The sequence below is a fragment of the Tardiphaga sp. 839_C3_N1_4 genome (genome assembly GCF_051811045.1).
In the GTDB taxonomy this organism is placed as follows: domain Bacteria; phylum Pseudomonadota; class Alphaproteobacteria; order Rhizobiales; family Xanthobacteraceae; genus Tardiphaga.
Map to the genome: position 1 here is coordinate 3457169 of NZ_JBPWQD010000001.1, position 230686 is coordinate 3687854.

At 61.5% G+C, this 230686-nt stretch carries 217 protein-coding genes, 1 tRNA gene and 1 riboswitch (2 of these 219 cut by a window edge); of the genes, 102 read left to right on the top strand and 116 right to left on the bottom strand.

The genetic code is table 11. The features are described from left to right. From AB8A38_RS16590 to AB8A38_RS16615, 6 genes are all read right to left on the bottom strand, one after another. Positions 1-951 carry the 5' end (the start) of an EAL domain-containing protein gene (locus AB8A38_RS16590; protein WP_439086702.1) on the bottom strand. 1683 nt of this gene lie to the left of the window's left edge, so the window shows 951 of its 2634 coding nt (coding positions 1-951); it begins with the start codon at positions 949-951; its stop codon lies off the left edge, out of view. A 269-nt stretch (positions 952-1220) separates the two neighbouring features. Next, positions 1221-2006, bottom strand: a complete 786-nt coding sequence (locus tag AB8A38_RS16595) for an ABC transporter ATP-binding protein (protein ID WP_116661543.1) — start codon at positions 2004-2006, stop codon at positions 1221-1223. Further along, a complete protein-coding gene (locus AB8A38_RS16600) occupies positions 2003-2776 on the bottom strand; it encodes an ABC transporter permease (RefSeq protein ID WP_116661544.1) in 774 nt (257 codons plus the stop codon). Before AB8A38_RS16600 ends, AB8A38_RS16595 begins: the two co-directional genes overlap by 4 nt. 146 nt (positions 2777-2922) lie before the next feature. Beyond that, positions 2923-3867, bottom strand: a complete 945-nt coding sequence (locus tag AB8A38_RS16605) for an ABC transporter substrate-binding protein (RefSeq protein WP_089266870.1) — start codon at positions 3865-3867, stop codon at positions 2923-2925. Between the two features lie 105 nt (positions 3868-3972). Further along, positions 3973-4737, bottom strand: coding sequence for a histidine utilization repressor (gene hutC / locus AB8A38_RS16610; protein WP_439086703.1), 765 nt, complete (start codon positions 4735-4737; stop codon positions 3973-3975). Then, complete coding sequence (locus tag AB8A38_RS16615) at positions 4737-6116, bottom strand: formimidoylglutamate deiminase (RefSeq protein WP_439086704.1); 1380 nt, start codon at positions 6114-6116, stop codon at positions 4737-4739. The genes hutC and AB8A38_RS16615 overlap by 1 nt, the downstream gene beginning before the upstream one ends. A 95-nt stretch (positions 6117-6211) precedes the next feature. Between AB8A38_RS16615 and hutI the strand changes: the two genes are divergently transcribed. The 4 genes from hutI (at position 6212) to AB8A38_RS16635 (ending at position 10743) form a co-directional block, all read left to right on the top strand. After that, entirely contained in the window at positions 6212-7441 is a 1230-nt protein-coding gene (gene hutI, locus AB8A38_RS16620; RefSeq protein ID WP_439086705.1) for an imidazolonepropionase, read from the top strand. Between the two features lie 11 nt (positions 7442-7452). Beyond that, a complete protein-coding gene (hutU, locus tag AB8A38_RS16625; RefSeq protein WP_439086706.1) occupies positions 7453-9126 on the top strand; it encodes a urocanate hydratase in 1674 nt (557 codons plus the stop codon). Positions 9127-9135: 9 nt separating this feature from the next. Continuing rightward, a complete protein-coding gene (locus tag AB8A38_RS16630; RefSeq protein WP_439086707.1) occupies positions 9136-9711 on the top strand; it encodes a HutD/Ves family protein in 576 nt (191 codons plus the stop codon). 150 nt (positions 9712-9861) lie between these two features. Beyond that, positions 9862-10743: a LysR family transcriptional regulator gene (locus AB8A38_RS16635; RefSeq protein ID WP_439086708.1), complete on the top strand. Its 882-nt coding sequence runs from the start codon at positions 9862-9864 to the stop codon at positions 10741-10743. A gap of 186 nt (positions 10744-10929) precedes the next feature. Here the strand turns inward: AB8A38_RS16635 and AB8A38_RS16640 are convergent, their stop codons facing one another. Together AB8A38_RS16640 and AB8A38_RS16645 are read right to left on the bottom strand one after the other, a co-directional pair. Further along, positions 10930-11889, bottom strand: coding sequence for a phospholipase D-like domain-containing protein (locus tag AB8A38_RS16640; protein ID WP_439086709.1), 960 nt, complete (start codon positions 11887-11889; stop codon positions 10930-10932). Between the two features lie 74 nt (positions 11890-11963). Beyond that, entirely contained in the window at positions 11964-13307 is a 1344-nt protein-coding gene (locus tag AB8A38_RS16645; protein ID WP_439086710.1) for a TAXI family TRAP transporter solute-binding subunit, read from the bottom strand. A 190-nt stretch (positions 13308-13497) separates the two neighbouring features. Between AB8A38_RS16645 and AB8A38_RS16650 the strand changes: the two genes are divergently transcribed. The 4 genes from AB8A38_RS16650 (at position 13498) to feoB (ending at position 17551) form a co-directional block, all read left to right on the top strand. Then, positions 13498-14976, top strand: a complete 1479-nt coding sequence (locus AB8A38_RS16650) for an ABC transporter ATP-binding protein (protein WP_439086711.1) — start codon at positions 13498-13500, stop codon at positions 14974-14976. A 42-nt stretch (positions 14977-15018) separates the two neighbouring features. Then, the gene (locus AB8A38_RS16655; RefSeq protein WP_439086712.1) at positions 15019-15291 is read left to right on the top strand and encodes a hypothetical protein; all 273 of its coding nucleotides are present in this window, start codon (positions 15019-15021) and stop codon (positions 15289-15291) included. Positions 15292-15380: 89 nt separating this feature from the next. Then, complete coding sequence (locus tag AB8A38_RS16660; protein ID WP_093761616.1) at positions 15381-15668, top strand: FeoA family protein; 288 nt, start codon at positions 15381-15383, stop codon at positions 15666-15668. Continuing rightward, positions 15665-17551, top strand: coding sequence for a ferrous iron transporter B (gene feoB / locus AB8A38_RS16665; protein ID WP_439086713.1), 1887 nt, complete (start codon positions 15665-15667; stop codon positions 17549-17551). Before AB8A38_RS16660 ends, feoB begins: the two co-directional genes overlap by 4 nt. A gap of 106 nt (positions 17552-17657) precedes the next feature. Here the strand turns inward: feoB and AB8A38_RS16670 are convergent, their stop codons facing one another. Further along, entirely contained in the window at positions 17658-19250 is a 1593-nt protein-coding gene (locus tag AB8A38_RS16670) for a gamma-glutamyltransferase family protein (protein ID WP_439086714.1), read from the bottom strand. A 176-nt stretch (positions 19251-19426) separates the two neighbouring features. Between AB8A38_RS16670 and AB8A38_RS16675 the strand changes: the two genes are divergently transcribed. Beyond that, the gene (locus tag AB8A38_RS16675) at positions 19427-20875 is read left to right on the top strand and encodes an amidohydrolase family protein (RefSeq protein ID WP_439086715.1); all 1449 of its coding nucleotides are present in this window, start codon (positions 19427-19429) and stop codon (positions 20873-20875) included. Positions 20876-20996: 121 nt separating this feature from the next. On the opposite strand, the gene AB8A38_RS16680 is transcribed toward AB8A38_RS16675, so the two are convergent. After that, positions 20997-22250: an acetyl-CoA C-acetyltransferase gene (locus tag AB8A38_RS16680; protein ID WP_439086716.1), complete on the bottom strand. Its 1254-nt coding sequence runs from the start codon at positions 22248-22250 to the stop codon at positions 20997-20999. Between the two features lie 269 nt (positions 22251-22519). On the opposite strand from AB8A38_RS16680, the gene AB8A38_RS16685 reads away from it, so the two are divergent. Together AB8A38_RS16685 and AB8A38_RS16690 are read left to right on the top strand one after the other, a co-directional pair. Then, positions 22520-24082, top strand: a complete 1563-nt coding sequence (locus tag AB8A38_RS16685) for an adenylate/guanylate cyclase domain-containing protein (protein ID WP_439086717.1) — start codon at positions 22520-22522, stop codon at positions 24080-24082. Between the two features lie 127 nt (positions 24083-24209). After that, on the top strand, positions 24210-25124 hold the full coding sequence (locus AB8A38_RS16690) for a 3'-5' exonuclease (protein ID WP_439086718.1): 915 nt from the start codon (positions 24210-24212) through the stop codon (positions 25122-25124). A gap of 153 nt (positions 25125-25277) precedes the next feature. Here AB8A38_RS16690 and AB8A38_RS16695 read toward each other — a convergent pair whose 3' ends face one another. Further along, entirely contained in the window at positions 25278-26267 is a 990-nt protein-coding gene (locus tag AB8A38_RS16695; protein WP_439086719.1) for a Bug family tripartite tricarboxylate transporter substrate binding protein, read from the bottom strand. 224 nt (positions 26268-26491) lie between these two features. Here AB8A38_RS16695 and AB8A38_RS16700 point away from each other — a divergent pair, with 224 nt between their 5' ends. Further along, a complete protein-coding gene (locus tag AB8A38_RS16700; protein ID WP_439086720.1) occupies positions 26492-27550 on the top strand; it encodes a ketopantoate reductase family protein in 1059 nt (352 codons plus the stop codon). Between the two features lie 149 nt (positions 27551-27699). Here the strand turns inward: AB8A38_RS16700 and greA are convergent, their stop codons facing one another. After that, on the bottom strand, positions 27700-28182 hold the full coding sequence (gene greA / locus AB8A38_RS16705; RefSeq protein WP_439086721.1) for a transcription elongation factor GreA: 483 nt from the start codon (positions 28180-28182) through the stop codon (positions 27700-27702). A gap of 340 nt (positions 28183-28522) precedes the next feature. Here greA and AB8A38_RS16710 point away from each other — a divergent pair, with 340 nt between their 5' ends. Then, complete coding sequence (locus AB8A38_RS16710) at positions 28523-30391, top strand: dihydroxy-acid dehydratase domain-containing protein (protein ID WP_439086722.1); 1869 nt, start codon at positions 28523-28525, stop codon at positions 30389-30391. Positions 30392-30566: 175 nt separating this feature from the next. Here the strand turns inward: AB8A38_RS16710 and AB8A38_RS16715 are convergent, their stop codons facing one another. Next, positions 30567-30923, bottom strand: coding sequence for a hypothetical protein (locus tag AB8A38_RS16715; protein WP_439086723.1), 357 nt, complete (start codon positions 30921-30923; stop codon positions 30567-30569). 442 nt (positions 30924-31365) lie between these two features. On the opposite strand from AB8A38_RS16715, the gene AB8A38_RS16720 reads away from it, so the two are divergent. From AB8A38_RS16720 to AB8A38_RS16750, 7 genes are all read left to right on the top strand, one after another. Continuing rightward, positions 31366-32100 (top strand): outer membrane protein, encoded by a 735-nt coding sequence (locus tag AB8A38_RS16720; RefSeq protein ID WP_089266850.1) that lies wholly within the window; start codon positions 31366-31368, stop codon positions 32098-32100. A 190-nt stretch (positions 32101-32290) separates the two neighbouring features. Then, positions 32291-34435 carry a methyl-accepting chemotaxis protein gene (locus AB8A38_RS16725; RefSeq protein WP_439086724.1) on the top strand — a complete coding sequence of 715 codons (2145 nt, stop codon included), beginning with the start codon at positions 32291-32293 and terminating at the stop codon, positions 34433-34435. A gap of 120 nt (positions 34436-34555) precedes the next feature. Then, complete coding sequence (bioB, locus tag AB8A38_RS16730) at positions 34556-35608, top strand: biotin synthase BioB (protein WP_439086725.1); 1053 nt, start codon at positions 34556-34558, stop codon at positions 35606-35608. An 87-nt stretch (positions 35609-35695) separates the two neighbouring features. After that, entirely contained in the window at positions 35696-36760 is a 1065-nt protein-coding gene (locus tag AB8A38_RS16735) for an MBL fold metallo-hydrolase (RefSeq protein ID WP_315840345.1), read from the top strand. Positions 36761-36923: 163 nt separating this feature from the next. Further along, a complete protein-coding gene (hemA, locus tag AB8A38_RS16740) occupies positions 36924-38153 on the top strand; it encodes a 5-aminolevulinate synthase (RefSeq protein WP_089266846.1) in 1230 nt (409 codons plus the stop codon). 162 nt (positions 38154-38315) lie between these two features. Next, positions 38316-38645, top strand: a complete 330-nt coding sequence (locus AB8A38_RS16745; protein ID WP_068732644.1) for a GlpM family protein — start codon at positions 38316-38318, stop codon at positions 38643-38645. A 113-nt stretch (positions 38646-38758) separates the two neighbouring features. Next, a complete protein-coding gene (locus tag AB8A38_RS16750) occupies positions 38759-42277 on the top strand; it encodes a hybrid sensor histidine kinase/response regulator (protein WP_439086726.1) in 3519 nt (1172 codons plus the stop codon). Between the two features lie 120 nt (positions 42278-42397). On the opposite strand, the gene AB8A38_RS16755 is transcribed toward AB8A38_RS16750, so the two are convergent. Next, positions 42398-43078, bottom strand: a complete 681-nt coding sequence (locus AB8A38_RS16755; protein WP_315840343.1) for a response regulator transcription factor — start codon at positions 43076-43078, stop codon at positions 42398-42400. Positions 43079-43490: 412 nt separating this feature from the next. Between AB8A38_RS16755 and AB8A38_RS16760 the strand changes: the two genes are divergently transcribed. Then, positions 43491-45143, top strand: coding sequence for an MFS transporter (locus tag AB8A38_RS16760; RefSeq protein ID WP_439088543.1), 1653 nt, complete (start codon positions 43491-43493; stop codon positions 45141-45143). A 101-nt stretch (positions 45144-45244) separates the two neighbouring features. On the opposite strand, the gene AB8A38_RS16765 is transcribed toward AB8A38_RS16760, so the two are convergent. After that, the gene (locus AB8A38_RS16765) at positions 45245-45715 is read right to left on the bottom strand and encodes a secondary thiamine-phosphate synthase enzyme YjbQ (RefSeq protein ID WP_439086727.1); all 471 of its coding nucleotides are present in this window, start codon (positions 45713-45715) and stop codon (positions 45245-45247) included. Between the two features lie 91 nt (positions 45716-45806). On the opposite strand from AB8A38_RS16765, the gene AB8A38_RS16770 reads away from it, so the two are divergent. Beyond that, positions 45807-45968, top strand: coding sequence for a hypothetical protein (locus tag AB8A38_RS16770; RefSeq protein WP_315840340.1), 162 nt, complete (start codon positions 45807-45809; stop codon positions 45966-45968). 15 nt (positions 45969-45983) lie between these two features. On the opposite strand, the gene AB8A38_RS16775 is transcribed toward AB8A38_RS16770, so the two are convergent. The 3 genes from AB8A38_RS16775 to AB8A38_RS16785 form a co-directional block, all read right to left on the bottom strand. Continuing rightward, positions 45984-46205 carry a DUF6894 family protein gene (locus tag AB8A38_RS16775; RefSeq protein WP_068732634.1) on the bottom strand — a complete coding sequence of 74 codons (222 nt, stop codon included), beginning with the start codon at positions 46203-46205 and terminating at the stop codon, positions 45984-45986. A gap of 144 nt (positions 46206-46349) precedes the next feature. Then, complete coding sequence (locus AB8A38_RS16780; RefSeq protein WP_315840339.1) at positions 46350-46844, bottom strand: hypothetical protein; 495 nt, start codon at positions 46842-46844, stop codon at positions 46350-46352. 98 nt (positions 46845-46942) lie between these two features. After that, positions 46943-47566, bottom strand: coding sequence for a 2-hydroxychromene-2-carboxylate isomerase (locus AB8A38_RS16785; protein ID WP_439086728.1), 624 nt, complete (start codon positions 47564-47566; stop codon positions 46943-46945). 275 nt (positions 47567-47841) lie between these two features. Here AB8A38_RS16785 and AB8A38_RS16790 point away from each other — a divergent pair, with 275 nt between their 5' ends. The 5 genes from AB8A38_RS16790 (at position 47842) to AB8A38_RS16810 (ending at position 50501) form a co-directional block, all read left to right on the top strand. Continuing rightward, entirely contained in the window at positions 47842-48219 is a 378-nt protein-coding gene (locus AB8A38_RS16790) for an AtpZ/AtpI family protein (RefSeq protein WP_439086729.1), read from the top strand. Between the two features lie 104 nt (positions 48220-48323). Further along, positions 48324-49073: a F0F1 ATP synthase subunit A gene (locus AB8A38_RS16795; RefSeq protein WP_439086730.1), complete on the top strand. Its 750-nt coding sequence runs from the start codon at positions 48324-48326 to the stop codon at positions 49071-49073. Between the two features lie 75 nt (positions 49074-49148). Beyond that, positions 49149-49376 carry a F0F1 ATP synthase subunit C gene (locus AB8A38_RS16800; protein WP_068732626.1) on the top strand — a complete coding sequence of 76 codons (228 nt, stop codon included), beginning with the start codon at positions 49149-49151 and terminating at the stop codon, positions 49374-49376. A gap of 62 nt (positions 49377-49438) precedes the next feature. Next, positions 49439-50008, top strand: a complete 570-nt coding sequence (locus AB8A38_RS16805) for a F0F1 ATP synthase subunit B family protein (RefSeq protein ID WP_439086731.1) — start codon at positions 49439-49441, stop codon at positions 50006-50008. Positions 50009-50012: 4 nt separating this feature from the next. Continuing rightward, positions 50013-50501 (top strand): F0F1 ATP synthase subunit B family protein, encoded by a 489-nt coding sequence (locus AB8A38_RS16810; protein WP_068732624.1) that lies wholly within the window; start codon positions 50013-50015, stop codon positions 50499-50501. Positions 50502-50573: 72 nt separating this feature from the next. On the opposite strand, the gene AB8A38_RS16815 is transcribed toward AB8A38_RS16810, so the two are convergent. The 12 genes from AB8A38_RS16815 to coxB all read right to left on the bottom strand — a co-directional run bounded on the left by AB8A38_RS16815 (position 50574) and on the right by coxB (position 61497). Next, a complete protein-coding gene (locus tag AB8A38_RS16815) occupies positions 50574-51260 on the bottom strand; it encodes a hypothetical protein (protein WP_439086732.1) in 687 nt (228 codons plus the stop codon). Between the two features lie 153 nt (positions 51261-51413). Further along, entirely contained in the window at positions 51414-52001 is a 588-nt protein-coding gene (locus AB8A38_RS16820; RefSeq protein ID WP_315840334.1) for a GNAT family N-acetyltransferase, read from the bottom strand. A gap of 34 nt (positions 52002-52035) precedes the next feature. Beyond that, positions 52036-53325: a M16 family metallopeptidase gene (locus AB8A38_RS16825; protein ID WP_439086734.1), complete on the bottom strand. Its 1290-nt coding sequence runs from the start codon at positions 53323-53325 to the stop codon at positions 52036-52038. Further along, the gene (gene thrC / locus AB8A38_RS16830; protein ID WP_439086735.1) at positions 53325-54740 is read right to left on the bottom strand and encodes a threonine synthase; all 1416 of its coding nucleotides are present in this window, start codon (positions 54738-54740) and stop codon (positions 53325-53327) included. Before thrC ends, AB8A38_RS16825 begins: the two co-directional genes overlap by 1 nt. 127 nt (positions 54741-54867) lie before the next feature. After that, positions 54868-55623: an SURF1 family protein gene (locus AB8A38_RS16835; RefSeq protein WP_439086736.1), complete on the bottom strand. Its 756-nt coding sequence runs from the start codon at positions 55621-55623 to the stop codon at positions 54868-54870. Next, complete coding sequence (locus AB8A38_RS16840) at positions 55620-56015, bottom strand: DUF983 domain-containing protein (RefSeq protein ID WP_439086738.1); 396 nt, start codon at positions 56013-56015, stop codon at positions 55620-55622. The genes AB8A38_RS16835 and AB8A38_RS16840 overlap by 4 nt, the downstream gene beginning before the upstream one ends. A gap of 80 nt (positions 56016-56095) precedes the next feature. Further along, complete coding sequence (locus tag AB8A38_RS16845; RefSeq protein WP_089266832.1) at positions 56096-56953, bottom strand: cytochrome c oxidase subunit 3; 858 nt, start codon at positions 56951-56953, stop codon at positions 56096-56098. A 101-nt stretch (positions 56954-57054) separates the two neighbouring features. Then, on the bottom strand, positions 57055-57675 hold the full coding sequence (locus tag AB8A38_RS16850) for a cytochrome c oxidase assembly protein (protein ID WP_439086739.1): 621 nt from the start codon (positions 57673-57675) through the stop codon (positions 57055-57057). Between the two features lie 18 nt (positions 57676-57693). Continuing rightward, positions 57694-57867: a CoxF protein gene (locus AB8A38_RS16855; protein ID WP_092140163.1), complete on the bottom strand. Its 174-nt coding sequence runs from the start codon at positions 57865-57867 to the stop codon at positions 57694-57696. Between the two features lie 16 nt (positions 57868-57883). After that, complete coding sequence (locus AB8A38_RS16860) at positions 57884-58825, bottom strand: heme o synthase (RefSeq protein ID WP_439086740.1); 942 nt, start codon at positions 58823-58825, stop codon at positions 57884-57886. Between the two features lie 97 nt (positions 58826-58922). Beyond that, complete coding sequence (gene ctaD, locus AB8A38_RS16865; protein ID WP_439086741.1) at positions 58923-60548, bottom strand: cytochrome c oxidase subunit I; 1626 nt, start codon at positions 60546-60548, stop codon at positions 58923-58925. 103 nt (positions 60549-60651) lie between these two features. After that, positions 60652-61497, bottom strand: a complete 846-nt coding sequence (gene coxB, locus AB8A38_RS16870; RefSeq protein WP_089266828.1) for a cytochrome c oxidase subunit II — start codon at positions 61495-61497, stop codon at positions 60652-60654. Between the two features lie 483 nt (positions 61498-61980). On the opposite strand from coxB, the gene AB8A38_RS16875 reads away from it, so the two are divergent. Continuing rightward, positions 61981-62541 carry an invasion associated locus B family protein gene (locus tag AB8A38_RS16875; protein WP_315840327.1) on the top strand — a complete coding sequence of 187 codons (561 nt, stop codon included), beginning with the start codon at positions 61981-61983 and terminating at the stop codon, positions 62539-62541. Between the two features lie 18 nt (positions 62542-62559). On the opposite strand, the gene AB8A38_RS16880 is transcribed toward AB8A38_RS16875, so the two are convergent. From AB8A38_RS16880 to AB8A38_RS16890, 3 genes are all read right to left on the bottom strand, one after another. Continuing rightward, positions 62560-63192 (bottom strand): TlpA family protein disulfide reductase, encoded by a 633-nt coding sequence (locus tag AB8A38_RS16880; RefSeq protein WP_315840326.1) that lies wholly within the window; start codon positions 63190-63192, stop codon positions 62560-62562. A gap of 46 nt (positions 63193-63238) precedes the next feature. Beyond that, on the bottom strand, positions 63239-63751 hold the full coding sequence (locus AB8A38_RS16885; RefSeq protein WP_439086742.1) for a DsrE family protein: 513 nt from the start codon (positions 63749-63751) through the stop codon (positions 63239-63241). An 89-nt stretch (positions 63752-63840) separates the two neighbouring features. After that, complete coding sequence (locus AB8A38_RS16890; RefSeq protein ID WP_315840324.1) at positions 63841-64224, bottom strand: DoxX family protein; 384 nt, start codon at positions 64222-64224, stop codon at positions 63841-63843. 233 nt (positions 64225-64457) lie between these two features. On the opposite strand from AB8A38_RS16890, the gene AB8A38_RS16895 reads away from it, so the two are divergent. Beyond that, the gene (locus AB8A38_RS16895) at positions 64458-64790 is read left to right on the top strand and encodes a winged helix-turn-helix transcriptional regulator (RefSeq protein WP_439088544.1); all 333 of its coding nucleotides are present in this window, start codon (positions 64458-64460) and stop codon (positions 64788-64790) included. A 17-nt stretch (positions 64791-64807) separates the two neighbouring features. Here the strand turns inward: AB8A38_RS16895 and AB8A38_RS16900 are convergent, their stop codons facing one another. Next, complete coding sequence (locus AB8A38_RS16900; RefSeq protein WP_439086743.1) at positions 64808-65992, bottom strand: PepSY-associated TM helix domain-containing protein; 1185 nt, start codon at positions 65990-65992, stop codon at positions 64808-64810. A 353-nt stretch (positions 65993-66345) separates the two neighbouring features. Between AB8A38_RS16900 and tldD the strand changes: the two genes are divergently transcribed. Continuing rightward, on the top strand, positions 66346-67773 hold the full coding sequence (gene tldD / locus AB8A38_RS16905) for a metalloprotease TldD (RefSeq protein WP_439086744.1): 1428 nt from the start codon (positions 66346-66348) through the stop codon (positions 67771-67773). Continuing rightward, positions 67770-68546, top strand: coding sequence for a signal peptidase I (gene lepB / locus AB8A38_RS16910; protein ID WP_320446419.1), 777 nt, complete (start codon positions 67770-67772; stop codon positions 68544-68546). Before tldD ends, lepB begins: the two co-directional genes overlap by 4 nt. 16 nt (positions 68547-68562) lie before the next feature. On the opposite strand, the gene AB8A38_RS16915 is transcribed toward lepB, so the two are convergent. The 5 genes from AB8A38_RS16915 to AB8A38_RS16935 all read right to left on the bottom strand — a co-directional run bounded on the left by AB8A38_RS16915 (position 68563) and on the right by AB8A38_RS16935 (position 72084). After that, positions 68563-69054, bottom strand: coding sequence for a DUF6644 family protein (locus AB8A38_RS16915; RefSeq protein WP_439086745.1), 492 nt, complete (start codon positions 69052-69054; stop codon positions 68563-68565). Between the two features lie 10 nt (positions 69055-69064). Then, positions 69065-69424: a DUF6152 family protein gene (locus tag AB8A38_RS16920; protein ID WP_439086746.1), complete on the bottom strand. Its 360-nt coding sequence runs from the start codon at positions 69422-69424 to the stop codon at positions 69065-69067. A 27-nt stretch (positions 69425-69451) separates the two neighbouring features. Then, positions 69452-69967 carry a PAN domain-containing protein gene (locus tag AB8A38_RS16925; protein ID WP_086937046.1) on the bottom strand — a complete coding sequence of 172 codons (516 nt, stop codon included), beginning with the start codon at positions 69965-69967 and terminating at the stop codon, positions 69452-69454. 149 nt (positions 69968-70116) lie between these two features. After that, on the bottom strand, positions 70117-71487 hold the full coding sequence (locus tag AB8A38_RS16930) for a glutamate--cysteine ligase (RefSeq protein ID WP_439086747.1): 1371 nt from the start codon (positions 71485-71487) through the stop codon (positions 70117-70119). A 96-nt stretch (positions 71488-71583) separates the two neighbouring features. After that, a complete protein-coding gene (locus AB8A38_RS16935) occupies positions 71584-72084 on the bottom strand; it encodes a MarR family winged helix-turn-helix transcriptional regulator (RefSeq protein ID WP_149529271.1) in 501 nt (166 codons plus the stop codon). Positions 72085-72209: 125 nt separating this feature from the next. Here AB8A38_RS16935 and gstA point away from each other — a divergent pair, with 125 nt between their 5' ends. Then, complete coding sequence (gene gstA, locus AB8A38_RS16940; RefSeq protein ID WP_068732584.1) at positions 72210-72824, top strand: glutathione transferase GstA; 615 nt, start codon at positions 72210-72212, stop codon at positions 72822-72824. Positions 72825-73051: 227 nt separating this feature from the next. Here gstA and AB8A38_RS16945 read toward each other — a convergent pair whose 3' ends face one another. The 4 genes from AB8A38_RS16945 to AB8A38_RS16960 form a co-directional block, all read right to left on the bottom strand. After that, positions 73052-75268 carry a 3-hydroxyacyl-CoA dehydrogenase NAD-binding domain-containing protein gene (locus tag AB8A38_RS16945; RefSeq protein ID WP_439086748.1) on the bottom strand — a complete coding sequence of 739 codons (2217 nt, stop codon included), beginning with the start codon at positions 75266-75268 and terminating at the stop codon, positions 73052-73054. A 12-nt stretch (positions 75269-75280) separates the two neighbouring features. Next, on the bottom strand, positions 75281-76489 hold the full coding sequence (locus AB8A38_RS16950) for an acetyl-CoA C-acetyltransferase (protein ID WP_439086749.1): 1209 nt from the start codon (positions 76487-76489) through the stop codon (positions 75281-75283). A 194-nt stretch (positions 76490-76683) separates the two neighbouring features. After that, positions 76684-78474, bottom strand: a complete 1791-nt coding sequence (locus AB8A38_RS16955; RefSeq protein ID WP_439086750.1) for an acyl-CoA dehydrogenase C-terminal domain-containing protein — start codon at positions 78472-78474, stop codon at positions 76684-76686. A 98-nt stretch (positions 78475-78572) separates the two neighbouring features. Beyond that, positions 78573-78959, bottom strand: a complete 387-nt coding sequence (locus AB8A38_RS16960) for a nuclear transport factor 2 family protein (RefSeq protein ID WP_120288154.1) — start codon at positions 78957-78959, stop codon at positions 78573-78575. A gap of 113 nt (positions 78960-79072) precedes the next feature. On the opposite strand from AB8A38_RS16960, the gene AB8A38_RS16965 reads away from it, so the two are divergent. From AB8A38_RS16965 to AB8A38_RS16985, 5 genes are all read left to right on the top strand, one after another. Further along, entirely contained in the window at positions 79073-79624 is a 552-nt protein-coding gene (locus AB8A38_RS16965; RefSeq protein WP_315840315.1) for a TetR/AcrR family transcriptional regulator, read from the top strand. 227 nt (positions 79625-79851) lie between these two features. Beyond that, positions 79852-83259 (top strand): hypothetical protein, encoded by a 3408-nt coding sequence (locus AB8A38_RS16970; protein WP_315840314.1) that lies wholly within the window; start codon positions 79852-79854, stop codon positions 83257-83259. A 115-nt stretch (positions 83260-83374) separates the two neighbouring features. Next, positions 83375-84190 (top strand): hypothetical protein, encoded by an 816-nt coding sequence (locus tag AB8A38_RS16975; RefSeq protein ID WP_315840313.1) that lies wholly within the window; start codon positions 83375-83377, stop codon positions 84188-84190. Between the two features lie 215 nt (positions 84191-84405). After that, the gene (locus AB8A38_RS16980; protein ID WP_439086751.1) at positions 84406-85335 is read left to right on the top strand and encodes a sulfite exporter TauE/SafE family protein; all 930 of its coding nucleotides are present in this window, start codon (positions 84406-84408) and stop codon (positions 85333-85335) included. After that, positions 85332-86105: a TIGR02186 family protein gene (locus AB8A38_RS16985; protein ID WP_439086752.1), complete on the top strand. Its 774-nt coding sequence runs from the start codon at positions 85332-85334 to the stop codon at positions 86103-86105. Before AB8A38_RS16980 ends, AB8A38_RS16985 begins: the two co-directional genes overlap by 4 nt. A 127-nt stretch (positions 86106-86232) precedes the next feature. Here AB8A38_RS16985 and AB8A38_RS16990 read toward each other — a convergent pair whose 3' ends face one another. From AB8A38_RS16990 to AB8A38_RS17000, 3 genes are all read right to left on the bottom strand, one after another. Next, a complete protein-coding gene (locus AB8A38_RS16990) occupies positions 86233-87537 on the bottom strand; it encodes an NRAMP family divalent metal transporter (protein WP_439086753.1) in 1305 nt (434 codons plus the stop codon). Between the two features lie 73 nt (positions 87538-87610). Further along, positions 87611-88375, bottom strand: coding sequence for an MBL fold metallo-hydrolase (locus tag AB8A38_RS16995; protein ID WP_439086754.1), 765 nt, complete (start codon positions 88373-88375; stop codon positions 87611-87613). 3 nt (positions 88376-88378) lie between these two features. Beyond that, entirely contained in the window at positions 88379-89305 is a 927-nt protein-coding gene (locus tag AB8A38_RS17000) for a DMT family transporter (protein WP_439086755.1), read from the bottom strand. A gap of 95 nt (positions 89306-89400) precedes the next feature. On the opposite strand from AB8A38_RS17000, the gene AB8A38_RS17005 reads away from it, so the two are divergent. Continuing rightward, complete coding sequence (locus AB8A38_RS17005; protein ID WP_116664696.1) at positions 89401-90264, top strand: LysR substrate-binding domain-containing protein; 864 nt, start codon at positions 89401-89403, stop codon at positions 90262-90264. 80 nt (positions 90265-90344) lie between these two features. After that, complete coding sequence (locus tag AB8A38_RS17010; protein WP_439086756.1) at positions 90345-90878, top strand: ureidoglycolate lyase; 534 nt, start codon at positions 90345-90347, stop codon at positions 90876-90878. A gap of 22 nt (positions 90879-90900) precedes the next feature. Here the strand turns inward: AB8A38_RS17010 and pdeM are convergent, their stop codons facing one another. The 4 genes from pdeM to AB8A38_RS17030 all read right to left on the bottom strand — a co-directional run bounded on the left by pdeM (position 90901) and on the right by AB8A38_RS17030 (position 97003). Next, positions 90901-91593, bottom strand: coding sequence for a ligase-associated DNA damage response endonuclease PdeM (gene pdeM / locus AB8A38_RS17015; RefSeq protein WP_439086757.1), 693 nt, complete (start codon positions 91591-91593; stop codon positions 90901-90903). A 38-nt stretch (positions 91594-91631) separates the two neighbouring features. Beyond that, positions 91632-94367, bottom strand: coding sequence for a ligase-associated DNA damage response DEXH box helicase (locus AB8A38_RS17020; RefSeq protein ID WP_439086759.1), 2736 nt, complete (start codon positions 94365-94367; stop codon positions 91632-91634). A 95-nt stretch (positions 94368-94462) separates the two neighbouring features. Beyond that, positions 94463-95680 carry an ABC transporter substrate-binding protein gene (locus AB8A38_RS17025; protein ID WP_439086760.1) on the bottom strand — a complete coding sequence of 406 codons (1218 nt, stop codon included), beginning with the start codon at positions 95678-95680 and terminating at the stop codon, positions 94463-94465. Between the two features lie 105 nt (positions 95681-95785). Then, positions 95786-97003, bottom strand: a complete 1218-nt coding sequence (locus tag AB8A38_RS17030; protein ID WP_439086761.1) for an ABC transporter substrate-binding protein — start codon at positions 97001-97003, stop codon at positions 95786-95788. A gap of 345 nt (positions 97004-97348) precedes the next feature. On the opposite strand from AB8A38_RS17030, the gene AB8A38_RS17035 reads away from it, so the two are divergent. Beyond that, positions 97349-98701, top strand: coding sequence for an outer membrane protein (locus tag AB8A38_RS17035; RefSeq protein ID WP_439086763.1), 1353 nt, complete (start codon positions 97349-97351; stop codon positions 98699-98701). 197 nt (positions 98702-98898) lie between these two features. After that, positions 98899-100305, top strand: coding sequence for an outer membrane protein (locus AB8A38_RS17040; RefSeq protein ID WP_439086765.1), 1407 nt, complete (start codon positions 98899-98901; stop codon positions 100303-100305). A gap of 188 nt (positions 100306-100493) precedes the next feature. Here the strand turns inward: AB8A38_RS17040 and AB8A38_RS17045 are convergent, their stop codons facing one another. Beyond that, entirely contained in the window at positions 100494-101426 is a 933-nt protein-coding gene (locus AB8A38_RS17045) for a methyltransferase domain-containing protein (RefSeq protein ID WP_439086766.1), read from the bottom strand. Between the two features lie 74 nt (positions 101427-101500). Here AB8A38_RS17045 and AB8A38_RS17050 point away from each other — a divergent pair, with 74 nt between their 5' ends. The 4 genes from AB8A38_RS17050 (at position 101501) to AB8A38_RS17065 (ending at position 105980) form a co-directional block, all read left to right on the top strand. Further along, complete coding sequence (locus tag AB8A38_RS17050) at positions 101501-102541, top strand: ligase-associated DNA damage response exonuclease (protein WP_439086767.1); 1041 nt, start codon at positions 101501-101503, stop codon at positions 102539-102541. Continuing rightward, positions 102538-104214, top strand: coding sequence for a cisplatin damage response ATP-dependent DNA ligase (locus AB8A38_RS17055; protein WP_439086768.1), 1677 nt, complete (start codon positions 102538-102540; stop codon positions 104212-104214). Before AB8A38_RS17050 ends, AB8A38_RS17055 begins: the two co-directional genes overlap by 4 nt. Before the next feature lie 86 nt (positions 104215-104300). Then, the gene (locus tag AB8A38_RS17060) at positions 104301-104606 is read left to right on the top strand and encodes a DUF6460 domain-containing protein (RefSeq protein WP_068737958.1); all 306 of its coding nucleotides are present in this window, start codon (positions 104301-104303) and stop codon (positions 104604-104606) included. Positions 104607-104630: 24 nt separating this feature from the next. Beyond that, positions 104631-105980 carry an MATE family efflux transporter gene (locus tag AB8A38_RS17065; RefSeq protein WP_439086769.1) on the top strand — a complete coding sequence of 450 codons (1350 nt, stop codon included), beginning with the start codon at positions 104631-104633 and terminating at the stop codon, positions 105978-105980. Here the strand turns inward: AB8A38_RS17065 and AB8A38_RS17070 are convergent. Then, a complete protein-coding gene (locus tag AB8A38_RS17070; protein ID WP_439086770.1) occupies positions 105955-107049 on the bottom strand; it encodes a quinone-dependent dihydroorotate dehydrogenase in 1095 nt (364 codons plus the stop codon). The genes AB8A38_RS17065 and AB8A38_RS17070 overlap by 26 nt on opposite strands. Next, positions 107046-107390, bottom strand: a complete 345-nt coding sequence (locus AB8A38_RS17075; RefSeq protein WP_184512987.1) for a DUF952 domain-containing protein — start codon at positions 107388-107390, stop codon at positions 107046-107048. The genes AB8A38_RS17070 and AB8A38_RS17075 overlap by 4 nt, the downstream gene beginning before the upstream one ends. Positions 107391-107613: 223 nt before the next feature. On the opposite strand from AB8A38_RS17075, the gene AB8A38_RS17080 reads away from it, so the two are divergent. Together AB8A38_RS17080 and AB8A38_RS17085 are read left to right on the top strand one after the other, a co-directional pair. Next, positions 107614-108243, top strand: a complete 630-nt coding sequence (locus tag AB8A38_RS17080) for a S24 family peptidase (protein WP_068737960.1) — start codon at positions 107614-107616, stop codon at positions 108241-108243. Positions 108244-108325: 82 nt separating this feature from the next. Continuing rightward, entirely contained in the window at positions 108326-108826 is a 501-nt protein-coding gene (locus tag AB8A38_RS17085; RefSeq protein ID WP_439086771.1) for an SgcJ/EcaC family oxidoreductase, read from the top strand. Between the two features lie 64 nt (positions 108827-108890). On the opposite strand, the gene AB8A38_RS17090 is transcribed toward AB8A38_RS17085, so the two are convergent. Further along, a complete protein-coding gene (locus AB8A38_RS17090) occupies positions 108891-110531 on the bottom strand; it encodes a lysine--tRNA ligase (protein WP_439086772.1) in 1641 nt (546 codons plus the stop codon). 72 nt (positions 110532-110603) lie between these two features. Next, on the bottom strand, positions 110604-111434 hold the full coding sequence (locus tag AB8A38_RS17095; RefSeq protein WP_439088545.1) for a transporter substrate-binding domain-containing protein: 831 nt from the start codon (positions 111432-111434) through the stop codon (positions 110604-110606). A 262-nt stretch (positions 111435-111696) separates the two neighbouring features. On the opposite strand from AB8A38_RS17095, the gene AB8A38_RS17100 reads away from it, so the two are divergent. Continuing rightward, the gene (locus tag AB8A38_RS17100) at positions 111697-113577 is read left to right on the top strand and encodes a glycosyltransferase (RefSeq protein WP_439086773.1); all 1881 of its coding nucleotides are present in this window, start codon (positions 111697-111699) and stop codon (positions 113575-113577) included. Here AB8A38_RS17100 and AB8A38_RS17105 read toward each other — a convergent pair. The 3 genes from AB8A38_RS17105 to AB8A38_RS17115 form a co-directional block, all read right to left on the bottom strand. Continuing rightward, positions 113568-114161: an SCO family protein gene (locus AB8A38_RS17105; RefSeq protein ID WP_439086774.1), complete on the bottom strand. Its 594-nt coding sequence runs from the start codon at positions 114159-114161 to the stop codon at positions 113568-113570. The two genes, AB8A38_RS17100 and AB8A38_RS17105, sit on opposite strands and share 10 nt — an antisense overlap. 32 nt (positions 114162-114193) lie before the next feature. Further along, positions 114194-114355 carry a hypothetical protein gene (locus AB8A38_RS17110; RefSeq protein ID WP_315840291.1) on the bottom strand — a complete coding sequence of 54 codons (162 nt, stop codon included), beginning with the start codon at positions 114353-114355 and terminating at the stop codon, positions 114194-114196. A gap of 177 nt (positions 114356-114532) precedes the next feature. Then, positions 114533-114991, bottom strand: coding sequence for a hypothetical protein (locus tag AB8A38_RS17115; protein WP_089266785.1), 459 nt, complete (start codon positions 114989-114991; stop codon positions 114533-114535). Positions 114992-115247: 256 nt separating this feature from the next. Between AB8A38_RS17115 and AB8A38_RS17120 the strand changes: the two genes are divergently transcribed. Continuing rightward, the gene (locus tag AB8A38_RS17120; protein WP_439086775.1) at positions 115248-116906 is read left to right on the top strand and encodes an FAD-binding dehydrogenase; all 1659 of its coding nucleotides are present in this window, start codon (positions 115248-115250) and stop codon (positions 116904-116906) included. A gap of 12 nt (positions 116907-116918) precedes the next feature. On the opposite strand, the gene corA is transcribed toward AB8A38_RS17120, so the two are convergent. After that, the gene (gene corA, locus AB8A38_RS17125; RefSeq protein WP_439086776.1) at positions 116919-117926 is read right to left on the bottom strand and encodes a magnesium/cobalt transporter CorA; all 1008 of its coding nucleotides are present in this window, start codon (positions 117924-117926) and stop codon (positions 116919-116921) included. Between the two features lie 283 nt (positions 117927-118209). Between corA and AB8A38_RS17130 the strand changes: the two genes are divergently transcribed. From AB8A38_RS17130 to AB8A38_RS17145, 4 genes are all read left to right on the top strand, one after another. Continuing rightward, positions 118210-118533: a hypothetical protein gene (locus AB8A38_RS17130; protein ID WP_315840288.1), complete on the top strand. Its 324-nt coding sequence runs from the start codon at positions 118210-118212 to the stop codon at positions 118531-118533. Further along, positions 118530-118871, top strand: a complete 342-nt coding sequence (locus tag AB8A38_RS17135) for a helix-turn-helix domain-containing protein (protein WP_439086778.1) — start codon at positions 118530-118532, stop codon at positions 118869-118871. Before AB8A38_RS17130 ends, AB8A38_RS17135 begins: the two co-directional genes overlap by 4 nt. Positions 118872-118969: 98 nt before the next feature. Then, positions 118970-119308 (top strand): DnaA N-terminal domain-containing protein, encoded by a 339-nt coding sequence (locus AB8A38_RS17140; protein ID WP_439086779.1) that lies wholly within the window; start codon positions 118970-118972, stop codon positions 119306-119308. 11 nt (positions 119309-119319) lie between these two features. Next, on the top strand, positions 119320-119532 hold the full coding sequence (locus AB8A38_RS17145; RefSeq protein WP_439086780.1) for a hypothetical protein: 213 nt from the start codon (positions 119320-119322) through the stop codon (positions 119530-119532). Positions 119533-119949: 417 nt separating this feature from the next. Here AB8A38_RS17145 and AB8A38_RS17150 read toward each other — a convergent pair whose 3' ends face one another. From AB8A38_RS17150 to AB8A38_RS17160, 3 genes are all read right to left on the bottom strand, one after another. Further along, a complete protein-coding gene (locus tag AB8A38_RS17150) occupies positions 119950-120213 on the bottom strand; it encodes a hypothetical protein (protein WP_439086781.1) in 264 nt (87 codons plus the stop codon). 276 nt (positions 120214-120489) lie between these two features. Then, positions 120490-121134, bottom strand: a complete 645-nt coding sequence (locus AB8A38_RS17155) for a hypothetical protein (RefSeq protein ID WP_315840284.1) — start codon at positions 121132-121134, stop codon at positions 120490-120492. Between the two features lie 46 nt (positions 121135-121180). After that, entirely contained in the window at positions 121181-121354 is a 174-nt protein-coding gene (locus tag AB8A38_RS17160; protein ID WP_315840283.1) for a hypothetical protein, read from the bottom strand. A 408-nt stretch (positions 121355-121762) separates the two neighbouring features. Here AB8A38_RS17160 and AB8A38_RS17165 point away from each other — a divergent pair, with 408 nt between their 5' ends. From AB8A38_RS17165 to AB8A38_RS17190, 6 genes are all read left to right on the top strand, one after another. Beyond that, positions 121763-122185: a hypothetical protein gene (locus AB8A38_RS17165; protein WP_439086783.1), complete on the top strand. Its 423-nt coding sequence runs from the start codon at positions 121763-121765 to the stop codon at positions 122183-122185. A 342-nt stretch (positions 122186-122527) separates the two neighbouring features. Next, on the top strand, positions 122528-124798 hold the full coding sequence (pflB, locus tag AB8A38_RS17170; RefSeq protein ID WP_315840280.1) for a formate C-acetyltransferase: 2271 nt from the start codon (positions 122528-122530) through the stop codon (positions 124796-124798). 12 nt (positions 124799-124810) lie between these two features. Further along, the gene (gene pflA / locus AB8A38_RS17175; RefSeq protein WP_439086784.1) at positions 124811-125638 is read left to right on the top strand and encodes a pyruvate formate-lyase-activating protein; all 828 of its coding nucleotides are present in this window, start codon (positions 124811-124813) and stop codon (positions 125636-125638) included. Between the two features lie 38 nt (positions 125639-125676). Next, positions 125677-127278, top strand: a complete 1602-nt coding sequence (locus AB8A38_RS17180; RefSeq protein ID WP_439086785.1) for an aspartate:alanine exchanger family transporter — start codon at positions 125677-125679, stop codon at positions 127276-127278. A gap of 52 nt (positions 127279-127330) precedes the next feature. Beyond that, positions 127331-128182, top strand: coding sequence for a formate/nitrite transporter family protein (locus tag AB8A38_RS17185; protein ID WP_315840277.1), 852 nt, complete (start codon positions 127331-127333; stop codon positions 128180-128182). A gap of 36 nt (positions 128183-128218) precedes the next feature. Continuing rightward, positions 128219-129106 (top strand): DUF4344 domain-containing metallopeptidase, encoded by an 888-nt coding sequence (locus tag AB8A38_RS17190; RefSeq protein WP_439086786.1) that lies wholly within the window; start codon positions 128219-128221, stop codon positions 129104-129106. A gap of 114 nt (positions 129107-129220) precedes the next feature. On the opposite strand, the gene AB8A38_RS17195 is transcribed toward AB8A38_RS17190, so the two are convergent. The 9 genes from AB8A38_RS17195 to AB8A38_RS17235 all read right to left on the bottom strand — a co-directional run bounded on the left by AB8A38_RS17195 (position 129221) and on the right by AB8A38_RS17235 (position 138068). Further along, positions 129221-129586, bottom strand: coding sequence for a hypothetical protein (locus AB8A38_RS17195; RefSeq protein WP_439086788.1), 366 nt, complete (start codon positions 129584-129586; stop codon positions 129221-129223). An 87-nt stretch (positions 129587-129673) separates the two neighbouring features. Further along, positions 129674-130144 carry a hypothetical protein gene (locus AB8A38_RS17200; RefSeq protein WP_439086789.1) on the bottom strand — a complete coding sequence of 157 codons (471 nt, stop codon included), beginning with the start codon at positions 130142-130144 and terminating at the stop codon, positions 129674-129676. Then, positions 130128-131051 (bottom strand): DUF2950 domain-containing protein, encoded by a 924-nt coding sequence (locus AB8A38_RS17205; protein WP_439086790.1) that lies wholly within the window; start codon positions 131049-131051, stop codon positions 130128-130130. The genes AB8A38_RS17200 and AB8A38_RS17205 overlap by 17 nt, the downstream gene beginning before the upstream one ends. Further along, positions 131048-132676, bottom strand: a complete 1629-nt coding sequence (locus AB8A38_RS17210) for a DUF3300 domain-containing protein (protein ID WP_439086791.1) — start codon at positions 132674-132676, stop codon at positions 131048-131050. The genes AB8A38_RS17205 and AB8A38_RS17210 overlap by 4 nt, the downstream gene beginning before the upstream one ends. Before the next feature lie 115 nt (positions 132677-132791). Then, the gene (locus AB8A38_RS17215; RefSeq protein ID WP_439086792.1) at positions 132792-134693 is read right to left on the bottom strand and encodes a sensor histidine kinase; all 1902 of its coding nucleotides are present in this window, start codon (positions 134691-134693) and stop codon (positions 132792-132794) included. A gap of 374 nt (positions 134694-135067) precedes the next feature. Further along, positions 135068-135871: a DUF2092 domain-containing protein gene (locus AB8A38_RS17220; protein ID WP_439086793.1), complete on the bottom strand. Its 804-nt coding sequence runs from the start codon at positions 135869-135871 to the stop codon at positions 135068-135070. A gap of 94 nt (positions 135872-135965) precedes the next feature. Beyond that, positions 135966-136385, bottom strand: a complete 420-nt coding sequence (locus AB8A38_RS17225; protein WP_439086794.1) for a hypothetical protein — start codon at positions 136383-136385, stop codon at positions 135966-135968. A gap of 11 nt (positions 136386-136396) precedes the next feature. Next, positions 136397-137629, bottom strand: a complete 1233-nt coding sequence (locus AB8A38_RS17230) for an HlyD family secretion protein (RefSeq protein WP_439086796.1) — start codon at positions 137627-137629, stop codon at positions 136397-136399. Then, positions 137622-138068 carry a hypothetical protein gene (locus tag AB8A38_RS17235; RefSeq protein ID WP_439086797.1) on the bottom strand — a complete coding sequence of 149 codons (447 nt, stop codon included), beginning with the start codon at positions 138066-138068 and terminating at the stop codon, positions 137622-137624. The genes AB8A38_RS17230 and AB8A38_RS17235 overlap by 8 nt, the downstream gene beginning before the upstream one ends. Positions 138069-138225: 157 nt before the next feature. Here AB8A38_RS17235 and AB8A38_RS17240 point away from each other — a divergent pair, with 157 nt between their 5' ends. Further along, on the top strand, positions 138226-138681 hold the full coding sequence (locus tag AB8A38_RS17240) for a hypothetical protein (protein WP_439086798.1): 456 nt from the start codon (positions 138226-138228) through the stop codon (positions 138679-138681). A gap of 36 nt (positions 138682-138717) precedes the next feature. After that, positions 138718-139518 (top strand): polyphosphate kinase 2, encoded by an 801-nt coding sequence (gene ppk2, locus AB8A38_RS17245; RefSeq protein ID WP_315840265.1) that lies wholly within the window; start codon positions 138718-138720, stop codon positions 139516-139518. A 42-nt stretch (positions 139519-139560) separates the two neighbouring features. On the opposite strand, the gene AB8A38_RS17250 is transcribed toward ppk2, so the two are convergent. The 3 genes from AB8A38_RS17250 to AB8A38_RS17260 all read right to left on the bottom strand — a co-directional run bounded on the left by AB8A38_RS17250 (position 139561) and on the right by AB8A38_RS17260 (position 142614). Then, the gene (locus tag AB8A38_RS17250) at positions 139561-140004 is read right to left on the bottom strand and encodes a hypothetical protein (protein WP_315840264.1); all 444 of its coding nucleotides are present in this window, start codon (positions 140002-140004) and stop codon (positions 139561-139563) included. A 231-nt stretch (positions 140005-140235) separates the two neighbouring features. Continuing rightward, complete coding sequence (locus tag AB8A38_RS17255; protein ID WP_439086800.1) at positions 140236-141900, bottom strand: SulP family inorganic anion transporter; 1665 nt, start codon at positions 141898-141900, stop codon at positions 140236-140238. A 21-nt stretch (positions 141901-141921) separates the two neighbouring features. Continuing rightward, on the bottom strand, positions 141922-142614 hold the full coding sequence (locus tag AB8A38_RS17260; protein WP_439086801.1) for a YoaK family protein: 693 nt from the start codon (positions 142612-142614) through the stop codon (positions 141922-141924). 107 nt (positions 142615-142721) lie between these two features. On the opposite strand from AB8A38_RS17260, the gene AB8A38_RS17265 reads away from it, so the two are divergent. Beyond that, on the top strand, positions 142722-143606 hold the full coding sequence (locus tag AB8A38_RS17265) for an alpha/beta hydrolase family protein (protein WP_439086802.1): 885 nt from the start codon (positions 142722-142724) through the stop codon (positions 143604-143606). A gap of 24 nt (positions 143607-143630) precedes the next feature. Continuing rightward, positions 143631-144248: an invasion associated locus B family protein gene (locus AB8A38_RS17270; protein ID WP_439086804.1), complete on the top strand. Its 618-nt coding sequence runs from the start codon at positions 143631-143633 to the stop codon at positions 144246-144248. A 41-nt stretch (positions 144249-144289) separates the two neighbouring features. Here the strand turns inward: AB8A38_RS17270 and AB8A38_RS17275 are convergent, their stop codons facing one another. Then, positions 144290-144901: a response regulator transcription factor gene (locus tag AB8A38_RS17275; protein ID WP_315840259.1), complete on the bottom strand. Its 612-nt coding sequence runs from the start codon at positions 144899-144901 to the stop codon at positions 144290-144292. Between the two features lie 355 nt (positions 144902-145256). Here AB8A38_RS17275 and AB8A38_RS17280 point away from each other — a divergent pair, with 355 nt between their 5' ends. Further along, complete coding sequence (locus tag AB8A38_RS17280) at positions 145257-145940, top strand: helix-turn-helix domain-containing protein (protein WP_439086805.1); 684 nt, start codon at positions 145257-145259, stop codon at positions 145938-145940. Here AB8A38_RS17280 and AB8A38_RS17285 read toward each other — a convergent pair. The 3 genes from AB8A38_RS17285 to AB8A38_RS17295 are packed head-to-tail and all read right to left on the bottom strand — an operon-like array spanning position 145918 to position 149783. Next, positions 145918-146376, bottom strand: a complete 459-nt coding sequence (locus AB8A38_RS17285) for a potassium channel family protein (protein WP_439086806.1) — start codon at positions 146374-146376, stop codon at positions 145918-145920. The two genes, AB8A38_RS17280 and AB8A38_RS17285, sit on opposite strands and share 23 nt — an antisense overlap. Positions 146377-146405: 29 nt before the next feature. Beyond that, entirely contained in the window at positions 146406-147266 is an 861-nt protein-coding gene (locus tag AB8A38_RS17290; protein WP_439086807.1) for an alpha/beta fold hydrolase, read from the bottom strand. Between the two features lie 9 nt (positions 147267-147275). Then, positions 147276-149783, bottom strand: a complete 2508-nt coding sequence (locus AB8A38_RS17295; RefSeq protein ID WP_439086809.1) for an alpha/beta hydrolase — start codon at positions 149781-149783, stop codon at positions 147276-147278. Positions 149784-149914: 131 nt separating this feature from the next. Between AB8A38_RS17295 and AB8A38_RS17300 the strand changes: the two genes are divergently transcribed. From AB8A38_RS17300 to AB8A38_RS17320, 5 genes are all read left to right on the top strand, one after another. Further along, positions 149915-150841, top strand: coding sequence for an alpha/beta fold hydrolase (locus AB8A38_RS17300; protein WP_439086810.1), 927 nt, complete (start codon positions 149915-149917; stop codon positions 150839-150841). After that, entirely contained in the window at positions 150838-151452 is a 615-nt protein-coding gene (locus AB8A38_RS17305) for a hypothetical protein (RefSeq protein ID WP_439086811.1), read from the top strand. Before AB8A38_RS17300 ends, AB8A38_RS17305 begins: the two co-directional genes overlap by 4 nt. Positions 151453-151537: 85 nt before the next feature. Then, complete coding sequence (locus tag AB8A38_RS17310) at positions 151538-152185, top strand: CoA transferase subunit A (protein ID WP_439086812.1); 648 nt, start codon at positions 151538-151540, stop codon at positions 152183-152185. Positions 152186-152188: 3 nt separating this feature from the next. After that, a complete protein-coding gene (locus AB8A38_RS17315) occupies positions 152189-152839 on the top strand; it encodes a 3-oxoacid CoA-transferase subunit B (RefSeq protein WP_439086813.1) in 651 nt (216 codons plus the stop codon). A 22-nt stretch (positions 152840-152861) separates the two neighbouring features. Next, on the top strand, positions 152862-153320 hold the full coding sequence (locus tag AB8A38_RS17320) for a MaoC family dehydratase (protein ID WP_315840251.1): 459 nt from the start codon (positions 152862-152864) through the stop codon (positions 153318-153320). 15 nt (positions 153321-153335) lie between these two features. Here the strand turns inward: AB8A38_RS17320 and fabI are convergent, their stop codons facing one another. From fabI to AB8A38_RS17345, 5 genes are all read right to left on the bottom strand, one after another. Beyond that, positions 153336-154127 carry an enoyl-ACP reductase FabI gene (gene fabI / locus AB8A38_RS17325; protein ID WP_115028763.1) on the bottom strand — a complete coding sequence of 264 codons (792 nt, stop codon included), beginning with the start codon at positions 154125-154127 and terminating at the stop codon, positions 153336-153338. Further along, positions 154124-155338 carry an acetate/propionate family kinase gene (locus AB8A38_RS17330; RefSeq protein ID WP_439086814.1) on the bottom strand — a complete coding sequence of 405 codons (1215 nt, stop codon included), beginning with the start codon at positions 155336-155338 and terminating at the stop codon, positions 154124-154126. The genes fabI and AB8A38_RS17330 overlap by 4 nt, the downstream gene beginning before the upstream one ends. Positions 155339-155343: 5 nt before the next feature. After that, the gene (locus tag AB8A38_RS17335; protein ID WP_315840248.1) at positions 155344-156306 is read right to left on the bottom strand and encodes a phosphate acetyltransferase; all 963 of its coding nucleotides are present in this window, start codon (positions 156304-156306) and stop codon (positions 155344-155346) included. Positions 156307-156340: 34 nt separating this feature from the next. Further along, complete coding sequence (locus tag AB8A38_RS17340; protein WP_439086816.1) at positions 156341-158563, bottom strand: DUF3141 domain-containing protein; 2223 nt, start codon at positions 158561-158563, stop codon at positions 156341-156343. A gap of 64 nt (positions 158564-158627) precedes the next feature. Beyond that, positions 158628-159719, bottom strand: coding sequence for an AI-2E family transporter (locus AB8A38_RS17345; protein WP_439086817.1), 1092 nt, complete (start codon positions 159717-159719; stop codon positions 158628-158630). Positions 159720-159864: 145 nt separating this feature from the next. On the opposite strand from AB8A38_RS17345, the gene AB8A38_RS17350 reads away from it, so the two are divergent. From AB8A38_RS17350 to AB8A38_RS17365, 4 genes are all read left to right on the top strand, one after another. Further along, a complete protein-coding gene (locus AB8A38_RS17350; protein WP_439086819.1) occupies positions 159865-160425 on the top strand; it encodes a GNAT family N-acetyltransferase in 561 nt (186 codons plus the stop codon). 211 nt (positions 160426-160636) lie between these two features. Further along, entirely contained in the window at positions 160637-161737 is a 1101-nt protein-coding gene (gene cax / locus AB8A38_RS17355) for a calcium/proton exchanger (RefSeq protein WP_439086820.1), read from the top strand. Positions 161738-162019: 282 nt separating this feature from the next. Beyond that, entirely contained in the window at positions 162020-162874 is an 855-nt protein-coding gene (locus AB8A38_RS17360; RefSeq protein WP_439086821.1) for a metal-dependent phosphohydrolase, read from the top strand. A 745-nt stretch (positions 162875-163619) separates the two neighbouring features. Continuing rightward, positions 163620-163976 carry a hypothetical protein gene (locus AB8A38_RS17365; protein WP_439086822.1) on the top strand — a complete coding sequence of 119 codons (357 nt, stop codon included), beginning with the start codon at positions 163620-163622 and terminating at the stop codon, positions 163974-163976. A 53-nt stretch (positions 163977-164029) separates the two neighbouring features. Here AB8A38_RS17365 and AB8A38_RS17370 read toward each other — a convergent pair. After that, positions 164030-164103: transfer RNA gene (locus tag AB8A38_RS17370), tRNA-Gly, on the bottom strand. 164 nt (positions 164104-164267) lie between these two features. Between AB8A38_RS17370 and AB8A38_RS17375 the strand changes: the two genes are divergently transcribed. Genes AB8A38_RS17375 through AB8A38_RS17390 form a run of 4 tightly spaced genes read left to right on the top strand, consistent with a single transcriptional unit; the run spans position 164268 to position 166659 of the window. Next, positions 164268-164846, top strand: coding sequence for a methylated-DNA--[protein]-cysteine S-methyltransferase (locus tag AB8A38_RS17375; protein WP_439086823.1), 579 nt, complete (start codon positions 164268-164270; stop codon positions 164844-164846). Positions 164847-164855: 9 nt separating this feature from the next. Beyond that, a complete protein-coding gene (locus tag AB8A38_RS17380) occupies positions 164856-165698 on the top strand; it encodes a helix-turn-helix domain-containing protein (protein ID WP_439086824.1) in 843 nt (280 codons plus the stop codon). Between the two features lie 35 nt (positions 165699-165733). Continuing rightward, positions 165734-166135 carry an SRPBCC family protein gene (locus AB8A38_RS17385; RefSeq protein ID WP_439086825.1) on the top strand — a complete coding sequence of 134 codons (402 nt, stop codon included), beginning with the start codon at positions 165734-165736 and terminating at the stop codon, positions 166133-166135. After that, complete coding sequence (locus AB8A38_RS17390) at positions 166132-166659, top strand: hypothetical protein (protein WP_439086826.1); 528 nt, start codon at positions 166132-166134, stop codon at positions 166657-166659. Before AB8A38_RS17385 ends, AB8A38_RS17390 begins: the two co-directional genes overlap by 4 nt. 7 nt (positions 166660-166666) lie before the next feature. Here AB8A38_RS17390 and AB8A38_RS17395 read toward each other — a convergent pair whose 3' ends face one another. Together AB8A38_RS17395 and AB8A38_RS17400 are read right to left on the bottom strand one after the other, a co-directional pair. Next, a complete protein-coding gene (locus AB8A38_RS17395) occupies positions 166667-168112 on the bottom strand; it encodes an MATE family efflux transporter (protein WP_439086827.1) in 1446 nt (481 codons plus the stop codon). A gap of 129 nt (positions 168113-168241) precedes the next feature. Continuing rightward, complete coding sequence (locus AB8A38_RS17400; protein WP_439086829.1) at positions 168242-169294, bottom strand: hypothetical protein; 1053 nt, start codon at positions 169292-169294, stop codon at positions 168242-168244. 128 nt (positions 169295-169422) lie between these two features. Here AB8A38_RS17400 and AB8A38_RS17405 point away from each other — a divergent pair, with 128 nt between their 5' ends. Continuing rightward, positions 169423-170763, top strand: coding sequence for a PQQ-dependent sugar dehydrogenase (locus AB8A38_RS17405; protein ID WP_439086830.1), 1341 nt, complete (start codon positions 169423-169425; stop codon positions 170761-170763). 169 nt (positions 170764-170932) lie between these two features. Here the strand turns inward: AB8A38_RS17405 and garD are convergent, their stop codons facing one another. Beyond that, positions 170933-172477 carry a galactarate dehydratase gene (garD, locus tag AB8A38_RS17410; RefSeq protein WP_439086832.1) on the bottom strand — a complete coding sequence of 515 codons (1545 nt, stop codon included), beginning with the start codon at positions 172475-172477 and terminating at the stop codon, positions 170933-170935. 161 nt (positions 172478-172638) lie between these two features. Here garD and AB8A38_RS17415 point away from each other — a divergent pair, with 161 nt between their 5' ends. Further along, positions 172639-173493 (top strand): NAD-dependent epimerase/dehydratase family protein, encoded by an 855-nt coding sequence (locus AB8A38_RS17415; protein ID WP_439088546.1) that lies wholly within the window; start codon positions 172639-172641, stop codon positions 173491-173493. A gap of 19 nt (positions 173494-173512) precedes the next feature. Here AB8A38_RS17415 and AB8A38_RS17420 read toward each other — a convergent pair whose 3' ends face one another. Then, positions 173513-174505 (bottom strand): aldo/keto reductase, encoded by a 993-nt coding sequence (locus tag AB8A38_RS17420; RefSeq protein ID WP_439086833.1) that lies wholly within the window; start codon positions 174503-174505, stop codon positions 173513-173515. Positions 174506-174644: 139 nt separating this feature from the next. Here AB8A38_RS17420 and AB8A38_RS17425 point away from each other — a divergent pair, with 139 nt between their 5' ends. The 4 genes from AB8A38_RS17425 (at position 174645) to AB8A38_RS17440 (ending at position 178113) form a co-directional block, all read left to right on the top strand. Beyond that, a complete protein-coding gene (locus AB8A38_RS17425; RefSeq protein ID WP_439086835.1) occupies positions 174645-175538 on the top strand; it encodes a LysR family transcriptional regulator in 894 nt (297 codons plus the stop codon). Positions 175539-175769: 231 nt separating this feature from the next. Next, positions 175770-176429 carry an outer membrane protein gene (locus AB8A38_RS17430; protein ID WP_315840231.1) on the top strand — a complete coding sequence of 220 codons (660 nt, stop codon included), beginning with the start codon at positions 175770-175772 and terminating at the stop codon, positions 176427-176429. A 342-nt stretch (positions 176430-176771) separates the two neighbouring features. Next, the gene (locus AB8A38_RS17435) at positions 176772-177467 is read left to right on the top strand and encodes a Crp/Fnr family transcriptional regulator (RefSeq protein WP_439086837.1); all 696 of its coding nucleotides are present in this window, start codon (positions 176772-176774) and stop codon (positions 177465-177467) included. 439 nt (positions 177468-177906) lie between these two features. Continuing rightward, on the top strand, positions 177907-178113 hold the full coding sequence (locus AB8A38_RS17440) for a hypothetical protein (protein WP_439086838.1): 207 nt from the start codon (positions 177907-177909) through the stop codon (positions 178111-178113). Between the two features lie 16 nt (positions 178114-178129). Here AB8A38_RS17440 and AB8A38_RS17445 read toward each other — a convergent pair whose 3' ends face one another. Further along, on the bottom strand, positions 178130-179236 hold the full coding sequence (locus AB8A38_RS17445) for a 2'-deoxycytidine 5'-triphosphate deaminase (protein WP_439086840.1): 1107 nt from the start codon (positions 179234-179236) through the stop codon (positions 178130-178132). Between the two features lie 107 nt (positions 179237-179343). Then, positions 179344-179423, top strand: a riboswitch (SAM riboswitch). Positions 179424-179506: 83 nt separating this feature from the next. Between AB8A38_RS17445 and AB8A38_RS17450 the strand changes: the two genes are divergently transcribed. Further along, positions 179507-180688, top strand: coding sequence for an O-succinylhomoserine sulfhydrylase (locus AB8A38_RS17450; RefSeq protein ID WP_439086841.1), 1182 nt, complete (start codon positions 179507-179509; stop codon positions 180686-180688). Positions 180689-180816: 128 nt separating this feature from the next. Here the strand turns inward: AB8A38_RS17450 and AB8A38_RS17455 are convergent, their stop codons facing one another. From AB8A38_RS17455 to AB8A38_RS17465, 3 genes are read right to left on the bottom strand one after another with little or no spacing between them, the layout of a single operon-like run. Next, positions 180817-181788 carry an SGNH/GDSL hydrolase family protein gene (locus tag AB8A38_RS17455; protein ID WP_439086843.1) on the bottom strand — a complete coding sequence of 324 codons (972 nt, stop codon included), beginning with the start codon at positions 181786-181788 and terminating at the stop codon, positions 180817-180819. Beyond that, a complete protein-coding gene (locus tag AB8A38_RS17460; RefSeq protein ID WP_439086844.1) occupies positions 181788-182546 on the bottom strand; it encodes an SGNH/GDSL hydrolase family protein in 759 nt (252 codons plus the stop codon). Before AB8A38_RS17460 ends, AB8A38_RS17455 begins: the two co-directional genes overlap by 1 nt. Further along, a complete protein-coding gene (locus AB8A38_RS17465) occupies positions 182543-183799 on the bottom strand; it encodes an OpgC domain-containing protein (protein WP_439086846.1) in 1257 nt (418 codons plus the stop codon). The genes AB8A38_RS17460 and AB8A38_RS17465 overlap by 4 nt, the downstream gene beginning before the upstream one ends. Positions 183800-184029: 230 nt before the next feature. On the opposite strand from AB8A38_RS17465, the gene apaG reads away from it, so the two are divergent. Further along, positions 184030-184422, top strand: coding sequence for a Co2+/Mg2+ efflux protein ApaG (apaG, locus tag AB8A38_RS17470; protein WP_315840224.1), 393 nt, complete (start codon positions 184030-184032; stop codon positions 184420-184422). 872 nt (positions 184423-185294) lie between these two features. Here the strand turns inward: apaG and AB8A38_RS17475 are convergent. The 3 genes from AB8A38_RS17475 to AB8A38_RS17485 form a co-directional block, all read right to left on the bottom strand. Continuing rightward, positions 185295-186293, bottom strand: a complete 999-nt coding sequence (locus AB8A38_RS17475) for an Hsp33 family molecular chaperone (protein ID WP_439086848.1) — start codon at positions 186291-186293, stop codon at positions 185295-185297. A gap of 275 nt (positions 186294-186568) precedes the next feature. Next, positions 186569-187507, bottom strand: coding sequence for an ornithine carbamoyltransferase (gene argF / locus AB8A38_RS17480; protein ID WP_439086850.1), 939 nt, complete (start codon positions 187505-187507; stop codon positions 186569-186571). Further along, entirely contained in the window at positions 187507-188745 is a 1239-nt protein-coding gene (locus AB8A38_RS17485) for an aspartate aminotransferase family protein (RefSeq protein ID WP_439086852.1), read from the bottom strand. Before AB8A38_RS17485 ends, argF begins: the two co-directional genes overlap by 1 nt. Positions 188746-189191: 446 nt before the next feature. On the opposite strand from AB8A38_RS17485, the gene AB8A38_RS17490 reads away from it, so the two are divergent. Beyond that, positions 189192-189701 carry a GcrA family cell cycle regulator gene (locus AB8A38_RS17490; RefSeq protein ID WP_068737968.1) on the top strand — a complete coding sequence of 170 codons (510 nt, stop codon included), beginning with the start codon at positions 189192-189194 and terminating at the stop codon, positions 189699-189701. A gap of 195 nt (positions 189702-189896) precedes the next feature. On the opposite strand, the gene phoB is transcribed toward AB8A38_RS17490, so the two are convergent. The 11 genes from phoB to AB8A38_RS17545 all read right to left on the bottom strand — a co-directional run bounded on the left by phoB (position 189897) and on the right by AB8A38_RS17545 (position 200581). After that, positions 189897-190601, bottom strand: coding sequence for a phosphate regulon transcriptional regulator PhoB (gene phoB / locus AB8A38_RS17495; protein ID WP_068737970.1), 705 nt, complete (start codon positions 190599-190601; stop codon positions 189897-189899). A 91-nt stretch (positions 190602-190692) separates the two neighbouring features. After that, positions 190693-191406, bottom strand: coding sequence for a phosphate signaling complex protein PhoU (gene phoU / locus AB8A38_RS17500; protein WP_315840221.1), 714 nt, complete (start codon positions 191404-191406; stop codon positions 190693-190695). A 28-nt stretch (positions 191407-191434) separates the two neighbouring features. Then, positions 191435-192262, bottom strand: a complete 828-nt coding sequence (gene pstB, locus AB8A38_RS17505) for a phosphate ABC transporter ATP-binding protein PstB (RefSeq protein WP_315840220.1) — start codon at positions 192260-192262, stop codon at positions 191435-191437. Next, complete coding sequence (gene pstA / locus AB8A38_RS17510; protein WP_089266762.1) at positions 192259-193104, bottom strand: phosphate ABC transporter permease PstA; 846 nt, start codon at positions 193102-193104, stop codon at positions 192259-192261. Before pstA ends, pstB begins: the two co-directional genes overlap by 4 nt. A gap of 1 nt (position 193105) precedes the next feature. Continuing rightward, positions 193106-194104: a phosphate ABC transporter permease subunit PstC gene (gene pstC, locus AB8A38_RS17515; protein WP_089266761.1), complete on the bottom strand. Its 999-nt coding sequence runs from the start codon at positions 194102-194104 to the stop codon at positions 193106-193108. 147 nt (positions 194105-194251) lie between these two features. Then, entirely contained in the window at positions 194252-195262 is a 1011-nt protein-coding gene (pstS, locus tag AB8A38_RS17520; RefSeq protein WP_439086854.1) for a phosphate ABC transporter substrate-binding protein PstS, read from the bottom strand. A gap of 439 nt (positions 195263-195701) precedes the next feature. Next, entirely contained in the window at positions 195702-197018 is a 1317-nt protein-coding gene (locus AB8A38_RS17525; RefSeq protein WP_439086855.1) for an ATP-binding protein, read from the bottom strand. Between the two features lie 39 nt (positions 197019-197057). Then, the gene (locus AB8A38_RS17530) at positions 197058-198104 is read right to left on the bottom strand and encodes a lysylphosphatidylglycerol synthase domain-containing protein (RefSeq protein ID WP_315840217.1); all 1047 of its coding nucleotides are present in this window, start codon (positions 198102-198104) and stop codon (positions 197058-197060) included. 265 nt (positions 198105-198369) lie between these two features. Further along, positions 198370-198879, bottom strand: a complete 510-nt coding sequence (locus AB8A38_RS17535) for a DinB family protein (RefSeq protein WP_439088547.1) — start codon at positions 198877-198879, stop codon at positions 198370-198372. Positions 198880-198881: 2 nt separating this feature from the next. Beyond that, positions 198882-199181 (bottom strand): hypothetical protein, encoded by a 300-nt coding sequence (locus AB8A38_RS17540; RefSeq protein ID WP_315840216.1) that lies wholly within the window; start codon positions 199179-199181, stop codon positions 198882-198884. Further along, positions 199178-200581 carry an OmpA family protein gene (locus AB8A38_RS17545; RefSeq protein ID WP_439086858.1) on the bottom strand — a complete coding sequence of 468 codons (1404 nt, stop codon included), beginning with the start codon at positions 200579-200581 and terminating at the stop codon, positions 199178-199180. The genes AB8A38_RS17540 and AB8A38_RS17545 overlap by 4 nt, the downstream gene beginning before the upstream one ends. A gap of 162 nt (positions 200582-200743) precedes the next feature. On the opposite strand from AB8A38_RS17545, the gene AB8A38_RS17550 reads away from it, so the two are divergent. Continuing rightward, positions 200744-201802 (top strand): polysaccharide deacetylase family protein, encoded by a 1059-nt coding sequence (locus AB8A38_RS17550; protein ID WP_439086860.1) that lies wholly within the window; start codon positions 200744-200746, stop codon positions 201800-201802. 59 nt (positions 201803-201861) lie between these two features. On the opposite strand, the gene AB8A38_RS17555 is transcribed toward AB8A38_RS17550, so the two are convergent. Further along, complete coding sequence (locus AB8A38_RS17555) at positions 201862-202587, bottom strand: CBS domain-containing protein (RefSeq protein WP_439086862.1); 726 nt, start codon at positions 202585-202587, stop codon at positions 201862-201864. Between the two features lie 169 nt (positions 202588-202756). On the opposite strand from AB8A38_RS17555, the gene AB8A38_RS17560 reads away from it, so the two are divergent. The 4 genes from AB8A38_RS17560 (at position 202757) to atzF (ending at position 208069) form a co-directional block, all read left to right on the top strand. Next, entirely contained in the window at positions 202757-203563 is an 807-nt protein-coding gene (locus AB8A38_RS17560) for an SDR family oxidoreductase (protein ID WP_068737620.1), read from the top strand. Between the two features lie 256 nt (positions 203564-203819). Then, positions 203820-204554 carry a cysteine hydrolase family protein gene (locus tag AB8A38_RS17565; RefSeq protein ID WP_439086864.1) on the top strand — a complete coding sequence of 245 codons (735 nt, stop codon included), beginning with the start codon at positions 203820-203822 and terminating at the stop codon, positions 204552-204554. Next, complete coding sequence (locus tag AB8A38_RS17570; protein ID WP_439086866.1) at positions 204551-206194, top strand: regulator; 1644 nt, start codon at positions 204551-204553, stop codon at positions 206192-206194. Before AB8A38_RS17565 ends, AB8A38_RS17570 begins: the two co-directional genes overlap by 4 nt. Before the next feature lie 54 nt (positions 206195-206248). After that, on the top strand, positions 206249-208069 hold the full coding sequence (gene atzF, locus AB8A38_RS17575; protein ID WP_439086868.1) for an allophanate hydrolase: 1821 nt from the start codon (positions 206249-206251) through the stop codon (positions 208067-208069). Between the two features lie 111 nt (positions 208070-208180). Here atzF and AB8A38_RS17580 read toward each other — a convergent pair whose 3' ends face one another. From AB8A38_RS17580 to AB8A38_RS17590, 3 genes are all read right to left on the bottom strand, one after another. Further along, entirely contained in the window at positions 208181-210226 is a 2046-nt protein-coding gene (locus AB8A38_RS17580) for a methyl-accepting chemotaxis protein (protein ID WP_439086870.1), read from the bottom strand. Positions 210227-210513: 287 nt separating this feature from the next. Then, positions 210514-211218, bottom strand: coding sequence for a 3-oxoacid CoA-transferase subunit B (locus AB8A38_RS17585; RefSeq protein ID WP_439086872.1), 705 nt, complete (start codon positions 211216-211218; stop codon positions 210514-210516). After that, a complete protein-coding gene (locus AB8A38_RS17590) occupies positions 211215-211883 on the bottom strand; it encodes a 3-oxoacid CoA-transferase subunit A (protein WP_439088548.1) in 669 nt (222 codons plus the stop codon). Before AB8A38_RS17590 ends, AB8A38_RS17585 begins: the two co-directional genes overlap by 4 nt. Before the next feature lie 263 nt (positions 211884-212146). Here AB8A38_RS17590 and AB8A38_RS17595 point away from each other — a divergent pair, with 263 nt between their 5' ends. The 4 genes from AB8A38_RS17595 to AB8A38_RS17610 all read left to right on the top strand — a co-directional run bounded on the left by AB8A38_RS17595 (position 212147) and on the right by AB8A38_RS17610 (position 217177). Next, the gene (locus AB8A38_RS17595; RefSeq protein ID WP_068737631.1) at positions 212147-212632 is read left to right on the top strand and encodes a (2Fe-2S)-binding protein; all 486 of its coding nucleotides are present in this window, start codon (positions 212147-212149) and stop codon (positions 212630-212632) included. Between the two features lie 88 nt (positions 212633-212720). Continuing rightward, a complete protein-coding gene (locus AB8A38_RS17600) occupies positions 212721-215075 on the top strand; it encodes a xanthine dehydrogenase family protein molybdopterin-binding subunit (RefSeq protein WP_439086873.1) in 2355 nt (784 codons plus the stop codon). Between the two features lie 12 nt (positions 215076-215087). Continuing rightward, positions 215088-215888, top strand: a complete 801-nt coding sequence (locus AB8A38_RS17605) for an FAD binding domain-containing protein (RefSeq protein ID WP_439086874.1) — start codon at positions 215088-215090, stop codon at positions 215886-215888. Between the two features lie 179 nt (positions 215889-216067). Continuing rightward, complete coding sequence (locus AB8A38_RS17610; protein ID WP_439086875.1) at positions 216068-217177, top strand: CaiB/BaiF CoA transferase family protein; 1110 nt, start codon at positions 216068-216070, stop codon at positions 217175-217177. 124 nt (positions 217178-217301) lie between these two features. On the opposite strand, the gene hppD is transcribed toward AB8A38_RS17610, so the two are convergent. Further along, complete coding sequence (gene hppD / locus AB8A38_RS17615) at positions 217302-218426, bottom strand: 4-hydroxyphenylpyruvate dioxygenase (protein ID WP_439086876.1); 1125 nt, start codon at positions 218424-218426, stop codon at positions 217302-217304. 133 nt (positions 218427-218559) lie between these two features. On the opposite strand from hppD, the gene AB8A38_RS17620 reads away from it, so the two are divergent. Both AB8A38_RS17620 and AB8A38_RS17625 read left to right on the top strand, forming a co-directional pair. Next, entirely contained in the window at positions 218560-219027 is a 468-nt protein-coding gene (locus AB8A38_RS17620; RefSeq protein ID WP_315840204.1) for an Lrp/AsnC family transcriptional regulator, read from the top strand. A gap of 85 nt (positions 219028-219112) precedes the next feature. Next, positions 219113-219424, top strand: coding sequence for a DUF1272 domain-containing protein (locus tag AB8A38_RS17625; RefSeq protein WP_439086877.1), 312 nt, complete (start codon positions 219113-219115; stop codon positions 219422-219424). Here AB8A38_RS17625 and hmgA read toward each other — a convergent pair. The 4 genes from hmgA to AB8A38_RS17645 all read right to left on the bottom strand — a co-directional run bounded on the left by hmgA (position 219421) and on the right by AB8A38_RS17645 (position 223706). Beyond that, positions 219421-220767 carry a homogentisate 1,2-dioxygenase gene (hmgA, locus tag AB8A38_RS17630; RefSeq protein WP_439086878.1) on the bottom strand — a complete coding sequence of 449 codons (1347 nt, stop codon included), beginning with the start codon at positions 220765-220767 and terminating at the stop codon, positions 219421-219423. The two genes, AB8A38_RS17625 and hmgA, sit on opposite strands and share 4 nt — an antisense overlap. A gap of 1 nt (position 220768) precedes the next feature. Then, positions 220769-221722, bottom strand: coding sequence for an MBL fold metallo-hydrolase (locus tag AB8A38_RS17635; RefSeq protein WP_439086879.1), 954 nt, complete (start codon positions 221720-221722; stop codon positions 220769-220771). Between the two features lie 158 nt (positions 221723-221880). Further along, positions 221881-222096, bottom strand: coding sequence for a DUF2783 domain-containing protein (locus AB8A38_RS17640; protein ID WP_315840201.1), 216 nt, complete (start codon positions 222094-222096; stop codon positions 221881-221883). Further along, positions 222093-223706, bottom strand: a complete 1614-nt coding sequence (locus AB8A38_RS17645) for an FAD-dependent oxidoreductase (protein ID WP_439086880.1) — start codon at positions 223704-223706, stop codon at positions 222093-222095. The genes AB8A38_RS17640 and AB8A38_RS17645 overlap by 4 nt, the downstream gene beginning before the upstream one ends. A 144-nt stretch (positions 223707-223850) precedes the next feature. Between AB8A38_RS17645 and AB8A38_RS17650 the strand changes: the two genes are divergently transcribed. Next, the gene (locus AB8A38_RS17650; protein ID WP_439086881.1) at positions 223851-224324 is read left to right on the top strand and encodes a MarR family winged helix-turn-helix transcriptional regulator; all 474 of its coding nucleotides are present in this window, start codon (positions 223851-223853) and stop codon (positions 224322-224324) included. 71 nt (positions 224325-224395) lie between these two features. Here the strand turns inward: AB8A38_RS17650 and AB8A38_RS17655 are convergent, their stop codons facing one another. Further along, on the bottom strand, positions 224396-225208 hold the full coding sequence (locus AB8A38_RS17655) for an N-acyl homoserine lactonase family protein (RefSeq protein WP_439086882.1): 813 nt from the start codon (positions 225206-225208) through the stop codon (positions 224396-224398). Between the two features lie 267 nt (positions 225209-225475). Between AB8A38_RS17655 and AB8A38_RS17660 the strand changes: the two genes are divergently transcribed. From AB8A38_RS17660 to AB8A38_RS17675, 4 genes are all read left to right on the top strand, one after another. Next, positions 225476-226987 carry a caspase family protein gene (locus AB8A38_RS17660; RefSeq protein ID WP_315840197.1) on the top strand — a complete coding sequence of 504 codons (1512 nt, stop codon included), beginning with the start codon at positions 225476-225478 and terminating at the stop codon, positions 226985-226987. Positions 226988-227210: 223 nt separating this feature from the next. Beyond that, positions 227211-227867: an OmpA family protein gene (locus AB8A38_RS17665; RefSeq protein WP_439086883.1), complete on the top strand. Its 657-nt coding sequence runs from the start codon at positions 227211-227213 to the stop codon at positions 227865-227867. Between the two features lie 230 nt (positions 227868-228097). Beyond that, the gene (locus tag AB8A38_RS17670; protein WP_315844309.1) at positions 228098-228961 is read left to right on the top strand and encodes an efflux RND transporter periplasmic adaptor subunit; all 864 of its coding nucleotides are present in this window, start codon (positions 228098-228100) and stop codon (positions 228959-228961) included. Next, positions 228961-230686 carry the 5' portion of an efflux RND transporter permease subunit gene (locus AB8A38_RS17675; RefSeq protein WP_439086884.1) on the top strand. 1385 nt of this gene lie beyond the right edge of the window, so the window shows 1726 of its 3111 coding nt (coding positions 1-1726); it begins with the start codon at positions 228961-228963; the stop codon falls past the right edge of the window. Before AB8A38_RS17670 ends, AB8A38_RS17675 begins: the two co-directional genes overlap by 1 nt.

A 230686-nucleotide genomic window follows, 5' to 3' on the forward strand; every position in this document is an offset into this window, starting at 1 on the left:
CTGCGCATAACCTGCCGGAAGGCTTGGTCCTCCCAAAGGATGCAGCAGTCCCTCGGAATCGACATGTAGCACCGAACAGACGACATCGGGCGCGATCTGCTCCACCTTCCGGCAAAGATTGTCCATCACATCGAGCAGCGGCTGCTCACCGGCCAGCGCTTCGAGAATGTGATGCTGCAGCGACTGAAGCTGCTTGCTCTCGGTGATATCGGTCATCAATGCGACGAGGTGCTGGAGTTTTCCATCCGCGCCGTGAATCGCATTCAAGGCAACCGAGACCCAGACCTCGTTGCCCGCTTTGTCGTAAAGGAGAATTTCGTCTTCAGCAGAACCTTCCGTTCTGATCTGCTGGTCCAGATAGGCGAGCGTCGCCTGGCTGGTATATGCGCCGACGAGGAATTCCTCCGGGATGAGTCCCGTCGCCTCATCCAGCGAGTAGCCGAACATGCCGGTGAAGGCGCCGTTGACATAGCTGATCCGTGCGTCGCGACCCGCAATGTAGATAGCGCGTTTCGTCTTGTCGACCACGAGTGCCAGCGGGATAATTTCTTCCCTGCGCTTCACCTCCTCCGTCGCATCGCGGACGAAGCCCATATAGGTGATCTCGCCATTCACCTCGACCCGCGACATCGACAACGATCCCCAGATCTCGCTGCCGTCCTTGCGTTCGATTTTCACCTCACGGCTGTGCCCGACGATGCGATTGACGCCGGTCGCGCGGTTCGCGGCGATGTATCCGTCGTGCTGCGACCTGATCGCCATCGGCACCAAATAGCTGATATTTCGCCCGAGCACTTCATCGCGCTCATAGCCCCACAACTGTTCGGCGGCGGCGTTGAAATGGGTCACGCTATTCTTGCTGTCGATCATCACGACAGCATCGATGGCCTGCTCCAGCCCGGCGAGGAGCGTCCTCGCGGCATCACTCTGGTCGACATGCACCAACGTCATAAACGCAACTCGCAATTACTTTGCTCAAACCATCGGACCGTCGTTGAAATGACCCGATCACCGGCTTTCAGCCGAGGTGGTGCAATCGTATGTGCGAGATGTCGCCAAACTGTTTTGCGCGGCGCCCGAGTTCCCGGCGGCCGCGAACGTACTTAAGGTCCGGATAAAACCACGCAGCCAGAGCAGGACACGCAAGCAACGACGCAACCTTCGATAGTTGGCGCGTCGCTAAAGCGGTATCCTGACGCCGCTGATGCGACGCGAGAATCCTAGTGGGCTTCAGCCGCGAGCACGGCCTCGACACGGATTTCTTCCGTGAGCCGCGCTTTGAGGTCGGAAAAAGCCGGGCTGGTCTTGATGGTGTAGTGCCGCGGATGTGGCAGATCGACCGGGATATCGGCCTTGATGCGACCGGGACGCGCCGACATCACCACGGTGCGCGACGCCAGGAACACCGCTTCCTCGATATCGTGGGTGACGAAGATCACCGTCTTGCGCTCGCGCTCCCAGATGCCGAGCAGCAATTCCTGCATCAAGGCGCGCGTCTGGTTGTCGAGTGCGCCGAACGGCTCATCGAGCAGCAGGATCTTCGGATCATTGGCGAGGGCGCGGGCGATGGCCGTGCGCTGCTGCATGCCGCCGGAGAGTTGCTTCGGAAAATGATTGGCGAAACTGGTGAGGCCCACCTTCTCCAGCCACTGTTTGGCGATGTCATTGCGCTCACGCTGGGACACACCGCGCTCGCGCAGACCAAAGGAAATATTCTCTGACACCGTGAGCCAGGGAAACAGCGTGTAGGACTGGAACACCATGCCGCGATCGGCGCCGGGACCGGTGATCGCCTTGCCATCGAGCAGGATGCGGCCGGTGGTCGGCGTGTCCAGACCGGCGACCATGCGCAGCAGCGTGGACTTGCCGCAGCCGCTTGGTCCGAGGATTGTGACGAAGTCGTTGTCCGCGACGGACAGATTGGTCGGCTCCAGCGCACGCGTCGGCGTGCCGCCGCGCACGGCAGGGAAAATCCGCGAGACGTTGTCGATGACGAGCTTGCTCAAATGATGCTCCACGGAAACAAGCGCCGGTTCGCAGCTTTGAACGCATAGTCCGAAATCAAACCGATGATGCCGATGACGATAATGCCGAAGATGATCTGGCCGGTGGCGAGCAGCGCCTGGCTGTCGATGATCATGTGGCCGATGCCCGAGGACGAGCCGATCAGTTCGGCGACGATGACATAGGTCCAGGCCCAGCCGAGCACGAGGCGCAGGATTTCCGCGATCTCAGGCGCGGCGGACGGGATGAGAACGCGCTTGAGCACACCGGCGTCGCGCGCGCCGAGCGTCAGCGACGCCTCAACGAGATCGCGGCGCACGCTGCCGACGGAGACAGCGACCATCAAAATGAGCTGGAACACCGAGCCGATGAAGATCACCAGCAGCTTCTGCAATTCGCCGATGCCGGCCCACAGGATGAGCAGCGGGATGAAGGCCGAGGCCGGCAGATAGCGCGCGAAGGACACGAAGGGTTCGAGGAACGCTTCGATGGGCTTGTAGGCGCCCATCAAGATGCCGATCGGCACCGCGAACAGCGCGGCCAGCACGAAGCCGCCGATCACGCGCCAGATGGTCATGCCGATATCATGCAGGAAGCCGTGCTTGGTCAACAGCAGCCAGCCGTCCTGCAGCATGGTCCATGGATTGGCGAGAAAGGTCTTGGAGACGAAGCCGCCAAAGGTCGCATAGGACCACGCGGCCACGAACAGCACGAAGAAGGAGATCCCGAGCACGACGCGCGCGGTGGATGAAATCGGAGCGAGCGGTTTCATAATGAGCCTGAAGAAGCGCTGACCAACTCAGTCGTCGTGCCCGGCGAATGCCGGGCATCCACGTCTTGGCCGCAAGAGCAGACGTGGATGGCCGGGACAAGCCCGGCCATGACGTCGTTGATGGAGTCGTGCACGAGTATCTCGGTTTACTGAATGAAGCGCGGATCGGCGAGCTTCGTCAGATCCGGGATTTCCTTGATCACGCCGATCTCGAGCAGCAGCTCGGCCGCTTCCTTCGAGAACGCCTGATGCTCGCCAGCGAAGAACTTCTTGTTCGCTTCCTGATCCTGCCAGCGCAGATACTGCGCGGAGGCACCGAACTTCTCGCCGGTCTGCTTCACGTCGGCGCCCATGATCTCGTAGGACTTGTCCTTCTCGGCACCGATCATGGCAACGGCCTCGAAATAGCTCTTGGCCAGCGCCTTCACGGCACCTTCGTTATCCGCGATGAACTTCGGCGTGCAGCCGAACGTGTCCATGATCATCGGATAGTCGAGCGTGGTAGCAATGATCTTACCGGCTTCCGGCTTCTCGCGTACGGCCGAGAGATAAGGCTCATAGGTCATGGCCGCATCGTTCTGGCCGGCAATGAACGCCTGCGCTGCTGGACCCGGCTCCATGTTGACGACGGAGACGTCCTTCACGCTGAGGCCGTTCTTCTTCAGGAACCAGGCGAGCGTGAAATAGGGCGCGGTGCCCGGAGCGGAAGCCGCAACGGTCTTGCCCTTCAGATCCTTGATCGATGCGGTGCCGGCGCGCACGGCCATGCCGTCTGCGCCATAGGACTTGTCGAGCTGGAACAGCTGCGTGGTAGCAACGCCATTGGCATTCCATACCACCCAGGTTTCGACCGTGGTGGCGGCGCACTGAACGTCACCCGAGGCGATGGCGAGATGGCGGCTGGCCTGCGGCACCTTCTTGATGGTGACGTCGAGACCGTTCTTGGCGAAGATGCCGGCTTCCTTCGCCAGCGTCAGTGGCGCGAAACCGGTCCAGCCTGAAATGGCGATGGTGACCTTGGTCTGCGCCGCAGCCGGGGTCGCAACGAGAGCCGCGAGCATGGCGGCGACGGAAACTCCAATCAACTTCATAAAGCACTCTCCTCAGCCAGATTTAGAATGATACTGCATGGCAACATGGCGGATTGCCAGAGTCAATTTCCGCAGACGCCCTGCGGCAGATGATTCATGTCGTCCTCACGATCGCAGCCCCGTCGGCGTGAAGCGTGCGGTGAGCTGATACAGATCGTTCGGATAGGTGACGCGCACCGATGTTATGATCTTGTTCTTGCGCCAGGTGCGGCGCTCGACCACGAGGCAGGCGGCCGGCTTCTTCAGCGTCAATGCTTTCAACGCGGTATCGTTTGCTAGAGACGCAGTGATCCGATGCTCTGCCTCATTCCACGGTACGTGACCGAGCAGCCAGGTGCCAGGTGGCACGCGCGTGAAATCGATTTCAGACGCGGGCGGCACCACGTCGAGATTGATCAGGCGCTCTTCCAGCGCGAAAGGCCTGCCTTTGGCGATGTGTCGGCAGCTCAGCACCAATATGTCGCAGCTCTTGTCGATGCCGAGACGTTCGAGATCGTCCTTGGTCGCCTTGCGCCGTTTGCGCGACAGTAGTTCGTAAGCATAAGCCTCGCCGCGCTTGGCGATCTCGGCCTGGATATCCGGAATATGCAGCACCGCGGACTGCACCAGCGGCTTGGCGACAAAACTACCGACGCGGCGCTTGCGCTCGATCACACCGGCCGCTGCGAGACCCGACAGCACCTTGTTCACGGTCATCCGCGAGCAGCTATAGGTCTCGACCAGTTCATGTTCGAACGGAATGCGATAGCCGGGTGGCCAGCGGCCGGACAGAATCTTCTCTTCGAGATCGGCACGGATGCGCTGATACAGCGCCTGCGGCGCGGCCTGCGCTTTTCCATTTGCCGGTTTTGACACGCGTGCTGTCGCCATCAGAGTGTCGCCAGCCGCTGTACGACGCGCCGATAGCGTTCGGTGATGGATGCGCGCTTGATGTGGCGACCACCGTCAACGACCTGCTTGCCGCCAACGAAGACGTCGGAGATCGCCGATTTTCCTGCGACGAAGGTCGCGGCATCGAGCCAGCGATCGTCGGTGACGGCACAGAGATCGGGATGCGCGGTGTCCAGCACGACGATATCCGCACGCTTGCCAACCGCAAGTGCACCGATATTGCGGCCCGAGGCCTGCGCGCCGCCGACGAGCGCATGTTCATAGAGCGCACGGCCGGTGGACTCACCCTCATGGCGTGCCACGGCGTTGCGGACGCGATAGGCGAGACGCTGGCTGTATTCGAGTTGCTTGAGTTCGCCGGGCGCCGTGATCTCGATATTGGAATCGGAGCCGACGCCGAACACACCGCCGGTATCGATGAAGCGCGGGCCTTCGAAGATGCCGTCGCCGAGACTGGCTTCGGTGAGCGGGCACAGGCCGATGACGGCACCTGCTTTCGCGACGCCGGCGGTTTCTTCGGGCGTCATATGGGTCGCGTGGATCAGCACCCAGCGCCTGTCGACCGGCATGTGATCCAGCAGCCATGCCACCGGACGCTGACCGGACCAGGTGATACAGTCCTCGACCTCTTTGGTCTGTTCGGCGACGTGAATGTGAACCGGTCCATCGGGCACTGCCTTAAGGACGTCACTTAAGGTCTCCGGTGTAATCGCGCGCAACGAATGCGGCGCGATGCCGATGGCGGCGTCATTGAGATGCGCGATGGCCGCGCGGGACTTCTCCAGCAGCGCCAGAAAGCGCGCGGGATCATTGACGAAACGGCGCTGACCATGGATCGACGGCGCACCACCAAAGCCGCTGAAATTATAGAAGGACGGCAGCAGCGTCAGACCGATGCTCGTCTCGCCGGCCGCTGCCGCGATGCGCGTAGCCATCTCCGCGAGATCGCCATAGGGCGCGCCGCTCTCGTCGTGATGCAGATAGTGAAACTCGGCGACCGAGGTGAAGCCGCCTTCCAGCATCTCGGCATAGGCGAAACCCGCGATAGCCTCGACGTCATCCGGCGTCAGCGTATCGATGAAGCGATACATCAACTGCCGCCAGGTCCAGAAGCTGTCCTGCGTGGCGCCGCGGATTTCGGTGAGGCCGGCCATGCCGCGCTGGAACGCATGGCTGTGCAGATTGGGCAATCCGGGCAGCGCCACGCCGCTGATGATTTCCGCGTCAGCGCTGCTCGAATTCGCGGCAACGGCCGTGATGGTGCCATTCTCGATTGCGACAACGACGTCGCGCGCCCAGCCTGACGGCAGCAGCGCGTGCGCGAAGAACAGCCTTTTTGCAGCACGTTGCGTGCCCATAGCGATTGCCTGTTGCATTCAAAAGACGCTCGACAATAAGCGAGGCCGCTGATTATGTATAGACATACGACGTCCCGAATTTACGGCAGTCCGTCATGACCTTCGATACCATCTGGACCAATGCACGCCTTGCCACGATGGCGCCCGGCCAGCCCGGCCTCGGGATCGTGGAGAAAGGCTGCATCGCAGCAAAGGACGGCCGGATCGCTTTCGTCGGTCCAGCGTCAGAACTGCCGGCCGGCACCGACGCCAAGACCCGCATCGATTGCGACGGCCGCTGGATCACACCGGGGCTGGTCGATTGCCACACCCATCTGATCTATGGCGGCAACCGCGCCAGTGAATTCGCGATGCGGCTCGAGGGCGCCAGCTATGAGGACATTTCGCGCGCCGGTGGCGGCATCGCCTCGAGCATGAAGGCCACGCGTGCGGCCAGCGAAGCGCAGCTCGTCGCCAGCGGCTTGAAGCGGCTCGACCATCTGCTCGCCGAAGGCGTCACCACCATCGAGATCAAATCGGGTTACGGCCTCGACAGGGATACTGAAATCCGCTGCCTCAAGGCGGCGCGGCAGCTCGCGCGGGAACGCGACGTCTCCGTCGTTACCTCATTCCTTGGCGCACATGCGATGCCGCCGGAAGCGAATGGCGACAAGGACGCCTATATCGACACCGTCATCGCCGAAATGCTGCCGGCGATTGCCGAACTGAAACTCGCCGACGCAGTCGACGCGTTCTGCGAGGGCATTGCATTTTCGCCAGAGCAGACGGCGCGGGTGTTCGACGCCGCCAGGAAACTCGGCCTGCCGGTTAAACTGCATGCGGACCAGCTCTCGAACCTGCATGGCGCGAAGCTCGCCGCCGACCACGGCGCGCTCTCTGCGGATCATCTCGAACATACGGACGAGGACGGCGTCATCGCGCTGACCAAGGCCGGCACCGTCGCCGTAGTATTGCCGGGTGCTTACTACACCCTGCGCGAAACCCAGGCTCCGCCGATCGCGCTGTTCCGCAAGCATGGCACCCATCTGGCGCTGGCCACCGACAGCAATCCCGGCACCTCGCCGCTGACCTCGCTGCTGCTCACCATGAATATGGGCGCGACCTTGTTTCGCATGACTGTGGACGAATGCCTGCTCGGCGTCACGCGCGAAGGCGCGCGGGCGCTGGGCAAGCTGAGCGAAGTCGGCACACTGGAGGCCGGCAAGGCCTGCGATCTCGCCATCTGGGACATCGAACACCCCGCCGAGCTGGTCTACCGCGTCGGCTTCAATCCGCTCCACGCGCGCGTCTGGCACGGCCGAACGCACGCGACCGTTTCCAAGTAAGGATCGACATCATGGATCGCAGCAAGAACAGCCGCATCGTCCGCAGCCCGCGCGGCACCGAACTCTCCGCCAAGGACTGGCTCACCGAAGCGCCGCTGCGCATGCTGATGAACAATCTCGATCCGGAAGTGGCCGAGAATCCCAACGAGCTCGTGGTCTATGGCGGCATCGGCCGCGCGGCACGCAATTGGGAAGCCTTCGACCAGATCGCCAAGTCGCTCCGTGAGCTCAACACCGACGAGACGCTGCTGGTGCAGTCCGGCAAGCCGGTCGGCGTGTTCAAGACGCACACTGACGCGCCGCGCGTGCTGATCGCCAATTCCAATCTGGTGCCGCGCTGGGCCACCTGGGAGCACTTCAACGAGCTCGATCGCAAGGGGCTGATGATGTACGGCCAGATGACGGCCGGCTCGTGGATCTATATCGGCTCGCAGGGCATCGTGCAGGGCACCTACGAGACCTTCGTGGAGGCCGGACGGCAGCACTATAACGGCGACCTGTCCGGCCGCTGGATCCTCACCGCAGGTCTCGGCGGCATGGGCGGCGCGCAGACGCTGGCGGCAACCATGGCCGGGGCGTCGTGCCTCGCGGTCGAGTGCCAGCCGAGCCGCATCGAGATGCGATTGAAGAGCCGTTACCTCGACGTGCAGGCCAAAGACCTCGACGACGCCCTGGCGATCATCGAGAAGGCCAACAAGGAGAAGAAGCCGATTTCCGTTGGCGTGCTTGGCAACGCGGCTGACATCTTCCCTGAACTGGTCCGCCGCGGCGTCAGGCCGGACATCGTCACCGACCAGACCTCGGCGCATGACCCGGTCAACGGCTATCTCCCGAAGGGCTGGACACTGTCAGAGTGGGAAGCCAAGCGCGCCAGCGATCCCCGATCGGTCGAGAAGGCCTCGCGCAAGTCGATGAGCGAGCACGTGCGCGCGATGCTCGACTTCCACAAGATGGGCGTGCCCACCGTCGACTACGGCAACAACATCCGCCAGATGGCCAAGGAAGAAGGCGTCGACAACGCATTCGACTTCCCGGGCTTCGTGCCAGCCTATATCCGCCCGCTGTTCTGCCGCGGCATTGGCCCGTTCCGCTGGGCGGCGCTGTCCGGCGATCCCGAGGACATCTACAAGACCGACGCCAAGGTGAAGGAGATACTCGGACACAACAAGGCGCTGGTGAACTGGCTCGACATGGCGCGCGAACGCATCCAGTTCCAAGGCCTGCCGGCGCGCATCTGCTGGGTCGGCCTCGGTGATCGCCATCGCCTCGGCCTCGCTTTCAACGAGATGGTGGCCTCGGGCGAATTGAAGGCGCCGATCGTCATTGGCCGCGATCATCTCGACTCCGGCTCCGTGGCAAGCCCGAACCGTGAAACCGAAGCAATGAAGGACGGCTCCGATGCCGTGTCCGACTGGCCGCTGCTCAATGCGCTGCTCAACTGCGCATCTGGCGCAACATGGGTGTCGCTACATCACGGCGGCGGCGTCGGCATGGGCTTCTCGCAGCATTCCGGCATGGTCATCGTCGCCGACGGTACGCCGGAAGCGGCAAAGCGCCTCGAACGCGTGTTGTGGAACGATCCGGCCACCGGCGTGATGCGCCATGCCGATGCCGGCTATGAAGAAGCCATTGCTTGCGCCGAGGAACATCACCTCAATCTGCCGTCGCTGCACGCCAAGGGCTGAGTGCAGCGCATGCAGATCCTGCGCGCCGCGAACTACAAAGTGATGCCCTGGAAGAACGGGCTGGGATCGACCACGGAGATCGCGATCTTCCCGGCGAATGCAAAGCTGGACGATTTCGACTGGCGCGTCAGTATGGCGCAGGTGACGAGCGACGGACCGTTCTCGTCATTTCCCGGGATTGATCGTACACTTCTGGTCATCGATGGCGCCGGCATCGACCTTAATGTCCACGGCCGTGTATCTGTGCGCATTGATCGCAACACGATCCATTCCTTCCCGGGCGATCAGCAAACGTTAGCGACACTGATCGACGGCCCCATTACAGATTTGAATGTGATGAGCCGGCGCGGGATCGTCTCACAGCATGTGAGACGCATCAACGTCATGAAACGTCAGGATTTTATAGTTTCTGCACAAGCGCTTCTGTTCGTTGAGCGTGGCACTGCGACCGTACGCTCGGCATCGACCGTCGACAGCCTGTCGGCCCACGATGCGCTGCTTGTGGAACAAGGATCAGCACCTGTCGCAATTGAGTCCGATGCGACGGCGCGTGTGGTCATCATCGAATTCGCCAGGCAGTCCTGACCGCACCAGCGATTTTGATGACGTCATAAGTTCCCGAAATGTCATCCAAATCAAATATATAACCAAGAGTGATTAGGCCTATATGATTGGGAGAGAATCGCGACACCACTTGGTCCGACTCATGGCGCAATTGCGAGGCTGGATATTCAAATGCACAAGCGGCATCTCAATATTCCGATTGAAATTGTTCGTACCGTCGTTGCCATTTCAGAAACAGGTAGCTTGACCAAGGCCGCGGAGCAATTGGGGTTGAGTCAGCCCGCAGTGAGTTCGCAGATCAAGCGCCTCGAACAACTTGTTGGCGGTTCGCTGTTCAGTAAGACGCCGAACGGAAGTTGTCCGACCGATCTCGGCAAGCTGGTGCTTGCGCAGGCGCGCAAGATCATCGAGGCCAACGATCAGGTGCTTGCGCTCGGCGGAGCCGATAATCATGTCGACCGGCTTCGTTTGGGCCTGAGCGTTGTCCTCGCACAGCGCTTCGTCGCCGAGCAGAGCCTGAGCAACCTCAATGACATCCATATCCATGCCGGAATGTCCACCGAGATTGCGACAGCGTTGATCGACGGCCATGTCGACGTCGGGTGCTTTTTCCAGCGGGGAGAAATCAGTGCCGATCTGGCTCCGCTCATTGTCGATGAATCCGAGGATCGGCTGGCATGGGTTCGCTCGAAATCATTCGTGCTCAGCCCCGGCGCACCGATCCCAATCGTCACCTGGACCAATGATGACTGGATGATTCATACGCTCACGCGGCATGGCCTTTCCTATCGGATTGCCTTCAGCAGTCAGGACTACAGCGCGAAGAAAGCCGCCGTCGAAGCCGGCATCGGACTGACGGCTGTTCCCAGCCGGATCATTCCGCCGGGACTGGTCTGGGCCAGGGACTATTACTTGCCGGAGCTTCCGACCATCAAAGCGCTGCTCTGCATTCGCCCGGGTATGACATCGCCGCGTGTCCTGGAAATCAAGGATCAGCTCTCGGCGATGTTCCTGCACCCCGCACTACCCATGGAAAACGACAAAGTTGCCTAGCGAAGCCGCATATTTCAGAGAGCAGGCCGAGCGCTGCGAAAAGCTGGCGCGGGAGATTGATGATCCCGTGGTTCGCGAACGGTTGCTGAACCTGGCCACGGAATATGCTCGCCGCGCGGAAAGGAAACCCGTGCAGCCCCGAGCCCGGCAATCGCCGCGGCCGGAGCGGCGCTGAGCGACAACGCGCTACTGCCGGATGCCGTGTTTTTCCAGATCCGCCTGAACCGCCTCGTCGGAGAGGTCGAGCTTGCGGGAATGTTTCCAGTCGTGATGCGAGGTCTCGACGAGACGCTTCACAACATGATGCGCATCGGTCTCGATGGCCAGTTCGCGGCGATCGTCAAAACTGCCCGGCGTGAGATTGATCGAACCGACGATAGCGCGCTCCTCGTCGGCTAACAGCATCTTGCCGTGCAGCTTCATATCATTGAGCCGGTGCACCTTGGCGCCGACGTCATGCATGATGCGCAGCCCCCCAATCCCCTCGATCAACTTGTTCTTCTTCAGCTTGTGCGGCTGCCGCGCCATGATGTGGACCTGAACGCCGCGCAGCACCGCGCGAACCAGCCGCTCGATGATGTCCGTATCCTGATAACGCTCGTTCTGAATCCAAAGCGTGTCCCGCGCGGAATCGATGAAAGCGCCGATCCGCTCACGGCCGTTGTTCGGGCACCAGATCAGTTGCGAGTCCGGGTTCGGCACGAAATCCTGCTTCGCCCAGTCGGCCTCGAAGCAATCCACCATCTCGGAAATTTCGAGCTTCTTGGTCGTGGTCACCGCGTAGTCGCGCGTTTCGGTGAGATCGCGGGTCTCCCAGTTCAGCGACTCCACAAAACCCCACTCATTGTCGATCACCATCGACTTCTGATGGGTCAGCGCGAAGGCAGGATTGCTGTCACGAACCTCGACCCCAGCAGCAGCCAGCGCCGCGGCGGTTTCGTCATTCTCACTCTCGCCGTTGCGCCGTGCCGGATTGAGCATGACGCGCACTTTCACGCCGCGCCGCTTCGCCGCGATCACCTCATGCAGCAGTGTCGGATCGGTGAACAGGAACATCCGGATGTTCAGGCTGCGCTGCGCGGCCCTGATCGGATCGATGATGCACTGCGCGGTGTCATCCGGAAACACGAGCAGGTTATGCGTCATGATTGACCTCTTGCGAGAAATGAAGGTGCGCGCAAACGGCTAGTGGTTCTGCAAAACAGCGTCATGGCCTGGAACTACGTCTCCGACTCTATACTTGAATGCGGCGCGGCAGAAAATGGGGCCCGCGCCAGCGCCGAACGGCGATGATGGATGAGATTGTCGAGACGCTGTGCCGAAGAGACCAGCGTCGCCATTTCAAGTGCATCTTCGTCATTGCGCATGGTCTTCGCCAATTGCGCGCTGAGAAGATCGTCGACCTCCTGCTCGATCGCGCACAGTTCCGCATCGTCCGCCGCCGCCCGGATCCGTCGCGGCAATGCATAAAGTGCATTAAGTGTCGCCTCACGGTGGTCGGGCGGCCGGATGCCGAGGAATTTCCAGGCGGCGGCCAGCACGGAAGCAAGGGCGCCCAGGATCATGGGGGCGAGATAGATGTCGTCGCCGTATTTGTCCATGAAGCTCTGCTCGGTACCGTTGTAGTAGGCAGCAGCGCCGGGATGGATGGGGATAAAGGCATCGGGATCGGTGTCGGCAGCGGCGATACCGGCCAGTTGCGGTTGCCCGGCGATCAGATCGCGGCGCGCCGCGATCACCATTTCGGTCAGACGCGCGATCAGGCTGGAATGGAGCTTCTTGTTCGCAACCAGATAGTAACTGACCCGAAGCGTTGTCACGTCATCATCCGGAACGGGCGGCGCGCCGCGGAGCGACCCTTTCGGAATGTCGAAGCTTTCATAGGCGCCATTGGCATCGGCAATGGCGCCGGCGGCATCGATCGGGATCAGCACGGGCGCGCCGGTTTTGAACAGACCGCGCACCTGAGACAGATACTTCTCGGTCAGCGGGATCACCACCAGCAGGGCGCCGACTTCCTTGGCTTCCACCGCGCGCCGGGTATCGCTGACCTCAAGATTCTTGAATGTGACCCTCGCACTCGTCAGGTCGTATTGCTTGGTGAGCGCATCGACCAGCCTACGATTGACCTCGCCGCCCACCACACCGACGGTGCGGCCGCGCAAGCCTTCGACGCTGGTGATTTTCGAGCCAGGAGGCGCGATCAGCATGACCACCGCCTTGGCCATGACGGCAACGGCGCGCGCCTCGGAGAGATCGCCGACATCGGCCCGGACCACAGCGAGATCGACCTTGCCGGAGGAGAATGCCTTGCCCGCATCGACCGCGTTGCCGAAGGTCTCGAAATCCAGCCGAATCGGCGATTTCCTGGTGGCGAAATGGCTGGCGATGATCGAGGCCGTCTTGCCGGCTTCGCCATCGATCGACCCGACCGCCAGCTTGAGCACGGTCGGACGCTCGATATAGCGCCAGGTCAGAAGGCCGCCGCCCAGCACCAGACCGAGGATGCCGGCCAGCAGAAGCACCCTGCCCCAGAACGGGAAAGCAACGGATCGCACGTTCATGTTCGGTCCTGCGCAGCCCTGCCAAATTAACTGACGCTCCTGCCCGCATGCCACAATGCGCGGGCTGTCAGCAAAAATCCATCTGTACCCGACTACAGTTAAGACCCGCTAACCGACGGCGGCTATATACTGCGGCCGCCCGGACCGCTCATGATTCCCGGTCTGGCCGTGTTGCTGGAGACAATGTTCGATGACTCGTCTGGTACTCGAGATGCTCCGGCCCTATCGCGGCTGGCTGATCATCGTCTTCCTCGCCATGCTGGTCGAGATCGCCATGAGCCTGGCCGCGCCCTGGCCGCTGAAACTGGTGCTCGATGACGCGCTGGGCAGCCATCACCTGCCCGCCTGGCTGGACTGGGCCCATGACTACGGCATCGGCCGCCACACGCTCGGCGTCGCAGTGTTCGCCGGCATCGCCACGCTGGTCATCGCTGTGATCGGCGCAATCGCTACCTATATCGACAACTACTATTCGACATCGGTCGGCCAGTGGGTGGCCAACGACCTGCGCATCCGCATCTATGCGCATCTGCATCGGCTGTCGCTGCGCTATTACGACAAGGCCAAGACCGGCGCCCTGATGTCCACGATCACCACAGACGTGACGACACTGCAGAACTTCGCCTCATCGTCGACGCTGGATATCCTGCTCGACTTGATCACCATCGTCTTCATGATCGGGCTGATGTTCTGGCTCGACTGGGATTTTACGCTGATCGCGCTCGGCATCACGCCGTTCCTGATCGCCTTCGTGTTCCATTTCAAGCGCGCCGTGAAGGAAGTGACGCGCACGGTACGGCAACGGCAGAGCGAGATCGTTGCCGTAGTCCAGCAGGGTCTCGGCCAGGTGCGCGCAGTCACGGCCTTCGGCAGACAGGATCTCGAACTGGCACGGCTGGAAGCCGCCAGCCATGCGACGGTCGAGGCCGCCATGAAGGCGCGGCAGGTGAAGTCGCTATTGTCGCCGGTGGTCGGTGTCGTGGTGGCGTTCTGCACGGCCATCGTGCTGTGGAAGGGCACGTCGCTGATCGTTGCCGGCACCATGACCGCAGGCGCGCTGACCGTGTACCTCGCTTATCTCGCGCAGTTCTTCAAACCGGTGAAGGACCTCGCCAGCATGACCAGCGCGATCGCGCAAACCACCGTGGCACTGGAGCGGATCCAGAACATCCTGGCCGCCGATGATGTGATCATGGAGAAACCGGGTGCCGTCGATCCAGGCCGCGCCAAGGGCGCCATCACCTTCGAGAAGGTCGCCTTCGCTTATAGCGAGGAGTCCAGCGTGCTCCGCGATGTTTCGCTCCATATCGAACCCGGACAGATTGTCGGCGTGGTCGGGCCGACCGGCTCCGGCAAATCCACGGTGCTCAGCCTGATCCCGCGCTTCTACGACGCGACATCGGGGCGCGTGCTGATCGATGGCGTCGATGTCGCCGACTACAAACTGTCCGCCCTCCGCGCCCAGGTCGGCTTCGTGCTGCAGGAGACCGTGCTATTCCGCGGCACGATCCGCGAGAACATCGCTTATGGCCGGCCCGGTGCAACTGACGAGGAGATTATCGCCGCCGCGAAGATCGCCAATGCCGACGAGTTCATCAGCCGCATGCCACACGGTTACGACTCAATGGTCGGCGAGCGCGGCGACACGCTGTCCGGCGGCCAGCGCTAGCGCATCGGCATCGCGCGTGCGGTGGTGCGCAACAGCCCGATCATGATCCTGGACGAGCCGACCGCGGCGCTCGATCCGGAATCCGAGGCGCTGGTGATCGAGGCGCTGCGCCGGTTGATGCAAGGCCGCACCGTCATCATGATCGCGCATCGGCTTTCAACCATTCGTGACGCCGACAAGATCATCGTGCTGAAAGACGGCGTCGTGGCCGAGCAGGGCTCCAATGACGAATTGATCACGCAAGGCGGCATCTATGCAGAACTGGTGAAGATTCAGCAGCGGGTGGTGAACGAGCAGTCCGCGGGCGCATCGTAAGCGGTGCCGGAGCGCCTCTTTATAATCATTCTAATAACATACGTGCGTTTGTCTTGACCTTGTCAGGACGCTGCTCGACAAGGTCGGGCATGACCGTCCACCAGACTGCATCCGAAACATCCACACACGAATTGCGCCTCGGCAATGCGCCGCGCGGATTCATCGGAACCATCGTGGCGTTGCAGCCCGATATTGCAGGCGCGGCCGAGAGCGGCCACGAGCTCGAACGGCATCTGCTGGAAATGGGCTTCACCGAAGGCGCGCGCGTCGAGATCCTGCATCAGGGCGCTATCCAGCGCGATCCGATCGCGGTGCGTGTCGACAATATTACGATCGCCGTCCGCCGGCGCGAAGCCATGGCAGTTGTTGTGAAATGACCGATACAGACGTGACCACCGAGCGCTTTCATCTCGCGCTGGTGGGAGCCCCCAACAGCGGCAAGACATCGCTGTTCAACGCACTCACCGGCAGCCGCCAGAAGGTGGCCAACTATGCGGGCGTCACCGTCGAGCGCAAGGCGGGCGCCTTCGTGACGCCGGCCGGCCGTCAGGTGACGCTGCTCGACCTGCCCGGCACCTATTCGCTGCGCGGCCGCAGCCCGGATGAAGAGATCACCCGCGACGTCGTGCTCGGCAAGCGCCCCGGCGAAGCCGCGCCCGATCTGGTCCTGTGCATCGCCGACGCCACCAATCTGCGCCTCACACTGCGGCTGATCCTGGAACTCAAGCGCACCGGTCGCCCGCTGCTGGTGGTGCTCAACATGTTCGACATCGCGCAGCGCCGCGGCGTCAGCATCGACGTCGACGCGATGTCCGCAGCACTCGGCGTGCCTGTGATCACTTCCATCGCGGTAAAGAAGGCCGGCGTCGAGCAACTGCGTCACCGCACCGATGAATTCGCCGCCAACATGCCGGCGGTCGTCGCCGGCGATGGCTGGACGCCGCTCGGCCTGTCCGAGATGAAAGCGCTGCAGCGCGAGGCCGACCGCATCATCCGCGACACCGTCAAGATGCCGACCAAGCCGGACACGCTGACCACGCGCGTCGATGCCGTGGTGCTGCATCCGGTCGCCGGTCTCGCGATCCTCGCGCTCATTCTGTTCGTGATGTTCCAGGCGGTGTTCTCCTGGGCGCAGCCGCTGATGGAGCTGCTGTCGGATTCCTTCGGCGCACTCGGCACGCTGGTGGCACAGGTGCTGCCTGAAGGAATCTTGCAGAGCTTCCTGCAGAACGGGTTGATCGCCGGCGTCGGCAGCGTGCTCGTGTTCCTGCCGCAGATCATCATCATCTTCCTGTTCATCCTGCTGCTGGAAGATTTCGGCTACATGGCACGCGCCGCGTTCCTGATGGACCGCATCATGGGCGGCGCCGGCCTGCATGGCCGCGCCTTCATCCCGCTGCTGTCGAGCTTCGCTTGCGCCATCCCCGGCATCATGGCGACGCGCGTGATCGACAACCGCCGCGACCGCCTCACCACCATCCTGATCGCGCCGTTGATGACCTGCTCGGCGCGCATCCCCGTCTATACGCTGATCATCTCGGCCTTCATTCCCGCCGAAAACGTCTGGGGCTGGATCAACCTGCAGGGCCTGGTGATGTTCGGGCTCTATGTCGCCGGCATCGGCAGCGCACTCGCCGCATCCTTCGTCATCAAGTTCTTCATGTGGCGCGACTACCAGCCGGCACCGTTCATGCTGGAATTGCCGGACTACAAGCTGCCGCGCCTCAAGAGCATCGCCATCGGCGTCTATACCCGCGCCAAAATGTTCCTGCAGCGCGCCGGCACCACCATCCTGTCGATGATGATCCTGATCTGGTTCCTCGCCTCGTTCCCGCAGGCACCGGCCGGCGCCGAAGGGCCGGCGATCAATTACAGCCTCGCCGCGATGATCGGAAAATTCCTGGAGCCGTTCTTCGCACCACTCGGCTTCAACTGGCAGATCGCGGTGGCGCTGATCCCCGGCATGGCGGCGCGCGAAGTCGCGGTCGGTGCGCTCGGCACCGTCTATGCGATCGAAGGCGGCAAGGAAGCGGCGGATGCGATCGGCCAGGCGCTGGCCAGCAAATGGAGCCTCGCCACCGCGCTGTCGTTCCTGGCCTGGTTCATCTTCGCCCCGCAATGCGCCTCGACGCTGGCCGTGATCCGCCGCGAGACCGGCAGCACCAAATGGATGGTGGTGACGTTCCTCTACATGTTCGCGCTGGCCTATGTGGCGAGCCTGATCACTTACACCATCGCGAAGGCGGCGGGACTGGGTTGAGGCAGAAGAAGCTCGTCATTGCGAGCGCAGCGAAGCAATCCAGAAAGCCAAGAACTGGATTGCTTCGTCGCTTCGCTCCTCGCAATGACGGATCAATAGAGAATCCTCAATAGCCCGCCGCGAGCCCGTCCTTGCGCGGATCAGAGCCCGCGACATAGCCGCCATCGATTTTGCGCACGAGCTGCGCGCCGCCGAAACCGAAGGCGGAGTCCGGCGGCTCGCGCTCGATGACATGGCCGCGGCTGGCGAGGTCGGCCGCGACATTGTCCGGCACAGCCGTCTCGATCGCCACTTTCAAGCCGGTGACATAGCGCCAGCGCGGCGCGTCCGCCGCCGTCTGCGGATCCTGTCCCCAGAGCTGCATGCGCAGCATGATCTGCAGATGGCCCTGTGCCTGCATTGGGCCACCCATCAGGCCGAAGGCCATCAGCGGCTCTTTGCCCTTCATGACGAAGCCGGGAATGATGGTCTGGAACGGCCGCTTGCGCGGGCCTACCTGATTGGGATGACCATCGGTCAGGACGAAACCGAAGCCGCGATTCTGCAGGCTGATGCCGGTGCCGGGCACAACGACGCCGGAGCCGAAGCCCGAATAGTTCGACTGGATATAGGACACCATCATGCCACTGGCATCGCCGGTGGACAGGCACACGGTGCCGCCGGTCTTCGGCGCACCGGCGCCAAAATCCTGCGCGCGGCTCATGTCGATGAGCTTGGCGCGCGAGGCGAGATAGGCCGGATTGAGCAGATGCGCGACGGTGATCTCGCGCATGTAATCGAGATCGGCCGCGTAGGCGTAGACATCGGCGAAAGCCAGTTTCGTGGCTTCGATCTGCAGATGGAACGCATCGCCACTGTCGAGCACAAGACCGTCGGTGCCGAGGGCGCGCATGATGCCCAACGCCATCAGCGCGGCGATGCCCTGCCCGTTCGGCGGGATTTCATGCAGCGAAGCGTCGCCGAAATCCTGATGGATGGTGCCGCACCAGTCGTTGCGATGTTCGGCCATATCCGCGGCAGTGAGAACGGCGCCATGTTCGCGCGCGAAGGCTGCGATGCGCTCGGCGAGTTCGCCGCGATAGAATGCCTCGCCTTTGGTCGCTGCGATCAGCTTGAGCGAATAGGCATGGCCCGGAGCCTTGAAGAGTTCACCCGCCGCAGGCGCACGACCATTCGGCATGAAGGCCTCGGCAAAGCCGGGCTGGTTCTTCAACTCCTCCGCGCCGCGGCGCCACAGCTCGGCAATCACTGGCGAGACGTTGAAGCCGTTCTCCGCATAGGAGATCGCGGGTTCGAACAGCTCAGCGAATGGCAGCTTGCCGAAGCGCTCGGACAGATCGACCCAGGCAGACACAGCGCCGGGCACGGTGACGCTTTCCCAGCCGCGATGCGGGAATGTCTTGTGATTTGCAAATCGTTCAGGCGTCCATCCCGCCGGCGAGCGACCGGAGGCGTTGAGGCCGTGCAGCTCCTTGCCATCCCACAGGATGCAATAGGCGTCCGATCCGATGCCGTTGCCGGTCGGCTCGACCACGGTCAGCGTGATGGCTGCCGCGAGCGCCGCATCCAGCGCATTGCCTCCGCGCTCCAGCATGCGCAACCCGGTCTGCGTTGCCAGCGGCTGCGACGCCGCCACCACATTGCGCGCCATTACCGGCGAGCGGCGGGAAGCGTAAAGGCCATCATGTCTGTATTGCATCAGTTCAGGCTCTCTTCAGGACTTTGCAGATCAACGCATCTTCTTATCGTCATTTGCACGAGCCGAATAGACAAGTTGCATGTGCCGAATAGACAGGCGGGTCTGCTCACCTCTCGATCTTGCACCGCCTGGTCGCTTGCGCTTACGGTTCCTCGCCTTCCATCAAGAGGATCAGTATGGCCATCACCGTCATCCGCAACGCGGACTATGTCGTCGCCTGGGACGCCGCAAAGAACAGCCACACCTATGTCACCGGCGGCGATGTCGCTTTCGACGGCGGCCAGCTCGTGTTTGCCGGCTGCGACTATCGGGGTGAAGCGGTCGAGACCATCGACGGCCGCGGCTTCATGGTGATGCCGGGTCTCGTCGATATCCACTCGCATCCGTCCAGCGAACCGCTCAACAAGGGCTTCCTCGACGAGATCGGCTCGCCCGGTCTGTATAATTCGTCGCTCTACGAATACATGCCGATCCTGCGGTCCGATCCGGAAGGCGTGCCGGACTGCGTGCGCGTTGCGTATTCGGAATTGCTGCTGTCCGGCGTCACCACGGTGGTTGATCTTTCGATGCCTCATCCGCAATGGCTCGATCTCGCAACAGAAAGTGGCCTGCGCGTTTATATTGCTCCGGGCTTCCGCTCGGCGCGCTGGTTCACGCCGAATGGCACGCTCGTCGATTACGAATGGAACGAGAAGGCCGGCGAAGACGGCATGCTGCAGGCCTTCGCGCTCATCGATGCCGCCGAGAGCCATCCGTCCGGCCGTCTCTCCGGAATGATGTACCCGGCGCAGATCGACACCTGCACGCCGCAACTGATGAAAGACAGCTACGCTGAAGCGAAGCGCCGCAACATTCCGTGGCAGACCCATGCGGCGCAGTCGGTGTCGGAATTTCACGAAATCGTTCGCCGGCATGGCGTGACGCCAATCCAGTGGCTCGGCGAACTCGGCGTGCTCGGGCCGACCTCGCTGGTTGGCCACTCCATCTTCGTCGACGACCACCCGCTGACGCCGTGGCACACCAGGCGCGACCTTGCACTGCTGGCCGAGACTGGCACCACAGTAGCGCATTGTCCCACTGTGTTCATGCGGCGCGGCATCGCGCTGCGCGATGTCGGCCGCTATCGCGCAGCCGGCATTTCGGTGGCGATCGGCACCGACACCTATCCGCACAACATGATCGAGGAAATGCGCAACGTGACCATGACCTCGCGGCTGATGGCCGGGCATCCGCGGGGCCTGAACTCGACCATGCTGTTCGAGGCTGCCACCACCGTCGGCGCCAAGGCGCTCGGTCGCAACGACATCGGCAGGCTCGAGGCTGGCTGCAAGGCTGATTTTGTGATGGTCGATGTCACCCATCCGATGATGCAGCCGCATCGCGATCCGATCCGCAGCATGATCTATGCGGCAGCGGAACGCGCGGTGCGTCACGTCTATGTCGATGGCCGGCAGGTGGTGAAGGACGGCGTGGTGCAGACGTTCGACTATCCCGCCGCGGCGCTGCGGGTGCATGAAGCGCAGATCCGCGCAGAAGAGCGCACGCCGGGATTGGATTGGGCTGGCCGCAAGCTGACAGAGATCTCGCCGCTGTCGTTCCCGATGGCATGGCCATCGAACGAGTAAGGCCGCGTTACCATCAACCGTCATTGCGAGCGCAGCGAAGCAATCCAGAGCTACAAACGACGTAAGAACTGGATTGCTTCGTCGCTGCGCTCCTCGCAATGACGGTCGATAGTGGGAGCTTTTACACGCGCTCGATGATGATCGCCGGTGCCATGCCGCCGGCAGCGCACATGGTGACCAGACCGCGCTTCAGGTTGCGGCGCTCGAGTTCGTCGAGAACCGTGCCGATCAGGATCGCGCCGGTGGCGCCGATCGGATGGCCGAGCGCAATCGAGCCGCCATTGACGTTGACCTTGCTGCGATCGAGATCGAGATCGCGGATGAACTTCTCGGCGACCACGGCGAAGGCTTCATTGATCTCCCACAGATCGATGTCTTCCTTCTTGAGGCCGGCCTTTGCCAGCACCTTCTTCGCAGCCGGCACCGGCGCATTCAGCATCAGGGTCGGGTCGTCGCCGATATTGGCCATGGCCACGATGCGTGCGCGCGGCTTCAGGCCATGCTTGTCGGCATAGGACTTCGAGGTCAGCAGCAACGCCGCGGCACCATCGACCACGCCCGATGAATTGCCGGCATGATGGAAATGCTCGATCTTGAGATCCGGATATTTCTGGTTGATCTGCTTGCGGAAGGTCATGCCGCTTTCATCCAGCGGATGATCGGCCATCGCAGCGAAAGCCGGCTTCAGACCGGCGAGACCTTCGGCAGTGGTTTCCGGACGCGGATATTCGTCCCTGGCGAGCACGATATTGCCCTCGTCATCCTTGACCGGGACGATGCTCTTGTCGAAACGACCTTCCTTGATGGCGATGGCTGCGCGGCGCTGGCTTTCGAGGCCGAGCGCATCGAGCGCCTCGCGGCTGATACCCTCCATCGAGGCAATGGCATCGCCGCAGATGCCCTGATGCGACTGCGGATGCACCTTGGCGAGCCGCTTGTTGCCCGAGCCCATGCCGAGCGGCGGCTTGCCGGCGGCCATGTCCTCGGCGGCCATCGCACCGGTGAGTGACATCATCTCGGTGCCGCCGGCGATGACGACGTCTTCCATGCCCGACATGATCTGGGCCGCGGCGAAGTTCACCGCGGTGATGCCACCGCCGCAGAAACGATCGAGGGTGGTGCCGGACGCCTTGATGTCATAGCCGGCATCGAGCGCGGCCATGCGGCCGAGATCGCCGCCCTGCTTGCCCCGCTGGGTCGAGGTCGACCAGATCACGTCGTCGACGTCGGCGGTGTTGAGTTTGTTGCGCTCGGCAATCGCCTTGAGCACGGTGGCAGCGAGATGCTGCGGATGTTGCTCGGCGAGCTTGCCCTTGCCCACTTTGCCGATGCCACGGGGCGTGCGGACTGCGTCGATAATATAGGCGTCGGCCATGATCTTCTCCCAGGAGTTTTGAAGTGTTTTTCTAACCGCGAGATTGGCCAAGCGACCCGTGAAGTCAAGGTGCGCAGGCGGCATGCATGCCTGCCAAAAATGGGCGGGCATCCGGCGCAATGTCATCCACTACCGGAAATCATCCACTACCGGAAAATTGGCACAACCCAGGCACGATATTATAACCATACCGGCGCTACGAGACTGAGGCGGCCGCACCGCTGCACGCTTATTGCGCTCAACAGCCAGAAATCCAGGAACCTATCTTCATGGATCAGCCTGATGCCCCCCGTCGACGCTCGCGCGGATTTGCGCCTGGGCTCGCCGTCGCCGCGCTTTTGCTTCTGCTGCCTGTAGCAGTGTGGCTCGACCTGACCAATCTGGTTGACGCCGCCTTGCGCCGGCAGGCCAACGACCTGAACTCCGTGATCACCAGCGTGCGCGGTTATTACGCAACCAATGTGGTCGGGCGCGTACTGGCCCATCAGGGCACCACGCAGGTGGTTCACAATTATGAAAGCGTGCCGGGCGCGATCCCGATCCCGGCGACGCTGTCCCTCGAACTCGGCCGCGTCATCGGCGCTCAGCAAGAGAACATCAACTACCGCTTCGTGTCGGACTACCCGTTCCAGAACCGCGCGCCGCACCAGCTCGACGATTTTGAAAAGACATCGCTGCGCAGCCTGCGCGACAATTCCGAACAGAAGATCATCGACACCAAGGCGTCGCTGTTCAGCGACACGGTCCGCATCGTCGCGCCGGTGCTGATGGGCCCGGCCTGTGTCAGCTGCCACAACAGCCATCCGGAAAGTCCGAAGAAGGACTGGAAGGTCGGCGACGTCCGCGGCATCCAGGAAGTCATTATCACGCAGCCAATCGCGGCCAACCTGTTTTCCTTCAAGTTCCTGCTGGCTTATTTCGCACTCGCCGCGATCAGCGGCGTCTCGTTCCTGACGCTGCAACGCCGCCAGTCGCGGCGCATCGCAGGCATGAATCAGGAGCTGGAAGCCAATAACGATTTCCTCGCCACGCTCTCCATGAAGATCTCCCGCTATATCTCGCCGCAGGTCTACAAGAGCATCTTCAGCGGCCAGAAGGACGTCACCATCCATACTGAGCGCAAGAAGCTGACGATCTTCTTCTCCGACATCCAGAATTTCACGGCAACGACTGAGCGGCTGCAGCCGGAGCTGATCACCCATCTGCTCAACGAATATTTCACGGAAATGTCGGCGATCGCGCACGAATATGGCGGCACCATCGACAAGTTCATCGGCGATGCGATGCTGATCTTCTTCGGCGATCCGGAGACCAAGGGCGACCGTCAGGATGCGCAGGACTGCTTGCGCATGGCGTGGCGGATGCAGCGCAGGCTGATCGAGTTGAATGCGAAGTGGCGCACCGAAGGCATCGAGGAGCCGTTCAAGGCGCGCATCGGCATCAATTCCGGCTATTGCAATGTCGGCAATTTCGGCAGCGCCGATCGCATGGACTATACGATCATCGGGGCCGAGGCGAACCTCGCGGCACGCCTGCAGTCGATCGCAGAACCCGGCGGCATCGCCATCAGCTATGAGACCTTCGCGCTGGTGAGCGACATCATCACCTCGCATCCGCTGCCGCCGATCACCATGAAAGGCATCAGCCGCGAGGTGGTGCCCTATGCGGTGGACAGCATTATCGACGACAGGCCGGTGCAAACCGATATCGTCGTCGAACGCATGCCCGGGCTCGATTTCTATCTGGACCCCTCCGCCGTGCGGCCCGACGACACCGAACGCCTGCGCTCGGTGCTGAACGAGGCGCTGGCCTCGCTGGATCGCAAGGTATAATCGGCGCCGAATCAACGCCCCAGCGCCACACAGCTGTGTCTATCGCCGGCAGGCAGGTTGCCCCGATTCAGCGAACACCATAGTCATGGCTGAACGACGCTGCGCCTGAAGAACTGCCCGGAATCAGATGCTCCAAGACGATCTTAGCCTGCAGGACGATCCCAGCCTTGCCGCCATGGCGGACACGCTCGCCAGATCGACCGACTACCGCGTCCTCCGCCGGCTGGTCCCGCGCACCGAATTCGCGCCGGCCAACGGCCTACCGACGCGATCCGGAATCCTCCTCGACGTCGAGACCACCGGTCTCGATCAGGTGCGCGACGAAGTCATCGAACTTGCCATGATCAAGTTCGACTATCTGCCGGACGGCAGCATCACGCGCGTCGCCGATATCTTCACCGCATTCAACGAGCCGTCGCGGCCGATCCCGCCGGAGATCACCGAGCTGACGGGCATTACGGACGAGATCGTCGCGGGACATCGCATCGATCCCGATGCCGTCGCCGCTTTCGCCGACGACGCCGTCATCGTCATCGCGCACAATGCGGGCTTCGACCGCAAATTTTCCGAGCGCTACTGGCCGGTGTTCCAGCACAAGGCCTGGGGCTGTTCGGCTACTGAAGTCGACTGGCGCAAACACGGCTTCGACGGATCGCGCCTCGGCTATCTGCTCGCCGGCGCCGGCTTCTTCCATCAGGCCCACCGGGCGATCGACGACTGTCATGCGCTGCTGGAGATTCTCGCGTTCGAATTGCCAGATCTCGGTGCGCCGGCACTTGCGGTTCTTCTGGAACGTGCCCGGAAGAAAACGATGCGGGTCTGGGCGGAACAGTCGCCCTTCGATCTCAAGGACGAGCTGAAGCGGCGCGGCTATCGCTGGAGCGACGGCTCCGACGGCCGGCCGAAGTCCTGGTACATCGATGTCGAGGAAAGCAAAGAGGCGAGCGAGATCGAATTTCTGCGCAAGACGATCTACATGCGCGACGTCGAACCGCGCGTGCAAGCACTCAGCGCGATGAGCCGGTTTTCGGTACGAGCGTAGAACATCTAAAGAAAAGGCTAGATATTCGCGCCGTCATTGCGAGGAGCCCTTGCGACGAAGCAATCCAGTCTTTTTCTTCTTGAAGACAAGAACTGGATTGCCGCGTCGCTTCGCTCTTCGCAATGACGAATGTTAATTCAATCCAGCCGGCGGTCAGACCGGCTGCAGGCCGAGCGCCTGTGCTGCCTCGATCCAGACCGGCAACTCTTTCTGATACAGCGCATTGGTCTCCTTGAAGCCCAGCGCCGGTTCGAGCACGAAAGTCTTGAGCACTTCCTTCACTTTGGGATCGCTGTTGGCGGCGACGCAAAGCTGTGCCAGCCGATCGACGATCGGCTGCGGCGTCGCCTTGGGCACGGCCCAGCCGGTGAAGCCGCTGACAGTGAAGAACTTCGACGTCGCACCCTGCTCAGGCAATGTCTTCACATTGGGAATGGCGTCGACCTTCTTCGAGTGCACGGCGAAGACAACACCGCGATCGCCTTGCAGCACAGTCTGCGCAGCGGTGTAGCTGCCCATCGCAAAATCGATCGAGCCTTCGGCCAGTCCCGTCCACATCGGCGCTTCGCCGCGATAATGGATCGGCTCGATCTTCAAACCATACTGCTTGTTGAGTTCGTTGATGGTCATGTGCGGGGCCGAGCCGACGCTATAGGTGCCAAAGTTCACCTTGTCGTTCTTGCGCGCGAAGGCGACGAAGTCCTCCAGCGTCTTGACGCCGGATTTCGGGCTGGCGACCAGCGGCAATCCGGCGCCGGGAATGACGCTGACCAGTGTCAGATCCTTGTCCATGTCATAGCCGGGCGTCTTCAGCATCACCCGGTTCATTACATAGGTGGTCGAGATGGAGCAGAGAATCGTGTGACCGTCTGGCTCGGCGCGCGCGACTTCCGCTGTGCCAATGGCGCCGGATGCACCAGCCTTGTTTTCGATGACGACAGTCTGTCCGACCTGTTTGGAAATATATTCACCGAACGCGCGCGCGAGCAGATCGGTCTGCCCGCCGGCTGGATAGCTACAAATCATGCGTATCTGCCGCGATGGCCAGGCGGCTTGCGTCGAAGCATCGCGCGCGACGAACGGCATGGCGGCGGCAGCCGACCCGGCAGCAATGAAGTGACGACGATTGATGATCGCAGACATGTTTCCCTCCGTTGTTTTTTATGACGGTACCCGATCGCTCCCTCATTCGCCACGACGATAGGCGGGACAGATTGGCGCATTGGAAAAGCAAATCGCTTCCAGCTCTGCACGTATCGGCTCACGCCATCTGGATCGAAACGCAGCGGTGCAGTAGTGTCCGCGCCAACAAAAAATGCCGGACCGTTCGGATCTGGCGCGCACATCACCTTGAGGAACGAAACACCATGGCGCGGAATATTCTGATTCTCGGAGCTTCCTACGGCTCGTTGCTGGCGACGAAGCTCCTGATGGCCGGTCATAACGTGACCCTCGTGTGCCGGAAGAAGACCGCCGAACTCATCAATCGCGATGGTACTGAAGTGCGCATCAAGCTGCGCGACGAACCGAACCACCGCGCCATCTTCTCACGCGACCTGCCAGGCAAACTGGATGCAACCTCGCCGGATCAGGTCGAGCTGTCGCGCTACGATCTGGTCGGCCTTGCGATGCAGGAACCGCAATACACCAACCACACGATCCGCGTGTTGATGATCAAGATCGCCGCGGCGAAACTGCCGTGCCTGTCGATCATGAACATGCCGCCGCTGCCCTATCTCAAGCGCATTCCGGGTCTGGCCGATATGAAGCTCGAAGAGGCCTATACCAATGCGCAGGTGTGGGAACGCTTCGATCCGGGACTGGTCACGCTGTGCTCGCCCGATCCGCAGGCCTTCCGGCCGCCGGAAGAAGCAGCGAATGTGCTTCACGTCGGCCTGCCGACGAATTTCAAGGCATCGGCCTTTGCCGATCCGGCTCACAATAAACTGCTGCGCGAACTCGAAGCGGACATCGACGCCGTGAAGCTCGATGGTCAGGACGTGCCGGTGAAGCTGAAAGTATTCGAATCGCTGTTCGTGCCGCTGGCGAAGTGGTCGATGCTACTCACGGGCAACTATCGCTGCATCACGCCTGAAGAGCCGCAGTCGATCCGCGAGGCCGTTCACGGCGATCTCAAGGTGTCGCAGTCGATCTACGAGCATGTCGATGCCGTTGCACGGCGTCTCGGCGCCGACCCCGAGGATCAGGTCCCGTTCGCCAAATACGCCAAGGCAGCGGAGAGCCTGCTCAAGCCGTCATCGGCGGCCCGTGCAGTCGCCGCCGGCGCGCCGTTTATCGAGCGGGTCGATCTTCTGGTGAAGTTGATCTCGCATCAGCTCGGCATGACCAATGCAAATATCGACCGCACGGTCGAGGTGGTCGATCAGAAGCTCAACGAGCGGCTGGAGTCCAGCGCGGGAATCTGACGCGTTATCTTGAGATCGATCAGAACATTCGCGTCGTCATTGCGAGGTGCCCTTGCGACGAAGCAATCCAGTCTTCGCTTGTCACCTTCTGGATTGCTTCGCTGCGCTCGCAATGACGGAACTTGCCTTGCTGCGAAGGACACGCGAGTCTACGCGATCGATATGATCTCAAGTTCCTGGGCGCCCGTGCCGACGACGTCACCGACGGCCTTGCCCATCAGCGATTTCGCCACCGGCGAGACAAAGGAAATCGAACCGGCCTTGGGGTCGGCTTCGTCCTCGCCCACGATCCGATAGGTCTGCACGCGTCCGTCGTTGCGGGAGAAGGTCACCGTGCTGCCAAAGGCCACGGTGTCGGTCGATGTCGGGGCTGGAACGAGCTGGGCCGTACGGACGCGGGCAGCGAAATAGCGCATGTCGCGCAGCGGGATTGCAGCCTGACGTCGCCGCTCGTTCACGTCGTCGATCGCGCTCGCCGCGTCATGGGCCTCGCGCGCCTGCTGGAGCTGCGTCTCCAGCGCCTGCAAACCCGCCTCCGTCACAAGGTTCGGATGAGGCGAGATCGGGCGGTCGGGCAGCAGGGTTTCCGCAGCCGTTTCGGCACTTTCTTCCTTGGTGAAGGCAACGCTCAATCTCGAACTCCGTATCGACGCGATCCGCTGTGACGGCGCAGGAAGCGATTACCCCATTGGTTTGTCAAAACCATGCAGAAATAGCCTGATCGCGTAAATGGCACCCGGAATTTTGCTGCTTTGCGGCACCGGGCGGCGACAAGGCAGCCCTGTTCCAGCAGAGGGGCAATCCGATTGTGTTTGCGATCTTCGGGGGTTATGCACTGGCTAGACCGATCCTAAATTGGATCGTGGACGGACCCTGCCCTGACCGCAGGGTCTAACATGCGCCAATGCCGAGCGCCGGCGGCGGTGCATTCAAGCCTCGCAGATCAAGAACGCCGTCAGGAAGGAATTCGTCGTGTCCAAGTCGCCCGTCGTCACCATCGACAACCATCCCGGCCGCTCCGCGCAGACCATTGGCATGGCGCGCGTGCTCGGCACCGATGAAACGCTCATTCATGAGCCGTCGGTGGGCGTGGTCGGCACCAAGGGCGACAGCCAGTGTTACATGGGCGTGATGTCCAAGGTGGACGCGATCCATGAGAGCCTGAAGAAGCGCATCGGTCGCGGCAAAGGCCAGCTGCCCTATCGCCTCGTGCAGCCGGAATACACCATTGCGACCTCGGACGGCATCCGCAACGGCACGCGCGAGATGCGCTATTCGCTGATCGGCCGCGAAGTCACCAATGACTCCATGAGCGAGCATCTGAGCGCCACCGGCCTGCTCGGCACCATCGCCGTGGTCGCCTGCGACAAGCCGCCAGTCGGCACGCTGGCCGCGCTGCTCGAACACAACGAGCCGGCGATCATCATGTCGGACGGCTCGATCCATCCCGGCGAGGATCCGAAGACCGGTGAGAAGCTGGACATCGTCAGCGCCTATCAGGTCGCCGGCAGTCCGGACCCGGAATATCGCCACCACATCGCCTGCCACGCATGCCCCGGTATCGGCAGCTGCGGCGGCATCTTCACCTACAACACCATGCAGACCTTCATCGGCGTGGTCGGCATGCAGCCGCTGCACATGGTGGCGCCGCCGTCCGACGATCCGCGCCGCCTGAAGGAATTCCCGGAGCAGCTCGTCAGCTATCTCTCCAACATGATCGCCAAGGGCATCAAGCCACGCGACATCGTGAGCCGTGACTCGATCCGCAACGCGGTGATCGTGTCGATGGCGATCGGCGGCTCGACGAACGTGACGCTGCATGCGCCGGAAATCGCGCGCGCCGCAGGCTTCGCCGACTTCTGGAAGGAAGTCATGACGCCGGCAGAGTTCAACTATCTGTCGCAATATCTCGTGCCGGTGCTCACCGACGCCCGCCCCTATGGCAAGTATTCGATGGTGGACATCGACAATGTCGGTGGCGTGCAGGTAATCGTGCGCGAACTGATGGAAGCCGGCCTCATCAATGGCGACGTGCTGACCTGCACCGGCGAGACGCTGGCCGAGCAGATCAAGCGCCTGGAGACCAAGCCAGCCGACGGCAAGGTCGTCTACACCGTTGCCAAGCCCTACAAGCCGACCGGTGGGTTGCGCGTGCTCGGTGGCAACCTGTCGCCGGAATTCTCCGCCATTCTCAAGCTCGCCGGTGTCGAGGGCGGCCTCGAGGACAATCTGTTCCGCGGCACTGCGCGCGTGTTCGAAGGCGAGCGCGGCCTGATCGCAGCGCTCGACAAGCATCCGGAGAAATTTGCGAACCATGACATGGTGATCGTGCGTTACGACGGCCCGGTCGGCGCGCCCGGCATGCCGGAGATGCTTGACCCGACCTCGCGCATCACCACGCTGTGCCGCGAACGCAATATCGTCGTCGGCCTGATGACCGATGCGCGCTTCTCCGGCGGCTCGGTCGGTCTGGTGATCGGCCATGTCGGACCGGAAGCAGCACTGGGCGGCGCCATCGCGCTGATCGAGGATGGCGACGAGATCATCGCGGATCTCAACGTCAACGAGTTGAACTGCACGCAGCTCAAGGATTCCGCGGTCTTCAAGCAGCGCAAGGCGGCATGGGACAAGGTGGTCGCGGACAATGGCGGCATTCATCCGAGCTGCGGCGAGGCCGATACGCGCCTCTTGCATCGCGCCCGCACCAGCGCCGTGCCCGCGACCCGCGGCGCCGGTCTGCACCCCAATCGCGAGGTTTGGGTGCGCAACCAGCGCGAAGCCACGCGTTCAGGCTTCGTGCCGAAAAATACGCATCGTCCGGAAGCCAACAAGGCTTTCTAGACCTGCGGACGGGCTCAGGGCCGGTTTGCTGCAAAGCTCCGGCCCGAGCCATTTCCCTTGATCTTCCATCAGCTCTTCCCAAAGCGGCTGGAGCATTTTTTTAAAAGAGCATGATCTCTCGACAAACGAATTCGTTTGTCGGCGAAAACCGGCATCCACTTTTCGGGATCACGCTCTAACCCTCTCCCGCTTCAAGCATTTTAAGCGCCTCGCGGTTATCGGCGGCGCGCGCATCGTCGATATAGGCGACGAGCAACCGGTTGATGGCGACCGAATCAAGCAGCCTGAATTCGCGGGGCCTGATCCAGCCGTCGAAATAGCGGTCGATATAACCGATGGGACTGTCGCGCTCCTCCACCCAAATGGGCCCGATCAGGCCTTGGGGGCGCAGTTCCCAGTAGCAGGAAATGAGCTGGCCGCCCTGGGCACCACCTTGGGCAGAGTGGCCAAGGATTCGCTGACCGTCGCGTGGCGCCTCACTCATCGGCCGAAGGAAGTGGCCGTATTCACGTAAAATCCGCTCAACCTGCATGCAACGCGATTCCATTCACGGAGGCGCCGACCGGCACCACGCAAACATCTAACGGGTCGCGCGTTTTTTGTTTCCAATGTCAGATCGGCGGCTCCGTAGCCGACGTTTGCACAGCGGTTTGAGACGTTCCAAACGTGATGCGGGAGGTTGCAGGCGATGCAGATGAAGCGTTGTGGTTTTGCCGATCACAATAAATCGATCTAGAGCAAAACCAAACTGCTGCGGGTTAGCGCTGGGTCCGCCAAACCTCTGTAAATTAAGGCATCTTTCAGCTTTTATTAAGGCGCCGATAAGCATGCCGTTGCGCCGATCCAGATCGTGTCGGGTTGTCGATTGCTGTGGCGAATGGGTGACAGCATTTTACGCAAAAGCTGTCTAAGTCCACGCCATAGACGGAGCGAACGCGCTCTCGCTCTAAAATGGTTTTCTGGAGAAGAAGAAAATGAAGAACTTCCTGATGGGCACCGTTGCCCTGATCGCTCTGGGCGCTTCGGTTCCGGCAATGGCCGCTGACCTCGCCGCTCGTCCCTACACCAAGGCTCCGGCTTACGTTGCCGCCCCGATCTACAACTGGACCGGTTTCTACATCGGCGGTCACGTCGGCGGCGCGTTCAACGGTTCGAACGGCTTCGGCGGCACCTCCGACAATTCGGATGGCCGTTTCCTCGGCGGTCTGCAGATCGGCGCTGATTACCAGTTCGCTCCGAACTGGGTCGTTGGTATCGAAGGTCAGTACAGCTGGGTTGGTTCGAACAACACCAACGTCGCTTTCCTCACCACGCCGGGCGTCACCTACAACCTGAACCAGAAGGGCCTCGGCTCGGTCACCGGTCGCATCGGTTACACCTGGGGTCCGGCACTGCTCTACGTGAAGGGCGGCTACGCTTACTCCGACTACAGCGAATCGCTGGTCACCACCGCTGGTGGCGTTCCGGTTGCCTTCGCTGGCGGCACCAAGCATGACGGTTACACCGTCGGCGCCGGCCTCGAATACCTGTTCACCCAGAACTGGTCGGGCAAGGTTGAGTACCAGTACTACGACTTCGGCAAGACCACTTTCGCTGCTCCGTCGCCCGCTGGCATCGTCGGCCTGTCGTCCAAGAACGACGAGCACACCGTCAAGGCTGGCCTGAACTACCGCTTCAACTGGGGTGGCCCGGTCGTCGCGAAGTACTGAGCTTAGCGCCTGATTTCAGGCTCTTAACTACGGAAAGGCCGGCGGAAACGCCGGCCTTTTTCGTTTTACCCTTTGGTAACCGCGCGAGCCCCGCGACAGCCAAAGGTTGCCGATTTACCCGAATATTAACCCGGTACCGACATACTCTCCGCGCGATCCGCCACCAAGACGGTGGACGCGGGGGGAATCAATGGCACTGACGTCGTTCATCGGAAAATTCGGACGGTTTCGTTTCTCGCGGCCCCGTTGGGGCATCCGCGGCAGCCTGTTCGCCGCCTTTGCGGTTATCGCGGGCATGGCGATCCTGATCAGTGCCGGCGCCGGCATGATTCTCGGTCAGCTCGGCGGCATGATGACGGACCTGAACGGCCGGGACATTCCGAAACTGACCGCTAGCCTTCAACTGGCCACCGCCAGCGAGAGCCTCGCCAGCCAGGGCCCGATGCTGCTGGCATCGAGCAGCGCCGACGTTCTGAAGGAACGCTCGCAGCGCATGCGGGATACGCACAAGATTGCAGTCGAGAAGCTCGAGGCCATCGCCAAGCTCGGCGCCGACAAGGCCGTGGTCGCTGCCCTGGCCGATACCGTCAAGAACATCGAAGACACGATTCGCAGCCTCGGCGCTGCCACCCAGGAACGTCTCGACGCCGTCGCCCAGCATCAGAAGCAATACGACTCCCTGCGCACCGCTGCAGCAAACTTCGTCAAGATGTCGGAGCCGGCCGCCACCGACGCCCAGAACGTGATGAACGACACGCTGCGGGCAACGGTCTTCTCGGCCGAAGATTCGGGCGAAGCCGCGCGTGTCATCGTGCAGGTCGGCGAAGTCGTCGCCAGCACCAACCTGATCTCGTCCGATCTGATGGCTGCACTGTCGGCCGGCTCGTCCGAAGCGCTCTCTCCGATTGAAGAGAGCTTCAAGGCCGCACAGACTCGCGTCAAATCGAATCTCGATGCCCTGGTCGGCATCAAGGGCACGAAGGAACTGAAGGAAGCGGCCTTGCAACTGCTGGCGATCGGCGACGGCAAGAACAGCGTCTTCAAGGTGCGCCAGAAAGAAATGGACACCGTCGAATACGGCGAACTCATCCTCGACGAGACGCGCAAGCTCAATGTCGGCCTCGGCATGAGCGTCAAGCAGCTGGTCGACAAGGTGCGCAGCGAAACCGACGCCGCCACGACGCAGGCACAGACGACAATCACGCTGGCGACGCAGGTGATGCTCGGCCTCGGCGCGCTGACGCTGATCGGATCGGCATTGTTCGTCTGGCTCTATGTCGGCCGCAGCATTCTGCGCCGCCTCGCGCAATTGCAGCGCGCGATGCAGCGGCTGTCCAGCGGAGATCTCGACACCGAGATCGCCCGCAGCCGCCAGCAGGACGAAATCGCGGCGATGGCAGGCACGCTCGAAGTGTTCCGCGACAGCATGATCAACGCCCGCACGCTCAGCGCGGAGCAGGATCAGGACCGCATCGCCAAGGGCGAGCGCACGTCGCGCATCGAAGCCCGCATCGTCGACTTCGAGAGCAAGGTGCGCAACGCCTTGGAGAAGCTGCAGACATCGGCCGATTCCATGCAATCGACCGCACAGAGCATGACGGCCACTGCCGATCGCTCCAGCGCGCTGGTCAGTGCCGTCGCGTCGGCCGCAGAGGAAACCTCGGTAAACGTCCAGACGGTGTCGGCCGGGACCGAGCAGCTGTCGTCATCGATCAACGAGATCAGCCGACAGGTCGTAACCTCAACCGAAATCGCCGCAAAGGCCGTCAACGAGGCCGGCGAAACCGATGCAACGATGCAGGGCCTGGCCGACAACGCCAATCGCATCAGTGTGGTGATCGATCTGATCCAGACCATCGCGTCGCAGACCAACCTCCTGGCGCTCAACGCGACCATCGAAGCGGCACGCGCGGGCGATGCAGGCCGGGGCTTCGCCGTGGTGGCTTCGGAAGTGAAGAGCCTTGCCGATCAGACCGCAAAGGCCACCGACGAGATTCGCACGCAAATCGTGTCGATGCAGCAGGTCACGTCCACCGCCGTCGGAGCGATCCGCAACATCGGGCAGACCATCGCCGAGATCAATCATGTGAGCGCTGCCATCGCCACCGCCGTCGAACAGCAAGGTGCGGCAACGCGTGAGATCGCGCGCAACATCCAGCACGCCGCCGGCGGCACCAGCGAAGTGTCGAGCAACATCATCGGCGTCAGCGATGCATCGACGCAGGCCGGCACGGCGGCCAACGACGTGCTCGGCGCCTCGGGCGAACTTCGCCGCGAGGCGGACGTTCTTCGTGCTGAAATCGACGAATTCCTGTCGAGCATCCGCGCGGCATAGGAGCGGCGATCCAGCGCATGGCTGCACCCGGCCAGCGTCATTGCTCCAGCCCTCAAAATCATGGACTGCTTTGGCAGCAGCCCATGATCGGTGGCTGCGCAGAATGTAAGGATTGCGTGAATGCCCCCAACACCCTCTGCATGGACATCGACCGAACCGCGCCACGACTGGCAGCGTCATGAAGCCCAGGCCCTGTATGACCTGCCGTTCGCAGACCTGATCTTTCAGGCGCAGAGCACCCATCGCAGTAATTTCGATCCGAATCACGTCGAGACTGCGAGCCTGCTCAGCATCAAGACCGGCGGCTGCGCGGAAGACTGCGGTTACTGCTCGCAAAGCGCCCACTACAACACGGACGTCAAGGCGACCAAGCTGATGGATCGCGACGCCGTGGTCGCCACGGCGCAGCGCGCCAAGGAAGCCGGCGCGAGCCGCTTCTGCATGGCCGCGGCCTGGCGCAATCCCAAGGACAAGGATCTCGACCGCGTCTGTGACATGGTCAGCGCGGTGAAGGATCTCGGCCTCGAGACCTGCGCGACCCTGGGCATGCTCACCGAAGATCAGGCCAAACGCCTGCAGGATGCCGGCCTCGACTTCTACAATCACAATGTCGATACCTCGCCGGAATTCTACGGCAAGATCATCACCACGCGTACGATGGAAGATCGCATCGAGACATTGGCGCGGGCGCGCCATGCCGGCCTCAAGGTCTGCTGCGGCGGTATCATCGGCATGGGCGAGCAGGTCGAGGATCGTCTGGGCATGCTGATGCTGCTGGCCAACCTGCCGCATCATCCGGACAGCGTGCCGATCAATATGTGGAACGAAGTGAAGGGCGTGCCGGTCAACGACACCGCGGAGCGCCCCGATCCGATCGCGCTGGTCCGCATGATTGCCGTGGCGCGTACCATGATGCCGAAGAGCGTGGTGCGGCTTTCCGCCGGACGGCAATATATGACCGACGAATTGCAGGCGCTGTGCTTCGTCGCCGGCGCCAATTCGATCTTCATCGGCGACGTGCTGCTGACCACGAAAAACCCCCAGACCGACCGCGACGCCAACCTGCTGGACCGGCTCGGCATGACCTCGCGGCTCGACGACGTGAGCGGAAAGAGCACGCCGGCTCTGCCGGTTACCGCTTCAGCACAGGCCGATATGCGCGCCAGCGCATAAACCCATGCCCTGCGCCAGCCGAATTTGTGCTGGCGCAGGGGTCCTTGGCCCGCTAAGCCGGATGAAAAGGACATTGTGACAGAACCGATGCATTCGAAAACAGACGCCAGCACAAAGCCAGCCGACGACCTCCGCTATCCTTGGGAGAACCATCCCGGGACCGATCAGGTGGTCGAAATTGCTCCGGGCGTTCTCTGGATCCGGCTCGATCTGCCGTTTCGCCTCAACCATGTGAACATCTATCTGCTCGCCGACGGCGATGGCTGGGCCATGGTGGATACCGGCATCGGCAATGACGCCACCATCGCTGCATGGACGAAGCTGTTCGAAGGTCCGCTGAAGGGGAAGCCGATCAGCAAGGTGATCGTCACCCACGCGCATCCCGATCATGTCGGCCAGGCCGGCTGGATGGTGCAGCGGTTCAACTGTCCCTTCTATATGTCGCAAGTCGAATATCTGCAGGGCGTCTATCACCAGCACCGCCGCACCGAAGAGCGCATCGTCAACATGCGGCAGTTCTTCCATCGCCACGGCATGGATGCAGATATCACCGAGCAATTGCTCGGCCGCGGCCAGGAATATCTGAAGAAGACGGTGCCGCTGCCGGCGGCCTATCGCCGCCTGTCCGATGGCGACGATCTCGTGATCGGCACGCGCACCTTCCGCGTGCTCACCGGCGCCGGCCATTCGCCGGATCAGGTGATGCTGTATTGCGAGGCCGACAAACTATTTTTGTCGGCCGATCAGGTGCTCAGCAAGATCTCGCCCAATGTCAGCGTCTGGGCGCATGAGCCTGACGAGAATTCGCTCGGCTCCTATCTGCATTCACTGAAGCGTCTCGCCGAGACGCTACCCGACGACGTGCTCGTGCTCCCCGGTCACGGCGTGCCATTTCACGGCCTCAAGATCCGTATCAAGCAGCTCGCCGATCATCATGAAGAGCGCTGCCAGATGATCGCCACCGCATGCAAGGATGCCGGCAAGACCTCGGCCGAGCTGGTGCCGGTAGTCTTTCATAAGCACAAGCTGGATGCCCACCAGACCGGATTTGCCGCCGGCGAATTGATCGCCCACGTCAATCACATGCTGGCGCAGAAGCGGCTGACCTCGACAATGGGCGCCGATGGCATGCTGCGGTTCAAATCGGCGTAACCTGCAGCGCAGCAAAAATTCGTGAATGACCTCAGGCTCTTGATGCACATCAAAAGCCGCGGCGCTTGGTCAAATTGACCAATTGCGCCTCGACAGCCAAGCTGGAAAAGCTCTAAAACGCACCTGACGCTGGGTTCGGGTTTCGTTTTTTGGGTCTTTTGCGATGGATTACAGCAAGTTCTTCAGTGACGCGCTCAATCGTTTGCATGACGAGCGCCGCTATCGTGTCTTCGCCGATCTCGAGCGCATTGCCGGCCGGTTCCCGCATGCGGTCTGGCACACGCCCCAAGGCCCACGCAATGTCGTGATCTGGTGCTCCAACGACTACCTCGGCATGGGCCAACACCCGAAAGTGGTCGGTGCCATGGTCGAAACCGCGACCCGCGTCGGCACCGGCGCCGGCGGCACCCGCAATATCGCAGGCACCCATCATCCGCTGGTGCAGCTCGAGGAAGAACTCGCCGACCTCCACGGCAAGCAGGCGGCACTGCTCTTCACCTCGGGCTATGTCTCGAACCAGACCGGCATTTCCACGCTCGCCAAGCTGATGCCGAATTGCCTGATCCTGTCCGACGCGCTGAATCATAACTCGATGATCGAAGGCATCCGGCAGGCCGGCTGCGACCGCGTTGTGTTCCGCCATAACGACGTCGCGCATCTCGAGGAACTGCTGAAGGCCGCCGACCCCGCGCGTCCGAAGCTGATCGCTTGTGAGAGCCTGTATTCGATGGACGGCGACGTCGCGCCGCTGGCTGCGATCTGTGATCTCGCCGAGCGCTATGGCGCGATGACCTATGTGGATGAAGTCCATGCGGTCGGCATGTATGGTCCGCGCGGCGGCGGCATCGCCGAGCGCGACGGCGTGATGCATCGCATCGACGTGCTCGAAGGCACGCTCGCCAAAGCCTATGGCTGCCTCGGCGGCTATATCGCAGCAAACAAGGACATTGTAGACGCCGTGCGCTCCTATGCGCCGGGCTTTATCTTCACCACCGCATTGCCGCCGGCGATCTGCTCGGCCGCGACCGCGGCGATCAAGCACCTGAAGAGCTCGAGCTGGGAACGCGAACGCCATCAGGACCGCGCTGCGCGGGTCAAGGCGATCCTCACCGCGGCCGGCATTCCGGTGATGTCCACCGACACCCATATCGTGCCGGTGTTCGTCGGCGATGCCGAACTTTGCAAGAAGGCCTGCGATCTGCTGCTCGAAGATCACGGCATCTACATCCAGCCGATCAACTATCCGACCGTCGCCAAGGGCGCCGAGCGCCTCCGCATCACGCCGTCGCCCTATCACGACGACGTGCTGATCGATCATCTCGCAGAATCGCTGCTGCAGGTGTGGGATGAACTCGGCCTGCCCCTGCGCACCAAGGCGCTGGCAGCGGAGTAGCCGCTCTACTCTACCCCTCATGGTGAGGAGGCGCGAAGCGCCGTCTCGAACCATGAGATCGCATAGCTCCTAGCCTGCGGCCATCCTTCGAGACGCGCGCTTTGCGCGCTCCTCAGGATGAGGGTAGAGCTTGTTGCGGCTCATCAACAGGACATTCCTCCCTTGGACATCATCTGGAAAGGTATTCTCGGCGGACTGCTCACCGCCCTGATTGCCTGGTTGTCCAAACGGGGCAACACGCTGCCCGGCATTCTGCCGTTGTTTCCGACCTTTGCGATCATTGCGCTTCTCATCGTCGGCGCAAAAGGCGACAGCGCGGGCTTCCGGGAAGCCTGCATGGCCGGTGCGAAGACCATTCCGGCCTATCTCGCTTTTCTCGGCATCTGCTATCTCACGGTCGGCACGTTCGATTACCGCCTCGCTCTGCTGGCCGGCGTGACCGCGTGGCTGTTCATTATCCTGATCGCCTTTTTCGGCCCGCGCTGGATTTAACGACGATCCGGCATTCCCCGGCGTCCGGCCAAATCCCTGTCGCCTGCACCGGCGCAACCAGCTAGATTTTCGCCCGACGGACGGGCTTGCGCCCGCCAAAGGGAGCACGCACGATGCTGCACGACTGGGGCGTGATTGTTGCCGCCCTCTGCTACATCGGATTTCTGTTTTGCGTCGCCAGCTATGGCGACCGAATCGCGCTGTTCCAGAGCGGCCGCGCCAAGGCCGTCATCTATCCGCTGTCGCTGGCGATCTATTGCACGTCATGGACGTTCTTCGGCTCGGTCGGCGTAGCGAGCCGGACCAGCGTGGATTTCCTCGCGATCTATGTCGGCCCGATCCTGTTCTTTGCGTTCTTCTCGCCCGTGCTGCGGCGTGTAATCCATCTCGCCAAGACCCAGAACATCACCTCGATCGCCGACTTCATCGCCGCACGTTACGGCAAGAGCCAGGCCGTCGCCGCCACCGTGGCCGTGATCGCCATCATCGGGTCGGTTCCGTACATCGCGCTGCAGCTGAAAGCCGTGGCGTCGTCGCTGGAAACCATCCTCGGCGAAGACAAGGCCATTGCCGGCGTTCCCATCGTCGGCGACATGGCACTGGTCGTAACGCTGGCCATGGCAATGTTCGCCGTGCTGTTCGGCACAAGGCAGACCAATGCGACCGAACATCAGCACGGCCTGATGCTCGCCGTGGCTACCGAATCCATCGTCAAACTGGTGGTGTTCATCATCGCCGGCGCCTTCGTGACATTCTGGATGTTCGGCCCCTCGGAGCTGGTCGAGCGCGCGATGAAGACGCCAGAGGCGATGCGCGCCATCAACTATGTGCCGTCGTTCGGCAATTTCCTCACGATGGTGCTGCTGTCGTTCTGCGCCATCATGCTGCTGCCCCGGCAGTTCCACGTCAGCGTCGTCGAGAATTCCAGCGACTCCGAAGTGAGCCGCGCGCGCTGGCTGTTTCCCACCTATCTGATCGCCATCAACCTGTTCGTCATTCCGATCGCCCTGGCCGGCCTCGTGACCTTTCCGTTCGGCGCCGTCGACAGCGACATGTATGTGCTGGCGCTGCCGATCGAAGCCGGCTCCAGCGCACTCAGCATGGCGGTGTTCATCGGCGGCTTATCGGCTGCCACCGCGATGGTGATCGTCGAATGCGTTGCGCTGGCCATCATGGTGTCCAACGATATCGTGTTGCCACTGGTCTTGCGGCGCGGACCGCAGACGCAGAATGAGCAGACCGACTTCGGCAACTTCCTGCTCAAGGCGCGGCGCTTCTCGATCTTCGCCATCATGGTGATGGCCTATTTCTATTTCCGCGCGCTCGGCAATACGCAACTGGCCGCCATCGGCCTGCTGTCATTTGCCGCCATCGCGCAACTCGCTCCAGCCTTCTTCGGCGGGCTGATCTGGCGGCGCGCGACCGCCCGCGGCGCCATGGGTGGCATGGTGGTCGGCTTCATCGTCTGGGCCTATACGCTGTTCATCCCGAGCTTCCTTGAAGGCAGCACAGCAGGCGTCCTGTTCCTGCAGCACGGCCCCTTCGGCATCGAGGCGTTGCGGCCGCAGGACCTGCTTGGCACCGAACTACCGCCGCTGCTGCACGGCACGCTCTGGAGCCTATCGCTCAATATCCTGACCTATATCGTGCTGTCGCTGATGCGGGCCCCGTCGTCGATCGAACGACTGCAGGCCGATGTCTTCGTACCCAACACGCTGGCGCCGATCACACCGGCGTTCCGGCGCTGGCGGACCACGGTGACGGTGCAGGATATCCTCAGCACCGTGACCCAATATCTCGGCCCGGACCGCGCGCGCGAATCCTTCGATGCTTTCGCCACCCGTCGCCGTGTCGATCTCGATCCGGCTGCGCCTGCGGATTTCGAACTGCTGCAACACGCAGAATATCTGATCGCATCATCGATCGGCGCAGCCTCGTCCCGCGTGGTGATGTCGCTACTGCTGCGCAAGCGCACGGTGTCGGCCAAGGCGGCCCTGAAGCTGCTCGACGATTCGCATGCGGCGCTGCATTTCAATCGCGAGATCCTGCAGACCGCGCTCAATCACGTCCGCCAGGGCATCGCCGTCTTTAACCCCGACCTGCAGCTGATCGTCTCCAACCGGCAGTTCGGCGAACTGCTCGGCCTGCCACCGCAGATCGTACAGATCGGCATTCCGCTGCGCGAGATTCTGGAGTTCATCGGCATCCAGAGCGCATCGCCTTACGGCGACAGCGAAACCCTGACACAGGCGCGGCTGGCTGCCTACACGACTGAGGGTGAGCCTTATCTTGAACGTCTTCAGGACCGCCAGATCGTCATCGAAGTGCGTACCAACAAGATGCCGGATGGCGGGCTCGTGCTGACCTTCTCCGACGTCACGCCCAGCTTCGAGGCAGCAGAGGCGCTGGAGCGCGCCAATGCCACGCTCGAAAAACGCGTCCGCGACCGCACCGAGGAACTGACGCGACTGAATTCCGAATTGGCGCTCGCCAAGAGCACCGCGGAAGACGCCAATATCTCGAAGACCCGCTTTCTGGCCGCTGCCAGCCACGACATTCTGCAGCCGCTTAACGCCGCACGGCTCTACGTCACCAGCCTGGTCGAACGAAAAAGCGGCGGCGAGGATGCGCGGCTGGTCGAGAATATCGACGACTCGCTGGAGGCCATCGAGGAAATCCTCGGCGCCCTGCTCGACATTTCGCGCCTGGATGCGGGCGCCATGAGCCCTGCGATTTCGAGTTTCCGCATCGGCGACCTGATGCGCTCACTCGAGATCGAATATGCACCGATCGCGCACGCCCGCGGCGTGAAGCTCACATTCGTGCCGTGCTCACTGCCCGTCGAATCCGATCGCCTGATGCTGCGGCGTCTGCTGCAGAACCTGATCTCGAACGCGATCAAATACACGCCGCATGGCCGCGTGCTGGTCGGCTGCCGGCGCCGCGGCAAGGCCTTGCAGATTGGCATCTACGATACCGGTGTCGGCATTCCGATCCTCAAGCGTGGCGAGATCTTCAAAGAATTTCACCGGCTCGAACAGGGCGCGCGGATCGCGCGTGGGCTCGGGCTCGGTCTGTCGATTGTCAAACGTCTCGCGCATGTGCTCAATCACGGCATCGCGCTGGATTCCAATCGCAGCGGCGGCTCGTTCTTCTCGGTGACGGTGCCGGTGGCCAAGGCGATCAATCACACCACCGCGGTCACCAGCGCAACACCGCTGTCGAAGTCACCGATGTCGGGCACGCTCGTTGTCTGTATCGAGAACGACATGGCGATTCTCGATGGCATGAAGACGCTGCTGCAGGCCTGGGGAGCCGAGGTCATCGCAGTCGCTGATCCGGAAGCCGCGATGAACGCGATTGCCGAAATCCAGGCCTCAGGCCGACGCCTCACGGGCTTGCTGGTCGATTACCATCTCGACCGCGGCAACGGCGTCGCCGCGATCCGGGAAATCCGCAACCGTTTCGGCAAGGAGATCCCGGCCATCCTGATCACCGCCGACCGCAGCCCGCATGTGCAGTCCGCCGCGCGCCAGGACAAGATCGCTGTGCTGAACAAGCCGGTGAAGCCGGCGTCGCTGCGCGCTCTGCTCGGGCAATGGCGCACGCAGCAGATGATCGCGGCGGAGTAGGGCTCTGCCCTCATCCTGAGGAGCGACATCTTCGTCGCGTCTCGAAGGATGGTGTCTTAGCATTTCATGGTTCGAGACGGCGCAAGTGCGCCTCCTCACCATGAGGCCGGAGCGATATCGCTACTGCTGCGGGGTCTGTTCGCCCTGGCGCCACTGGCCGCCAGCGATCTTCGCGGCAGCGATGACAGCCTGCGTGCGGCTCTCGACACCGAGCTTCTGCAGGATCGCCGAGACATGCGCCTTGATGGTCGCCTCGGACACGCCAAGCTCATAGGCGATCTGCTTGTTGAGGAGCCCTTCCGACAGCATCATCAGCACGCGGACCTGCTGCGGCGTCAGCGTCACCAGCCGATCGCGCAGTTTACTCATTTCCGGATCGGCCGCTGCGGACATGTCGACGTCCGGCGGAACCCAGACGTCGCCGTCCATCACCTTCACGATGGCATCGCGCAGCGTATCGACCCCGAAACGCTTTGGAATGAAACCGGACGCACCAAAGTCCAGCGATTGGCGGATCGTGCCGACATCGTCGCTGGCCGAGACAATGACCACCGGAATTGCGGGATACTGTGCTCGGAGGTAAATCAGCCCCGAGAAGCCTCTGATCCCCGGCATCGACAGATCGAGCAAGATCAGATCGACGTCGGAGTCCTGTTCCAGCAGCTTGGTCAGATCCTCGAACGTACCGGCTTCATCGACCGTGGTCGTCGGCAGCACACTGCTGACCGCCTGCCGCAATGCACCGCGGAACAACGGATGATCGTCGGCAATAATGAGGCGCGAGGGAGCGATAACGGTCATCAAAATCCATGTAAAAATCTTGCGGCAAACCAGCGACCGCGTTGAGACGACGCGCAAAAGCGCATTTCGCCACAAGTGTCCCCCGCGCGACAACGTCTTGCAAGCGTCCAATGCTGCCACGCGGTAAATTGGTGAACAGGGACCATTGTGCGCCGCAATATTTCATATGCACGCGCACGTCGGGAAGGACGGTTTCGCCACTGCGACGTCTGCGCACAGCCCCCTTGCGCACGGCCTAAAGTCGTATTGGGTCGCATTTCCCCGCAATGCTACCTTTTGCATCGAAGTTCTCTGCAATGAGCCGACAGAAGTTCGGCGCAGCGAGCGAGAAGCCACAATAAATTTTGCAACGGATTTGGGGAGCGATTCAAACATGTCCACCATCGCAGCAACATCGGCGAAAGCCCAGGGGATGACGAAGGACGAACGCTTCGTCATCTTCGCGTCATCGCTCGGCACTGTTTTCGAATGGTATGACTTCTACCTGTTCGGCTCGCTGGCCGGCATCATCGGCGCGCAGTTCTTCGGCGTGATCGATCCCGCCACCAAGCTGCCGATGTTCAATCAGGCCACACGCGACATCTTCGCGCTGCTGGCATTCGCCGCGGGCTTCATCGTTCGTCCGTTTGGCGCCATCGTGTTCGGACGCGTCGGCGACATCGTCGGCCGCAAATACACGTTCCTCGTCACCATCCTCATCATGGGCCTGTCGACCTTCATCGTCGGCATCCTGCCTAACGCAGCGACCATCGGCATCGCGGCTCCGATCATCCTGATCGGCCTGCGCCTGCTACAGGGCCTTGCGCTCGGCGGCGAGTATGGCGGCGCGGCGACTTACGTGGCGGAACATTCGCCGCCCGGCAAGCGCGGTTACTACACATCGTTCATTCAGACCACCGCCACACTCGGCCTGTTCCTGTCGCTGCTCGTGATCCTGTTCACGCGGTCGGCGCTGGGCGAGGGCGAATTCGCCGCCTGGGGCTGGCGTATTCCGTTCCTGGTCTCGGTGGTTCTGCTCGGCATCTCGGTCTGGATCCGTCTGCGCCTGAATGAATCGCCCGTGTTCCAGAAGATGAAGGACGAAGGCAAGGGCTCCAAGGCTCCGCTGACCGAAGCCTTCGGCAACTGGAGCAACGCCAAGATCGTGCTGATCGCACTGTTCGGCGGCGTGATGGGCCAGGGCGTGGTCTGGTACACCGGCCAGTTCTACGCGCTGTTCTTCATGCAATCGATCCTCAAGGTCGACGGCTACACCGCGAACCTCCTGATCGCGTGGTCGCTGCTGCTCGGAACCGGCTTCTTCGTGTTCTGGGGCGCCCTGTCCGACAAGATCGGCCGCAAGCCGATCATTCTGGCAGGCTGCCTGATCGCAGCGCTGACCTTCTTCCCGATCTTCCGGATGATCACCACCAACGCCAACCCCACGCTGGAAAAGGCGATCGAGACGGTGAAGGTGGAAGTCGTTTCGGATCCCGCGCTGTGCGGCGATCTGTTCAACCCGGTCGGCACCCGCGTGTTCTCCACGCCTTGCGACACGGCCCGCGCCTATCTGGCCCAGTCGTCGGTCAAGTACTCGACCGCCTACGGTGCGGCAGGCTCCGGCGTGAAGGTCGTCGTCAACGGCAAGGACGTGCCCTACACCGCAGCGGCGGCGTCAAACCCGCAGGTTCTCGCAGCGGTTCAGGCGGCGGGCTATCCCAAGGCGGGCGACGCGCAGATCGTGAAGATGGCGCATCCGTTCGATATCTTCCGTCCGCAGGTCGCGGCGGTGATCGGACTGCTGTTCGTCCTCGTGCTGTTCGTGACCATGGTCTACGGGCCGATCGCGGCAATGCTGGTCGAACTGTTCCCGACCAAGATCCGCTACACCTCGATGTCGCTGCCCTACCACATCGGCAACGGCTGGTTCGGCGGACTTCTCCCGGCGACCGCCTTCGCCATCGTGGCCTCGACCGGCGATATCTATGCCGGCTTGTGGTACCCGATCATCTTCGCGGCGATCACCGTGGTCATCGGCTTCTTCTTCCTGCCGGAGACCAAGGACGTCGATATCGGCGCGAACTAATCTCTCCCCGCCGGCAGCCAAGCTGCCGGCGGACACCACGACGACAAATCGGCCGCGGAGCAATCCGCGGCCTTTTTTTTGTTTCGGCAGATCTGCGAGCGTCAGGTCGCGCCGACGAACTGCAGCACCACCTCGCGGCGATGCGGGCGGGCGCGGTGTTCGATCAGATAAATGCCCTGCCAGGTTCCAAGCGCGAGCTTACCTGACAGAACGGGGATGTGCAGCGAGGTTGCGGTCAGCATGGTACGAACATGCGCCGGCATGTCGTCGGGACCCTCCGTGTCGTGCGTCCAGTTAAAATCCTGCGGCGCGAGGCGCTCGAGCGTTGTCATGAGATCGACCAGCACGGAAGGATCGGCGTTTTCCTGAATGGTGAGCGACGCGGAGGTGTGGCGGATGAACAGCGTCAACGCACCTTCACGGGCACCGATCTCGCTCAGGAATTTGCCGACCTCGCGGGTGATATCAATGAAGCCGGTACCGGATGTCTGCACAGTCAGCAGCGACGACACGACAGTTTCGATGCGAACTGCAGACGGCGCGCTGTGCGTGATGGATCTGGCAGATGTCACGACGCTAACCTTTCGACTGGTGGATCTTCTGATGAACCAAAACGCGCATATGGCGTTCCCACTTCAATCAGGATGAACAAGGGAAAACGCCATGAAGCCTAAAACATCAAGGGACATTCCGGGGCCGGGTCCACGCAAGGACGAACAGCGCGCACAAGAGAAAGCTGTCATCAAGGACGCAGACAAGACCGATCAAGCCGATCGCGACACCATCCATGGCGACGGCGACGATATCGGGCTCGACCGCAAATAAGAGCTGCGCACTGCGTTAATCGTCGGAGCTAACCACGTCTGCGCGGTGAATTTCATCGCCTTCCTCGTTGCGGACGGAAATGGCGAAGTGCTTGCCGCGGAGTTCGGGCCTGATCTTGTAAATATCGCCTGCGAGCTTGTCGGCGACCTCGGCGGCCAGCAATTCATTGCGCAAAATCTGCCCGGAAGCGTCGGGCACGGTCGTCCCGTCAACCAGATCGAAATAAAATCTCGGCATCAAAGTGGCCTCCCTTGAGTCGAAAAAATGTACGATTTGGCTCCTGTCTGCTTGTGCTGAACTATTCTCGATATCGCGGCAAAAGGCCCCGCGCATATCAATCAACGATGTGGGCACCGCCATCCGTAGCGCAACTGGCAGCGCTCAGATCTTCCCGCTGGAATCGCGCTGGATGCGGCTGGCCATGTCGACAAGGCGACGCCACGCGTTTTCGACAAAGGCCATGACCCGATCGACATCGCGTTCGCTCGGCAGCGGAATCTCGATCTTCCTCTCGCCATCCGCACTCCCTGACTTCCCGGGCTTTAGCGAATCCTGTTTCGGGAGCGCTTCATCGGTCTTGCCGGCGACGGCTGGACCGCGCTGGGCAAGCTCCGCCTTCAGCTTGTCGTTGTCCTTCTGTAACCGCCCGATTTCGGTATCGAGCGCGGCCCGTTCGTCCGGCAAGACATAGCAGGCCCAGCCCGATCCCTTATCCGTGCAGGTCGAAACTGTGCCGGTGCGGGTATCCAGGCGGATGACGCCTTCAGCGATCGGCGACAGTGAATAACGGCCATTCTCGATATCCGGGAGCGCCTGCGCAGACGCACTGACAATCCCGGTCATCAGCACCGCGCCAACCCGCGCGGCGTACCGCATGGGCTGTCCGGGGGAGGCAAAACGCATCACAGCATTCTTCATGGAGATGCTCCGCGTTGCGAGTTCGGGGCGATAGCCGCCTTTACTCTCAGATGTGCTCAGATTTGAGATTTGAAAGGCGCTCGCTTTGCCTTCAACGCATCAGCCAGCAATTCGAGCCGGTCCTGCCCCCAAAATACTTCACCGTTGAGCACATAGGCCGGCGAGCCGAACACGTCAGCCGCAATCGCCTCCTGACGGTTCTGTTCGTATTTCGCAGCCACATCGCTGGACGCCGCGCGCTCTAGCAGTTGCGCGCCCGGCAGCCCCGAATCATCCGCCAGCCTGGTCAGCACGGCTACGTCGCCGAGATTGAGCTGACCTTCCCAGACCGCAGGAAATGCGCGGCGCAGGAACGGGTCCGGATCGTGTCCGGCCTCGATCGCCGCGATCACCAGACCATCGGCGAGCCGGCCATCGAATGGCCAGTTCTTCGGCTGCAGATGGAAATCGAGACCGCGCTTGTCGCGCCAGCGCTGCAATTCAAGCATCCGATAGCGCTGCCGCACCGGATGACGCTTGCCGAGCGGCAGGCCGCCGGTTTCCGAAAACAGCTCGCCGAGAAATACCGGTTTATGATTCACCTTGAGATCATAAGTACTTACGAGATCGCGAAAGAGCGTGTGGCCGATATAGGCCCAGGGCGATGGCAGCGAAAAATAGTAGTCGATCTCTTGAGACATTCCGGGCTCCGGCAGGGGCATTTTCAAACTCTGCGGTACTCCAACAGAGCGCCCTGCGCCGTGCAAGATAGATCACCTCGAAAGTCATTCTTGCGCTGCGGCGATCCCGCGCAGCGGGATTCGAATTTCGCCAATAAAATCAAATGAATCAAAGCACTAACAGGCGATCAGCGAATCTTGACTTGGCAAGATGCGCTAAGTATGGTCCGCCCGGCTTTGAAGGGTGACGGGGCGTTATTTCCAGCATTTGCAGCGTTATTTCGAGTGTCGCAAGCATGACGAACGGCACACGGGACGATGACAGTGAACGCGGAAACGATAGCAAATCGTCTCCCGATGAGGCTGCGCTTTCCGCAAGGCTCGGAAGTCTGAATCAGCGTCTGTCCAAACTTCAGGATGAGCGCAAACTCCAGACTGACCAATCCGAAACTGGAAGCGGAAACGCGCAGTCCAGGGCATCGGCCATGGCGGTGGGTCTCCGTCTTTCTTCGGAACTGGTCGCGGGCGTCGTCGTCGGAACGATTCTGGGCTGGGGCTTCGATCGTTTGCTGTCGACATCGCCGTGGGGGCTGATTGTTCTCATGCTGCTCGGCTTCGTCGCCGGCGTGATGAACGTGATGCGCTCGGCTGGTGTCGGGAAAAAAGCGGAATAAGAAATTCGCGCCCAAGACCTTTGCGTCGTTGGCGCAGCATTTGAGTGCCGGCTGTCCGGCAAGGAAACGCCGGACGTTCCGGCCGAATTGAAAGACCGACGTGGATGGCCGATCCGATCCATCAATTTGAGATCCACAAGATCTTCACCCTGGGCCATATCGGCAATCAGGAAATCGCCTTCACCAACTCATCGGCCTATATGTTCGGCGCCGTCGCCGTCGTGTCGCTGCTGATGATCGGCGGCAGCGCCGGACGTGCGCTGATCCCGAGCCGTTTCCAGTCGGTCGCCGAGCTGTCCTACGAATTCGTCTCGAATACGGTGCGCAGTAGCATCGGCGAAGAAGGGATGAAGTTCTTCCCGTTCGTGTTCTCGCTGTTCATGTTCATCCTGACGGCGAATCTGATCGGCATCATCCCCTATACCTTCACCGTCACCAGCCATCTGATCGTCGCCGTCGCGCTGGCATTGATGGTGTTCCTGACCGTGCTGCTCTACGGCCTCTACAAAAACGGTCTCGGCTTTTTCAAGCTGTTCGTGCCGCACGGTATTCCGATTTACATCCTACCGCTGGTCACGGTGATCGAGGTGATCTCGTTCCTGTCCCGCCCGGTGTCGCATTCGGTTCGTCTGTTCGCCAACATGCTGGCCGGCCACATCACGCTGAAGGTTTTTGCCGGCTTCGTGACCTCGCTCAGCGCACTCGGCGCACTCGGCATTTTCGGTTCGGTGCTGCCGCTGGCCATGACCACCGCGCTGACCGCGCTGGAGCTGCTGGTCGCCTTCCTGCAGGCCTATGTGTTCACGATCCTGACCTGCATCTATCTCAACGACGCACTTCATCCGGGCCACTAACCACTATTCTCTAAGTGACCTGGGGAATTCCATCCCTCAACCGTCTTAATCCCTATCCCAAGAAGGAGTTTTACTATGGATCCCATCGCAGCGAAGTACATCGGCGCCGGCATTGCTTGTCTCGGCATGGGTGGCGCTGGCATCGGCGTCGGCATGATCTTCAGCCAGTTCCTCAACGGTGCGCTCCGCAATCCGTCGGCTTCCCAGGGCCAGTTCGCTAACCTGATCTTCGGCTTCGCCGTGACCGAAGCGCTCGGCATCTTCTCGCTGCTGATCGCGCTGCTGCTGCTGTTCGCCGTCTAAGCTGAAAACGGATCCGGTTGCCGCTCCGTCCTGGAGCGCTTCCGATCGATAAGGAGACTGCTGTGGCTGAAGGTCAGGGCAAATCCAAGGGCGCCGATCACGGGACTGCCGCACACACTGCGGCAGACGGTGGTCACAAGGCGTCGTTTCCGCCGTTCGAGAGCAACACCTTCGCTTCACAGCTGGTGTCGTTCGCGATCGCGTTCGGCTTGCTCTATCTGATCGTGTCGCGTCTGGCGCTGCCCCGCGTCGGCGGCGTGCTTGCGGCCCGTCAGCAGGTTCTCGATACGGACCTGAACGAAGCCGCCAAGCTCAAGGGCGATTCCGACGCTGCATTGAAGGCTTACGAAACCGAACTCGCCAATGCCCGCGCCAAGGCGCAGGCGATGGCGACCGAGGTTCGTGAGAAGCTCAATGCAGAACAGGAAGCCGCCAAGGCGAAGCTCGAAGAGAGCCTTGCCAGCAAGCTTGCTGCGGCGGAGCAGACCATTGCCACCACCCGCGCAACGGCGATGGGCAATGTGCGCAGCATTGCTGCGGACACGGCCTCGGCGATCGTCGAACGCCTGACGGGCATCAGCCCGGATGCAGGCGCCGTCAACGCCGCGCTCGACGCGTCGCTGAAAGGATAAACGGATGTTCGGACTTCAAGCTGAATTCTGGGTCGCCGTCGCTTTTGTCCTTCTGATGGCGGTTTTCGGCTGGTTCGGTATTCACCGCACCATCCTGACGGCGCTCGACCACCGCAGCGTCCGCATCAAGCAGGAACTCGACGACGCCCGTCGCCTGCGTGATGAAGCCGCCGCGCTGCTCGCAGACTACAAGAAGCGTCATGCAGCGGCCGAGCGCGAAGCGCAGGACATCATCACTTCTGCCAAGGAAGAGGCCGAGCGCATTGCCGCGGAAGCCAAGACCAAGATGGAAGATTTTGTCGCTCGCCGCACCAAGAGCGCAGAGGGCAAGATCGCAATGGCGGAAGCCCAGGCTATCGCAGACGTTCGCGCAGCCGCAGCCGAAGCCGCAGTGAATGCCGCAGCCTCGGTGCTGTCGCAGTCCGTAAAGGGCTCGGTGGCCGACGACCTGATCGCCAAGGGTATCGGCGAGGTTCGCTCCAAGCTGAACTAAGCGAAAGACTTCAAACTGAAAAAGCCGGCACGAGATGATCGCGCCGGCTTTTTTGTTGGCTCGGATAACCCCTTAGCGCCGCTTGCGTGCGGGCGCCTGCGATTTCAGGGCCTGCGGATCGAAGCCGATATAGAAGATGTAGGAATCGCCTGCAGTGCCCGTCGGCACCGGATAGACGAGATCCTCGCCGACCAGGCTGAACGGCACGCTGGTCTCGCTGCCGAGTTGCACGGTGGTCTGGAACACCTTGGTGGCAATGGTCTTCGGCGTCACGCCTTCCTGCACCACGGCGACACGCAGCGGCACATCAACCGCCGCAGGCGCGCCGGCCGGCCCGACGATGACGCGGCCCTGGATGCCGAGCTTGACCGAGATCTGACCGGCATTGAGATCGCAGGAGCGCGCCGTCCGGGTGATGGTGGCCTGGAAGGCCAGATCGTTACCGACCGCGGGCTTGCCTGCAGCACCGACCGCATAGGTCGAGGCGCCCGGCCGGATGCTGACGCTCGGGCAGGTCAGATCGTTCTCATCGGTCTGCGGCGACTGCGGCGCGCCGACCTCGGTGGACTTGCCTGAGAACAACTGGGTGAAGCGATCGGTCATCGACGGGCTGCCGCCGCCGCTGCTGCTCGGCGACCCGCCGCCGAACATGCTGCCGCCGCCGCACCCGGCCAGTGTCAGGCTTGCTGCCGTGATCACCAGCAGGCCGCGGAGCGCGCCGGTGCGGCCGCTGATCGGCATCGAACGAATGTTGCGCATTTTGAAGATATCCCCGGAAATTCAGTCGTTGCGCAGCCCCGCCCAAGGCGTGCGCAGGGCCTTATAACAGCGCAATGGCGGCGAACCCAAGGCGCTTGAGAGAGGACAGATGCGCGCCATTGCGCCACATCCGGACATCGCGTTGCAGCACGACTACCCGCGGAAGTCCTCATGCAGCATGCCGTAAAGCAGGTGATCCTGCCAGATGCCATTGATGCAGAGATAACGCCGCGCCAATCCCTCGCGCGAAAAGCCGCATTTCTCCAGCACCCGCACCGACGGCAGGTTGGTGGGAATGCAGGCCGCCTCGATGCGGTGCAGGTTCAACTCGCCAAACAAGGTCGGCAATAGCACCCGCAGCGCCGCGGTCATAACGCCCTGCCCGGTATACGGCTGGCCGACCCAGTAGCCGATGGTGCCGGCCTGGACGATGCCCCGGCGCACATTGGCGAGCGTCACGCCGCCCAGCAGCGTGCCATCGGACTCGCGAAACACCAGAAAGGGATAGGCACGATCGGCCGCCGCATCGTCGGCATAGCGGCGCAGCCGGCGGCGAAAGCCGGAGCGCGTCAGGTCGTCTGACGGCCAGATCGGCTCCCACGGCGTGAGATAACCCCGGCTCAGCTCTCGCAGATCGGCCCATTGCGGAAAATCGCTCATCACGGGCGCGCGCAATGCAACGCCGTAGCCGCGCGGCGCCAGCGCCGCCGGCATGCTCGATGGCAAACGAAACAGGGCCATAGGCTCGCTCCCTGATGCCTCGGACCTCACCTGCCTAGTGAAGCAGGCTCTTGTCCTTGGCGCGGGTCAATCCTTCCGCAAAAGCCACCGCCGTGTCCAGCCCCCGGCCGCTGCCGAGCGCCGCCACGGCCGGGCGGCTGCGCGTCAGCAAGCCACGGGCGACATTACGGGTCGATTCCACGCTGACATCATCGATGCGCTGGACGAGCTCTTCCACGGTGAGCGGACGGCCATAGGCCAGCATGTGCCGCGCCAGCTGTTCGGCACGCGAGCTGCAGCTCTCCAGCGCCATCAGCAGACCGGCCTTCATCTGCGCCTTGGCGCGCGCGATTTCGGCTTCGGTCAACGTCTCGACCGACTCGTTGATGACATCGACGATGACTTCCATCATCTCCGGTGCATCGGTCGGATCGGTGCCGGTATAGAGACCGAAGAAGCCGGTGTCGGTATAGGGCGCGTGGAAGGTGTAGATCGAATAGCAGAGGGCGCGCTTCTCGCGCACTTCCTGGAACAGCCGCGAGGACATGCCGCCACCGAGAATGTTGGTGAAGACCTGCAGGCTGAACAGCGACAGGTCCGACTGCGGCAGACCTTCCAGCGCCAGCGTCAGATGCGCCTGTTCGAGATCGCGATTGACCACGCGGGAGCCGCCCTTGCCGAACATCGCCGGCTGCGGCTTCGGGGCTGCGGTGCCTTCGAAGCTGGAAAAGCGATCGGCGGCTTCATGCACGACCTGACGATGATTCACGGCGCCGGCCGCAGCCACCACCATGTCCGGCCCGCGATAATGCGTGGACAGGTAGCTCTGCAGCATGTCGCGGTCGAAGCCCTTCAGCGTCTTGGCGGTGCCCAGAAGCGAGCGGCCCATCGGCTGGTCGGGATAGCAGAGCTCGTTGAGATGTTCGAACACGACATCGTCCGGCGTGTCCTGCGCCGCGCCGATCTCCTGCACGATCACGCTCTTCTCGCGCTCCAGCTCGTCCGGCACGAAAGTGGGATTGGCGAGAATGTCCGAGAGCACATCGAGCGCCAGCGGCACATCGGCCTTCATCACGCGAGCATAATAGGCCGTGGTTTCCGTCGACGTGGCGGCATTGAGATCGCCGCCGACCGCCTCGATCTCCTCGACGATCTCGCGCGACGAACGCTTCTTGGTGCCCTTGAAAGCCATGTGTTCGAGCAGATGCGAGATGCCGTGCTCGTTGGGCTTCTCATCGCGGCCACCGACGCCGGTCCAGACGCCGAGCGCTGCGGTTTCCAGATGCGGCATGGTATCGGTGATGACCGTCAGGCCCGAAGGCAGTTTGGTAACTTCGACGGTCATCAGGACACTCCTTGCTTCGCAGCGCGGCTGACCGACAGCACGAACTGCTCAATATCGCTTTGGTCGTTCTTCATGACCTTAATATGCTCGGGCTTCGTCATCAGCCCTTCCAGATAGACCGGCAATGCCGGCCGCACGCCGCAAGCGGCTTCGACCGCATCAGGGAATTTCGCGGCATGCGCCGTCGACAGCACGACATTGGGCACATGCATCTCGGTGGTGTCGCGATCGGCGACGGCCAATGCCACGGCGGTATGCGGATCGATGAGGTCGCCGGTTTCGCGCCACGCCGCGCGAATGGCGGCAGAGGTCTCGTCCTCGTCGGCGCGGCCGGATTCGAAATCGGCACGGATCGCGGTCAGCACTTTCTCGGGCAGCACGAAACGACCGGACTGTTTCAGCGAGTCCATCAGGCCACGCACCAGCGCAGCATCGCGGCCGGAGGCTTCGAACAGCAGGCGCTCGAAATTCGACGACACCTGAATGTCCATCGACGGCGACGACGAAGCGTGAACCTCACGCACCTCGTAGATGCCGGTCTTGAGCGTGCGATCGAGGATGTCGTTGACGTTGGCGGCGACGCGCAGCTTGCGCACCGGCAGGCCCATGCGCTTGGCCACATAGCCTGCGAAGATGTCGCCGAAATTGCCGGTAGGTACCGTGAAATCAACGCTGCGTGCAGGCGCCCCGACGGCGACTGCCGAGGTGAAGTAGTAAACCACCTGCGCAACGATACGTGCCCAGTTGATCGAGTTCACACCCGACAGCGACACGGCGTCACGAAACTTGTGATGATTGAACAGGCCCTTCACGATCGCCTGGCAATCGTCGAAATGGCCCTCGACGGCGAGCGCATGGACGTTCGACGCGCCGGTCGTGGTCATCATGCGACGCTGCACGTCGGAGATGCGGCCGTTCGGGAACAGTACGACGAGATCGACATTGTCGCGGCCGGCGAATGCATCGACGGCGGCACCGCCGGTGTCGCCTGACGTAGCGACCACGATGGTGGTGCGCTCATTGCGCTTGGCGAGGACGTGATCCATCAACCGCGCGATGAGCTGCATGGCGACGTCCTTGAACGCCAGCGTCGGGCCATGAAACAGCTCGAGCACGAACTGGTTCGGCGCGGTCTGGTCGAGCGGCACCACGGCGGGATGGCGGAAGGTGGCATAGGCCTCATTGGCCATGCGCGCGAGATCCTCGTCGGAAATCTCGCCGGCCACGAACGGCCGGAGCACTTCGACGGCGACTTCCCAATAGGGCCGGCCAAACAGCGACGCGATGGTCTCGGCCGAGAGCTGCGGCCAGACCTCGGGAATGTAGAGGCCGCCGTCGCGGGCAAGCCCGGTCAGCATGACATCGCAAAAGCCGAGTTTCGGGGCCTCTCCCCGCGTCGAGATATAGGTCGTCAAGGCGTCCTCCAAAGGCGCGGAAACCGCCAAGCCTTTGATAATAATGGGGTTAAAACTTCACGCCGCGTGAAATCGAAGGGCACCATAATGGGTTTCGCCGGGCGAGGAAACCAACTTTGGCCGGGGTTCAGGCCCGCCGCTGGCCCCGGGTCCAGACCCCGAAGGCAATCGCCACGGCGGCAGCGAGGCCAAACCATGTGATGGCATATTGCATGTGGTCATCCTTGAGATGGATTTCGAGCGGCCCGGGCTTCGGAATGGCGTTGGCCGGCACGGGCGTTTCCAGATCGACATAGAACGGGGCAACGGGGCCCCAGCCGAGCGCCTGCGCCATGGCGCGCTGATCGCGGTTGAACCAGAGGCGTTTACTGACGTCGTCATGGGGCGTCAGCGTGCCCGCGGTTTCGGGGAAACGCAGATAGCCGGTCAGGGTTACGGGCGCGCCGGTGATGAGCTTCTGCACGGCGCGGTCCTGCTGGGCGCGATCCTGCATCGTGTTCTGCACGAAGCCGGCATTGATCACGACGGTCTCTCTGGATGCCAGTTGCGCCGGCAGGAAGGCCCATGTCACCGGGCCCGGCACATCCGGCCGCACCCCGGAGCCGGAGCTGTAGACCATGCCGTCCGGGACAGGTTTGTAGGTGGCCGAGAAGCTGACGCGGCGGAATTCATCCTTCGCAGGTGTCAGCGCCCCCCATGTGGATGGCAGCGGCAGCGCACCGGGCGCACCCGCAAGTCGCTCCGTGAGTGCGGCGATCAACGCATGTTTCTCGGTACGGCGCTGCAACTGCCAGAAGCCGAGACTGAGGAGCACACCGACGATGATGAGCGTGACGATGCCGAGACCGGTGATACTGCGCCGGCGCGCTGCAACAGTGTTCATTTCGGCGTGCGATCGATGAGTTGGCCTTCGGAGGCCTTGTGGTGGAATTGCAGGGCGATCAGCAGCGACTTCATGGAGCGCAACGGCAGCAGCGTGGTCGCGAGAATCAGCGGCAGCCACAGCGCCGCGTGCAGCCAGAATGGCGGCTGGTACTTGACCTCTACCACCAGCGCGCAGCCAACGACGATGGCACCGGCGAGCATGATGATGAAGATCGCCGGACCATCGCCGGTGTCGATGAAAGCATAGTCCAGTTCGCAACGCTCGCAGCGCGGCGCCAGATTGATGAAGCCGGCATAGAGCCTGCCCTCGCCGCAGCGCGGGCATTTGCAGGTCAGGCCGCGAATGACGGTCTGGCCGAGCGTGACGGGGGCAGCGGCTTGATCGGGCATCGAGTCGAATTCTCTCACGGCGCAAGCGCCAAACAAAAAGGGCGGCCCTGCGGCCGCCCTCTTGTAGCACCCGAATGCGATCAGTGCGCGGCTGCGCCGACGATAGGGCCGCCGTAGCCCCAGACATAGATCGTGACGAACAGGAACAGCCAGACCACGTCCACGAAGTGCCAGTACCAGGCGGCGAATTCGAAGCCGAGGTGCTGCTTCGGCGTGAAGTGGCCGGCATAGACGCGGAACAGGCAGACCAAGAGGAAGATGGTGCCGACCAGCACGTGGAAACCGTGGAAGCCGGTCGCCATGAAGAAGGTCGCACCGTAGATGTTACCCTTGAAGCCGAAAGCGGCGTGGGCGTATTCGAACGCCTGCACGCAGGAGAAGGCAGCGCCGAGCAGTACGGTGAGGATCAGCGCATACTTCACAGCCTTGCGGTCGCCTTCCAGCAGCGCGTGATGCGCCCAGGTGACGGTCGTGCCCGAGGTCAGCAGGATCAGCGTGTTGAGCAGCGGCAGGTGCCAGGGATCGAAGGTCTGGATGCCTTTCGGCGGCCAAACGCCACCGAACAGCGCTTCGCGGGTGGCATGGACGGGATCGCCGGGGAACAGCGACGAATTGAAATAGGCCCAGAACCAGGCGACGAAGAACATCACTTCCGAGGCGATGAACAGGATCATGCCGTAGCGATGGCTGATCTGCACCACGCGGGTGTGGTCGCCCTTGTACTGGGCTTCGCGAACCACGTCGGTCCACCAGCTTGCGAACACGTAGAGCACGCCGATGGTACCGACGCCGAACACGATGGGCGCCGCGGCATACATGTGATGCATCCAGCTGACCGCGCCGACCGCCATGATGAAGGCGAACAGCGAGCCTACCGCCGGCCACGGCGAGGGATCGACGAGGTGATAGTCGTGGTGCTTTGCTTGCGCCGTAGCCATTGCGGTTCTCTCCGTCAGCTGCGCCGGTTGAAGCCGGTGCGAGTTCTCTCAATTTTATAACTCGGAACGCTCCAGGATTTCTCCTGGAGGTTCCCCGTATCTCAGAGGTTTCCCTTGCGCTTGTCAGTCTCCGTCGCCGCCAGCGGCTTCGGCGCCTGATCGCGCAGGGGGTAGAACGTGTAGGACAGTGTGATCGACTTCAGTCCGTCATTCTCGCTATCCGCGGCCAGCGCAGGATCGACATAGAACACAACGGGCATTTCGCGCTTCTCACCGGGCGCCAGCGTCTGGTCGGTGAAGCAGAAGCAATTAATCTTCTGGAAAAATGCTCCCACCGTCAGCGGCGCCACATTATAGGCAGCCTGTGCCGAGGTGGTACGGGCGGACTGGTTGGTCACCGTATAGAACACGGTCACGACCTCGCCGATCTTGACCTCGATCTCACTCTGCTCCGGGACGAACTTCCATGGCAGGCCGCCCGACACATTGGCATCGAAGCGCACGGCGATCTTGCGTGCGATCGGGCCCGTCGCGGGTGCCGAACTCGCCACCATCGTAGTGCCGTTGAAGCCGGTGGCACGGCAGAACCAGTTATACAGCGGCACGGCGGCGTAGGACGCGCCGACCATGAACGCCACCAGCAGACCGCAAGCCGCAGCCACCGTCGCATCGCGACCGAGGCGCGGCTTGGAGGCTTTGATGTTCTGCGGCTGATCGGTCATGTCATTCAGCTTTTGGCATTACATGGGCCGAATGAGAACGGCCGGCCCCTTGACCATGGTGACGGCAAAGAACAGTACGACGAGAATGCCGAGCGCCCAGGCGATAGCCAGCGAGCGTTCGCGACGGCTTTTCTTCTGTGCTTCAGTAAGGACGATGCCTTCTGGCTCTTCAGGCTTGCGTTCGTTGTCCATTGGATCATGCGCCCCTCTACCAGACCAGCGGGAGGATGGCCTTCACGACCACCTCGAGCAGCAGAATGGCAAACAGCGCGAACAGATAGACGATCGAGAAAGCAAACAGCTTGCGCGTCGCGCGATTGGCAGGCGTGCCTTCGCGCAGACGATAGACCTGCACGGCGAGATACATCATGCCGGCGCCGAGGATCAGCGAAGCCACACCGTAGATGGCCGAGAAATAGCCGAGCGGCCAAGGCGCGACGGCAGTTGCGACCAGCACGACGGTGTAGAGCAGGATCTGCAGCCGGGTTGCGTCGGGACCGGCGACCACCGGCAGCATCGGCACGCCGGCGCGAGTGTAGTCGTCGTTGCGGAACAGGGCCAGCGCCCAGAAATGCGGCGGGGTCCAGAAGAAGATGATCAGGAATAGCAGGACCGGCTCCATCGAGAGCGTTCCTGACGCCGCAGCCCAGGCGACGACCGGCGGCAGCGCACCGGCTGCACCACCAATGACGATGTTCTGCGCGGTCCAGCGCTTCAGAGCGATGGTGTAGATCACGACATAGAAGAAGATGGTGAAAGCGAGCAGCGCGCCGGCCAGCCAGTTGACGAGGATGCCGAGCGTCATCACCGAGAAGAAGGCCAGCACCAGACCGAAGGTCAGTGCTTCCGGCCGGGTGACACGGCCGCGCGGAATCGGGCGGTTGGCAGTGCGCGACATCAGCGCGTCGATATCGGCTTCGTACCACATGTTCAGCGCGCCGGAGGCGCCGCCGCCGACAGCGATACAGAGGATCGAGGTGATCGCCAGCACCGGGTGATGATCGCCCGGCGCCAGGAAATAGCCGACCATCGCCGTGAACACGACCAGCGACATCACCCGCGGCTTGAGCAGCGCGATGTAGTCGGCAACACCCGCTTCGGAGATGCGGGGGGCAGACAGGTCGATGGCGTGGTGGTCGAGGACGGACAAGATCAATCTCACTTTGTTACACGCACTCCGCCGAAACCAGACTGGCCGCGGCGGAGGCATTCAGAGGCGCGGCGCCCGAAGGCGCCACGGATAGTCGTTACTTGATGCGCGGCAGCACTTCGAACTGATGGAAGGGCGGTGGCGACGTCAGCGTCCATTCCAGCGTGGTTGCGCCGGCACCCCACGGATTGTTCGCAGCCTTTTCCTTGCGGACGAAAGCTTCGATCACACCGTAGATGAAGATCAGCACGGCAAAGCCGGAGATGTAGGAGCCGATCGACGATACCAGGTTCCAGCCGGCGAAGGCATCCGGATAATCGACATAGCGACGCGGCATGCCCGACAGACCCAGGAAGTGCTGCGGGAAGAACACCAGATTCACGCCAATGAAGGTGACCCAGAAATGCGCCTTGGCGATGGTTTCCGAATACATGTAGCCGAACATCTTCGGGAACCAGTAATACCAGCCGGCGAAGATGGCGAACACGGCGCCCAGCGACAGCACGTAGTGGAAGTGCGCGACCACATAGTAGGTGTCCTGCAGCACGCGATCGACGCCGGCATTGGCCAGCACGACGCCGGTGACGCCGCCGAGGGTGAACAGGAAGATGAAGCCCACGGCCCACAGCATCGGCGCCTTGAACTCGATCGAGCCGCCCCACATCGTGGCGATCCAGGAAAAGATCTTCACGCCGGTCGGCACCGCGATCACCATCGTTGCGGCGACGAAGTAGGCCTGCGTCGCCGACGACATGCCGACGGTGTACATGTGGTGCGCCCAGACGACGAAGCCGATGCCGCCAATGGCGACCATCGCGTAGGCCATGCCGAGATAGCCGAACACCGGCTTCTTCGAGAAGGTCGAGATGATCTGCGAGATCATGCCGAAACCAGGCAGGATCAGGATGTACACTTCAGGGTGACCGAAGAACCAGAACAGATGCTGGAACAGGATCGGATCGCCGCCGCCGTCTGCGGCGAAGAAGGTGGTGCCGAAGTTACGGTCCGTCAGCAGCATGGTGATGGCGCCCGCCAGAACCGGCAGCGACAGCAGCAGCAGGAACACGGTGACCAGGATCGACCACACGAACAGCGGCATCTTGTGCAGGGTCATGCCCGGCGCGCGCATGTTGAAGATAGTGGTGATGAAGTTGATGGCACCGAGGATCGACGATGCACCGGCGATATGCAGCGCCAGAATCGCGAAGTCGACGGCAGGCCCGGGATGGCCCGATGTCGAGAGCGGCGCATACATGGTCCAGCCGGCACCAACGCCGTTGGCACCGGGCTCGCCCTCCACGAAGGTCGAAATGATGAGCAGCGCAAAGGCAGCCGGCAGCAGCCAGAACGACACGTTGTTCATGCGCGGGAAGGCCATGTCCGGCGCGCCGATCATCAGCGGCACCATCCAGTTGCCGAAACCGCCGATCATCGCGGGCATCACCATGAAGAAGATCATGATCAGGCCGTGCGAGGTGACGAAGACGTTGTAGGTGTGGCTTTCGTGGAAGATCTGGACGCCCGGATACATCAACTCGATGCGGATCAGGATCGACATGATGCCGCCGATGACGCCCGCCACGATCGCGAAGATAAGGTACATCGTGCCGATGTCCTTATGGTTCGTCGAATAGACGTAGCGCCGCCACCCCGTCGGATGCGCATGCGCATGATCGTCGTGGGCGTGATCGTCGTGAGCCGGTGTTGCCGCGGTCGTTGCCATTTTCAAATCCTGCTTTGTCTTCTTCTGGCAGTCTTTGGACCTTGCGGTCCCCTCGCCCTAATTTCTTACAGTGCGTGCGGAGCCTCGCGGCTCCGCCACCCGCTTACTGCGCCACAGCAGTTCCGGCCGAAGCGTAGGAATTCGCCGGATTGGACGCGAACTTCTTCTTCGCGGTCTCGACCCATGCGGTGAATTCCTGATCGCTGACGACGCGGATCGCGATCGGCATGAACGCGTGATCCTTGCCGCACAGTTCCGAGCACTGGCCGTAGAACATGCCGGTCTTGGTGGCCTTGAACCAGGTCTCGTTCAGGCGGCCCGGAACGGCGTCGATCTTGATGCCGAAGGACGGGATCGCGAAGGAATGGATGACGTCCGCGGCGGTCGTCTGCACGCGCACGACCTTGTTCACGGGAACGACGACTTCGTTATCGACGGCAAGAAGGCGCGGCTGCTTGTCGGTGGCCATCAGCGAGTCGAATTCGAACGGGCCGTTGTCGGGATAGCTGTAGGTCCAGAACCACTGCTTGCCGGTTGCCTTGATGGTCAGGTCGGCTTTCGGAATATCGAGTTCCAGGAACAGCAAACGGAACGACGGCACCGCCACTGCGACCAGGATCAGAACCGGGATGATGGTCCACGCCACTTCGATCAGCGTATTGTGCGTGGTCTTGGATGCGACCGGGTTGGCCTTGGAGTTGAACTTCATCACCACGATGACGAGAAGTACAAGCACGAACAGTGTGATGGCGGTGATCAGCCAGAGCAGGAAATTATGAAACCAGGTGATGTTCTCCATCACCGGCGTGGCGGCTTCCTGCAGCTTGAATTCCCACGGCGCGGGCTGGCCCATCACCTCTGCGAATGCAGCACCGCCAAAAGCAAGCCCGGCCCCAACAACTGCTAACCCCAGCAACCGGCGGCCAATCTGGCCCCTCGACATCCTCATGCCGCTCGCGCTCCCATATTTACTGTCGCATTTCGGCCTGTCGCCGAATTATGCCGCCCGATCCGCACCCTGCCAATTTGCCAAAACGCCCAAGTGATTGGCCTGGAGGCAATTGTTAGAATGCGTCGAAATCTAGCCTCTCAAACCATAATTCGCGGTCTGTCGCAATGCAGGAGTGGCGCATCCCGTAATGCATTCGGCGGTATTGAACGAAGGTCGCAATTGCTGCATGAAATCAGATATAAAGAGGCGTGCGGCAGCCGAACGGCGCTTGACAGCGGAATTGTCCGATGTAGGCACAGATCAGGCGATCGGCAGGATGCTGATTCGCGCCTGAGAGCGCTTTCGTGGCTCCGTGGATGCCTTCAAGGCGCCGTCATTGCCGTATCATTCCGTGGTCTGGAAAAATCCTCCGGACAGACAGCGTCAAGCGTGCTGCCCTGGACTACGACCACCACGTCACCGCCTAAGGAATCGACCCGGATGGGGCACTCGAAGTTGCAGCATAAACCGACCCTGAACCGCCCGGCCCGCGGGATTGCAGGCTGGCGCTGGCTGGCGCTCGGTTGTCTCGCCCTGGCGGCGATCGCCGCCGTCCCGGCTACCGCCAGCGCCCAGGGTGCGGTGCGCTCGGTTCATGGCGACTGGCAGATCCGCTGCGACACCCCGCCCGGTGCCCAGGCGGAACAATGCGCCCTGATCCAGAGCGTGGTGGCGGAAGACCGCTCCAATGCTGGCCTCACGGTGATCGTGCTGAAGACTGCCGACCAGAAGAGCAAGCTGATGCGCGTGGTGGCGCCGCTCGGCGTGCTGCTGCCGTCGGGCCTCGGCCTCAAGCTCGACAATCAGGATGTCGGCCGCGCCGGCTTCGTGCGCTGCCTGCCCAATGGCTGTGTTGCCGAAGTCGTGATGGACGACAAGCTGCTCGCCCAGCTCCGCACCGCGAAGACCGCGACTTTCATCATCTTCGAAACGCCCGAAGAAGGCATCGGCTTCCCGCTCAGCCTCAACGGCATCGGCGAGGGTTACGACAAGCTGCCATAGGCTTTGAACCCGGCAGCATTAGCCGGAACCACGCCCTCTGTAATAGTCCAGCAATCGCCGGGCATCTTCAGATGCCCAGTCCGCCTCGCCAGCAAGATATCCTTCGACCTGCCCCGTCGTCCCGATGAGATATGAGATAGGCATCGCGTAGAGGCTGAACGGAGTGTCCGGAGCAGCTACCTCGCCGGCACGCGCGACCAGTCCACCAGGGTCGATACCGACATCAAGGTGTCTCAGCTTCAGGCTGCGTACGAACGAAGCAACGTCTGCGCGATCGGTGGCAATCGCAATAACCTGCAGATTCGCGCGCGTCTCGATATCCTGCAGCCGATCAAGGATCGGCAACTCGGTCTTACACGCCGGGCACCATGTCGCCCAGAAATTGACCAGAACGACCTTTCCTGGAAACGCGGTCAGATAGACCGGCTTGCCGACAAGGCGAGGCACCGCAACGGACGGGATCGGACGCGCTCCCCGGATGACAGTGAACTGATGCCGCGCGGTGCCAAAGGGCGGCGGCCCATCAGGCCGCGCATCCGCGGCAGCGCCCCCCGCCGCCAATGCGGCCGTCGTGGCCAGTGCCCCTTTGAGCAGCGTACGTCGCGAGATTGGCGAGCGAGCAATAGCCCGTCCGCGATGCGGTATTGTCACGGTCCAGCCTCCGATGGGCATCAAATAAGGTCGCGAAGGGTGCCGCTCAGGATCGGATATAGGACCAACCCGCTTCCTGTAGCTCGATGATCCGTCCAGGCCCGCTCGGAACCATCTGGACATTGTCGATAAACGAAATCGGATGCCCCTCGCTGCGCTCCATGCCGAGCTTGGTCGCTTCGCAGACCACGAAGCGAACGTCGGGCGTGAGAGCCTGGACGACCTTCAGCAGTTCCTTGACCGGCGACGTATCCACTCGAAACATATGAATGCCGGCGTTGTAAGCGACGATTTCGATCGAGAACTCCTGCTTCGTCTCCCGGTAGTATTTCGGCAGGTTCAGCGACGTCGAAATCAGTGCTCTCATGACGGTCGGATCGTCAGTGTTGATCTGCAGTACGAGACGATGTGCCTTGACCGCCGCAGGCTTCGTCTCCGGCGCCCACTGCTTTGAAATGGCGGACCCTGCATCCGTCAAAGCCAGGGTGACGAATAACGGTGCCGCAAATGCCAGACCGAACGCCACCGTGGCCAAAGCCTTGCCGCTATAACTCCGCATTGAAATCATCACTTGCACTCGAACACACTGAAACGTTCGGCTTTTGCCAACGGCATCCGTGGATGGCGGATGAGAGCGACGAGCGCTCGCTACCTGAGGATCATGCTGCGCTTGGCGTAAGCCACGATAGCGCTCAATGCGAGCAGCACGATCGCCGGAATCGGTGAGCCGCCAATGACAAACACATGGGTAAAAATCGCACCGATCATGATGCAGCACAGGAGGACCGCGCCAAACGCGACCGTTGAGGGAATGATGATCAGGGCTGCTCCGAATATCTCGAGCGTGCCGGTCAGATAGCGGAACCATTGCCCAAGACCGATATGTTCGAACTCTTCGACGAGCATCGGCACGCCGTAAAGCTTGGCAGTCCCCGCAGCAGCGAACGCCAGAGCGAGCAAGCCCCTGACGGCCCAGAGACTGATGGAGGTCCAGCGCCGCGGCGCTGACGAGGTGACGGAAGACGATGACATGGGCGGCTCCGAAGATGGTCAAAACGGTTTCGGCGGCGCGGCTGACGGCAAAGTCTGCTTCAGATCCACGGCGCGCTTTCGAAGCACAAATTTCGGCAGTAAGATGAAAAAGACAAGTAGAATGCTTTTTCTGAGATAGTATGAAAAACATGACTAATGGAAAAACAGGCGATATCGCGCTCCCCGAATGTCAGGAGGGCCGGGAAGTAGAAGATTTTCATCGGGCGCTGGGGATGATTACCGGCAAATGGAAATGTGAGATCCTCTGGCAACTGGTCCAGAGCAAACACCGGTTTGGAGAACTGCAGCGAGCGATTCCGAGTGTCACGCAACACATGCTGACGACGCAACTGCGCGATCTCGAGTCCAACGGGCTCGTCAAGCGCACGGTCTTCGCCGAGATCCCTCCGAGGGTGGAATATGAAATCACGGAATCGGCGAGAGCGCTCAGGCCGGTCTTCGACGAACTGTTCCGATGGTCGCAGGCGCATTTCTCTGCGATGCAGGCCCGATCCGCGACCTCATCCGAATCCGACGAGAGCGCAGCACCCCTGACTCATCCTTGATCCGGGAACGGAGCGCCTTACTCGCCGGGCACCAGCCCGACCGCATGACGGCGCCCGGGCTTCGATGCCGCGCGCAGGCGGCGGCGCGAGAAATACAGGATGAAGCCGGTCACGGTGAACAACGGCATCAAGGCCGCGGCCAGCAAGAACACGATGCGGCCGGGCAATCCCAGGAACGCACCGGTGTGGATGTGCAGCACCGCGGCCAGAATGCGCTCACCGAATGTCTTGTCGTTGTAGAGCTCTGCCGACACCATGCGGCCGGTCACGCCATCGATGCGGAAATCGTCGCGCGCTTCATCGAATGACGCATCCTTTGCCACCGAGCGGATACGCACGACACTGCCCGGTCCGTTCGGCACCTGCATGATCGCCATCGCATAGCGGCTGCCTTGATCAGCCAGAAACGTCGACCAGACCTTGTCGAGTGACGGAGTCGCAGGCGCATCAGCGGCAGGTGCTTTGGCGCCCCCCTTTGCTCCGCGCATGGCCGGCGCACTCGCAGCGGGCTTGCTCGACAGAAGCCAAGTGGCGCTGGCCTTGTACCAGTCGAACGACCACCAGAGGCCGGTGAGAATGGTCACCAGATAGACCGGCAGCAACCACGTGCCGACGACGCTGTGCAGCGACCTGTGAAACGGACGGCCGGGCATCGCCAGATTCGGCCTCAGCCAAGCCTTGATGCTGCGGACACGGCGCGGCCAGCGCAACACCATCCCGGAGATCAGCAATACGAACAGGCCAAGCACGGCGACGCCGGTGATCAGACGGCCATAGCCATTGCCGTTGCCCGGCAACAGCAGAAAGCGATGCAGGTTGCGCAGGGTCGCGAAGAAGCCCTCCCCCTGCATCGCAGAGACGACGCGGCCATCATAGGGATCGACATAGACCGACGAGCGCTCCCCAGTCTCGCTGCGGGCAAAGCGCATCCGCACCGCCGTGCCGGGCTCGCTCGAAAAGACGATGAGACCAACCTTGCCCGCCCCCGGCACTGCCTGAACCCGCGCCACCAGCTCATCAGGTCCGAGCACAGGTGCGGGCCGCGGATCCACCTTCGTCACATCGCGATTCAGCGCAGCGACGATCTCGTCCTCGAAGCTCAGCATGGCGCCGGTCAGACCGATCAGGCCGAGGATCAGCGAGATCGCCAGGCCGATGATGGAATGGACTTGCAAGAATGCGGATTTGGTTCGTGAGGCCATGAAAAGCGACAGTATCTCTCTGGAAAAGACCGCGTCCCGGCCTTTTGGCCCGTCGACGAACGACGATGTCCTCATACCCTGCGAAGGACGCCGCTACCATCAATCCCGGCACCCGGAGATTTGTAATAGTTCCAATCGGAACCGGAGGCAGAAGCGGGCGGGTGCCATGACACCATTTGGCGCCGCAGATCGGCTCTCCCTTTTTCCCGCCGCAGCACCTATCTTTGTTTAAATCGCCTGTTTCGCCACAGGTTACGCCATTGTAAGGCGACCCATCCCCGGGTTGTCGCTACAAATTGAAATCGTGGCCCCGCGCCTGGCGCCGGGGCCGCGCCGCTGACATTGGAGCCTGCATGACCAGCCCAGCCACCACCTCCCTGATCGACCGCGCCCATCTGGACCGCGACGAGGTTCGCCGCGAGCTCATGCGGGGGCTTCAGGGAGCTGACGATGGCGAGCTGTTTCTCGAATACAGCCAGTCCGAGGCGCTCGGTTTCGACAACGGCCGGCTAAAGCAGGCAACCTACGACACCGCGCAGGGTTTTGGCCTTCGCGCCGTCAAGGACGATGCGGTCGGCTATGCGCATTCCTCCGACGTTTCGATCCCGGCGCTGATCCGTGCGGCCGATGCGGTCAATGCGGTCCGTGGCGGCTATGCGGGCACCTTTGCCGCAGCGCCTTCGCATACCAATGTGCGGCTCTATAGTGACGACAATCCGCTGGACGCGCCGGGCTTCGAGGCCAAGGTCAAGCTACTGGCGGAGATCGACGCCTATGTGCGCGACAAGGACCCCCGCGTCCGCCAGGTCTCGGTCTCTCTCGGCGCCACCTGGCAGGTGGTGGAAATCCTGCGCCCGGACGGCGAGAGCTATCGCGACATTCGCCCGCTGGTCCGCGTGAATATCTCCGTCGTGGCCGGTCAGGGCGATCGGCAGGAAAGCGGCTCCAAGGGTTATGGCGGCCGCGAGGGCTATGCGCGCTTCATCGAGAGCGGTTCGTGGCACACGGCAGCCGACGGCGCGCTGCGCGAGGCACTGGTGAACCTCGAATCGATCCCGGCCCCTGCCGGCGAAATGGATGTCGTGCTCGGCCCCGGCTGGCCCGGCGTGATGCTGCATGAAGCCGTCGGCCACGGGCTCGAAGGCGATTTCAATCGCAAGCAGACCTCGGCTTTTGCCGGCCTGATGGGCCAGCAGGTTGCCGCCAAGGGCGTGACTGTCGTCGATGACGGCACCATCTCGTCGCGCCGCGGCTCGCTGTCCATCGACGACGAAGGCACGCCGACCAATCGCACAACGCTGATCGAGGACGGCATCCTCGTCGGTTACATGCAGGACCGCCAGAACGCGCGCCTCATGGGCATGAAGCCGACCGGCAACGGCCGCCGTCAGGGCTATGCCCATGTGCCGATGCCGCGCATGACCAACACCTACATGCTGGCCGGCCAGCGCGATCCCGCCGAAATCCTCGCCTCGGTGAAGAACGGCATCTATGCGGTGAACTTCGGCGGTGGCCAGGTCGACATAACCTCCGGCAAATACGTGTTTCAGTGCACCGAGGCCTACAAGATCGAGAACGGCAAGATCGGCGCCCCACTCAAGGGCGCGATGATGATCGGCAACGGTCCGACCGACCTGCACCGCATCAGCATGATCGGCAACGATCTCGCGCTCGATGACGGCATCGGGACTTGCGGCAAACACGGCCAGGGCGTGCCGGTGGGCGTTGGCCAGCCGACGCTGCGCATGGACAAGGTGACCATCGGAGGAACGGGCTCGTGACCACGGATACGGAAACCACAACCGTCGCATCGACCGCAAAACGCTGGTCCGGTCAGTTGGCACAGATCGTCGCGATCGTCGGCATCGTATTCGTGGCAAAGGGCGCGCTCGCCGAGCCGTTCTATGTGCCGTCGGCCTCGATGGAACCGACGCTGCTGATCGGCGATGCACTGCTCGCAACCAAATTTCCCTACGGCTACTCAACAGCCTCGCTGCCGATCCATGTCTCCCTTCCCGAGACCGGCCGCGTCTTCGCGACCACGCCGAAGCGCGGCGATGTCGTGGTGTTTCGCTGGCCCGGCGACCGCTCCCAGGTCTGGGTCAAGCGCGTGATCGGCCTGCCCGGCGATCGCGTCGAACTGCGCGGCGGTCAGGTCTGGCTCAATGGCGTCGCGACGTCGGTGAAGGCCGACGGCATCGGTGCCGCGGAAGACGATAGCGGCGGCTCCGAACCGGCGCATCGTTATGTCGAAACCCTGCCCGGCGGCGTGTCGCATCCGATCTTCAAGCTGCGTGACAACGGCCGCCTCGACAACACGCCGGAAGTCGTCATTCCCCCCGACCATCTGTTCGTGATGGGCGACAACCGCGACAACTCTGCCGACAGCCGCGTTCCGGTGTCGCAAGGTGGTGTCGGCCTGCTGCCGATGGACAACCTCGTCGGCCGCGTCGATGCCATCGTCGGCTCATGGGATCTCGGCGTGCGCAACCAGCCGGTCACCAACTGGCTATCGGGCTTCCGCATGGCGCGATTCTTCACCGGGGTGCATTGAGCGCCGCGACAGCAGCTCAGAAGTAAGCAATCGCGCGGCCGCATATGGCGACCGCGAACCAGATGGCCATTGATGCCAGCGCGCCTTGCCGCGCACCCGCAGGCATCGGTGACAGCGGCGGCAACGCGGCGATCTTCGGCATGATGATCGCCTCAACCCAGACGACATTGAGCAAGCCCAGCGCGATCAGAGCCGCCTTGATCTGAAACACGCGGTTCAGCACCACATGACTCGCTTCGGCGGTAAACAGAATGCTGCCGGTGAGCACGAGGCCGAGAAATCCGGCAATGGCAAAGCGGCGCGCCCTGCGCAGCAGCGGACCGGGCGCCGTTGCAGCCAACCCGCCCGCGAGCCGGACATCCATCACCGCAATGGCACCGGCGAAGAACATCAGCGCGACGATGTGGCCGATATTGGCGGACATATAGAGCCAGCGCGATTGCCGGATCGCAGCGCCAATTGCGGACGCCTCCATGGCCATGAAGATTGCGGGTGCGCCCTCGGTCATGGGCCGGGCGCTATCGTAGTTCGTAGGTTTTGCCGTCCACGGTGATGCGTTCGGCGCGCATCTCGTCCTTCTCGACGGTGGATGGATAGCCGAAGGCCGAGACCGTCTTGCCGACAGCCACGATATCGGCGGATGCCCCGCGCGCCGTCATGCGAGAGGTCGGCGCAAGAGTGACGGTCCAGGCCTTGTCGGCCCCCTTGATCACGATCGTCGCGTGCGGATTCTCGAATTTGCTGTTTTCGACAGGACCGTTCACGGTGACCGGATTGGCAGCGTCGTAGCTGCCCCAACCGTGATGGGCGACGGCGGCGACCGTCGTAACAGCAATCAGTAATCCAGCGAATGTCACTGCGGGCAGGAGACGCGTCATGGCTCAACTCCCTTTATTACCGGAATGCTACCTCACAACGCCCGAGATGAAACCCGGTTTTCGCCGCGGCGGCTTGATGTCGTTCTTCAGGAAGCAGCGCGCATTCTTGCCGGCATAACCGGGCCGCGCAAAGGTCCAGGCGCGGCATTTATTGTCGCCCTGGCAGGCATCGCGACATGCATCGCCGTGCTCGGCCTTGTCGTCGTTCTTGATCTCGAACGAACGATAGTCGCCGCCAAAACGATCTGTCGAGGTTTCCACCGGACCGGTGCGCGGCTCAATGACACCGGCGCCACGCACGCCGGAGACGCAGCAATAGCTCTCGACCCGCGGCGGGACCTTGTCTTTCAGCCAGCACACCGCGTTTTCGGAATTATCGCTCGGATAGTTGAAGCTCCAGGCGCGGCACTTCTTGTCGCGCTCGCAGATCAGCGCGCATTCCGCGGGATCGCCGGACAGAGAGACCGAGCGCGAATAATCACCGCCGGGACGATCGAAATTGGTTTGCGCCTGAGCAGGTGCAACGGCTGCGACCAACAGCATGGCGAGGGCTGTCAGACACGCTCTGAACAGGTTCCTCGGCATGCAGGATGACTTTCAGCGGTTTGCAAACGGCGTAAGAAGGACGCCATTGGAACGCCGGTCACCTGTACCGCTGATGAACAGATTTTCAGCTTCGCCAAGCCGCTGATCTAGAAGCAGTATTCCTTATAGGCTGGCGCCACCGAGCCACCCCAGGCGCCATGGAACCTGTCGAGCATCTGCTCGGCCGGAGTCTTTCCGGAATCCAGTATCCGATCGAGTGCCTCCAGATGGTGGGACTCATCGCGGCCGTGCGCGTCGAGCTTGCCGCGCCGGCGCAGGCCACCATGGGCCAGCTGCAGACACTCTTTGGCGATTTCGAACAGATACCGATCCTTGATCTTCGCCTTGAAGCCCAACTTCGGCACATCGTCGCGCAACGCCTGTCGCTCCGCCGCAGTCCAGTTCTTGACGATATCCCAGGCCGCATTGAGGGCGCTGTCGTCATAAAGCAATCCGACCCAGAACGCCGACAGTGCCGGCAAACGATCCGACGGCACGCCATCGGCGCCGCGCATTTCCAGGTAACGCTTCAGGCGCACTTCGGGAAAAATCGTCGAGAGATGATTGGCCCAATCCGAGAGAGTGGGTCGCTTGCCGGGTATCTTTTCGTTCTTGCCCGCGAAGAAATCGCGGAACGACGAGCCGGACACATCGATGTAAGTGTCCCCGCGCTTGACGAAATACATGGGAACATCCAGCGCGTAATCGACCCAGCGCTCGAAGCCCATGCCGTCTTCGAACGCCCACGGGATCATGCCCGAGCGCGCATTATCGGTGTCGCGCCAGACTTCGGACCGGAACGACAGGAAGCCGTTCGGCTTGCCCTCGGTGAAAGGGGAGTTGGCGAACAAGGCAGTCGCGATCGGCTGCAGCGCAACGGAAACGCGCAGCTTCTTGACCATGTCCGCTTCCGAGGAGAAGTCGAGATTGGTCTGCACCGTGCAGGTCCGGTACATCATGTCCAGACCGTACTGGCCAACTTTGGGCATGTAGTTGGTCATGATCTTGTAGCGCCCCTTGGGCATCACCGGAATCTGCGCGCGCGACCACGACGGCGTGAGACCGAGACCCAGAAAGCCGATGCCAAGCGGCGTCGCCACTTCACGCACCTGCGCCAGATGCGCCATCAATTCGGACTGCGTCTGATGGATCGTTTCCACCGGCGCGCCGGAGAGTTCGAACTGGCCGCCGGGCTCGAGCGAGATCGCGCCGCCGCCGGTGACGTCATAGAGGCCGATGATATTGCCGGCTTCCATGATCGGCTCCCAGCCGAGCAGATGCTTCATACCGTCGAGCACCGCGCCGATGCCGCGCGGGCCTTCGTAAGGCACGGGATTGTGACCGACGAGCGTAAACGGCGTCTTCTCGTGTTCGGTGCCGATGCGGAATTCCGATGGCGGCTTCACGCCCGCCGCCAGCCACGCCACGAGTTCGTCGCGCGATTGCAGCGGCGTCATATCGATTTGGTCACGCGCCATGGAAATTCCGAATGAAAGGCGCTGCAATCTGTTGCGCGCGGTGTCGGGAACGCCCGCGGCCCGTGCGGGTCGCGAACGCAGGCAAAAATTTAAGGTTCATCGCGCCGGCGCGGCGTCTCTGGCGGCCGGCGATGTCACTGTTGGTGCCGCTTCTTGGCACGCGCAGCCGAGCCGGTCGAGCAGACCGCACAGTTTTGCTGCATCTGCGTCGGACAGTTTCGAGCCGACATGTTTCTCGATCGCCGTTGAATAGGCGCAGCCCATCTTCTTGTGCAACTCGCGCCCGGCCGCCGTGATCTCGACGAACAGGCCGCGCTTGTCCATCTTGCATTCGCGGCGCGCCGCCAGGCCTTCATCGACCAGACGATCGATCAGCCGCGACGTCGAATATTGCGGTATCAGCATCTGCTTTTCGAGCTCGACCGGGCGCATCTCGCCGGTCGGCGAGCGCGACAGCTCGGCCAACGCGTCGTACCATGCGAGCGGCGGAAAGCCGGCGCGCTTGAGGTCCTGCTCGACGCCGTCCAGCACCCGGCTCTGGATTCGCATCAGGCGGATCCAGGCGGCTGTCGCCTCGGTGGAAGGTTTACGTTTCATGGCTCAGTCCAAATGGTGGCGGCACCCTAGCCCACTTGATGCAGCTGCATCAATCTTGACTCTTTCATGCATATGCATTTAGTCACCCGCGTGGTTAAACCAATGTCCTCAGGGAGGAATTTTCGATGAAGCTGTATTATTCGCCAGGCGCCTGTTCGCTCTCGCCTCATATCGCACTTCTCGAAGCTGGCCTGCCTTACGATCTCGTGAAGGTCGACCTCAAAGCCAAGAAGCTGGAAAATGGCGACGACTATCTCGCCATCAACCCCAAGGGCCAGGTGCCGGCCCTCGGCCTCGACAGCGGTGCGCTCGTGACCGAAGGTCCGGTTATCGTGCAGTACATCGCCGACCAGGCCGCTGCCAAAAATCTGGCGCCGGCCAATGGCAGCGATGCACGCCGTCAGCTGCAGGAATATCTTGGTTTCATCAATGGCGAACTGCACAAGAACTTCAGCCCGCTGTTCCAGCCGGTGTTCGACGACGAAGTGAAGGGCTTCTTCAAGACCCGCCTGATGGGCAAGTTCAAATATCTCGATGGCCAGCTCGCAGGTAAGGATTACCTGCTGGGCAAGGATTTCAGCGTCGCCGACGGCTATCTGTTCGTCATGCTGAAATGGGCCGACCGGATGAGCATCGATCTCTCCGAGTTCAAGAACCTGATGGCCTACAAGGATCGCGTCGCTGCCCGCCCGCAGGTGCAGGCCGCGCTAGAAAAGGAAGGCCTGATGAAGGCGGCGTAAGCTGCTGGCATCGAGCTGAAATACGAAAGGGCCGGATCATTGATCCGGCCCTTTTTTGTTTGTGTTGGATGCCGCGTTGATCACGACACGATAGACTTGGCGCTGTCGTCCCCTCTCCCCTTGCGGGAGAGGGGTGGCCGCAAATCGCGTCGCCCGAGTTCTGGGCACCCCTCTCCCCGGCCCTCCCCCGCAAGGGGGGAGGGAGCATTACGGTCCGTGCTAATCGACTAAGCCGCCGCGAGCTTCTTCGGCGGGAAGCGGCCGTAGAAGGTCTCGCCCTTGGCGGCCATCTCTTCGAGCAGCTTCGGCGGCGTGAAGCGGGAGCCGTATTTGGCTTCAAGCTTGTGGCAGAGCTCGACGAACTTCTTGGTACCCATGAAGTCGATATAGCTCAGCGTGCCGCCGGTGAACGGCGCGAAGCCGAAGCCGAGGATCGAGCCGACATCGGCCTCGCGCGGATCGACGATCACGTGATCTTCGACGGTGCGCGCGGCTTCCACCGCCTGCACCACCAGGAAGCGCTGTTTCAGCTCTTCGACATCGAGCGTATCGGGATCGACCGGCTTCGGCAGGAGCGGGGCGATGCCCTTCCAGAGAGCTTTCGAGCCCTTGCCCTTCGGCGGATACTCATAAAAGCCCTTGCCGTTCTTGCGACCGAAGCGCTCCTGCTTCTCGACCATCTCGACGATCAGCTTCTTCTGCGCCTGATCGACCGCCTGCGAGCCGAGATCGGCTTCGGTGGCCTTCATGATCTTCAGCACGAGATCGAGCGCGATCTCGTCCGACAACGACAGCGGGCCGACCGGCATGCCGGCCATCTTGGCGGTGTTCTCGATCATCGCCGGCGGCACGCCCTCGAGCAGCATTTCAAGGCCTTCGGCCGTGAAGCGCAACACGCAGCGATTGGCGAAGAAGCCGCGGGAGTCATTGACGACGATGGGCGTCTTGCCGATAACGCGGACGTAATCCAGCGCGGTGGCGAGCGCGACATCGCCGGTGTTCTTGCCGACAATGATCTCCACCAGCATCATCTTCTCGACCGGCGAGAAGAAGTGGATGCCGATGAACTTGGACTGATCGGCGAATTCCTCGGCGAGCGAGTTGATCGGCAACGTCGAGGTGTTCGACGCGATGATCGCGCCTTCCTTCAGCAGCGGCTGCACCTTCTTGTAGATCTCGGCCTTGACCGCGCGATCCTCGAACACGGCCTCGATAACGAGGTCGCAGTCCTTGATCACATCGAAATCGGCAGTCGCGGTGATCTTCGCCATCAAGGCGGTCTTGTCCGCCTCCTTGGCGCGGCCCTTCGCGATCAGGCCATCGATGGCTGCGATGCAATGACCGAGCCCCTTGTCGGCACTGGCCTGATCGCGATCGATCAGCACCACGTCCATGCCGCCGCGTGCGGAGACGAAGCCGACTGACGCGCCCATGAAGCCGGCGCCGATGACGGCGAGCTTCTTGACCTTGGTCGGCGGCACGTTCTGCGGACGACGCGCACCCTTGTTGAGCTCCTGCATCGACAGGAACAGGCTGCGGATCATCGCCGCCGCTTCCTTGGTCTGCAGGATATGCGCGAACTGACGGGACTCGACGCGGAGCGCCGCATCCATCGGCAGCTGCAGGCCTTCATAGACGCACTGCATGATCGCGCGGGCCGCCGGATAATTGTCGAAGGTCTCGCGGCGATAGATGGCGTTGCCAGCGGGGAACATCATCATGCCCTGCTTGGAATAGACGGGGCCGCCGGGCAGCTTGAAACCCTTCTCGTCCCAGGGCGCCACGGGTTTGCCGCCAGCCTTGATCCACTCCTTCGCGGCCGAGATGAGATCGGCTGATGGCACCACCGCGCCGACGATGCCCATCGCCTTCGCCTTGACGAGATTGATCGCTTCGCCCTTCAGCAGCATCTGCATGGTGTCTTGCGGCTGCAGCATGCGCGCGAGGCGCTGGGTGCCGCCGCCGCCGGGGAACAGGCCGACCTTGATTTCGGGCAGGCCCAGACGCGTCTTCGGATTTTCAGCCGCGACGCGATAGTGACAGGCCAGCGTCAGTTCGAACGCGCCGCCGAGCGCGAGGCCATTGATGGCCGCGACCCATGGCTTGCCGGAGGTCTCGATCTTGCGCAGCGTCAGCGACAGCTTCCGGCTCTCGTCGAACAGCATCTGCTGTGCGGCTTCCTCGCCCTTGGCTACCTTGGTCTCGGCGAACACCTTGCCCATGCCTTCCAGCATCGACAGATCGGCACCGGCCGAGAAAGCTTCCTTGCCGGAGGTGATGACGACACCCTTCACGGCGGCATCCGCAGTCGTCTGATCGACAATGGCGCCGAGTTCCTCGATGGTCGCCACGTCGAGCACGTTCATCGAACGGCCGGCAATATCCCAGGTGACGAGGGCGATGCCGTCGGCGTCGGTCTCAACCTTGAAATTCTTGAAGGTCATGTTGGCCGCTCCTTACACGCGTTCGATGATGGTGGCGGTGCCCATGCCGCCGCCGATGCAGAGGGTGACGAGGGCCGTCGACTTGTTAGTGCGCTCGAGTTCGTCCAGCACAGTGCCAAGGATCATCGCGCCGGTGGCACCGAGCGGATGGCCCATGGCGATGGCGCCGCCGCAGACATTGATCTTCTCATTGTCGATCTCGAAGGCCTGGATGAAGCGCAGCACCACCGAGGCGAAGGCCTCGTTGAGCTCGAACAGATCGATGTCCGACAGCTTCATGCCGGAACGCTCCAGCACCTTCTTGGTGACATCCACCGGACCGGTGAGCATCATCGCCGGCTCGGAGCCGATATTGGCAAAGGCGCGAATCTTCGCGCGCGGCTTCAAGCCCGCCTTCTTGCCGGCCGCCTCGCTGCCGAGGAGCACGGCGCCAGCGCCATCGACGATACCCGACGAGTTGCCGGCGTGATGGACATAGTTGACGCCTTCGATTTCCGGATGCGACTGGATCGCCACGGCATCGAAGCCGCCCATCTGCGCCATCGTCACGAAGGACGGCTGCAGCGCGGCCAGTGACTGCATCGTCGTGGACGGACGCATATGCTCGTCCTTGGCCAGAATGGTGAGGCCGTTGATGTCCTTCACCGGAATGACCGAGTTCTTGAAGCGGCCTTCATCCCAGGCCTTGGCAGCGCGCTGCTGGCTCTGCACCGAATAGGCATCGACGTCGTCGCGGGAGAAACCGTATTTGGTTGCGATCAGATCGGCCGAGACGCCCTGGGGCATGAAATAAGCAGGCACGGCGATCGACGGATCGACGGGCCACGCGCCACCGGCGGCACCAATGCCGACGCGGCTCATGCTCTCGGCACCGCCGCCAATGGTCATGTCGTGCTGGCCCGACATGATCTGCGCCGCGGCGAAGTTCACGGCGTCGAGGCCTGAGGCGCAGAAGCGGTTGATCTGGATGCCCGGCACGTCATTGCCGTAGCCGGCCGACAGCGCAGCCATGCGTGCGATGTCGCCACCGGCTTCGCCGACCGGGTCGACCACGCCGAGGATGACGTCATCGATGGTGCCCGGCTGCAGGTTGTTGCGCTCCTTGAGCGCCTTCAGCGGTGCAGTGGCGAGCGCCAGTGCAGTCACCTCATGCAGCGAGCCATCAGCCTTGCCGCGGCCGCGCGGCGTGCGAACGTGATCGTAGATATATGCCTCGGGCATGGTGTCTCCCTCAGAGTGGTCGTGTTGTTCAAATTTCCAGAACGCTGTCATCGCCCGGCTTGACCGGGCGATCCAGTAAACTCCGACGTCCGCGTTTTATCCGTGGACTCTGTGTTTACTGGATCCCCGCTCCGCGCGCACCTCCGGTGCGCTAGGCGGGGATGACAGTTTGAGTATGTGGCAGCAGCTAGATCTCAGAACGCTTCCGCAGGAAGCTCCATCGTCGTCGCGCTTCCGGTCTGGATGCGGGCGAGATGGAGTGCGGTTTCGGGCAACATCCGCTCCATGAAGAAGCGGCCGGTGACCAGCTTGGTCGTCAGATAGGGTGTCGCGCCATCAGTGGCAATCTTGTCCTGCGCCACCTTGGCCATCTTCGCCCACATATAGGCGAAGGCCGTGAGGCCGAACAGCTGCATGTAATCGGTGGCGCCGGCACCGGCATTGTCCGGCTTCATCATGGCGTTGTTCATCAGCCACATGGTTGCCTGCTGCAGATGACCGAGCGCGTTCGAGAGCGGATCGAGGTAAGGCTTCATGGCCTCATCACCGCCATGCTCCTTGGCGAAGGCTGCGACCTCGCCGAAGAACGCCATCGCGGCACGGCCACCGTCGCGCGGCAGCTTGCGGCCGACGAGATCGAGTGCCTGGATGCCGTTGGCGCCTTCATAGATCATGGCAATGCGCGCATCGCGGACGAACTGCTCCATGCCCCATTCGGCGATATAGCCGTGACCGCCGAACATCTGCTGCGCCGATACCGCATTGGCGAAACCGCCATCGGTGAGCACACCCTTCAGCACCGGGGTCATCAGGCCCATGTGATCGTCGGCCGCCTGACGCTCCTTCGGATCGTCGGAGCGATGCGCGACGTCGCTCTTCAGCGCGGTCCACACCACCATGGCGCGGGCAGCTTCGTTGAAGGCGCGGATCGTCAGCAGCGTGCGGCGCACGTCCGGATGCACCATGATGGAATCCGCCGGCTTGTCCGGCGACTTCGGGCCCGTCAGCGAACGGCCCTGCAACCGGTCCTTCGCATAGGCGACCGCATTCTGATAGGCGACTTCCGACTGCGCGAGGCCCTGCACGGCAACGCCGAGACGGGCTTCATTCATCATCACGAACATGCCCTGCATGCCCTTGTTCTCTTCGCCGATCAGCCAGCCGGTGGCGCCGTCGTAATTCATCACGCAGGTGGAATTGCCGTGGATGCCCATCTTGTGCTCGATCGAGCCGCACATCACGCCGTTGCGTGCGCCGATCGATCCATCGGCATTGACCAGGAACTTCGGCACGACGAACAGCGACACGCCCTTGATGCCGGCTGGTGCGCCCTCGATGCGGGCCAGCACGAGGTGGATGATATTGTCGGCAAGGTCGTGCTCACCGGCCGAGATGAAGATCTTGGTGCCGGAAATCTTGTAGCTGCCGTCCGCCTGCGGCGCGGCCTTGGTGCGCAAAAGACCCAGATCCGTGCCGCAATGCGGCTCGGTGAGGTTCATGGTGCCGGTCCATTCGCCAGCGACCATCTTCGGCAGGAACATCGACTTCTGCTCGGGCTTGCCGTGCACGATGAGTGCTGCGGTCGCACCCATGGTGAGGCCACCATACATCGAGAACGCCATATTGGCGGAGATCTGGAATTCGGCGACGGTCTGCGACAGCGTCACCGGCAGGCCCTGGCCACCGAATTCAGCGGGAGCCGAGAGGCCGAGCCAGCCGCCTTCGGCGACCTGCTTGTACGCTTCCTTGAAGCCTTTCGGCGTGGTCACGCTGCCGTCGTCGTTGCGCTTGCAGCCTTCGAGATCGCCGACGCGATTCAGCGGCTGCAGCACTTCTTCGCTGAGCTTGGCGGCTTCGCCCAGAATCGCCTCGCGCACATCGGCGGACGCGTCAGCAAAGCCGGGCAGATTGTTGTAGCGATCGAACTGAAACACGTCGTTGAGCAGGAAGCCGACGTCTTCGAGCGGGGCTTTGTAGCTGGGCATGGAATTCTCTCGGTTTGAATTCGATTGATCGGATGATACGGCGCCGCCGTGTCAGATTTACGCAATTGTTATCGGAGATGAAGCAAGCAGCTGGCGGCTCATTGCCGCGCCAATTCCTCGCCCATCAACCGGTGCAACAGGTTGATGGCCTTGAGCGGCCTGACCATCACCTTGAAGTGGGTAATGCGTCCATCATCGGCGAAGGTGATCATGTCGACGCCATTGATTTTGATGCCTTCGATCTCGTTCTCGAATTCGAGCACCGCGCCGTTGTCGCTGCGCCATTCGCCTTTGTAAGCGAAGCCGGGGCCACCCAGCACTTTCTCTGCAGTCGTCAGATACTTGAACACGATCTCACGGCCCCGCTGCGGCGCATGCACGACCGGGCTTTCGAACACGGCATCCGGATGCAGCAGGTCCCACAGCATCGCCCGGTCATGAGACCGCATGAAGCTGTACCATCTATCGAGGCCGCTCACGCTCATCGGCTCTCCCTCCCGCATCGGGCACTGTTCGGCCAGCGCCGCTCCATACACTTCTGCATGGACGTTAACGCCAGAGCGTGGATTTCGTCAATACACATGTGTATGGTCGAGGGATGGATGACCAACTGACCAAAGACCGCCTGACCCGTTCGGCCTGGCTCGATCACGGGCTGAGGATCCTCGCGCGGCAGGGCGCCGACGCGCTGAAGGTCGGCGCGCTGGCCACCGGACTGAACGTCTCACGCGGCAGTTTCTATTGGCATTTCAAGGATATATCGGAGTTTCGGCTGCAGCTTCTGCAGCGTTGGCAGGAGCGGACGACCGATCAGGTGATCGAGGGGATCGATACGTCGATCGTGGGCGCCGCACGCCTGACCCATCTGATGAAGCTCGCTTTCAACGAAGACCGCAGCCTGGACCGTGCCATCCGCGCCATGGCCTCGACTGACGCAGACGTCGCCAAAATGGTCGCCTCGGTGGATGCGAGACGGGTCGGCTACATGGCGAAATGGCTGATCGAGGCCGGGGTGGAAAGCCAGCGGGCGCTGCCCCGTGCCGAATTTCTTTACTGGGCCTATATCGGCCAGTCCGCCGTCATGGACCCGCGCCACAGCGCCATCACCGAACTGGATGTCGACGATTTGAGTGCGCTGTTTACGCGCTGACGCCAAAGCCAGAGACATCCGATCCTACCTGCAAATCGGCGCAAGTGTATCAGCGAGTTAACTTTTAAGGCCCGCTCGGCCCGATCCTTAACCCGTTATTTACCCTAACCCTGAAAAGTCCGGATCAGAGGCAGACGACCCGCGCACGTTACGATTGTCTTCACAATGGGACGCGCGGGGGACGCTGCAGGCGCTGGTGGGCGTCAAGCTCGGAACCGGACCAAAGCATGAATTCGCGCGTATCGTGGAGTGTTGACGGGATTGAGCCATCGGTTCGCGAGCGGGCCGAAGCCGCGGCGCGCCGTGCCGGGATGTCGCTGGGCGACTGGCTGAACTCGACCATCGGCGAAGCTCCCCCGCGCTATAACTCGCCCAACGCACGCCCGCGCGACCAGGAACGCCCCCTCACCCCGCGTGCGGCCCTGCCGCAGCGCGACGCTGCCGATGTCGTCGAAATCCACGAACGGCTCGATGCCATTGCCCGGCAGATCGAACTGTTCTCGAAGCCTGCACAGCGCAACAGCGAGCCCGGCGTTGCGCGCCAGCTCAATGATGCGATTTCACGGCTCGACGCGCGCTTGTCGCAAATCAGTGAACCCACATATCGCCCCGCGCCGACACAGCAGCAGCCACGCATCGATATGGTCGAGCGCGCCGCCAATCAGGTCTATAGCGCCTCGCCGCCGATCGATCCGTTCTCGCTGGACTTCGCCATCGCCGAGATTGCCGCCCGCCAGGGCGAACTCGACGGTACGCCGCGGATGGCCCCGCGAAATGCGCCGCCGATTGCACCGTCATTTGTACAGCCGCCTTACGCACAACCTGCCGCGCCGCCGCAGAGCTTCATGCCGGATATGTCCGGCCTGGAGCGGCAGCTGTTCCAGATCACGACCAAGATCGATGCGCTGCAGCGCCCGGACAACAATATCGAGCAGTCGATCGCGGCCTTCCGCAGCGAGCTTGCCGAGATCCGCAACGTCATCACCGAAGCGATGCCGCGCCGCGCCATCGAGTCGATCGAGAACGAGATCCGTGAACTCGGCCGCCGCATCGACGACAACCGCCACAGCGGCATCGACGGCGACGTACTGGCCAATCTCGAACGCGCACTCGCCGACATCCACAAGACGTTGACCACGCTGACGCCAGCCGAACAGCTCGCCGGCTTCGACGAGGCGATCCGCAATCTCGGCGGCAAGATCGACTTGATCGTGCGCTCGAGCAACGATCCCGGCACCATGGAACAGCTGCAGGGCGCGATCGCCGCGCTGCGCGCCATCGTGTCCAACGTCGCCTCCAACGAAGCGCTCGGCCGTCTCAGCGACGACCTGCAGACGCTGTCGTCGAAGGTCGATCAGCTTGCACGCGCCGACAACAGCGATTCCTTTGCCGCGCTTGAGGCGCGCATCATGACGCTGACGGCAGCGCTGGAAAATCGCGAGCGCCCGGCTGTCATGGCGAGCTCCGATCATCTGGAAACCGCATTGCGGACGCTGTCCGAGCGTCTCGACCATATGCCGGTGGGCAATGACTCGTCGTCGGCCTTCGCGCATCTCGAACAGCGCGTCTCCTATCTGCTCGAGCGGATGGAGAGCATCACGGATACGCGCGGCAACAATCTCGGCCGCGTCGAGGACGGGCTGCAGGACATCCTGCGCCATCTCGAACGCCAGCAGTCGATGTTCGCCGCGCTGGACAATCCCCGCAGCAAAGCGCCGTCGGTCGATCCCGGCCTGGTCGACACGATCAAGCGCGAACTCTCCGACATGCGCTTCAGCCAGTCGGAAACCGACCGCCACACGCAGGATTCGCTTGAGGTGGTGCACTCCACGCTCGGCCATGTGGTCGATCGCCTCGCAAGGATCGAGGGCGATCTGCGCGCGGTCAGCGCCGCGCCTGCCAAGCAATCAGCGCCCGTTGCAACACCCGCTCCGCCCCCGCGCCCGGCGACCGCACCAGATGTTTCGGTGCCGGCTCCGCCGCGTCCGCAGATGCCCAATCCGGTGAAGCCACAGGCTGCGCCGTCGCAGGTCGAGGTGCGTCCGCCGCAGGTTCATTTCGATGCGGCGCCGCGCGACTTCGCCGCGACTGCGATCTCGCACGAGCCGGCATCGGCCTTCCCGATGCCGAAGGCGATCAGCGACATTCTCGATCCTCCGCCCGCGCCAAAGCCAGTCGCGCAGTCTTCATCCGCTGCAGAGCGTCCGTCGCCGCGCCCGATGGTTGACCCGGCGCTGCCGCCGGATCATCCGCTCGAACCCGGCACGCGTCCGCAGGGTCGCGGCGCATCGCCATCCGAACGCATCGCCGCGTCGGAAGACGCGATCAGCGAAATCGCCGTCGATGCGCCCCAACAGGCCACCGCGTCGAGTTTCATTGCTGCCGCGCGCCGCGCCGCACAGGCTGCCGCCGCAACCGGCAACGACAAGTCCAGGTCTGACAAATCCAGGACCGACAAATCGAAGGCCACCAGATCCGGGCCGCAGCTCGCCGATAGCGAAAAGTCATCCTCCACGATCGGCTCGAAGATCCGCTCGCTGCTGGTCGGCGCCAGCGTGGTCGTGATCGTGCTCGGCTCGTTCAAGATGGCGATGACGCTGCTGGACAGCGGCTCGCCCGCGCCGGTGGCCGAGAATATTCACTCGTCACCGCCGCTGCAGCTGAACGCGCCCGAGCCGGCCGAAATCCAGAGCAAGCCTGCCGCACCCGCGCAGGCAACGCCGTCGATGACATCGCCGACCCCGATCGGCAAGCAGTCGCTGATCGCACCGCCGCCCGCCGCTGTCGAGCCTGCGCCGCAGCCGGTGCCGCAGGCCGCGCCCGTGCCATATGTGTCACCCGATGTAACCGGCAGCATTGCCGCGCCGCAGGCCAGTGCTACCGGGCCGGTACTGCCGTCGAGCGGTCAGAAGATCACCACGGCCTCGATCCCCGCCGGCGAGCGCCTGCCCGAGACGATCGGCAGCACCGCGTTGCGCAACGCTGCGCTCAAGGGCGACGCCTCTGCCGCGTTCGAAATCGGCGTCCGCTATGCCGAAGGCAAGGGCGTGGCGCAGAACTACGACGAAGCCGCCAAGTGGTATGACCGCGCGGCGCAGGCCAATGTCGTGCCGGCCATGTTCCGCCTGGGCGCGCTGTTCGAGAAGGGCCTCGGCGCGAAGAAGGATCTCGACGTCGCCCGCCGCTACTACGTGCTCGCCGCCGACCGTGGTAACGCCAAGGCGATGCACAATCTCGCCGTGCTCGATGCCGATGGCGGCACCAAGGGCGCCAACTACAAGAGCGCGTCGTACTGGTTCCGCAAGGCTGCCGATCGCGGCGTGGCCGACAGCCAGTTCAATCTCGGCATTCTCTATGCCCGCGGCATCGGCGTCGAACAGAACCTCGCCGAGAGCTTCAAGTGGTTCAGCCTCGCCGCCGCCCAGGGCGACGTCGATGCCGGCCGCAAGCGCGACGACATCGCCAAGCGCCTCGATCCGCAGTCGCTGGCCGCGGCCAGGCTGGCGGTCCAGACTTTCGCGCCGGAAGGCCAGCCCGATGACGCCATTAACGTGGCGACGCCCGCGGGCGGTTGGGATGCCACGCCGGCACAGGCCGGGGCGAAAGCATCGATGGGCAAACGGGCCGCGCGCTAGGCCAGATTTCTGGACCGCCGGATCGAACCGGCGGTCTTATTTCCTCAACAAACCTTCAGCAGACTTGCCGCAGTGACGTGCGCGCCGAGCCGGACTGAACGACGAGGAAACTGGTTTGTCTTTTCGAAATGACGACACATCGGGGGACGCGGAACGCCCATCAGGGATCCCTACGGTCAACCCCTGGGCCGCACGTCCCGCCGAGCCGCCTGCCCCATCGCAGCCCCCGCCGCGCGAGGCACCGCGCAGCAAATGGTTCAACTGGCCCTCGGTCGCATTCGCGGTCGTGATATTCGGCGGTATCGGTGCGCAGGCCTATCAGGAGCTCTCCAAACCCGAAGCCTGGGCCTATTGGAAAGACCTCTATGTCTCGCCGAGCATGTCGTCTTCGGAGGTCGGAAGTCTCGATCCGGACAATTCAGGCCGTGGCCGCCCGGCGCTGGCGATCACGGGCGAGATCGGCCCGGCCACTGCGAGCTGGTTTCGCGAAAAGCTCGATGAAGCCAAACTCACGCCCGGCGATACCGTGCTGCTGTCGTCTCCCGGCGGAAATGTCGGCCAGGCCATCATCATGGGCGAGATCATCCGCGCGCGCGGGCTGACCACCGCCGTGGGCACGGTAGATTCGGCGGGCCGGATCAAACCGTCCTATTGCGCCAGCGCCTGCGTGATGACCTATGCCGGCGGCAAGGCCCGCATCGGCGTCGAGGGCTCAAAGCTGGGTGTTCACCGCTTTGTGTCGCCCAAGCCAGGGGCAGATCCTGTCGCGTCCGCGCAGCGCACCATGGGCTATGTGCTGAGCTACATGACCAAGATGGGCGTGGCCTCGTCGGTCGTGGAAGCCATGTCAGCCACCGAGAAAATCCGCTGGCTCGGCACCAGCGAGGCTGCCGCCATGAACCTCGTCACCGATCCGGCCAGGAAGTCGTGACGCCGCCGGCCTGCGCCTGGCCCAACAAAATTTACCACCTTGAAAGGTGCATCATCGGTAGAGGCGGAAAACCGCGCCTTTACCGAATTCTTTAATCCCATCAACGGACGATATCGTCTAAGACGAGGACGCGGCTCGCAATCCGCGCCGCCTCCAGAACCACGCCGTGAGCGGTTTCGGCCCAACTCAGGGCCAGAATTCCGAAGCGAACGCGCGTGCAACTGTATCTCCCGATCGCCGACATTCCGATCAATGTGTTGCTCATCCTGGCGATGGGCGCTGCAGTCGGCTTCGTCTCCGGCATGTTCGGGATCGGCGGCGGCTTCCTGATGACACCGCTGCTGATTTTCGTCGGCATCGCTCCTGCAGTATCGGTCGCATCGGTCGCGAGCCACATTGCAGCCTCGTCTTTCTCCGGTGCGCTGTCCTACTGGCGACGCCGCGCCATCGATCCCGCGCTTGCGAGTGTCCTTCTGACCGGCGGCGTGGTGGGCACGGCGCTCGGGGTGTGGGCATTCACGCAGCTGCGCAATCTCGGCCAGCTCGACCTCACCATCTCGCTGTCCTATGTGATCCTGCTCACCGCCGTCGGCAGCTTGATGTTCTGGGAGGGCCTGCGCGCGCTGCTGCGCATCCGGCGCGGTGATCCCGTGAACCTGCGCCGCTCCGGCAGCCATAGCTGGGTTCACGGCCTGCCGCTGAAGATGCGGTTCAAGCGCTCCAAGATCTATCTCTCGGTGATCCCGGTAATCGCCGTCGGCCTCCTGATCGGCTTCATCGGCGCCGTGATGGGCATCGGCGGCAGCTTTATCCTGATCCCGATCCTGATCTACTGGCTGCGCATTCCGACTTCGACGGTTATCGGCACATCCATGGTGCTGACGCTGGTCACCATGGTGATCGCGACATTGCTGCACGCCGTCACCAATCATCTGGTCGATGCAGTACTGGCCCTCATCCTGATGGTCGGCGGCGTCACCGGCGCACAATTCGGCGCCCGCGCCGGGCAGAAGATTCGCGGCGAGCATTTGCGCCTGCTGCTGGGCCTTCTGATCCTGGCGGTCGGCGTCCGCTTCGCCGTGGAACTGGTCATTCGCCCCGCGGATCTGTTCACGATCCGCGAGACCGGAGGCGTCGCTCCATGATACGCGCGCTCCCGATCATCGCCGCACTCGGCATCGGAATGCTCGCCCCGGCCCGCGCCGAGCAACTGATCGTCTCGGTGTCGAACCATCGCGTGACCGTAACGCCGAATTATGCCGGCGAGGAACTGGTGCTGTTCGGCGCTGTCGAGAAAGACGACAAGACACCGCCCGGCCGCAACAACTACAATCTCGTCGTCACCGTCAACGGACCGCGCACCGACCTCACGACCCGGCGCAAGGAACGTCGCTTCGGCATCTGGATCAACACGGATTCGCGCCAGTTCCTGCAGGTGCCCTCCTATCTCGCCGTGTTTTCCAACCGTCCTATGGACGCCATCGCGCCTACCGACATACAGCGCCGCCAGCAACTCGGAATCAACAACGTCCTGCTGACCCAGCGCGTCGGCACCGACTATGCCGACGTCGTGGCCACAGACCCGTTCCGGAGCGCCTTTGTGCGACTGCGCAAGGAACATGGACTGTATCGCGAGGAAACCTCAGCGGTGACATTCCTGACACCGACACTGTTCCGAACCAGCATTCCGCTGCCTGCCGAGGTGCCCATCGGAACCTACGATGTCGAGATCAAACTGTTCGCCGACGGTGCACTGATCTCGAAAGCGGAGACGGCGTTCGATATCGTCAAGATCGGCTTCGAGCAGTTCGTTGCCAATGCCGCGCGCAATCACGGTTTCATCTACGGGCTGCTCACCGCCGCGATGGCGCTGATGTCCGGCTGGGCCGCGTCGATCGTGTTCAGGCGGGATTAAACTCTACTCTCACCGCCGTCATTGCGAGGAGCCCTTGCGACGAAGCAATCCAGTCTTCCTTCGCTTGTGGCCTTCTGGATTGCCGCGTCGCTTCGCTCCTCGCAATGACGGTTGAGGATTCTGCGCGCTACAAAAATATCCCCACCACCATCGCCACCACACTGACGGCCATTGCTGCCGTCGACAGCCAACCGAGCCAGTACAGCGGCCCCTTGATCACAAAATCGCCCATCACATCCTTGCGGCGCGACATCACCATCAGCAGCACCATCACCGGTACCGCGAGCACACCGTTGATGACCGCGCTCCAGTACAGCGCCGAGATTGGGTTGATCGAGGTGAAATTCAGCGCGATCCCGATCACGGCGGACAGTGCCAACACCGAGTAGAACGCCACGGCTTCGCGCGGCTTGCGATCGAGGCCGACCAGCCAGCGCTGACCTTCGCCCACAGCATAGGCAGTCGAGCCCGCGAGCACCGGGATCGCCAGCAGACCGGTACCGACGATGCCCAGCGCAAATATCCACTCCGCAAATACTCCGGCGATCGGACGCAAGGCTTCAGCCGCCTGCGCCGAACTCTCGATATCCGTCTTGCCGGAGGCATTGAGCGTGGCCGCAGCCGTGATGATGATCGACAGCGCGATCAGGTTCGAAAATGCCATGCCGACGATCGTGTCGGCCCGAATGCGCGAAAACTCCATCGCGGCACCAATCGGCCTCTCGATCAACGGAGCCTTGTGGGGATCGATACGTTCGTCCTCCGCCTCCTGCGAGGCCTGCCAGAAGAACAGATAGGGCGAAATCGTCGTCCCGAGAATGGCGACTATGGTGGTGAGATACGAGCCACTCCAGGTGATTTGCGGCAGCAGGATGCCTGTGAGAGCCGCGCTCCAGTCGACCTTCACCACCGCAAGCGCGGCGACATAGGAGAACAGGCAGAGCGTCAGCCATTTCAGCACCGAAACATAGCGCTTGTAGTCAAAGAAGATTTGCGCGCCGACCGAGAGCGCGCCGAACAGAACGACATAGATGATGCCGTGACCTCCAACGAGCAGCTTGGTGGCATCGGCCATGGCGCCGAGATCGGCCGCTATATTGATCGTATTGGCGATGAACAGCAGCGACACGATGAGATGCAGCAGCGGCGCCGGATAGTGCCGGCAGACATTGCCGGAAATGCCGCGACCGGTCACGCTGCCGACACGTCCGGAAATTTCCTGGATCGCGACCATCAGCGGAAAGGTCAGCAGCATCGTCCAGCCGATGCCGTAACCAAGTTGTGCCCCGGCCTGACTATAGGTGCCGATACCGGACGGATCGTCGTCGGAAGCGCCGGTGATCAGACCAGGACCAAGCCGTTTCAGAAAGCCTTTCGGACCAGCAGCTTCTCCCTCTTGATCATCAGGCTTCTCGCTCGACTGGTCCGACATCTGATCCCTGCCATCTCACCGCTCGGCAACGTGCCGTCGCAGCTAACGTTCCGAAGCAGGGACTGGCAATGGGCTAGATCAAGGTCCGCACACCCGGTTCGAGGATACGCAAACGAGCACCGAAGCCGAGCGTATCGAAGGATGCGCGCAAATCGCCGGCGGTCTGTTTGAAATGCGCCCATCCGTCGGTGTGGACCGGCACAATCGTCGCATCGGGAAACGCGCGCGCCGTCTCGATCGTGTCATTGGTGTCCATGGTGAGGTGGAATGGCCCGCGGGTTTGCGCCGCGCCGGCGAAGGGTAGCACCACGCCGGCCGGAAAACGCCGCGCGACCTCGGCGACGCCATCGAACCAGACGGTGTCGCCTGTAATGTAGATCGGCCTGCTCCCCGGCGCGTTCGAGCTCAGCACGAATCCGATGACATCGCCCGACAGCGGCTCGATGCCGGCCGGGCCATGACGCGCGGGCGTCGCGGTGATCGTCAGCGCGTGACCATCCTTGCCTGCAAGCTCGGTGCTGTCCCATGGCGCGAGACCTTCGACATCTCCACCGAGGCGCTTGGCGCCCGCAATGGTTGTCAGCGCGCGCGGCGCGTGGCGCAGGAAATCGCGCCCGGAATTATCGAGATTGTCGGAGTGCTGATCGTGACTGAGCAGCACCGCATCGACCGCGCCGACTTGCGCAGCGGAGATTGCGGGGCCGACGAGTTTTTCCAGCGTGACATGCGGCAGCTTGTAGGCGCCCGGATGATCGAAGGTCGGATCAGTGAGCAGCCGGAAGCCGTCGAATTCAATCAGCGCGGTGGGGCCGCCGATCAGGGTGATGGTGAGAGACATGAACTACTCCTGTCGCAGGGGGGCGGGTGAAGCGGCCGGTCTGGTGACGAGATAGATACCGAGGGCGACCGGGACGATCCCCAGGAGATCACGACTTTCGACATGCTCGCCGAGCACCATCCAGGCGAACAGCATGCCGAGGGGTGGCATCAGGAAGTGATAGGCGCTGGCCGCGGTGGCGCCGCAGGTCTTCAGGAGATGAAACCACAGCAGATAACCGAGGATAGAACCGCCCAATGTGAGGAAAGCAAACGAACCGATCAATCGCGCACTCGGCACGATCGCGCCAATATCGGAAAACGTGAGCGCCACCGGGATCAGCACCACGCCGGCCGCAAGATTCTGCACGCCGTTGCCGATCCACAGGCTGCCCTTCGGTGCCAGCAGCTTGAACAGGATCGTCCCGGTCACGATGGACGCGAGCGATGCCAGCGTGAATACGATGCCCTGTGCGCTGTCGGTGCCCACCGATATGCGGTGCCAGACGATCGAGGTGACGCCGGCGATGCCAAGCAAGAGCCCGGCGACCTTGCGTCCGGTGAGCGGCTCCTTCAGCAACAGCGCTGCGAACACAGCCGTAAACACCGGGTTTGCGCTGACGACCAGGCCCCCGAGACCGGCGGAGATGGTTTGCAGGCCGGTATAGCCGAGGCCGAGATACAGCGCGTTATTGGCCAGGCCGATGACGGCGTAGGCCGCGACATCGCGCCAAGAGAGCGACCAGGCACCGTGGCGCAGGGCGGAAATGCCAAGGATCAGAACACCAGCCAGCGAGAACCGCGCGGCGAGCAAAATGAGCGGCGGGCAATCGGTGACGGCGATCTTCCCTGCGACAAAGGAGAAACTCCAGAGCAGACAGAAGATGCCGATATAGATCGGCAGCGGATTGAAGGCGGCACGGGGAACCGCGACTGACGGCGCGAGGGACATCGGAAATCTCCTTTGCCGCTGATCTATGCTCCTGCCTTCCCATTTGGAAATTAAATGATATACTTGTTGCCAGTTGAAAAACGAATGGACAGCCGATGCTGGATCTCGAACTCCTGCGCAGCTTCGTCTCGGTGGTCGATGCCCGCGGCTTTACCCGCGCCGGCGAGCGCGTTCACCGCACCCAATCGACCGTCAGCCAGCAAATCAAACGACTGGAAGAGGATATCGGCCAGCCGCTGCTGAACCGCACCGGCAAGGACGTGACGCCGACCGAAGCCGGCGAGCGGCTCTTGTCCTATGCGCGACGGCTGCTGGCGCTGGCGGAGGAAGCCCGCGACGTGCTGGCCCGGCCGACCAATGAAGGCGCTGTCAGGCTCGGCATCCCCGAGGATTTCGCGGCCTATCGCCTGACCGAATTGCTGGCGAATTTTTCGCGGTCGCGGCCCGGTTTGCGGCTCGACGTACGCGCCGATCAGAGCACATATTTGCGCCGCGATCTCGAACGCGGCGAACTCGACCTGGCACTGTTCAAGCGCGCCGCCGGTGAGAAAGGTGGCATTGCCGTGTGGCCCGAGCGGATCCATTGGGTCACGAGCAAGGCGCATCCGATCGACCCCGCCATCCGGTCGGTCCCGTTGATCGGCTTTCCCGCCGGCTGCCTTTACCGGACCCGCGCGATCCATGCCATCGAGGCGGCAGGCCGCAGTTGGCACATGGCCTATACGAGCTCCGGCCTCGCCGGCATCCAGGCTGCGGTCGCCGCCGGACTTGGCCTCAGTATCCTGTCCGACATGGCTATCCAGGCCGACCATCGCATCCTGACGGCGAAGGAAGGCTTCGCGCCGATCGACCAGACTGAAGTGACGCTGATGGCCGCCCCCGATGCGAGCCCGGCAACGCTGCGGCTTGCCGACCACCTCGCTGAGTTCTGCGATACGGTGCAGGCGAAGGCGGCGTAAGGTCGCTCTTTCTTTTAAATGCTCGTCGGTTTGCAAGGCCATGGAAGCCACGCTTCAGACACGAGCCGCAGGAGCCCTCCATGCCGACATCCAACGCTGTTACTGTCGAGGCTCTGAGTCCCACGTCGTTCGAGCCCTTCGGATGGGTGCTCGGCAAAACCGATCCGCTCAAAAAAGACGCGGTCGGTTTTCGAAGCCCGGCGAGCGATTTCTGGCACGAACACTTCTTTGATCCCGGCACGGGAGGCAACACCGAGGTCTTGTGGGTCGAGTATCGCGACAACAATCCGCTTGTCTCAAAGCTCGAAGTCCATCACCTGACCCAGCAGGCGGTCGTGCCGCTCACGAAAGAGATCGTTCAGATCCTTTGCTTGAGTGACGCACACCAGCGGCCGAATTTGTCGACCCTTCGAGCTTATCGTTTGTCTCCCGGTGTCGGAATCTGCATGCGTCCCGGCGTTTGGCACGCAACGCGCGCCGACAATGCGACCTGCCTGATGCTGACCCGTGGCTCGACGACTGAGGATCTTATCGACCATCTCGTCAACGAGCGCCCTGCGAAGGAGTCTGCCATCTCGGAGATCACACTCGTTCGCCTGATCCAGGCAGAATGACGATCTATTGGATATCGCTGATCTAGCAGCAGCGCGACGCTGCGATGGCGTGCATACGCCGGTCTCCGAGCACATGGGCAACGAAGCCGAGGGTCTGGAAGATTTTCGCGAATGCCGCGTCGCGGATGTTGAGCCCACCGGTATAAGCGCCGAAGGCCGGCATGACCGCGCGGGTGCCGTCGCTCGCAAAGCAACGACGCTCCACAGCGCGACCGCGGGTGCTGACACGCGCCTTTGGATGCAGGTGACCGGCAATCTCGCCTGCAGCACCTGTCGGCTCATGACGGAAGGTGACCGGGCCGATGGCGACTTCTTCCGCGACGGTGCCGCCGAGATCCGGCGGCAAGGCGGGATCGTGATTGCCTGATATCCAGATCCAGTCGCGGCGCATCTGCAAGGCGGACAGCAGGCCGCGATTGGCCGGCGACAACCGCTCGTGGGCGTCACGGTCGTGGAAACTGTCGCCGAGCGCAATCACGATGCGCGGATCGTGACGCGCGATCACCGCACCAAGACGGCCGAGTGTTGCGATCGTATCGTAGGGCGGCAGCAGGACGCCGCGATTGGCATAGCTCGAGCCCTTTTCGAGATGCAGATCAGACACCACGAGAAGTTTCTGCTCTTCCCAATACAAGGCGCCCGACAGATCCGCAGCCAGCGTGACGCCGGCGATGCTGACGGTGCTCATGTCGACGGTGATGGTTTCAGCGTGCATGGTGCTCTTTTAAGACGAATGCGAGATTCGCAAAACCCTTACGATCGCGTCTCTTCGAATCCCGCCGCCTCTTTCACGAGTTCCTCGGCGGCTTCCGCCAGGAGCTCGTCGGACGCCTCGCCGTATACCGCTTCACGGCCGATTTCCAGCATCACCGGCACCGCCAGCGGCGAGACGCGATCGAGTTCCCGGTGAATGATGCGGCCTTGGATGCGCGTCAGCATGTCGCTCAATCGCCGAATGTCCAGCAATCCCGTCGCCGCATCGGCGCGCGCGGCACGCAGCAGCACATGATCGGGCTGATGCTTGCGCAACACGTCGTAGATCAGGTCCGTGGAGAACAGCACCTGACGGCGCGACTTCTCCTCGCCGGTGAAACGCGTGTGGATCAGCCCCGAAATCACCGCGCAGGTGCGGAACGTCCGTTTCATCAGCGCCGATTCCGCGAGCCATGCTTCGAGATCGTCGCCGAGCATGTCGGGATCGAACAAAGCGGCAAGATCGAGCCTGCCCTGCCTGATCATGTGCGACGTGTCGCCGAGGCCCCATATGGCCAGCGCATATTCATTGGCGACAAAGCCCAGCGGCCGCGCCCGCGCACGTTCCAGCCGCCGCGTCAGCAGCATGCCCAGCGTCTGATGCGCGAGGCGGCCCTCGAATGGATAGCAGACGAGATAATGCTTGTCGGCGCGCGGAAAGGTCTCGACCATCAATTCGCGCGCGCCGGGCACATGCGACACATGAGCCTGCAGCGACAGCCACTCGCGCACCTGGTCGGGCAGGCCTTTCCAGGCGCGCTCGTCATCCAGTAATTTGCGCACGCGTTCGGCGAGATAGGTCGAGAGCGGAAACTTTCCGCCCATATAGGATGGCACCTTGGCGTCCTTGTCATGGGCGCGCGAGACATAGACCTGGTCCTCGACAAGGGATTCGTAGCGCACGACTTCCCCGCCGAACACAAAGGTATCGCCGACCACGAGACCTTCGATGAAATACTCCTCGATCTGGCCGAGCATGCGTCCCCCGCGCGCCAGCGCACCAGTGACACCCTTTTTGCCTTTTCCGCTGCCACCGCGCACCAGCCGCACCTTCAGCATCGTATCCTCGACGATGGTGCCGACATTCATGCGATACATCTGGCGCACCTTCGGATTGGTGACCCGCCATCTGCCCGAGGCGTCCTGCTTGATACGGGCGAAACGCTCGTAGATTTTGAGCGCATAGCCGCCGGACGCCACGAACTCCACGGTATCGTCGAAATCGACACGCGACAGTTCTGCATAGGGCGCCGCCGAACGCACTTCGTCATAGAGATCGTCCGCGCGAAACGGCGCACCGCAGGCGCAGCCGAGCACGTGCTGCGCCAGCACGTCGAGCGAGCCAGTCCGCAGCGGCGGCGTGTCCTGCGCATTCTCGGCAACAGCATCGATGGCGACGCGACATTCCAGCACCTCAAAACGATTGGCCGGAACTAGTACAGCGCGCGAAGCTTCATCGATGCGGTGATTGGCGCGGCCGATCCGCTGCATCAGGCGTGACGCGCCCTTGGGCGCGCCGACGTTGATGACGAGATCGACATCGCCCCAGTCGACGCCGAGATCGAGCGACGAGGTACAGACCACGCCGCGTAACTTACCGGCGGACATCGCGTCCTCGACCTTGCGGCGCTGCGCGACGTCGAGGGAGCCGTGATGCAGCGCGATAGCAAGACCGTCGTCATTCATGCGCCAGAGATCCTGGAACAGCATCTCGGCCTGGCTGCGCGTATTGACGAAGACCAGCGTCGTCTTGTTGGCCTTGATGAGATCGTAGATCTCGCCGAGTGCATGGCGCGCGGAATGGCCGGCCCAGGGCAACCGTTCCTTGGTGTCGAGCATTTCGACGACCGGCTCGGCCGCGCCGCCGGCGATGACGATATCGGCGGAAACGCTTTCACCAACGCGCTGCGGCACGAGGAAACGCGCCAGCGATTCCGGCTCGGCGACCGTCGCCGACAGGCCGATGGCCCGCATCTCAGGCGCAAGCTTCCACAGCCGCGCAAGGCCGAGCGACAGCAGATCCCCGCGCTTCGACGTCACCAGCGCATGCAATTCGTCGAGCACAACGCGCTTGAGTGACGAGAACAGAAACGGCGCGTCGTCGGACGACAACAGCAGCGCCAGCTGTTCCGGCGTGGTCAGCAGGATATCAGGCGGATAGCGCCGCTGCCGCGCCCGGCGCGACACCGGCGTGTCGCCGGTGCGCGTCTCGACCTTGATCGGCAGCTGCATCTCCGCGATCGGCGTTTCCAGATTGCGCGCGATGTCGACGGCGAGGGCTTTCAGCGGGGAAATGTAGAGCGTGTGCAGGCCACCGGTGCGCTGAACGGTGCGGCCGGTGGAGACCACCTTACTCGGCGCGCTTCCGGCAAGCGCAGGTGCTGCTTTCTTACCTCCCCCCTTGCGGGGGAGGTCGGCAGCCGCAGGCTGCCGGGAGGGGGGTATCGCTGGTACGACGTCACTTGTGGCCCCCCCTCCCCTGCCCTCCCCCGCAAGGGGGGAGGGAGCAGGCCCCGCGGCGTTTTTGTTGCCGCTCAATTCCACCAGCGTCGGAAGAAACCCAGCCAGCGTCTTGCCCGCGCCTGTCGGTGCGATCAGTAGCGCCGAGCGATCGTCCCGCGCCTTCTGCAGCAGCGCCAATTGATGTTCGCGCGGCGACCAGCCGCGCATGGCGAACCAGCGCAGGAAATGATCGGGCAGCAGGTCGGGTTTGGCGACGGATTTACGGGGCGGCACGCGTTAGAACTAGGCACTCTCAGCCGTCATTGCGAGGTCAAGAAAGCTGGCTTACGGGCTTTCCCGGACTCGCAGTGACGGCGAGGTCGGAGACGCTATTGCGTCACCGACTTGTCGGAGATGATCCAGTCCTTGCCGTCAAACCGCTGGGTGTACAGCGTCGCCATCGGAACATAGGCGTCATTGGTATAGCTGTAACTCACCCCCGGCAGCATTTGCGGAGCGCGGAAGCCGTTCAGGCCGATGGCCTGTTTCAGCACGTTCTCATGGGTGAGCTCGTCGCCGCAGCGGCGCAGGATCTCCGCCATGGACACGGCCTGACCATAGCCGAAGAAGGCGATCGAGTTATCAGCAGACACCGTGGGCAGATATTTCGCGCGCAGCGCTTCGAACGCCACGATGTCGGGATCCTTGGCATAAAGCGGCGAACCGATATCCTTGCCATAGGCAATCGAGACGATGCCCTTGGCGTTTTCCAACCCTGCGGCCTCCAGGATCGATCGGCCGGTGGAGCCCGCCGACAACAACTGCAGCGGCTTCCACCCGAGCTCGACCACCTTGCGGATCGACTGCGACGTCGCCTTGCCGGTGGTGATGTTATAGAAAACATCGGCACCGGATTTGGCGAGATTGATCAGCTGCGAGTCGATCGTGGGATCGGTGAGATCATAGGTCACCTCGGCGATCACCTTCGCGGTGCCGCCGGCTTTCGCGAGTTCGTCCTTGAACGGCCCCAGGAAATCCCGGCCGAAATCATCGTTCTGATAGAGGATACCGACTTTCGCATTCGGATTCATGCTGACGACATACTTGGCGAGAATGCGCGCCTCGGTCGGATAGAGCGGCAGACCGGCCATGGTCCATTTGTTGTTCTTCGGATCGTTCCACTTCGATGCGCCGGTGTTGAGCAGCAGCTGCGGCACGCCCTTGGAATTGAGATATTTGTGCACGGCGGTCTGCGGCGCTGTGCCGAGCGAGCCATAGAGTGCGAGCACTTCATCCTGCTCGACGAGGCGGCGCGTCGCCTCGACAGCCTTCGGTGCGCTGTAGGAATCGTCCATCGTCAGAAACTTGACCTTGCGGCCATTGATGCCGCCCTTCTCGTTCAAGCTCTGAAAATAGGCTTCGCCGACGCGGCCGAGCACGCCATAGAGCGAGCCGGGTCCGCTATGCGGAATGGTTTGCCCGATCTTGATTTCAGTATCGCTGGCGCCCGGATCGTATTTCTTGTCGGCGGCGATAGCGGCCGTCACAGTCAGTGGCAACACGACGACGGCGACCCGCGCCGCAGACGCAAATAGTCCCTTGTTCATGGCGTTTTCTCCCTGATGATTTTTGATCCGGCTCTTTGCGAGTCCGATTGGCCGTCTCCATCCCCGGCATCTCACCGGGGATGGTCGTTACTTTAAAATACGCGCTTACTGGCTCACCGGCTTATCCGACAGATCCCAGTCGGCACCGTTGAAGGTGCCGACATAGAGCGCCTTGATGGTGGTGTAGTCGGTCGGCGTGAAGCCGTAGGTGATCCCCGGCAGGAATACCGGCGCGCGATAGCCTTCCAGATTGGTGGCGTGCTTGAGCACATTCTCGCGGGTGAGATCGTCGCCGCAGCGGCGCAAAATCTCCGCCATGGTTACGCCCTGCGAGTAGCCCTGGAATGCGATGGTGTTGTCGGGGTCGACATTGGGCAGATACTTCTTGCGCAGCTCCTGGAAGGCGATCACGTCCGGATCGTCCTTCCACTTCTCGCTGCCGACTTCCTTGGTGTAGGTCATCGCCACGATGCCCTTGGCATTCTCGGCGCCGGCAGCGTTGATGATCGAGCGACCGCTCGAGGTCGATACCAGGAGATGCAGCGGCTTCCAGCCGAGCTCCGCGACCTTGCGGATCGATTGCGACGTCGCCTTGCCGGTGGAGATGTTGAAGAAGGTGTCTGCGCCCGATTTCGCCAGATTGATCAGCTGTGAATCGATGGTCGGATCGGTGAGGTCATAGGACGCCTCGGCAACTATCTTCGCGGTGCCGGCCTCAGTCAGAATCTCCTTGAACGAATTCATGAAATCCTTTCCGAACTCGTCGTTCTGGTAAAGGATCGCGACCTTGGCGTTCGGCCTGGCCTGCATCAGGTAGCGCGCGATGATGCGGCCCTCGGTCGAATAGATCGGCAGACCCGGCGTGGTCCACTTGAACTCTTTCGGGTTGTTCCAGCGCGAGGCGCCGGTGTTGAGCAGCAGCTGCGGGATCTTCTTGCTGTTGAGAAACTTCTGCACGGCCGATTGGGGCGCGGTGCCCAGCGAGCCGAACAGCGCCAGCACCTCGTCCTGCTCCGCCAGCCGGCGGGTGGCCTCGACCGCCTTCGGCGCGCTGTAGGCATCGTCCAGCGACATGAAATTGATCTTGCGCCCGTTGATGCCGCCCTTCTCGTTCAGCATCTGGAAATAGGCGGCCTGGGTCCGGCCGATCACGCCATACAGGGAACCGGCGCCGCTATAGGGAATGGTCTGGCCGAGCTTGATCTCGGTATCGCTGGCACCCGGATCGTATTTCTTATCCGCCGCAGAGGCCGAATGGGCCAGTACGGAGACAACTGCAGCGAGTGTCGCGGTCCTGAAGACGGACCTGTGGCGCGAAGGCATCTGGTGTTTTCTCCCTGAGACCCGCTTGTGCGGGCGTGTTTTTGTGACCCGTCGCGGCGTTGATCGCGGCTTTACGGGCTTGCCTTATCCTCTGCGGGCGCGAGAGGCTTGGCAATCCCTCACAGGTTGCCTCATGTTTTCCGTGGGTTGGCTATCGATAGGGCCTCAGCGCACCCAAACGTGACGAAATACGCATCGCGCCACGGGTGTCTAAACGCTTATTTAACCGGCTTTTTTTGGCCGGCGCCCCTGCGGTTGCAATGTCGGACAGTGTGGCCGTCCGGATACAGCCAATATGGCCCGACTCCCCTATTCTAACGGTTCAAATCTGAATTGGGGTCGACCATGAAACGTATTCTTCTTGCGAGCGCCGCGCTGCTCGGAACCGCTGTGAGCGCGCAGGCTGCCGATCTGGCCGTCAAGGCCCCTTATTACAAGGCGCCGATCGTCGCCGTCTACAACTGGACCGGCTTCTACATCGGCGTGAACGCCGGCGTCGGCATTGGCCGCGACCGCACCACCCACAGCCTCAACAACGACTCGCTGTACGTCTCGCCGCAGGGCGGCTTCGGCGGCGGCCAGATTGGCTACAACTGGCAGGGCGACTCGCTGCTCGGCCCGATCGTTTACGGCCTCGAAGCTGACATCCAGGGCTCGGGCCTCACGGGCGGTGGCGCCTCGGTCGCTCCGGCAACCATCTACAGCCAGAAGTCGGATTGGTTCGGTACCGTTCGTGGCCGTGTTGGTCTCGCGACTGGCCCGGTTCTCAGCTACTTCACCGGCGGTTTCGCTTACGGCAACATCAAGAGCACGATCACCGAAGGCGGCGTGACGGCGTTCTCAGAGAACCGCACTGCGACGGGCTGGACCATCGGCAGCGGTGTCGAAGCAGCGCTGGGCGGCAACTGGACCGGCAAGATTGAGTATCTCTATGTGAACCTCGGCAACAAGACGAACGCCTTCGGCGCGCCGTTCGCTGGCCAGTTCACCAACAACGAGATCCGTGAAAACCTTTTCCGTGTCGGCCTGAACTACCGCATCGGTGGCAACAGCGCTTACACCCCGGTGGCTGCGGCCAACTGGACCGGCTGGTATCTCGGCGGCAACCTCGGTTCCGGCACCGGCCGCAACCGCACGACTCTGACGGGAGCTCCCATTGCTCCCCTGGAGCAGTTCAGCCTGAATCCGGACGGCATCAATGGTGGCGGTCAGATCGGTTACAACTGGCAGGCTTCGAACTGGGTTTACGGTCTTGAAACCGATATCCAGGCGTCCAGCCAGCGCGACAACAAGACCGTCGTTGGCCTCGGAACCATTGGCTACGAGTCCAAGCTGCCCTGGTTCGGCACCGTTCGCGGTCGTGTCGGTTACTCGGTCGGCTCCAGCCTGTTCTACGCAACCGGCGGCTTCGCTTATGGCGGCGTGAAGAACAAGATCTTCAACAACGGCGTTCAGGTTGCTGACCTGTCCAGCACCAAGACCGGCTGGACCGCCGGCGCTGGCCTCGAAACCCCGTTCAAGCTGCTCGGCCTGTTTGGACCGCAGTGGACCAGCAAGACCGAATATCTCTATGTCGATCTTGGCAAATCCACGGATCTGGTCGCTCCCGGCGTGACCAACGAGAGCAAGGTCACCGAGCACATCTTCCGCACCGGCCTGAACTACCACTTCAACAGCCCGGTCGTTGCGAAGTACTGATCCCAGCGACATCCGCTAAAATCGAAAACCCCGGCCTCGCGGCCGGGGTTTTTGTTTGCGTCCTGAACAACGCTGTTCCGAGAAAATTAACCACAAGGAACCCAATATCCAAATACCGCAATTTCTGATCGCACGGCTGCTGACAGCACTCTGTTACCCCTTCATAGTTCGACCAGAAACCTGAACTGGAACCCATTATGAAAACCCTTCGCCTCTCCGCCGCGGCGCTGCTCGCTCTGACCGCCGGTGCGCAAGCCGCCGACATGGCCGCGAAGGCGCCCTACTACAAGGTTCCGGTAACAACGGTTTACGACTGGACTGGCTTCTACATGGGCGTGAATGCGGGCTACGGCGTCGGCCGGGATCGGCTGCAAAACAACGACCCCATCACTCCGGGCTCAGCCACCTCGACCTATCTGCAGCCCGCCGGTGGATTCGGCGGCGGCCAGATCGGCTATAACTGGCAAACCGGTTCGATGTTCGGCCCGCTGGTCTACGGCGTCGAAGCCGATATTCAGGGCGGCGAGTTGAAGGACAGCTATCCGTTGCTGAACAACGGCGCCTTTCCGCTGGCGCCGCAGGACACCTACAGCCAGAAAATCGACTGGTTTGGCACGGTGCGCGGCCGCGTTGGTCTCGCAACGGGTCCGGTGCTCAGCTATGTGACCGGCGGCTATGCCTATGGCAACGTCACCACCACCTCCACCTCCCTGGGCTTTCCTGCCTTGGCTACGAGCCGCGTCCAAAGCGGCTGGACCGTCGGCAGCGGCGTCGAGGCATCTCTCGGCGGCAACTGGACCGGCAAGATCGAATACCTCTATCTCAACCTCGGCAACAAGACCGACCAGGTGATGGTGCTCGGCACCTTCCCTCAGACCACCACGACAGAAGTGCGCGAGAATCTGTTTCGCGTCGGCCTGAACTATCGCATCGGTGGCAACAACAGCGCCTATGTGCCGGCGCCCGCAGCGAACTGGACCGGTTGGTATCTCGGTGGCAATGTCGGCTCCGGCATCGGACGCGACCGCACCACGGTCTCCAAAGCCGGCGACGGCCTTGGCGACTTTCCCTCATACGACGCCTTCAACCTCGCTCCCGATGGCATCAACGGCGGCGTACAGCTCGGTTACAACTGGCAGATGGCGAACTGGGTCTACGGTCTGGAAACCGACATCCAGGCCTCCAGCCAGCGCGACAACAAGACGGCCATTGGCCTCGGCGACGTCCCGTTCGATGCTAAGCTGCCCTGGTTCGGCACCGTTCGTGGCCGCCTCGGTTATTCGATCGGCTCAACGCTGTTTTATGCCACGGGCGGTTACGCTTACGGTGGCGTGAAGACCAAGATCCGCGAAGACGGCGCCCAGGTACTCAATGCTTCGACAACCCTGAGCGGCTGGACCGCGGGCGCCGGCATCGAGACGCCGTTCACCCTGCTCGGCCTGTTCGGCCCGAGCTGGACCTCGAAGACGGAATATCTCTATGTCGACCTTGGTTCGACCTCGAACCTCGTCAACACCACGACCGTCACGACCACCGTCACCGAACACATCTTCCGCACCGGACTGAACTATCACTTCAACAGCCCAGTCGTCGCGAAGTACTGATCCTGGTGACATTGCTGAAACGCAAAACCCCGGCCTCGCGGCCGGGGTTTTTATTGGTAGGACGCTTGGCGCTCACAGACGTTATTACCCGGCCGTCATTGCAAGGAGCCCTTGCAACGAAGCGACCGTCTCTTCGTTTCGATTTCTGGATTGCGCCAGCAAACTTGCCCTGGCTGACCCCGACGGCGTTAAAGCCGGTGCTTGATCGCGACGGCCACCAGTCCTGGTGCGGCAACGCCGCGTTCCGTACGAGACGAAACGTGTTCAAGATAAATGAGCGCCAGGCCGGCAGCTGCGATCAGGCCGCGCAAATGATCTTCGCTCTGCGCATAACGCAAGCCCGCGCCGAGAGCGACACCGTCGCCGTCATGCGTCTCGGCCGTGAAGGCGAGCAGCCCGTCTGGGGCCAGCACGCGCGTAGCTTCTCGCAAAACCGGCGCAAGGTCGTGCAGATAGATCAGCACGTCGGCTGCGATGACCAGCTCGACACTGCTATCTGACCGGCGGCACAAACCCTCGACGATCTCGGCCACTTCAAGCTCGGCATAAAGCCCGGTGGCATGAGCGCGCTCGATCATGCGCGGCGACAGGTCGATGCCGATGATGGCGCCGGTGCAGGCGGCAAAAGCGCCGGCCGCCAGCCCGGTGCCGCAACCGAGATCGATGGCGCGGGGGAAAAGCATCGCCCTATCCGTCGCAGCGCATGCGGCACGCACGGCGCCCAACAGGACCGCCGGTCCGCGATAACCGAGCGTATCGACCAGAGCGGCGTCGAACTTGGGCGCGTATTGATCGAACAGCGCCGTCACATAGGTCGCCGGCATGGCCGAGAGATCGTCAGCGCCGAGCCGCATCAACCGCAGACCCGCACCGTTGCGATCACCGGGATCGCTGGCCTGCGCGCGGCGAAACGCGGCGATGGCGCCGGCGGTGTCACCCAGCTGCTCCCGGACCTCCCCGAGCACGAACCATGCGGTGGCAAAGCCCGGCGCCAGATCAGTAGCCTGCTCAAACAGATCGGCGGCCGCCACCAGATCTCCCTGCACCTGCAGGTCGCGCGCATAGTCGAAACGCCGATCGGCGTTCATATCGCCGGATGACATGAACAAGCGCGCGGGCATGATGGGAACCGATCGGAGGGCGGGGCGTTCGCAGGATGACTCGAACCAACCCAAGGCGGACCTATATAACCGAGATGCGTCCGCAAGACATCCTTATCCCGGTTCCCGGCGGCCTTTGCTGCAAACCGGGCGGCTTCCATATCGACCCGGTCAGACCGGTCGAGCGCGCCGTGATCACCCACGGCCATTCCGACCATGCCCGCCCCGGCCATGGCGCGGTGCTGGCGACGCAAGAGACCCTCGACATGATGCGGCTGCGCTATGGCGACAATTTCGCCGGCAGCACGCAGGCCATTGCCTATGGCGAGACAATCAAACTCGGCGACGTCACGGTGTCCTGCCATCCCGCCGGCCATGTACTCGGCTCGGCGCAGATGGCGGTGACCTGCAAGGATATCTGCATCGTCGCCTCCGGCGACTACAAGGACGCCTATGACCCAACCTGCACGCCGTTCGAGGTGGTGCCCTGCGACGTGTTCATCACCGAAGCGACATTCGGGCTTCCGGTATTTCGTCATGGCAATGCCGCCGACGAGGTGAAGAAGCTGTTGGCCTCGGTCGCGCTGTTTCCGGAGCGAGCGCATCTGGTCGGCGCCTATTCGCTGGGAAAGGCGCAGCGGGTCATCAAGTTGATCCGCCAGGCCGGTTATGACGCACCGATCTATCTGCATGGCGCGATGGAGAAGATCACACACTACTATCAGAGCCGCGGCATCGATCTCGGCGAATTGCGCCCGGTGAAAGGCGTCAGGAGAGCCGATCTCGCCGGCACCATCACGCTGGCGCCGCCATCGGCCACATCGGATGTGTGGACGCGGCGCTTTCCCGATCCAGTCACCGCCTTCGCATCCGGCTGGATGCGCGTGCGCGCCCGTGCGCGGCAACGCGGCGTCGAGCTGCCGCTGGTGATTTCGGATCACGCCGATTGGGATGGATTATGCGCCACCATCCGCGCGACCGGCGCCCGCGAAATCTGGGTCACCCATGGCCAGGAAGACGCGCTGGTGCACTGGTGCCAGAGCCAAGGCCTGACCGCGCGGCCTCTTGCGCTGGTCGGCTATGGTGACGAGGAGGAAGAGGAAACTCTGCCGCCCGGTGAAAGCGCCGAGGCATGAACCGCTTCGCCGAACTGCTCGATCGCCTGGCCTATGAACCCGGCCGCAACAACAAGCTGCGGCTGATCACGGGCTATTTTCGCGAAGTGCCCGATCCCAACCGTGGCTACGCGCTGGCGGCACTGACAGGTGCGCTGTCGTTCAAACATGCGAAAGCTGGATTGATCCGCGACCTCATCGCATCGCGGACGGATCCGGTATTGTTTGAACTCTCTTATGACTATGTCGGCGATCTCTCGGAAACGGTCGCGCTGATGTGGCCGAAGTCGCCAGAAATCGCCCACAACAATCCACCCCCACCCACGCTCACCGAAGTCGTCACCACACTCCGCACACTCGGCAAGGCTGAATTGCCCGCGCAACTGACGCGCTGGCTGGATGAACTCGACGAGACCGGGCGCTGGGCACTGCTGAAGCTCGTCACCGGCGCGATGCGCATCGGCGTCTCCGCACGGCTCGCCAAGACCGCCGCCGCGGCGCTCGGCGACAAGGACCCGCATGACGTCGAGCTGATCTGGCCCGGCCTCGCGCCGCCCTATGGCGAATTGTTCGCTTGGCTTGAAGGCCGCGCCGAGAAGCCGGTCAATCGCGATCCTGCGCCGTTCCGGCCAGTAATGCTGGCGCATGCCATTGAGGAGTCCGACTTCGCCAATCTCGATGCCGCGGATTTCGTCGCGGAGTGGAAATGGGATGGCATCCGGGTTCAGGCGGTCAGTGGCAAAGACGATGACGACAGGATCGTCACGCGGCTCTATTCGCGCACCGGCGAGGACATCACAGGAAGCTTCCCGGACCTCACGCCGTCGCTGCGCTTGCCCGGCGCGATCGATGGCGAATTGCTGGTCCTGCGCGAGGGCCGTGTGCAGTCATTCAACGTACTGCAACAACGGCTGAACCGGAAAAGCGTGACGCCGAAGCTGATGAAGGAATATCCCATTCATCTGCGCGCCTATGACCTGCTCAGCGATGGCGAGACTGATTTGCGCGAACTGCCATTCGAACAGCGTCGCGCAAGACTTGAGACACTTATCGCAGAGCTGGATGACGACAGGATCGATCTGTCCGACCAGATCCCGTTCGCAACATGGGATGCCCTCACCGCAGCACGTGCCGATCCTGTCAGTGCCGGAGCCGGCGAAGATGCCGACGCCGTCGAAGGCGTAATGCTGAAGCGGCGCGATTCTGCCTATCTGCCCGGCCGTCCGAAGGGCCAATGGTGGAAATGGAAGCGCGATCCGCACATCATCGACGCGGTGCTGATGTATGCGCAACGCGGCCACGGCAAGCGCTCGTCCTATTATTCGGATTACACCTTCGGTGTCTGGACCGCAGGCGAGAGCGGTGACCAGCTGGTGCCGGTCGGCAAAGCCTATTTCGGCTTCACCGACGAGGAGCTGCTGCAAATCGACCGCTTCGTCCGCCGCAACACTACCGAGAAGTTCGGCCCGGTGCGTCACGTCACCCATGAGCCGGACAAGGGGCTGGTGCTGGAAGTCGCCTTTGAAGGGCTGGCGCGCTCGCCACGGCACAAGTCAGGGGTCGCAATGCGGTTTCCCCGCATCAGCCGGCTGCGCTGGGACAAGCCGCCACGTGAGGCTGACCGGCTGGAGACGCTGGAGCGCATGCTGAAGGCGGAGACCACAATTGCGCCGTCCGAGCCTGCGACGCCTTGACAGCCCATACTTGACGAACAAGCCGGGTTCCCCATTTGCGTGGGACCACCTATGATCAGCACGCGATTTGCGCGCAGGAGACCACGATGCAGCCAAATGAGACCCGGGACTTGCCTGCCAACAATGACGGCCTGGCGCGCTTCCTTGGCGGATCGCCGTTGGCTGTACTCGGCCGGCTGATCCTGCTGTCGATCCTGGTTGGCGTCGTGCTCGCGGCCATCGGCTTTGATCCGTGGAACATCGTCACCAGCATCCGCCGCCTGTTCCAGTGGGTCTATGACCTCGGCTTCGACGCCATCAATGGCCTCTGGCGCTACTTCCTGCTCGGCGCCGTGATCGTGGTGCCGATCTGGCTGATCATGCGGCTGTTCAGCGCCCCGCGCGGCCGCTGAGACGCGCATCATCCGGTTGCATTGATGTCGTCGGGATTGTACGTCACCAACAGGCGCGTCTTTGCCATTGCCGGCCCGGCCATGCTGGCCAATCTGACGACGCCTCTGATCGGCATTGTCTCGACCGCGGCAATCGGCCGGCTTGGCGACCCGCATCTGCTCGGCGGTGTGGCTTTGGCCTCTGTGGCATTCGACTGCATTTTCTGGCTGTTCGGATTTCTGCGCATGGCGACGGTTGCCTTCACCGCACAGGCGCTTGGTGCCGGTGACCGGATCGAGGTGCGCGCTATCCTGCTGCGCGCGTTGATGCTCGGAGCGGCGATCGGGCTGACGCTGATCATCTTGCGTACACCGCTGGCGGCGCTGGTGTTCAGCATCATGGGCGGCAGCGACGCTGTCACATCCGCCGCACGCCAATATTTCTTCATCCGACTCTGGTCCGCGCCGCTGATGCTCGGCAACTATGTCATTCTCGGCTGGCTGGTCGGCCAGGCGCGCACCGGGATCGCTCTGGCACTGCAGGTCGGCATCAATCTCGCCAACATGGCACTCACCTCCCTGCTGGTCCTGCAATTCGACTTTGGCGTCAGCGGCGCAGCATTGGCCACGGTGATCGCGGAAACCGCGGGCTTTCTCGCCGGCCTCATCGCCATGTGGAAAATCCTGGGCGGCCGCATCGATGTGCCGCGCGCGGTCCTGTTCGATCGCATCCGGCTACTACGGTTGTTCGCAGTCAATCGCGATATCATGATCCGCACGGCAGCATTGATTGCTGCATTTCTCTTCTTCACGGCGCAGGGCGCCCGCGCAGGTGACCTGACCCTGGCTGCCAATGCAGTGCTCAACAACTTCGTCATGATCGGCTCGTTCTTCCTCGACGGCATCGCCACCGCCGCCGAGCAGCTCTGCGGTCAAGGCACCGGCGCTCGCGACCGCAAGCAGTTTTCCCGGGCCGTAAAGCTCGTCCTGATCTGGAGCACGGCATTTGGCATCGCTGTCACGTTGCTATTCGTGCTGTTCGGCGGCGCGCTGATCGATTTCATCACCACCAGCCCCGAAGTTCGGCTCGCTGCGCGGAATTACATGCTACTGGCGGCGCTGGCGCCCGCCTGTGGCGTCCTCGCCTATGCCTATGACGGCATCTATATCGGCGCATCGTGGGCGCGCGACATGCGCAACCTGATGCTACTGGCGCTGGCGATTTACATCGCCGCATGGTTCGCACTGGCCAGCCTCGGCAATACCGGACTATGGCTCGCGTTTCTGGTGTTCATGCTGTCGCGCGGCGCTTTGCAGGCGCTGCGTCATCCAGCTTTGCTGCGACAGTCGTTTCCGCAGCAGGCTTGGCTTACCCCGGCCAGTCTTCCGCGGTGATGGTTGCTGCGTCTGCGCCGACGATTTCCGACAGCGATTCGCGGCCGGTGCGCAGCAGCGTCGAGGACAGGTCGGCCTTGATGCTGTCGACGAGGCCGACGCCTTTATAAACCAGCGACGAATAGAGCTGGATCAGGCTCGCGCCCGCGCGAATCTTGGTGAGCGCCGCACCGCCGCTGTCGATGCCGCCGGCGCCGATCAGCGGGAACGCGCCTTCGACACGCACGAAGGTCTCCGCCACCATGCGGGTGGACAGCCTGAACAAGGGCCGCCCGGACAATCCGCCCTGCTCTTTCGCGCGTGCCTGTTCGCGCAAGGTCGAGGGACGGCCGATAGTAGTGTTCGCGACGATCATGCCATCAACGCCGCGCGAGCGCGCGACATGGACGACATCGTCGAGGTCGGCGAGGCTGAGATCGGGCGCAATCTTCAGCAACACCGGAGAATCTCCCGCATTCTTCCGGACGCGCTCGCGCGCATCGATCACCCGCGCCAAGAGATCGTCGAGCTCGGCGGCCTGCTGCAGATTGCGCAGACCTGGCGTGTTCGGCGATGACACGTTGACGGTGAAATAGCTCGCCACCGGCGCAAAGGTCTCGATCAGTCGCACATAGTCCTGCGTGCGATCGGGCGAATCCTTGTTGGCGCCGACATTGACGCCGACGACACCGCCATTCTGCGCCCGTGCAGCCAGCCGACGCAGCACGACCTCCGCACCATCATTGTTGAAGCCGAGCCGGTTGATGACCGCTTCGTCACGCTCCAGCCGAAAGATGCGCGGGCGTGGATTGCCGGATTGCGGCTTCGGCGTCACCGAGCCGATCTCGGCAAAGCCGAAGCCGAGACGGAGCAGCGCGTCCGGCACTTCGGCATTCTTGTCGAAGCCGGCCGCGATCCCGACCGGATTGGGGAAGTTCAGACCGAAGGCACGGACCGCGAGTTTCGGATCATCCGGCCGCGGGCGGGCGTAAGGCAGCATGCGCAACCCGCGGATCGCGAGGCGGTGCGCGTCTTCGGCATCGAGCATGCGCAGCATCGGCAGGGAAAAGGCATCGAAAGCGCGGATCACGATTTGAGCTCCGGAATGTCGTGGTTGCCGTCGGAGCGCGCACGCAGATCCATGACGGCCGTGACGGCGCCGAGATCGAGTTCGCCGTAGAGATGCGGGAACAGATCGCCGCCGCGGGATGGCTCCCAGCGCAGGCCGTCACCGAGTGCGTCTGCGTCCACAGCGACCAGAAACAGGCCGGTCTGGCCGAAATAATACTTCCGGAGCGTCTCGGGGAGCTGCGCCGCGGTCGAAAAGTGGATGAAGCCGTCCCGGGCATCGTCGGCACTGCCGCGATAGGTGCCCTGACGCTCGGCCTCGCGCCAGCTCGAGGCCGGACAGATTTTATAGATGGTGCGCAACCGCCCAGACTTCCTGGTTGTTTTCGTGTGGTGTGGACGCCCAGTCGCGGGATTCGATGGCTGGAGCCGACAGTCGACCGTATCGGCGCCCCCCCTCCACTTCAAGGCTGCACATTTTTTTCAAATGCCTGTTGCGAAATCCGTGCATTCACGGCAATAATTCCTAGATTTCGCCACGATTCACCGCCCCGCAGAAATCCGGGCCAAGGGACCGAAACCGATGATGCTCTCGCACGCCCAGATCTGGAACGCCCTCGACCGCCTCGCAGAGCGCAACGGCATGTCACCCTCCGGCCTTGCGAAGAAGGCGGGGCTCGACGCCACGACCTTCAACAAATCCAAGCGCATCACCAACGACGGCCGCGAACGCTGGCCGTCGACGGAGTCGGTCTCGAAGGCGCTGACCGCGACGGGCGTGACCATCGACAGCTTCGTCACGCTGATCGAAGGCACCAAGCGCATCGTACAGTCGGTACCGCTGCTCGGCTTCGCACAGGCCGGCCATGGCGGTTACTTCGACGACGCGGGTTTTCCCGCCGGCAGCAAGGGCTGGGATGAAGTCGGCCTGCCGTCGGTGAATGACGAGCACGCTTATGCGCTGAAGATCTCCGGCGACTCGATGAAGCCCGCTTATCGCGACGGCGATATCATCGTCGTCTCACCGGAAGCGCAGATCCGCAAGGGCGACCGCGTCGTGGTCAAGACCAAGGATGGCGAGGTGATGGCGAAGGAATTGAAGCGCCGAACCACGAAGATCATCGAATTGCAGTCGCTCAATCCCAACCACGTCGACCGCAGCTTTCCGGCCTCCGACATCGCCTGGATCGCGCGCATCGTCTGGGCGAGCCAGTAACCGAGCACACTCTGGACTGGCGTCCGGCCACCGAATGATCTATGCGAGTTTCCATCCGGAACTCGCAACCTTCGGTGGAGCCATGAAAACCAAAACAATCGTTGCCGGCACGATCGCACTGGCCCTCGTCAGCGCAGGTTCTCTCGCACATGCGAAGCCCATGACCTGCGCGGTCGTCACGACGAAGCAGATCGAAGCGCTGTTCGACCGCTGGAACGCCTCGCTCGCGACGCTCGACCCCGCCAAGGTCACCGCCAACTACGCTTCCGACGCGGTGCTGCTGCCGACGGTGTCGAACACGCCGCGCACCGACAGCGCGTCGATCCAGAGCTACTTCGTGGATTTCCTGAAGAAACACCCGCAAGGCAAGATCGACACGCGCACCGTCAAGATCGGCTGCAACATGGCATCCGACGTCGGCACCTACACCTTCACACTGTCCGGCAAATCCCCCAGCGATACGCAAATCGTCAAGGCCCGCTACAGCTATGTCTATGTCTACCGCGACAAGAAATGGCTGATCGCGCATCACCACTCGTCGGCAATGCCGGAGCCTGTCACGCCGGCGGCAGCGTCGAAGTAGGCATCAAGAAAAAGGCGCGCTCCATCAGGAAGCGCGCCTTTGACGTTTCTGAAGGGTGTGAGCCTCAGGCCGAGCGCGCCAGCGCGCCGTCAATCATGTTGATCGCATTCTGCACGCCATAGACCGCGACAAAGGACCCGAAGCGCGGGCCTTTCTCCTGGCCGAGCAGCACCTGATACAGCATGTTGAACCAGTCGAGCGAGACGCCGGGCCGGCCATCCTTGGCGAGCTTCTTGTGATCGAGGAACGGCTCACGGCGGCCGATCTCATAGACCGCGTTCTGGATATCTTCCGGCGTCGCATCTGCCGGCAGTTGCGACAGGGCATCGCGCAGATCCTGCAACGCCACGCGCTCGACATCACTGGGCTCGCGGAACGTCTTGGTCGGCGCCACGAAATCCCGATAGTAATTGATGGCATAGCCGACCATCGCGTCGAGCCGCGGATGCGTCGCCGCGGAGACGCCCGGCCGATAGCGCCGGATGAAGCCCCACAGGGTTTCGGCATTCTCGGCATTCGACGACGACACCAGCGTCAGCAGCAGCTGGAACGTGACAGGCATATCCGCCATCGGCGGGGCGCCGGCATGGATGTGCCAGGCCGGATTGGACAGGCGCTGCTTGGGATCCTGCTTCGCATAGCCTTCGACGAACTGCTGGTACTCGTCGACATTGCGCGGAATCACATCGAAGAACAGCCGCTTGGCCGCCTTCGGCTCACGATACATGAACAGCGACAATGACTCCGGCGAGGCATAGCGCAGCCATTCGTCGATGGTCAGGCCGTTGCCCTTCGACTTGGAAATCTTCTGGCCCTGGTCATCGAGAAATAGTTCGTAATTGAAGCCAGCCGGTGATTGGCCACCGAGAACACGCGCGATCTGACCTGAGATTTTGACATTGTCAATATGATCCTTGCCGGACATCTCGTAATCGACGTCAAGAGCAACCCACCGCAACGCCCAGTCGGGCTTCCACTGCGCCTTCGCATGTCCGCCTGTTATGGGTGTCTCGAAAGACTTGTTCGTCTCCGGATCGGTCCAGACGATCGAGCCACGATTGACCTTACGTTCCTTGATCGGAACTTGCATGACCACTCCGGTTTCCGGATTTAGTGGCAAGAATGGCGAGTAAGTCTTGCGACGCTCCTCCCGAAGAGTCGGCAACATGATCGCCATCACGTCATCGTATCGCGACAACATCGTCAGCAACTTTTCGTCGAACCTTCCACTCGTGTAGTAGTCGGTCGCGCTTGCAAACTCATAGTCGAAACCGAAATGATCGAGAAATGCCCGTAGACGCGCGTTGTTGTGGTCGCCGAAGCTTTGATGAGTCCCGAAAGGATCCGGAACCCGCGTAAGCGGTTTACCCAGGTGTCCCTCCAGCATTTCCCGGTTCGGCACATTGTCCGGCACCTTTCGCATTCCATCCATGTCATCGGAGAACGCGATCAGCCGGGTCTTGATCTTATCCTCGGTGAGCACGCGGAAGGCATGGCGCACCATCGTGGTGCGCGCGACCTCGCCGAAGGTGCCGATATGCGGCAGGCCCGACGGACCATAGCCGGTCTCGAACAATACCTCTTCCTTCGGCTTCTTCTTCAGGCGCGCGATGATCTGCTTCGCCTGTTCGAACGGCCAGGCGTTGGAATTCTCGGCGAGCGCACGCAGCTCGCTCGGGCTCATGGTGGGGTCTAGCGTGGACATCGTGTTTTGGGCCTCCGGGCCGCGGAACCTAGCGGCTCCGCACCGAAATGCCAAACCGCGGGATGAGAAAATTCAGAACGGGCTGACCGAGAAATAACGCAGCCACAAATCGGTGTAGCGGCCTTTCTCCCAGACCCGGAACAGGGCCCAGTTCAGCGCTTGGCGCAGCGTGTCGTTGCCTTTGCGGACGGCGATGCCGATACCCTCACCGAAAAAGCGGCTTTCTATGAAGGGCCCGCCGCTGAAGGCGCAACAATCGGCGGAATCGCTGCCGTTGATCCAGAAGGCAAACGAGATCGCATCACCGAAGATGAAATCGACCTCACTGCGTTTCAGCGCCTGGCGTAGCGCATCGTCGCTTGGAAAAGGCACCAGCACGGCGTCGGTGAACATCGCCTTCAGATAGGCCTCATGGGTCGAGCCCGCGATCACGCCGACCTTCTTGCCTTCGAGATATTCCGGGCGGATCTCCGGCATCACCGAGGGTTTGCGGGCCACGAAGCGCGCCGGTGCGCGGTAATAGGGATCGGTGAAGTCGACGCGGGCGCGAATCTGCGGCGTCACCGCCATGGAGGCGATGATGGCGTCGCCGCGATTGCTGGAGATGGCATCGAGCAGCGTCTCGAAGCGGCGCATCTGCACGGTACAGGTGACCTTGATCTCCTCGCAGAGAAGCCGCGCGAGATCGACGTTGAAGCCCGCCGGATTGCCGTCGGGGCCGGTGAAATTGAACGGCGGATAGTCGGTCTCGGTCAGGAAGCGGATCACGGTGATGCGCGACAGGTCAGGCCGGTCCGGACGGCGACGCGGATCCCAGAAACCCGGCACGGCTTGCGGGCCGGGCTGGCTCGCGGCCGGAGTCGACGTCTGCGCCGAAGCCGGTGCGGCCGAAAACAGCGACATCCATGCGGCCAGCAAAGCGCCAAGAGTCAGCGCAGTTGCGCGACACTTCATCAGCGGTATTTGGTTGCGGGAATTAACCATCTGTGGTTGCATAGGGTGCTTCCGGATCGCGGTCTTATAGACCATCCGGCGCGAGACGCGAGTAGCGTTTGTGGTGTGAGGGCGTTGCATGGGGGTGCAGCAATCTTCCCGGGGTCATCGGCCGCGCGTCTGGCGCCAGCCGGCCGCCGCGCTACGCTCTCCTCCTCTGCCGATCGGCAGGATGACCTCCTTCCCCATGCCGGAGCGAGACGGGTCGGACCGGCGCGCGGAACCAGCCAGCGAACTCGACTGCCTTCGCGGCATACTCCCGGTCCCGCTTCTGCACGCCGCGGAGCGACGGAGCCGCGAGCTCAATCTGGGCGCCGATCAGATCCTGATCCAATGGGGCGTGATCACCGAGGAGACGTATGTCGCGCATCTGGCCCGCCACCTTGGCATCGGCTTCGACGATGTCTCGACAGTCGGGCGTGCTCACTGCCCCCTGGCTGATGCCGATCTTCCGGAGATCGCAGAGTTCGGCATCCTGCCCCTCCAGGAGGAGGACACACTCAACTGGGTCGTCGCGCCGCGTGCTTTTACAGCACGGCGCCTGACGCGGTTCTCCACCACATATCCATCACTGATCGCGCGCATTCGGCTGACCACGCGGCGTCACCTGCATCAATATCTGACCGAGCAGACCGGCGACGCGCTTTCGCATATCGCCGCCGAAGGCCTGATGCAGAAGCAACCTGCCATGTCGGCCAAGTCGATCATCGGCAGGCGCAAAGGATTGCAGACAGCGATTCTGCTGCTGGTATGCGCGGTTCTCGCGCTTCTGTATCCGACGCTGGCGATGGATCTGATCGGTGGCCTGGCGGCGATCTGGTTTCTCGCCTTTTCGCTTCTCAGGCTGACTTGCGTGCTGGTGCCGCCGCAGCCGGAGCAACAGTTTCCCCCTTTGCCCGACGACCAATTGCCAATCTACTCGGTGGTCGTCGCGCTCTATCGCGAGGAAGCGTCCGTTCCGGGCCTGTTGCGATCCCTGCAGAGGCTCGAATATCCCTCTGAAAAACTCGATATCATTCTGGTGCTTGAGCCCGACGATCTGCGGACCCGCGCCGCCGTTGCCAGAGCCCGGCCGGGACCGCAGGTTCAGGTCCTGATCGCACAGGCCACGGGTCCGAAGACCAAGCCGAAGGCGCTGAATGTTGCACTCCCCTTCGTGCGCGGCAGCTTTCTGACGGTGTTCGATGCCGAAGACGATCCCGACCCCGGCCAATTGCGCGCCGCGCTCGGCATGTTTCGTCAGCACAACGACGACGTCGCCTGCGTTCAGGCCGGGCTGCATTTCGACAATCTGACGCACAGCCTGTTATCCCGCATGGCGAGCGTGGAATATGCCGCGCTGTTCGCGGTCTTCCTGCCCGGGCTGGTCGCATTGGGCATGCCATTGCCACTTGGCGGGACCTCGAACCATTTCCGCACGGAGACCTTGCGCCGCATCGGCGGCTGGGATCCCTACAACGTCACGGAAGATGCCGACCTCGGGATCCGCCTGGCACGACTGGGCTATCGCTCGGTGACCATTCCATCGATCACGCTTGAGGAAGCACCGATCGCGTTCGGCGCGTGGCTGCGACAACGCTCACGCTGGATGAAGGGCTGGATGCAGACCTGGGCCGTGCACATGCGCGATCCCCGAAAACTGTGGGACGAAGCCGGCGCGCGAGGATTCCTCGCACTCAACATCGTCTTCGGCGGCAATATCCTGACGTCGCTGGCCTTTACGGTGCTGGTCGTCAAAGTTCTCGCCAGCCTGCTGCTTGCCGATAACACCCTGCTGTTTGGCGACCGGTTGTCGTCACTGCACGTGCTGGCCATCGCCTGCGGCTTCATCGCGACCTGCGTCCTCGGCCTCACCGGCCTGATGCGCCGTGGCCGCCTGCGCGATGGCTGGATCCTGGCCCTGACGCCGATTTATTGGGGATGTCTCTCGATCGCGACCTGGCGCGCCCTGTGGCAATTCTGGACCCGGCGCCATCACTGGGAAAAGACCGAGCACGGCCTCGTGCACCGAGCCGGGACGATGGCAGCGAGCCGCGGGCGAGTTCACAGATAGCGCTTGAGATCCGTGGCCGCTTCTTCCGGCTTGCGTTTGATATTGAACGGCGCGACGAAATTGCCGTCCTTGTCCATCAGATAGATCAGCGCCGTGTGATCCATCGTATAGTCGCCGTCCTTGGTCGGCACCTTCTTGGCATAGACGCGGTAGCCGGAAATCACCTTCGCCACCGCATCGGGCGTGCCAGTCAATCCCTTCAGGTGCGGATCGAAGCTCGTCAGGTAGTCCTTCATGATCGCCGCCGTATCGCGCTCGGGATCGACCGAGACGAAATAGGTATTGATACGATCGGCGTCCTTGCCCATCGCGCGCAGCACTTCCGACATTTCGAACAGCGAGGTCGGGCAGATATCTGGACAATGGGTGAAGCCGAAGAAGACCAGCGTCGGCTTGCCCTTCAGGCTCTGCTCGGTGACGGTCTGGCCGGACTGATCGGTGAGCTGGAACGGACCGCCGATCGAGGCCGGCGCAGCGACATTGCGGAAACCGCCCGTCAGCCACAGCACGACCAGCAATCCCGCCGCGAGGCTGCCGGCGAAGGCAGCAATGATGACCAGCGGCCGGGTGGTTCGATCAGTCATGGAATGTTCCCTGAATTGCCCTTGGCAGCCGATCACATGCAGGCGGCGATGCCGGTCTTGATCATCTCGAAAAATACGGCCGTGCCGTAATGTGCCCACAGCCCGATTGCACCCACCAGAAGGAGCGCTGCGAACGCCGCGGCCGATGCGACAATGACCGACGCGAGCCGTGACGGCCGCTCGGACGCGGGCATCGTGCTCTTAGGCGTCAATAAAGGCTGCACCATCAGACGATCTCGGAACGGCTAAGGCCCGAGATCATTCAAGAGCCCGCCATCCTGGTTCCAGATAGGCTGAGATGACGGCGCGGGCAAGCGCTCCCTGCGCCGCAGGGCATCACGTCATGCTGATGGAATAAAAACCAGATCTACCTAGCGCGCGCTGGAAGCGTGGGCGTCCATGTAACAGGGCTTGTACATGCCCATCAGCTGGCGGCCGCGCAGAAAGATCATCTGCGTCTTCAGCCCGCCGCGTTTGGAGATCCAGCGCCGGATTTGGGTCGGATACATCGAATACAGCATCTGAGTGGCTTCCGGATTGGTCACGGCACGACCATTGGCACCCATGTCCCAGGCCGCATGAAAGCCGAGATTGGCATTGGAGGTGACGCAGATCCGGTCACGCGGAACCGCGCCGAGCACGATCGTACAGGCCGAGGCGCACAGGCCATCGATGATCACGGTTTCGCCGGAAGTGCGCAATCCCTGATATCTGTCGACATAGGTTCCGATCCGTCCGCCACGATCATCCGCGATCCGAACCACCGCGTGACTTGCCCCGACGCCCGCGAACAGCAAGACCGCCGCCAGCAAACCCGTAACGAACTTCATGTCCAGCCCCAAAACCTGTCGATCCCGAATCTGAGCGCCCTGGTGATGCAGGGCATGATCAGCGTGTTGCCAGATCGTGGCTTTGTCCAGACGAGCATGACGCTTCCAATGCGATTCAAATCGAGTGTTGCGCGCGGGATGCACCTCGTTCCCTCGCGGTATCAATCTGAAACAGTGCCGCCCCTCGCTCGCAATTTCCGTTGACCAAAGTTCCCGCGCCGACTTCAATCTCCATTAACAAGATGGGGGAAACAGTATGGCCGTTGATGCGGATGTCATCGTCGTCGGCGGCGGACTCGCGGGCCTCGTTGCGGCCACGGAAATTGCCGACGCCGGCAAGCGCGTTGTCGTGGTCGATCAGGAAGGCGAGCAGAATCTCGGCGGGCAGGCGTTCTGGTCGTTCGGCGGTTTGTTCTTCGTCGACTCGCCGGAACAACGACGACTTGGCATCAAAGACTCTTATGACTTGGCGATGCAGGACTGGCATGGCACTGCCGGCTTCGATCGCGATGAGGACCTGTGGCCACGGCGCTGGGCCGAAGCCTATGTCGCTTTCGCCGCCAGCGAGAAACGCGACTGGCTGCGCGCCATGGGTCACCGCGTGTTTCCCGTGGTCGGCTGGGCCGAGCGTGGCGGCTACGACGCGATGGGCCACGGCAATTCGGTTCCGCGCTTTCATGTGACCTGGGGCACCGGACCGGGCATCGTGGAGCCGTTCGAGCGGCGTGCGCGCGAGGCACAGAAGAAGGGCCTGCTGAGCTTCAGGTTCCGTCACCGCGTCGATACGCTCAGCGTCACCAACGGAACTGTCGACGGCGTCAGCGGCGCGATCCTCGAACCATCCAACACCGAGCGCGGCGAAAGCAGTTCGCGCAACGTGATCGGCGACTTCTCGCTGCGCGCGCAAGCCGTAATCGTCGCCTCCGGCGGCATCGGAGGCAATCATGATCTGGTGCGGCAGAACTGGCCGGAGCGCCTCGGCGAACCGCCGAGGCGCATGATCTCCGGCGTGCCCGCCCATGTGGACGGTCGCATGATGGGCATCACGGAAGCCGCCGGTGCGCGGCTGATCAATCGCGATCGCATGTGGCACTATGTCGAGGGCATCGAGAACTGGAATCCGATCTGGCCGAAACACGGCATCCGCATTCTGCCGGGCCCGTCGTCGATGTGGTTCGACGCCACCGGCAAGCGGCTGCCGGCGCCGCTGTTTCCCGGCTCCGATACGCTCGGCCAACTGCAATACATCCAGTCTACCGGCTATGATTATTCATGGTTCGTGCTGACGCAGGCGATCATCAAGAAAGAGTTTGCGCTCTCCGGCTCCGAGCAGAACCCCGACCTCACCGGCAAGAGCTGGCTGATGACCGCGCGCCGCGCCACCAACAAGGGCGCGCCGGCGCCGGTCGAAGCCTTCAAGGATCACGGCATCGACTTTGTCGTGCGCGACAATCTCGACGACCTCGTCAGCGCAATGAATGCACTGACCGGGGACAATCTACTGAAGCTCGACGAGATCCGCACGCAGATCGAGGCGCGTGACCGCACCATGGCCAATCCCTACGTCAAGGATGCGCAGGTGATGAACATCCACAATGCGCGCAAATATATCGGCGACCGCCTGATCCGCACCGCGAAGCCGCATCGCATTCTCGATCCCGCACAGGGCCCGCTGATCGCCGTGCGGCTCAACATCCTGACGCGCAAGACACTGGGCGGCTTCGAGACTGACCTGGACTCGCGCGTATTCGGCAGCAACGGCCAGATCATGCCAGGGCTCTATGCTGTCGGCGAAGCCGCAGGCTTCGGCGGCGGCGGCATGCACGGCTACCGCTCGCTGGAAGGCACGTTTCTCGGCGGGTGCCTTTTCACGGGGCGCACCGCGGGCCGCGCAGCGGCGAAGGCGGTGGGGTGATCGTCTCGTCGATCACAGCCATCCGTTGCGCTTGAAGCGGGTATACAGGTAACCGCAGATCGCGGCGATGCCGCCCAGCACGATGTAATAGCCGTAAGCCCATTTCAGCTCCGGCATGTGTTCGAAATTCATGCCGTAGATTCCGGCAATCGCCGTCGGCACCGCCAGGATCGCCGCCCAGGCCGCAAGCCTGCGGGTAATCTCGGTCTGCTGCGACTGCCCTGACATCAAGCTGGCTTCAAAGGCAAAGGCCAGCACTTCGCGCAGCGAGTCGATATCTTCTTCCGCGCGTTTGACGTGGTCGAGCACATCGCGGAACAGAGGTTTCATTTCATCGTCGATGAACAAAATATCGATATGCTCGAGTCGGTGACAGACATCGACCAGCGGCCCGACTGCGCGACGAAGGCGCAACAGCTCGCGGCGTAGCTTGTAGAGTCGCTCGAATTCGGCCCGCGTCAGCATGCGGTGCAGAACACCATCCTCGAGCTCATCGATCTCGGACAGGATGGATTCGATGACAGGACGATAGTTGTCGACGATAAAATCGAGAATTGCGTAGAGGATGTAGTCTTCGCCGTGCATCAGGTTGGTCGGGCAGGCCTCACACCGCTCGCGGACAGACGCATAGGACGTCGAGGCGCCATGGCGCACGGACACGACGTAGCCTTTGCCCAAGAAGATATGCGTCTCGCCGAAAGCAACAGTCTGATCGACCAGTTGCGCCGTTCGCGCCACGATGAAGAGCGCTTCGCCATATTGCTCCACCTTGGGATGCTGATGCGACTTCAGCGCGTCCTCGATGGCGAGCGGATGCAGATCGAATTGCGCGCGCAGTTTTTCGAGCAGTTCGAGGGACGGTTCAAACAGTCCGATCCAGACGACATGGCCCGGCTTCTGCGCCCAGACGCCCGCCTCCTCGACGGGGATATCGGCAACACGGCGGCCGCTGGCATAGACGCTGGAAGCGACAACGCCGGGGACATTGCCCGCGGTTGCAGCTGAGAGGGGAAACGTCATTCAAGAACCTTGTGTTGTGCGAAGAGCAACGGGCGCCTTTGAAGAACGGCGGGAATGCCAAACCGTTCAATCGCCATGCGGCACCGATCATCTGGAATGAATGAAGGGGCTGGAGCGGACGGAGGGAATCGAACCCTCGTATGCAGCTTGGGAAGCTCAACGTTTTTAAAGAACGTCAAGGACTTAACTGCAAAACATGTACTTTACCTCTCAAACGAGATCAATGCGTTAGAAGCCAAAAGCAAAACTTCGCGACCCCTCCTGTTGCACCGGGAGTGCCGGTATGAAGGACGCGGGTGGGCGGCATCACACCTCGGAAGCACGCGCCAAAATCGCGGCCTCCAACCGCGCTCGCTGGACTGACCCTGCTAAACGAGCGGAAGTCAGCGTGGCGACCAAAGCCCGAATGGCCGCCCCGGCGGTGCGACAGCGCATCAAGGACGGTATGCGCAACGCTGCGCGGCAGGCCGGCGAACTGCAGACCTTGAGGGCGGCATGGCAAGCCGTGTCTTCCGCCACGCGTCGGCGATTTTTGTCCGATCTGATTTTGCCCGTCTGTTCCGCGCCGGCTCTCGCGATAGATACGGACGGCGAGGTCGTCACATGAGCTGGCAAGCGACCAATTGGGCTACCCAACTGCGCGTCGGGTCGCCGATAGACAAGTTGTGCTTGCTGATGCTCCGTAATCGTGCCGATCAAGATGGCGTTTGCTGGCCGTCACAAGCACGTCTGGCGGACGAAGGCGAGATGTCGGCCGATACAGTGCAGCGTAGCCTGAAGCGTCTGGAGGCGGACGGGTTCATCCGTCGAAGCCGATCGCTTAAGACGCGGGGGCGAAAAGGATATGTTTATCAGCTGATGATGCCCCATGTTGTAGGCGAGAAGGCACACAAAGCGGCCTACCTAAAATCGCTGAGCAAAAACAAGCTCAGAAGGCCGCTGTGAGCGGCGTACCTCTAAGCAGAGTAGGCCGCACAAACCGGCTTCACTACCTCGCACAGAGCGGCCTAGAATCTTCACTTGAATCATCAATAGAACCTTCAGTGAAAATTCCGGTCAAAGGCACGGCCGAAGCTCAGCGGCGCGAGAAAATGGCGCAGCACGCCTGTCCGATACCGGACGCCGTCGTATCGTGCCTCCGCAGGAAGCTTGGCAATAATCGGTATGCGGCATGGTTCAGTGATGTCGTCGTGATCGCCAGTGACAGCGGCAAGGTCACCCTATCTGCCGGGACCAGGTTCAGGTCCGATCGCATCAACTCAAACTACGACGTTGACCTTGTTCAGGCTTGGCAGACGCTCGATCCGGAGATTCATCGCGTAACCGCGATCGCGAGCCTCCCTCGTCCGCAGGACGAACGTACTGCTGCCTCTAGCAACTAACGGGAACGATGATGTTCGATACAAGAAGCGAAGTTCGAGGTCAGGTTCTACGGCGCTTCGGCAATCTTCTCGGCGCCCTCGGCGGTGGCCTCGCCCGCGCTGTCATGATGCGCACGCTCAATCATGAGGGCGACAAGCCGAGACTGCTGAGACCTTTCAAGAAGGGCAGCGCGTGGATCGCTAATCGCATTACCCATGAGATCTCCCGTGTGTTCCCGAAGTAACCGTTGGAGACGACACAAGTGTCACGTGGCAATGCTGGGCGTGGCAGCCGGGGCACTTTCGGTGAGCGGCTTGCTTCCCCCATGTAGGGACCGTATCCCGCGGTTTTTGTGTTACACGGGGTCGCAGCCCCTGGAATTTCTCTAGTAAATCCATTGAAAGGCGGTACACGCGACACGCGTGTACACGCACGAATATCTGCAACAGCAACCTGGCAAGCTCTTCTTCGGCATGGAATATGCCGACCGCCCAGGGAACGGGTCCTGCTTGGGCGGGGTATCAGCACCTTCCGTCATCTAAGCATATCTCACTTGCAGCCGATCCACACGTTTGCGCCAGGAGCGGCCAGTCCACGTCAACCCGCCCTAAATGACCGAGCATACCGGAGTAAAGCCGCAACCGAGTTGTGACCGCCACGTTTATTTCGGAAGGCATTCCACGTTAAAGGCAATGATGATCTGCGAAGGGTCAGCCTTACCGATACTCCTCAAGTCCTCGAGGCCGCTTTTTAATTTTGCTCCCGCCTCTTTCAGGCTGGCCTCAAGTGAGATTTTTGCCGCCTTGCATCGCTCCTGATTCGAGAACTCCTGAAACACGACCGTTGGGAGAATCCTCCATTCCGCTCTGTCATTCGTAGCCGCCGGACTGACCGAATAGGAGAAGACGTACATCAGGATCCACATCGATATGCTCCGCTTTAGATTGATATCAGTGACGGCCCAGGACGCTGGCGCGCTAACTGGCAAGAAAGGAGGGAGGGTGAGGCCTCGTAGCTTGTATTACCTTCGGTGTCCTCCCAATCAGTCCTCCACCTCATCGCGGATCACATTGATCAGAAAAATAGTCGTGATGGCTTCCCGCCCATCGTCTCCAGAATTGCTCAAGAAGAGTAGACACGGCGAGAATTTGGTACCTGCGCTACCCTAGCTCTGCCCACGGCAAGCCGACGTCGAAACAACCTACCCCTCCCGTAGGATGGATGCGCTGACTACCAAGACCCACAGCGGAAATGCAAGTAAACTCCCATCGAAATAGCCGCTCCCGAATAGAAGGACGGCCGCGATGACATATCCGCCGAATGCAAGCCAACGGGGCGTCAACCGGGTATAGACGGCAATCGTCGATGTCGTGATCATGAAGACGGCCGCCGTCTTCGCCAGGTAGATGTTGACCATTCCGTAGGCCAAGCCGCGGCCGAAGTGAAAAGTGCCGGAGTGGATCAGCAATTCGGGCGCCGCATGAAACGCAACAATGATCGCGCCAACGACGGCGGCGGCGGCGAAGAGCATGGCCAGCATCAGAAAGCCACTTCCCAAGAACACCGTCGCAAAAAACCGATCCTCCCGCGCCCCAAGTCGATCGCGAAGCACTCCCACGAACCAGAGAAAGGCGACCCCGGCGAACGGCACGAGATGCATGGCAAGCGTGACATACTTCGTATCCCCCGCGAGCCAAGCCCCCCGTTCAAAGGGATCGGGAGGGACCGAGAGCCGCATGAGGCCGAAAACAGCGAACAGGAGAATGGAGAAAACTATGCCGGCAAGAGCCGCGGCCCGAGGTGTTCGCAGATAGGCGTCCGTCAAACTCGCGTCGCTCGAAACCATTGCGAAACTCCCGCGCTGAAGATTCTGGACGCCTTATCTGAGGCTCCTAGTCGCGCTTGGGGGGATTCCTATCCAGTCGCAGACGCTGAGCTCTCATGCGTTTTATTTCTTCGTTCAGCGCATCGATCTTCTCGTCGCGCGATATGCTGTCCGCTTTCGCGTCGCTTTCACGCAATTTCTTCAAGGCTTTTTCTACGGAGAGCTTACCTGTTTCAGCCATCTTGAACCCTTTCTCAGTTCACACAGCTGCGAATGGTCTATGCCATCCGACAAGTCCGTCGGGCTAGACGGACGCGCAATGGTCGGCACGCAGCGCAAACAGTCGTTGTAACGACCGTTACATTCGAACGGCAGTACACGCCAGCCAACCGCCAATTGGCTCGCGACCGAGAGATCCGTACAGATCTGCGCTGGCGAGATAGCAACTACAACGATCCAGTTGAAGTCTACCCGCTCGCGCCTCCTCAGCCCAATAGTGACCGGTCAGAAGTGGCTACGTTGATCTAGGTCAAGGTCCTGCTCTTGAGCGCAGGAACCATTGCATCGCTATGCCCTTGAGCTGCCTTGCAACGAAAGATGCAGCATCGCTCCGCTCGATTCGTTCCGTCTCAACCATGAGGAGAACGTCATGAACTTCATCAAGGCAACGGTCGTTGCCGCATCTGCCACTACCATCATCGGTATCGCTGCCTCAACTGCCGAAGCCGCACCACTGCCAACCAATGTTACTGCGATGAAGACCGGGCTGGACACCTCCGTGCTACAGGTGCGCTATGGCCGCTGGTACGGTGGCGGGGGGTACCGAGGTTGGGGCGGCTATCGCGGCTGGGGTTATCGAGGATACCGGGGTTGGGGTGCCGCTGCTGCCGGCGCAGCCGTCGGCGGCGCAATCGCGCGGTCAGCCTATTACGGCAACGCATATCCATATTACGGCGGTGGATACCCCTATGCCAGCAGCTACGCATATGGTGGCTATGCTTCTGACTACTGCGCGCCCTACGGGTACGGTGGCTATTATCCACGTTACAGGCGCAGTTATTACGGATGGTAATCTTTACCTGCGACGCCCGTTAGGCTGCACACGCAGCGCACAATGTTCGCTGCGAAGCGAGAATGACGGATTGGTCGAACGCGCGTCCCGAGAATAACGCCGCCCGCATCACAGGTCCCGCCTCCGCGCGCGGCAAACAAAGGGCGTTGTCAGAAAAACGATAGATCGGATCGGGATCAGCGTTGACTGGCACGACGTGTGCCGATGCAGCGAAGTCTGCATCAGCTTGATCCAGATCAAACATCATCACCTTGACTAGACCAACATACGTCACCGTTGCTCGTATGGATTGGCTCCATCGGGCCCACCACCAATCGAGAATGCATCGGACGGAGACGTATCATGAAAGCAAGTGCCGCTCTCAGAAAGGAAGCCGACACCGGGGATTGCTGGAAGGGGTTTCGGTCAGGAGACTGGCAAACCTCGATCAACGTCCGCGATTTCATTGCCCGGAACGTCACGCCTTATACCGGCAACGAGGACTTCCTCGCAGGACCCTCACAGCGCACAAAGGCCGTCTGGGCGAAGTTGCAGCCCTACTTCGCGGATGAGAGAAAGAAGGGCGTGCTTGCGGTCGATGCCGCCTCCCCTTCAACCATGCTTGCACATAGTGCGGGTTATATCGACAAGGACAACGAAGTTGTCGTCGGCCTGCAGACAGATCAACCCTTCAAGCGCGCGATCTTTCCGTTCGGCGGCCTCAGGATGGTCGAGAACGGCTTGGAAGCTGCGGGCTTTAGACCTGACGCGCGCGTGCACGAAGCATTCACGAAATATCGCAAATCGCACAATGACGGCGTGTTCGACGTCTACACACCCGAGATCATGAACTGCCGCCGATCGGGGATCGTCACCGGCCTGCCCGACTCTTACGGGCGTGGCCGCATTATCGGTGACTATCGCCGAGTGGCCCTGTACGGAACCGACCGCCTCCTTGAGGCGAAGCGGGCCGAGCGCGCGCAGATCAACGATATGTGGCCCACCGATGAAATTATCCGGATGCGTGAAGAACTGTCGGAGCAGATGCGCGCGTTGACCGATCTTGCATCCATGGCGAAGCTCTATGGTCACGATATATCCAAGCCCGCAGCAACCGCCCAGGAAGCATTTCAGTGGACTTATTTTGCCTATCTGGGTGCCATCAAGGAAGCCAACGGCGCCGCGATGTCGATTGGCCGTATATCGAGCTTCCTTGATATTTATATCGAACGGGACCTGAAAGCCGGCATTCTGGACGAAGCCCACGCGCAAGAGCTTTGGGACCAGCTTGTCCAAAAACTCCGCATCGTGCGCTTCCTCCGCACTCCTGATTACGATGCACTGTTCAGCGGCGACCCCTATTGGGCGACCGAATGTGTTGGCGGAATGGATCTGGATGGCCGGGCACTGGTGACCCGAAGCAGCTATCGGATGCTGCATACGCTTTACAATCTCGGCCCGGCGCCCGAACCAAACATCACAGTGCTTTGGTCGACCAAAATGCCGAAGCCCTTCAAGCGATATTGCGTGAAGGTGAGCAAGGACACATCCTCGCTTCAGTACGAAAATGACGATCTGATGCGGCCCTTCTGGGGAGATGACTACGGGATTGCCTGTTGTGTTTCGGCGATGCGCCTTGGAAAGCAGATGCAGTTCTTCGGCGCGCGCGTCAACCTGGCGAAGGCGCTGCTTTACGCCATCAACGGCGGCCGGGACGAAGTATCTGGCGAGCAGGTTGCCCCTCTCTCTCAGCCGGTTGCGGGTGAATTCCTCGATTTCGACGACGTCATGGCCAAGTTCGATACCACGATGGAGTGGCTCGCCAAGATCTATGTCCATGCGATGAATTGCATCCACTACATGCACGACAAGTATTTCTATGAGCGTCTGGAGATGGCGCTCCATGACCGCGATATCCTGCGCACGATGGCGTTCGGGATCGCAGGTCTTTCGGTGGTTGCCGATAGCCTCAGCGCTATCAAATACGGAAAGATCCGCGTTACGCGGGACGCAACAGGACTTATCGTCGATTTCCAGAACGAGGGCAACAAGTCGACGCCACAGTTTGGCAATAACGACGACCGGGTCGATCAAATCGCATCAGCCCTCGTGACCAGCTTTATGGAGAAGATCCGCAAGCATCCGACCTACCGGAACGCAACGCATACCCAGAGCGTGCTCACGATCACCTCCAACGTCGTCTACGGCAAGGCCACGGGAAACACCCCTGACGGGCGGCGAAAGGGAGAGCCGTTCGGGCCTGGAGCCAATCCAATGCACGGACGCGATAGCCATGGCTGGCTCGCCTCCTGCCTCTCGGTCGCAAAACTTCCCTACAAGGATGCGCAGGACGGCATCAGCTACACGGTTTCGGTCGCTCCCCAGAAGGCTCATCTGTCGGATGATCAACTCGTGGATGAAGCGGTCAAGGCCTTCGATGTCTATTTCGATCGCGGCGGTTTCCACATGAACCTGAACGTGATCGACAGGGAGACGCTTGAGGACGCGATGAAGAACCCGGACAAGTATCCGCAACTCACGATCCGGGTTTCGGGTTACGCCGTGAATTTCGTCCGGCTGACGCCGGAGCAGCAGCGTGATGTGATCAGCCGTACCTTCCACGGCCAGATCTGAGAGAGGTGCACCATGTCGACGGTGCAGACACTGGAGCCCGGAAGTCGTCATGACCTCCGGGTCGGACTTTCGCCCGACGCGCCCGACGACGACCAGATTAAGGACCAGGAAGGCGCGTTCGGATATTGCCATTCCTATGAGACGTCCTCCCGTTATGACGGTCCCGGCTTGCGCGTCGTGCTGTTCGTCTCGGGGTGCCTTCTGCGGTGCACCTATTGTCATAATCCGGATACCTGGCACCTCAAGGACGGCACCTACGTCTCGGCCGATCAGGTGCTCCGCCGTCTCGCCGATTTCGCGCCCTCTCTTCGGGCCCTCGGTGGCGGGCTAACCATTTCGGGGGGCGAGGCAATGGTGCAGCGTGCATTCACCCAGCGAATATTCGCGGGCGCCAGGAAGATGGGTCTGCACACCGCGATTCAGACCTCAGGATTTCTGGGTGATCGCGTGGACGACGCCTATCTGTCGGAGATCGACCTCGTTCTTCTCGACATCAAGAGTTCAGATCCCGAGATCTATCGCCGCGTCACTGGCCGCGACATCACGCCAACGCTTCGTTTCGCCGAGCGCCTCGCTTCGATGTCGAAGCCGGTCTGGGTTCGGTTCACGCTTGTCCCGGGCGAGACTGACGATCCGCCTAATGTCGACGGAATCGCAAAATTTGTCGCACCGATGAAGAACGTCGAGTGGGTGGAAGTGCAGCCTTTCCACCAGATGGGCGAGTTCAAGTGGAAGGCGATGGGTCTTGAATACAAGCTTGCTGATACGCAGCCACCCAGCCGGGAGCTGGTGAACCGGGTGCTCGAACAGTTCCGGGCCGCGGGGTGTCAGGCACGCTGATCAACCGACTATTCGACGGATTCGAGGAGTTCTGAAGTATGTTGGATCTTGCGCGCGATATCATCGGAAGCCAGCCGATCTTGACGGCATTTCTCGCGATTGGACTGGGCTACCTCGTCGGGCAGATCAGCATCTTCGGCTTTTCGCTCGGGGTCGGCGCGGTCCTGTTCGTCGGTCTTGCGATCGGCGCGTTCGCACCCAAGGCCCAGATCATCGGCCCCATCGGCCTCACCGGCCTCATCATGTTTCTGTACGGCATCGGCATCCTTTACGGCCGCCAGTTCTTCGAAGGCATGTTTGGCGTGGGGCAGAAGTACAATCTGCTGGCCCTGGTCGCCTGCCTGGCAGGGCTCGCAGTTGCGCTAGTGCTGGGGCACATCTTCGGCATCAAGATCGGACACACGCTTGGCCTCTATGCGGGATCGATGACGAGCACCGCGACGCTTCAGGCAGCGCTCGACGTCATGAAGAACAAGGATCCCTCAATCGGTTATTCGATCGCATATCCGTTCGGGGTCATCGGCCCGATTCTCTGCATTTACTTCATGACCCAGCTCGTGAAGCCCAAGTTCCCGGCCAAGACCAAGAATTTCCACATGGGCGAGATCACGATCGGAGAGAACTTTGCCGGTGCGAAGCTCAAGGACCTTGCTGCTGAATCGCTCGCCGAGCTGCAGATTACCATGATCCGACAGAACGGCCGTAACGTCGTGCCGACAGACGGTACCGTCCTGAATGCGGGAGACGCCATACTCGTCGTGGCTGACCGGCAAGAGGAAATCGCATTGGCGGCTGAACGTATCGGCCGACTCGAACCGGGCCGGCTCGCGAGCGACCGCGCCGACCTGGATTACATCCGCGTGTTCGTAGGCAAGGGCAACATTGTCGGCGTACCGCTTTCGAAGCTGCCGATGCCGCCGGGCGTCCCAGCGCAGATCCTGCACGTCCGGCGCTACGATGCCGACCTCGTCCCCTCTCCCGACCTCATGCTGGAATTCGGCGACCGTATCGGCGTCCTGACGCCGCCCGAAAAAAAGGAAGAGATTCGAAAGCACTTCGGCGATAGCGTCAAGGCGGCTGCAGAGTTCAGTTATGTTTCGCTCGGTCTCGGCATGGTCATGGGCGTCCTTCTCGGTTTAATCCCCATTCCGATCCCAGGCGTGGGTGTTGTGACGCTCGGCATCGGCGGGGGACCTCTGATCGTTGCGCTCATTCTCGGCAAGCTCCGTCGCACCGGACCCATGCTTTGGACCATGCCGTTGCCGGCTAACATTGTTCTTCGAAACTTTGGCCTGGCCATATTTCTTGCCACCGTTGGCGTGAATGCCGGACAGCCTTTTGTCCGTACGGTGTCCGAATCAGGGTTCACGATGCTGTTTATCGGCGTCGCCGTGCTTCTGACGACGGTCTTCATCGTCCTGCTCGCTGGTCACTACGTGATGAAGATTCCCTACGACGACCTGGTCGGCGTGGCATCCGGCGCAACCGGAAATCCCGCCATTCTGGTCTATTCGACGAAGATGGCACCGACCGAGCGTCCGGACATCGGCTACGCGATGATCTTCCCGTCCATGACACTCGTGAAGGTGATCGCGGCACAGATCGTCGGACTTCTGGCGACGAGTGGCGCCGGTGGATAGCCCCGCAAAGAGACATCAAGAGCAAGGCATTGGAACGGCTAAGGGTGCGTCCATGCCGCAGCCACCGATTTTCAATCTGCAGGCTTACAGTCCGGCCGAGATCAAGGAAGCTGTCGAAAAGGTCGGCGTAAAAAAGGCCAACCTGCCGCTTCTGGCGTCTTTCATGCTGGCAATCGTGGCAGGCGCCGGGATCGGATTCGGTGCGCTCTACTTTACGATCGTCGCCAGCGATGCGTCGCTCAGCTTCGCGACCATACGCGTCGTCGGTGGACTCGTCTTCTCTCTGGGGCTGGCCCTCGTCCTTGTGGGAGGAGCCGAGCTGTTTACCGGCAACAACCTGATCGTCATGGCCTGGGCCAGTGGAAAGGTGTCCACGCGAACGATGCTGCGCAACTGGACCATCGTCTGGTTCGGAAATCTCTTTGGAGCGCTCGGCCTCATTGTTCTGGTCTTCTTCTCCCATCATCTCGAGATGAATGATGGCCGCATCGGTCTATCGGTGTTGAATACAGCAGTTGGCAAAATCCGTCCCGATCTCGTGACGCTGTTCTTCAAGGGCGTTTTGTGCAATGTCCTCGTATGCGCCGCCGTCTGGCTTGCCTATGCGGGCAGATCGGTCACCGACAAGATGGTTGCCGTTGTGTTGCCGGTCTCCGCGTTCATCGCGGCCGGCTTCGAGCACTGTGTCGCAAACATGTATTTCCTGCCATTGGCGTGGCTGATGACCCAGACCAGCCACGCTCCGGCGAATGTCGATGTATCGTCGATCACCATGGCTGGTATCATCCACAACCTCGTACCGGTGACGCTCGGCAACATCGTGGGAGGCGCCGGCTTTGTCGGCATCGTCTATTGGGCGATTTACCGTGCGGCGTTCGGCGCATCCTATCGAGATCGGAAATAGCAGATTCAATTTCATCGCCTGGATTGGTTGATCAGAATGTCACCCCAGATCGACAACCGCCAACCCGCTGCAAGCACCACAATTGCGGCTGCGATGTTAATCGCAGCTGCGGCGACCACCAGCAATGTGGATGCGGCGCCCCGATCCAGGCCCAACCAGATCAAATACGAATATGCTCAGCCAAACGATCCGTCACACCAGGCGATCTACGATCAAATGAAACAGGGCCAAGCTCTGGAGCACCTCAAGCAATTGCTAAGCCCACTCCGCCTCCCCCATCCGCTCACACTCAAGGTCGCGAGTTGTGACGGCGTAGCCGATGCATGGTACGAAAATAAATTCGTGACACTGTGCTACGAACTTCTAGCGGAGATTCTGAAGAGTGCGACGACGCGAGATCTCCCTACCGGTGTCTCCAAGGCCGATACTATCCTGGGTCCGGCGCTCGATGTATTCCTGCACGAAACCGGACACGCGGTTTTCGACATGCTGCAAATCCCGGTGCTTGGCCGGGAGGAAGACGCAGCCGATCAGTTCTCCGCATATATCATGCTTCGACTGAGAAAAGACGAGGCCCGCAGAATGATCCTCGGCGCGGCCTACCATCGCGCAACCGACATTCCGCCCCTGGAGACCGAGTCTGCGCGTGATAAATTCTCTGATGAACATTCGCTGCCTGCCCAGCGAGCGTTCAATGTCTTGTGTATCGCTTACGGCGCGGACAAGAAGCTGTTTTCCGATATCGTCGAAAAGGATCTCCTGCCCAAACAACGCGCAGAAACCTGCGAGATAGACTACGACGATGTTACCTTCGCCATGACAACATTGATCGGTCCGCACATCGACAAGACTGCATCCAAGAAATTTCATGAGGTGTGGACGAGAACTGTTAGCGCCCGACGCGCACGTTTGAACCGCCAATAGTGTAGATTTGACGCTTGTGGTGCCGCCAGTTTGACTAACGGAGATTCAAGCGAATTTGGCTTCGTACTCAGATCCAATAAAGCGAAGACATGAACACCAATGAGCAGGCCCACCTCATCTCACCCCAAGCAGGGAATGCCGAAAGCCGCTATCGCTCGCTTCTTTCCGACAAACAAAACTTCCCGTCGTGCCTCGCCCATATTTTTTCTGTCGTTTGAGGTAATAGACATTCTTGCGGAAATCGAGCCAGACAACAGAATCATCTGGGCAATGGACCTGCGCCTGCGTTTCATATCGAAACGAAGTGAGCGGCTGAGCAGTGACAGCAGTCGGAGAGACAGCGGACGTCACGACTATCAGGAACGCAGCTATGCAAGGATGTTGTCTGGAGACTGTCACACTGCCGCGAATGGCGAAAAACTGATCTGACAGCGCCTGCACTGCAACCGTGTTCACGGGAAACTCCAGATCGTCGTCCAATGCGCTCCCGGCAATTTCGAGCGCCCCACCCCAACCTGGGCGCTTCCTGCACAATCACAGGGAGCATCACCGCAAACCATCCGCGCCTCACTCCTTCAGGGTAATCGTGATCTGGCCGAGGTTGCCGGCAAGCTCAACTCCCGCCCGAGGTCCGTGCAAGGTCATCCTCACACCCTTATCGTTTGTGAGCTGAATGCCACCCGCACCGGCAATTAAGGCTCCGCCGGTTCCAACCGAGCTATAGGTACCGGCGAAGTCACTGATCTGTCTTATCCCCCAGGCCCATCCCTTGAGCTGGATGAAGGACGCTCCTGCTGTAAATCCGAGACTGAGGCCGGACACCCTGAACGGATAGTCGCGACCGCGATATGTCACGACGCCGCTACCGCCGCCGGCGCCTATGACGAGTCCCGCTTTCAACAGCTTTGCCTGAACATAGCCGGGCGCCTGAGCCCGGGACGGCGTCACCGGAACAGTCAATGTAAGCAGTACAACCGCCGTCAGGTGCATCACGAGCAGACGCAAAGCAGATATCCCGCGCTCAGGGCTTTTCTGCATCGACCTTCTTCCACGTCTGATCCGGATCGAACAAGGACATGCGTTTCACGATCCGGTCGGTCTGCGGTCCGAGATCCTTTTCGTAAACGGTCCCGGCATGATTGACCACGAATGTCTTGACGCCGGAATTTCCGTATTCGGCAGGCCAGGCGATTAGTCCATAGCCGCCGATCATCTTGCCTTTCACCAAATAGATCAGCGCGCCGCCGGGAGCATTGGCCCCCTGTCCTTTCAGTATGCGGAAATAGTAGCCGTGATACGGCTGCGGCTTTTCACCAACCTGGTAGCCTTCAGTTGAAGCTTCTGCGACCAACGCACCCAACGGGCTCGGATCGCCGTCATCACGCCAGAACAGCCCGTCCTTCTTGCCCGGCGTCGATACAATCCGCTGCGCATAAACGCCAGCGCCCTCGCCGCGGTCCTTGTCGGCATATTCATTCTGGGCGTCGACATAGGCGAGACTGGTCTGGATCGCGTCGAGCTCGTTACGGCCGATACGACGATACAGGACCTCGATACGGCCCTCTTCAGCATCGAACTCCCAACCCGTCTTGGTGTTGATAAGTGGGATCGGGAACGGAAAGTCGTCCGCGCCGAGTATCAATGTGGCTCTTTTGTTGCCCTCCGTCTTGATCGCATGTTTGGCATCGTACATGGACGTGAAGCGCAGACGCGTATCAGCGTCGGCCACCTCGTCACCCGACGAGACGATGTCATCGGCGGCCTTGCCGAGGACCTTTAGAATATCGCTCGCCCCGCCCTTGACCGCGACGGCGAGCGCCGCAGCAGCAGCCTCCGGTGTTGGAAAGGATTGCTGCGCCTCGGACACCGAGTTCATGAGAGCCAGCACCACGACTGCCAGCGCAGTTGTCGATGCGGCACGATGGATTGACGTCCAAACAGTCATGGCGACACCTCCGCCGGGATTTTTGCGCCGTTTGCAAGCCAATCGCGATAGGTGCGGAACGTCAGACCGAGCGCTTCATACTTCACCCGCAGGTAGCCGTCGCTGCCCCGCCTCACGGCATCTGGCACCACGTTTTCGACTTCCTGCGCGATCACGCCGACATAGGCCTTCTGGCCGCCGAGATAGCTGAAGCGATAGTAGCCGAGACCGTTGGCAAGATGGCCGAGCAAGACAACGTCATGCTTCAGAGCGATGTCAGACCGCCGCCCACCGCCTCCGCCACCTCGGAAACCACCGCCGCCACCACCACGGAAACCTCCACCACCACCGCCGTGAAAACCGCCACCTCCGCGTCCACCAGCGAAGCTTGCCCCGCCGCCGCGCGGCATGCTCGCCATGCTTGCCCGCCCACGCGCGGACGCCGCCGCCGCTGCGCGGCCGGACGACACATTCATTGCACCGCCACGATTTCCACCACCACGGCCGGCGGCGCCGGCCCCGCTGCGGTTGGCAGTCTTCGCACGATCACCGCCGCCTTTGGCGCGATTGCCAGCCTTCGCGCGATCGGCGCCGCCTTTGGCCCGGTCCGCAACGCCGGCGCGATCTCCACCTCCCGGCCGATCTCGTGTGCCGGCGCCAACGCCGCCTCGATCTCCCGCGCGATCGCCAGCGCCCTGGTTCGGACGCAGCACCTGCTGCCCGTCGCGACCACGGAAATCCATCCGGTTGGAGGCGCCGGCTTTCAGATTACTATTACTGAAGCGCTGCTGAACGTTGGCGTTGTTGTAGCGTACGCCCTGGCGGTGCGCCGGATTGTGCTGCCAACCGTTTCCAACATTGGTCGTGCGATGGTTGACATAGACGTTGCGGTTACCCCAGTTGAAGCCACCGCCCCAGTAGTTGCCCCAACGCCCGATTGCCCATGCGGTGCCGAAGGCGACACCCGCCGCGACGACACCCGCGCCGATATAGGACGGATACCCGAAGTAATACGGCGGATATTCCGCATAGGGCCAGGTCCCGTACACCGTTGCCGGATCGTAATACGGTACATAAACCGCCGCAGGATCCGCCTGTTCGATCGCGACCACCTGCTTGCTCTCCTGGGTCTTAACGCTGACCTTTTGCTGCTTGGTGGTCACAAGCTTTTTGTTGTCATAGGCTTTCGCCCGCAGCCGCTGGATCGCATCCATGACATCCGGCTGTTGAGCGAGCACCGCATCGCCGAGGCTCTTTGTCCAATCGACCTTGTCGCTCATCATCGCCAAGACGTCCGGAGTGCTGACCAGAGCCTTGACGCTGTCGTCCCACGCCTGCTTGTCGACCGCTTCCTTCAGCGCGTCACCCTTGAGCGACTTGCGTTCCTTCGCCCAACGATCTGCCTGCACCACCTCCAGCGGATAGGTCGATGCTGCCAGTACATTCGCGAGCAGTTCGTCGGGATAAAGCGCAATGGGCGCCACCAAGGCCTCAAGTTGCTCAGGCTTCAACAACTCTGCGCTGGGCGCTGATTGGCTCGCCGGCGCGACTGAAGCCGGCACCTTGTCAGCCGTTTGGGCCGAGGCAGCAACGGGAATGGTCATCATCAATGCAAGCGTGATCAGGATATTGCGCCAGCAGTACATCTGACCCTCCTTCGGGCTTCATTCCGGAAAGCATCGGTCGAAGCGAGGGAAGGCCTTTGATCAAGATCAAGGAAATATGGCTTTGCGCAGTGCTGCGATGCGGGAACTTCGAGCTCTATAGTGACGTGAGCCGCCCGCGAGCAATCGGGATCGTGATGACAAAAAGCGCACCGCCCGATTCCTGATTCACTGCGGAGATCCGTCCGTTATGCGCCTCGACAATGGTGCGAGCGATGGCGAGCCCCATTCCCAAACCTTGCGGTTTGGTGCTGAAGAAAGGATCGAAAACTTTCTGCATATCGCCATTTACAATTCCAGGACCAGTATCGCCGATCCTGATTTCGGCGTGCTGATCCAGTCGAGCCGTCGATACGCTGACTTCACCAACTCGCGCGTCCGCCTCCAAGACTGCATCCATTCCATTGATGATCAGGTTGAGAATGACTTGTTGCAGCTGAACGGGATCGCCCTTGATGCGCAACTCTCCCGAGGCGGCAGCGAATTTCAGTACGACGCCGCGTCGATCGGCCAACGCCGCCACAAACCCGATCGCCTCCCGCACCGTGTCGTTCAGATCAATGTCCCTGATCTCGAACGGCGTTTTCTTCAATACGCTGCGAAGCCGTCGGATCACCTCGCTGGCCCGCTGATCGTCACGCCTGATGTCGGCCAGAATTTCCCTGACCTCGGCAAGATTGGGCGAGGTTTCCTTGAGCAGAAACTCCGCCGTCTCCGTGTTGGTGAGAATAGAGCCGAGTGGCTGGTTCAGCTCATGCGCAATAGAGGTCGTGAACTCTCCGGCGGCCGAATAGCGGTTGACGTGCGCAAGTTCCGCCAGTCGCTGCCGCACTTCGACCTCGGCAAGACGCCGCCGACGACGTTGCTGCAACAAAGCGCTGATCAACCCCGCCTGGACCAAGATCACGGATGCGGTGAGCAAAATCTGCCAGCGATACTGGACCCAAACATCGGGCTCGCGGAACAGGATCGTACTGCCCGGCGGTAGATTGCTCTCGCTGATGCCCCAGCGCTGCATTTTCCGCCAGTCGTATTTTGGTGCGGCAAATTCAATCGGTTCGAACTTGATGTCCCCGGGCTTCTCACCACCAAGGATTCGGATCGCTGCATTGACGGTCTTCTTGCTGGTCTCGACGATCGAATGCATCGGACCACCAACGGTTTCTCCATTAAAAAATGGCTCTTGGTAGGAAAAGATCGGCGCATTGGCCACGGCATGAAGGCTACGCAAGGCCAGGTCACCTTCGTGAACAACGCCAGCACTGTCGACTGACATGAGGCCCCAGAACAGGACGGCATGCGGCGGAAGCACAGCCGCTCTCTTGAGGATTTCCGCGAACGAAAGATCGGCGTAGTAGACAAAGTTGACCCGATTTTCCAAGGGCTTCAATTCCCGTTTCAGCTCCTCGAGCCAGAATTTCTCCAAAGCAGAGGCGCCTATCACAACCGCGATGGTCTGCGTCTCCGGCAAGACCTGAAGGATGTTTCTGAAAGCCGCGAGAAAATCGTTCCGAACCGAAATGATGGTGTCATTGTCTGTAAGGTTCACGCGGTTCACAAGCCGCTGTTCCACTACAGTCAGAACCATCGGGGTCTCGGGAAACAGACGCTCGCGATACTTCTGAACGAACCTTGCCGCGGGCGCCCCGATGCTCAACACGATATCGGCGGGATGGCTCTGATAAAGCGAGTTCAAATAATCGACGAATGGAGCTTCCGGGCCTGGATTGTTGAACCTCGCCGTCAATAACCCATGTTCCTGGATATCCAGCGGCCATGGCGATTGCTGCTGAAGTTCCGCTTTAATACTCGCTGCGTACTCACTCCATGGACGAAATTCCCGACCAAACGAATGCAGCAGCAGCACCCGCTTTGCTTCGCTGCGCTCGGCGGCGTCAGCAGAGCCGGCCGGGACGGACATGCAGACCAGAACACAGACACAGAGACGCGCGGCAAGGCGTGATAGATCTACGACAGCAACAGAGATCCGTCGTCTCATCCCTCTTCACCAACCGTCTGAGACCCGCGAACGACTACGATCGCACAGTGTCAGCGTGTGCACATTTCTGCAACAGCTGGCTTCGGCAGCGCCTGTCTAGCAAACCGTCGCAACCCGCCCGTAGGCGTCCACGACTTGCCTGCATGATGACCCATAGTAAGCGCCCGCCGCTCCGGCCGCAGCCCCCACTGCGACGGCCCGGCGCGTGGTCCGGCGCGCGACCCCCGCATAGCTCATTGGCGTTAGTGGTCGCCCCACTCTCGCTTCGGCTACCGAGAATAATCCGTGCTCTATGACGGCTCCTCCGCTCCACGACAGTCCCGCTGCAGAGGACATAAGTACGGCTGCCACCATGATCGCTCTTCGCACAATTCTCATTTCCTTGCTCCCGATGGTGTTCCTGGGGGAATCTCATCGAATTCCGCCATAGCGCCGGAATTCAAATCGACTTTGGTCACGCCGGCAGGCGGCTTGAAGACGAAAGCGTCGGCGTCAGCGACGGCGTCGGTCTTCCAGTCCCTGATCCGGAGCGTGTATTGCGGCGCCCCAGTCACCGCCTTGCTCGTGATCACGTATTTTCGAGGCAGAGGCCGCGCTCCACTCTCGATCCATATTTGCCAATCAGTATCCACGCCACGGAACGCTAGATGCTCGCATTCGACGCCATCGATCATGCCTTGCCCGATATGTTGCGCCAGGACGACATTGGACATCAACTCGTCATAAGCGTTTGTCAGCAACAAGTCCGTGCCCGGCATCGCCACGCCTGACTTTGCCTGAATCAGATCAACGAGCTGGTCGACCGTGCCTACAAGATCGGCCTGCACATATGCCTTGGCATTGTTTCCATAGATCGACGCCGTCTTCCCGTCGTAGATGAAGTCAACGTCGGTATAGCCGCCCGTTCGACTGATGCGAAGCTTGTCCGGTCGCGAGAGCTGAATCTTTCCAGAGCTGGTAAACTGGATCTTCTCCAGCTCCGGCGTCACGACCTCGACATCACTATCGAATGTCGCGGAGATCGACTTTTGGGCCGCTGTGTAGTCCGACATCGTCTTAAGCAATTTCGCCGGATCATCCGCTCTCGCTGACTGCGTCGTGATTGCGATGAAGGTAACGGCCAGTGTGATACCGGCAAGGCGCTTTGCATTACTATCGGCTTGTCTTCCCTTGTTCATGGTATTTCTCCACTGATCTAATCCATCCTTCGGCACTGAATTTATTGATCTAGGTCCGGCCCGCCTTAAACTCATCGAACAGGCGCTAACTCCGCTAGATCTGACAACGGTGGTATTCCACCTTCATATCCACCATTCCCGGAAACTCACGAGAGACCGTGTTTTCATCAATCACGTTCAGGATGAATTGGACGTGAGAGAGCATGATGCTGGAGGCACAAGCAGCGACCAGGTTGATGGTTTTATCACTTTCCTTCTTTGATCTGATCTTGCAGATCTCGTGCTTGCCCCGAAGTCGATCTGCTTCCGCAATGAAGCCGCCGCCATACACTCCGGAAAAATTTGTAAACCCGATCTTTTTCTCGCGACCCTTACGGGTGAACACCTTGTTGCACTGATCCACGCTTGTCGCCCAAGCTCCGGCAAGCTCGATCGCCCTTGCATTTGGCGACGACAGCAACGCTGCGAAGAACAAAACCGTCGCGACGACGATCAATTTTTGAAGCGCAATCATTTGATCTCCCCTCAGTGACCGCTCAGAACAAGCGTCTTGATTGGCAACAACAACGCCTGGATCCGAAGCAGCAACGCATGCACCAGCCCGGTTGCATCGACTGCATGCAGCGCAAATCCCTTCAACACGCCGGTCTTTGGGTCGGCAATTTCGTCATGGTTACTGGTGTAGGCATTGACGACGCAGGCGCTACCCGGAGTAACTCCTCCAAGACCTCCTTTGTAGAGTGGCTCCAGGAAGACGAGAATCGAGCCGGGCCTTTGCAAGTTCTGCGGATCGATCAAAAGCTCGCCTCCCCGGAACTGGCCGGCAGCGATGAAATCCTGCACGCCTGTGACGACCAACGGAATGATGGTCCAAGGTTTTGAGATACATGTCGCTTCCGCAATCATACCAGTCCTCATGACCTGGGCCTCGATCTGGCCAAATCCGGCTTGTATGCTGCGCCGACCCGCGCCTTCAGGAATCAGGACTCCCGCCGGTCGCATAAGCGGGTTGACAACATCACCGACGCGAAGAAGAAATTGTTCAACGCGACCATCGACGCCCGCGCGCACGTAGGTTTTATCGACATCCACCTGTGCTTGCGCTTGCGCCGCCTCGGCGCTCGCCCTCTCGGCCGGCAGAAGTGTGGAAACACGTAACTGGGAAGACTCCCTCGCCGCCGTCGCTGCATCGATACCAGCCTGCCGCTGATCCACGAGGACCTGCAGCTTTTCAATATCGCGCTGCGGCACAATGCCCGGATTTCGACGTTGCAGCTCGGTCTTGACGTCGAGCTCGTCCTTAGCTTGCTGGTGGGCTGCTTTCGCTTCCCCGATCTGAGCATCCGCCTTGGCAACGTCGGTGCGCGCCGAAATGAGTGACGCCTCCACCTCGACAATCTTTCGCTTGGCGGTCTCCAGGGCTGCGTCCTGCTTCGAACTGTCCAACCTAAACAGGACGTCGCCTTTCTTGACTTCAGCAGTAAAATCGACATTTACCTCAGCGACACGACCGGAAGCCTCAGGAAGGATTGGTACCGTCCGGAAATAGATGGCCGCCGACGTTGTCGAAGGGTGAAAATAGAAAATCATCGTGATCAGCCCGATCGTCAGCATTAGGCAACCGGTGATCCCCCACCTCAGTTCGTACCAGACGGAGAAGAACGTAATTTCCTTGCCGAAACGCTTCCCCTGTCGGTAGCGGCGATAGAGGTAATCGGGCAGGATTGTCACCAGTGAACAGATCATGAGTTCAAGCATGGTCGCGCACCTTTTCTTCCGTCAAGGAAGGCTGATCACCGGCTTTGCCGCGGAGCACGGGCTCGACCTCAGATTCAGCGAAAGGCGCACCAGCCGTGGCGTTCGCGATGCGCTCGACAGATTCGGCAATGCTGCGCATCGGCGTGCCAAAGTCTGGCAGATCGATCATCGCCAGAAGTAACCCCGCTATCCAGAAGATATGCATGTGAGTGAATAGCGAGATCAGGCCAAGAACGCCGACAATCTCGAACTGCATCTTGTGCGACTTGTGCGCCATGCGTTCGGGAAGGCTGTGCAGCTTCCAATACAGCGTACCCACCCACAACAGGGTCGCGACGAGAAAAAAACCCATCACCACCATGAGGGTATCCACTCCATCAGCGCCGGGAACGAAGAATGGCACGTGATGAGGAGCTGCCGGGTGCATCTGTCCGCTCAAATCTTCTCTCCCTTCCGCGCGCCCAACGTTCCACAGCCGCACTCTGCATCGTGCCCTCCCACGGTGTGGTCTGCTTGACTTGGATCAATAAAATGCGGTCGGCCGTACCTAACCTTGTGGCAGCGTTGAAACCGATAGCCACCAGGAGCCCTCAATCATGTCTCGCAGCATCGACGATCTCATCCCCACTGCCACGCAGATCCGCAAAGAGGCGGCACTTAAAGAGGCTGAGGCGGCTGACCAACATGCCCGCATCACCGCGGCTGCTGAGGCCGAAAAGCGCGCGCTGATCGAACGGCTCAGTCAACCGTCCGGCAAAACCGAAGCCGAGAAAATACAACTTGCCTCAACCGTCATCCAGCGGGCGGTGCGAAACGGCTTGACGGAAGTCCAGGTCTACCGCTTTCCAAACTCCCTATGTACCGACAAGGGTCGCGCCATCAATCAGCAAGAAAAGGGGTGGGAGAAAACTTTAACGGGAATTCCTGCTGAAATCTTCCAGCTCTGGAGCGACTATTTGCAACCGCGCGGCTACCGCATCGGTTACCAGACCATCGACTATCCCGGCGGTATACCCGGCGACATTGCCATTACAATCTCCTGGGGAGATTGAATGTCGTTCGCGCCAAGCTGATCTTGGAGTTATCACATGTCAGCTGATGTCTCAACGGAGCGCCTAAAGCGCAAGGATTACGAGAAAGAGCTAGAAAAGCTCCAAGTCGAACTTTGCCATTTGCAGGAATGGGTTAAGGCCAAGAATCTGAAGGTCATCGTCATATTTGAGGGACGCGATGCCGCTGGCAAGGGCGGCGCCATCAAGGCCCTCACGGAAAAGGTGAGTCCGCGGGTTTTCCGCGTCTGTGCCCTGCCAGCCCCGTCTGACCGGCAAAAATCCCAGTTGTTTCTTCAGCGCTACATCGAGCAATTCCCAGCAGGCGGAGAGATCGTGATCTTCGACCGCAGCTGGTACAATCGCGCCGGCGTCGAATACGTCATGGGCTTCTGCAGCCCGGCCGAACACAAGCGCTTCCTGGAATTGTGCCCACTGGTTGAGAAATTTGCAGTAGATGCTGGCATCATCTTGATCAAGCTATGGCTTGAAGTCGGGATGGAGGAGCAGGAACAACGCTTCAAGGCGCGCATCGATGACCCTCTACGGCAATGGAAGCTAAGCCCGATGGACACCGAGTCGTTCGATCGCTGGTATGACTATTCCCGAGCGCGCGACATGATGTTCAACGCGACCGATACGAAACATGCGCCATGGCGACTGGTCCGATCCGATGACAAGCGGCGGGCTCGGCTCAACATCATCTGGCATATCCTTAAGACGATCCCTTACAAGAAGATCGCGCGAAAGAAGATCAAGCTGGCAAAGCGATCCAATAAGGGGCGCTACAACGATCAGACCGGCTTGCGCCGCATGAAATTCGTCGAAAATCGGTACTGAAACAAACGAAGCCGCGCGCAGCGCGGCCCGTTCGAATCTTGCTTACTTCAGCCGTATCGTAACCCCGCCGACAGCGGCGGATACTTCGGCGCCAACTTTGGGGCCGCTAAGCTGCAGGATCACACCATTGCCATTCTGCAATTGCACACTTCCGGCTCCGGCCGCCACCGCGCCACCCGCTCCGACCACTGCATAAGAGCCTTCGATCGAAGCCGGCCCCTTCAGATTGATAGCACGGCCGACAAGCTTGGTGGTAGACGCGCCAATCGTAAAACCGACGCTCATACCTGAGACCGTGAATGGATATTGTTTTCCGCGATACCTCAGCACGCCCTCACCGCCACCAATCCCGACGATGAAGCCGCCCTTGGTGAATATAACGGCAACTTGACCCATGTCCGCACGCGAGGGCGTACTGAATCCGGTGATCGCAGCAAGCACAGTGACCACTGTAGCCACAATTGCATAGACGCTGAATTTTCGCATGACTTTCATTTCCCTCTGTTGTCAGACTGAACTATTGAGCCAAGATCATCGTGAACTATTCGATTGCCCTGACGATAATGGGCGGTTTGGTCCGGTCACTTGTGGAGACGTCATACTTCCGAGAAGTCTAGGAATTCAGCTCGTTCTCGCGCCATTCCGACAAACGTCTGTTGATCCAAGTCAACGCAACGCAACCTCATGAGCGACAATCCGCGTCGCAGCGCAACAAGGTCACTCTCGCCTCAGATCGCCAAGCACACTATCCATCCTTCGGGTCCAGTTGGCGCTGTCGGTCTTTTCCGCGAATCCATCGGCTTGCAAGACATCGCGGACCTGGCCACGAGCCCCGACGATCTGGAAGGCGATGCCGTGAGAGACAAGCTGGCCATGGAGGTCGTGAAGCATCTTTACGCCCGCGAGATCCATGAAGGGTGACGATGAGAGGCCGCAGACAACAATCTTGGTGTCCGGCAATGACCGAACCTTTGCCAGCACGTTCTCCATCACCGTTTCCGCATTGATATAGAGTAACGAGGCTTCCGGGCGGAACGCGAGCACACCTGCAATCGGCTCCACGTCAGGGTGCCGCGCGCTATCGGCATATCGACCTGTTCCTGGCAGGCGCCCGAGAATTGCTACGTTCGGCTGTGAGGCGCGCGCCAGTAACAGGAAAATGGAGGCAAGCGCAGCCAGAAGGATACCCTGAAGGATTCCTAACATCAGCACAGATACGAGAGCAATCGCTGCCGCATAAAAATCGATCCGGCTGATGCGCCACATTCGCATGAGGGCAGCTATATCAATCAATCTATAAACCGCCGTGCACACGATCGCAGCGAGCACCGCCTTGGGTAAATTGGTCAGGAACTCCGTGAGAAACAGCAGGCAGATGGCCAACGCGCCCGAACAGATAACGAGAGCGAGTGGCGTCTTCGCGCCGGCCTGATCATTGACGGCGGATTGGGATAGTCCGCCCGCAACGGGGTAGCCGTGGCCGAACGCTACCGCCATATTTGCCGCGCCCAGACCCAAAAACTCCTGTCGCACATCGATGACGTAACCGTGCTTCGCCGCAAAACTACGTGCAGCTGCAACGCCTTCCACATAAGCGAGCAACATAGTGCCGGCAGCGAGAGGAAACAGTTCATCAAACTCCAGCAACCCAAAGGTCGGCACGGCAATGCTCGGCAAGCCCTTCGGAATTTCGCCGGTAACGGGAATGCCAAGCGCCGGCAAGCCGAGCACCGTTGCGGCAATGACCGAGAGGATCACGACCGCAAGTCCCACCGGCCTGCCGGGCCATAGACGTTCGCCTTGAAGCAGCAAGATCGCGACAAGCCCGATCACAAGCACGACCCACTGTATGCCGCCGAGTTGCCAAACAAGTGTAGCAACGCGATCAAAGAAATTTCGTCCGCCACCAGCAACGCCAAACAGGCTTGGCAACTGCGTCACGATGATGGTCAGGCCGGCGCCAGCCTTAAAGCCGACCAAAATGCTGTCGCTGATGAGTCGCACCAGCATGCTTAGCCGGAAAGTCCAGGCAATCACGCAGAGGCACGTAACGGCCAAGGCCGCGATACTCGCAATTTGCATATAGCGAAGTGCGTCGCCTGCGGCGAGCGCTCCGACCGTAGCGGCGACCATCAAAGAGATCGCCGAGGTGGGGCCGATGGCGAGTTGCCGCGAGGAACCCAGCAACGCATAACCAATGCCGCCCAGCATGTAGCCGTAAATGCCGACCTGTGGCGGCATACCGGCAAGCGCGGCATAGGCCAGCGATACCGGGATCGCATAGGCAGCAAGCGTGACGCCCGCGATCGTGTCGTGGCGAAGCCAGTCAGCCCGGTATCCGACAAGCCACTGCGCCGGCGGGAAGATCCATCGCAAATTCATGCCCGCCTCCCTCGGTCGACCCTATCCTGCGTCAGCGGTGCGGATTCGGCCGCAGCGCAAAAGGACAAGCAACAACGCAGCAACAGGAATGGTCAATGTGGCCGCTGGCGTCCTCTCCGTAATAAGGGCACCCACAGCCGCACCCGTACCGAATGTGGCACAAACCCCGATGAAGATGCAGGACTTCCGTAACAGACCGACCTGCGAATCCCCCGCCATCAGGGTAAATACGCCGTCGATCGCTTGGCGAAGATTTCCCGTTATCATCACCGAACTGTAGTTTGCCCCTTCGACCTTGGTGAAAACCGACGTCTGCATTGCGGCCACCATAGAGACGCCCAGCGTGCCGGCGACATCCGGCACTCGATTGTGCAACACCCCGACGAGGACAAGAACTGCAATCTCGACGAGGATGCTGATTGGGCCAGCTCGATTACCGGCAACACGGCGCAGCCACGCGGCGAGCACAACACCGACCATGAATGCAAAAAGCGATGGTACGAAGTGGAACGCCTCCTTCCACTTCCCGACCATCGCGTTCACCCACAAGAATACCAGATTGGCGGTTTGAGCGTTCGCTAGAACACTGTGGGTAATCCAGGTATAGGCATCGAGATAACCACCGGCGAAGCCCAGCAGCAGCGCTACCAGCAGGCTCTCTTCGCGCCGCGTCGGCGGATTGCCGACATGCGCCACAGACATATTGAACCACATCGAGCCAACAAACGCCGGCTCCCCAACGGTTTAGGTTGATCTGAATCAACTGTTTCCGAATTTTCTGCGGTCAGCTCGCAATACGAAAATGCAGGGCTAAGGCGAGCATGCATATCATCCAGCGGATCATCGCGATGGCGGTTCTTGTGTTCGTCGCCTCCGCGGAGTCGACGCAAGCCGAAGAAACGTCTGATGCTGCGCGGATTCAGGAAGAACTCTGGGTTCTGCCGTTACCATTACCGATGTTTGCTTACCTGGTCCGCCCGGTAGGCACCGGCCCGTTTCCGCTCGTGATCATGAACCACGGTGTCGCTCTCAACCCAACTGACCGCAGCTTTTTTCCACTCGTCGAATTCCGCGATGCAGCCAAATGGTTTGCAAGGCGAGGTTACCTCGTGGTGGCGCCGGTCGGAAGCGGATATGGCGCATCGGCCATCGACATTCCCGAGCATGGGATCTTCGGTCCATTCTTCTCCAAGGTCGGCAAATGCACGAATCCCAATTTCCGCGATGCCGGCCTTGCGGTCGCCAAAGTCGATCTCTGGATTATCGATTATCTGACCGCCGAAAAACAGATCGTGCCGAATGATGTCATCGTCGTTGGGCAATCCGCCGGCGGCTGGGCCTCTATCGCTCTATCGAGTGTCAATCCATCGCAAGTCAAAGCGATTATCACCTTTGCAGCCGGCCGCGGTGGCCGTGTTGACGGCAAGCCGAACAACAACTGCGCACCGGACAGGCTCGTCGAGGCTACGGCAGATTTCGGTCGGACGTCACGGATCCCGATGCTGTGGATCTATATCGAGAATGATACGTTCTTCGGTCCGGCGTTATCCAAGCGCATGCATGCGGCCTTCACCGCAGCCGGTGGCCGAGCCGAATATCATCTGATGCCGCCGTTCGGAAACGACGGACATTTCTTCATAGGCTCACCGGAAGCTATCCCGATCTGGTCGCCGCTGGTGGCGAAGTTCCTGGATAGCCGGAAATAAGGCGGCCGACGCCGGAGGACAGCTGTGACAGGATCCCACCGCAACGAGCGGCATCGCAGCCATGAAGGGCATCGTATCGCGGCACTGCTTTTCGCTGCATCGGCGAGCATTGTATTCAGCCAATCCGCAGTTTCTCAACAGAGCTCGGCCCCCGCCCTGACGGGGGCGGAAATGCGCACCCGCGGTCAGCGTGACGTAAAGGATGTTACTTTTGGGAATTGGAAAAAAGTCTGCTTCAAGCCAAGCGGGGCAAAAGTCCTTTGTCGCACATCGATCACCGGAACCTTTTCGACCGGTCAAATGGCGGTCCGGCTCGACATCACTGAGCGCGAAGGCGATACCGCCAGGCGGATACAGATATTCTCTCCAGTCGGAATGTACCTGCCGAACCCGGTCGAACTCACAATCGACCAAGGCAAGCCTTACCGTTTTCCCTACACCTGGTGCCTGACAAACGCCTGTGTCGCAGGCGCCAAGGTCCCTTCCCCACTGATCAAAGAGATGAATCAGGGGCGAATCCTGCGGCTGCAATTCGCGGATTCGAGCCTCCTGTTACTCACCACATCGATACCGCTCAGTCCGTTTTCCGGCGTCTACAGCGGCGCTCCGGCGCAAACATTTGAACAAGATATCGACGAATGAACATACCGGAATCCGCAATCAGACAGAGATCGGCACTTCTTTCATCCGCGCATACCAAGTCTTTCGGCGACAGAAACCAGCTCTGCAAATGAAACGACCTGCATCTTCTCCATGACCTGGTGGCGATGCGCCTTTATCGTGCGCTCGGTTGTTCCTAGCTCATAGGCGATCTGCTTGTTGATTTTACCCCGTACCATCAAGTCGAACACCTGCCATTCCCGCGGCGTGAGGGATAACAAGAGGCTGCGAAATGACGCGAGCTCACTACGTTGCCCGCTTTCCACCTCCAAACGCTGCAGTGCCCGCTCGATCGCATCGATCAACTGCTGCGACGTCACTGGCTTCGTCAAAAAATCTTCCGCACCAGCCTTGATAGCCTGCACAATCGTTGCCGCATCGACGTGCGCGGTGACGAACACGATCGGCATGCTGAACCCCCGCTCAATCAATTGGCTTTGTAACTCCGGACCGCTCAACCCGGGCATCTGTATATCGAGCAGAATGCACCCTGGCCTCACGGTGAACGGCAATTGATCCAGCAACTCTGTCGCTGATGCGTATGTGGCTACTTCATACCCGGCTACTTTCAGCCGCCGCTCGATCGCGGTTCGATATGAAACATCGTCGTCTACGACGTGAACGAGGCCCGGCATTTTACTCGAACTCCGATCAATATGGCGGAAAAGCGCTGCTAAGGCATTGGTCCGGCCGAACGTCTTACGCAGCGCGCCAGACCTTCTCATCGATGCGTCACTGTTCATACGATATCGAAGATGGACCGAACGCATTCCGAGATCGAAATATGCAGTCGTGATGAGGCGCCATCTTCCATCCTCGGCACTATATTACGCACCGTTATGTTGTTCTTTGGTGCAATGAACCTTGAGACAATGGTCGCAGGTTCCAGCTTATTCTTAAATCTACTTCAGCGCGAGCGGCAAAAGCAGGGTGCTTTTGTCGCAGTGCAGAATTGAGGGAAAGTCATTTAGTAAAAGTGGGGAGTGGACCATGTTTGCTCGCACGACAATGAGCTCAACACCTCGCCCAAACTCTCTCCGTGAACTCGGCATGGATAGCGAATCTAATCCCATCGTCAGTCTGAACGAATTCACGTATAAGAAGCGCTCTGAAATCTACGGCGAGAAGGAGCCTGCAGAATACGTCTACCAAGTAAAATCTGGCGCGGTGCGAAGCTACAAGCTTCTGTCCGATGGGCGTCGGCAGATCGGCGCATTTCACCTCGCCGGCGATATTTTCGGGTTGGAAAACGGTGGTGAGCACCGGTTCACAGCGGAAGCGATTGTCGACACCACCGTTCGCCTCATCAAGCGACAAAGTTTGGAGATTGTCGCTGAGAGCGACACCATGGTCGCCCGCAACCTGCTCAACATGACCACAAGTAACCTGCAACATGCGGAAGACCACATGCTTCTGCTTGGCCGCAAGACTTCGCTGGAACGGGTCGCCGCCTTCCTGCTTGAAATGGACAAGCGATTGACGGCCGCTGGCATTATCGCGCTGCCGATGTCGCGCCGCGATATCGCCGATTATCTCGGCCTGACGCTGGAAACTGTTTCACGCGTATTGTCTCGGCTGCATGAACTCGGCACCCTTGGCTTTGTCGGCAACACCCAACGGCAGATCGTGCTCATGGACCGAAGTCGGCTCGCTAGCCTCGATCTTCAAAACTGAAACCGCGGGCACCGATTTTGGCGAGATGATCCAGTGTCTTTTGCAGCACTTCGAACAGGACTGCCGCTGACCAGCCAAACATCAGTATGCCGTTCATGGCGGTCATCGGCCCGATCAGCCGCCAGGCCTGCACCGGTGTAATGTCGCCGTAGCCAAGAGTCGTGTAATTCACGAAAGCGAAATAAAGTAGATCTCTCCCTTCCGGGGTTGCACCCACTATTGCGTAGGCCAACGCCCAGGCAAGCATTTCCAGCGTGTGCGCAATCATTAGCACAGCTGCTACCTCGACCATCACGGCCATCAGGTGAAATTTCGGTCGCACGGTGTGCCGCAACCCGGCTTTGCGCGCGATGCCCACGGCGCCAACAGTCACCAGCGCGTGGATCATGATCGTGATCACGGTTACGATCGAGCCGACAAAAAACTGAACCGCCATAACTCTACCAATCTACGATAAGCCCGCCGCTATTGGAGAGCACCGAACCAGGCGCCGAAGTAACCGGCATATAGCGCCGGCACCTCCAGATTCATCGAATGTCCGATCCCTGGCACGACGACGAGCCGGCAATCCGGCATTGTCGCTGCCATGGTCCGTAGATCGGGCAATGGAATCCACCCGTCGCGTTCGCCCCAGAGCACCAGATGCGCGTGCCGGATTTCCGGCATCCGGCGCTCCAGCTCTCCGCTGTCCTTCTCCCGGTTGAGATTGACGGGCGTCCCGATCCAGATGCCTTCAGACACACCAAATGTCTGCTCGACGATCCGGTCGAACAGCGCCGGGATTTCACCGGTCCCCTCGCGGAACCGTGGGATCGCGTTGGGTGCCATGCTCTCCGGCAGGAATAGCGAGGACGCTGCGGTGGCCATCACCGTGCGTGTGAGTTGCTTGCTCGCCATCATTGCCCGGAAAAGGCTGAGCTGATCACTGTTGAAGGCCATGCCGATCGGTGTCACCGGATCGAGAGCAAATATCCGCCCGAAGCGCTCCGGCTGCATCAACAACATCCGCGCGGCAATGATGCCACCAGTCGAATGGGTTGCAAGATGGCAGAACTTGATGCGCAGCGTATCGAGCGCGGCGAGCATATCCTCGGCGTGCTGCTGCATGGAGTAGTTCCTGTAATCGCTCGCAGGCTCCGGCCGGTCGCTGTCGCCGCAACCGCGCCAATCGATTCCAATCACGCGCAGTCCGCACGGAAACAAAGGCGCGGCGAGCTCAATCCAGTCCTTGCTGGCGAGATTGCCGTGGATAAAGACCACGGTTGCGTCGCCCGCTCCCCATTCGCGCCAGCCCAGTGAAACCTCACCCGCCTGCACCCTGGGCATAGGGCGGACCTATTTGTTCAGGCCGGCGGTCGGGGCCGCACCGGGCGGTGTCGGCGCCACCGGGAGCACCGATGCAACGGCGCCCCTGATCATGCGATCGGTCCCGAGCGGCGAACTCGTATCGACCTTTCCCTTCGTCACGAAGTCCACCACGTCGGCGGAATATTCAACGGGGTTATCTGTGTGGATGAAGTGTCCGGTCTCCGGATAGATCTTGAGCATCGGCCGGTTGCCGGCATTGGTCATACGCGACATGAACGGTGTGATCACATCGCGTCCAAGATCGGTCAGCCCGTTGAAGGCAGGCGTCGGGATGAACGGCTCCTTGTCGCCAAAGGCCAGGAAGATCGGCGCCTTGATCTCGCTTAGCCGTTCGTAGAGGTTCTTCGGGTCATCCTGCTGCAGCTCAGCCCCGATGGTGTAGATATCGAAGATGAAAACGTTGCACCATTGCTCGAGCTCCTTCGGATTACCCTTGGTCAACCCGACCCGCTGCTCGGTATGCAAGCGGGCATATTCACTGTCGCTGAAGAAGTAACCGCTCTTCGCGGCTGACACGGCCCCGGTCTCCGGGTCGCGCTTCTTGAAATAGAAGAAGTCGCGGATGCCCTCCTCTGGCCGGGCAATCTCTGCGGCCAGGATCCCGGTCTGATCCCATGCCTGCTTCCACTTGGCGAAGTCACGGCCGAAGGCTTCGTCGAACAGACGCGCCTTCTTATCCTTGGCGATCGTGACGTCGCGCGGATATTCCTCAAGACCGGACGGCGCTTCGAGCGCAAGACCCTGCACCGCATCCGGCCAGGTCAGGGCGTAGCCCATCACGAACTGACCACCGAGAGAGTGGCCAAGGTAGTGCGCCTTCTTGACGTTGAGCTGGTTGACGACGAGATCATAGATCACCTCGCGCATATCCTGCATGGTGCGCGCCGGGCTCTTGTCGAGATTGCCGGGCCCGGACATGCCATAATGAGGCAAATCGGGCACGATCACGCGCACGCCACTGCGCAAGGCATATTGCATGATATTGCCGTAGTGCCCGCCGAAAGCGCCCTTGCCGTGAATGACGACAAGCACCTTCGGATCCCTGTCCGTCCCGGCATATTCGTCCATGTAGCCGATCTGCCAGGACGTCCCACGCTTGTCCTTCGCGGTCGCATATTTGACCGGATAGGGATAGATCACGTAGTCCTTCCAGAACGATTTTGTTTTGTCGATATTTTCGGCAACCCGAGGGATACGATAATTCTTGTCGACGAACTGCTGCGCCCGGTCGAGGCTCGCCACGTCGTCCATGAACGCGACGAATTTCGGATCGTTCTTGCGATTGTTGATGATCGGAAACACACCGTAGTGAGCAACCGGGCTCTCCTCGGAGATAAGGTCTGCGCCCGGAACGCGATCGACGGCGCGCTGGGCAAGCTTGAAATTCAGCCAGAGGTCGTTGGTGATATGCATCACCAACGTGCGAGCCTGAATGCGCCCGAGGTTCTCATTGATATTGTAGGTTTCGCCGACACGGTTGCGCCAGACCAGATCCACCGCATCATATAGTTTAGAGCGGTTATTCACGTTGAGACCGGCTTTCTCATTCGGCGGGTCCCAGTAGAAAACTTCAGGCTGAACCGACGCGAAACTCTGGTTTGTCCTGTAGCCGAAATCATAGCCGGTCAGACCAAGAACCGACCAGCCGAAGGCCATGCCCGGCAGCGGGTGTTTCTCCTTCGGTAGCTTATAGTAATCGCCCTTGGTCGATTGCCAGACCGGGTCGGACTGGATAGCGGCCGTCATGAGCTGGAACGTCCAGTTGCCGACTGGATCCCCGGCGTCAGACTGCGTCGTACCGCCAATCGGCATCAGCGCACCGATATATTCGGGATGCAGCACGCCCCAAACATAAGTCTGCGTGCCCCCCATCGAGACGCCGGCGACCAGCGCCACGCGCACGACCTTCAAATGATCGCGCAACATCCGATAGTTGGCCTGCACCATGTCAAAGTAGCTGTACTGCGGAAATTTGATACCAAGGCCGTCCGAAGGTTTGCTGGCGCCCCAAGTGCCCAACGGATCGACCATAATGACATAGTAACGGTCGGTATCGATCGGTCGTCCGGGACCAATGATAGGCACGCCGCCTGATAGCGCGGCGCCCTTGACCCATTGCTCATACATGTCGGTAGAGTCGCCGGAATAGTAGGAATTTATGACCACCGCATTGGTGATCTCACCGGCGGCATTGCGGCGCGGGTTTCCGACTGCGACATAGGCCGTGCGTAGCTTACCACCACCGAGCGACTCCAGCGTGACACCGCCCTCGCCGCCGTCTTCCCACTTGGCGGGGTCGTTGAGGTCATACTTACCGCCCAGCCGGAAGTTTGATATCTCGTAATATTTCTTCAATCCATCATGCTGGACTTGCGACGAGCGACGCGTGAAGGGCTGTGCGGCAGCTATCGTTGCGCCGAGCAGCAAAATGATCAGGCTGACAGCACAACGTTTCATGGCATCTGCCCCGGTCATGACGGTGTCCTCCCAATTGCTTTGCGCGAAAGTGTTCGGCGAGACCCTCCGGAAAGGCTTGATCTAGCTCAATGGAATCGACTTTCGGAAGTTGAGTATCGCGGCGATCAAATCGCCAATCGGTCAGCGCAATGCCGTTCCTGAAGTATGGTTTGTATCGGATACGTTATGAACTCGACGGCCCGGAGGACGCGCCGGTCTATGTTCTGGTCAACGGGCTGACCCAATACACCGAACTATGGACTGCCTATCGCGACGCGCTGGTCGCAAGACGATTCCGCGTTGCGACGTTCGATCTGCTTGGCCAGGGTGCGTCCGATAAGCCCGCGCTTTTCATCCGTCAGGACGATCACGTCGCTGCACTCCACCTTCTGATCGAAGAACTGGGTAAGGGCCCCGTTTTTCTCGGAGGTATCAGCTTCGGCGGTCTCATCGCACTACGCTATGCCATCGAACACAGCCAGCGGCTCGCCGGCCTCGTGCCAATGAGCTGTTTTGCGGAGCTCCCGCCTCAACTCTATCTACTTGGCAATGCCCTGCGCACCGGATTGATTCTTGGCGGCACAAGCTATCTTCAGGACTTGCTGCTGCCCATGAATGTCAGCGACCAATGGCTGCAGCCGGTTCTCGAAACGCTCGACAAGGTCAAGCGGCAGGGCTGGCTGATCAATGACGTCTACGCGCTGCAGAATCTGATGGAGTCCTTCCTCGATTTCCAGCCGCTCACGTCGCAATTGCCTCAGATCGGCGTGCCCACGATGATCCTCAATGGCGAATTCGACTTCCTGACGCCACGCGCGCTTCACGAAACCCTGCGTATCCACATTCCCGATAGCTCGCTCACGATCATTCCGCGCGCTTATCACGCCTTCACGCTCGAGAAGCCAGCACTCACCGCCGACCTGCTCGCACGCTTTGCGGAGGATGTGCTGGCAGGTCGCTGGCAAGGCAAAAAGTCTGTCTATGTTGCGCCGGAGGAAGCCGGTGGCGAGATTATGCCGTTTCCCGCCGGCTACGACCATCTGCGTGCAATTCCGGTGCAGGGAACGATGCGATGAGCGGGTTCTTCGGGCCACTCGATACCAATGGCTGCGTGCCCGCGCATCAGCAGACGCGCGTGGCCGCATTCCTGGTCTCGGCCCATGGCGCGCTGGCGCGGCAGTTCGCGTTTGCCTTGCCGCTCAAGCTGGACTCCGCCTGGCAAACCGAATTGAACGCGCAGTTTTATCGCGAAACCGAGATCGTTTCCCTGTTGCTGCGTGCGACATCGTGGACTCCCGATCTTGCCCTGAGCTATCTGGTGGGATCCTGGGAAACAACGTGGCTGCCAAAGCCGATCGAAGGCATTCCCGATCCACCCCTGGCGCTGGCGGGTGATCTCGCCGCCCGCGCACATGCCATACATGCTGGCATCCGCCCGGCGGCCCTCCTGCCGGTCGATGCCAACGCGCATGATCCGTTCGTCACGGCGCTGCGCCGTATTGAACTTGAAAGCGGCCGCTTGCTGCAGGCGCAGATTCTTCTTTTGAAAGGCCCGAACCTTGCGCCCTTTCGCGATCCCGTGAGCGTCGCCCTCGAACAGCGACATACCCAGGTTCGCGAGCTATGGGCGAATGCCCTCAAGAGCGTTGGCATTTCCATTCGTGAAGGAAATGATCAGAAGTCTTGACGCAGATCAAAGGAGCGCCGGGTTGATGGACCAACACTTCGTCATGGTCGCCTTCTCTTGATCGCCTGTCGACCGGAGCCTCCTCATGAAGGCCGTTTCCCTGGAAGAAGCCATTGCGGTGATCCCGGCCGGTGCAAGCATCATGGTCGGCGGGTTCATGGGTGTCGGCACGCCTGAGCGCCTTCTCGACGAGCTGGTACGGCAGAGGAAATCGAATCTTTCTCTCATCAGCAATGACGCGGCCACACCTGGAAAAGGCGTTGGAAAGCTGTTTGACGGCGCACACGTGACCCACATGATCGGGACCCATATTGGGCTCAATCCGAAAGCCCAGCAACAAATGCTGGGCAAGCAGATCACCGTCGATCTCATCCCGCAGGGCACTTTCGTCGAGCGCATTCGCGCTGGCGGCTGTGGGCTTGGCGGCGTACTCACACCAACCGGCGTCGGTACGCTTGTCGAAGAAGGCAAGCAGAGGATCGAGGTCGGCGGGAAGACATATCTGCTGGAAACCGCCCTCCGCGCGGATTTTGCACTCGTGCAGGCATTTCTCGCCGACTATGCCGGCAACCTGTCTTACGCCCTCACGGCACGCAACTTCAATCCGGTCATGGCGATGGCTGCAGATACTGTGATCGTCACCGCCGAACATATCGTTCCGGTTGGCGTCATTGCGCCCGACCACGTCATGACCCCCGGCCCCCTGGTCGATTATCTCGTTGCGAACGGGTGATCCATGGATGCGCAAACCATCATCGCCCGCCGCGTGGCGCAGGAGCTTCGACCCGGCAACCTCGTCAATCTCGGCATCGGCATTCCGACACTGGTGGCGAATTACGTGCCAGCGGGCCTGCACGTTTACTTTCAGTCCGAGAACGGCCTGATCGGCACCGGTCCCATCCCGGAGCAAGGCATGGCCCATCCTCTGCTGACTGATGCCGGCGGCAAGCCGATCAGCGCCCTGCCCGGCGCCGCCACCTTCGACAGCGCGATGTCGTTCGGCTTGATCCGAGGCGGTCATGTTGATCTCACCGTGCTCGGCGGTCTGCAGGTCGATGCCGGCGGGCGCCTCGCCAACTGGATGATCCCTGGCAAGATGGTGCCAGGGATGGGCGGCGCCATGGATCTCGTCAGCGGCGCCAAGCGCGTCATCGTCGCCATGCAGCATGCGGCCAAAGGAAAGTCCAAGATCGTCGCGAGGTGCAACCTGCCGCTAACATCGGCGCGGCCGATCGATCTCGTCGTCACCGATATGGCAGTCATCGCGTTTCCCGGCGGCAATGCAACTTTGCTGGAGACGGCGCCCGGCGTCAGCATCGCCGAGGTGATGGCAGTGACCGAGGCCGAGATCATTGTTCCAGACAATGTCCCGGAAATGAAGCTGTAACCGTGCACAGGAACGAATCGCGATGCGAATTTTCAACGGGTTCGATGAGCTAAAAGCCGCCGTAGGTACGGAGATCGGCGTCAGCGACTGGATCGAGGTGACACAGGATCGCATTAACACATTCGCGGAAGCGACCTGCGACGAACAATGGATTCATGTCGACCAGGAGCGCGCGGAGGCAGAGATGCCAGGCGGCAAGACCATCGCTCACGGCCTGCTGTCATTGAGCTTGACGCCGATGTTCATCCGCTCGGTGATGGGTTTGAAGGGCTTGAAGAACACGCTGAACTACGGCGCGGATCGCGTTCGCTATCTCTCCCCCGTGCCGGCCGGTTCAAGGTTGCGTGGACGCGTCAGCATTGCGGAAGCCGAGGAAGTGCCACCCAACGGCTTGCGCACCCACTATCGGGTGACGATCGAGATCGAGGGTGGCAAGCGCCCGGCCTGCGTTGCGGAAGTGATCGGCCTGCACTTCAGTTGAAGCAAGGTCCGCACGTCAATCGATAATGTGGTAGCCGCCGTCGATATACATCACACTCCCAGTGATCAGCTTGGCGCCGTCGAGCGCGAGGAACGCCGTCGCTCGCCCCACGTCGTCAATGCTGACAAGACTGCGCGCAGGCGCCTGCGACTGGGCCTTGTCCATCAATTCATCGAACTCGGGAATGCCGGATGCCGCACGCGTCGCCAGCGGCCCAGGCGAGATCGCATGCACGCGAATGCCCTTCGGGCCAAGCTCGGCTGCGATATAACGCACCGCGGCCTCAAGGGCTGCCTTCGCAACGCCCATGACGTTATAGTTCTTCACCACCATCTGGCTGCCGTAGTAAGTCATAGTGAACATCGTTCCGCCGTTCTTCATCAAGGGCTCAGCCAGATGCGCCATGCGCATGAACGACCAGCAGGATACATCCATGGTCTTCTGGAAGCCCTCGCGGTCCACATCGACGACACGGCCGTGCAATGCACCTTTGGGTGAAAAGGCGATGGAGTGCAGCAGAAAATCGAGATGGCCCCATTCTTTGCCAATTCGTTCAAACACCTTCTCGGTTTCGCCCTCAACCATCACATCGAGCGGCATGAAGATCGGAGCCTCCAGTGCCACCGCAAGGGGCTCGACATGCTTCCTGGCCTTCTCGTTCAGATAGGTGACGGCAACCTCAGCGCCAAGCGCCCGAAATGCCTTGGCGCAGCCCCACGCGATGGACTGATCGTTGGCGATACCGACGACCAGCCCCTTCTTGCCTTTCAACGCGACGCTGGTCTCGGGAAAAACCGGAATTGTCATGACACTCTCTCGCGCTTCTGATTTTGCGTTTTCGGATTCATCAGCAGCGTGAGCGTGTGCTGCGCAATCATCAACTCTTCGTCGGTGGGAATGACGAAGACCGGAACACGGCTGTCTGGCCCTGAAATCTTGCCGGCATTTGCCGCATTCGCGGTCGGGTCGAGCGCGATCCCAAGCCAGGCCAGCCTCTCAGCGATGCGGGCCCGGATCGTGGCCGAATTCTCGCCGATCCCGGCGGTGAATACGAAGGCATCGAGGCCCTGCAGCGCGGCCACCAGCATGCCGGCGTGGAGGCCGACCCGATAGACGAAATAGTCGACGGCAAATGCAGCGCGCGGATCGCCGCTGGTCTGGAGCTCACGCATGTCATTGCTGACCCCGGACAGTCCTTTCAGACCGCAATCCCGATAGAGGAAATCCTGCACTTTGGAGACGGACATCCCTTTTTCCACGATCAGATAGAGCACGACGCCCGGATCGAGCTGGCCCGCACGCGTTCCCATTGCGAGACCATCGAGGGCTGTAAAGCCCATCGTGCTCTCGACACTCTTTCCGTTCTTGATCGCGCACATCGAGGCACCGCTGCCGAGATGAGCGGTGATCACGCGCCCGCCGGCGACGTTTGGCGCGACTTGCGGCAGGCGCTTGGCTATATATTCGTAGGACAGGCCATGGAAGCCGTAGCGCCTAATGCCTTCAGCATGGAGTTGATGCGGGATCGCATAGTAGTCCGCCAGCGCATCATGATCGCGATGGAAGGCGGTGTCGAAGCAAGCAACCTGCGGCAGGGTCGGGAAGTTGTTTAGAATCGTCCTGATCGGTGCCAGATTATGTGGCTGGTGCAGGGGAGCCAGCGAGACATACCGTTCCAGCCGCCCCACAACTCCATGATCGATCAACACTGGATTTGCATAATCCGGTCCGCCATGAACGACGCGATGGCCGACGGCGATGGGGTTGATATTGAGCTCGTCGCGCAGCCAGGCGCCCGCGACGGACATCGCCGCTGGCACATCTGCCACAGCCTCGATCGGATAAGCACGATCAGCCATCGGATCGCCGTTCTGGCCATTCGCACGTAGCCGCGGACGGCTGCCGATTCCATCTATCTGGCCCTTGATCCGCCTTTGTAAGTTCCCCTCTCCCTCAACCGAGAAAATCTGAAACTTGACGCTTGAGGAGCCAGCATTGACGACAAGAATTGTATCCATGGCCATCACCCGGAAACTGTTGGTGCATGCTGACGCCTCGCATGCGCGTATAGCGAGGCTATGGCGCAGGACGCCATCCGGGCGCGCGCCGTGTCCGCACGCGATGTCAACACGACGGGCACCCTGGCTCCCAACACGATACCCGCGCCATCGGCCTTGGCGAAGTAAGCGAGATTCTTTGCCAGCATGTTGCCGGCCTCAAGGTCGGGAACAACAAGTATCTGCGCACGTCCTGCGACCTCGGACTTGATGCCCTTGATCCGCGCTGCCTCAACATCGATGGCATTGTCGAAGGCCAATGGGCCGTCGAGCACCCCGCCGGTGATCTGGCCGCGGTCGGCCATTTTACAAAGCGCCGCAGCCTCGATCGTCGAGGGAATCATGGCGGTGACAGTCTCCACCGCCGAGAGGATCGCCACGCGTGGAGACTGGCCGAACCCCGCTTGATTGTAGAGATCGATGGCATTTTGAATGATATCCCGCTTGGCTGCGAGATCCGGAAAGATGTTGATTGCCGCATCTGTGACAAAAATGGTCTCGGCGTAGGCCGGAACGTCCATCACGAACACGTGGCTGATGCGCCGATTGGTGCGCAAGCCGCCGACTTTTGCCGTCACGGCTCGCATGAGTTCGTCGGTATGCAGGCTGCCTTTCATCAGCATCTCGCCTTTGGCTGCATGAATCAGCTCGACACCCTTGGCAGCAGAATCATCGCTATGCGCAGCGTCGACAATCTCGAAGCCCGCAATGGCGAGGCCGCTCTTCTCCGCGGTATCCTTGATCTTCTGAGCGGGACCGACCAGGACTGGCCGGATGATGCCTGCTTGCGCACTATCGACAGCGCCGCGCAGCGAGGTCTCATCGCAAGGATGCACGACAACAGTCGGGACCGGCGGCACAGCCTTCGCCGCCGTGATCAGTCGATCATATTTACTGGGAGATCGTGCTTGGCTTGCGTCAGCTGACATGATGTTGCTCCCACTCCCCGTGACTGAACCTGCCCTACGACGCTCTCGCCTCAGGGTCGAAATGGGTAACGTTTGACGTCCCCACCCCGCCTGCTTCCACACCGAACAACCCGGCGATCCGCCCGAGCCTGACTGCGCGCTCGCCAGTGATTTCGCCGCTGGCGGACAACACCTCACGCATCGCCGCGAAAATCGCCTGCTTTTGATTGTGATCCGCAGGCAGCAACGCCGGAATAGCGGCAAGCGCCCCTTCCGGATCGAGCAACAGCATGAAGAACTGCTCGCGCACCAGAGTCTTGAATTCGGACAGCGTTAATTGTGCTCCGGCCTGATCGCGCCGAACCTGGCGCAGCGCCTCGATGCTTCGCTCATCGACCATTCCCCGCGCAGAGCCAACATAAAGCAACGAACGCAAGGTCGCTTCGCGAAGGCCACCTTCTGCAATCCTGGACTTGAGTTCAGCGATCTTTTTGTCGAGCATGGCTCGGTGCTCGGCCGACATTTCCCGGCGGCGCGACGGCTCGGACTTCGGGTCGATGCCGAGGGCTGCTTGCAATTCCGGCGACCCATAGATGTTGAGGAACATGGCCTCGCTCAGCGCCTCTTGAGCGTCGCGCCAGCCGTCCAGTGCGTGAACGATCTGCTTCCCCATCTGCTCCTGAAAGGCCAGAAAGGGATTATCTTTGGAGACCGGCTTGCGATTGTCTTCGATGCTGTCCGCGGCAGACTTCACCCAGCTCATCCAGGGACTTTTGCTGCTGAAGGCTTCATATTGCAGCCGCAGCGGATGCAGACTCCGCATCACTTCCGCCATCTGCGGCGTTACTGCATTCTTGAGCCAGGGTTGAACATACTTCCGGTAGGCTGCGAGATTCATCTCCGAGACGCGCTTGGCGGCAGCGAAGCGCCGTTCATCTTCCGGCGAATTGCCGCCCATGGCCCTGATGTCATCAAGCGTCCGCGCCTCGCAGCGCATCACCCATTGACCAACGACGAGGTCGGCACTCGCGGTCGCCTCCCCCTTGGCTTCAAAAGTTGCTTCATAGAGACCCGGCGGCAATACATCGATGAGATCGATGTTGCTGGAAAACTCCGTATGTTCCTTCTTGGCTACGCCGCCGGACACGAAGATCCCCAGATGGCCGATGCTTTGGTGAACCGTATAGACAATCGTCTGCCCGTACGCCCTGATCTCATCCACATCGGCATAGCAATCGAGGATCCAGTTCAGCGCTTGCTGCGGCGGCGTAACGTTGTCGCCCTCGGAGCAGAACACCAGGATCGGCGACCTGATATTGCGCAAGTCGACCTTCCGGCCGTCCGACATCTCGACCTTGCCGGCGGCGAGGTTGTTGCCAATGAAAAGCTCGTCAACGATAAACTGGATTTCTTCGGCATTCAGATTGACGTGACCGCCCCACCAGCGCTCGAATTCAAGATAGCGATCCGCCTCGGTATCGATATTGGAATAGACATTGTATTGCTTGGTCCACAGCGTGTTCGAGGGGTTCTGGTTCTCGAAATTTTGCACCAGCCAGGCGCCATCGAATTTTCCGGCACCGAGATCACTGGTCATCGCGGTGAGCCAACTGCCTCCCATCAGGCCGCCGGAATAGCGCATCGGGTATTTGCCATGCACTCCTTCCCAGTAAGCGAGCGGAGCACCTGCGATAATCAGCGGTCCGAACAGCTCGGGCCGCAGCGATGCCAAAATCATGACGGCCCAACCGGCCTGGCAATTACCGATGACGCAAGGCTTGCCGTCGGCCTTGGGATGCAGAGCGATGACCTTCTCGATGAACTGCGCCTCGACCCGCGCTATGCGCTCGATGGTCTGTCCCGGCATCGGTTCAGGCAGGAAGCCAATGAAATAGCAGGGGTGACCTGCTTTCATCGCCACGCCTATTTCACTGTCGGCCTTGAAACCGCCAATGCCCGGACCGTGACCTGCACGAGGATCGACCACGATGAACGGCCGTCGTTCGAAATCGATTTCAACGCCCGCGGGCGGAACGATGCGAACCAGCGCGTAGTTCACAGGCTCGTTCAGGTCACGACCATCGATAATCAATTCGGCTGCATACTGAAGGACATGCGGTGCGGTCTGCGCGACATGCTCGCGGTACTGATCGCCGCGCTGGCGCATGACGTCCAGGAACAGCATGCTCCGCTGTCCGGCATCGACCATGTATTCCACCGCCGAAGCAACGAGCCCGGACATCGGACCGCCCGGCAAATTTGACGCTTCCTTCGACATGTTCCGACCTCATCGTCGCGCCAACTCATTCAGGGGGCTTTGCGCAAGGCATCGTTGATCTAGGTCAAGGGTCCGCAGTCAACCCCGGCGCCGGTCTGGATTGATCCTCGCGCATCCATGCCGCCATCAACTCCCAGGCGACCGAAAGAACAATCGGCCCGATAAAGAGGCCTACAATTCCGTGCGCAAGAGTTCCTCCGATGACGCCGATGAAGATGACAAGTGTCGGCGTCGTAAGTCCGCGCCCCATCACGAGCGGTTTCAATATGTTGTCGAGCACGCCGACGAGGCCAAGGAACACTGTCAACAGCAGAGCCGTGGTGAAATCCTTGTCCATCCAGATCCAGATGACCACAGGAAGAATGACGATTGCTGCGCCGATCTGAATGATGGTCAGCAGCATGACCGCAAAGGCCAGGAGGCCAGCGCTGGGAATGCCGGCCATTTTGAACCCGATGCCCGCCAGCAGGGCCTGCAAGACCGCGACGCCGATCACACCCTGAGAGACGGCGCGGATTGTCGCCCCCGCCAAATCCAGCAAATGTTCGCTCTGCTCGGGAACGATGAGGGAAAGAAGACGCCTTCCGCCTGCGGCCAGTTGGGCACCGTAGGGGAAGAGAAAGCCGGCTATAAGCACGGACAGCAAAAATTTGAGCGTACCGACGCCGGCGCTCCCCGCAAGCGTGAGCATGGTCCCCGCCAAGGGTTTCAAATACGGCGCGACCTCGCGCAACACCGTCTTGATATTGCTGAACGCCCGGCTCCAGATTTCATACAGCTGGGGCCCGACGAAGCGCCATTCCTTGATGTGTTCGGGCGGTGACGGAATGACCAGATTGCCGGCACTCAGGTCATCGGCGAGTTGTCTGACCCCGTCCACCGCGCTCAAACCCAGCCATGTCGCGGGCCCGATCACAATTCCAAGATTGACGATTGTGAGGATCGTTGCAGCCGTTCGGGGACGGCCACCGAGCAGTTTGGCCAGCCAGTTGAAAGCCGGATAGAAGGCGACTGCAAGGACACCGCTCCAAGCCAGAATTGGCACGAAGGAGCGGATCACGATGAACGTCCAGATCACCACTAACGCCAGCAATCCCACCCGGACCACAAGCTGGATGACATCGTCCCCGGATAAAACGCGGCGAAGTGTTTTCACGGACGCGCCTTGATCTGTTCAGGTGCGTTAGCGTTGCTGCTGCGGACATCCGGTAGTCTTGATCCAGATCAACCCTCCGTCCGGCAGCCCCCCTTTGCTTGACGCTGGGCCGAACAGGTTTCTCGATCATGCCAGAGGAGCTCCCATGTCCGATGCTGCCACCTACGCCGCGCAAGAGCAGTTACGCGATGGCAGCCTTGTGAGTATCCTGGCGCTTCGGCCGGAAGACGAGCCGGACATGCTCGCCGCGCTCGCACAGGCCAGCGTGCAATCGCTGCAACGCCGCTTTTTCGTTATGAAACGCCATTTCTCCGACAAGGAACGCGCCTTCTTCATGGACATTGATTTCGAAAATCATGTCGCGCTGACTGCGCGCGCTGAGGAAGCGGGCCGGAACGTCCTGGTGGGTGGTTGCCGATATATCGTTTCCGAGCCAGGCCAGGCCGAGATGGCGTTCATGGTAGTCGATGGGTGGCAGGGACGCGGCGTGGGCTCGATCCTCATGCGGCACCTCATCAAACTCGGACGTGACGCCGGGCTAAAAGAACTGAGTGCGGAAGTTCTGCCCGAGAACACCGCGATGCGAAAGATTTTCACCAAATTCGGCTTCAAGGCAGCCCCGCGGAAAGATCCCCAGATCGTCAGCCTGGTGCTTAAGCTCACCGAGGATCCAGGATCGACAGGTCTTGACGCATCTGGATACTGATGACGTGCGCAGCTCTCGCGCTGTCAGAAGAAATCTGACCCTCGCGACAGCTTCCGACGCAACGCCGACGTTTTGCAAGGGATGTGGTGAAAAGCGGTCGAAGTACATCCGCGTTCTTCCAGCTTCGAGGTCTTGTTGAGCTAGATCAATACCGGTCCCGCTATGGGATCGGAGTTTGCGCCGTCGCGTTCAATATGGAGACGGCGCCGCTATGAAACCCCTGCTCAAGCAAATCCAGCACACACCACTGCTTTGGATGTTGATCTTCGTGCCTGTCGTGCTGGTCGTGGAAGCAATAGCGCCGCATTCCCATACGCTGCTGTTCATACTCTCGGTTCTCGCCATCGTGCCACTGGCCGCCCTGCTCAGCCACGCGACCGAAGCGGCTGCCGCCAAGACCGGTGATGCCGTCGGCGGGTTGCTCAATGCGACGCTGGGAAACTTAACGGAGCTTATCATTGCGATCACCGCGTTACAGGCCGGCCAGTACATGCTGGTGAAGGCGTCAATTGCCGGCGCGATTGTCACCAACGCTCTCTTCATGCTCGGTGCCTGCCTTCTTCTCGGCGGCCTGCGCTACCACGTTCAAGAATATAATCGCTCCGGCGCGCGGCTCTACTCCGGTCTCTTGCTGATGGCAACGGTCGCCCTGCTCGCTCCATCGGCAGTCGCCGACCTTGATCTCGTGCAGGGTGAGACCGTCATGCGGAAGCTCAGCGTCGGCCTCGCCATCCTGCTCATCATTGCTTACGCACTCGGCCTGCTGTTCTCGCTGAAGACCCACAAGGAGTTGTTCGCAAGCGCCGCGCACGACGAGGGCGAGGAACGTTGGCCAATCATCCTTGCGGTCGGCACACTGCTTGCTGTCACCGTACTGGTTGCACTTGTGAGTGAGATTTTTGTCGAGTCGGTGCAGAAAGCCGCAGCAACGTTTGGAATGGGCCCGGCCTTTGTTGGCTTTATCATCGTCTCAATGGTCGGAGCCGCCGCCGAGTTTGCCGTCGCCTTTTCCGCGGCACGCAAGGACCGCCTCGACATGAGCGTCAGCATCGCGCTTGGCAGCGCCTCCCAGATTGCGCTGTTCGTAGCCCCCGCCCTGGTGCTACTCAGCTATGTCGTCGGACCGTCGCCAATGAGCCTGCAATTCTGGCCCGGCGCCGTCACTATGGTCATGATTGCGACCGTGACGGCGAGCTTCATTACGAGCAGCGGTCGCTCGGCCTGGTTCGTCGGCGCCTTGCTCATATTCATTTACGCAGTCTTTGCGCTGACGCTGTATGTACTTCCGCCGACGGGCCAAGGGGTGGAATGAAGCCGGAAACTTGGCATGTTACTCGGTTGTAATCGATAGCCCGCGTGCGGTTGTCGCCGGGCGCGGCACTGCTGGCATTCAGCTCTATTCGACAACGCTGGACGCCTCGAGAGTCCGGCTTTCAGAGCGTTGATTCAGATCAACTCTTAGGGCGCTACTCGCCAGTAGCTTCCATTCAAATCCTTAGACACTCACGGCGTTCCGCAATGCCGAAGCTGAAGGATACCGCTGAGGACCCGGCGATCATGGCGCAACCAACAACTGGGTAAGACAGGTGCCGAGATGATCACAATTCCTCAACTGACAGCGCAAGCCCTTGGCTCGTTTCTGGCGCAGGAAACCGAAGGCCGCTTCCGCTCCTCACATTCCGATCTGATAAAATTGCTGCCCTTTGCCGCCAGATTGGCATTGGAGTGCATCGGAAATAGTGATGCACTCTATCATAATATCGAGCATACCATGCTGGTTACGCTGGTCGGGAACGATATTCTGGCGGGCCGCGCGCTGCAACGGACGACCACCGCAACCGACTATGCGAACTTCATTATGGCCTGCCTGACCCATGACATTGGATATGTGCGGGGCATCATCCAGGGCGATGAAGACGGCGCTTATGTTGCGGACCTTACCGGGCGCAAAATTGAATTGCCGGTTGGATCCTCCGATGCCGCGCTCGCACCCTACCATGTCGACCGCTCAAAGCTCTTTGTGATTGAGAGGCTCCATGCCGTGGAGGAAGTCGACGCCGCCCGGATTGCCCGGGCCATCGAATACACGCGCTTTCCCTACATCGATGCAACAAACGGAGGAGGTGATGACCTCGACGAGGAAGAAGGATTGCTGTTGCGTGCTGCGGATCTGATTGGCCAGCTTGGCGATCCCAATTACATAAGGAAATCAAATGCTCTGTTCCATGAGTTCGAGGAGATCGGACTGAATAAAGCGCTTGGTTATGCAACGCCGGCTGACATCGTCTATAAATTTCCACAGTTCTACTGGACCAACGTTGCACCGCAGATTCAGCTTGCGATACGGTATCTCAATGTTACCTCTAGCGGCCGGCAGTGGATCGCCAGCCTGCACAGCAATGTTTTTCGGGCTGAGCGTGAGGTGAACCTATCAGGACCGCAGAGATAAACGCTGACGTACTCCCCCTAGCCCGCATCAGGAAGCTCATCATCGCCGATGATTCAGAGCATTGCGCCGCCATTGAGCGCGGCTTCCGTGACGGATCTTTGCGCCAGCCCGTAAGCCCCATGCCGGACGCCGAATTGGCGAAGCCATAGCGCAGTTCAAAAAAGGGCGCCCTACTGACGGGAACATGAAAATATTGGATGGCCGCTTCAACCCAAAGAAGTACGGCCGCCGATTTGGTTTTTGGCACAAAGTGCACAGGACTTTCCCGGAGGCGGATCATAAAATGCTCCCTCATCTGGGGTAGCTGCCGTGTCAAAAGAACACCTTTATAGCGCCTTCGTCATCGTGGCTGGGCTAGTCCCTGTCGTGATAGTCGCAGCCCTCGTGTTCATAAAGTAAGGCCGCCTCAGTAGGCGGCCTCTTTCATTTTGCCCGCCTCGACTTCGGTTCATCCCGCGCGTCCATTAGCGCCACGATATTTCATGGTGATTTTTGCAGATAAGGACCTGAGGGGGCCTCGGTCTCCAAGCCTATCTTCCCAATCGGCATCGCTTGTTCTGGGGAATTTTCGTCTCAAGCAATTGTCAAGATCGCGTTCGACCATGACCAATTACGGCTTTGCTTCTCCATGCTGTCGATCACGGCGCGGGCGGCACCGAATACGACTCCTCCCTCGGCGAGGACCCCGATGCGGATGCCGGGACGGGCCTGACTCACAACGGCATTCACTCCTACGCGCAGCGCAGTGAGCGCGGCAGAAGATCCAGTGATTGCATCACGTGTTCTCGCTATCGTCGTCATCCGCTCCAGAGAGAAATTCGCACCCGTGACGGATGCGCAGCGCTTCGGCGTCAGTACCGTCGCTAGTTGCAGCCGTCCTTGGTCCGCTGACGGCTTCGGTAGTTTTTTCAACAAGGCAAAAATCGACGCCAAGATGGCTGGCACCGCAGCTACCAAATTTTACGTCGCCGGCTTCACCATGCGCGAGATCGCGGAGACGCTCGCCTGGGAAGAGGAATCCGTCGAAAAGATCATCCGACGCTATGTGGGTCGCGCCGCAGCGATGAAGGCGCGCATCAGGAAATTGGAGGCCAGACAATGAACAAACTTTGCAAAACAGCCAGCAAAACTTTCAAAGATTTCCCGGCTAAGTGCTGGAGCGGACGGAGGGAATCGAACCCTCGTATGCAGCTTGGGAAGCTGCCGTTCTACCATTGAACTACGCCCGCATCGTCGCGCCATCTGATCTAGCCGAGACCGGCCGATCCGCCAAGCGGATTGATGGCAGCCGGTTACAGTTTCCTTGCGCCGCACACCCGGCCGCACCCTGAAAGGCAACCGCTCAAAGATTCCAGATGACGGTTTCAATTCGCCTGCTAACATCGCCTTCGGGATGGCTGGGCACGGATACACAACCTTCGACACGTCGGTGGGCCGATGCGGTATCGCATGGGGCAATGCCGGCATTGTTGGCGTGCAATTGCCGGAAGCGCGCGAGATCGAGACCCGGCGCCGCCTGCTGCAGCAATTTCCCGATGCGCGCGAATTCCGGCCGCCCGCCGATGTCGACTACGCCATCGAGGGCATCGTTGCGCTGCTGCGCGGCCAAGCCGTGGACCTTGTCGACGTCCCCGTCGATATGTACGGCCTGCCGCTGTTCAATTGCCGTGCCTATGAGGCGGTCCGGATGATCCCGCGTGGCGAAACCCGCACCCATGCGGAGATCGCAGCAAAGCTCGGTGCCAGCGGTGCAGTCTATTCGGTCGGCCAGGCCATCGCCCGCAATCCGTTTGCGATCCTCGTACCATGCCACCGCGCACTGGCCGTTGCGGGCCAGACCAGCGGCTTTGCTGGCAATGGCGGCATCATCACCAAGTCGCGGCTGCTCTCGATCGAGGGCGCGCTGACCGGTCGGACGACCACCCTGTTCGATGCCCTGCTGTCGGTTGCCCCACCGCGCCCGCAAGGCTAACCTCCGGGTATGCAGGCAACAACGCTGTTCCAGAGCAACGCGATCACCGTCACGGACTATCGCTGTACAGCGGGTCCGGACGACCAGCCGTTTTCCGAACAGCACGCCGGCCATTCGCTCTCCTATGTTCGCAAGGGCAGTTTCGGCTGTCGCTGCCGCGGGCAGTCGCACGAATTGATCGCCGGCGCGCTGCTGATCGGGCACCCTGGCGACGAATATACCTGCCATCACGAACATCACGGCTGCGGCGACGAATGCCTGTCCTTCTCCTTCGCGCCTGAGCTGATCGACACCGTCGGCGACGCCAGGGACATCTGGCAGCAGGGCGCCATCGCGCCACGCGCCGAACTGATGGTGCTTGGCGAGCTCGCGCAGGCAAGTGCCGGCGCCCATAGCGATCTCGGGCTCGATGAGATCGGTCATGCCTTTGCCGCGCGTTTTGTCGACGTCGTCTCGGGCGAGCCGCGCAGGCGTGTGAACGGCAATGCACGGGATCGCCGGCGGGCGGTCGAGGCCGCACTGTGGATCGACGCCCATGCCAGCGAGGAGATCGACCTCGATGCGGCCGCCCGTCAGGCCGGACTGAGTCCGTTTCATTTCCTGCGCCTGTTCAGGAATGTGCTCGGCGTGACACCGCACCAGTATCTGGTGCGCGCGCGGCTGCGGCGGGCTGCAAACCTGCTGGCTGAGCAAGACCGCGCCATCACCGACATCGCCTTCGATGTCGGCTTCGGCGATCTCTCGAATTTCGTGCGCAGCTTCCATCGCGCTGCTGGCGTCTCGCCCCGCGCCTTTCGACAGGCTTCCCGCGGCGACCGCAAGATTTTCCAAGAACGGCTGGCCGTGCACTGAGTAGCTTGCCGTCCTGATCAACCGGGAGGCACGGCATGGCATCGATTCACAAAGAGATTTTCCTCGGCGCATCGGCAGACGATGTCTGGTCCGCACTGGCCGACTTCGGCGCGCTGCACACAAGGCTGGTGCCGGGATTCGTCACTGACACAGAGCTGGACGGCGACGCACGTATCGTGACGTTTGCCAACGGGTCCATCGCACGCGAAAGACTGGTCGACTGCGACCACGACCGACGGCGCCTCGTCTATGCCATCGTCAACGAGCGCATCACCCAGCACAGCGCATCGGCGGAGGTATTTGCCGATGGACCCGCCCGCTGCCGGTTTGTCTGGACGGCCGACGTGCTACCGAATGAGATCGCGCCTTACATGAGCGAGCAGATGGATCTGGGCCTGGCGGCGATGCAGACCCAGTTCGGGAAAGCCGCGCGATGACTGCATCGTTTCTCGATGCGCTCGCAGCGGACGGCCCTGCCCCGGATCGCATCGGCCAGATGGATCTCTATGGCTGGCTGATCGGCGCCTGGGATCTCGATGTGGTCAGGTATATGCCGGACGGCGGAGAGCGCCGGCGCAAGGGCGAATGGCATTTCGGCTGGGTGCTGGAAGGCCGCGCCATCCAGGATGTCTGGATCGTGCCGCCGCGCGGCCAGTTGCGCGACGGCGACGCCGCAGCGAATGCCTACTCGTATGGAAGCACGCTGCGGATCTACGACCCACGTATCGATGCGTGGCAGATCCAGTGGACCGATCCGGTGATGCAGAATTTTCTCACCATGACCGGCCGCAAACAGGGCAACGACGTCGTCCAGCTCGGCCGCGACAATGACGGACGCCCGATCCGCTGGAGCTTCTCGCAGATCACGCCACGCTCGTTTCTGTGGCGCGGCGAGACCTCGCATGACGACGGCGCGACGTGGCGGCGCGATGTGGAATTTACTGCGACGCGCGTTGGCTAGAAGCTGCTCAGACGAGCTCCGGCCGGATCTCGGGCACGGGACCGGCCTTCGGTCCCCACGACGTCAGCAGTACGCTGAGTGCCGACAGCACGCCGAGCAGCACCATGGACGCCGCCGCGAGCCAGAAAAAGCTTGTGGCCGAGGCATCGATAGACAGCAGCCACCAGCCTCCAACGCTGACGAAGACCAGCCGCGCGGTTTGCGCTAGCACCGGGCCGAGCACCTTGGCGGCGCCCTGCGAGGCAAAATAGGCCACCGTGGACAACCCCAGAAAGGCATACATTGGCGCGCAGGTGGCCAGATAGGTCCGGCTTGCCGCGCGCACACCGGCATCATTCGTGAACAGATTGACCCAGGCATCGGGGAAGATCGCGATCAGTGTGCCGAGCAGGCCGACGACACCGAAGGCGATCACGCTGCCAGTCCAGGTCACGCGGCGCGCACGCGCGATGCGGCCAGCGCCGATCGCCATGCCGACGATCGGCACCGAGGCGATACCCACCGCGAAAGCCAGCGTGCTCAGCATGAATTCGAGCCGCGCACCGATGCCGTAGCCGGCCAGCACCGCGGTGCCGTAATGCGCCAGCATATGGGTGAAAATCAGGAGAGTCAGAACGCCCTGTAGCGGATTGAAACAGGCGATGGCACCCACTTTCAGAATATCGAAGAACATCCCGCGCTGAATGCGGAAGCCCTTGATCTGAGGCCGGACTCGCGCACGACCGGAAAAGACATACCAGCCCATGACGCCTGTGCCGATCGTGAACGCAATCAGCGTGCCCGCCGCGACGCCGGGCATGCCGAATTGCGGGATCGGACCGAAGCCGAGGCCCAGCACGCCACCGAGAACCACCTGCAAGGCAGCCCCCGCCATCTGCATGGCGGAGGGCATCTTCATATTGCCGGTGCCGCGCAGGATCGCCGCGAAGGTATTCAGCAGCCACGGGATCACGCCACCAGCGAAGAAGACGGTGATGTAGCCCTGCGCCTGGCTCAGCACATTGCCGCGGCCGCCAAGCAGTTGCAGCAGCATGGAGCCGAAGGTCAGCATGCCGACCGTGAAGGTGAGGCCGAAGCAGATGGCGATCAGCAACGCGTGCCCGGCCAGTGTGGAGGCCCGCTCGCGGTCACCCGCACCGATCGCCCGCGCAATCGCCGATGACACACCGCCGCCCATGGCGCCGCCGGACATGGTCATGGTCAGCATCACGAAGGGAAACACCAGCGCCATCGCCGCCAATGCTTCGGTGCCGAGCCGGCCGACATAGGTGGTCTCGAAAATAACGACGACGGCGCCTGCCGTCAGCGCGACGACATTGGGCCAGGCCAGCCGCAGGATGGTCGGCAGAATGGGATGATCCAGCAGGGGATTCTTGGCCGGCGCCTTCAGGCTCGGAAGCGGCTGCTTGTCGACATCGACCAATCGGGGTTCGGCGACGACAGCGTCGGACATGCATTCTCCCTGAGCTTCCGGTCTTGCCTGCCGGAACCTCGTTCCTAGCACCGATCGCCGACAATGCCATGCGCGACACACGCATGGGGGATGTTCGATTTGCACTGCAGTATCAAGGGGTCGAGGCGGCTAGCCGATCGACCAGATGAACGGGAGCGCACCGCCTCGCGCCGGCGTCATAACGATGGGTATATTGCGACCGCATCCGGCGGCGAGGCCCTCGACCAGCCCCTGCAAGGCCCTCGCACAGGCGATATTGTTGTCGGCGACGCCGTCCATCAGTTTCCAGCTCTGCTGCCGGATTTCGAACTGGCCCTCGGATGCGCTGATCTCCACGACATCGTCTTGCGCCGCGAACAAGGTGCTCAGAAATTCTGCGAAGACCCTGGCGTTGCCGCGCTGCAGGCCGAAGCCCGCAGACACCTCGTCGAAATACTGCATGCCGATCAGCTTGCCGGTGAGATGCAGCAAATAGCCTGCATCGACCGGACCGAACAGTTGAACCGCCACAGGCGCTGCGGTCCGCACATATTCCATGGCGTAGTTGCGATAGGCCTTCTCCAACCGCGCCTTTGGCCAGCTATCGACGGGCAGCGCCGGCGCCTTGGCGGGATCGAACAACGGCGCTTCCAGATGGCGCGCGAACACCAGACGCTGATCGATATCCAAATCATGGTCGTATTCGCAGTAGTAGCCTTCGAGCCCATCCTGGCCATCAACGCTCTGCTTGGTGCAGACGAAGCCCATGCGGGGATTGCCAAGCGAAACGCCATTATTGGCGTGCCAGCCGCGCAGCATCGCGCGCGAGACTTCGCCGGGCACGCCGCAGATCGCGGTGCCACGCCAGACCCAGCGCGGCGGTGGATAGCGAATCCAGGCCTTGCGGTCGCTCTCATACATGTACTCGACCGACACGCCGCCGATCCAGTTCGAGAGATAGTGATACTGGGCCGCAGCGACCGCGGGTGGCAGGCCGGACAGACCGAGCTTTGCGAGGCCGGGCAGAAAGCGTTCCTGCTGCTGGCGGCGGAAGATGCGAAACATGAACTCCGCGGCATCTGCGGTGCCGCGGCGCGTGACCGTGGTCAGGATCAGGCCGGTGAAATAGGCGTGATAGAGATCGGCGACGCTACGCCAGCGCGTCCAGGTGGCTTCGTCGCTCGTATTTGTCGGTCCGGTCATCGTTTCTTCCCTGATTGTTGGGAAGGACCATAGCCGCGCATCACTCCGGCTTCACATGAAATTCATGCAGGGAGGTCGAACGTTCCTGCATCGCGCGCATTTTATGTCCTCAGCCACAAGGACATTCCATGCGCCAGAAATTCCTGCTTTCCGCCTGTCTCGTCGCCCTGGCGCTGCCGCTGGCCGGATGCAACGAGAAATCCACCATCGCATCCGGCGAGGATTTCGGACCGTCGCCGAAGCTTGTCGAGCCCAACAAGTCGCTTATTCCAACGGTCAATGTCTCCAAGGCGGTCGGCTGGCCAGCGGGCGCCAAGCCGAAGGCTGCTGAAGGCATGACGGTCAACGCTTTTGCGCGCGGGCTCGATCATCCCCGCACGGTCTATGTATTGCCCAATGGCGATGTGCTGGTGGCAGAAAGCAATGCGCCGCCGAAACCGGAAGATGGCAAGGGCATCAAGGGCTGGGTCATGAAGATGGTGATGGGCCATGCTGGCGCGGGCACACCGACAGCAAATCGCATTTCGCTACTGCGCGACGCGGACGGCGACGGCGTCGCCGACACCAGGACAGCGTTTCTCGAAGGGCTCAACTCACCCTTCGGCATGGTGCTGGTGGGCGACGAATTCTTTGTCGCCAATGCCGATGCCGTGGTGAAGTTTCCCTACAGGACCAATGATACCAGGATCACAACGCCTGCCGTGAAGGTGGCTGACCTGCCCGGCGGCCCGATCAATCACCACTGGACCAAGGATCTCACGGCGAGCCCCGACGGCACCAAACTTTATGCAACCGTCGGCTCCAACAGCAATGTTGGCGAGAACGGGATAGAGGCCGAGAAAGACCGCGCCGCGGTGCTGGAGATCGACCGCGCGACCGGCGCCTCACGCATCTTCGCATCCGGTCTGCGCAATCCCAACGGCCCGTCGTGGCAGCCGCAAAGTGGCGCGCTGTGGGTCACCGTCAACGAGCGCGACGAGATCGGCAGTGACCTTGTGCCGGACTATATGACCTCGGTGAAGGACGGCGGCTTCTATGGCTGGCCCTACAGCTATTACGGCCAACACGTGGACGTCCGCGTGCAGCCGCCGCGCCGTGACATGGTCGCCAAAGCCATCGCGCCGGATTACGCGCTCGGCGCGCATACCGCGTCGCTCGGGCTGACCTTCAACACCGGAGATCTGTTTCCAGCCAGTATGAAGGGCGGTGCCTTCATCGGCCAGCACGGCTCGTGGAATCGGCGCCCGCAAAGCGGCTACAAAGTGATCTTCGTACCCTTCACCGACGGCAAGCCATCGGGGAAGCCGCAGGATGTGCTCACTGGCTTCCTCAATGACAGCGGCGAAGCGCAAGGACGCCCGGTCGGCGTGCGCATCGACAGCAAGGGCGCATTGCTGGTGGCCGACGATGTCGGCAATACGATCTGGCGTGTGACGCCATCGGGCGCGAAAGCGGCAGCGTTGAATTGATACCAAAGAGCTGACAAAGCTCCGTCATGGCCGGGCAGCGCGAAGCGAGGGCTTCACTTGATGTCCCGGCCATCCACATCTTCCTGAGTTTATGGCCAAGACGTGGATGCCCGGCACGAGGCCGGGCATGACGAGTTTTTACTACTTCGCCTATCCCACTTGAAATTCTTCACGTCACCGGCGCGGGGTTGAACAGCACGAGATCGTTGTGCAGCCCCCATTTGTCGGCCCACACCTGCTTGCGGCCACTGGCGACATCGAGGATCAGCTGGAACAGCTCCCAGCCGGCTTCTTCGATGGTCATCTCACCGCTGGCAATGCGGCCGGCGTCGAAATCGATCAGGTCCGACCAGCGTTTCGCCAGTTCGGTCCGCGTCGAGACCTTGATCACCGGCGCCTGTGCCAGCCCATAGGGCGTGCCGCGTCCCGTGGTGAAGATCTGCATCTGCATGCCGGCGGCGAGCTGCAGCGTGCCGCAGACGAAATCGCTGGCCGGTGTTGCTGCGAACAGCAGTCCCTTCGTCGTCGCGCGTTCGCCCGGGCCGATGACGCCGCTGATCGCGCTCGAACCGGACTTGACGATCGAGCCCAGTGACTTTTCGACGATATTCGCAAGACCACCCTTCTTGTTGCCGGGCGTCGTATTGGCGCTACGATCGGCGCCGCCGCGTGCCAGATAAGAATCGTACCAGTCCATCTCGCGTATCAGCGCGCGGCCGACATCCTCGTTGACCGCACGGCGCGTCAACAATTCGATGGCGTCACGCACCTCGGTGACTTCGGAGAACATCACCGTTGCGCCGGCGCGCACCAGCAGATCGCTGGCGAAGCCGAGCGCCGGATTGGCGGTCACGCCGGAAAACGCGTCGCTACCGCCGCATTGCAGACCGATCACGAGGTCGGAAGCCGGACAGGTCTCGCGCTTACGCTGGTTCAGGATTTTCAAGCGCGCTTCAGCCATGGTGATGATCGTATCCACCATGTCGCCAAAGCTCTGATTGCCCTCGTCCTGCAGACGCATCGTGCTGGCAGGGTCCTCCTTCGGCAGCAAACGCTCCGGTGCGAGCTTCTCGCAACCGAGGCCGACCACCATCACCTCGCCGCCGAAATTGGGATTGCGCGCGATGTTCTGCAGCGTCCGGATCGGGATATAGGCATCCGGCGCATTGATCGCGACGCCACAGCCATAGCCATGAGTGACGGCGACGACGTCATCGACATTCGGATAGCGCGGCAGCAGCTCGGCCTTGATCTTCTTGAGCGCAAATTCGAGCGTGCCGGCGACGCATTGCACCGAGGTGCTGATGGCGAGAATGTTCTTCACGCCGACGGAGCCGTCGGGATTGCGAAATCCTTCGAACGTATAATCGGTCAGCGGCGGCTGCGGTTCGGGAACCGCATTGGCAATCTCAAGGCTGTCGAGGTCCGGCGCATCGGGCATGTGGATACGCGCCTCCTCGACCCATTCGCCGGCCGAAATCATATCCAGTGCATAACCGATGATCTCGCCGTAGCGGATAATCGGCGCATCCTTGGCGATATCTTCCAGCGCCACCTTGTGCCCCTGCGGCACGAAATTGCGCAGTTCCAGACCATCGGTCATCCTGGTGCCTGCAGGCAGGCCAAAATCATTGACGATGATGGCGACGTTGTCGCGCGCATTCAGTTTGATGTAGCGCGGCGCATATGCATCTGCTGCCAGCGTGGTGGCCATCGCCTTGTCCTTCCCAAATCTGCCGGCATTCGCGCCGGTCTCGTAGCAGAGCAGTAGCACAAAAGATGACGGTGTCGCGCACTTGACCGACACGCTTTGCACCCCGAATGATGACCTTTAAACGGGCCGATCCGCCCGATTCATACAGAAATGGGATGAACGTGCGTCTTTTCGTCTTCGGCCTCGGCTACAGCGCAAACCGCTTCATCGCGCAGCATGGCGGTCAGTTCACCACTATTGCCGGCACCGTCCGCACGGCCGGCAAATCGGCAGCCTTGGCACCAGCCCGCGATATCGAGATGCTCGTCTTCAACCCGGACGTCGCCGATCCCCGCATTGCCGATCACCTCACAAAGGCCGACGCACTGCTCGTCTCGATTCCGCCCGGCGCGGACGGCGATCCCGTGCTGCAGACTTTTGGCTCAGAGATCGCCGCCAGCGGCATCCGGCGCATCGTTTATCTCTCCAGCGTCGGGGTTTACGGCGATCATCAGGGCGCCTGGATCGACGAAACTGCCCCGGTCTTTGGCGAGGGTCGGCGCAAGGCACGCATCGATGCCGAAGCCGGCTGGTCCGCCGTGGCCGGCAATCGCACGACAATTCTGCGCATTGCCGGCATCTACGGCCCCGGCCGCAATGCGCTGGAAAATCTCAAAGCCGGCAAGGCCCATCGCATCGTCAAGCCAGGCCAGGTGTTCAATCGCATTCATGTGGATGACATCGCGGCGACCATCGCCGCAGCCTTTGACCATCCGCAGACCGGCATCTGGAATCTGTGCGACGACGAGCCCGCGCCGCCGCAAGACGTCGTGACATTCGCCGCATCGCTGATGGGAATCGCGCCACCGCCCGAGCAGAATTTCGATGACGCCGAGATGAGCCCGATGGCGCGCAGCTTCTATGCCAGCAGCAACCGTATCGCGAATGCACGGCTGAAACGCGAGCTCGGCGTGAAGCTCGCGTTTCCGACCTATCGCGAAGGCCTCACGGCGCTGTGGCAGCAGCGCGAGATCTAAGCAGCGCGTGACCTGCGGATTACCGGCCGGTCATCGCCTCCAGCCTGTCCGGATAGCGGTTGCCCTGCACGGTGATTTTTGCAGCAGCGCTGTCGATGTCCCGCAGATCGTCTGACGTCAGCTCTATGGCCGCCGCACCGAGATTTTCCTCAAGCCGATGCAGTTTCGTGGTGCCCGGGATCGGCACGATCCACGGCCTCTGGGCCAGCAGCCATGCCAGCGCGATCTGTGCCGGCGTCGCCTGCTTCCGTCCGGCGATCTCGCCGAGCAAATCAACCAGCGCCTGATTGGCCTTGCGCGCTTCGGGTGTGAAGCGCGGGAGAATGTTGCGGAAATCACCGCTGTCGAGCGTCGTGCTCTCATTCATGGCACCCGTGAGAAAGCCCTTACCGAGCGGGCTGTAAGGGACGAAACCGATCCCGAGTTCCTCGAGCGTCGGCAGCACTTCCTTCTCGGGGCCACGCGTCCACAGCGAATATTCGCTCTGGATGGCGGTGATCGGCTGCACGGCATGGGCGCGGCGAATTGTCGTCACGCCGGGTTCGGACAGGCCGAAGTGCTTCACCTTGCCCTCGGCAATCAGATCCTTCACCGCACCGGCCACATCCTCGATCGGCACGTCGGGATCGACGCGGTGCTGGTAGAACAAATCGATGGCATCGATATTCAAGCGTTTGAGCGATGCTTCGGCGACCTCGCGAATATGCGCGGGTCGGCTGTCGAGACCGACCTGCTGACCGGTCGCGGGATCGAGCCTGAAGCCGAATTTGGTGGCGATGACGACCTGATCGCGAACCGGCGCGAGCGCTGCGCCGACGAGTTCTTCATTGGTGAACGGACCATAGACTTCGGCGGTATCGAAGAACGTCACGCCGCGCTCGACAGCCGCGCGGATCAGTGCGGTCATTTCTGTTGTGTCGGCCGGAGGCCCGTAGCCGAAGCTCATCCCCATACAGCCGAGCCCGATGGCCGAGACTTCCAGTCCATTGCGTCCGAGTATGCGTGTCTTCATGTCAAATCTCCTGTGCCATCCGGCCAATGAGCGGCTCCCGCACTGGTGGGATGTTGCCGCCGACATGCGACATCTGGAGATTGTGTGCCCATGAGACTAGATGATATAATCTGCACGCACTTATCAGCCGGATTCATGAATGGCCCGCCAGACAATCGACGACCTCCTTGCTTTCTTTGCCGTCGCGAAAGAAGCGAGCTTCACGCGCGCAGCCGCCAAGCTCGGCGTCTCGCAATCCGCGCTCAGCCACACCATTCGCGGTCTCGAGGAGCGGCTCGGACTGCGGCTCCTCACCCGAACGACCCGCAGCGTGGCGCCGACCGAGGCTGGCGAACGCCTGATCCGCACGATCGGCCCGAAGCTGGAAGAGATCGACGCCGAACTCGCGGCCGTCACGGAACTGAGAGAGAAGCCGGCCGGCACTATCCGCATCACCACCGGTGAGCATTCCGCCGAGACGATCATCTGGCCCGCCCTCGCGAAGCTGCTGCCACGCTATCCCGACATCAAGGCCGAACTCGTCGTCGATTACGGCCTTATCGATATCGTTGCGGAACGCTACGATGCCGGCGTTCGCCTGGGCGAACAGGTCGCAAAAGACATGATCGCCGTCCGCATCGGACCGGACTTTCGCATGGTCGTGGTCGGCGCACCGTCCTACTTCGCCAAACGCCCGCTGCCGAAACGCCCGCAAGATCTCACCGCGCATGACTGCATCAATATCCGTCTGCCGACCATGGGCGGCCTCTATGAGTGGGAGTTCGAGAAGCGCGGGCGCGCTTTGAAAGTGCGCGTCGATGGCCAGATCGTGTTCAACAACATGTCGCTGCGCCACAAGGCGGTGCTGAGCGGACTGGGGCTGGCCTATTTGCCGGAGGATCGCGTGCGCGATCAGATTGCCTCAGGCCGGCTTGTTCAGGTGCTGGACGATTGGTGCCAACCGTTCTCGGGCTATCACCTTTATTATCCGAGCCGCCGGCAATCGACACCCGCATTTGCGGCGCTGGTTGAAGCGTTGCGTTACCGCGGCTGATCTGGGATCAAAATCGGGTTCCATCGCCTCAATCCGAACATGATTGAAGCGAAATCGCACATCGTGAAAAGTTCCTGAATCAATTTGGGCAATGCTGTGTCGTAAGCGCGACGCGGCCGCCAAAGCTGCCTTTTTCGTTTGGAGCGCTGTTGCACGCGTGTGACAGCAATCACTGCGCAATAGTCTAGGTTCGCCTTCGTCATCCCCGTTGGGATTGAGAAGGAACACCTGATGAAGAAGCTTCTACTGTCTACCGCTGCTCTGGCCCTCGTCGCCTTGGCTGCTCCTGCGTCTGCTGCTGACTTGGCTGCACGCCCCTACACCAAGGCTCCGGCCTATGCTCCGGCTACTCCGATCTACAACTGGACCGGCTTCTACATCGGTGGTCACGTCGGCGGCGCGTTCCCGGGCGAAGACAACGCGCTGATCGGCAGCCGCGACGGCACGTTCATGGGCGGTGTGCAGGGTGGTTACGACTACCAGTTCGCGCCGAACTGGGTGTTCGGTCTCGAAGCCAATTACAGCTTCAAGGACACCAACAGCAACTTCGACAATCGTGGCCTCGGTTCGGTCACCGGCCGTCTCGGCTACACCTGGGGTCCGGCCCTGGTATACGCCAAGGGCGGTTACGCCTGGGCTGACTCGCGCTTCACTAATGGCTTCGGCGGCAACGGCGGTCGCGATGGCTACACGGTTGGCGGCGGTCTCGAATACCTGTTCACCCAGAACTGGTCGGGCAAGGTCGAATATCAGTACTACGACTTCGGCAACGTCACCTTCCTCACGCCAGCTCTCGCTGTCGGTGGATTCAAGAACGACGAGCACACGATCAAGGCTGGCCTGAACTATCGCTTCAATCTGGGCAACTTCGGCGCAGGCTTCGTTCAGTAAGCCTGACGATCTATCGTCTACTTCGTCTCCAGAAAAAACTTAGGCCCGCAGCGATGCGGGCCTTTTTTTCGTGCCAGGAGAGATCATGGAGGTTGCGAAGCACACACCTCGTCCAAAGCGAGAAATATTATACTTCGGCGCAATCGTCTTAAGCGCCTGAATGAACTTGGCTATCCGGGGTCTGCCAATCGTGATTCCGCGAGATGGCCTGCCGGCACGGCTTGGCGCCGCCCATTCTCGCATCCGGCACCCCATATGTACGGTAACCGCGTGGAACGTGCTCTCGGAGCGTATTCCAACCCCCTTGCGGAAGCGGCCCGACCGATCGGGCAGGAAATCTGCATGCTGTCGCCGAATTCAGGCGGTCCCTTGGACAACAAGCTGCTCTCGACCTTGCCGCGCTCCGAACTCGAGATGCTCCTTCCCAATCTTTCAACCCGGACGCTCCCGCAAGGGCAGGTGTTGCTGGAATCCGGTGAGGAGTTCGACCAGATCTACTTCCCTCACAGCGGGATGCTCTCCTTGCTCGTTGTCATGCAGGACGGCAAGGCCATCGAGACATCGACGGTCGGACGTGAGGGCGTCGTCGGGGCGATGGCGGGAATCGGCCTCTACAAGTCGTCGGTCCGCGTCGTCGTTCAGCTTTCTATGACCTGCACGCTGATCGCGGCATCGCAGTTGAGGAAGGCAGTCGCGGCGAACGAGGTCATCCGGAAGCTGTGCATCGACTACAACGAAGTGCTGCTTATGCAGTCGCGCGTCACCGCCGGCTGCAACGCTCTACATCCCATCGACCAGAGGTTCTGCCGCTGGCTGCTCCAGTCGTCCGATCGTGCCGCAAGCGATACGGTCGAACTGACGCAGGAGTTCCTTTCCGAGATGCTGGGTGTGCGGCGTACGTCGGTCACGGAAGTCGCGAGCAATCTGCAGAAGGCGGGCATCATTACCTACGCGCGCGGGACCATCAAAATACTTGACCGACAGAAGGTCGAAGACTTGTCGTGCGAGTGCTTCCAAAGGCTTTCAAGCGCTAGCTAAGCCAGCGTCAAACACCGGCTGATCAAAAAAGCCCGAGGTTCCGCGAATTAATGATGGAACCGGGGAATTATGTCGACTCTCCGACATATGGAGCGCATGGTTGGCCAATCACCGAGCCGCACATCGGCTTTTGTCGGTGACTGAGAGCGTCGTGCTCCCGCCTGTTACACAGGGGTGCACCATGACTGAAATTCGGCCCGAACCGAATAATCTCACTTCAAGCGAACATCCGCGCTGCCCCAGATGCATGTCCCGCATGATGCTCGCCCGGATCGGTCCGGAGTCGTCGGGGGTGGACTTGCGCTCGTTCGTATGTGGGACATGCGGCCATTTCATCAAAGCCTTAATTGCAGAAGACCCTATGAAATCCAGATCTGCAGGATGGCTCGACGCCGACCTTCGCGCGCCGAATTAGGCACGCCGTGAAAGGACAAGCACGATGCGCAGCAGGCAGAAAATGGTCTTTCTTTCGGCCGATCACCTGGATATTCAGGCGGCTTCCCGGACCAGCGAGGCCGCATTGCTGCCGCCCGGCGAAGCGCGCGATCACGCTCTGAAGAGCGCCGCGCAGTTGCGCACTTACGCCGCGATGAAGCGGGCATTGTCGCCGTCGCCTGCGGCATTGGTACAGACTGCGAAGTGTTGACGCGACGACGCCCCCGTCAGACCTTGAAGTGCTTCGAAAGTTTCAGGCTCTGGCCCTGATAATTTGAGCCGATGCGCTGGCCATAGAGGGCATCCGGACGATCCAGCATGCGCTCATAGACCAGACGGCCGACGATCTGACCGTGCTCGAGAATGAACGGCACTTCGCGCGAGCGCACTTCGAGCACGGCGCGCGAGCCCTTGCCGCCGGCGCCGTCATGGCCGAAGCCGGGATCGAAGAAGCCGGCATAATGGACGCGGAATTCGCCGACCAGCGGATCGAACGGCACCATTTCGGCGGCATAGTCAGGCGGCACCTGCACCGCTTCCTTGGAAGCGAGAATGTAGAACTCGCCGGGATCGAGGATCAGCGTGCCGTCCTTGCGCGCCGAGATCGGCTCCCAGAATTCATTGACGCTGTAGCCACCGCGACGATCGATATCGACCACACCGGTATGACGCTTGGCGCGGTAGCCGACGAAGCCCGAGGCGTTTTCGCCGGACAGGTCGACCGATAGTGCGAGGCCGTTGTTCAGATCGGCCGTTTCGCTGTCGACCAGCGGCTCCTGCGCATGCAGGTCTTCCAGCGCTTCGGTATCGAGCACCGCATCGCCGACGCGGAAGCGCACCTGCGACAGACGCGAGCCTTCGCGCAGCAGGACTGGAAATGTCTTCGGGCTGATCTCGGCATAAAGCGGCCCGTGATAGCCCGCACCGATCACATCGAACCGTCTGGTGCCATCAGCAATCACCCGCGTGAACACGTCGAGGCGTCCCGTGGAGCTCTTCGGATTGGCGGCTGCGAAGATGTTCGGCGGCAGCGCCAGACTTTCAATCAGCGGCACGATGTAGACGCAGTTGGTCTCCAGCACCGCACCGTCGGACAGATCGATCTCGTGCAGCTTCAACTCGTCGATGCGCTCGGCGACCGTCGAATTCGGCCCCGGCAGGAAGCTGGCGCGCACGCGATAGGCGATGGAGCCAAGCCGCAGATCGAGGCTGGCGGGCTGAATCTGGCTCTCGACGAAGGGATATTCCGGCAGGATCAGGCCGGCATCGGCCATCGCCGCAATCATGCGGTCGGGCAGAATTCCATCGGCATCGGGGGCAAGCGTAAACGGCACAGGTCTCGTCCTTCGGTCGTCCTTCAGCGAGAATACACTGAAAAATAGCGACTTTACCGGTTATCTCAGCCCCGCCTTGACGAAAAGGGCAAGCGGGAATATGCACATCGTTATCCCGTGGTGATTTGAGCCGGCCGGCTTGCAGCCACGTAAAATAAGTCGCTAAACAGGCCGGGGACACATGTCCTTCCAGCATGCGATCCCGGCCTGAGGACGTCCGTCCAGGCCGGTTTTTTTGTGCCCGTGTTACGCGGGTACGTTGGAGGTCACATGTCTACGAAGTCCTATCGCCCCGAAACCCGGCTCGTTCATTCCGGCGCGCTACGCTCGCAATTCAACGAGACGTCCGAAGCCCTCTTCCTCACGCAGGGCTTCATCTACGAGACCGCAGAAGCCTGCGAGGCGCGGTTCAAGGGCGAAGATCCCGGTTTTATCTATTCGCGCTTTTCGAATCCGAATACGTCGATGTTCGAGAGCCGCATGATCGACCTCGAAGGTGCGGAGGCTGCACGCTCGACGGCCACCGGCATGGCCGCCGTGACCACCGCCATTCTCGCGCCGCTGCGCATGGGCGATCACGTCGTTGCTGCGAAAGCCCTGTTCGGGTCCTGTCGCTACGTCATCGAGGAGCTGCTGCCGCGCTATGGCATCGAATTCACCCTCGTCGACGGCCTCGACCTCGACCAGTGGCAGAAGGCGATGCGCCCGAACACCAAGTCGCTGTTCCTGGAAAGCCCGACCAATCCGACGCTCGACGTGCTCGACATATCAGCCATCGCTGACATCGCCCATGCCGGCGGTGCGCGACTGATCGTCGATAACGTGTTCGCAACGCCGCTCTGGCAGAGCCCGCTGGCGCTTGGTGCAGATGTCGTCGTGTATTCGGCGACCAAGCACATCGACGGTCAGGGACGTTGTCTCGGCGGTATCATCCTGTCGTCGAAGGACTTCATCGACGAGCATATTCATAACTATCTGCGCCAGACCGGCCCCTCGATCTCACCATTCAATGCGTGGACGCTGGTGAAGGGACTGGAGACGCTGGCGATCCGCGTCGAGCGGCAAACCCAGACGGCCGCGGCGATCGCGGATGTGCTGGCCCAGCATCCGAAGATTTCGCGATTGGTCTATCCGGGCCGCGAGGACCATCCGCAGGCGACAACGGTGAAGAAGCAGATGCGCGCCGGCTCGACGCTGATCGGCTTCGAGGTGAAGGGCGGCAAGGCAGCGGCGTTCCGCGTCCTCAATGAGCTGAAGGTCGCCCGGATCTCCAACAATCTCGGCGATGCCAAGAGCCTCGTTACGCATCCGGCGACGACGACGCATCAGCGCCTGCCGCTGGAAGCACGGCTCGAACTCGGGATCACAGAAGGCTTCATCCGCTTCTCGGCCGGCCTCGAGCATCGTGACGATCTGATCGAGGATCTTCAGGCGGCACTGGCGAAGGCGTAGTTCGCACCATCACACTCCGTCATGCCCGGCGAATGCCGGGTATCCACGTCTTTGCCTAGAACTAAGACGTGGATGGCCGGGACACGCCCGGCCATGACGGCGTTTTAGTTTCAACTACCACAATAAACTTACAGCGGCTTCTGCGCCTGCTGAATCTGCGGTTCGTTGATGCCGAGCTTCACCTGGCCGACCGACTTGATGATGTTGTCGCCGAGCAACTGCGCGAAGCAGGCATAGCCCCAATCGTTCATATGCAGGCCGTCGGCAATGACAAAGCTGTCGAACGACATCTGCTGGCCTTCGTGCCATTCCTTCATCACTTCGAAGCGCGGGAAGATGCCGACCTTGCGCAGTTCGGCCACCTTATGCAGCAGCGAGACCATCTTGCTGGTGCCTTCGGGACGCGTATTCACCAGCGGCGAATATTGCGGATCGACCAGAACCAGATCGGCGCCCGCCGCCTGAATGCGGGCTACGCCGTCTTCCACCATCTTGCTGGTTTCGCCGGGATCGAGATTGCGCAGCACCGCATTGGTGCCGACCTGCCAGATCACGAGGTCAGGCTTCGAATTGATCACTTCGCTCTGCAGCCGCGCCATCATTTCCGGCGCATCTTCGCCGCCCTTGCCGCGGTTGAGCACGGTGATATTGGCCGACGGGTAAGCACGATGCAGCTGCGCTGCGAGGCGGTTCGGATAGGTGAATTCCGGCGCCGTCGAACCATAGCCTTCGGTGGAGGACGAGCCGAACGCAACGATCACCACGGGCTTGCCGGCAACAAGCTTGCTGGCAACATGCGGCAGCGCGCCCATCGCCTTCATGCCGCCTTTCGGCGCACGGCAGGGGACGCGGCTCAAGATATCGGTCGCGGTCTTTGCGACTTCCTTGACCTTGTCGATGGCCTTCGCAGCGACGCCCCTCTTCGCGGCGTCCGCGGGGTCATTCACCGCAACACTCTGGTCGGCGCCCTTGCTGTCAGCCGGAGCGGCCTGCGCCGCTTCGGCGTGCGCGATGGACGATGAGATCGGGAGTGCGAGAGTCGTAGAGGCAGCAAAGGCAGCGACGACAGCAAGGCGAGACAAATGGCCGACGAAACTCATTAACGCTGAATCCTCAAATCCGCTGCTTTGATCTTGGCCGCATCGACGACAAAGGTCGAAAGCGCCCGGCCAAGACAATCATGCACCCGCTTCGCCAGCTCCATGCCGGGCGACGCGCTGAACAGGTCAAAATCACCGCTCTCATTCCAGTGCCGCATGATGGCGAAACGGTCGAACAGCGGAATGTCGTGCTGCTGCGCCACCACACGCATATTATCTAGGTAGGCGGAGCCGGAAATCATCGTCTCCGTGCGCGGACTGTACTGCAGATTCATTAAAATGACGTCAGTTCCGGCCTTTTGCATGACGGCAACGCCCTCATCCAGGGCGTTCCGGAAGTCCTCGGCGTCGGCCTGTTTCATGGCATCCACGGTTCCGGTCTGCCAGATCACCAGGTTCGGCTTCTTGTCCGTCACCAGCTGTTCCAGGGTCGGGGCCATTTCCTCGGCGGTCTTCTTGACCTGCAGTTCCAGCGCCACGTTCACCTCGACGCCCGGCAGCTTCTCCTTGAGATAGGTCTGTAGCCGGTTCGGATAGGCCGCGGAGTGGTCGGAGACCCCGATCACCGAGGATCGGCTGCCAATGACCAGAATATCGAGCTTTCCGCCCGGTTTTGCCGCAGCCTCGACCTTGGGCAGGGTGCTTTCGGAGGTTAGGAGGTAGGCGGGAACCTCACAGGTATGCGCGGGCGGTTCGGCCCGGACAGGAGCCGCCACCAGCAGGCCAGCCAGCATCGTGAGCCGCAGAACGGCCTTCATGCTTCCCCTCCTGCGAGATCCGCGTCGGATCGTTTGGCGCGGGATCCGCCTTTGACAGTGACGCCCTTGTACCACGAAAACACCCAGGCGGCGGTTGACATAACAACTATGCCGAGGAAGCTGATCAGAGCATGCATGCCGGCTCCACCGGCGACCTCGGCCAGCACGAAATGGCCGGCAAAGGCCAGGAACACCCCGATACAGAAGATTTCGAGGGAGTGCTGGCCGCACAGCACCATCGGCCGCAGCCAGACCGATTTCAGCCCCGGCCACTCCTTGGGCAGGAAACGGACTGTGAGCGCCGCCAGCGCCAGGAAGTGGGCGAAGCGCAGCACGTCGAGATCGGTCTTGTTGATGGGATACATCCACTGCTCGATGACCTTCGGCAGCAGATGATGGATTTGCGGAATGTACCAGGTCAGCGTCACCCAGAACGCCGCCAGAAGATAGGCCACGCAGAGCCACAGCGTGATGTTGGATGACAGTATCCGCGACATCCTGACGGCGCCGCCAAGTGCACACCAGGCGCCGAACACAAACAGCAACTGCCAGGCGAACGGATTGAAGGCCCAGACGCCGTTCGGGTAGGCGGTCAGATGCAGGTCGAATTCCCAGGTCAGCGCATAAAGACCGACCGACAGCGCCAGCGTGAGATCGGCGCGGCGCCGCATCAGCCAGAGGATCGGCGGCAGGAACAGCATGAGGACGATATAGAGCGGCAACACGTCCATGTTCACCGGGCGAAATTTTAGCAACAGCGCCTGAACGATGGTCACATCGGGCTGTTTGAGAAAATCGAGAATTCCCATTTCCTCGGAATAGAGCGGGTTCTCGAACCGCGTCGCAACATAGGAGATTTCCGCGAGGAAGATCGTGAATAGGAAGACGTGGGCGACATAGATCTGCCAGACCCGCTTGAAGATGCGCGCGCTGGCGACCAGCGTGCCCTGCTCCTGCATCGCGCGGCCATAGACGAAAGCGGCGGTATAGCCGGAGATGAAGATGAAGATCTCGGTAGCGTCACTGAAACCGTAATTACGGATCGTCAGCCAGGTCAGGATATTCGGCGGCAGGTGGTCGATGAAGATCAGCCACAGCGCCAGCCCGCGAAACAGATCGAGACGCAACTCACGCTCGGTGCCTGCAACGGGAAGCGACACGGTATCGGCACGCGCCGAGGCCCGCGACGCGGATACGTGCATTGACGTGTCTGCGTGGAGCTGGTCGGCGATCGGATCGGCAACAGAGGTCATTCAGCACCGCTCAACGGCAATCGTCGCATAATGAAAATTAACCGTCCCACCACACGCAGGCCATTTGCATGGGATGATCCGTCACGTCATAACCAAACCAGGGATCGATTATGCGGTAACTATGTTGAAACAGCGATGGCCCGCCGGCGTTGGACGCCGAACTTCACGTGATTTGGCCAAAGGCGCGGTTTTCGCTATGCTTGCGACGTATTTTGAACGATGACACCGCCATGTACCGCGCCATAACACGACAGATCGAAGTCACCGTCGAACCGAATTTCATGCCCGAACGCTCGTCGCAGGAGAAGCGCGAGTTCTTCTGGTCCTATACGGTCGTCATCACCAATGCCGGCAAAGAGACCGTGCAGCTGAAGACCCGCCACTGGATCATCACCGATGCGGCCGGCCGCATGCAGGAAGTGCGCGGCGAAGGCGTCGTCGGCGAACAGCCCGTGCTCGGCCCCGGCGAACGCTTCGAATACACATCGGGCGTGCCGCTGCCGACGACGTCCGGCTTCATGGAAGGCACCTATCAGATGGTGACCGATACCGGCGAGCCGTTCGAGATCGACGTGCCGCTATTTTCGCTGGACGGACCGGACAGGAAGCGTGTGCTGAATTAGGGGCAGGTCTTCTTCTCCCTCCCTCAAGCGGCGAAGCTGCGCTGAAGGGGGATATCGCTGGCGCCTGTGCGCCATCGCAGATTCAACTGTCAAACAGCCCCTGCCCTTCAGACATGCGTCATCGCCCCCATTGTTTGCGGCGCGGGGGCGCCGTCGTGCTTCGCATTCCCGCCCCCTTGCGAGAGGGCGTGCGGAACGCCGGGTGCCCGTTGCACCCTTGGGCCTGATGCGAATGCGGTCTTCCGCAAAGTTGGTGCATCAGGACTTTCGGAGGCGCCGAGCAAGTGCCCGACGTTCCGCATACGGTGTTTTTTCAGCCTGCTTGCACTTTGCCTTGGCGAACGGTCCGATCACCAAAATGATGGTCCCACGGCGGAGGGACAGGGAGCCTCAAGCGAGTAAGCGGACGCGTTTCGATTTGGTCGTCCGTCACACTGTCCAGAGGTTCTTTCCATCCGAAGGTCGGCCGTCTCCTTGCCAGTGGCAGTGCTGGCGCAGATCCGTCCTGCCCGAAGACAGACGTCACCCCCAAACCGCGTGACGCCGCATCTCCGGCGTCCACCGCATCCAGCCCCGCGAACGTGACGATCGCGCTCGCCCCTCTCATCGGGGCCGGACGGAGGGGAATATAAACCTGACGGGGATGTTGTCAATGAAGGATAGGAAAAAATGTTTGAGCGCTGCCTCGCCGCCCCGCCCCAAACTGTCATTCCGGGGCGCGAGGAAACGCCGAAGGCGGCGTATCGCGAACCCGGAATCTCGACCTGTTCAGCGCCAAACACTCTGACATTCCGGGTTCGCATTTCAGCGGCTTCGCCGCTTTCATGCGCCCCGGAATGACGAGCTTGAGTCGGGAGGACGCGGGCGAATGCCTACTCCACGCCCGCTTCCTGCGGTGTGAACTCGTACACCGACGAACAGAACTCGCAGGTCACGACGACCTTGTCGTCCTTGACCATATCGGCGCGGTCCTGCGGCTCGAAGCTCTTGAGCATGCCGGACACGGCATCGCGCGAACAGGAACACTCCGCGCGCAGCGGCGATGGGGCGAACACGCGGACGCCACGCTCGTGAAACAGGCGATACAGCAGCCGCTCGCCGGATAGATCCGGATCGATCAGCTCGACATCCTCGACGGTGCCAATCAGCGACTGGCCCTCGACCCAGGCGTCATCTTCCGGCACGGCATCCACGGTCGCGCCCTCCGGCGCATCGCCGGCATGGAGGTCGCGCTGCACGCGCTCCGGCGCCTTCGGCAGGAACTGCAGCAGCATGCCACCGGCGCGCCAGCGATGTTTCGGGCCGCCTTCCTCGCCGCTGCGCCATTCTTCGCCGACGGCGAGGCGCACCTTGGTCGGAATCTGTTCGGAGCGCAGGAAGTATTCATGCGCGGCATCTTCCAGCGTGCCGCCATTCAACGCGACGAGCCCCTGATAGCGGCTCATATCCGCCCCCTGATCGACGGTCATCGCCAGATGGCCCTTGCCGAGCAGCGCCGCGGTGCCGAGACCGGGCAAAAGGCGCTCGGCATCGAACCGCGCATAGGCGCGCATTTTATCGGGCGCGCGGAAGTCGACGATCATCAGCGACACCGGACCGTCGGTCTGGGTCTGCAGGATGAAGCGGCCGTCGAATTTCAGCGACGAGCCGAGCAGCGTGGTCAGCACGATCGCCTCGCCGAGCAGCTTGGCCACCGGCGCGGGATAATCATGCTTGGCGAGCAGCTCGTCGAGCGCCGGGCCAAGCCGCGTCAGCCGCCCGCGCAGATCGAGCGGCGCAACCTCAAAGGGCAGCACCGCGTCATCGACCGGAACGGAGGACGGCGCGCGGATGGGGGCGTCGGGCTGGAGATGTGGATTTGATGGGGTCATGGCGCTCTATTTGGGGGCGGAGGGCCGCAAGTGAAAGGGGGCGATGGAACCGGGAAATCCAGGTGACGCACGGCTTCTTCCCCCTCTCCCCCAGCGGAGCAAAGCTCCGCGCAGTGGGAGAGGGTGCCTGAGCGAAGCGAAGGCGGGAGAGGGATAGCCGCAAAGCTCGGCGCTTGTGGATATGCCTCTCCCGTCTCGAACCCGCTTCGCGTGTTCGATCCACCCTCTCCCACGGCGCGCAGCTTCGCTGCGCTGGGGGAGAGGGGAAGAAAAGATCACGCCACCGCGTTGAGGCACCAGGCCAGAATGCCCTTCTGCGCATGCAGACGGTTTTCGGCCTCGTCGAACACCACCGACTGCGGACCGTCGATCACCTCGTCGGTGACCTCATCGCCGCGATGGGCGGGCAAGCAATGCATGAACAGCGCATCGGGCTTGGCCAGCGACATCAGGCGCGCATTGACCTGATAGGGCTTGAGCAGGTTGTGGCGGGTTTCGCCGTCCTTGTCGCCCATCGACACCCAGGTGTCGGTGACGACGCAATCGACGCCCTTCACCATCGCATCGGGATCGTCGCTGAAGGTGATCGGCGCGTTTGCCGCCTTGACCCAGTCCTTGAACGGCTTCTTCGGCGACAGCTGCGGCGGCGTCGCGATATTGAGCTTGAACTGGAAGCGCTCGGCCGCATGGGCCCAGGACATCAGCACATTGTTGTCATCGCCGGTCCAGGCCACGGTGCGTCCCTTGATCGGACCGCGGTGCTCCTCATAGGTCATGACATCCGCCATCACCTGGCAGGGATGCGAGAACCGCGTCAGGCCGTTGATGACCGGCACGGTCGCATTTTCCGCGAGCTCCATCAGCGAGTCATGATTGAGGATGCGGATCATAATGATGTCGACGAAGCGCGACAGCACGCGTGCGGTGTCGGCAATGGTCTCGCCGCGGCCGAGCTGCATTTCGGCGCCGGTGAGCATCACGACTTCGCCGCCGAGCTGGCGCATGCCGACCTCGAACGACACACGGGTGCGCGTCGAGGGCTTTTCGAAGATCATCGCCAGCGTCTTGTTCTTGAGCGGACGATCGGGCTCGGCATTGGTGCCATCCCGCCCCTTCAGCTTCGCCTTCATGGCAGCCGCCGCATTCATGATATTGCGCAACTCGCTGGCCGGCACGGCCGTGAGATCGAGAAAGTGCCGCGGTGACGTGCTCATCACGCGGCTCCCTGCGTCTTTGCAGATGCTTTGGCGGATGAGCCGAGGGCCACGCAAGCCTGTTCCAGCCGTTGCACGGCCTGCTCGATCTCGGACTCGCTGACGATCAGCGGCGGCAGGAAGCGCACGACATTATCGCCGGCGCCAACCGTCAACAGCTTGGCGTCACGCAGTGCTGCAACGAGATCACCGGCCGGCACGACCGCCTTGAGGCCGATGAGAAGACCTTCGCCGCGCACTTCGCTGAGCACATCTGGATGGCCATCGACCACACCCGCGAGTTTCTGTTTCAGCAGCAGCGACATCTTCTTCACATGGTCGAAGAAACCGGGCTTCAGCATGATATCGAGCACAGAATTCGCGGCAGCGACCGCCAGCGGATTGCCACCGAAGGTCGAACCATGGGAGCCGGGCGCCATGCCTTCGGCCGCTTCCGCCGTGACGAGGCACGCACCGATCGGGAAGCCGCCGCCGAGCGCCTTGGCCAGCGACATCACATCAGGCGTCACGCCGATGCGCTGATAGGCGAACAGTTCGCCGGTGCGGCCCATGCCGGTCTGCACTTCGTCGAAGATCAGCAGAATGCCGTTCTTGTCGCAGAGTTCGCGCAATGCGCCGAAGAACGCGTTGCTCGGCGCACGCACGCCACCTTCACCCTGCAGCGGCTCGATGAGAATGCCGGCGGTGTTCGGACCGATCGCCTTCTTCACGGCTTCGATATCGCCGAGCGGCAACTGGTCGAAGCCGTCGAGCGGCGTGCCGTAGCCTTCGAGATATTTGGCAGCGCCGGTCGCGGCGAGCGTGCCGAGGGTCCGGCCATGGAACGCGCCTTCAAAGGTGATAATGCGCGTGCGCTCGGGATGGCCTTTGGAGAAATGATAGTGCCGGGTCACCTTGATCGCGCATTCCATCGCTTCCGCACCCGAATTGGCGAAGAACACGAAGTCGGCAAAGCTCTGTTCGCACAGCCGGGCCGCGAGGCGCTCGCCGTCCGGGCTCTTGAACAGGTTCGACATGTGCCAGAGCTTGGTGGCCTGCTCCTGCAATGCGGCGACCATATGTGGGTGCGCATGGCCAAGTGCGTTCACGGCGACGCCGCTGGTGAAATCGAGATAGCGCTCGCCATCGGTTCCAATCAGCCACGCGCCTTCACCGCGCTCGAAAGCGACATCCGCACGCGCGAAAACAGGCAGCAAGTGAGCCTGAGAGAGGGGCGAAGACGTTGCGTTGCTGGTCATAACCGATCCGATCGAAAAGACTGCGGCCGCGTCGATGACAACTGTGCGAAATCGAACAACGGACCCTAGAAACGAAACGTGCCGCCCTTCTCGGGCGGCACGTGGGCATTATTCTATGTGTGCTGTGAAGACTGTCAACCGCGCACTGCGGCTTTCGAGTCACACGGAGTCGCAGAAAAAGCCGATTTTGCAGCTTTACTTGCAGAAGCATGTGGACGCGGCATGCCCGACTCTTGCGCGCGAGTCACGGCATATTGTAGCTTTTGCCTCGTCGGATACGACATCTCGTGCGGCGGTAGATCCTTTTGACACATCCAGTGCGGCGTAACAGCCGGACGCGAAATTCGCGCCCGGTGAGCGCTAAAGGATTCTGACCGCAGGGATTTTTGAAGTCTCAACTCGCAGCGCTGCCCGGTCAGGCCGGCGCTCACGAAGGGAAAACGGCGATGACGGTAATGACATGGACCGACGATCGCGTCGAACAGTTGAAGAAACTCTGGGAAGGCGGCCTTTCCGCCAGCCAGATCGCTGCGGAACTCGGTAACGTGACCCGCAACGCCGTGATCGGCAAGGTTCACCGCCTTGGCCTGTCCGGTCGTGCCAAGAGCCCCTCCTCGGCAGCTCCGCGGCAGCGCAAGGCGCGCCCGGCGCAGCAGATGGTACGCGTCGCCCGCCCGATGGCGCGCGGCAATACCGCGCTGGCCCATAATTACGAGATCGAGGCCGAGCCCGACCCGATCGCCTATGACAACATCGTGCCGATCAGCCAACGCCTGTCGCTGGTCGAACTCAACGAAGCCACCTGCCATTGGCCGATCGGCGATCCGTCGAGCGCGGACTTCTATTTCTGCGGCGGCAAGGCCCTGGCCGGCGCCCCCTATTGCGCGCATCACTCGCGTATCGCCTATCAGCCGGCCAGCGACCGCCGCCGCGCGGTCCCAAAGCCGACGCGCTGAGCTGGAAAGCATCTAAACCAAATGAAAATGCCCGGTGATGAGCCGGGCATTTTTCGTTTTGGGGGAATTGTGAGCGGAGACCTCTCCGCCGTCATGCCCGGCGAATGCCGGGTATCCACGTCTTGGCCGAACACAAAGACGTGGATGGCCGGGACAAGCCCGGCCATGACGAGAATAACTGTCGATAGCGGAGTATTACTCCGCCGCCTTGTCGAAGCGATCGTCCAGCGCATAGCCGGCGCCGCGCACGGTGCGGATTGGATCGGGCTCACCGGCGGGATTGAGCAGCTTGCGCAGGCGGCCGATATGCACGTCGACGGTGCGCTCGTCGATATAGATGTCGCGGCCCCAGACGCTGTCGAGCAACTGCTCACGGCTGAACACCCGGCCCGGATGTTCCAGGAAGAACTCCAGCAGGCGATATTCGGTCGGACCGAGATCGATCGGGCGGCTGGACCGCACGACGCGGCGCTTGTCACGGTCGAGTTCGATGTCGCCAAACGCCAAGACGGTGGCGAGACGCTCGGGAGCTGCACGACGGAGCAGGCCCTTCACGCGGGCCAGGAGCTCCGGCACGGAGAACGGCTTGACGATGTAATCGTCGGCACCGGTGGCGAGACCGCGAACGCGCTCGCTCTCTTCGCCCCGCGCCGTCAGCATGATGATCGGCAATGCCTTGGTTTCAGGCCGTGCGCGCAGACGGCGGCACAGTTCGATGCCGGACAGGCCCGGCAGCATCCAGTCGAGCACCACGAGATCCGGCACCCGCTCCTTCAAACGGGTATCGGCATCGTCGCCGCGCGCGACGGTTTCAACATCATAGCCTTCGGCGTCGAGGTTGTAGCGAAGAAGCGTCGTGAGGGCTTCCTCGTCCTCCACCACCAGAATGCGTGCATTCACAGCCATATGGTCAATATCCTCAGTGACGTCCGAAAAGCCTTTAGGTCATGATCCTTGCGGAAGACTGGCTTCCGCTTTTCCGGATCACGCTTCAGACCGTCGGCGTATTCGCGAATGTGGTCATGTCGCCCTTCGGGCGCTTGTCGAGGATCTGCTGACCCTCGATCATGTAGAACACGGTTTCCGCAATGTTGGTGGCGTGGTCACCAATCCGCTCGATGTTCTTGGCGCAGAACATCAGGTGGATACAGAACGAGATGTTACGCGGGTCTTCCATCATATAGGTCAGGAGTTCGCGGAACAGCGAGGTGCAGATCGCGTCGATTTCCTCGTCGCCCTTCCACACCGTCATCGCAGCGGGCAGATCGTGTGCGGCATAGGCGTCGAGCACGGCCTTGACCTGGGTGGTCACGAGGTCGGTCATGTGTTCGAGGCCGCGGATGAGCTTCAGCGGATGGAAGTCGCTGTCGAGTGCATTGACGCGCTTGCCGATATTCTTGGAGAGATCGCCGATGCGTTCCAGATCGGTGGCGACGCGCAGCGCGCCGACGATCTCGCGCAAATCGACAGCCATCGGCTGGCGCTTGGCGATGGTCAGCACGGCGCGCTCTTCGATCGTGCGCTGCAACTGGTCGATCTCGGCGTCGGTGGCGACGACGCGCGCACCGAGCGCGACGTCCCGGCGGATCAGCGCGTCGACGGATTCGACGATCTGCCGTTCCGCGAGGCCACCCATCTCGGCGACGAGACGGGTCAGCTCCTGCAGATCGTCGTCGAAAGCCTTGGTGGTATGTTCAAAAGCCATCTCAAATTCCTCCCGCGAGTATGTCGCGTCAGCCGAAGCGGCCGGTGATGTAATCCTGGGTGCGGCGATCGGTCGGCGACGTGAAGATCTTGTTGGTCTGATCGAATTCGATCAACTCGCCGAGATACATGAAGGCCGTGCTGTCGGAGACGCGGGCGGCTTGCTGCATGTTATGGGTCACGATCGCGATCGTGTACTGATCCTTCAACTCGTCGATCAGCTCCTCGATCTTCGCGGTCGAGATCGGGTCCAGCGCCGAGCACGGCTCGTCGAACAGGATCACTTCCGGCCGCACCGCGATGGTGCGCGCGATGCACAGACGCTGCTGCTGACCACCCGACAGGCTGAGGCCCGACGCGTTGAGCTTGTCCTTGACTTCGTTCCAGAGTGCACCGCCGCGCAGCGCCCTCTCGACGCGCACGTCCATCTCCGACTTGGAGATCTTCTCGTAGAGGCGGATACCGAAGGCGATGTTTTCATAGATCGTCATCGGGAACGGGGTCGGCTTCTGGAACACCATGCCGACGCGGGCGCGCAGCAGGTTGAGATCCAGCTTTGGATCCAGAATGTTCTGGTTGTCGAGCATGAGCTGACCTTCGGCGCGCTGGCCGGGATACAGGTCATACATGCGGTTGAAGATACGCAGCAGCGTGGACTTGCCGCAGCCCGACGGGCCGATGAACGCAGTCACCCGGTTCGCCATCAGCGTCAGGTTGATCTTCTTCAGGGCGTGGTGTTCGCCATAGTAGAAGTTCAGGTCGCGCACGGTGACCTTGGGACGGGTCTCGCCCTGCAGGGCCGACGGCGGCGGCATCGAGACGGAAGGAACGCCAGACGACACAGAAAGCTCACTCATTTTGCTGTCCTCTCGGCGCCGAGAATGCGCGCGCCAATGTTAAGGGCAAGTACGGTCAAGGTGATGATCAGGGCACCGCTCCAGGCGAGCTGCTTCCAGTACTCGTAGGGGCTCTGCACGAAGTTGTTGATGGTCACCGGCAGGTTGGCCATCGTCTTGGTGAGATCGAGGCTGAAGAACTGGTTGCTCAGCGCGGTGAACAGCAGCGGCGCCGTTTCACCGGCAACACGTGCGGTCGCCAGCAGCACGCCGGTGATGAGACCGGCGCGGGCTGCACGATAGGCGATCCGCTTGATGACCAGGGAGCGCGGCAGGCCGAGCGCCGAGGCCGCTTCGCGCAGCGGGTTCGGCACGAGACCAAGCATGTCTTCAGTGGTGCGAACCACGACGGGGATCACGATCACGGCGAGCGCAAGCGAACCGGCGAGAGCCGAGAAGCCGCCCATCGGAACCACCACCGCACCATAAACGAACAGGCCGATGATGATGGACGGGGCCGACAGCAACACGTCGTTGATGAAGCGGATCACCGAGGTAAGTTTGTCGTGCTTGCCGTATTCCGCGAGATAGGTGCCGGCAAACAGGCCGAGCGGCGCGCCGATGCCGACGCCGATGACGGTCATGATGATCGAACCGACGATGGCATTGAGCAGGCCGCCTTCCATGGAGCCGGGCGGCGGCGTGTTCTGGGTGAAGATCTGCAGGCTGATGCCGGCGATACCGTTGTAGAACAGCGTGAACAGGATCAGCGCGAGCCAGGTGACGCCAAAGAGAGCGGCACCCATGCAGAGCCCACGGATGATCATGTCGTTGCGACGGCGTGAAGCGTAAATCGGGTTCATATTAGTTGCCCGCCTTCTTTTCCAGACGCAGCAGCATCAGACGCGCTGCCGAGAGCACGAAGAATGTCAGCACGAACAGCAGGAGACCGAGCAGGATCAGACCCGATTGATGCAGACCGTCGCTCTCCGCGAACTCGCTGGCGATCGCTGCCGAGATCGTGGTGCCCGGGCCGAAGATCGAGCCCGTGATACGGAACGAGTTGCCGATGATGAAGGTCACCGCCATCGTTTCGCCGAGCGCACGGCCGAGCGCCAGCATGACGCCACCGATCACACCAACACGGGTATAGGGGATGACGACGTTGCGGACGACTTCCCAGGTGGTGCAGCCGACGCCGTAAGCGGCTTCCTTGAGCACCGGCGGCACCGTCTTGAACACGTCAACCGAGATCGAGGTGATGAAGGGCAGCACCATGATGGCGAGGATCAGCGACGCGTTGAACAGCGAGAGATAGGACGGCGGGCCGGCGAAGATCACGCCAAGGACCGGGACGCCTTCGAAGGCGCTGATCATGAACGGCTGCACGTGGTTGGCGAGGAACGGGCCGAGCACGAAGAAGCCCCACATGCCGTAGATGATCGAGGGAATACCGGCGAGAAGCTCGACCGCCATGCCGATCGGGCGGCGCAGCCAGTTCGGGCACAGTTCGGTGAGGAAGATCGCGATGCCGATGCCGACCGGGATGGCGATCGCCATCGCGATCACCGAGGTGATCAGCGTGCCGTAGATCGGACCGAGTGCACCGAGGACCGGCGGATCAGCCGACGGGGCCCAGCGCTGCGTCGTCAGGAACGAGAAGCCGAATTCTCGAAGCGCCGGCCACGCACCAACGATGAGCGACAGAATGATGCCGCCGAGGATAAACAGAACGGACAGAGCCGAAATGCGGGTGATCCAGTAGAACGCCTGGTCCCCGGTCTTGAAGGCATTCAAAGCCTTCGCACGATCATAAGGTCCGGCAGCGTCCATCGAAGAGCTCTGTACGGCCATGTCTGCCACGCCAGTCCCCTGTAATTGTTACAATACCCCAAAACGCATTGCCCTGGAGGGGCTTGTCAGGGCGCGAAGTCAGAAGAGAAGAAGAAAGAAATTCAGCCCTGCAGCAGACGGAGGAGAGATGCCCCTCTCCTCCGCCCACACACCAGATCAGCTCTTGATGTCAGCCGACCAGGTCTTTTCGATCAGCTTGACGACGGGTTCCGGCATCGGAATGTAATCGAGCTCTTCAGCCATCTTGGCGCCCTTCTCGAACGACCACTTGAAGAACTTGATCGCTTCAGCCGAGGCTGCCTTGTCGGTCGGAGCCTTGTGCATCAGGATGAAGGTCGCAGCAGTGATCGGCCACGAGGTTTCGCCCGGCTGGTCGGTGAGGATCACGTAGTAGCCAGGAGCCTTGGCCCAATCGGCGTTCGACGCAGCAGCCTGGAAGGCCGCGACGGTCGGCTGCACGGTCTTGCCAGCCTTGTTGACCATGCCGGTATAGGTCAGCTTGTTCTGCTTGGCGTAAGCATATTCAACATAACCGATGGCATTCTTGGTCTGGCCTACGTTGCCCGCGACGCCTTCGTTGCCCTTGGCGCCAACGCCAACCGGCCACTCGACGGCGGTACCGGTGCCGACCTTGGTCTTCCAGTCAGCCGAGGCCTTCGACAGATAGTCGGTGAAGTTGAAGGTGGTGCCCGAACCGTCCGAACGACGAACGACGGTGATGGCGGCCGAGGGCAGCTTCAGCTTCGGGTTCAGCTTGGCGATGGCAGCGTCGTCCCACTTGGTGACCTTGCCGAGATAGATGTCGCCGAGCACTTCGCCGGAGAGAACGAGCTCGCCCGAGGCGATGCCTTCGAGATGCACGACGGGAACGATCGCGCCCATCACCATCGGCCACTGAACCAGGCCGTCCTTCTCGAGCTGCTCAGCCTTGAGCGGCGCGTCGGTGGCGCCGAAGGTCACAGTCTTGGCCTGGATCTGCTTGATGCCGGCGCCCGAACCGATCGACTGGTAGTTCAAACCATTGCCAGTCTCTTTCTTGTAGGCGTCGGCCCACTTCGAATAGACCGGGAACGGGAAGGTTGCGCCGGCACCCGTGATGTCGGCGGCAAATGCCGAGGTCGAGGCGGCAACGAGGCCGGCAGCGACGATCGCTTTGAGGAATTTCATGGGATGTCTCCAATCTCGTGAGCGACCGCGCCGGATGCGCCAGTTGTGCTCACGCCGCCCGTTTAGGGGTGGTCGATTGTGCTTTTATGATAGTTCCGTGACACTTGGATGACGACACCAAGCATCTGTAAATGCTTTGTTTTTCTGCCTCCGCGGATAATTTTACCGTGCAAATGACAGCGAAAATGCCCTGCCATAAGGGTCATCCCAGGCCGTCAAAATCCGCCGTCACAGGGGTTAACAATATGTTTCAGCAGGCGGAATCCGGCCTCGCGCGCATGCGCGCGTATGACAGCGGCGGGTACGATATTGAGGGTGATCGGACGCAATGCCGCACCATCCACCACGGCTTTTTTGACTGTGTGAGCGAAGCGCAGCGCTGCCCGACCGCCCGAGGGCGGTCGCTATGGGCGCAGGAGAACGAGGGGAGTTTAGGGCGTCAGGACGCCGCGGAGGCGGGAGGCCCCGGCAGCGTCTTCACCTGCGGAAAGGCGGCGGTAAAAGTCGCGCCGTTCTTCGGCACGCTTTCGATCAGCAGCCGGCCGCGATGCCGGTTCAGGATGTGCTTCACCAGCGAAAGGCCGAGGCCCGTACCGCCCTGTGCGCGGCTGTCGCCGACATCGACCCGGTAGAAACGTTCAGTCAGGCGCGGCAGATGCTCGGGGGCGATGCCCGGGCCATAGTCCCGCACGGCGACGCGAATTTCCGGCACACCTTCCGCAGTCGACTCCGTGGTCAGCGATACGTCGACCTTGCCGCCGGATGCGCCGTATTTCAGCGCGTTCTCGATCAGGTTCTCGAACAACCTCAGCAATTCCTCGCGATCGCCAGCGATGGACACCGGCGTATCCGGCAGCGCCATTTCGATCCTGACGTTGCGCTCATTGGCGAGCGGCTCCAGCCCGTCGCCGACCTGACGGATAATGGGGAGAATATCCACCAGCGTATCCGGCCGCACATGCGCCGACAGCTCGACGCGCGACAGCGACAGCAGATCGTCGATCAGCCGTGCCATGCGGGTCGCCTGCGCATGCATGATGCCGAGAAAGCGCTCGCGCGCCTTGGCGTCGTCCTTGGCCGGTCCCTGCAACGTGTCGATGAAGCCGGACAGCGCCGCCAGCGGCGTGCGCAGCTCGTGGCTGGCATTGGCGACGAAGTCGGCACGCATTTCCTCGACACGGCGCAGCGGCGTCTGGTCATGGAATGTCATCAGCATGCAGGTGTCGGTGCCGCCAAAGGCGGTCGGAACCGGCACCGGCGTGATCATCAATTCCATCCAGCGATCGACCGGAACATGATCGAGATAAGTCGCGCGGCGCGGCTCGGTGGTGGCGATGGACTCGCGCAAGGCGGTGATGATCTCCGGCGAGCGCAGCGCGAATTGCGCCAGTTCGTTCTTGCGGAGTGCCGGCGCGAGCTGCGCCGCTGCGGCATTGAGATGGATGACGCGGCCGGCGCGGTCGAGCAGCACGGCGGGATCGGGAATGCCGGCAATGATGGCGCGCACCGCGGGCGCCTCGACAGGATTGGCGGCCAGCGCCTCGTCGCGCGCCGTCACCACGTCATGCAGCCGCCACGGCACCAGCGCCGCGCCGGCGATGCAGACGAACACGATGCCCGCGCGCAGCGGCGACAACTCGCCGAAAAACACCAATGCGGCCAGCGCCAGGCCGGCGGCCAGCAGGATGATCGCCGAATGCCGCAGCCGGTCTGGCCACGGCGAAAACATGGTCGATGGAGAAGCTTCAATAGCCATCTGAACCGGATCTCTTCCTGCTGCGAATGCGAACGTATATCAGGCGCCGGAGCGACCATGTTCCTTGAGCGGGTGGCCGACGCCGGGCTTGGCGTCCGCCGCGACCGCCTGCAGCTTTTTCGATCGCGAACCGATAATAAGCTCGCGAAGCGTCAGTAACATGACTGATATAAAGAACGGCGCGAGGTAATAAAGCACCCTGAACAGCAGCATGCCAGCCAGCAGCTTTTCCTGATCCATCATTTCGAGGCCAACCAGCATGGCGGCATCGAACACGCCAAGACCGCCGGGCGAATGGCTGGCGAAACCCAGCAAGGTGGCCGAGACGAACACCACCGCCACCACAACGAAACCGACGTCAGGCTCGGCGGGCACCAGCATGTACATCGCGAGCGCACAGAAGCCGAGATCGATGATGCCGATGGTGATCTGCAGCAGGGTCAGCGGACCGCCAGGCAGTACCACCGACCAGGGGCCACGGCCGACGCTGCGGGGCTTCATCCAGACCCAGACCACATAGCCGACGAGGCCGGCGAGGATGATGTAGGCCAGGATACGGTTCATCCATGGCGGCACCTGGTTGATCGCGCTAGCCGCTTCCGGGTGATAGGCGATGCCCATACCGAGCACCGCGAGATTGCCGAGCCAGAAGGTGAGGCCGGCGAGAAAGACGATCTTGGCGACATCGACGGCGCTAAGATCCCAGGCCGAATAGATGCGATAGCGCACCGCGCCGCCGGTGAAGACGCTGGCGCCGACATTGTGGCCGATCGAATAGCTGGTGAAAGCGGCCAGCGCGTTGATCCGGTACGGCACGTCGCGGCGACCGATCGTGCGCACCGCAAACCAATCATAGAATGTCAGCGTGAAATAACCGGCGGCAACCGACAGCGCGGACAGCATGATCAGCCGCGGCTCGGTCTCTTTCATCGCCCGGAAAACGGCGGCAGCGTCGATGTTCCGCAGCTTGTGATACAGCATGTAGCAGGCGACGCCGATCACCGCGACGCTGATCAAGACACCGAGCTTGTGCAGGATTTGCTTCTCGCGCAGAAACGAGATCGCCCTGCGTATTGCTTCCAGCATCTCAACCTCGAATGCGATCCCCTGACCAGAGAGATCTGGACCAGGAAGTCAGACTAGCCTCGGCGGAACCGCCACATCAGTTGTCTCCGGCACAACCGTCGTAGCGCGTTTTGCGGCAAAGTGGAATTCGCCGGCTGTGAATAAAAACAAGCCACATCAGTATATTAGGTCAGCCCTAACAAACCACCAGCCTCTCGGGCGCATTCGCTGCGGCAAAATGCCAACGTCCCGACGCGTCTCACGTGACAATGAGGCTTTCGTGACCTCATGCCGCCGATTTGGCGGCGAGACGTTGAAAAAATAACAGATCGAGTTCGGGCGCCCGGCCTGTCAGACCCGTCAGCAACGCATGGACTTGCCCGCGGTGATGGGTCTGATGATTGAACCAGTGCGCCAGGGCCGGCGCCAGCTGCTGTTCAAATTCTTCGGGAGACGACACCCGGCGGAATTTGATGGTGCCGTTGAGACGGCGCTCGTCGAGCCCGTCCACATAACCGAGAATCCGGGCATCTTCGGCGATGCGCGCCGCATGCAACCCGTCGCAGGTCTCATACAGAATGGCATCGAGACGATCCGGCGCCTCGCCTTCGCCGGTGAAGCGCTTCATCCAGATCAGGTCCGTTGCCAGCAGATGATTGAGCGTGCCATGGACGGATTTGAAGAACGCGCCCCGGTCGGCCTGATATTGCTCGCGGCTGAGCGCGCCCGCCGCGTCGAACAGTAGGCCGTTGGCCCAGACATTATACCGGCCGAGCATGCGGTAATGGTCGAGCAGCGTCACGCCGAGCGCGCCTGCTGCCGGGTCACCACGATATCGCGCAGCCACGACCCGATGGCGCAGCCGACGAGATAGAAGCCGAACAATGCGAGGCCGAGATCGAGCCAGTAGCCGAAGCGGCCGGGCACGACTTTACCAATCGCGACGCCGATGATGACCGCGGCGATTACCGACAGGCGCTGGATCCAGACCCGCGACACCGAACGCCCGCGATAGACCACGGCGATCCAGCCCATGCAGAAGCCGATCAGGAACGCCCCGAGCAGCCAGCCCCAGTGAAACATCGCAAGATAAGTCATGGCGCTTGCCTCACGACGAATTCGATCCGGCGATTCTGCAGCTTGCCTTCGTCGGTATCGTTGGTGGCGATGGGTTGGGTACTGCCGTAGCCGATGGTGGAGAAACGGTCCGCCGGCAAGCCGGCCTTCACGAGATATTCTTCAACGGCGAGCGCGCGCTTTTCCGAGAGCGACTGATTGAACGCCGCGTCGCCATCGCCGTCGGTGTGACCGGCGATCTCGACCCGGACATTGGGACAGCGCATGGCGATTTCCACGAGGCGATCGAGCAAGCCCGCGGAATCCACATTGATGCTGGCGCTGGACGGCTCAAACCGGATGCGGCCCTTGGTCAGGTTCTGCGCGAAGAGCTGCTGGCACACGCTGGCATCGACCGGTGCCGCGGCGGGCTTCACCGATACTTCGGCTTTGGCCTGCCAACCCTGCGGGAGCTCGCGCGCGAGACTTGCGCGTATCTGGTCGGCGGCGGCTTCGTAGAGCGCGTCCCCCGACAGTTTCACCTCGCGATCGGACACCACCAGCGTGCCGGTCGACAGCCGCGACAGCGCACCCAGCGCCGTCGTCACCGCTGCCGCAAAACCACCGGGCGCGCCGATGCTAGCCTTCAGGTTGTCGACGATCTTCTCATTGCCGAACTTGCGTCCGGCAGCCGACGCAAGCGCGGCGTGGATGTTGTTGTCCGGGACATAGCCGCTCAGCGTCAGCGTGTTCGTCACCGGGTCCTTGTTGGCCTGGAACACATAGGGCGGCGCCTTGATGTCATTGGCCGCGACCGTGAAGCCTTCCGGCAGATTCTTCAGCGCCGCCGCAATGGCTTCGCGGCCACCGAGATCGCGCGCCATGCCGGAGAGGCTGACATTGGTATCCGAAATCACCGCCTTGCCTTCCTTCAGCTTGGCGACCTGATCAAGCAACAACACAGCCGCGGCATCAAACCGCGGCGGCGCGCCGCGCTTCAGACCCATGCGGTCGGAGACCTCGGTTCCGCTGAGTGCGGCGCGGGCCGCTTCCACAATTCGCGCCTTGCTGGCCGGCAATGGCGCGGTTCCCCACAGCGTGACGCGGACATTGTCGCGCTCCGCGACCCAGACGAACGGCTTGGCTTCCGCGACGAGACGGGTCTCGTCATCGACCAGGCGAACGCCCGGCGTGGCCTCGACCGACGAGACCGCACTGCGGCGACCGTCTTCGGAAAATGCTTCGGCAGAAAACGATACGTCACGGCCGGCAACCGTGATCTGGCTCTTGTCGAGGATCGTGTTTTTCAGCGCCTCAGTGCTACGCGCCGTTAAATCCGTCTCAAGCGGAATCGTGCTAACCCAGGCAGCAACCGCCCAAAGGATGGCAAGCGGGATGAGCCCGGGCCACCATTTGGCACTCCACCTGTAAAATCCGTGCATTCGACGTCCTGCGGGTCTGGAAACAGAGAGAAAACAAACCCTTGCGGGACTGTCAAACTGAAATCAAGGCAAACCTCTGGCGTCGCCGCGGGTATTCGAATAACGCTTTGTTCAATCGTTTCTGATCATTTCCGTGGGTAGCATCAATTGCTCGGTCATACGATGAAGCAGATTCGCAACACGATTATTCGTGCCGGGCTGGATGCGCTGTATTTCAGCGGCGCCCACCGGGTGTTGCGACCTATCTTCGGCGGCGTCGGCACCATTTTCATGCTGCACCATGTGCGCCCTGCGCATGCCGGTCCGTTCCAGCCCAACCGTCACCTCGAGATCACGCCCGATTTCCTGCGCGCCACCCTCGCTTATCTGCGCGCAACCGACGTCGATATCGTGACCCCCGATGAAGTGCAGCGGCGGTTGACGGAGCGGGATTTCTCGCGCCGCTTCGCCTGTTTCACCTGCGACGACGGCTATCGCGACAATCGCGACCATGCATTGCCCGCGATGCGGGATTTCGACGCGCCCTTCACGGTCTATGTCACCAGCGACTTCGCCTCCGGCACAGGCCGGCTGTGGTGGGTGGCGCTGGAGCGCGTCGTTGCCAGGGCCGATGCGATCGAGGCCCCGATCGACGGACAGATGGTGCGCCTGGACACATCGACTCTCGCCGGCAAGGACATGGCGTTCGACCGCCTGCATGGCTGGCTGCGCGGATTGCCGGAAGAAGCGGATATCCGCCGCGAGATCAGCGCACTCTGTGCCGCGCATGGGATCGACGAAGACGCGGTCAGCCGCGAGCTGTGCATGTCGTGGGACGAACTCAAACCTTTCGCCGCCGACCCGCTGGTGACAATCGGCGCACATACCGTAAGTCACTGCAATCTCGCCAAACAGACCGAAGCGATGGTCGTGCATGAGCTGTCAGCCAGCCGCACCGATATCGAAAACGTTCTGCAGCGCCCGGCCGTGCATCTTGCTTATCCCTATGGCGACCGCTGCGCCGCGGGCACACGGGAATTCGCACTGGCGAAAAGGGCCGGCTTCGAGACAGCCGTGACGACGCGCCCCGGCGTGATCGCCTCGGACAACTCCTCGCAGCTCACGGCGCTGCCGCGGGTCTCGCTGAACGGCAACTATCAGGACACCCGCTATCTGCCGGTGCTGACCTCCGGCGCGGCCACCGCGATGTGGAACGGCTTCCAGCGCGGCGGCACCGGATAGTCTGGCCATGCGCTGCAGGCGAACTGCAGCCTTGCTGGAGTCTTGCGTCCCGCGCCGGATCAGACCGGCTTTTGCGACAGATCGGTATCCGGCGGAAAGTACACGCCCGACATCGGATCGACCCAGCACAGATGCTCGTTGACGCGGGTGACGCCAGCCACATTTTCAGCAGCCACGACGATCGCCCGACGGACATTCTCGTCCGTGATGAAGCCGTCGATGTCCACGACGCCATCCTTCACCCGGACGTCGAGGCCGACTGGTGTCCACTCGTTATGCCTGAGCACAGCGACGATGCGGCGGCGGATCAACGCATCACTCGACCCGACATCGGAGACATCGTGCATGACATCGGCGATGGCTTCGACAAAATTCTGCCGACTGACGATACCCACGAGCTTGTCGCCCTGCACCACCGGCACGCGCTTGATGTGATACTTCTCCATCACCTCGACGATATCGGCCAGCCCGGTCTCCTCGGTCACCGTGCGGACCTCACGGGTCATGATCTCATGCACCTTGCGGCCGGCTTCGCGGACATAATCGATGGCCTGCAGGCTGGGGCCACGCACGAATTCGAGCCAGCGCGGACGCCTGCGCTGCGTGCCGACCTCGTGCCGACGCAGGAAGTCCCGCTCGGTCACAATGCCGACCAGCTTGCCGGCCGCATCCACCACAGGCAATCCGCTGACGTGGTAATCGATCATCAGCCTCGCAGCTTCGCTAATCGACGCGTCTGGCGACACGGTGACGAGCTTGCGGGTCATAATTTGATGGGCTCTCATGACACTCTCCCGTTGGGTTGAGGTCCGTTTGCTGGACGAACCAACGCGAGGAGCCTACGCCGGCTGCCGGTTCCGGCCTTGATCTGGCTCAACTGCAGCGGCGCTTGTTGACTCGCCTTGCCCGCCGCCGCACACAATCGGCCCAACGACAAAACAAACGGGAGGCATCATGTTCACCAATCTGTTTTCGCTCGATGGCCGCATTGCACTCGTCACCGGCGGCTCGCGCGGCATCGGCAAGATGATCGCCGCGGGATTTCTCAGCCAGGGCGCAGCGAAGGTCTACATCACCGCGCGCAAGGCCGGCCCGTGCGAAGCCACCGCGAAAGAACTTTCAGCGCAATATGCCGGTGAATGCATCGCGCTGCCGATCGACATCTCGACCATGGCCGGCATCGAGATGCTGGCTGCCGAGATCAAGAAGCGCGAACCCAAGCTCGACATTCTCGTCAACAATGCGGGCGCCGCATGGGGCGCGGACTTCGACGAATTTCCGGAAAGCGGCTGGGACAAGGTGATGACGCTGAACGTCAAGACGCCGTTCTTTCTGACCAAGGCGCTGGCCGGACCGCTGCGTGCAGCAGCCAGCGCGGACAAGCCCGCCAAGGTCATCAATATCGCGTCCATCGACGGCATCTTCGTCAATCCGATGGAGACCTATTCCTATGCGGCGAGCAAATCCGGCCTGATCCACCTGACGCGGCGGATGGCCGTCAAACTGATCCAGGATCACGTCGTCGTCACAGCCATCGCGCCGGGCCCGTTTCAATCGGACATGAACAAGGCTGCACGCGACAATGCCGATGAAGTGGCGACCCGCGTCCCCGCCGGCCGGATCGGCACCGACGAGGACATGGCAGGCGCCGCGATCTATCTCGCTTCGCGCGCCGGCGATTACGTGGTCGGCGCCACCATCGCGGTGGACGGCGGCATCGTTTATGCGAATCCAGGCATCAAGGGCGACGGCTGGGATTGATGATGGACAACGACGGCCCCCGGGACGGAGCATCAGCCACATCCGGGGGACCGGCTGCCGCCATAATCAGCCGCGGTTATAAAATGAGCAATTAACGAATTCCAGTCTCGCTCGAGACCGGTATGTTGCAAAGCTATTTTCTAACAAGCTCCTGAAATACCCCGCGATTAGCTTCGAAGCATGTCGCCGTTTGTCATTGTACACAATGGCACGCGCCTTGCTTCGTTAACCCATGCCCTTGGGGGAGAGACGGCAAATGGCGGACTCACCACACTCAGCAACGGTTATTGCCGAACCCGGCCCGATCGCGGTCGACTGGGCAGCGACGGCGCTCGTCATCATCGACATGCAGCGCGATTTCATGGAGCCCGGCGGCTTCGGCGAGACGCTCGGCAACGACGTGTCGCAACTGGCCAGCGCCGTCGCCCCGATCGCCGCGGTCCTGAAAGCCGCGCGCGAAACCGGGATGATGGTGGTGCACACCCGCGAGGGGCACCTGCCCGATCTCTCCGACGCACCGCCCGCCAAGATCGAGCGCGGCGCGCCGAGCCTGCGGATCGGCGATCCCGGTCCGATGGGACGCATCCTCATTCGCGGCGAGGCCGGTCACGACATCATTCCCGCGCTCTATCCGGTCGAAGGCGAGATCGTCATCGACAAGCCCGGCAAAGGCGCATTCTACGCCACGACGCTCGGCGCCGATCTCAAGGCGCGCGACATCGACACGCTGCTGGTCTGCGGTGTCACCACGGAGGTCTGCGTCAACACCACCGTGCGCGAAGCCAATGACCGGGGCTACCGCTGCATCGTCATATCAGACGGCTGCGCGTCCTACTTTCCTGAATTCCACGAGATGGGCCTGAAGATGATCAAGGCCCAGGGCGGCATCTTCGGCTGGGTCGCCTCATCCGCCGCAATCCTTGAAGCAATGACACTTTCTGAAAATGCACCGGAGACTTCCAACAAACTTGCAGCAGGAGCATCACGATGAGCACGACCGCGGGGACGTTTTCTAAAGATTCTGCCAGCAAATCCGACTTCAAGCCCGCGCTATGGACGCCGGGCGACTGGAATGCGTTTTTCGGCTTCGGCACCAACATTCTCGTCAACATGCTGGTGCTGACCGGCCTGCTGCGCTTCGTCTTGAAGATGCCTGACAACATCGTGTTCGGCCGCATTCTGCCGGCCATGGGCCTGATGATGTGCCTGTCGACGATGTACTACGCCTGGCTCGCCTACAAACTTGCGCAGAAGACCGGCCGCAGCGATGTCTGCGCACTGCCCTCGGGCATCAGCGTGCCGCATATGTTCATCGTCACCTTCGTGATCATGCTCCCGATCTCGATCACGACGGGCGATCCCATCAAGGGCTGGGAAGCCGGCCTCGTCTGGGTGTTCTTCCAGAGCTTTATCCTGATGATCGGCGGCTTCATTGCGCCCTGGATCCGCAAGGTGACGCCGCGTGCCGCACTGCTCGGGACACTGGCCGGCGTTTCTATCGCCTTCATCGCGATGCGTCCGGCGCTGGAAATGTTCATGACGCCGGTGATCGGCCTCACCTGCTTTGCCATCATCATGCTGAGCTGGTTCGGCGGCTATAAATATCCCAAGGGGATTCCGGCAGGCCTCGTCGCGATCGGCGTCGGCATGGTGATCGCCTGGGGCTCCAATCTCTTTGGCGTCGGTATCGGCGGCGTCAGCGTCGCCGGCGTCAAGGCGGCCTTCACCAATTTCGGCTTCTCGGTACCGATCCCGGCCTTCGATCACGTCTTCTCGGGATTCCAGTTCCTCGGCATCATCCTGGTCACCGCCATTCCCTATGGCATCTACGATCTGGTCGAAGCGATGGACAATGTGGAGTCCGCGGAGGCTGCCGGCGACGAGTATCCGACCACGCGCGTGCTGACCGCCGACGGCGTCGTCTCGCTGATCGGCTGCCTGATGGGCAACCCTTTCATCAACGCGGTCTATATCGGCCATCCCGGCTGGAAGGCGATGGGTGGCCGGATCGGCTATTCGGCAGCGACCGGCCTGATGGTGATCGTGCTGTCGTGGTTCGGCGTCATCTCGCTGATGCTGGCCGTCATCCCCGTGGTCGCGATCTCACCGATCCTGCTCTATATCGGCATGCTGATCTGCGCGCAGGCCTTCGAGACCACGCCACGTGAACATGCGCCAGCTATCGCGCTTGCACTCACGCCGCATCTTGCGGCCTGGGCCACGGTGCTGCTGTCAGGCGCACTCGGTGCCGCCGGCATGAATTTCGGCGAGATCCATTCGCCCGAATTCATCGCCAAGATGGGACAGAACGGCGTGCTGTTCCACGGCCTCGAAGTCATGGGCGGCGGCTCGATCCTGGTCGGCCTGGTGCTCGGCGCCATCGCGGTGTTCGTTATCGAGCGCAAATTCATCAATGCATCGGCCTTCGCTCTGGCCGGCGCCGTCCTGACCTATTTCGGCTTCATGCATGGCGAGGCGATCGGGATCGGCGGCGGATTGGGGGTGACGCCCGGCGTCGCTCTCGCTTATGCTCTTGTTGCAGCCGGGCTCTTTGCCGCGGACAAGTTCGGCGCAACCAGCCTGTCTTCTGTCCCGCAATCGGAGCCGCCACTTGCCGTGCCTGCTGAATAACATCGTCTCGACCTGCGGGTGGCACACCCGTGCCATCCGCAGCAGGTTCGCATCGTGAGTGAGTCCGTTCCCGAGACCAGCGTTCCCGAAACGATCGCCGCCATCGTCGCCGCGCATCGCGCTGGCACCGTGACGCCCGCACAGACAGTCGCCCGCAGCTATCAGCGCATCCGCGACCGCGGCGACACCGCGATCTTCATCACGCTCCGCGTTGAGGCCGAAGCGATCGCCGAAGCCGAGGCGCTCGCTGCGAAGGATCCTGCAACGCTGCCGCTCTACGGCGTGCCGGTCGGCGTGAAGGACAATATCGACGTCGCAGGTCTGCCGACCACCGCGGCCTGTCCCGCTTTCGCCTATAACGCAACGCGCGATGCCAGCGCCGTGGCGCGGCTGCGCGCGGCGGGCGCGATCATCATCGGCAAGACCAATCTCGACCAGTTCGCGACAGGTCTGGTAGGCGTGCGCTCGCCCTATGGCATTCCCAAGAATGCGATCCGCGACGATCTTGTGCCGGGCGGATCGAGCTCAGGCTCTGCCGTCGCGGTGTCCGCGGGCCTCGTGCCGCTGACGCTCGGCACCGACACCGCCGGCTCCGGCCGCGTGCCGGCGATGCTCAACAATATCGTGGGCCTCAAGCCCAGCCTCGGCCTGATCCCGACCGCTGGCGTCGTGCCGGCCTGCCGCACGCTGGATTGCGTGTCGATCTTCACGCTCACGGTGGACGATGCGGTTGCCGCGCTCGATGTGATGGGCGGCTATGACGCGCATGATCCCTATTCGCGCAAGCGGGTGCCGGGTTCGGTCACGGAATTTCCGAAGGGCCTCAAGCTCGGTGTGCCGCGCAATGGCCAGTTGATCTTCTTCGGCGACAAGGCCTCGGAGAAAGCCTATGCGGACGCGCTGAAGCGCTGGACGTCATTGGGCGCGACGCTGGTCGACTTCGATCTCGAGCCGTTCTATGAAACCGCGCGGCTGCTTTACGACGGTCCGTGGGTCGCCGAGCGACTGCTGGTGATCCGCGACCTGCTGGCATCTGCGCCGGATGCGATCCATCCCGTCACGCGCGAGATCACTATCGCCGGTGCACGCCAGAGCGCGACGGATACATTTGCGGCCTTGTACAAGCTGCAGGAGCTGAAGCGTGTCGCCGAACAGGCGTTCTCGGCCATCGACGCGCTGGTGCTGCCGACGGCGCCGACCGCCTATACGACGGCGCAGGTGCTCGCCAACCCCATCGAGCTCAATTCCCGGCTCGGCACCTATACCAACTTCGTCAACCTGCTCGACCTCTGCGGCCTCGCCATCCCCGCAGCGATGCGTGCCGACGGCATCCCGTTCGGCATCACTTTGCTGGCGCCGGGCGGCGACGACGCCTTGCTGGCCAGCATCGGCCGGGTGTTTCATGCCGATACCAAATTGCCGGTTGGCGCCAGGGCCCTGCCGCAGCCGGCGCTCGCGCCACTCTCCACCGAAGTCGCCGAGGGCGAGATCGCGATCGCCGTTGTTGGTGCGCATCTCTCCGGCATGGCCCTGAACGGCGAATTGCAGGCGCTGAATGGCCGCCTGCTGAAGGCCACGACGACAGCGCCGGACTACAAGTTCTATGCGCTCAACGGCACCACGCCGGCGAAGCCCGGCCTGCTGCGCGTAGCCGATGGTACGGGCGCGGAAATCGCCGTCGAAGTCTGGGCCTTGTCGGCAGCCAATTTCGGCAAGTTCGTCGCATCGCTGCCGGAGCCGATGTCGATCGGTACGCTGCGGCTGGCGGATGGCTCAAACGTGAAGGGCTTCCTGGTGGAAGCCAAGGCGACCGAAGGCGCGCGCGATATCTCGTCGTTTGGCGGATGGCGGGCTTATATGGCAAGCGTGAAGTAACTCATCGTCATGGCCGGACTTGTTCCGGCCATCCACGCCTTCCTTCGCGCCAAGACGTGGATGCCCGGCACAAGGCCGGGCATGACGGCGCTATAGTTGCGGGCATCGCGTTTACGCCGCCCGGATATTCCCCATGAACCGGTCGAGCTCGGCGCGCAGGCGCGCGCTTTCGCTCGACAGGGTCTGTGCCGAATTCAGCACCTGAGCCGATGCCGCGCCGGTTTCGGTCGCGCCGCGGTTGACGTCGACGATATCGCCGGCGACCTGCTGGGTGCCGTGGGCAACGCGCTGGACGTTCTGTGCGATCTCGCGCGTGGCAGCGCCCTGCTGCTCGACGGCGCTGGCGATCTCCGAGGCAATGCCCGAAATCTCGCCGATGGTGCTGCCGATCTGCTTGATCGCCGACACCGACTCCTGCGTCGCACTCTGCATGCCGGCAATCTGGGTCGAAATTTCCTCGGTCGCCTTTGCGGTCTGGCTGGCCAGTGACTTCACTTCGGACGCCACAACCGCGAAGCCGCGGCCGGCATCTCCGGCCCGCGCGGCCTCGATGGTCGCATTGAGCGCCAGAAGGTTGGTCTGTTCGGCAATCGCCGTGATGAGATCGACGACGTCACCGATGCGCTGTGCGGCCCGCGACAATTCGCCGATGCGAGCATCGGTCTGCTGCGCTTGCACGACTGCGCTGTCCGCGATCTTGCTGGAGGTCTGCACCTGGCGGCCGATTTCATTGACCGACAGCGAGAGCTCTTCGGTCGCGGTCGCGACCGACTGCATGTTCGAGGAGGCCTGATCCGATGCGCCGGCGACGCGGCTCGACAATCCCTCGGTGGTCTCGGCGGTGCGAGTCAGCGTGCCCGCTGCGGTTTCCAGCTGCCCTGCCGATGCCGACACGTTCGAGACGATCGCGCCCACGGCGGCCTCGAAATCGTCGGCAAAGCGGATGAGTTCGGCACGGCGCGCGGCACCGGCCTCGCGGCTTTGCTCTTCCTGCGTAGCGGCATCCCGCTCGGCCTTCGCGATGGCCTGTACCTTGAACTCTTCCACGGCGGACGCCATGTCGCCGAGTTCGTCGCGGCGGCCAAGACCCGGCAGCACGACCTCGAAGTCGCCGGCTGCGAGCTTGCGCATCGCTGCGCACATCGCGATCATCGGACCGGCAATGCTGCGGCCCAGCAGCAGCGCAAGGATGGCACCGACGATGAAGCCGCCAACGCCCAGCACCATCACTTGGCGCTCGGTATCGTGGATCGTGGTGTCGGATTCGGTTTCAAGACGCTGCTGATCGGACAGCAGATCCCCCTTCATCGCCGTCGACAGCTTGGTGATCGCTCCCGCCGTTTCCGACATCTCCTGAACGAGACCGTCGACCTTCTTGGTGTTCTCAACGAACTTGACGAAAGCATCAGCGTAGAGCTTCGTCTCCGCGGTGATCTCCTTCACCTTGTTGTTGATCTTGTCATCATTGGCATAGATCGTCGCAAACGAGTTCTGCAGGAACTTGATGCGGGCCGTTGCGGCATTCGAGGTCTTGTCCTCGGCCTTGCCTATATAGGTGTTCACGAGCGAGGTCGCGGTGATGAACTGGGTGGTGATTTCCTTGACCTGATCCTGCACGGAGGCAAGGCCGGCCATGGTCGCGGTGTCGCCGAGATCATCGATCTTGTTACGCAGCATCAGGCTGGTGCGCGACAACTGGCTCGACGCGATGGTGTCGTTCTGTCCCTTGACGGTGAGGATGTCGGCGAACACCTTGGTGAACGTAATGAATTCGCGGGACAGTTTGGTGATCTTGTCGAGCCGCGCGGAGTCCTTGGTCACCTTCATCGACTGGTCGATGGCGTCCTTCAGACTGGTTTCCGCAGCCTTCGCTGCCTTGGCATCCGCTTCATTGCTGGTGAGGACGTAATAGCGCGTCAGCGCCTGATAGGAGGTCAGTTCGCGGTCGATATTGCGGGCCAGACCGGACTCCGCAACGCTGGTGCGATACGACACCACGCCGGCCGAGATGCGCTCGAAGCCGACATAAGCGAGCACCATGCTGAGCGCGGATATGGCGAGTACGGCCGCAAAGCCCAGCGTCACCTTGGCGCGGAACCTGAGGGCAGGAAACTTAAAAGAAGCCGGCTTCTTCCGGACAAGCGTCGTCGTTGCCACGTGGGGCCCCCGTTCATCACTCCCAACATCCCGGTCATCGCGCGCAAGCGCGCGCAAAGCCGATGCCCAAACCTACGGCACATTGGCTAAGGACGAGTAAACGGATACCGGAACTTCTGGAGGTTGCGTGGAGCTGAACGGGGGATGCCCCCTCGGGAGGCTGTTGCTTTAAAGCTCCGTCATGCCCGCGCTCGTCGCGGGCATCCACGTCTTTGCCACAAGGAAGGCGTGGATGGCCGGGACAAGCCCGGCCATGACGGTGGAGGGGCGGGTGCTCTTCGAAGTCCCTACGCCGCCATCGCCGGCGGGGTCAGCGCCTGCCAGTTGTTGGCGAGCTGCAGCTTGGGCTCGGTGAGTGCCTGCAACTGCTCCAGCGTCATACCCTCGACCATCTCGCGCACGAACAGGCCCTGCTCCGTGACGTCAATGACCGCCAGATTGGTGTAGATGCGCTTGACGCAGCCCGGTGCCGTGAGCGGCAGCCGGCACTTCTTGAGGATACGCGGCTTACCTGACTTGTCGGTATGATCCATGATCACCCTAATCTCCTTGGCGCCGACCGCGAGATCCATCGCACCGCCGACACCGGGCGGGAAGGACGGATCTTCCGTGGTCCAGTTGGCGAGATCGCCAGCTTCGGAGACTTCAAAGGCGCCGAGCAGGCTGACGTCGAGATGCTTGCCGCGGATCATCAGGAACGCGTCGGCGTGGTGCATGAACACGCCGCCCTTGATCAGCGTCGTGTAGTTCTTGCCGGCATCGATCAGGTTCTCGTCTTCGGTGCCGGGCTCCGGCTTCGGCCCGAGGCCGAGAATGCCGTTCTCGCTGTGAAAGACCACCTCGCGCCCATAGGGCACGTAGCTCGCCGCCCGCGTCGGCATGCCGATGCCGAGATTGACATAGGCGCCTTCCTGCAGGTCCTGCGCGGCACGCCAGGCCATCTGGTCGCGATTGAGCGGCTTGTATGTTGCGGTCTTATCAGACGACGTCATGCCTTTGCTCCCACTACCACCACACGATCTATGAAAATGCTCGGCGTCACCACCGCTTCCGGATCGAGACTACCGAGTTCGACCATTTCATTGACCTGCACGACACTGAGATCGGCAGCCATAGCCATGATCGGATTGAAGTTACGCGCCGACTGGTCATAGACGAGATTGCCCCAGCGATCCGCCTTCTTGGCGCGCAACAGTGCAATATCGCCCTTCAGCGGCTTCTCGAACACATACAGCACGCCGTCGATCTCGCGGGTCTCCTTGCCCTCGGCAAGTTTCGTATGCGCCGTGACCGGGGAGAAGAAGCCGCCGAGCCCCGCGGCATGGGCATGCATGCGTTCGCTGATGATGCCCTGCGGCACCAGTTCGAGTTCCAGCGTCTTGGCACGATAGGCATTGAGGAAAGCGCTGTAGTCGCCGGAGCGCGGATAGGAACAGATCACCTTGGCTACGCGACCGGAATTGATCAGCCGGGCCAAACCAGTGTCGCCATTGCCGGCATTGTTGTGGACGATGGTGAGATTGGTCGCACCCTGCTCGTGCAGCGCCTCCAGCAGATCATCGGCAATGCCGACAGTACCGAACCCGGCCACCAGGACGACCGCGCCGTCCTTCACCCCAGCCACGGCCTTGGCCGGGCTGGCTACGCTCTTATCGATCACTCCCGAAAACTCCTCGTCGCGGAATTGTTATTGTCCGCAATCGCTTGCGGCCTTTATTGCGCCGCGACTAGAGCATCGCAGCTTGCGCATATAAAGGCACAAATTTGCAGGAGGGATACGCGTGACTTTCCCTTCGCCCGCGGCGCGCAGCTTCGCTGCGCTGGGAGAGAGGGGAGAAAGTCGCCCCACCAAATTCCTAGTTGCAAACTTTCCGGACCGCGCTTCTAATTGGAATAATTAAAAAATACCGGGAGGTCTGCGTGTCCACAGTGAAACTGACGGTCAATGGCAAATCTGTCTCTGCCACGGTCGAAGACAGAACCCTTCTCGTCCATTTGCTCCGTGAAAATCTCAATCTGACCGGGACCCATGTGGGCTGCGATACCAGCCAGTGCGGCGCCTGCATCGTGCATATCGACGGCAAGGCCGTGAAATCCTGCACCACGCTGGTCGGTCAGATCGACGGCGCCAATGTCACCACCATTGAAGGTATTGCCAAGGGCGACCAGCTGCATCCGATGCAGGCGGCGTTCCGCGACAATCATGGCCTGCAATGCGGCTACTGCACGCCTGGCATGATCATGTCGGCGATCGACATCGTGAATCGCCACGCGGGCGATCTCGATGAAGAGACGGTGCGCCACGAGCTCGAAGGCAATATCTGCCGCTGCACCGGCTACCACAACATCGTCAAATCGGTGCTCGACGCCGCCGGACGCATGAAGGTTGCGCAAGCGGCTGAATGAGCCGCGGCGCATTGATCTGAGCTGAGCCAACCGCGCCTTTCGATGGAAAGCGCGGACAATCAAAAACTCCGGCAGGGAGACCCATGAGATGGGCGTTGAAGGCATCGGCGCACGCGTTGCGCGCAAGGAAGACAAGCGATTCATCACCGGCCGCGGCCGTTATGTCGACGACGTCAAGATCGTCGGCCTCACCCACGCGCATTTCATCCGCAGCCCGCATGCCCATGCCAAGGTCAAAGGCATCGACGCCTCCGCGGCGAAGGACATGCCGGGCGTTGTCGATGTGCTGACCGCACAGCAACTGGTGGACGACAAGATCGGCAACCTGATCTGCGGCTGGGCGGTGTCTTCCAAGGACGGCACGCCGATGAAAATGGGCGCATGGCCGGCGATGGCCCCGGACACGGTGCGCTTCGTCGGACAGGCCGTGGCGGTTGTGATCGCGGAGACCAAGAACCAGGCGAAGGATGCGGCCGAGGCCGTGGTCGTGACTTATGAAGAACTCCCTGCCGTCAGCAGCATGACCGCAGCGCTCGCCTCGGGCGCGCCGCAACTGCATCCGGAAGCGCCGGGCAATGTGGTCTATGACTGGGCGATCGGCGACGAGAAGGTGACCAATGACGCCTTCAGCAAGGCCGCCAATGTCATCTCGCTGGACCTGACCAATAACCGTCTGGTGCCGAACGCGATGGAGCCGCGCGCAGCCGTCGCGGAATATGACGACGCAGAAGAGCATTTCACGCTCCATACGACATCGCAGAATCCGCATGTGGCGCGCTTGGTGCTGTCAGCGTTCTACAATGTGGCGCAGGAACACAAACTGCGTGTCATTGCCCCCGATGTCGGCGGCGGCTTCGGGTCGAAGATCTTCATCTATCCCGAGGAAATGGTCGCACTCTGGGCCTCCAAGAAAGTGCGCCGCCCGGTGAAATGGACCGGCGACCGCACGGAAGCCTTCCTCACCGACGCGCATGGCCGCGATCACATGTCCCATGCCGAGATGGCGTTCGACGCCAACAACAAGATCCTGGGCCTGCGGGTGAAGACCCACGCCAATTTCGGCGCCTATATGTCGCTGTTCTCGTCCTCGGTGCCGACTTATCTCTACGCCACGCTGCTGTCGGGCCAGTACAATATCCCGACCATCTATGCCGAAGTGATGGGTGTCTATACCAACACCACGCCGGTCGACGCCTATCGCGGCGCCGGACGCCCGGAAGCGAGCTATCTGGTGGAGCGGCTGATGGAGACATCGGCGCGGCAGTTGAAGGTCGATCCGGCTGAGCTGCGCCGCATCAACTTCGTCACCCAGTTCCCGCATCAGACGCCGGTGATCATGGCCTATGACATCGGCGACTTCGGCGCGTCGCTCGACGCGGCGCTGAAGGCGATCGACTATGCCGGCTTCCCCGCGCGGAAGGCCAAGGCGAAAGCAGCCGGCAAACTGCGCGGCCTCGGCTTCTCCTGCTACATCGAAGCCTGCGGCATCGCGCCCTCCAAGGCCGTCGGCTCGCTCGGCGCCGGCGTCGGCCTCTGGGAATCCGCGGAAGTTCGCGTCAATCCGGTCGGCACCATCGAAGTGCTGACGGGATCGCATAGCCACGGCCAGGGCCACGAGACGACCTTCGCGCAACTGGTCGCTGACAGGCTCGGCATCTCCGTCGATCAGGTGCAGATCGTGCATGGCGACACTGATAAAGTGCAGTTCGGCATGGGCACCTATGGTTCGCGCTCGGCAGCGGTCGGCATGTCCGCGATCTTCAAGGCGATGGAGAAAGTGGAAGCCAAGGCGAAGAAGATCGCCGCGCATCTGCTCGAAGCCTCCGAAGGCGACATCGTCATCGAGAATGGCGAGTTCAAGGTCGCCGGCACCGACAAGGCGATCGCGCTGCCGATGGTGGCACTCGCGGCCTATACCGCGCACAATCTGCCTGACGGCATGGAGCCCGGCCTGAAGGAAGGCGCGTTCTACGATCCCACCAACTTCACCTTCCCGGCCGGCGCCTATATCTGCGAGGTCGAGATCGATCCCGGCACCGGCAAGACCGACATTGTCGACTTCGTTGCGGTCGATGACTTCGGCCGGCTGATCAATCCGATGATCGTGGAAGGCCAGGTCCATGGCGGCCTTGCCCAGGGCATCGGCCAGGCGATGCTCGAAAGCGCTATCTATGACGACAACGGCCAGCCGGTGACGGCGTCGTTCATGGATTACGCCATGCCGCGCGCCGACGACGTGCCGTCGTTCCGGGTCTCGCATACCACGACGCTGTGCCCGGGCAATCCGCTTGGCGTGAAAGGCTGCGGTGAGGCCGGCGCGATCGGCTCATCGCCTGCGGTGATCAACGCCATTACGGACGCGCTCGGCCACAACAAGATCGAGATGCCGGCGACGCCCGGCCGTGTCTGGGAAGCGCTGCAATTGCAGCAGGCAGCGGAATAAGGGAGCAGCACGATGTACGAGACCACTTATCACCGCCCCGCCAGCATCGACGAAGCAGCGGCGCTGTTCGCCAAACATCCCGAGGCCAAGTATCTCGCTGGTGGCCACACGCTGATCCCCGTGATGAAGCAGCGTCTTGCGGCACCATCGGATGTCATCGACCTCGCCAAGATCAAGGACTTGATCGGCGTCGAGGCAACATCCGACGCGCTGATCATCAAGGCGGCGACGACCTATTACGACATCACGCAGAGCGCCGCAGCGAAGAAGGCAATTCCCGCCATCGTGCATCTGACGTCGGTGCTCGGCGATCCTGCCGTGCGCTATCGCGGCACCATCGGCGGTTCGATTGCCAATAACGATCCCGCTGCCGATTATCCCGCCGCCGTATTGGCGCTGAATGCCACAATCAAGACCAACAAACGCGAGATCAAAGGCGACGATTTCTTCCAGGGCCTGTTCTCGACGGCGCTGGAAGAGGACGAGATCATCACATCCGTGTCGTTCCCCATTCCGGCCAAGGCCGGCTACGCCAAGATGCGCCACCCGGCGTCGCGTTTCGCACTCACCGCGGTGTTCGTCGCCCAGACAAAATCCGGCGAAGTCCGTGTCGCAGCCACCGGCGCATCGCAGAGCGGCGTGATGCGCGTGCCGGCGATCGAAGCGGCACTGAAGGCGAACTGGTCGGCGGGAGCGCTGGATAGCGTAAAGATCTCAGCCGACGGGTTGATGGGTGACATCCATGGCTCGGCGGAATATCGCGCCAATCTCATCAAGGTGATGGCACAGCGCGCGGTGGAAGCGGCCGGCTGACATTCCATCAAACGGCAAAATGCGCGCGAGCACTGCGCGCATTTTTGTGCAGTGCCGCAGCATGGCCGCATGCAGGATTGCGGCCAAAAGCTTCTTGCCCTTGTCACCTCCAGCATAGACAGTTTCCGGCAAATCGGCCCGTCGCCATCGACGGCCAAGATCAGGCATGGGAAACACAAGTGCAGGACACCACCATCGCGTCGTCGCGACCACAGGCCAAAGCCACCGGCCCGCTCAAAGGCACACGCATCGTCGAATTCGCCGGCATCGGCCCCGGTCCGTTCGCCTGCATGCTGCTGGCCGATATGGGGGCCGAGGTGATCACGCTGGTGCGCCCGAAGCAGATGCCGAAAGGCGCTGCGTCACGCGGCCGCAAGGTCATCGAGGTCGATCTCAAGGACAAGGCCGCCATTACGCAGGTGCTGTCGCTGCTGGATAGCGCCGATGCGCTGGTGGAAGGCTATCGTCCCGGCGTGATGGAACGCCTCGGCCTCGGGCCGGATGTCGTCCTCGGCCGCAACAAGAAGCTGGTCTATGGCCGCATGACCGGCTGGGGTCAGGAAGGCCCGCTGGCGCAGGCGGCCGGTCACGACATCAACTACATCTCCATCACCGGAGCGCTCGCTGCGATCGGCGGCGCCGACAAACCCGTGCCGCCATTGAATCTGGTCGGCGATTTCGGCGGCGGCTCGATGTATCTCGTGATGGGCATGCTTGCCGCCATGCTGGAAGCCAGCCGCTCGGGTCAGGGCCAGGTGGTGGACGCGGCCATGTGCGACGGCGCGGCATCCTTGATCACCATGTTCTTCGACATGACTGCGGCCGGTCGCTGGAAGGAAAGTCGCGAGAGCAACATGCTCGATGGCGGCGCGCATTTCTACGGCGTCTATGAATGTAGCTGCGGCAACTTCATCTCGATCGGATCGATCGAGCCGCAATTCTATGCCGAGCTGCGCGAACTCGCCGGGCTTTCGGAGGCCTGCTACGACAATCACATGGACTCGACAAACTGGGCCGCGGTGAAGGACAAGCTCACCGCGGTGTTCAAGACCAAAAGCCGCGACGAGTGGTCAAAGATCATGGAAGGCACCGATGTGTGCTTCGCGCCGGTGCTGACCATGTCGGAAGCGACGAAGCACCCGCACATGGTGGCACGCGAAGTCTTCATCCAGCACGAAGGCGCGACACAGCCGGCACCCGCACCGCGATTCTCACGCACGCCATCGGCGGCACGGCCGGCAGTGAAGGTGGAGCTGGGTGATGCGGTGAAGGAGTGGGGATCGCTGTAGTTCCCTCCCCCCTTGCGGGGGAGGGTTAGGGAGGGGGTGCCACAAGCGCGGGCCTGAGTGCGGCGCCCCCCCACCCGCCCGGCCTTCGGCCGGCCACCCTCCCCGCAAGGGGGAGGGATAAGAACTACGCCGCGGTCTTGTCCGCCACGTGCAGCACGCCGCGCCTGATCTGATCTTCCTCGATCGACTCGAACAGCGCCTTGAAATTGCCCTCGCCGAATCCGTCATCACCCTTGCGCTGGATGAATTCGAAGAAAATGGGGCCGATCGCATTGGCCGAGAAGATCTGCAGCAGCACCTTGGTCTCGCCGCCTGCGACCACACCCTCGCCGTCGATCAGGATGCCGTTCTTCTGGAGACGCGGCACGTCCTCGCCATGCTTGGGCAGGCGCGCGTCGATCTTCTCGAAATAGGTCTGTGGCGGCGCTGGCATGAAGGGCAGGCCATCGGCGCGCAGCTTCTCGATGGTCGTGTAGATATCCGTCACGCCGCAGGCGATGTGCTGGATGCCCTCGCCGTGATACGTATTGAGATATTCCTCGATCTGGCCGGCATCGCCGGCATCCTCGTTGATCGGAATCCGGATCTTGCCGTCCGGACTGGTGAGCGCGCGCGAGAACAGGCCCGAGGCGCGGCCCTCGATGTCGAAGAAGCGAATCTGGCGGAAGTTGAACAGCTTCTCGTAGAAGCCGGTCCAGACATCCATGCGGCCGCGATGGACGTTATGGGTGAGGTGATCGAGATAGAACAGGCCGGCGCCCTCAGGACGCGGATTCTTGGCGCCGAGCCATGTGAATTCATGATCATAGGCCGAGCCCTTGGCGCCGTAGCGATCGACGAAATACAGCAGGCTGCCGCCGATGCCCTTGATGGCCGGCACGTCGAGCGTCTTCTGCGCTGCGATCGCATCCGCCGGCTCGGCACCGAGCAAAATCGCGCGGTCATAGGCCGCCTGCGCATCGACGACTCGGAAAGCCATCGACGGCGCGCAGGGGCCGTGCGCGGCGACGAAATTGAAGCCGTGAGTTCCGGGCTCTTCGTTGACGAGATAGTTGATGTCGCCCTGACGATAGACCGTGATCTTCCTGGTCTTGTGCTTCGCGACCGGCACATAGCCCATCAGCCTGAACAGGGCGTGGAGTTCTTCGGGCCTCGGATGCGCGTATTCGACGAATTCAAAGCCGTCGGTGCCCATCGGATTATGTGCCGAGATGGTGGCGGCCGGCGCGTCGTGCGGAAACGGACCCATGGTGATCTCCCGAAGCTGATTTGCATTATCGCTTGGCTGGAGTGTCGGTCGTTTGCGACGCAAGGTGCATGCAAACTCGGATAGAATATGCGATATTCATGCACGGTTCACGCATAAAAGAGGCTTTTGACGCATGATCCCGGTGGACGCTTTCGATCTCAAGATGCTGGCCGCACTGCAGAACGACGGCCGGCTGACCAATCAGCAGCTCGCCGATGCCGTCGGCCTCTCTGCCTCGCAATGCTCGCGGCGCCGGATGCGACTCGAGGAGGAGAAAGTGATCTCCGGTTATCACGCCGATCTGTCATCGGACGCGCTCGGCTTCAACGTGATCGCCTTCATCCAGGTGCAACTGGCCACCCACTCGCCGGACAATGCCAAGAAGTTCCGCACGCTGGTGCAACGGGTCGACGAGGTGCAGGAGGCTTACTCGCTCACCGGCGACGCCGACTATGTGCTGAAAGCCGTATTGCGCGATCTCAAGGGATTGTCCGACCTCGTCAACAATGTGCTGATGCCGCATCAGAGCGTGGCGCATGTCCGCTCGTCGATCGTGCTGGATCGGTTGAAGGAAACATCGCGGCTGCCGCTCAAGGCCTAGTTTGGCGACGGATCGCGGAATTCCCTGTTCAACTTCGTCGGCGCTTCTGCAAGGATGGGCAACCGACAACGGCAGGGGAAACAGCATGGCACTGGCGCTGCGGCCAAACTGCGAATATTGCGACAAAGATCTGCCGCCTGCGGCACGCGATGCGCGCATCTGCACCTTTGAATGTACATTCTGCGCGGATTGCGTGGAGACCAAGCTCTTCAACGTGTGCCCGAACTGCGGCGGCGGTTTCGCCCCGCGTCCGATCCGGCCGGCCACCGAATGGCGGCCGGGACTTTCCGTTGCCAAGCGCCCGCCGTCGGACAAGCGCGTGCATCTCTCCCGCAGCCTCGAAGACATCGCCGAGCAGTCGGCGCGTATCAAGGATATTCCGCCGGAGAATCGCTAGCGCTTGTTCGGATCGAAGCGCTTCTCCAGGCCCTTCCAGCAATCCGCATAATCGCTCTGCAACGTTGCCGTCGTCGCAGCGTGTTCCGTCACGCGCTGCGGGTAGCGGGTCTCGAACATGAAGGCCATGGTGCCGGTGAGCTTCACGGGCTTGAGCTCGCCATTGCTGGCGTGATCGAAAGCCTCGCGATCCGGACCGTGTGGCAGCATCATGTTGTGCAGGCTGATGCCGCCCGGCGTGAAGCCCTGCGGCTTGGCATCATAGACGCCGTAAATGAGACCCATGAATTCCGACATGATGTTCATGTGATACCACGGCGGCCGGAACGTGTTTTCCGCCACCGCCCAACGCTCCGGAAAGATCACGAAATCGATATTCGCGGTGCCCGTAGTCTCCGAGGGTGAGGTCAGCACCGTGAAGATCGACGGATCCGGATGATCGAAGCCGATGGCGCCCACCGGCGAGAAGGTGCGCAGATCGTATTTATACGGCGCATAGTTGCCGTGCCAGGCGACGACATCGATCGGCGAATGCGACAGCATCGTCTTGAACAGCGAGCCACCCCATTTCACATAGAGTTCGGTCGGCGTGTCCTTGTCTTCATAGGCGGCCACGGGCGTGAGGAAGTCGCGCGCATTGGCAAGACAATTGGCACCGATCGGTCCGCGCTCGGGCAGCGTGAAAGCGCCGCCATAGTTCTCGCAGAGATAGCCGCGCGCGGCGGCGCCCGTGAGTTCGACGCGGAACTTGACGCCGCGCGGGATCACCACTATCTCGCCTGGCTCGGCATCGATGCGGCCGAATTCGGTGACGAACAACAAGTTGCCCTGCTGCAGCACGAACATCAGCTCGCCATCGGCATTGTAGAAATGCTGATCCACCATCGACTTCGTGATCAGATAGACATGCGCCGCCATGCCGGCCTGGGTGCCGGCATCGCCCGCCGTGGTCATGGTCTGCACGCCCTGCAGGAAGGTCATGTCCTCCTTCGGGATCGGCGCAGGATCCCAGCGCAATTGCGCGATCGGCAGATCGTTCTCGTGGCACGGCGCGGTGCGCCACAGCTTGCTATCTGCCTTCTCGAACCGCCCTGAATGTTTCACCGATGGGCGGATGCGATACAGCCAGGACCGCTCATTGGTGCCGCGGGGCGCGGTGAAGGGCGAGCCCGAGAGCTGCTCGGCATAGAGCCCATAGGCCGCACGCTGCGGCGAGTTGCGGCCGATGGGCAGCGCGCCGGGCAGTGCTTCGGTCTCGAATGAGTTGCCGAAGCCGGACATGTAGCCCGGCGTGACGTTGGACGTCGCACGGCTGATCAGATCGGGATTGGTCGTGATGTTCATTCTATCCTCCCTGAAGCGCGGCCCACATTTCGCGGTCGCGCTTGTCGGTCCAGATCGCGGGATCGTCGATCCCCGAGGCTTCATCGAAGGCACGCGACACATTGAACGGCAGGCAGTGCTCGTAGATCGCAAAGCTCGAAAATTTCTTGTCCATGACGTCACGTGTCGCCGCCATGGTTTCCTTCAGGCTGCGTCCCTTGGCCACCGACATCTCCGCCGCGCCGTAGAGCGACATCACGAAGTCACGCGTCATCGCGATCGCCTCGCGGGTCGTTTCCAATCCCTTCAACGCATCACCGCGACCCGGCGCAATTGCTTTCGGGTTGAAGGCACGGATCTCGTTCAGCGTCGACGGCCATTCGCGCAGCAGCGCATCGCCGCAGTAGCAGGCCGAGTGATATTCGATCAGATCGCCGGAGAACATCACCTCGGCATCTGGCACCCAGGCAACGATATCGCCGGACGTATGACCGGCACCGAGCTGCATGAGACGCACTTCGCGCTTGCCGAGGAAAATCGACATCTCGCCCTCGAAGGTCAGCGTCGGCCAGGTCAGGCCGGGGATGCTTTCGGCATCCTGGAACAGACGCGGGAAACGCCCGAACTCAGAATCCCAATCCTGCTGGCCACGCTCTTCCACCAGCCGATAGGTCTCCTGGGACGCGACCACGCCCTGCGCCTTGTAGGCAGACGCACCAAGCACGCGCACCGCGTGGTAATGCGACAGCACGACGTATTTGATCGGCTTGTCGGTGACCGTTCGCACGCGCTCGATCACCTTGTTGGCCATCGCCGGTGTCGCCTGCGCGTCGAACACGATGCAACCGTCATCGCCGACGATGACCGCCGAGTTCGGATCGCCCTCGGCCGTGAAGGCATAGAGATCGGGACCGATCTCCGAGAAGGTGACCTTCTTCTCGGTCATGTCGGTCGTGGATGCGAAACCCTTGGTCATGCAGCTATTCCTTTCGAATTCCAAAACTGTCATTCCGGGGCACGAGCGGCGTCAGCTGCACGTGAACCCGGAATCTTGATGTGTTCATCACTCCGGGATTCCGGGTCTGCACTGCAGTCGCTGCGCGACTTACGTGCATCCCGGAATGACGAGCTTTCTCATTTCTCGTTCCTCACCGCCGGCAGCCGCCGCTTCGCCAGCGCAATCGCGTCACCGAGCACAGCGGCATCGCCGATATGATTGGCAAGAATCAGCACCAGCGCCGTATCGAGCGCTGCGCTTTGGTCATCGGTCAGTCCGCGATGAGCCTCGACGATTGCACGATAGGCGTCGTCGGGACTGGCGAAATTGGACGCTGTCGACAACACCGTCATGACGCTCTCCCGGAGGCACGCGCGACCGCGGCCTTGATCGCCTGCGAGGTCGGATACCGGAAGCGCGCCGCGATGTAGCCATCGGGGCGCAGCAGATAGGCGTTTCCGGGATCGGCACCGTAGCGCGTCTTGAACAGTCCGGTCTCGTCGCGCAGCGCCGCATCATCGCCGACGACCAGACGCGCCACGCCCTCGGGCAGTTCGATCGCCTGACCGTCCGACTGCAGCACAGTGAAGCCGCGGCCGACTCCGGCGAAACATTCCGAGAGAAACACATGAGCGCCGTCATCGCTGACGAGCGGCGAGTCCGGCATATGCGCGCCCGGCCGCGGACCGCCGGACCAGTCGTCGCTATCGGCGGTCGAGAGCGGCGTCTGATAGACCGACGGCACGGACAGCCGGCCGCCATTAATCATGCGCTTGGCGAAATCAGCCTCTTTGGCGAGTGACAGCACGGCTTGCCGCATGCGCTGCTCCTGCTTCGAATGCGGCGCGATGAAATCCGTCGCATGGGTCGAGGCACGGATGTTCTCGTCCGCGGCCGGACCACGTTCGGCGTCATAGCTCGCCAGCAGCGACGCCGACGCATCGCCGGCCAGCACCATCGCCAGCTTCCATGCGATGTTCTCGGCGTCTTCAAGGCCGGAATTGGCGCCTCTTGCACCGAAGGGCGACACCTGATGCGCGGCGTCGCCGGCGAAGATCACGCGCTCATGCAGGAAGCGCTGCATGCGGCGGCACTGGAATTTGTAGACCGAGATCCACTCGAAATCGAAATCGTCGTGGCCGAGCATGCGCGCGATGCGCGGACGTACTTTCTCCGGCCGCCGCTCCTCGGTGGGGTCTGCGTCCGGTCCGAGCTGCAGATCGATACGCCAGACATCATCGGGCTGACGATGCAGCAGTGCGGACTGGCCCGAATGGAACGGTGGATCGAACCAGAACCAGCGCTCGGTTGGGAATTCCGCGGTCATCTTGACGTCGGCGATCAGGAACTGATCCTCGAACACCTCGCCGGAAAAATCCGCGCCGACCATGCCACGCAGGCCGGAGCGTGCGCCATCGCATGCGACGACGTAATCCGCGCGTAGCGTGTAAGGCCCGTCGGGCGTCTCGACGGTGAGTTCGGCGTGATCGTTGTGCTGAGCCAGCGCGATGACCTTGTTGCGCCAGCGCAGATCAATCTCCGGCAACTGGTGCACGCGATCAACCAGAAAGGATTCAGCGTAATATTGCTGCAGGTTGATGAAGGCCGGCATCTTGTGGCCGGTCTCGGGCAGCAGATCGAACTGGTAGAGCATGTCCGGTCCGAGAAAGATCTTGCCGACCTTCCACACCACGCCCTTGTCGATCATGCGATCGGCGGCACCGAGACGGTCCCAATATTCGAGCGAGCGTTTGGAGAAACAGATGGCTCGCGAGCCATCGCCGATCCGATCGGCGTCGTCGAGCAGCACCACGCGCTGGCCGCGTTGCGCCAGATCGATGGCCAGCGACAGGCCGACAGGGCCAGCGCCCACAATCACTACGGGATGACGCGCTGCATCAACAGCAGGGCGTGCCTGATCGGCATGGCGGCGATAGGCAAACTGACGGACATGTTGCGCCATGGCTCAACCCCTACCCTGCAACCGGATGCATTTTCGGATCAACGCTGGTCTGGCCAACGGACCGCACTCCCTCTAAGATAGTCTCATTTGCAACCATCTAAACGCCGGACCCGTGGCGGCGTCAACAGCAGAATCGGTGGCTCCGTGGCAAAATTCGACCTGTTTCAGTTCGTTCCGTTCCGCCTCAACCGGCTGGCCGCGGAGGTCAGCGCCGCATTGTCCGACGAATATCAGCTGCGCTATGGGCTCGACATTCCGGAATGGCGCGTCATCGCCACGCTGGGCTTTCGCGACGATGCCTGCAGCGCGCAGTTCATTTCGCAATGCACACGCACGCATAAATCCACCATCAGCCGCGCGGTCACCGCCCTGCTGGAGCGTGAGCTCATCGAACGGGTGGAGAACGAAGACGATCGCCGCGCCTTCGAATTGCGTCTCTCCGCGAAAGGCACCGCGCTCTATGAAGAGCTGATTCCGCGCCTGCTGCACAAGGAACGCGACATCCTGTCATGCCTGACGGCGCAAGAGCGCAAGGATTTCACCGCCGCACTCGGCAAGATCGAGCGTAGCCTCGACCTCGTGCAGACGCGGCATGGGCAAAAAGCCGGCGCCTATTGAGCGATTAGCGTTGTCTCGATTTGGCGCATGATCCGATCCGAACACCGGAAGCCACTTTTCGGGATCATGCGCTACGCGCGCACAAAGGAGCGCGATGGCGGCAGATGCAGCGCATAGGCATCGGCCTTGCTGCCCTCGACGCGCGGATAGAGTTCGCGCACCAGCGGATCGTGACCGGGAATGATGCGATCGGGATGGCCCGCGAGGCGCTCGCAGGTGGTCCAGCCGTCGCACATGTCGCCGATATTGTAGACGATCGGAAACGGGCTGCGGCGCTGCATGTTGCCGTAATAATGCGAGGCATCCGAGGCGAGCACCACCGGGCCGCGCGCGGTTTGCACGCGCACGATCTGCAGACCATCGGAATGGCCGCCAACGCGGTGCAGCGTGACGCCCGGAGCAACCTCGCCATCGCCATTATGAAACGTGACGCGCTCATTGAACACGTGTCGCACCATCAAGGTGACGTCCTCCGCCGAGAACGGATGCCGCAGCAGCCCGTTGCACATGCAGCGGCCCGTCGCGTAGCTCATCTCGCGGTCCTGCAGATGGAACCTGGCATTGGGCAGGCGATCGAGATTGCCGGCATGATCGTAATGCAGATGCGTGACGATGACGTCGCGGATATCCGCCGCGCGCACGCCGAAATCGGCCAGCGCATCGATAGGATTGATCGTGAGCTTGCGGCTGCGCTCCTTCGAGGCGGCTTCGTTGAACCCTGTATCGACAAGGATGTCGCGGCCACCGCCGCGGATCAGCCAGACGAAATAATCGAGATCGGCCGCTATTGTCTCATGGGGATCGGGTGCGAGATAATTCATCTGCGGTGTCCGCGGCGTCATCGTGGCATAGCGGATCGCATAGATTTCGTAAGTCGCGCTCATTCGTCCCGTCCCGTTCCTGGTCGTTGTTGTGCGCAACAAGCCATCACCGCCGGAAAAGGTCAAACCGTTCCAGCCACCGGAATGACCGGGAACCGGGACTGCAGCGACAACGCCAGACGCGTGATGAATTGACGCGATAGCTGCTGCCCACACGGCACGTTGACAGCCGCGATCACGCCGGTTTGATAATGCGAATGGCGTGGATTAGTGTCGCTGCGGCGCAAGCCACAGCTTGGACAGCGCCCTCAAGTCTGGACCGGTTTCATTATGAAAATGCGCATTGCTCTGATCGCTCTCCTGACGTTTGCTGCCACGCCCATCTGGCAGGCCTCCGCCGCGGAAGATCGGACCCACCGGATCGCACTGGTGATCGGCAATGCGAAATATCCGGACGCGGAGACTCCACTCAAGGAGCCCCTCAACGACGCCCGCGACGTTGCCGCCGAATTGAAGCGTGACGGATTTGAGGTCGATACCGGGGAAAATCTCGGCGGCGATGGCATGCGCCGGGCGCTCGACAAATTCTACGGCAAGGTGAAGCCCGGCTCGGTAGCCCTGGTGTTCTTCAGCGGCTTCGGCATCCAGTCCGCGCGGCAGAGTTACATGATCCCGGTCGACGCCCAGATCTGGACCGAGCCCGACGTGCGCCGCGACGGCTTCAGCCTCGAGACCGTGCTCAATGAGATCAACGGCCGCGGCGCCGGCGTCAAGATTGCGCTTTTGGACGCATCTCGCCGCAATCCGTTCGAACGCCGGTTCCGCAGCTTCTCCGCCGGGCTCGCTCCGGTGATCGCACCGAGCGGCACGCTGGTGATGTATTCGGCGGCTCTGAGCTCGGTCGTCAGCGATGGCGGCGGCGATCACGGGCTGTTTGTCAGCGAATTGCTGAAAGAAATCCGGATTCCCGATCTCACCGCCGAGCAGACGCTGAACCGGACCCGCGTCAACGTCACCCGCGCGTCGCGCAGCGAGCAGGTGCCGTGGATTTCCTCGTCGCTGGCAGAAGACTTCTCTTTCATAGCCGGAACGCGCCCGGCGTCAGCCGCTGTGGCGGAAGCCAAACCGGCCGACCCGGCGCCGGCTGCGACACCGCGCCCCCCTGCTGTGGCCAAGCCGGAAGTCGTCGCCGCACCTGTCGCCCCAGCGCCTGCTGCACCCACGCCTGTTACGCCCACGCCGGCGGCTCCAGCAGCAGCGCCTGCGCCGGCCGCGGCGCCAACTCCTGCCCCCGCCGTCGTTGCCGAAGTGCCCCGTGACGAAAACAAGATCCTGCTGGCGCTGGCGGAGGATCCGACCGTCAAATCGCTGAACGTCAAACTGACCGACAATCCGGAAGACGCCGGCGCGCTGTATCGCCGTGGCCAGGTCTATGCCAGCAAGGGCGCCTATTCCGCTGCGATCAAGGATTTCGACGCCACAATCAAACTGAATCCCAAGGATGTCGAGGCCTACAACAACCGTTGCTGGGCGCGCACCGTGACCGGTGACCTCGCCGCCGCGCTCAAGGACTGCAACGAGGCCCTGCGCCTGCGCCCGAATTTCGTCGATGCGCTGGACAGCCGCGGCCTGGTCAATCTCAAGAACGGCCAGAGCAAGAATGCGATTGCGGATTTCGACGCTGCGCTGAAGATCAATCCGCAGCTGACTTCATCGCTCTACGGCCGCGGCCTGGCCAAACATCGCCTTGGCCAGACGGCGGAAGGCGATCTCGACATCACCAATGCCAAGGCCATGGACCCGGACATCGTCAAGGAATTTGCCGGCTACGGCGTGCGATAGCACGGCGTCCGATAGCACGGCATCCGATGATCCCCAGAGGTCACCGGAATTTCGCGGGAAAGCCGCAAGAAAATCGCAGGAATCCGCACGCCCGGTTTGAACCTGCGGCGCGCGAGCGGACACTATTGATGGCAAGCCGGAAGCCATCCTGAAGCGATCCGGCACCAGATTTTGTTGGATTTGATTCAAGCGCGTTTCGCGCGACGAAATGAAGGATGCACCCATGTCAAACACATCCGCACGCCCCGGCTTCAAGGCACTTCGCACGATCGCCATGATCAGCGTCGCCCTGTCGTTGACCGCAGGCATCGCTGCAGCGGCTGAGGAAGTGACCTCCGACCAGATCCTGCGCGCATTGGCGCCGAAGAAGCCGCTGACCCGCGGTCTGTCGATGACGCCGCCGGCCGAGCCGGCCGTCAATGCCGCGGAAGGCAAGTTCGTCGACTCCCTTCGCAATCGCAGCACGCGGTCGCTATCGATCGGCGAGCGCGAGCAGATCGCCGCCGTCGCCCAGACCAAGCCGGCGATCGATCTGGAGATTACCTTCGACTACAACTCGGCGAATATCAGCAAGAAGTCGCTGTCCTCGGTGCAGGCCCTCGGCAAGGCGCTGAGCAGCGACGACCTCAAGGGCGCGACCTTTGTGGTCGCCGGCCATACCGACGCCGTCGGCGGCGAGGAATACAACCAGGACCTCTCCGAGCGCCGCGCTGATGCCATCAAGCGCTATCTGACGGACAAATACGGCATCGCCGGCGCCGACCTAGTCACCGTCGGCTATGGCAAGGGCAAGCCGAAGGCCGGCGTGGCGCCGACCGATCCGTCCAACCGCCGCGTTCAGGTGGTGAATATGGCGAACAAGACCACCGCATCCCAATAGAGCTCGGTGGTACCTTCGAGCTTGCTGCGGATTGCCGCACCACAGCGTTCCGTACCACGCGGGACGCTGTTTGCTGTGGTGATCGCGGATATCCTGTATAGATTGCCCCAACCTGCCGCCGCACCGATCGAATGCCCCTGGTGCTCCGTAATACCAAGTGGATCGATCTCGCAATGAAGGCTTTTGCCTGCTTCTCCCCGTCTCTCGCATGTCTGTCGCTGGCGGCCACCATGGTCGCAACCACCTCTATCGGCTTCGCCGCTGAACCCGCACCCGCCGGCTCCGCTTCGCCGAATGGCGCCATGGTGATCGTCGCCAAGGCCACCAATGCCTGCTTCTCCGATCTCGTGCGGGTGACCGGCTTCGTGGTTCCGCGCCGCGAGGCCGTGGTCGGCGTCGAGACCGAAGGTTCAAAGGTCTCCGAAGTACTGGTTCGCGAAGGCGACACCGTCACCGAGAACCAGGAACTGGCCCGGCTGATACCGCCGCCGACAGCAGGCAATGCACGCCCGAATCCGGTGACGCTGCGCGCCCCGGCGGCAGGCCTGATTACCTCCGTGAACACCATCGTCGGCGCGCCCGCCTCGCCGCAGGCCGGGCCGATGTTCAGGATCGCCATCAACAACGAACTTGAACTCGATGCGGAAGTGCCAAGCATCCACATCCTCAAGCTCAACCCCGGCGTCACGGCGCGGATCAGCCGCGACGATCAGCCCGATATTTTCGGCAAGGTGCGGCTGGTGTCGCCGCAGATCGACCGCGTGACGCAGCTGGGCCATGTCCGGCTATCGCTGGCCAGCAACCCGTCGCTCAAGGTCGGTGTCTTCGCCCGCGCCAGCATCGACGCCAAGCGCAGCTGCGGCGTCGCGATCCCGCGCTCGGCGATCGAACACTTCATGGTGCAGCTCGTGAAGGGCAACACCATTGAAACCCGCCGTGTGAAGGTGGGGCTGGTGTCTGACACGTCGACAGAAATTCTCGAAGGCGTCGAGGTGGGCGACATCGTCGTTGCCGATGCCGGCACATCACTTCATGACGGCGACAAGGTCCAGACCATGTTCGTCGATGACCTCGATCGATCGCGGGTGCGTTAATGGCAATGAATATCTCGGCATGGTCGATCCGCCATCCGCTTCCGTCCATCGTCTTCTCGATCATTCTTCTGGTGCTCGGTTGGATCAGCTTCACCAAGCTGGCGATCACGCGGCTACCGAGCGCGGACATTCCGGTGATCTCGGTCGCCGTCTCGCAATTCGGCGCAGCGCCCGCGGAACTTGAAGCGCAGGTCACCAAGACCATCGAAGACGGCGTCTCCGGCGTCGAAGGCGTGCGACACATCTCGTCGTCGATCACTGACGGCCTGTCAGTCACGACCGTGCAATTCGCGCTGGAAACCAACACTGATCGCGCGCTCAACGACGTCAAGGACGCCGTAACGCGCGTGCGCGCCAATCTCCCCCAGAATGTCAACGAACCGCTGATCCAGCGCGTCGACGTGATCGGCCTGCCAATCGTCACCTATGCTGCGATCTCACCGGGCAAGACGCCGGAGCAGCTGTCGTGGTTCGTCGACGACGTGGTGAAGCGCGCATTGCAGGGCGTGCGCAACGTCGCCCAGGTCGAGCGCATCGGCGGCGTCGAGCGCGAAATCCTCGTCTCGCTCGATCCCGACCGTTTACAGGCCGCAGGCCTTACCGCAGTCGATGTGTCCAGGCGTCTGCGCGGCACCAATGTGGACCTCGCCGGCGGACGCGCCGAAATCGGCAAGAACGATCAGGCGATCCGGACACTGGCCGGCGCCAAGACGCTGAACGAACTCGCCGGCACCATGATCAGCCTGCCGTCCGGCGGCGAGGTGCGGCTCGAAGATCTCGGCACGGTCACCGATACCATCGCCGATCGCCGCACCTTTGCGCGTTTCAACGGCGAGCCCGTGGTGGCGCTGGGTATCAAACGATCCAAGGGCGCCAGCGACGTGGTGGTCGCCGCGGCCGTCCAGAAGCGCATCGACGCGCTGAAGGCGTCCTATCCCGACGTCGATCTGAAACTGATCGACACCTCGGTCGACTTCACCAAGGGCAATTACGAAGCCGCGATCTCGACGCTGTTCGAAGGCGCGGCGCTCGCCGTCATCGTGGTATTCTTCTTCCTGCGCGATCTGCGCGCCACGGTCATCGCCGCGATTTCGCTGCCGCTGTCGATCTTCCCGGCCTTCTGGGCGATGGACCTGCTCGGCTTCTCGCTCAATCTCGTGAGCTTCCTCGCCATCACGCTATCGACGGGCATTCTCGTCGATGACGCCATTGTCGAGATCGAAAACATCGTGCGGCATATGCGGATGGGCAAATCGCCCTATCGCGCCGCGCTGGAAGCGGCGGACGAAATCGGCCTCGCCGTGATCGCCATCAGCCTCACGATTATCGCGATCTTTGCCCCGGCCAGCTTCATGTCGGGCATCGCCGGACAATTCTTCAAGCAGTTCGGCATCACTGTCTCGGTGCAGGTGTTCTTCTCACTATTGGCAGCGCGCTTCGTCACGCCTGTGCTGGCGGCCTACTTCCTCAAGGATCACAAGCACGACGATCCACCGCCGGGGCGCCTGCTGCAAGCCTACAACAAGCTCGTGACCCTGTCGGTGAAACGCTACTACGTGACGGTTCTGTTCGGTCTCGCCGTCTTCGCACTGTCGATCTGGAGCATCCAGCTGCTGCCGCAGGGCTTCCTGCCGGCGCAAGACACCGCGCGCTCGCTGATGGCGATGGAATTGCCGCCGGGATCGCAGCTTGCTTACACCGAAAAGGTCACAGAAGATATCGTCG

Coding starts and splice junctions, on each gene's coding strand:
- AB8A38_RS16600 (WP_116661544.1), bottom strand. CDS start 2,776: ATGAAACCGCTCGCTCCGATTTCATCCACCGCGCGCGTCGTGCTCGGG.
- AB8A38_RS16605 (WP_089266870.1), bottom strand. CDS start 3,867: ATGAAGTTGATTGGAGTTTCCGTCGCCGCCATGCTCGCGGCTCTCGTT.
- hutC (WP_439086703.1), bottom strand. CDS start 4,737: ATGGCGACAGCACGCGTGTCAAAACCGGCAAATGGAAAAGCGCAGGCC.
- AB8A38_RS16615 (WP_439086704.1), bottom strand. CDS start 6,116: ATGGGCACGCAACGTGCTGCAAAAAGGCTGTTCTTCGCGCACGCGCTG.
- hutI (WP_439086705.1), top strand. CDS start 6,212: ATGACCTTCGATACCATCTGGACCAATGCACGCCTTGCCACGATGGCG.
- hutU (WP_439086706.1), top strand. CDS start 7,453: ATGGATCGCAGCAAGAACAGCCGCATCGTCCGCAGCCCGCGCGGCACC.
- AB8A38_RS16630 (WP_439086707.1), top strand. CDS start 9,136: ATGCAGATCCTGCGCGCCGCGAACTACAAAGTGATGCCCTGGAAGAAC.
- AB8A38_RS16635 (WP_439086708.1), top strand. CDS start 9,862: ATGCACAAGCGGCATCTCAATATTCCGATTGAAATTGTTCGTACCGTC.
- AB8A38_RS16640 (WP_439086709.1), bottom strand. CDS start 11,889: ATGACGCATAACCTGCTCGTGTTTCCGGATGACACCGCGCAGTGCATC.
- AB8A38_RS16645 (WP_439086710.1), bottom strand. CDS start 13,307: ATGAACGTGCGATCCGTTGCTTTCCCGTTCTGGGGCAGGGTGCTTCTG.
- AB8A38_RS16650 (WP_439086711.1), top strand. CDS start 13,498: ATGACTCGTCTGGTACTCGAGATGCTCCGGCCCTATCGCGGCTGGCTG.
- AB8A38_RS16655 (WP_439086712.1), top strand. CDS start 15,019: ATGATCCTGGACGAGCCGACCGCGGCGCTCGATCCGGAATCCGAGGCG.
- AB8A38_RS16660 (WP_093761616.1), top strand. CDS start 15,381: ATGACCGTCCACCAGACTGCATCCGAAACATCCACACACGAATTGCGC.
- feoB (WP_439086713.1), top strand. CDS start 15,665: ATGACCGATACAGACGTGACCACCGAGCGCTTTCATCTCGCGCTGGTG.
- AB8A38_RS16670 (WP_439086714.1), bottom strand. CDS start 19,250: ATGCAATACAGACATGATGGCCTTTACGCTTCCCGCCGCTCGCCGGTA.
- AB8A38_RS16675 (WP_439086715.1), top strand. CDS start 19,427: ATGGCCATCACCGTCATCCGCAACGCGGACTATGTCGTCGCCTGGGAC.
- AB8A38_RS16680 (WP_439086716.1), bottom strand. CDS start 22,250: ATGGCCGACGCCTATATTATCGACGCAGTCCGCACGCCCCGTGGCATC.
- AB8A38_RS16685 (WP_439086717.1), top strand. CDS start 22,520: ATGGATCAGCCTGATGCCCCCCGTCGACGCTCGCGCGGATTTGCGCCT.
- AB8A38_RS16690 (WP_439086718.1), top strand. CDS start 24,210: ATGCTCCAAGACGATCTTAGCCTGCAGGACGATCCCAGCCTTGCCGCC.
- AB8A38_RS16695 (WP_439086719.1), bottom strand. CDS start 26,267: ATGTCTGCGATCATCAATCGTCGTCACTTCATTGCTGCCGGGTCGGCT.
- AB8A38_RS16700 (WP_439086720.1), top strand. CDS start 26,492: ATGGCGCGGAATATTCTGATTCTCGGAGCTTCCTACGGCTCGTTGCTG.
- AB8A38_RS16715 (WP_439086723.1), bottom strand. CDS start 30,923: ATGCAGGTTGAGCGGATTTTACGTGAATACGGCCACTTCCTTCGGCCG.
- AB8A38_RS16720 (WP_089266850.1), top strand. CDS start 31,366: ATGAAGAACTTCCTGATGGGCACCGTTGCCCTGATCGCTCTGGGCGCT.
- AB8A38_RS16725 (WP_439086724.1), top strand. CDS start 32,291: ATGGCACTGACGTCGTTCATCGGAAAATTCGGACGGTTTCGTTTCTCG.
- bioB (WP_439086725.1), top strand. CDS start 34,556: ATGCCCCCAACACCCTCTGCATGGACATCGACCGAACCGCGCCACGAC.
- AB8A38_RS16735 (WP_315840345.1), top strand. CDS start 35,696: ATGCATTCGAAAACAGACGCCAGCACAAAGCCAGCCGACGACCTCCGC.
- hemA (WP_089266846.1), top strand. CDS start 36,924: ATGGATTACAGCAAGTTCTTCAGTGACGCGCTCAATCGTTTGCATGAC.
- AB8A38_RS16750 (WP_439086726.1), top strand. CDS start 38,759: ATGCTGCACGACTGGGGCGTGATTGTTGCCGCCCTCTGCTACATCGGA.
- AB8A38_RS16755 (WP_315840343.1), bottom strand. CDS start 43,078: ATGACCGTTATCGCTCCCTCGCGCCTCATTATTGCCGACGATCATCCG.
- AB8A38_RS16760 (WP_439088543.1), top strand. CDS start 43,491: ATGACGAAGGACGAACGCTTCGTCATCTTCGCGTCATCGCTCGGCACT.
- AB8A38_RS16770 (WP_315840340.1), top strand. CDS start 45,807: ATGAAGCCTAAAACATCAAGGGACATTCCGGGGCCGGGTCCACGCAAG.
- AB8A38_RS16775 (WP_068732634.1), bottom strand. CDS start 46,205: ATGCCGAGATTTTATTTCGATCTGGTTGACGGGACGACCGTGCCCGAC.
- AB8A38_RS16780 (WP_315840339.1), bottom strand. CDS start 46,844: ATGCGGTACGCCGCGCGGGTTGGCGCGGTGCTGATGACCGGGATTGTC.
- AB8A38_RS16785 (WP_439086728.1), bottom strand. CDS start 47,566: ATGTCTCAAGAGATCGACTACTATTTTTCGCTGCCATCGCCCTGGGCC.
- AB8A38_RS16790 (WP_439086729.1), top strand. CDS start 47,842: ATGACGAACGGCACACGGGACGATGACAGTGAACGCGGAAACGATAGC.
- AB8A38_RS16795 (WP_439086730.1), top strand. CDS start 48,324: ATGGCCGATCCGATCCATCAATTTGAGATCCACAAGATCTTCACCCTG.
- AB8A38_RS16800 (WP_068732626.1), top strand. CDS start 49,149: ATGGATCCCATCGCAGCGAAGTACATCGGCGCCGGCATTGCTTGTCTC.
- AB8A38_RS16810 (WP_068732624.1), top strand. CDS start 50,013: ATGTTCGGACTTCAAGCTGAATTCTGGGTCGCCGTCGCTTTTGTCCTT.
- AB8A38_RS16815 (WP_439086732.1), bottom strand. CDS start 51,260: ATGCGCAACATTCGTTCGATGCCGATCAGCGGCCGCACCGGCGCGCTC.
- AB8A38_RS16820 (WP_315840334.1), bottom strand. CDS start 52,001: ATGGCCCTGTTTCGTTTGCCATCGAGCATGCCGGCGGCGCTGGCGCCG.
- AB8A38_RS16825 (WP_439086734.1), bottom strand. CDS start 53,325: ATGACCGTCGAAGTTACCAAACTGCCTTCGGGCCTGACGGTCATCACC.
- AB8A38_RS16835 (WP_439086736.1), bottom strand. CDS start 55,623: ATGAACACTGTTGCAGCGCGCCGGCGCAGTATCACCGGTCTCGGCATC.
- AB8A38_RS16840 (WP_439086738.1), bottom strand. CDS start 56,015: ATGCCCGATCAAGCCGCTGCCCCCGTCACGCTCGGCCAGACCGTCATT.
- AB8A38_RS16845 (WP_089266832.1), bottom strand. CDS start 56,953: ATGGCTACGGCGCAAGCAAAGCACCACGACTATCACCTCGTCGATCCC.
- AB8A38_RS16850 (WP_439086739.1), bottom strand. CDS start 57,675: ATGACCGATCAGCCGCAGAACATCAAAGCCTCCAAGCCGCGCCTCGGT.
- AB8A38_RS16855 (WP_092140163.1), bottom strand. CDS start 57,867: ATGGACAACGAACGCAAGCCTGAAGAGCCAGAAGGCATCGTCCTTACT.
- ctaD (WP_439086741.1), bottom strand. CDS start 60,548: ATGGCAACGACCGCGGCAACACCGGCTCACGACGATCACGCCCACGAC.
- coxB (WP_089266828.1), bottom strand. CDS start 61,497: ATGAGGATGTCGAGGGGCCAGATTGGCCGCCGGTTGCTGGGGTTAGCA.
- AB8A38_RS16875 (WP_315840327.1), top strand. CDS start 61,981: ATGGGGCACTCGAAGTTGCAGCATAAACCGACCCTGAACCGCCCGGCC.
- AB8A38_RS16885 (WP_439086742.1), bottom strand. CDS start 63,751: ATGCGGAGTTATAGCGGCAAGGCTTTGGCCACGGTGGCGTTCGGTCTG.
- AB8A38_RS16890 (WP_315840324.1), bottom strand. CDS start 64,224: ATGTCATCGTCTTCCGTCACCTCGTCAGCGCCGCGGCGCTGGACCTCC.
- AB8A38_RS16895 (WP_439088544.1), top strand. CDS start 64,458: ATGATTACCGGCAAATGGAAATGTGAGATCCTCTGGCAACTGGTCCAG.
- AB8A38_RS16900 (WP_439086743.1), bottom strand. CDS start 65,992: ATGGCCTCACGAACCAAATCCGCATTCTTGCAAGTCCATTCCATCATC.
- tldD (WP_439086744.1), top strand. CDS start 66,346: ATGACCAGCCCAGCCACCACCTCCCTGATCGACCGCGCCCATCTGGAC.
- AB8A38_RS16915 (WP_439086745.1), bottom strand. CDS start 69,054: ATGACCGAGGGCGCACCCGCAATCTTCATGGCCATGGAGGCGTCCGCA.
- AB8A38_RS16920 (WP_439086746.1), bottom strand. CDS start 69,424: ATGACGCGTCTCCTGCCCGCAGTGACATTCGCTGGATTACTGATTGCT.
- AB8A38_RS16925 (WP_086937046.1), bottom strand. CDS start 69,967: ATGCTGTTGGTCGCAGCCGTTGCACCTGCTCAGGCGCAAACCAATTTC.
- AB8A38_RS16930 (WP_439086747.1), bottom strand. CDS start 71,487: ATGGCGCGTGACCAAATCGATATGACGCCGCTGCAATCGCGCGACGAA.
- AB8A38_RS16935 (WP_149529271.1), bottom strand. CDS start 72,084: ATGAAACGTAAACCTTCCACCGAGGCGACAGCCGCCTGGATCCGCCTG.
- gstA (WP_068732584.1), top strand. CDS start 72,210: ATGAAGCTGTATTATTCGCCAGGCGCCTGTTCGCTCTCGCCTCATATC.
- AB8A38_RS16945 (WP_439086748.1), bottom strand. CDS start 75,268: ATGACCTTCAAGAATTTCAAGGTTGAGACCGACGCCGACGGCATCGCC.
- AB8A38_RS16950 (WP_439086749.1), bottom strand. CDS start 76,489: ATGCCCGAGGCATATATCTACGATCACGTTCGCACGCCGCGCGGCCGC.
- AB8A38_RS16955 (WP_439086750.1), bottom strand. CDS start 78,474: ATGCCCAGCTACAAAGCCCCGCTCGAAGACGTCGGCTTCCTGCTCAAC.
- AB8A38_RS16960 (WP_120288154.1), bottom strand. CDS start 78,959: ATGAGCGTGAGCGGCCTCGATAGATGGTACAGCTTCATGCGGTCTCAT.
- AB8A38_RS16965 (WP_315840315.1), top strand. CDS start 79,073: ATGGATGACCAACTGACCAAAGACCGCCTGACCCGTTCGGCCTGGCTC.
- AB8A38_RS16970 (WP_315840314.1), top strand. CDS start 79,852: ATGAATTCGCGCGTATCGTGGAGTGTTGACGGGATTGAGCCATCGGTT.
- AB8A38_RS16985 (WP_439086752.1), top strand. CDS start 85,332: ATGATACGCGCGCTCCCGATCATCGCCGCACTCGGCATCGGAATGCTC.
- AB8A38_RS16990 (WP_439086753.1), bottom strand. CDS start 87,537: ATGTCGGACCAGTCGAGCGAGAAGCCTGATGATCAAGAGGGAGAAGCT.
- AB8A38_RS16995 (WP_439086754.1), bottom strand. CDS start 88,375: ATGTCTCTCACCATCACCCTGATCGGCGGCCCCACCGCGCTGATTGAA.
- AB8A38_RS17000 (WP_439086755.1), bottom strand. CDS start 89,305: ATGTCCCTCGCGCCGTCAGTCGCGGTTCCCCGTGCCGCCTTCAATCCG.
- AB8A38_RS17005 (WP_116664696.1), top strand. CDS start 89,401: ATGCTGGATCTCGAACTCCTGCGCAGCTTCGTCTCGGTGGTCGATGCC.
- AB8A38_RS17010 (WP_439086756.1), top strand. CDS start 90,345: ATGCCGACATCCAACGCTGTTACTGTCGAGGCTCTGAGTCCCACGTCG.
- pdeM (WP_439086757.1), bottom strand. CDS start 91,593: ATGCACGCTGAAACCATCACCGTCGACATGAGCACCGTCAGCATCGCC.
- AB8A38_RS17025 (WP_439086760.1), bottom strand. CDS start 95,680: ATGAACAAGGGACTATTTGCGTCTGCGGCGCGGGTCGCCGTCGTCGTG.
- AB8A38_RS17030 (WP_439086761.1), bottom strand. CDS start 97,003: ATGCCTTCGCGCCACAGGTCCGTCTTCAGGACCGCGACACTCGCTGCA.
- AB8A38_RS17035 (WP_439086763.1), top strand. CDS start 97,349: ATGAAACGTATTCTTCTTGCGAGCGCCGCGCTGCTCGGAACCGCTGTG.
- AB8A38_RS17040 (WP_439086765.1), top strand. CDS start 98,899: ATGAAAACCCTTCGCCTCTCCGCCGCGGCGCTGCTCGCTCTGACCGCC.
- AB8A38_RS17045 (WP_439086766.1), bottom strand. CDS start 101,426: ATGCCCGCGCGCTTGTTCATGTCATCCGGCGATATGAACGCCGATCGG.
- AB8A38_RS17050 (WP_439086767.1), top strand. CDS start 101,501: ATGCGTCCGCAAGACATCCTTATCCCGGTTCCCGGCGGCCTTTGCTGC.
- AB8A38_RS17055 (WP_439086768.1), top strand. CDS start 102,538: ATGAACCGCTTCGCCGAACTGCTCGATCGCCTGGCCTATGAACCCGGC.
- AB8A38_RS17060 (WP_068737958.1), top strand. CDS start 104,301: ATGCAGCCAAATGAGACCCGGGACTTGCCTGCCAACAATGACGGCCTG.
- AB8A38_RS17065 (WP_439086769.1), top strand. CDS start 104,631: ATGTCGTCGGGATTGTACGTCACCAACAGGCGCGTCTTTGCCATTGCC.
- AB8A38_RS17080 (WP_068737960.1), top strand. CDS start 107,614: ATGCTCTCGCACGCCCAGATCTGGAACGCCCTCGACCGCCTCGCAGAG.
- AB8A38_RS17085 (WP_439086771.1), top strand. CDS start 108,326: ATGAAAACCAAAACAATCGTTGCCGGCACGATCGCACTGGCCCTCGTC.
- AB8A38_RS17090 (WP_439086772.1), bottom strand. CDS start 110,531: ATGTCCACGCTAGACCCCACCATGAGCCCGAGCGAGCTGCGTGCGCTC.
- AB8A38_RS17095 (WP_439088545.1), bottom strand. CDS start 111,434: ATGTCGCTGTTTTCGGCCGCACCGGCTTCGGCGCAGACGTCGACTCCG.
- AB8A38_RS17100 (WP_439086773.1), top strand. CDS start 111,697: ATGACCTCCTTCCCCATGCCGGAGCGAGACGGGTCGGACCGGCGCGCG.
- AB8A38_RS17105 (WP_439086774.1), bottom strand. CDS start 114,161: ATGACTGATCGAACCACCCGGCCGCTGGTCATCATTGCTGCCTTCGCC.
- AB8A38_RS17110 (WP_315840291.1), bottom strand. CDS start 114,355: ATGCCCGCGTCCGAGCGGCCGTCACGGCTCGCGTCGGTCATTGTCGCA.
- AB8A38_RS17115 (WP_089266785.1), bottom strand. CDS start 114,991: ATGAAGTTCGTTACGGGTTTGCTGGCGGCGGTCTTGCTGTTCGCGGGC.
- AB8A38_RS17120 (WP_439086775.1), top strand. CDS start 115,248: ATGGCCGTTGATGCGGATGTCATCGTCGTCGGCGGCGGACTCGCGGGC.
- corA (WP_439086776.1), bottom strand. CDS start 117,926: ATGACGTTTCCCCTCTCAGCTGCAACCGCGGGCAATGTCCCCGGCGTT.
- AB8A38_RS17130 (WP_315840288.1), top strand. CDS start 118,210: ATGAAGGACGCGGGTGGGCGGCATCACACCTCGGAAGCACGCGCCAAA.
- AB8A38_RS17135 (WP_439086778.1), top strand. CDS start 118,530: ATGAGCTGGCAAGCGACCAATTGGGCTACCCAACTGCGCGTCGGGTCG.
- AB8A38_RS17145 (WP_439086780.1), top strand. CDS start 119,320: ATGTTCGATACAAGAAGCGAAGTTCGAGGTCAGGTTCTACGGCGCTTC.
- AB8A38_RS17150 (WP_439086781.1), bottom strand. CDS start 120,213: ATGTGGATCCTGATGTACGTCTTCTCCTATTCGGTCAGTCCGGCGGCT.
- AB8A38_RS17155 (WP_315840284.1), bottom strand. CDS start 121,134: ATGGTTTCGAGCGACGCGAGTTTGACGGACGCCTATCTGCGAACACCT.
- AB8A38_RS17160 (WP_315840283.1), bottom strand. CDS start 121,354: ATGGCTGAAACAGGTAAGCTCTCCGTAGAAAAAGCCTTGAAGAAATTG.
- AB8A38_RS17165 (WP_439086783.1), top strand. CDS start 121,763: ATGAACTTCATCAAGGCAACGGTCGTTGCCGCATCTGCCACTACCATC.
- pflB (WP_315840280.1), top strand. CDS start 122,528: ATGAAAGCAAGTGCCGCTCTCAGAAAGGAAGCCGACACCGGGGATTGC.
- pflA (WP_439086784.1), top strand. CDS start 124,811: ATGTCGACGGTGCAGACACTGGAGCCCGGAAGTCGTCATGACCTCCGG.
- AB8A38_RS17180 (WP_439086785.1), top strand. CDS start 125,677: ATGTTGGATCTTGCGCGCGATATCATCGGAAGCCAGCCGATCTTGACG.
- AB8A38_RS17185 (WP_315840277.1), top strand. CDS start 127,331: ATGCCGCAGCCACCGATTTTCAATCTGCAGGCTTACAGTCCGGCCGAG.
- AB8A38_RS17190 (WP_439086786.1), top strand. CDS start 128,219: ATGTCACCCCAGATCGACAACCGCCAACCCGCTGCAAGCACCACAATT.
- AB8A38_RS17200 (WP_439086789.1), bottom strand. CDS start 130,144: ATGCAGAAAAGCCCTGAGCGCGGGATATCTGCTTTGCGTCTGCTCGTG.
- AB8A38_RS17205 (WP_439086790.1), bottom strand. CDS start 131,051: ATGACTGTTTGGACGTCAATCCATCGTGCCGCATCGACAACTGCGCTG.
- AB8A38_RS17210 (WP_439086791.1), bottom strand. CDS start 132,676: ATGTACTGCTGGCGCAATATCCTGATCACGCTTGCATTGATGATGACC.
- AB8A38_RS17215 (WP_439086792.1), bottom strand. CDS start 134,693: ATGAGACGACGGATCTCTGTTGCTGTCGTAGATCTATCACGCCTTGCC.
- AB8A38_RS17220 (WP_439086793.1), bottom strand. CDS start 135,871: ATGAACAAGGGAAGACAAGCCGATAGTAATGCAAAGCGCCTTGCCGGT.
- AB8A38_RS17225 (WP_439086794.1), bottom strand. CDS start 136,385: ATGATTGCGCTTCAAAAATTGATCGTCGTCGCGACGGTTTTGTTCTTC.
- AB8A38_RS17230 (WP_439086796.1), bottom strand. CDS start 137,629: ATGCTTGAACTCATGATCTGTTCACTGGTGACAATCCTGCCCGATTAC.
- AB8A38_RS17240 (WP_439086798.1), top strand. CDS start 138,226: ATGTCTCGCAGCATCGACGATCTCATCCCCACTGCCACGCAGATCCGC.
- ppk2 (WP_315840265.1), top strand. CDS start 138,718: ATGTCAGCTGATGTCTCAACGGAGCGCCTAAAGCGCAAGGATTACGAG.
- AB8A38_RS17250 (WP_315840264.1), bottom strand. CDS start 140,004: ATGCGAAAATTCAGCGTCTATGCAATTGTGGCTACAGTGGTCACTGTG.
- AB8A38_RS17255 (WP_439086800.1), bottom strand. CDS start 141,900: ATGAATTTGCGATGGATCTTCCCGCCGGCGCAGTGGCTTGTCGGATAC.
- AB8A38_RS17260 (WP_439086801.1), bottom strand. CDS start 142,614: ATGTGGTTCAATATGTCTGTGGCGCATGTCGGCAATCCGCCGACGCGG.
- AB8A38_RS17265 (WP_439086802.1), top strand. CDS start 142,722: ATGCATATCATCCAGCGGATCATCGCGATGGCGGTTCTTGTGTTCGTC.
- AB8A38_RS17275 (WP_315840259.1), bottom strand. CDS start 144,901: ATGCCGGGCCTCGTTCACGTCGTAGACGACGATGTTTCATATCGAACC.
- AB8A38_RS17280 (WP_439086805.1), top strand. CDS start 145,257: ATGTTTGCTCGCACGACAATGAGCTCAACACCTCGCCCAAACTCTCTC.
- AB8A38_RS17285 (WP_439086806.1), bottom strand. CDS start 146,376: ATGGCGGTTCAGTTTTTTGTCGGCTCGATCGTAACCGTGATCACGATC.
- AB8A38_RS17290 (WP_439086807.1), bottom strand. CDS start 147,266: ATGCCCAGGGTGCAGGCGGGTGAGGTTTCACTGGGCTGGCGCGAATGG.
- AB8A38_RS17295 (WP_439086809.1), bottom strand. CDS start 149,783: ATGACCGGGGCAGATGCCATGAAACGTTGTGCTGTCAGCCTGATCATT.
- AB8A38_RS17300 (WP_439086810.1), top strand. CDS start 149,915: ATGCCGTTCCTGAAGTATGGTTTGTATCGGATACGTTATGAACTCGAC.
- AB8A38_RS17305 (WP_439086811.1), top strand. CDS start 150,838: ATGAGCGGGTTCTTCGGGCCACTCGATACCAATGGCTGCGTGCCCGCG.
- AB8A38_RS17310 (WP_439086812.1), top strand. CDS start 151,538: ATGAAGGCCGTTTCCCTGGAAGAAGCCATTGCGGTGATCCCGGCCGGT.
- AB8A38_RS17315 (WP_439086813.1), top strand. CDS start 152,189: ATGGATGCGCAAACCATCATCGCCCGCCGCGTGGCGCAGGAGCTTCGA.
- AB8A38_RS17320 (WP_315840251.1), top strand. CDS start 152,862: ATGCGAATTTTCAACGGGTTCGATGAGCTAAAAGCCGCCGTAGGTACG.
- fabI (WP_115028763.1), bottom strand. CDS start 154,127: ATGACAATTCCGGTTTTTCCCGAGACCAGCGTCGCGTTGAAAGGCAAG.
- AB8A38_RS17330 (WP_439086814.1), bottom strand. CDS start 155,338: ATGGATACAATTCTTGTCGTCAATGCTGGCTCCTCAAGCGTCAAGTTT.
- AB8A38_RS17335 (WP_315840248.1), bottom strand. CDS start 156,306: ATGTCAGCTGACGCAAGCCAAGCACGATCTCCCAGTAAATATGATCGA.
- AB8A38_RS17340 (WP_439086816.1), bottom strand. CDS start 158,563: ATGTCGAAGGAAGCGTCAAATTTGCCGGGCGGTCCGATGTCCGGGCTC.
- AB8A38_RS17350 (WP_439086819.1), top strand. CDS start 159,865: ATGTCCGATGCTGCCACCTACGCCGCGCAAGAGCAGTTACGCGATGGC.
- cax (WP_439086820.1), top strand. CDS start 160,637: ATGAAACCCCTGCTCAAGCAAATCCAGCACACACCACTGCTTTGGATG.
- AB8A38_RS17360 (WP_439086821.1), top strand. CDS start 162,020: ATGATCACAATTCCTCAACTGACAGCGCAAGCCCTTGGCTCGTTTCTG.
- AB8A38_RS17375 (WP_439086823.1), top strand. CDS start 164,268: ATGGCTGGGCACGGATACACAACCTTCGACACGTCGGTGGGCCGATGC.
- AB8A38_RS17380 (WP_439086824.1), top strand. CDS start 164,856: ATGCAGGCAACAACGCTGTTCCAGAGCAACGCGATCACCGTCACGGAC.
- AB8A38_RS17385 (WP_439086825.1), top strand. CDS start 165,734: ATGGCATCGATTCACAAAGAGATTTTCCTCGGCGCATCGGCAGACGAT.
- AB8A38_RS17390 (WP_439086826.1), top strand. CDS start 166,132: ATGACTGCATCGTTTCTCGATGCGCTCGCAGCGGACGGCCCTGCCCCG.
- AB8A38_RS17395 (WP_439086827.1), bottom strand. CDS start 168,112: ATGTCCGACGCTGTCGTCGCCGAACCCCGATTGGTCGATGTCGACAAG.
- AB8A38_RS17400 (WP_439086829.1), bottom strand. CDS start 169,294: ATGACCGGACCGACAAATACGAGCGACGAAGCCACCTGGACGCGCTGG.
- AB8A38_RS17405 (WP_439086830.1), top strand. CDS start 169,423: ATGCGCCAGAAATTCCTGCTTTCCGCCTGTCTCGTCGCCCTGGCGCTG.
- garD (WP_439086832.1), bottom strand. CDS start 172,477: ATGGCCACCACGCTGGCAGCAGATGCATATGCGCCGCGCTACATCAAA.
- AB8A38_RS17420 (WP_439086833.1), bottom strand. CDS start 174,505: ATGAAGACACGCATACTCGGACGCAATGGACTGGAAGTCTCGGCCATC.
- AB8A38_RS17425 (WP_439086835.1), top strand. CDS start 174,645: ATGGCCCGCCAGACAATCGACGACCTCCTTGCTTTCTTTGCCGTCGCG.
- AB8A38_RS17430 (WP_315840231.1), top strand. CDS start 175,770: ATGAAGAAGCTTCTACTGTCTACCGCTGCTCTGGCCCTCGTCGCCTTG.
- AB8A38_RS17435 (WP_439086837.1), top strand. CDS start 176,772: ATGCTGTCGCCGAATTCAGGCGGTCCCTTGGACAACAAGCTGCTCTCG.
- AB8A38_RS17440 (WP_439086838.1), top strand. CDS start 177,907: ATGCGCAGCAGGCAGAAAATGGTCTTTCTTTCGGCCGATCACCTGGAT.
- AB8A38_RS17450 (WP_439086841.1), top strand. CDS start 179,507: ATGTCTACGAAGTCCTATCGCCCCGAAACCCGGCTCGTTCATTCCGGC.
- AB8A38_RS17455 (WP_439086843.1), bottom strand. CDS start 181,788: ATGAGTTTCGTCGGCCATTTGTCTCGCCTTGCTGTCGTCGCTGCCTTT.
- AB8A38_RS17460 (WP_439086844.1), bottom strand. CDS start 182,546: ATGAAGGCCGTTCTGCGGCTCACGATGCTGGCTGGCCTGCTGGTGGCG.
- AB8A38_RS17465 (WP_439086846.1), bottom strand. CDS start 183,799: ATGACCTCTGTTGCCGATCCGATCGCCGACCAGCTCCACGCAGACACG.
- apaG (WP_315840224.1), top strand. CDS start 184,030: ATGTACCGCGCCATAACACGACAGATCGAAGTCACCGTCGAACCGAAT.
- AB8A38_RS17475 (WP_439086848.1), bottom strand. CDS start 186,293: ATGACCCCATCAAATCCACATCTCCAGCCCGACGCCCCCATCCGCGCG.
- argF (WP_439086850.1), bottom strand. CDS start 187,507: ATGAGCACGTCACCGCGGCACTTTCTCGATCTCACGGCCGTGCCGGCC.
- AB8A38_RS17485 (WP_439086852.1), bottom strand. CDS start 188,745: ATGACCAGCAACGCAACGTCTTCGCCCCTCTCTCAGGCTCACTTGCTG.
- AB8A38_RS17490 (WP_068737968.1), top strand. CDS start 189,192: ATGACGGTAATGACATGGACCGACGATCGCGTCGAACAGTTGAAGAAA.
- phoU (WP_315840221.1), bottom strand. CDS start 191,406: ATGGCTTTTGAACATACCACCAAGGCTTTCGACGACGATCTGCAGGAG.
- pstB (WP_315840220.1), bottom strand. CDS start 192,262: ATGAGTGAGCTTTCTGTGTCGTCTGGCGTTCCTTCCGTCTCGATGCCG.
- pstA (WP_089266762.1), bottom strand. CDS start 193,104: ATGAACCCGATTTACGCTTCACGCCGTCGCAACGACATGATCATCCGT.
- pstS (WP_439086854.1), bottom strand. CDS start 195,262: ATGAAATTCCTCAAAGCGATCGTCGCTGCCGGCCTCGTTGCCGCCTCG.
- AB8A38_RS17525 (WP_439086855.1), bottom strand. CDS start 197,018: ATGGCTATTGAAGCTTCTCCATCGACCATGTTTTCGCCGTGGCCAGAC.
- AB8A38_RS17530 (WP_315840217.1), bottom strand. CDS start 198,104: ATGCTGGAAGCAATACGCAGGGCGATCTCGTTTCTGCGCGAGAAGCAA.
- AB8A38_RS17540 (WP_315840216.1), bottom strand. CDS start 199,181: ATGACTTATCTTGCGATGTTTCACTGGGGCTGGCTGCTCGGGGCGTTC.
- AB8A38_RS17545 (WP_439086858.1), bottom strand. CDS start 200,581: ATGCACGGATTTTACAGGTGGAGTGCCAAATGGTGGCCCGGGCTCATC.
- AB8A38_RS17550 (WP_439086860.1), top strand. CDS start 200,744: ATGAAGCAGATTCGCAACACGATTATTCGTGCCGGGCTGGATGCGCTG.
- AB8A38_RS17555 (WP_439086862.1), bottom strand. CDS start 202,587: ATGAGAGCCCATCAAATTATGACCCGCAAGCTCGTCACCGTGTCGCCA.
- AB8A38_RS17560 (WP_068737620.1), top strand. CDS start 202,757: ATGTTCACCAATCTGTTTTCGCTCGATGGCCGCATTGCACTCGTCACC.
- AB8A38_RS17565 (WP_439086864.1), top strand. CDS start 203,820: ATGGCGGACTCACCACACTCAGCAACGGTTATTGCCGAACCCGGCCCG.
- AB8A38_RS17570 (WP_439086866.1), top strand. CDS start 204,551: ATGAGCACGACCGCGGGGACGTTTTCTAAAGATTCTGCCAGCAAATCC.
- AB8A38_RS17585 (WP_439086872.1), bottom strand. CDS start 211,218: ATGACGTCGTCTGATAAGACCGCAACATACAAGCCGCTCAATCGCGAC.
- AB8A38_RS17600 (WP_439086873.1), top strand. CDS start 212,721: ATGGGCGTTGAAGGCATCGGCGCACGCGTTGCGCGCAAGGAAGACAAG.
- AB8A38_RS17605 (WP_439086874.1), top strand. CDS start 215,088: ATGTACGAGACCACTTATCACCGCCCCGCCAGCATCGACGAAGCAGCG.
- hppD (WP_439086876.1), bottom strand. CDS start 218,426: ATGGGTCCGTTTCCGCACGACGCGCCGGCCGCCACCATCTCGGCACAT.
- AB8A38_RS17620 (WP_315840204.1), top strand. CDS start 218,560: ATGATCCCGGTGGACGCTTTCGATCTCAAGATGCTGGCCGCACTGCAG.
- AB8A38_RS17625 (WP_439086877.1), top strand. CDS start 219,113: ATGGCACTGGCGCTGCGGCCAAACTGCGAATATTGCGACAAAGATCTG.
- hmgA (WP_439086878.1), bottom strand. CDS start 220,767: ATGAACATCACGACCAATCCCGATCTGATCAGCCGTGCGACGTCCAAC.
- AB8A38_RS17635 (WP_439086879.1), bottom strand. CDS start 221,722: ATGACCAAGGGTTTCGCATCCACGACCGACATGACCGAGAAGAAGGTC.
- AB8A38_RS17640 (WP_315840201.1), bottom strand. CDS start 222,096: ATGACGGTGTTGTCGACAGCGTCCAATTTCGCCAGTCCCGACGACGCC.
- AB8A38_RS17645 (WP_439086880.1), bottom strand. CDS start 223,706: ATGGCGCAACATGTCCGTCAGTTTGCCTATCGCCGCCATGCCGATCAG.
- AB8A38_RS17655 (WP_439086882.1), bottom strand. CDS start 225,208: ATGAGCGCGACTTACGAAATCTATGCGATCCGCTATGCCACGATGACG.
- AB8A38_RS17660 (WP_315840197.1), top strand. CDS start 225,476: ATGAAAATGCGCATTGCTCTGATCGCTCTCCTGACGTTTGCTGCCACG.
- AB8A38_RS17665 (WP_439086883.1), top strand. CDS start 227,211: ATGTCAAACACATCCGCACGCCCCGGCTTCAAGGCACTTCGCACGATC.
- AB8A38_RS17670 (WP_315844309.1), top strand. CDS start 228,098: ATGGTCGCAACCACCTCTATCGGCTTCGCCGCTGAACCCGCACCCGCC.